General features: G+C 71.0%; 195 protein-coding genes, 3 tRNA genes and 4 pseudogenes. 102 read left to right on the top strand and 100 right to left on the bottom strand.

The window, feature by feature from the left end:
• The 12 genes from CTZ28_RS23795 to bldG all read right to left on the bottom strand — a co-directional run.
• Nucleotides 1–1,920 (bottom strand): SdrD B-like domain-containing protein (locus tag CTZ28_RS23795; RefSeq protein ID WP_220795388.1); only part of this gene is annotated, 1,920 nt, incomplete at its 3' end.
• Nucleotides 1,921–2,305: 385 nt separating this feature from the next.
• Nucleotides 2,306–2,382: transfer RNA gene (locus CTZ28_RS23790), tRNA-Thr, on the bottom strand.
• Between the two features lie 107 nt (nucleotides 2,383–2,489).
• On the bottom strand, nucleotides 2,490–4,079 hold the full coding sequence (locus CTZ28_RS23785; RefSeq protein ID WP_121891702.1) for an alpha/beta hydrolase: 1,590 nt from the start codon (nucleotides 4,077–4,079) through the stop codon (nucleotides 2,490–2,492).
• Between the two features lie 134 nt (nucleotides 4,080–4,213).
• Nucleotides 4,214–5,419 (bottom strand): DNA polymerase III subunit delta', encoded by a 1,206-nt coding sequence (locus CTZ28_RS23780; RefSeq protein ID WP_121891701.1) that lies wholly within the window; start codon nucleotides 5,417–5,419, stop codon nucleotides 4,214–4,216.
• 154 nt (nucleotides 5,420–5,573) lie between these two features.
• Nucleotides 5,574–8,741 carry a dTMP kinase gene (tmk, locus tag CTZ28_RS23775; RefSeq protein WP_121891700.1) on the bottom strand — a complete coding sequence of 1,056 codons (3,168 nt, stop codon included), beginning with the start codon at nucleotides 8,739–8,741 and terminating at the stop codon, nucleotides 5,574–5,576.
• Nucleotides 8,742–8,923: 182 nt separating this feature from the next.
• A complete protein-coding gene (gene topA, locus CTZ28_RS23770) occupies nucleotides 8,924–11,743 on the bottom strand; it encodes a type I DNA topoisomerase (RefSeq protein ID WP_121891699.1) in 2,820 nt (939 codons plus the stop codon).
• Between the two features lie 245 nt (nucleotides 11,744–11,988).
• A complete protein-coding gene (locus tag CTZ28_RS47165; RefSeq protein ID WP_183154545.1) occupies nucleotides 11,989–12,186 on the bottom strand; it encodes a hypothetical protein in 198 nt (65 codons plus the stop codon).
• Nucleotides 12,187–12,941: 755 nt separating this feature from the next.
• Entirely contained in the window at nucleotides 12,942–14,462 is a 1,521-nt protein-coding gene (locus CTZ28_RS23760; protein ID WP_121891718.1) for a DUF7059 domain-containing protein, read from the bottom strand.
• 78 nt (nucleotides 14,463–14,540) lie between these two features.
• Nucleotides 14,541–15,137 (bottom strand): small secreted protein, encoded by a 597-nt coding sequence (locus CTZ28_RS23755; RefSeq protein WP_121891698.1) that lies wholly within the window; start codon nucleotides 15,135–15,137, stop codon nucleotides 14,541–14,543.
• 185 nt (nucleotides 15,138–15,322) lie between these two features.
• Nucleotides 15,323–17,731, bottom strand: a complete 2,409-nt coding sequence (locus tag CTZ28_RS23750) for a sodium-translocating pyrophosphatase (protein WP_121891697.1) — start codon at nucleotides 17,729–17,731, stop codon at nucleotides 15,323–15,325.
• Nucleotides 17,732–18,051: 320 nt separating this feature from the next.
• Nucleotides 18,052–18,489, bottom strand: a complete 438-nt coding sequence (locus CTZ28_RS23745; RefSeq protein ID WP_121891696.1) for an ATP-binding protein — start codon at nucleotides 18,487–18,489, stop codon at nucleotides 18,052–18,054.
• Between the two features lie 195 nt (nucleotides 18,490–18,684).
• Nucleotides 18,685–19,026: an anti-sigma factor antagonist BldG gene (gene bldG / locus CTZ28_RS23740; RefSeq protein WP_010986038.1), complete on the bottom strand. Its 342-nt coding sequence runs from the start codon at nucleotides 19,024–19,026 to the stop codon at nucleotides 18,685–18,687.
• An 81-nt stretch (nucleotides 19,027–19,107) separates the two neighbouring features.
• Between bldG and CTZ28_RS23735 the strand changes: the two genes are divergently transcribed.
• On the top strand, nucleotides 19,108–21,771 hold the full coding sequence (locus tag CTZ28_RS23735) for a DEAD/DEAH box helicase (RefSeq protein ID WP_259471764.1): 2,664 nt from the start codon (nucleotides 19,108–19,110) through the stop codon (nucleotides 21,769–21,771).
• Here the strand turns inward: CTZ28_RS23735 and CTZ28_RS48555 are convergent.
• From CTZ28_RS48555 to ssd, 7 genes and pseudogenes are all read right to left on the bottom strand, one after another.
• Nucleotides 21,716–22,045: pseudogene (locus CTZ28_RS48555) on the bottom strand (Rv3654c family TadE-like protein); the annotation flags it as partial. The gene CTZ28_RS23735 and the pseudogene CTZ28_RS48555 overlap by 56 nt on opposite strands.
• A gap of 248 nt (nucleotides 22,046–22,293) precedes the next feature.
• Nucleotides 22,294–22,641 (bottom strand): TadE family type IV pilus minor pilin, encoded by a 348-nt coding sequence (locus CTZ28_RS23725; RefSeq protein WP_121891694.1) that lies wholly within the window; start codon nucleotides 22,639–22,641, stop codon nucleotides 22,294–22,296.
• Nucleotides 22,642–22,669: 28 nt separating this feature from the next.
• On the bottom strand, nucleotides 22,670–22,870 hold the full coding sequence (locus CTZ28_RS23720; protein WP_121891693.1) for a DUF4244 domain-containing protein: 201 nt from the start codon (nucleotides 22,868–22,870) through the stop codon (nucleotides 22,670–22,672).
• Nucleotides 22,871–23,050: 180 nt separating this feature from the next.
• Complete coding sequence (locus CTZ28_RS23715) at nucleotides 23,051–23,866, bottom strand: type II secretion system F family protein (protein WP_121891692.1); 816 nt, start codon at nucleotides 23,864–23,866, stop codon at nucleotides 23,051–23,053.
• Nucleotides 23,863–24,723 carry a type II secretion system F family protein gene (locus tag CTZ28_RS23710; RefSeq protein WP_398656582.1) on the bottom strand — a complete coding sequence of 287 codons (861 nt, stop codon included), beginning with the start codon at nucleotides 24,721–24,723 and terminating at the stop codon, nucleotides 23,863–23,865. Before CTZ28_RS23710 ends, CTZ28_RS23715 begins: the two co-directional genes overlap by 4 nt.
• Nucleotides 24,716–25,930: a TadA family conjugal transfer-associated ATPase gene (locus CTZ28_RS23705; protein WP_121891691.1), complete on the bottom strand. Its 1,215-nt coding sequence runs from the start codon at nucleotides 25,928–25,930 to the stop codon at nucleotides 24,716–24,718. Before CTZ28_RS23705 ends, CTZ28_RS23710 begins: the two co-directional genes overlap by 8 nt.
• Nucleotides 25,927–27,030 (bottom strand): septum site-determining protein Ssd, encoded by a 1,104-nt coding sequence (ssd, locus tag CTZ28_RS23700; RefSeq protein WP_121891690.1) that lies wholly within the window; start codon nucleotides 27,028–27,030, stop codon nucleotides 25,927–25,929. The genes CTZ28_RS23705 and ssd overlap by 4 nt, the downstream gene beginning before the upstream one ends.
• A 582-nt stretch (nucleotides 27,031–27,612) precedes the next feature.
• Here ssd and CTZ28_RS23695 point away from each other — a divergent pair.
• Nucleotides 27,613–28,446, top strand: coding sequence for an HAD family hydrolase (locus CTZ28_RS23695; protein WP_121891689.1), 834 nt, complete (start codon nucleotides 27,613–27,615; stop codon nucleotides 28,444–28,446).
• 332 nt (nucleotides 28,447–28,778) lie between these two features.
• On the opposite strand, the gene CTZ28_RS23690 is transcribed toward CTZ28_RS23695, so the two are convergent.
• On the bottom strand, nucleotides 28,779–29,603 hold the full coding sequence (locus CTZ28_RS23690; RefSeq protein ID WP_121891688.1) for a Fic family protein: 825 nt from the start codon (nucleotides 29,601–29,603) through the stop codon (nucleotides 28,779–28,781).
• 100 nt (nucleotides 29,604–29,703) lie between these two features.
• Between CTZ28_RS23690 and CTZ28_RS23685 the strand changes: the two genes are divergently transcribed.
• The gene (locus tag CTZ28_RS23685; protein ID WP_121891687.1) at nucleotides 29,704–30,684 is read left to right on the top strand and encodes an ATP-binding protein; all 981 of its coding nucleotides are present in this window, start codon (nucleotides 29,704–29,706) and stop codon (nucleotides 30,682–30,684) included.
• A gap of 3 nt (nucleotides 30,685–30,687) precedes the next feature.
• Here the strand turns inward: CTZ28_RS23685 and CTZ28_RS23680 are convergent, their stop codons facing one another.
• Nucleotides 30,688–31,953, bottom strand: coding sequence for a polysaccharide deacetylase family protein (locus CTZ28_RS23680; RefSeq protein ID WP_121891686.1), 1,266 nt, complete (start codon nucleotides 31,951–31,953; stop codon nucleotides 30,688–30,690).
• Between the two features lie 332 nt (nucleotides 31,954–32,285).
• On the opposite strand from CTZ28_RS23680, the gene CTZ28_RS23675 reads away from it, so the two are divergent.
• Nucleotides 32,286–34,916, top strand: coding sequence for a SulP family inorganic anion transporter (locus tag CTZ28_RS23675; RefSeq protein WP_121891685.1), 2,631 nt, complete (start codon nucleotides 32,286–32,288; stop codon nucleotides 34,914–34,916).
• Nucleotides 34,917–35,729: 813 nt separating this feature from the next.
• On the opposite strand, the gene CTZ28_RS23670 is transcribed toward CTZ28_RS23675, so the two are convergent.
• The 3 genes from CTZ28_RS23670 to CTZ28_RS23660 are packed head-to-tail and all read right to left on the bottom strand — an operon-like array spanning nucleotide 35,730 to nucleotide 38,166.
• On the bottom strand, nucleotides 35,730–37,343 hold the full coding sequence (locus CTZ28_RS23670; protein ID WP_121891684.1) for a recombinase family protein: 1,614 nt from the start codon (nucleotides 37,341–37,343) through the stop codon (nucleotides 35,730–35,732).
• 50 nt (nucleotides 37,344–37,393) lie between these two features.
• A complete protein-coding gene (locus CTZ28_RS23665; protein WP_121891683.1) occupies nucleotides 37,394–37,726 on the bottom strand; it encodes a hypothetical protein in 333 nt (110 codons plus the stop codon).
• Nucleotides 37,727–37,740: 14 nt separating this feature from the next.
• Nucleotides 37,741–38,166, bottom strand: a complete 426-nt coding sequence (locus CTZ28_RS23660; protein ID WP_121891682.1) for a helix-turn-helix domain-containing protein — start codon at nucleotides 38,164–38,166, stop codon at nucleotides 37,741–37,743.
• Between the two features lie 286 nt (nucleotides 38,167–38,452).
• Between CTZ28_RS23660 and CTZ28_RS23655 the strand changes: the two genes are divergently transcribed.
• The 27 genes from CTZ28_RS23655 to CTZ28_RS23525 all read left to right on the top strand — a co-directional run bounded on the left by CTZ28_RS23655 (nucleotide 38,453) and on the right by CTZ28_RS23525 (nucleotide 54,652).
• Nucleotides 38,453–38,659 carry a helix-turn-helix domain-containing protein gene (locus tag CTZ28_RS23655; RefSeq protein ID WP_183154543.1) on the top strand — a complete coding sequence of 69 codons (207 nt, stop codon included), beginning with the start codon at nucleotides 38,453–38,455 and terminating at the stop codon, nucleotides 38,657–38,659.
• The gene (locus tag CTZ28_RS23650; RefSeq protein ID WP_121891680.1) at nucleotides 38,656–38,874 is read left to right on the top strand and encodes a hypothetical protein; all 219 of its coding nucleotides are present in this window, start codon (nucleotides 38,656–38,658) and stop codon (nucleotides 38,872–38,874) included. Before CTZ28_RS23655 ends, CTZ28_RS23650 begins: the two co-directional genes overlap by 4 nt.
• A gap of 68 nt (nucleotides 38,875–38,942) precedes the next feature.
• Nucleotides 38,943–39,335 (top strand): hypothetical protein, encoded by a 393-nt coding sequence (locus tag CTZ28_RS23645; protein WP_259471763.1) that lies wholly within the window; start codon nucleotides 38,943–38,945, stop codon nucleotides 39,333–39,335.
• Nucleotides 39,332–39,706 carry a hypothetical protein gene (locus tag CTZ28_RS23640; protein WP_121891679.1) on the top strand — a complete coding sequence of 125 codons (375 nt, stop codon included), beginning with the start codon at nucleotides 39,332–39,334 and terminating at the stop codon, nucleotides 39,704–39,706. The genes CTZ28_RS23645 and CTZ28_RS23640 overlap by 4 nt, the downstream gene beginning before the upstream one ends.
• Nucleotides 39,703–40,722, top strand: coding sequence for an ERF family protein (locus tag CTZ28_RS23635; protein ID WP_121891678.1), 1,020 nt, complete (start codon nucleotides 39,703–39,705; stop codon nucleotides 40,720–40,722). Before CTZ28_RS23640 ends, CTZ28_RS23635 begins: the two co-directional genes overlap by 4 nt.
• Nucleotides 40,719–41,336: a hypothetical protein gene (locus CTZ28_RS23630; RefSeq protein WP_121891677.1), complete on the top strand. Its 618-nt coding sequence runs from the start codon at nucleotides 40,719–40,721 to the stop codon at nucleotides 41,334–41,336. The genes CTZ28_RS23635 and CTZ28_RS23630 overlap by 4 nt, the downstream gene beginning before the upstream one ends.
• Before the next feature lie 58 nt (nucleotides 41,337–41,394).
• Nucleotides 41,395–41,775, top strand: coding sequence for a hypothetical protein (locus tag CTZ28_RS23625; protein WP_121891676.1), 381 nt, complete (start codon nucleotides 41,395–41,397; stop codon nucleotides 41,773–41,775).
• A 755-nt stretch (nucleotides 41,776–42,530) separates the two neighbouring features.
• Nucleotides 42,531–42,950, top strand: coding sequence for a hypothetical protein (locus CTZ28_RS48550; RefSeq protein WP_259471762.1), 420 nt, complete (start codon nucleotides 42,531–42,533; stop codon nucleotides 42,948–42,950).
• Complete coding sequence (locus CTZ28_RS23610; protein WP_121891674.1) at nucleotides 42,947–43,669, top strand: zinc finger domain-containing protein; 723 nt, start codon at nucleotides 42,947–42,949, stop codon at nucleotides 43,667–43,669. The genes CTZ28_RS48550 and CTZ28_RS23610 overlap by 4 nt, the downstream gene beginning before the upstream one ends.
• A complete protein-coding gene (locus CTZ28_RS23605) occupies nucleotides 43,666–44,226 on the top strand; it encodes a hypothetical protein (protein WP_121891673.1) in 561 nt (186 codons plus the stop codon). The genes CTZ28_RS23610 and CTZ28_RS23605 overlap by 4 nt, the downstream gene beginning before the upstream one ends.
• The gene (locus tag CTZ28_RS47155) at nucleotides 44,223–44,363 is read left to right on the top strand and encodes a hypothetical protein (RefSeq protein ID WP_183154542.1); all 141 of its coding nucleotides are present in this window, start codon (nucleotides 44,223–44,225) and stop codon (nucleotides 44,361–44,363) included. Before CTZ28_RS23605 ends, CTZ28_RS47155 begins: the two co-directional genes overlap by 4 nt.
• Nucleotides 44,364–44,498: 135 nt before the next feature.
• Nucleotides 44,499–44,984, top strand: a complete 486-nt coding sequence (locus tag CTZ28_RS23600; protein ID WP_121891672.1) for an HNH endonuclease — start codon at nucleotides 44,499–44,501, stop codon at nucleotides 44,982–44,984.
• Nucleotides 44,984–45,508 (top strand): single-stranded DNA-binding protein, encoded by a 525-nt coding sequence (locus tag CTZ28_RS23595; protein WP_121891671.1) that lies wholly within the window; start codon nucleotides 44,984–44,986, stop codon nucleotides 45,506–45,508. Before CTZ28_RS23600 ends, CTZ28_RS23595 begins: the two co-directional genes overlap by 1 nt.
• An 89-nt stretch (nucleotides 45,509–45,597) precedes the next feature.
• A complete protein-coding gene (locus CTZ28_RS23590; RefSeq protein WP_121891670.1) occupies nucleotides 45,598–46,329 on the top strand; it encodes a hypothetical protein in 732 nt (243 codons plus the stop codon).
• Between the two features lie 79 nt (nucleotides 46,330–46,408).
• Nucleotides 46,409–46,642, top strand: coding sequence for a hypothetical protein (locus tag CTZ28_RS23585; protein ID WP_121891669.1), 234 nt, complete (start codon nucleotides 46,409–46,411; stop codon nucleotides 46,640–46,642).
• Nucleotides 46,639–46,851: a hypothetical protein gene (locus CTZ28_RS23580; RefSeq protein WP_121891668.1), complete on the top strand. Its 213-nt coding sequence runs from the start codon at nucleotides 46,639–46,641 to the stop codon at nucleotides 46,849–46,851. Before CTZ28_RS23585 ends, CTZ28_RS23580 begins: the two co-directional genes overlap by 4 nt.
• On the top strand, nucleotides 46,848–47,972 hold the full coding sequence (locus tag CTZ28_RS23575; RefSeq protein ID WP_121891667.1) for a coiled-coil domain-containing protein: 1,125 nt from the start codon (nucleotides 46,848–46,850) through the stop codon (nucleotides 47,970–47,972). Before CTZ28_RS23580 ends, CTZ28_RS23575 begins: the two co-directional genes overlap by 4 nt.
• Nucleotides 47,969–48,763 (top strand): hypothetical protein, encoded by a 795-nt coding sequence (locus CTZ28_RS23570; RefSeq protein WP_121891666.1) that lies wholly within the window; start codon nucleotides 47,969–47,971, stop codon nucleotides 48,761–48,763. The genes CTZ28_RS23575 and CTZ28_RS23570 overlap by 4 nt, the downstream gene beginning before the upstream one ends.
• Before the next feature lie 196 nt (nucleotides 48,764–48,959).
• Nucleotides 48,960–49,406: a hypothetical protein gene (locus CTZ28_RS23565; RefSeq protein WP_121891665.1), complete on the top strand. Its 447-nt coding sequence runs from the start codon at nucleotides 48,960–48,962 to the stop codon at nucleotides 49,404–49,406.
• Between the two features lie 53 nt (nucleotides 49,407–49,459).
• Nucleotides 49,460–49,780, top strand: coding sequence for a hypothetical protein (locus tag CTZ28_RS23560; protein ID WP_121891664.1), 321 nt, complete (start codon nucleotides 49,460–49,462; stop codon nucleotides 49,778–49,780).
• Nucleotides 49,781–49,854: 74 nt separating this feature from the next.
• Nucleotides 49,855–50,241, top strand: coding sequence for a helix-turn-helix domain-containing protein (locus CTZ28_RS23555; RefSeq protein WP_183154541.1), 387 nt, complete (start codon nucleotides 49,855–49,857; stop codon nucleotides 50,239–50,241).
• Nucleotides 50,242–50,474: 233 nt separating this feature from the next.
• Nucleotides 50,475–50,870, top strand: coding sequence for a hypothetical protein (locus CTZ28_RS23550; RefSeq protein ID WP_183154540.1), 396 nt, complete (start codon nucleotides 50,475–50,477; stop codon nucleotides 50,868–50,870).
• Nucleotides 50,871–50,941: 71 nt separating this feature from the next.
• Nucleotides 50,942–51,133 (top strand): hypothetical protein, encoded by a 192-nt coding sequence (locus CTZ28_RS23545; RefSeq protein WP_121891661.1) that lies wholly within the window; start codon nucleotides 50,942–50,944, stop codon nucleotides 51,131–51,133.
• A gap of 19 nt (nucleotides 51,134–51,152) precedes the next feature.
• Nucleotides 51,153–51,713, top strand: a complete 561-nt coding sequence (locus CTZ28_RS23540) for a helix-turn-helix domain-containing protein (RefSeq protein ID WP_121891660.1) — start codon at nucleotides 51,153–51,155, stop codon at nucleotides 51,711–51,713.
• Nucleotides 51,706–52,971, top strand: coding sequence for a PBSX family phage terminase large subunit (locus tag CTZ28_RS23535; protein WP_121891659.1), 1,266 nt, complete (start codon nucleotides 51,706–51,708; stop codon nucleotides 52,969–52,971). Before CTZ28_RS23540 ends, CTZ28_RS23535 begins: the two co-directional genes overlap by 8 nt.
• A gap of 15 nt (nucleotides 52,972–52,986) precedes the next feature.
• Nucleotides 52,987–53,190, top strand: coding sequence for a hypothetical protein (locus tag CTZ28_RS23530; RefSeq protein ID WP_121891658.1), 204 nt, complete (start codon nucleotides 52,987–52,989; stop codon nucleotides 53,188–53,190).
• A gap of 43 nt (nucleotides 53,191–53,233) precedes the next feature.
• Nucleotides 53,234–54,652, top strand: coding sequence for a phage portal protein (locus CTZ28_RS23525; RefSeq protein ID WP_472926670.1), 1,419 nt, complete (start codon nucleotides 53,234–53,236; stop codon nucleotides 54,650–54,652).
• A 7-nt stretch (nucleotides 54,653–54,659) separates the two neighbouring features.
• Here the strand turns inward: CTZ28_RS23525 and CTZ28_RS48545 are convergent, their stop codons facing one another.
• A complete protein-coding gene (locus tag CTZ28_RS48545) occupies nucleotides 54,660–54,788 on the bottom strand; it encodes a hypothetical protein (protein ID WP_259471761.1) in 129 nt (42 codons plus the stop codon).
• Nucleotides 54,789–54,977: 189 nt separating this feature from the next.
• Here CTZ28_RS48545 and CTZ28_RS23520 point away from each other — a divergent pair, with 189 nt between their 5' ends.
• The 21 genes from CTZ28_RS23520 (at nucleotide 54,978) to CTZ28_RS23410 (ending at nucleotide 71,404) form a co-directional block, all read left to right on the top strand.
• Nucleotides 54,978–57,206 (top strand): phage minor capsid protein, encoded by a 2,229-nt coding sequence (locus CTZ28_RS23520; protein WP_121891715.1) that lies wholly within the window; start codon nucleotides 54,978–54,980, stop codon nucleotides 57,204–57,206.
• 3 nt (nucleotides 57,207–57,209) lie between these two features.
• On the top strand, nucleotides 57,210–57,389 hold the full coding sequence (locus tag CTZ28_RS23515) for an Rmf/CrpP fold protein (RefSeq protein WP_121891656.1): 180 nt from the start codon (nucleotides 57,210–57,212) through the stop codon (nucleotides 57,387–57,389).
• A gap of 82 nt (nucleotides 57,390–57,471) precedes the next feature.
• A complete protein-coding gene (locus CTZ28_RS47150; RefSeq protein ID WP_183154539.1) occupies nucleotides 57,472–58,143 on the top strand; it encodes a hypothetical protein in 672 nt (223 codons plus the stop codon).
• 40 nt (nucleotides 58,144–58,183) lie between these two features.
• Nucleotides 58,184–59,191 carry a major capsid protein gene (locus CTZ28_RS23495; protein WP_121891652.1) on the top strand — a complete coding sequence of 336 codons (1,008 nt, stop codon included), beginning with the start codon at nucleotides 58,184–58,186 and terminating at the stop codon, nucleotides 59,189–59,191.
• Nucleotides 59,191–59,379 carry a hypothetical protein gene (locus CTZ28_RS23490; RefSeq protein WP_121891651.1) on the top strand — a complete coding sequence of 63 codons (189 nt, stop codon included), beginning with the start codon at nucleotides 59,191–59,193 and terminating at the stop codon, nucleotides 59,377–59,379. Before CTZ28_RS23495 ends, CTZ28_RS23490 begins: the two co-directional genes overlap by 1 nt.
• A gap of 12 nt (nucleotides 59,380–59,391) precedes the next feature.
• Nucleotides 59,392–59,814, top strand: coding sequence for a head-tail connector protein (locus CTZ28_RS23485; protein WP_121891650.1), 423 nt, complete (start codon nucleotides 59,392–59,394; stop codon nucleotides 59,812–59,814).
• Nucleotides 59,787–60,104, top strand: a complete 318-nt coding sequence (locus tag CTZ28_RS23480) for a hypothetical protein (RefSeq protein ID WP_121891649.1) — start codon at nucleotides 59,787–59,789, stop codon at nucleotides 60,102–60,104. Before CTZ28_RS23485 ends, CTZ28_RS23480 begins: the two co-directional genes overlap by 28 nt.
• Nucleotides 60,101–60,454, top strand: coding sequence for a hypothetical protein (locus CTZ28_RS23475; RefSeq protein WP_121891648.1), 354 nt, complete (start codon nucleotides 60,101–60,103; stop codon nucleotides 60,452–60,454). The genes CTZ28_RS23480 and CTZ28_RS23475 overlap by 4 nt, the downstream gene beginning before the upstream one ends.
• On the top strand, nucleotides 60,447–60,863 hold the full coding sequence (locus CTZ28_RS23470) for a minor capsid protein (protein WP_121891647.1): 417 nt from the start codon (nucleotides 60,447–60,449) through the stop codon (nucleotides 60,861–60,863). The genes CTZ28_RS23475 and CTZ28_RS23470 overlap by 8 nt, the downstream gene beginning before the upstream one ends.
• A 13-nt stretch (nucleotides 60,864–60,876) precedes the next feature.
• Nucleotides 60,877–61,347, top strand: coding sequence for a phage tail tube protein (locus CTZ28_RS23465; RefSeq protein ID WP_121891646.1), 471 nt, complete (start codon nucleotides 60,877–60,879; stop codon nucleotides 61,345–61,347).
• On the top strand, nucleotides 61,347–61,838 hold the full coding sequence (locus tag CTZ28_RS23460; protein ID WP_147481188.1) for a hypothetical protein: 492 nt from the start codon (nucleotides 61,347–61,349) through the stop codon (nucleotides 61,836–61,838). The genes CTZ28_RS23465 and CTZ28_RS23460 overlap by 1 nt, the downstream gene beginning before the upstream one ends.
• Before the next feature lie 71 nt (nucleotides 61,839–61,909).
• Nucleotides 61,910–62,047, top strand: coding sequence for a hypothetical protein (locus CTZ28_RS47145; RefSeq protein WP_183154538.1), 138 nt, complete (start codon nucleotides 61,910–61,912; stop codon nucleotides 62,045–62,047).
• 51 nt (nucleotides 62,048–62,098) lie between these two features.
• Entirely contained in the window at nucleotides 62,099–64,327 is a 2,229-nt protein-coding gene (locus tag CTZ28_RS23450) for a phage tail tape measure protein (RefSeq protein WP_121891643.1), read from the top strand.
• Between the two features lie 3 nt (nucleotides 64,328–64,330).
• A complete protein-coding gene (locus tag CTZ28_RS23445; protein WP_121891642.1) occupies nucleotides 64,331–65,248 on the top strand; it encodes a phage distal tail protein in 918 nt (305 codons plus the stop codon).
• Nucleotides 65,249–65,260: 12 nt separating this feature from the next.
• The gene (locus tag CTZ28_RS23440) at nucleotides 65,261–66,256 is read left to right on the top strand and encodes a hypothetical protein (protein WP_121891641.1); all 996 of its coding nucleotides are present in this window, start codon (nucleotides 65,261–65,263) and stop codon (nucleotides 66,254–66,256) included.
• 8 nt (nucleotides 66,257–66,264) lie between these two features.
• The gene (locus CTZ28_RS23435; RefSeq protein ID WP_121891640.1) at nucleotides 66,265–67,365 is read left to right on the top strand and encodes a hypothetical protein; all 1,101 of its coding nucleotides are present in this window, start codon (nucleotides 66,265–66,267) and stop codon (nucleotides 67,363–67,365) included.
• Nucleotides 67,365–68,189 carry a hypothetical protein gene (locus tag CTZ28_RS23430; protein WP_121891639.1) on the top strand — a complete coding sequence of 275 codons (825 nt, stop codon included), beginning with the start codon at nucleotides 67,365–67,367 and terminating at the stop codon, nucleotides 68,187–68,189. Before CTZ28_RS23435 ends, CTZ28_RS23430 begins: the two co-directional genes overlap by 1 nt.
• Nucleotides 68,190–68,192: 3 nt before the next feature.
• Nucleotides 68,193–69,749 carry a collagen-like protein gene (locus tag CTZ28_RS23425; RefSeq protein WP_121891638.1) on the top strand — a complete coding sequence of 519 codons (1,557 nt, stop codon included), beginning with the start codon at nucleotides 68,193–68,195 and terminating at the stop codon, nucleotides 69,747–69,749.
• A 71-nt stretch (nucleotides 69,750–69,820) separates the two neighbouring features.
• Nucleotides 69,821–70,762: an N-acetylmuramoyl-L-alanine amidase gene (locus tag CTZ28_RS23420; protein ID WP_121891637.1), complete on the top strand. Its 942-nt coding sequence runs from the start codon at nucleotides 69,821–69,823 to the stop codon at nucleotides 70,760–70,762.
• Nucleotides 70,763–70,886: 124 nt separating this feature from the next.
• Complete coding sequence (locus CTZ28_RS23415; RefSeq protein WP_121891636.1) at nucleotides 70,887–71,144, top strand: hypothetical protein; 258 nt, start codon at nucleotides 70,887–70,889, stop codon at nucleotides 71,142–71,144.
• Nucleotides 71,141–71,404, top strand: a complete 264-nt coding sequence (locus tag CTZ28_RS23410; protein WP_121891635.1) for a hypothetical protein — start codon at nucleotides 71,141–71,143, stop codon at nucleotides 71,402–71,404. The genes CTZ28_RS23415 and CTZ28_RS23410 overlap by 4 nt, the downstream gene beginning before the upstream one ends.
• 63 nt (nucleotides 71,405–71,467) lie before the next feature.
• Here CTZ28_RS23410 and CTZ28_RS23405 read toward each other — a convergent pair whose 3' ends face one another.
• Complete coding sequence (locus CTZ28_RS23405) at nucleotides 71,468–72,820, bottom strand: NsdA family TPR-like regulatory protein (protein ID WP_121891714.1); 1,353 nt, start codon at nucleotides 72,818–72,820, stop codon at nucleotides 71,468–71,470.
• A 152-nt stretch (nucleotides 72,821–72,972) separates the two neighbouring features.
• On the opposite strand from CTZ28_RS23405, the gene CTZ28_RS23400 reads away from it, so the two are divergent.
• The 9 genes from CTZ28_RS23400 (at nucleotide 72,973) to CTZ28_RS48540 (ending at nucleotide 81,140) form a co-directional block, all read left to right on the top strand.
• Nucleotides 72,973–73,413, top strand: coding sequence for an ATP-binding protein (locus CTZ28_RS23400; protein WP_121891634.1), 441 nt, complete (start codon nucleotides 72,973–72,975; stop codon nucleotides 73,411–73,413).
• Nucleotides 73,410–73,889: a hypothetical protein gene (locus CTZ28_RS23395; RefSeq protein WP_121891633.1), complete on the top strand. Its 480-nt coding sequence runs from the start codon at nucleotides 73,410–73,412 to the stop codon at nucleotides 73,887–73,889. Before CTZ28_RS23400 ends, CTZ28_RS23395 begins: the two co-directional genes overlap by 4 nt.
• A 162-nt stretch (nucleotides 73,890–74,051) precedes the next feature.
• Entirely contained in the window at nucleotides 74,052–74,513 is a 462-nt protein-coding gene (locus tag CTZ28_RS23390) for a glycine-rich domain-containing protein (RefSeq protein WP_121891632.1), read from the top strand.
• A 190-nt stretch (nucleotides 74,514–74,703) separates the two neighbouring features.
• Nucleotides 74,704–75,432, top strand: coding sequence for a phosphotransferase family protein (locus CTZ28_RS49610; protein ID WP_398656585.1), 729 nt, complete (start codon nucleotides 74,704–74,706; stop codon nucleotides 75,430–75,432).
• A 305-nt stretch (nucleotides 75,433–75,737) separates the two neighbouring features.
• Nucleotides 75,738–77,702, top strand: coding sequence for an acetate--CoA ligase (gene acs, locus CTZ28_RS23380; RefSeq protein ID WP_121891630.1), 1,965 nt, complete (start codon nucleotides 75,738–75,740; stop codon nucleotides 77,700–77,702).
• A gap of 194 nt (nucleotides 77,703–77,896) precedes the next feature.
• Nucleotides 77,897–79,333, top strand: a complete 1,437-nt coding sequence (gene nhaA / locus CTZ28_RS23375; protein WP_121891629.1) for a Na+/H+ antiporter NhaA — start codon at nucleotides 77,897–77,899, stop codon at nucleotides 79,331–79,333.
• A gap of 91 nt (nucleotides 79,334–79,424) precedes the next feature.
• A complete protein-coding gene (locus tag CTZ28_RS23370) occupies nucleotides 79,425–79,913 on the top strand; it encodes a phage holin family protein (RefSeq protein WP_121891628.1) in 489 nt (162 codons plus the stop codon).
• Nucleotides 79,910–80,833 carry an alpha/beta fold hydrolase gene (locus CTZ28_RS23365; protein WP_121891627.1) on the top strand — a complete coding sequence of 308 codons (924 nt, stop codon included), beginning with the start codon at nucleotides 79,910–79,912 and terminating at the stop codon, nucleotides 80,831–80,833. Before CTZ28_RS23370 ends, CTZ28_RS23365 begins: the two co-directional genes overlap by 4 nt.
• A 127-nt stretch (nucleotides 80,834–80,960) precedes the next feature.
• Nucleotides 80,961–81,140, top strand: a complete 180-nt coding sequence (locus CTZ28_RS48540; RefSeq protein ID WP_121891626.1) for a hypothetical protein — start codon at nucleotides 80,961–80,963, stop codon at nucleotides 81,138–81,140.
• 18 nt (nucleotides 81,141–81,158) lie between these two features.
• Here CTZ28_RS48540 and CTZ28_RS23355 read toward each other — a convergent pair whose 3' ends face one another.
• From CTZ28_RS23355 to nth, 3 genes are all read right to left on the bottom strand, one after another.
• Entirely contained in the window at nucleotides 81,159–82,358 is a 1,200-nt protein-coding gene (locus tag CTZ28_RS23355; RefSeq protein WP_121891625.1) for a MarP family serine protease, read from the bottom strand.
• A 96-nt stretch (nucleotides 82,359–82,454) separates the two neighbouring features.
• The gene (locus CTZ28_RS23350) at nucleotides 82,455–83,117 is read right to left on the bottom strand and encodes an NUDIX hydrolase (RefSeq protein ID WP_121891624.1); all 663 of its coding nucleotides are present in this window, start codon (nucleotides 83,115–83,117) and stop codon (nucleotides 82,455–82,457) included.
• 225 nt (nucleotides 83,118–83,342) lie between these two features.
• Nucleotides 83,343–84,389 carry an endonuclease III gene (gene nth, locus CTZ28_RS23345; protein ID WP_121891623.1) on the bottom strand — a complete coding sequence of 349 codons (1,047 nt, stop codon included), beginning with the start codon at nucleotides 84,387–84,389 and terminating at the stop codon, nucleotides 83,343–83,345.
• A gap of 334 nt (nucleotides 84,390–84,723) precedes the next feature.
• Between nth and CTZ28_RS23340 the strand changes: the two genes are divergently transcribed.
• Entirely contained in the window at nucleotides 84,724–85,398 is a 675-nt protein-coding gene (locus tag CTZ28_RS23340; RefSeq protein ID WP_121891622.1) for a Crp/Fnr family transcriptional regulator, read from the top strand.
• A 422-nt stretch (nucleotides 85,399–85,820) separates the two neighbouring features.
• Here CTZ28_RS23340 and CTZ28_RS23335 read toward each other — a convergent pair whose 3' ends face one another.
• From CTZ28_RS23335 to CTZ28_RS23320, 4 genes are read right to left on the bottom strand one after another with little or no spacing between them, the layout of a single operon-like run.
• The gene (locus CTZ28_RS23335; protein ID WP_121891621.1) at nucleotides 85,821–86,651 is read right to left on the bottom strand and encodes an MBL fold metallo-hydrolase; all 831 of its coding nucleotides are present in this window, start codon (nucleotides 86,649–86,651) and stop codon (nucleotides 85,821–85,823) included.
• Nucleotides 86,648–87,535 (bottom strand): NUDIX hydrolase, encoded by an 888-nt coding sequence (locus CTZ28_RS23330; RefSeq protein WP_121891620.1) that lies wholly within the window; start codon nucleotides 87,533–87,535, stop codon nucleotides 86,648–86,650. The genes CTZ28_RS23335 and CTZ28_RS23330 overlap by 4 nt, the downstream gene beginning before the upstream one ends.
• A gap of 55 nt (nucleotides 87,536–87,590) precedes the next feature.
• On the bottom strand, nucleotides 87,591–88,055 hold the full coding sequence (locus CTZ28_RS23325) for a RidA family protein (protein ID WP_121891619.1): 465 nt from the start codon (nucleotides 88,053–88,055) through the stop codon (nucleotides 87,591–87,593).
• Nucleotides 88,052–88,213 carry a Sp36 family protein gene (locus tag CTZ28_RS23320; protein WP_121891618.1) on the bottom strand — a complete coding sequence of 54 codons (162 nt, stop codon included), beginning with the start codon at nucleotides 88,211–88,213 and terminating at the stop codon, nucleotides 88,052–88,054. The genes CTZ28_RS23325 and CTZ28_RS23320 overlap by 4 nt, the downstream gene beginning before the upstream one ends.
• 71 nt (nucleotides 88,214–88,284) lie before the next feature.
• On the opposite strand from CTZ28_RS23320, the gene bagA reads away from it, so the two are divergent.
• Together bagA and bagB are read left to right on the top strand one after the other, a co-directional pair.
• Nucleotides 88,285–89,262, top strand: coding sequence for an ATPase BagA (gene bagA, locus CTZ28_RS23315; protein ID WP_121891617.1), 978 nt, complete (start codon nucleotides 88,285–88,287; stop codon nucleotides 89,260–89,262).
• On the top strand, nucleotides 89,259–90,584 hold the full coding sequence (gene bagB, locus CTZ28_RS23310; RefSeq protein WP_121891616.1) for an ATPase BagB: 1,326 nt from the start codon (nucleotides 89,259–89,261) through the stop codon (nucleotides 90,582–90,584). Before bagA ends, bagB begins: the two co-directional genes overlap by 4 nt.
• A gap of 14 nt (nucleotides 90,585–90,598) precedes the next feature.
• Here the strand turns inward: bagB and wblA are convergent, their stop codons facing one another.
• Nucleotides 90,599–90,937 carry a transcriptional regulator WblA gene (gene wblA / locus CTZ28_RS23305; RefSeq protein ID WP_183154548.1) on the bottom strand — a complete coding sequence of 113 codons (339 nt, stop codon included), beginning with the start codon at nucleotides 90,935–90,937 and terminating at the stop codon, nucleotides 90,599–90,601.
• Nucleotides 90,938–91,376: 439 nt separating this feature from the next.
• On the opposite strand from wblA, the gene CTZ28_RS23295 reads away from it, so the two are divergent.
• Nucleotides 91,377–93,632, top strand: coding sequence for a transglycosylase domain-containing protein (locus tag CTZ28_RS23295; RefSeq protein ID WP_121891614.1), 2,256 nt, complete (start codon nucleotides 91,377–91,379; stop codon nucleotides 93,630–93,632).
• Nucleotides 93,633–94,302: 670 nt separating this feature from the next.
• Here the strand turns inward: CTZ28_RS23295 and CTZ28_RS23290 are convergent.
• Nucleotides 94,303–94,770, bottom strand: a complete 468-nt coding sequence (locus tag CTZ28_RS23290; RefSeq protein ID WP_121891613.1) for a GatB/YqeY domain-containing protein — start codon at nucleotides 94,768–94,770, stop codon at nucleotides 94,303–94,305.
• 95 nt (nucleotides 94,771–94,865) lie between these two features.
• Here CTZ28_RS23290 and CTZ28_RS23285 point away from each other — a divergent pair, with 95 nt between their 5' ends.
• The 5 genes from CTZ28_RS23285 to CTZ28_RS23265 all read left to right on the top strand — a co-directional run bounded on the left by CTZ28_RS23285 (nucleotide 94,866) and on the right by CTZ28_RS23265 (nucleotide 98,784).
• The gene (locus CTZ28_RS23285; RefSeq protein ID WP_121891612.1) at nucleotides 94,866–95,801 is read left to right on the top strand and encodes a metallophosphoesterase; all 936 of its coding nucleotides are present in this window, start codon (nucleotides 94,866–94,868) and stop codon (nucleotides 95,799–95,801) included.
• Nucleotides 95,802–95,954: 153 nt separating this feature from the next.
• Nucleotides 95,955–96,746, top strand: coding sequence for a Pr6Pr family membrane protein (locus tag CTZ28_RS23280; RefSeq protein WP_121891611.1), 792 nt, complete (start codon nucleotides 95,955–95,957; stop codon nucleotides 96,744–96,746).
• A 33-nt stretch (nucleotides 96,747–96,779) separates the two neighbouring features.
• Nucleotides 96,780–96,853, top strand: a tRNA-Pro gene (locus tag CTZ28_RS23275).
• Between the two features lie 289 nt (nucleotides 96,854–97,142).
• Nucleotides 97,143–97,646 carry a DUF4365 domain-containing protein gene (locus tag CTZ28_RS23270; RefSeq protein WP_121891712.1) on the top strand — a complete coding sequence of 168 codons (504 nt, stop codon included), beginning with the start codon at nucleotides 97,143–97,145 and terminating at the stop codon, nucleotides 97,644–97,646.
• A 1-nt stretch (nucleotide 97,647) separates the two neighbouring features.
• A complete protein-coding gene (locus CTZ28_RS23265; RefSeq protein WP_121891610.1) occupies nucleotides 97,648–98,784 on the top strand; it encodes a hypothetical protein in 1,137 nt (378 codons plus the stop codon).
• A 67-nt stretch (nucleotides 98,785–98,851) separates the two neighbouring features.
• On the opposite strand, the pseudogene CTZ28_RS48535 reads toward CTZ28_RS23265, so the two are convergent.
• A pseudogene (locus CTZ28_RS48535) lies at nucleotides 98,852–99,153 on the bottom strand (LacI family transcriptional regulator); the annotation flags it as partial.
• 228 nt (nucleotides 99,154–99,381) lie between these two features.
• Between CTZ28_RS48535 and CTZ28_RS49605 the strand changes: the two are divergent.
• Nucleotides 99,382–102,237 (top strand): zinc-ribbon domain-containing protein, encoded by a 2,856-nt coding sequence (locus CTZ28_RS49605; RefSeq protein ID WP_121891609.1) that lies wholly within the window; start codon nucleotides 99,382–99,384, stop codon nucleotides 102,235–102,237.
• Between the two features lie 952 nt (nucleotides 102,238–103,189).
• Here the strand turns inward: CTZ28_RS49605 and CTZ28_RS23245 are convergent.
• Both CTZ28_RS23245 and CTZ28_RS48525 read right to left on the bottom strand, forming a co-directional pair.
• Entirely contained in the window at nucleotides 103,190–103,492 is a 303-nt protein-coding gene (locus tag CTZ28_RS23245; protein ID WP_147481187.1) for a hypothetical protein, read from the bottom strand.
• Between the two features lie 244 nt (nucleotides 103,493–103,736).
• Nucleotides 103,737–105,134 carry a DUF11 domain-containing protein gene (locus CTZ28_RS48525; protein ID WP_121891607.1) on the bottom strand — a complete coding sequence of 466 codons (1,398 nt, stop codon included), beginning with the start codon at nucleotides 105,132–105,134 and terminating at the stop codon, nucleotides 103,737–103,739.
• Nucleotides 105,135–106,034: 900 nt separating this feature from the next.
• Between CTZ28_RS48525 and CTZ28_RS23235 the strand changes: the two genes are divergently transcribed.
• On the top strand, nucleotides 106,035–106,907 hold the full coding sequence (locus tag CTZ28_RS23235) for a LysR family transcriptional regulator (RefSeq protein WP_121891606.1): 873 nt from the start codon (nucleotides 106,035–106,037) through the stop codon (nucleotides 106,905–106,907).
• A 109-nt stretch (nucleotides 106,908–107,016) separates the two neighbouring features.
• Here the strand turns inward: CTZ28_RS23235 and CTZ28_RS23230 are convergent, their stop codons facing one another.
• Together CTZ28_RS23230 and CTZ28_RS23225 are read right to left on the bottom strand one after the other, a co-directional pair.
• A complete protein-coding gene (locus tag CTZ28_RS23230; RefSeq protein ID WP_121891605.1) occupies nucleotides 107,017–108,300 on the bottom strand; it encodes a hypothetical protein in 1,284 nt (427 codons plus the stop codon).
• 138 nt (nucleotides 108,301–108,438) lie between these two features.
• Nucleotides 108,439–109,905 carry an aminotransferase-like domain-containing protein gene (locus CTZ28_RS23225; protein ID WP_259471760.1) on the bottom strand — a complete coding sequence of 489 codons (1,467 nt, stop codon included), beginning with the start codon at nucleotides 109,903–109,905 and terminating at the stop codon, nucleotides 108,439–108,441.
• A gap of 157 nt (nucleotides 109,906–110,062) precedes the next feature.
• Here CTZ28_RS23225 and CTZ28_RS23220 point away from each other — a divergent pair, with 157 nt between their 5' ends.
• Both CTZ28_RS23220 and CTZ28_RS23215 read left to right on the top strand, forming a co-directional pair.
• Nucleotides 110,063–110,716, top strand: a complete 654-nt coding sequence (locus CTZ28_RS23220; protein WP_121891604.1) for a LysE family translocator — start codon at nucleotides 110,063–110,065, stop codon at nucleotides 110,714–110,716.
• A gap of 144 nt (nucleotides 110,717–110,860) precedes the next feature.
• Nucleotides 110,861–112,726 carry an NAD-binding protein gene (locus CTZ28_RS23215; RefSeq protein WP_121891603.1) on the top strand — a complete coding sequence of 622 codons (1,866 nt, stop codon included), beginning with the start codon at nucleotides 110,861–110,863 and terminating at the stop codon, nucleotides 112,724–112,726.
• 211 nt (nucleotides 112,727–112,937) lie between these two features.
• Here the strand turns inward: CTZ28_RS23215 and CTZ28_RS23210 are convergent, their stop codons facing one another.
• Nucleotides 112,938–114,737 (bottom strand): S9 family peptidase, encoded by a 1,800-nt coding sequence (locus tag CTZ28_RS23210; protein ID WP_121891602.1) that lies wholly within the window; start codon nucleotides 114,735–114,737, stop codon nucleotides 112,938–112,940.
• 122 nt (nucleotides 114,738–114,859) lie between these two features.
• Between CTZ28_RS23210 and CTZ28_RS23205 the strand changes: the two genes are divergently transcribed.
• Nucleotides 114,860–115,651: an SURF1 family protein gene (locus CTZ28_RS23205; protein WP_121891601.1), complete on the top strand. Its 792-nt coding sequence runs from the start codon at nucleotides 114,860–114,862 to the stop codon at nucleotides 115,649–115,651.
• A gap of 31 nt (nucleotides 115,652–115,682) precedes the next feature.
• Here the strand turns inward: CTZ28_RS23205 and CTZ28_RS23200 are convergent, their stop codons facing one another.
• From CTZ28_RS23200 to CTZ28_RS23170, 7 genes are all read right to left on the bottom strand, one after another.
• Nucleotides 115,683–116,858 carry a hypothetical protein gene (locus CTZ28_RS23200; RefSeq protein ID WP_259471759.1) on the bottom strand — a complete coding sequence of 392 codons (1,176 nt, stop codon included), beginning with the start codon at nucleotides 116,856–116,858 and terminating at the stop codon, nucleotides 115,683–115,685.
• Nucleotides 116,855–117,529 (bottom strand): SigE family RNA polymerase sigma factor, encoded by a 675-nt coding sequence (locus tag CTZ28_RS23195; protein ID WP_183154536.1) that lies wholly within the window; start codon nucleotides 117,527–117,529, stop codon nucleotides 116,855–116,857. Before CTZ28_RS23195 ends, CTZ28_RS23200 begins: the two co-directional genes overlap by 4 nt.
• A 421-nt stretch (nucleotides 117,530–117,950) precedes the next feature.
• On the bottom strand, nucleotides 117,951–119,003 hold the full coding sequence (locus CTZ28_RS23190) for an aspartate-semialdehyde dehydrogenase (RefSeq protein ID WP_121891599.1): 1,053 nt from the start codon (nucleotides 119,001–119,003) through the stop codon (nucleotides 117,951–117,953).
• Nucleotides 119,000–120,277: an aspartate kinase gene (locus tag CTZ28_RS23185; RefSeq protein ID WP_121891598.1), complete on the bottom strand. Its 1,278-nt coding sequence runs from the start codon at nucleotides 120,275–120,277 to the stop codon at nucleotides 119,000–119,002. The genes CTZ28_RS23190 and CTZ28_RS23185 overlap by 4 nt, the downstream gene beginning before the upstream one ends.
• Nucleotides 120,278–120,567: 290 nt before the next feature.
• On the bottom strand, nucleotides 120,568–121,227 hold the full coding sequence (locus CTZ28_RS23180; protein WP_121891597.1) for a DUF5063 domain-containing protein: 660 nt from the start codon (nucleotides 121,225–121,227) through the stop codon (nucleotides 120,568–120,570).
• The gene (recR, locus tag CTZ28_RS23175) at nucleotides 121,220–121,819 is read right to left on the bottom strand and encodes a recombination mediator RecR (RefSeq protein ID WP_121891596.1); all 600 of its coding nucleotides are present in this window, start codon (nucleotides 121,817–121,819) and stop codon (nucleotides 121,220–121,222) included. The genes CTZ28_RS23180 and recR overlap by 8 nt, the downstream gene beginning before the upstream one ends.
• A gap of 95 nt (nucleotides 121,820–121,914) precedes the next feature.
• A complete protein-coding gene (locus CTZ28_RS23170; RefSeq protein WP_121891595.1) occupies nucleotides 121,915–122,259 on the bottom strand; it encodes a YbaB/EbfC family nucleoid-associated protein in 345 nt (114 codons plus the stop codon).
• A 265-nt stretch (nucleotides 122,260–122,524) separates the two neighbouring features.
• Here CTZ28_RS23170 and CTZ28_RS23165 point away from each other — a divergent pair, with 265 nt between their 5' ends.
• A complete protein-coding gene (locus CTZ28_RS23165; RefSeq protein ID WP_121891594.1) occupies nucleotides 122,525–123,274 on the top strand; it encodes an SLATT domain-containing protein in 750 nt (249 codons plus the stop codon).
• A gap of 28 nt (nucleotides 123,275–123,302) precedes the next feature.
• On the opposite strand, the gene CTZ28_RS23160 is transcribed toward CTZ28_RS23165, so the two are convergent.
• On the bottom strand, nucleotides 123,303–124,832 hold the full coding sequence (locus tag CTZ28_RS23160; RefSeq protein ID WP_121891593.1) for a substrate-binding domain-containing protein: 1,530 nt from the start codon (nucleotides 124,830–124,832) through the stop codon (nucleotides 123,303–123,305).
• A 171-nt stretch (nucleotides 124,833–125,003) separates the two neighbouring features.
• Entirely contained in the window at nucleotides 125,004–127,052 is a 2,049-nt protein-coding gene (locus CTZ28_RS23155; RefSeq protein WP_121891592.1) for a serine/threonine-protein kinase, read from the bottom strand.
• Nucleotides 127,053–127,314: 262 nt separating this feature from the next.
• Here CTZ28_RS23155 and CTZ28_RS23150 point away from each other — a divergent pair, with 262 nt between their 5' ends.
• The 4 genes from CTZ28_RS23150 (at nucleotide 127,315) to CTZ28_RS23135 (ending at nucleotide 132,627) form a co-directional block, all read left to right on the top strand.
• Nucleotides 127,315–128,670, top strand: coding sequence for an aspartate aminotransferase family protein (locus tag CTZ28_RS23150; RefSeq protein WP_121891591.1), 1,356 nt, complete (start codon nucleotides 127,315–127,317; stop codon nucleotides 128,668–128,670).
• 110 nt (nucleotides 128,671–128,780) lie between these two features.
• On the top strand, nucleotides 128,781–129,473 hold the full coding sequence (locus CTZ28_RS23145) for a GntR family transcriptional regulator (protein WP_121891590.1): 693 nt from the start codon (nucleotides 128,781–128,783) through the stop codon (nucleotides 129,471–129,473).
• Nucleotides 129,470–131,896 (top strand): dolichyl-phosphate beta-glucosyltransferase, encoded by a 2,427-nt coding sequence (locus tag CTZ28_RS23140; protein ID WP_121891589.1) that lies wholly within the window; start codon nucleotides 129,470–129,472, stop codon nucleotides 131,894–131,896. The genes CTZ28_RS23145 and CTZ28_RS23140 overlap by 4 nt, the downstream gene beginning before the upstream one ends.
• Nucleotides 131,897–131,976: 80 nt before the next feature.
• A complete protein-coding gene (locus tag CTZ28_RS23135) occupies nucleotides 131,977–132,627 on the top strand; it encodes a hypothetical protein (RefSeq protein WP_121891588.1) in 651 nt (216 codons plus the stop codon).
• 273 nt (nucleotides 132,628–132,900) lie between these two features.
• Here the strand turns inward: CTZ28_RS23135 and CTZ28_RS23130 are convergent, their stop codons facing one another.
• Nucleotides 132,901–133,272 (bottom strand): effector-associated constant component EACC1, encoded by a 372-nt coding sequence (locus CTZ28_RS23130; RefSeq protein ID WP_121891587.1) that lies wholly within the window; start codon nucleotides 133,270–133,272, stop codon nucleotides 132,901–132,903.
• A 119-nt stretch (nucleotides 133,273–133,391) separates the two neighbouring features.
• On the bottom strand, nucleotides 133,392–134,675 hold the full coding sequence (locus tag CTZ28_RS23125; protein ID WP_121891586.1) for an adenylosuccinate synthase: 1,284 nt from the start codon (nucleotides 134,673–134,675) through the stop codon (nucleotides 133,392–133,394).
• Nucleotides 134,676–134,872: 197 nt separating this feature from the next.
• Between CTZ28_RS23125 and CTZ28_RS23120 the strand changes: the two genes are divergently transcribed.
• On the top strand, nucleotides 134,873–135,736 hold the full coding sequence (locus tag CTZ28_RS23120; protein WP_121891585.1) for a diacylglycerol kinase family protein: 864 nt from the start codon (nucleotides 134,873–134,875) through the stop codon (nucleotides 135,734–135,736).
• 60 nt (nucleotides 135,737–135,796) lie between these two features.
• Here the strand turns inward: CTZ28_RS23120 and CTZ28_RS23115 are convergent, their stop codons facing one another.
• Nucleotides 135,797–136,330: a GbsR/MarR family transcriptional regulator gene (locus CTZ28_RS23115; protein ID WP_121891584.1), complete on the bottom strand. Its 534-nt coding sequence runs from the start codon at nucleotides 136,328–136,330 to the stop codon at nucleotides 135,797–135,799.
• A 74-nt stretch (nucleotides 136,331–136,404) separates the two neighbouring features.
• On the opposite strand from CTZ28_RS23115, the gene CTZ28_RS23110 reads away from it, so the two are divergent.
• Both CTZ28_RS23110 and CTZ28_RS23105 read left to right on the top strand, forming a co-directional pair.
• Nucleotides 136,405–137,334: an ABC transporter ATP-binding protein gene (locus tag CTZ28_RS23110; protein WP_121891583.1), complete on the top strand. Its 930-nt coding sequence runs from the start codon at nucleotides 136,405–136,407 to the stop codon at nucleotides 137,332–137,334.
• Nucleotides 137,331–138,950, top strand: coding sequence for an ABC transporter permease (locus CTZ28_RS23105; protein ID WP_121891582.1), 1,620 nt, complete (start codon nucleotides 137,331–137,333; stop codon nucleotides 138,948–138,950). Before CTZ28_RS23110 ends, CTZ28_RS23105 begins: the two co-directional genes overlap by 4 nt.
• Nucleotides 138,951–139,019: 69 nt before the next feature.
• On the opposite strand, the gene CTZ28_RS23100 is transcribed toward CTZ28_RS23105, so the two are convergent.
• The 10 genes from CTZ28_RS23100 to CTZ28_RS23055 all read right to left on the bottom strand — a co-directional run bounded on the left by CTZ28_RS23100 (nucleotide 139,020) and on the right by CTZ28_RS23055 (nucleotide 150,512).
• Nucleotides 139,020–140,237: a cytochrome P450 gene (locus CTZ28_RS23100; RefSeq protein WP_121891581.1), complete on the bottom strand. Its 1,218-nt coding sequence runs from the start codon at nucleotides 140,235–140,237 to the stop codon at nucleotides 139,020–139,022.
• 44 nt (nucleotides 140,238–140,281) lie between these two features.
• Nucleotides 140,282–140,947 (bottom strand): response regulator, encoded by a 666-nt coding sequence (locus tag CTZ28_RS23095; protein ID WP_121891580.1) that lies wholly within the window; start codon nucleotides 140,945–140,947, stop codon nucleotides 140,282–140,284.
• The gene (locus CTZ28_RS23090; protein ID WP_121891579.1) at nucleotides 140,944–142,290 is read right to left on the bottom strand and encodes a sensor histidine kinase; all 1,347 of its coding nucleotides are present in this window, start codon (nucleotides 142,288–142,290) and stop codon (nucleotides 140,944–140,946) included. The genes CTZ28_RS23095 and CTZ28_RS23090 overlap by 4 nt, the downstream gene beginning before the upstream one ends.
• Before the next feature lie 126 nt (nucleotides 142,291–142,416).
• On the bottom strand, nucleotides 142,417–143,097 hold the full coding sequence (locus CTZ28_RS23085; protein ID WP_121891578.1) for a response regulator: 681 nt from the start codon (nucleotides 143,095–143,097) through the stop codon (nucleotides 142,417–142,419).
• Nucleotides 143,094–144,446 (bottom strand): sensor histidine kinase, encoded by a 1,353-nt coding sequence (locus CTZ28_RS23080; protein ID WP_259471768.1) that lies wholly within the window; start codon nucleotides 144,444–144,446, stop codon nucleotides 143,094–143,096. Before CTZ28_RS23080 ends, CTZ28_RS23085 begins: the two co-directional genes overlap by 4 nt.
• Before the next feature lie 190 nt (nucleotides 144,447–144,636).
• Entirely contained in the window at nucleotides 144,637–145,851 is a 1,215-nt protein-coding gene (locus CTZ28_RS23075; protein ID WP_121891577.1) for an acyltransferase family protein, read from the bottom strand.
• On the bottom strand, nucleotides 145,844–146,851 hold the full coding sequence (locus tag CTZ28_RS23070; RefSeq protein ID WP_259471767.1) for an alpha/beta hydrolase: 1,008 nt from the start codon (nucleotides 146,849–146,851) through the stop codon (nucleotides 145,844–145,846). Before CTZ28_RS23070 ends, CTZ28_RS23075 begins: the two co-directional genes overlap by 8 nt.
• Nucleotides 146,852–147,212: 361 nt before the next feature.
• Entirely contained in the window at nucleotides 147,213–148,103 is an 891-nt protein-coding gene (locus tag CTZ28_RS23065; RefSeq protein ID WP_121891575.1) for an alpha/beta hydrolase, read from the bottom strand.
• A gap of 371 nt (nucleotides 148,104–148,474) precedes the next feature.
• A complete protein-coding gene (gene kynU, locus CTZ28_RS23060) occupies nucleotides 148,475–149,671 on the bottom strand; it encodes a kynureninase (RefSeq protein WP_121891574.1) in 1,197 nt (398 codons plus the stop codon).
• Nucleotides 149,664–150,512 (bottom strand): tryptophan 2,3-dioxygenase family protein, encoded by an 849-nt coding sequence (locus CTZ28_RS23055; RefSeq protein ID WP_121891573.1) that lies wholly within the window; start codon nucleotides 150,510–150,512, stop codon nucleotides 149,664–149,666. Before CTZ28_RS23055 ends, kynU begins: the two co-directional genes overlap by 8 nt.
• Nucleotides 150,513–150,669: 157 nt before the next feature.
• Here CTZ28_RS23055 and CTZ28_RS23050 point away from each other — a divergent pair, with 157 nt between their 5' ends.
• Nucleotides 150,670–151,089 carry a DUF3151 domain-containing protein gene (locus CTZ28_RS23050; protein WP_121891572.1) on the top strand — a complete coding sequence of 140 codons (420 nt, stop codon included), beginning with the start codon at nucleotides 150,670–150,672 and terminating at the stop codon, nucleotides 151,087–151,089.
• Nucleotides 151,090–151,509: 420 nt separating this feature from the next.
• Here CTZ28_RS23050 and CTZ28_RS23045 read toward each other — a convergent pair whose 3' ends face one another.
• From CTZ28_RS23045 to CTZ28_RS23025, 5 genes are all read right to left on the bottom strand, one after another.
• Nucleotides 151,510–153,060: an MFS transporter gene (locus CTZ28_RS23045; RefSeq protein WP_121891571.1), complete on the bottom strand. Its 1,551-nt coding sequence runs from the start codon at nucleotides 153,058–153,060 to the stop codon at nucleotides 151,510–151,512.
• A gap of 101 nt (nucleotides 153,061–153,161) precedes the next feature.
• Entirely contained in the window at nucleotides 153,162–154,193 is a 1,032-nt protein-coding gene (fbaA, locus tag CTZ28_RS23040; RefSeq protein WP_121891570.1) for a class II fructose-bisphosphate aldolase, read from the bottom strand.
• A 157-nt stretch (nucleotides 154,194–154,350) separates the two neighbouring features.
• Nucleotides 154,351–154,899, bottom strand: coding sequence for an orotate phosphoribosyltransferase (gene pyrE / locus CTZ28_RS23035; protein ID WP_121891569.1), 549 nt, complete (start codon nucleotides 154,897–154,899; stop codon nucleotides 154,351–154,353).
• A 10-nt stretch (nucleotides 154,900–154,909) separates the two neighbouring features.
• Nucleotides 154,910–155,698 (bottom strand): aldose epimerase family protein, encoded by a 789-nt coding sequence (locus CTZ28_RS23030; RefSeq protein ID WP_121891568.1) that lies wholly within the window; start codon nucleotides 155,696–155,698, stop codon nucleotides 154,910–154,912.
• Nucleotides 155,699–155,780: 82 nt separating this feature from the next.
• Entirely contained in the window at nucleotides 155,781–155,999 is a 219-nt protein-coding gene (locus CTZ28_RS23025) for a hypothetical protein (protein WP_121891567.1), read from the bottom strand.
• A 3-nt stretch (nucleotides 156,000–156,002) separates the two neighbouring features.
• Between CTZ28_RS23025 and CTZ28_RS48520 the strand changes: the two genes are divergently transcribed.
• Nucleotides 156,003–156,128 (top strand): hypothetical protein, encoded by a 126-nt coding sequence (locus CTZ28_RS48520; protein ID WP_259471758.1) that lies wholly within the window; start codon nucleotides 156,003–156,005, stop codon nucleotides 156,126–156,128.
• 6 nt (nucleotides 156,129–156,134) lie between these two features.
• On the opposite strand, the gene CTZ28_RS23020 is transcribed toward CTZ28_RS48520, so the two are convergent.
• From CTZ28_RS23020 to CTZ28_RS23005, 4 genes are all read right to left on the bottom strand, one after another.
• Nucleotides 156,135–156,893, bottom strand: a complete 759-nt coding sequence (locus CTZ28_RS23020; protein ID WP_121891566.1) for an SRPBCC domain-containing protein — start codon at nucleotides 156,891–156,893, stop codon at nucleotides 156,135–156,137.
• Between the two features lie 117 nt (nucleotides 156,894–157,010).
• On the bottom strand, nucleotides 157,011–158,651 hold the full coding sequence (locus tag CTZ28_RS23015; RefSeq protein ID WP_121891565.1) for a polyamine aminopropyltransferase: 1,641 nt from the start codon (nucleotides 158,649–158,651) through the stop codon (nucleotides 157,011–157,013).
• A 79-nt stretch (nucleotides 158,652–158,730) separates the two neighbouring features.
• On the bottom strand, nucleotides 158,731–159,288 hold the full coding sequence (locus CTZ28_RS23010; RefSeq protein ID WP_121891564.1) for a DUF2617 family protein: 558 nt from the start codon (nucleotides 159,286–159,288) through the stop codon (nucleotides 158,731–158,733).
• A 375-nt stretch (nucleotides 159,289–159,663) separates the two neighbouring features.
• Nucleotides 159,664–160,002 (bottom strand): hypothetical protein, encoded by a 339-nt coding sequence (locus CTZ28_RS23005; protein WP_121891563.1) that lies wholly within the window; start codon nucleotides 160,000–160,002, stop codon nucleotides 159,664–159,666.
• A 139-nt stretch (nucleotides 160,003–160,141) separates the two neighbouring features.
• On the opposite strand from CTZ28_RS23005, the gene CTZ28_RS23000 reads away from it, so the two are divergent.
• From CTZ28_RS23000 to CTZ28_RS22980, 5 genes are all read left to right on the top strand, one after another.
• Nucleotides 160,142–161,335, top strand: a complete 1,194-nt coding sequence (locus tag CTZ28_RS23000; RefSeq protein ID WP_121891562.1) for a pyridoxal phosphate-dependent aminotransferase — start codon at nucleotides 160,142–160,144, stop codon at nucleotides 161,333–161,335.
• A gap of 97 nt (nucleotides 161,336–161,432) precedes the next feature.
• Nucleotides 161,433–161,690 carry a type II toxin-antitoxin system Phd/YefM family antitoxin gene (locus CTZ28_RS22995; protein WP_121891561.1) on the top strand — a complete coding sequence of 86 codons (258 nt, stop codon included), beginning with the start codon at nucleotides 161,433–161,435 and terminating at the stop codon, nucleotides 161,688–161,690.
• A 9-nt stretch (nucleotides 161,691–161,699) separates the two neighbouring features.
• Nucleotides 161,700–161,960, top strand: a complete 261-nt coding sequence (locus tag CTZ28_RS22990) for a Txe/YoeB family addiction module toxin (RefSeq protein ID WP_121891560.1) — start codon at nucleotides 161,700–161,702, stop codon at nucleotides 161,958–161,960.
• Nucleotides 161,961–162,323: 363 nt separating this feature from the next.
• Complete coding sequence (locus CTZ28_RS22985; RefSeq protein WP_121891559.1) at nucleotides 162,324–162,809, top strand: prevent-host-death family protein; 486 nt, start codon at nucleotides 162,324–162,326, stop codon at nucleotides 162,807–162,809.
• Between the two features lie 50 nt (nucleotides 162,810–162,859).
• Nucleotides 162,860–163,156 (top strand): hypothetical protein, encoded by a 297-nt coding sequence (locus tag CTZ28_RS22980; protein ID WP_183154535.1) that lies wholly within the window; start codon nucleotides 162,860–162,862, stop codon nucleotides 163,154–163,156.
• Between the two features lie 163 nt (nucleotides 163,157–163,319).
• Here the strand turns inward: CTZ28_RS22980 and CTZ28_RS22970 are convergent, their stop codons facing one another.
• Both CTZ28_RS22970 and CTZ28_RS22965 read right to left on the bottom strand, forming a co-directional pair.
• Nucleotides 163,320–164,672 (bottom strand): SWIM zinc finger family protein, encoded by a 1,353-nt coding sequence (locus CTZ28_RS22970; protein ID WP_121891557.1) that lies wholly within the window; start codon nucleotides 164,670–164,672, stop codon nucleotides 163,320–163,322.
• Nucleotides 164,669–167,512 (bottom strand): DEAD/DEAH box helicase, encoded by a 2,844-nt coding sequence (locus CTZ28_RS22965; RefSeq protein ID WP_121891708.1) that lies wholly within the window; start codon nucleotides 167,510–167,512, stop codon nucleotides 164,669–164,671. The genes CTZ28_RS22970 and CTZ28_RS22965 overlap by 4 nt, the downstream gene beginning before the upstream one ends.
• A 398-nt stretch (nucleotides 167,513–167,910) precedes the next feature.
• On the opposite strand from CTZ28_RS22965, the gene CTZ28_RS22960 reads away from it, so the two are divergent.
• Nucleotides 167,911–169,125 carry a hypothetical protein gene (locus CTZ28_RS22960; RefSeq protein ID WP_398656531.1) on the top strand — a complete coding sequence of 405 codons (1,215 nt, stop codon included), beginning with the start codon at nucleotides 167,911–167,913 and terminating at the stop codon, nucleotides 169,123–169,125.
• Between the two features lie 31 nt (nucleotides 169,126–169,156).
• On the opposite strand, the gene CTZ28_RS22955 is transcribed toward CTZ28_RS22960, so the two are convergent.
• Entirely contained in the window at nucleotides 169,157–169,684 is a 528-nt protein-coding gene (locus CTZ28_RS22955) for a type III secretion system chaperone family protein (protein WP_121891556.1), read from the bottom strand.
• A 383-nt stretch (nucleotides 169,685–170,067) separates the two neighbouring features.
• Here CTZ28_RS22955 and CTZ28_RS48510 point away from each other — a divergent pair.
• A pseudogene (locus tag CTZ28_RS48510) lies at nucleotides 170,068–170,213 on the top strand (copper homeostasis protein CutC); the annotation flags it as partial.
• A 92-nt stretch (nucleotides 170,214–170,305) separates the two neighbouring features.
• Here CTZ28_RS48510 and clpB read toward each other — a convergent pair.
• Complete coding sequence (gene clpB / locus CTZ28_RS22945; protein WP_121891555.1) at nucleotides 170,306–172,912, bottom strand: ATP-dependent chaperone ClpB; 2,607 nt, start codon at nucleotides 172,910–172,912, stop codon at nucleotides 170,306–170,308.
• A 132-nt stretch (nucleotides 172,913–173,044) separates the two neighbouring features.
• On the opposite strand from clpB, the gene CTZ28_RS22940 reads away from it, so the two are divergent.
• On the top strand, nucleotides 173,045–173,470 hold the full coding sequence (locus CTZ28_RS22940) for a pyridoxamine 5'-phosphate oxidase family protein (protein ID WP_183154534.1): 426 nt from the start codon (nucleotides 173,045–173,047) through the stop codon (nucleotides 173,468–173,470).
• A 731-nt stretch (nucleotides 173,471–174,201) separates the two neighbouring features.
• On the opposite strand, the gene CTZ28_RS22935 is transcribed toward CTZ28_RS22940, so the two are convergent.
• On the bottom strand, nucleotides 174,202–174,537 hold the full coding sequence (locus tag CTZ28_RS22935) for a Rieske (2Fe-2S) protein (protein ID WP_121891554.1): 336 nt from the start codon (nucleotides 174,535–174,537) through the stop codon (nucleotides 174,202–174,204).
• 291 nt (nucleotides 174,538–174,828) lie between these two features.
• On the opposite strand from CTZ28_RS22935, the gene CTZ28_RS22930 reads away from it, so the two are divergent.
• Nucleotides 174,829–175,839 (top strand): helix-turn-helix domain-containing protein, encoded by a 1,011-nt coding sequence (locus CTZ28_RS22930; protein WP_121891553.1) that lies wholly within the window; start codon nucleotides 174,829–174,831, stop codon nucleotides 175,837–175,839.
• On the opposite strand, the gene CTZ28_RS22925 is transcribed toward CTZ28_RS22930, so the two are convergent.
• The 7 genes from CTZ28_RS22925 to CTZ28_RS22895 all read right to left on the bottom strand — a co-directional run bounded on the left by CTZ28_RS22925 (nucleotide 175,802) and on the right by CTZ28_RS22895 (nucleotide 183,784).
• Nucleotides 175,802–176,848, bottom strand: coding sequence for a helix-turn-helix transcriptional regulator (locus CTZ28_RS22925; RefSeq protein WP_121891552.1), 1,047 nt, complete (start codon nucleotides 176,846–176,848; stop codon nucleotides 175,802–175,804). The two genes, CTZ28_RS22930 and CTZ28_RS22925, sit on opposite strands and share 38 nt — an antisense overlap.
• A gap of 304 nt (nucleotides 176,849–177,152) precedes the next feature.
• A complete protein-coding gene (locus tag CTZ28_RS22920; RefSeq protein WP_121891551.1) occupies nucleotides 177,153–178,259 on the bottom strand; it encodes a sugar ABC transporter substrate-binding protein in 1,107 nt (368 codons plus the stop codon).
• A gap of 210 nt (nucleotides 178,260–178,469) precedes the next feature.
• A complete protein-coding gene (locus CTZ28_RS22915; RefSeq protein WP_121891550.1) occupies nucleotides 178,470–178,919 on the bottom strand; it encodes a heat shock protein transcriptional repressor HspR in 450 nt (149 codons plus the stop codon).
• 5 nt (nucleotides 178,920–178,924) lie between these two features.
• Entirely contained in the window at nucleotides 178,925–180,100 is a 1,176-nt protein-coding gene (dnaJ, locus tag CTZ28_RS22910) for a molecular chaperone DnaJ (RefSeq protein ID WP_121891549.1), read from the bottom strand.
• 33 nt (nucleotides 180,101–180,133) lie between these two features.
• Nucleotides 180,134–180,832, bottom strand: coding sequence for a nucleotide exchange factor GrpE (gene grpE / locus CTZ28_RS22905; RefSeq protein ID WP_121891548.1), 699 nt, complete (start codon nucleotides 180,830–180,832; stop codon nucleotides 180,134–180,136).
• A complete protein-coding gene (gene dnaK, locus CTZ28_RS22900) occupies nucleotides 180,829–182,670 on the bottom strand; it encodes a molecular chaperone DnaK (protein WP_121891547.1) in 1,842 nt (613 codons plus the stop codon). The genes grpE and dnaK overlap by 4 nt, the downstream gene beginning before the upstream one ends.
• Nucleotides 182,671–182,764: 94 nt before the next feature.
• Complete coding sequence (locus CTZ28_RS22895) at nucleotides 182,765–183,784, bottom strand: MraY family glycosyltransferase (RefSeq protein WP_121891546.1); 1,020 nt, start codon at nucleotides 183,782–183,784, stop codon at nucleotides 182,765–182,767.
• Nucleotides 183,785–184,856: 1,072 nt separating this feature from the next.
• Between CTZ28_RS22895 and CTZ28_RS22890 the strand changes: the two genes are divergently transcribed.
• The 3 genes from CTZ28_RS22890 to CTZ28_RS22880 all read left to right on the top strand — a co-directional run bounded on the left by CTZ28_RS22890 (nucleotide 184,857) and on the right by CTZ28_RS22880 (nucleotide 189,667).
• Complete coding sequence (locus tag CTZ28_RS22890) at nucleotides 184,857–187,154, top strand: (Fe-S)-binding protein (protein WP_121891545.1); 2,298 nt, start codon at nucleotides 184,857–184,859, stop codon at nucleotides 187,152–187,154.
• 124 nt (nucleotides 187,155–187,278) lie between these two features.
• The gene (locus CTZ28_RS22885; RefSeq protein WP_398656524.1) at nucleotides 187,279–188,583 is read left to right on the top strand and encodes an FG-GAP repeat domain-containing protein; all 1,305 of its coding nucleotides are present in this window, start codon (nucleotides 187,279–187,281) and stop codon (nucleotides 188,581–188,583) included.
• A gap of 31 nt (nucleotides 188,584–188,614) precedes the next feature.
• The gene (locus CTZ28_RS22880; RefSeq protein ID WP_121891543.1) at nucleotides 188,615–189,667 is read left to right on the top strand and encodes a Yip1 family protein; all 1,053 of its coding nucleotides are present in this window, start codon (nucleotides 188,615–188,617) and stop codon (nucleotides 189,665–189,667) included.
• A gap of 80 nt (nucleotides 189,668–189,747) precedes the next feature.
• Here the strand turns inward: CTZ28_RS22880 and CTZ28_RS22875 are convergent, their stop codons facing one another.
• Together CTZ28_RS22875 and dcd are read right to left on the bottom strand one after the other, a co-directional pair.
• Complete coding sequence (locus CTZ28_RS22875; protein WP_121891705.1) at nucleotides 189,748–190,245, bottom strand: phosphoribosyltransferase; 498 nt, start codon at nucleotides 190,243–190,245, stop codon at nucleotides 189,748–189,750.
• A 5-nt stretch (nucleotides 190,246–190,250) separates the two neighbouring features.
• On the bottom strand, nucleotides 190,251–190,826 hold the full coding sequence (gene dcd / locus CTZ28_RS22870) for a dCTP deaminase (RefSeq protein WP_121891542.1): 576 nt from the start codon (nucleotides 190,824–190,826) through the stop codon (nucleotides 190,251–190,253).
• 618 nt (nucleotides 190,827–191,444) lie between these two features.
• Between dcd and CTZ28_RS22865 the strand changes: the two genes are divergently transcribed.
• Nucleotides 191,445–191,518: transfer RNA gene (locus tag CTZ28_RS22865), tRNA-Gly, on the top strand.
• A 49-nt stretch (nucleotides 191,519–191,567) separates the two neighbouring features.
• On the opposite strand, the gene CTZ28_RS22860 is transcribed toward CTZ28_RS22865, so the two are convergent.
• The 11 genes from CTZ28_RS22860 to CTZ28_RS22810 all read right to left on the bottom strand — a co-directional run bounded on the left by CTZ28_RS22860 (nucleotide 191,568) and on the right by CTZ28_RS22810 (nucleotide 198,678).
• Nucleotides 191,568–192,737, bottom strand: a complete 1,170-nt coding sequence (locus CTZ28_RS22860; RefSeq protein ID WP_121891541.1) for a tyrosine-type recombinase/integrase — start codon at nucleotides 192,735–192,737, stop codon at nucleotides 191,568–191,570.
• The gene (locus CTZ28_RS22855) at nucleotides 192,737–192,949 is read right to left on the bottom strand and encodes an excisionase family DNA-binding protein (protein WP_121891540.1); all 213 of its coding nucleotides are present in this window, start codon (nucleotides 192,947–192,949) and stop codon (nucleotides 192,737–192,739) included. The genes CTZ28_RS22860 and CTZ28_RS22855 overlap by 1 nt, the downstream gene beginning before the upstream one ends.
• Complete coding sequence (locus CTZ28_RS22850) at nucleotides 192,946–194,244, bottom strand: replication initiator (protein ID WP_121891539.1); 1,299 nt, start codon at nucleotides 194,242–194,244, stop codon at nucleotides 192,946–192,948. Before CTZ28_RS22850 ends, CTZ28_RS22855 begins: the two co-directional genes overlap by 4 nt.
• Before the next feature lie 140 nt (nucleotides 194,245–194,384).
• The gene (locus tag CTZ28_RS22845) at nucleotides 194,385–194,633 is read right to left on the bottom strand and encodes a SpdD protein (RefSeq protein ID WP_121891538.1); all 249 of its coding nucleotides are present in this window, start codon (nucleotides 194,631–194,633) and stop codon (nucleotides 194,385–194,387) included.
• 25 nt (nucleotides 194,634–194,658) lie between these two features.
• Nucleotides 194,659–194,853: a hypothetical protein gene (locus CTZ28_RS22840; RefSeq protein ID WP_121891537.1), complete on the bottom strand. Its 195-nt coding sequence runs from the start codon at nucleotides 194,851–194,853 to the stop codon at nucleotides 194,659–194,661.
• A gap of 16 nt (nucleotides 194,854–194,869) precedes the next feature.
• Entirely contained in the window at nucleotides 194,870–195,061 is a 192-nt protein-coding gene (locus CTZ28_RS22835) for a mobile element transfer protein (protein WP_121891536.1), read from the bottom strand.
• 2 nt (nucleotides 195,062–195,063) lie between these two features.
• Complete coding sequence (locus tag CTZ28_RS22830; protein WP_121891535.1) at nucleotides 195,064–195,246, bottom strand: hypothetical protein; 183 nt, start codon at nucleotides 195,244–195,246, stop codon at nucleotides 195,064–195,066.
• 12 nt (nucleotides 195,247–195,258) lie between these two features.
• Complete coding sequence (locus CTZ28_RS22825) at nucleotides 195,259–195,891, bottom strand: DUF2637 domain-containing protein (RefSeq protein ID WP_121891534.1); 633 nt, start codon at nucleotides 195,889–195,891, stop codon at nucleotides 195,259–195,261.
• Nucleotides 195,892–195,979: 88 nt separating this feature from the next.
• Nucleotides 195,980–197,359 (bottom strand): FtsK/SpoIIIE domain-containing protein, encoded by a 1,380-nt coding sequence (locus CTZ28_RS22820; protein ID WP_121891533.1) that lies wholly within the window; start codon nucleotides 197,357–197,359, stop codon nucleotides 195,980–195,982.
• On the bottom strand, nucleotides 197,359–197,715 hold the full coding sequence (locus tag CTZ28_RS22815; protein ID WP_121891532.1) for an SCO3933 family regulatory protein: 357 nt from the start codon (nucleotides 197,713–197,715) through the stop codon (nucleotides 197,359–197,361). The genes CTZ28_RS22820 and CTZ28_RS22815 overlap by 1 nt, the downstream gene beginning before the upstream one ends.
• 171 nt (nucleotides 197,716–197,886) lie before the next feature.
• Entirely contained in the window at nucleotides 197,887–198,678 is a 792-nt protein-coding gene (locus CTZ28_RS22810; RefSeq protein WP_121891531.1) for a GntR family transcriptional regulator, read from the bottom strand.
• A gap of 107 nt (nucleotides 198,679–198,785) precedes the next feature.
• On the opposite strand from CTZ28_RS22810, the gene CTZ28_RS22805 reads away from it, so the two are divergent.
• The 3 genes from CTZ28_RS22805 to CTZ28_RS48505 are packed head-to-tail and all read left to right on the top strand — an operon-like array spanning nucleotide 198,786 to nucleotide 200,069.
• On the top strand, nucleotides 198,786–199,193 hold the full coding sequence (locus tag CTZ28_RS22805; RefSeq protein WP_121891530.1) for an NUDIX hydrolase: 408 nt from the start codon (nucleotides 198,786–198,788) through the stop codon (nucleotides 199,191–199,193).
• Nucleotides 199,194–199,239: 46 nt separating this feature from the next.
• The gene (locus CTZ28_RS22800) at nucleotides 199,240–199,668 is read left to right on the top strand and encodes an ATP-binding protein (RefSeq protein ID WP_121891529.1); all 429 of its coding nucleotides are present in this window, start codon (nucleotides 199,240–199,242) and stop codon (nucleotides 199,666–199,668) included.
• The gene (locus CTZ28_RS48505) at nucleotides 199,668–200,069 is read left to right on the top strand and encodes a hypothetical protein (protein WP_259471765.1); all 402 of its coding nucleotides are present in this window, start codon (nucleotides 199,668–199,670) and stop codon (nucleotides 200,067–200,069) included. Before CTZ28_RS22800 ends, CTZ28_RS48505 begins: the two co-directional genes overlap by 1 nt.
• A 333-nt stretch (nucleotides 200,070–200,402) precedes the next feature.
• Here CTZ28_RS48505 and CTZ28_RS22790 read toward each other — a convergent pair whose 3' ends face one another.
• On the bottom strand, nucleotides 200,403–203,111 hold the full coding sequence (locus tag CTZ28_RS22790; protein ID WP_147481185.1) for an nSTAND1 domain-containing NTPase: 2,709 nt from the start codon (nucleotides 203,109–203,111) through the stop codon (nucleotides 200,403–200,405).
• A gap of 415 nt (nucleotides 203,112–203,526) precedes the next feature.
• Here CTZ28_RS22790 and CTZ28_RS22785 point away from each other — a divergent pair, with 415 nt between their 5' ends.
• Nucleotides 203,527–204,066 carry a hypothetical protein gene (locus CTZ28_RS22785; protein WP_259471756.1) on the top strand — a complete coding sequence of 180 codons (540 nt, stop codon included), beginning with the start codon at nucleotides 203,527–203,529 and terminating at the stop codon, nucleotides 204,064–204,066.
• Between the two features lie 293 nt (nucleotides 204,067–204,359).
• Here CTZ28_RS22785 and CTZ28_RS49600 read toward each other — a convergent pair whose 3' ends face one another.
• Together CTZ28_RS49600 and CTZ28_RS22775 are read right to left on the bottom strand one after the other, a co-directional pair.
• On the bottom strand, nucleotides 204,360–204,530 hold the full coding sequence (locus CTZ28_RS49600) for a DUF6221 family protein (protein WP_398656584.1): 171 nt from the start codon (nucleotides 204,528–204,530) through the stop codon (nucleotides 204,360–204,362).
• Nucleotides 204,531–204,645: 115 nt separating this feature from the next.
• Nucleotides 204,646–205,493 (bottom strand): annotated as a pseudogene (locus tag CTZ28_RS22775) (tyrosine-type recombinase/integrase); the annotation flags it as partial.
• Nucleotides 205,494–205,682: the final 189 nt, after the last annotated feature.

Here is a 205,682-nt window from a genome sequence, read left to right as displayed (position 1 = left end):
GTCGAAGTAGTACTCGCCCCGCTCGTTGGTGACCGCCGTACCGATCTTGTTGCCATCGGCGTCGTACAGGTTCACCGTGGCACCCACCACCGGCTCCTCACCGGGGTCCTGGATACCGTCCTCGTCCAGGTCCTTCCAGACCCGGTTACCGATCTGCAACGGCGCCTCGTCACACATCACTTCGAGGTCCGCGATACCGCGGGACTTGCCGAACGTGTCGTTCAGGTAGTTACCGTCGGTCGCCGGGTTCGCGTTGCCCGTGGTGCGGTCGACCCACCGCACACCACTGCCCGTCTTGGGGATGGGGTCCATCGCGGTGAAGGGGATGGTCGTCTCCACCTTGGACAGGGCCAGACCACCCTCACTGATCTCCTGGTGCATGCCCATGGTGTCACCAGGGTAGAACTCCTTGATTTCCGGAGTTCCGTTGTTGGTGCAGCCGCCGTTGCCGTCCAGGACGAACATGTGGTTGCCGCCACGGCAGGCCCGGTTGATGTCACCGCCCTCGAACGTGGTGGTCGGGCGGGCGTCGTCGCTGCCGGGCAGCTGCCAGCCGGTGCGGTCGGAGAACCGGTCACCGAAGCCGACGACCATGTCACCGTTGGTCTCGAAGAGCAGGTCCGACAGGATCGGCTCGGGGTTCTGCATGTTGGCTTCGGTGCACTGGTGGCCGTCCTGGGTGTTGGGCCGGACGTTGCTCCACGGGTACCAGGTCGAGCCGAAGCACCTGCCGGCCGGCTCGTAACTCGGATCCATGCGCTTGTAGTTCAACGGCTGGTCCATGACCGTGCCGGTGAACTGGCCCGTGACCGGGTCGAAGACCTGCACGACCGCCCGCAGATCGGCCTTGCTGCCGGTCGACTGCGCCGAGCAGACACCACCGACGTAGACCTTGCCGTCCTGGATACCGATACCGGACGGACGCCAGTCACCCGGCGCGGCACAGCCCGGGTCCTTGATCGGGTACGACGCCTTGTACGTGGCGGCCGTCGGCTGCGTGGCGTCGTAGCGGTAGAGCCTGCGGTCGTGCAGGTTGACGACGTACAGGTCCTTGCCGTCGGGGCTGACGTCCACATCGCCCAGCGACTGCTTGCCCACCACCAGGCCGAACGCCTCGTCCATGTTGGCGTTCGGGTTGTGACCGGTGGAGCCGGCGTTGGGCACCCGGGTGAACACCGTGGTCTGCTTGGTGGCCGGGTCGGTCCGGTAGATCGCACCCGCACCACCGGGACCGTACTTGGTGCCCCGCTTGGCATAGGCGCCGGAGAAGATCTGCTTGGTCACCTTGTTGTAGCCGATGCCCCACACCGTTCCGGTGTCGGCGGTGGTGGCCAGGTCGGTCAGCTGGTCGTACTCGCCCCGCGCGTTGTACGGGAACGACGTCAGCGTGCGCTTGCTGTCCGGCGCCGGATCAGCCGGCGGAATGGTGGGGTTCATGCAGGCCGTCACCAGCATGGCATTCTTCTGGCAGTAGTCTTCCGGGCTCCAGAACGAGGTCGTGATCTCCACGTTCTTGCCGCCCGACAGGTCCACGAACTCCACGTTGGACGACAGCACCGTCGGATCGATCAGATCGCTCCGGGGCGAAGCGAATCCGGGAAAGAGCACACCCTTGTCAGGGTTCTTCACTTCCACCCGGTATTTGCCGCCGCCCAGGCTGTTGCCCGGGGTCAGCTTCACCGTGCCGTCCGCCTGCGTGGTACCGGTGATCGACCGACCCTTGTCGTCGGTCAGCACCACCGAGACACCGGACATACCCGGCTCCAGCGCCTGGTCCCACTTGCCGTTCGCGTTCACCTCGCGCACGACACGGATGGTCGCGTTGCCGTCGCCGGAGTCGGCCGCCGCAGGGAGCACCGAGGAGGCGACCCCGGTGACCGCGAGCGACGCCGATAACGCCGAAGCCAACGCCAAAGACATTCCGCCGGACCATCGCCGACGCTGCCGCAGATCCACTGCCAATTCCTTTCTCCACCAATGGACGTGCGCCGGTCAGCGAGCATGCTCGCTGACCGTGACGCGCTTATAAGAATCTTCATGGTTCTCTCATATGACGAGCAGATGGGCCGAACGAGCGAGGCCCTCACCCAGTGAGGCCGGGGCGGAATCCGGGCCGCTCACGGTCGCACCCGCACGAGTGCCGCAGCCCACTACGGCGAGCGCGCCGAGGCGGGGCCACGCAACCTCGCCCTCCTCGAAGGCGAGCACCCGCGCCAGAGGCACCACGGCGACCCGGACCGACCGCACCAGCGGCTCACGGCATAAGAAAACCCCAGGTCAGCTATGTTCCGACCTGGGGTCCCAATGGAGCCGCTTTCGGGATTCGAACCCGAGACCTACGCATTACGAGTGCGTTGCTCTGGCCATCTGAGCTAAAGCGGCACGCCGTCCGCACTATGGTGCGATCAGCAACGCCGGTAAGTCTACACAGTTTCCGAGGGTGCTTCGTACAGGCCCCGGAGCGGGGCTCCCCGGGGCCCGCGGCGCGGCTATGAGCAGCGCTTTCCGTCGTCCGGCGGGGTTCCGTCGAGCAGGAAGGCGTTGATCGCGGAGTCGATGCAGGCGCTGCCGCGGCCGTAGGCCGTATGACCGTCGCCGACGTAGGTGAGCAGGCGGGCCGAGGAGAGCTGGCGGGCGAGGGACTCGGCCCAGGGGTACGGCGTCGCCGGGTCACGGGTGGTGCCCACCACCACGATGGGGTCCGCGCCCTCGGCCTCGATGCGGTGCGGTTTCCCCGTGGCCCGCACCGGCCAGTACGCGCAGTTCAGGGACGCCCAGGCAAGGCCCTTGCCGAAGACGGGCGACGCCTCCGCGAAGGCCGGGAGTGCCTCCTCGACCTGCTCGGGGCTGTCGAAGGCGGGCGGGAGGTCGAGGCAGTTCACGGCGGCGTTGGCGAACATCAGATTCGCGTAGTGGCCGTTGCCGTCACGCTCGTAGTAGGCGTCCGAGAGTGCCAGCAGGCCGGCGCCGTCGTTCCGCTTCATCGCCGAGGTGAGCGCCTCGCGCAGCCGCGGCCAGGCCGCCTCGTCGTACATCGCGGCGATCACCCCGGTGGTGGCGAGGGCCTCGCCGAGCGTGCGGCCGCCCGCGTCGCCGGCCGGGATCGGCTGCGCGTCCAGCTTGCGGAAGAAGGCCGCGAGGTGGTCGCCGACCTGGTCCGGGGTCGTGCCCTTGCCGCCGAGCGGGCAGTCGGCCTGCCGGACGCAATCCTTCGCGAACGCCTGGAACGCGGTCTCGAAGCCCTTCGTCTGCTCCAGGTTCAACTCCCGCGCGGACAGCGACGGGTCCAACGCGCCGTCCAGGACGAGCCGGCCCGCCCGCCCCGGGAACAGCCCGGCGTACGTCGCCCCGAGGAAGGTCCCGTACGACGCGCCCACATAGTTCAGCTTCCGGTCCCCGAGCGCCGCCCGCAGGATGTCCATGTCCCGGGCGGCCTCCACCGTGGACAGATGCCGCAGCAGCCCCGGCGAGCGGGCCCCGCAGCCCTCCGCGAACTTCTTGTACTGCTCGACCAGCGCGTCCGTCTCCCCGCGGTCGTCAGGGGTGATGTCCGTCTGCGTGTACGCGTCCATCTGCTGCCCGGCCAGGCACTCGACGGACTCGCTGCCGGCGACGCCCCGCGGGTCCATCGCCACCATGTCGTAGCGGGCGCGGACTTCGGCCGGGTAGCCGAAGCCGGCGAACTGCTGGACGTAACCGACCGCCGAGCCGCCCGGGCCGCCCGGGTTGACGAGGAGCGAGCCGAGCGGTCTGCCCTTGCCGGTGGCCTTCTTGCGGGCGACGGCGAGCCGTACGTCGCCGTCGCCCGGCTTGGCGTAGTCGAGCGGCGCCTTCAGCGTCGCGCACTGGAAGCCCTCGACGCCGCAGTCGCGCCAGGCGAGCTTCTGCCCGTAGTACGGCGCGAGCGCGGGCGGTGTCGAACTCGGCAGCGGGGCCAGCGCCACCTGCTCCGCTTCACTGGTCGCCGTCATCGAGCCGCCGGCGGAACACGCGGTGATGAGCAGCGCCGCTGCCGTGAGGACGGTGGCCAGGGCACGGGCCGTGGCCTTGGTCTGGCGGGAGGTTCGCCTGATGTGCATCAAGCGAGCGTAACGCTGAGCGATGACCTGAACGCGATGCGTGGCTCTCATGGCTCTTCCGGGTGATGGCGTCAACTACGCGATGACCTGAGCCCCGGACGGGTGAGCGGCATGCCCCGTACCGGCGGCCGGGGTCAGCCCGCTCTCAGCGCCATCGTCATCGCCTCCACCGCGAGCAGCGGCGCCACATTGCGGTCCAGGGCCTCCCGGCACGCGGCGACCGCCTCGATGCGGCGCAGCGTCGACTCCGGGGAACTGGCCTGCGCCACCCGCTCCACCGCCTCCTCGGCGTCCGTGTTGGCCATCGCCACCCGGGAGCCGAACTGGAGGGCGAGGACATCACGGTAGAAGCCGGTGAGGTCGCCGAGTGCGACATCGAGGCTGTCGCGCTGCGTCCGGGTTCTGCGCCGCTTCTGCATGTCCTCCAGGTCCTTCATCACACCCGCCGTGCCGCGCGGCAGCCGGCCGCCCTGGGCCGCGCCCAGCGCCGCCTTCAGTTCCTCCGTCTCCTTGCCGTCCATCTCCTCGGCGAGCTGTTTGGCGTCCTCGGCCGCCGCGTCGACCAGTTGCTGGGCCGCCTTGAGGCAGTGGCCGACCTCGTCGAGGCGGAGCGGCAGCTTCAGCACCGAGGCGCGGCGCTCCCGGGCGGCCGGGTCGGTGGCCAGCCGGCGGGCCCGGTCGACATGGCCCTGGGTGGCGCGGGCCACCGCGGCGGCCACATCCGGCTCGATGCCCTCGCGGCGGACGAGCATGTCGGCGACGGCGTCCACCGGGGGCGTGCGCAGGGTGAGGTGCCGGCAGCGGGAGCGGATGGTGGGCAGCACATCCTCGATGGAGGGTGCGCACAGCAGCCAGACCGTGCGGGGGGCGGGCTCCTCCACGGCCTTGAGGACGGCGTTGGCGGACTTCTCGTTCAGCCGCTCGGCGTCCTCGACGAGAATCACCTGCCAGCGGCCGTTCGCCGGTGCCGTGAAGGACTTGCGGACGGTGTCCCGCATGTCCCTGACGAGGATCTCGGCGCCGACCGCGGCGACCGTGGACACATCGGCGTGGGTACCCACCAGCGCCGTGTGACAGCCGTCGCAGAAGCCACAGCCGGGGGTGCCGCCGAGGGCGCGGTCGGGGCTCACGCACTGCAGGGCGGCGGCGAAGGCACGCGCCGCCTGATTGCGGCCCGCTCCGGGCGGGCCGGTGAACAGCCACGCGTGCGTCATCTTGGACGCCTCCGGCGGCGGCGCGTCCGCCGCGGCGGCGGTGACGAGAGCGTCGGCGTCCCGGGCTGCCGCATCGAGCAGCTCGCTCACCTTCTCCTGCCCGACGAGGTCGTCCCACACGGTCATGGGTCACTCCGCCCTTCCGTCACGTTCCGCGTTCCGGAATCCATTGTGCGGGTGCCCACTGACAACGGGTCGCCGACCGCCGTCGGTACCCGGCATCCCGCGGCCCGGCCAGTAGCGGCTGGGCCCCGCCCACACGGCCGGCGCCCCGAGGCGGTCAGCCGCGCCGCCCCCGGCCCCGCGGGTCCCGGTCGTCGTACTCCCCGTCGTCGTACGAGCCGAGCAGTTCGTCCGCCAGCGACGGCAGGTCGTCCAGCGGTGTCTCCTCGGCCCAGTCGGGCCGCGGCCGGCGCCGCGCCGCACCGTCGGCGTCGACCTGCGGCATCTCGCGCGTACGGTCCTCGCCGCCGCTCGCCGCCGACGACCGCTCGTCCCGGAAGAAGTCCCGCGGAACCCGGCCCACCGGGTCATCGGCCGGTACGGGCGGCAGCACGGCGGTCTCGTCCGCCGCGCCCGGAGTCACCGGTGGCAGCACCGCCGTCTCGTCGGCGGCCCCCGGCGCGACCGGCGGCTGCGGCAGCTTGGCCGTCACCTCGGACGCGGACTCCTTCTCCCGCGCGGGCCCGGCGCCGCCGTCCCGCTCCTCGCGCACCGGACGCAGCACCGCCGTCTCGTCCGCACCCGGCTGCACCACCGGGGTCTCCACGGTGGTGGCCTCCGGAGTCACCCCGGGAGCCGCCGGCCGCGGTGCCGCGGGCTGCTGGGCCACCGCATCGGCCGCGGCCGCCGCCTCCGCGGCCTGACGCCTGGCCTCCTCGGCCCGCAGCAGCGCCTCCTCGGCCCTGCGCTGCTTCTCCTGACGCCGCGCCTCCTCCTCGGCGCGCCGCCTGGCCTCCTCCTCTGCCTGCTTGCGCCGCCGCTCCTCCTCGGCCTTGCGGCGGGCCTCCTCCTCGGCCCGGATCTTCTCCTCGGCGAGGAGCCGCTGCCGCTCCTCCTCCGCCCGGCGCCTGGCCTCCTCGGCCCGCTGCCGGGCCTCCTCCGCCTGCCGTTCGGCCTCGCGCCGCTGCGCCTCCTCCAGCTCGCGCTGCTTGCGCTCCTCCTCCTCGGCTCGCAGCCGGGCCAGCTGCTCCTGGCGCTCGCGCTCCAGGCGCTCCTCCTCGGCCTTGCGGGCCGCCTCCTCCTCCGCCTTGCGGCGGGCCTCCTCCTCGGCGGCCTTGCGGGCCTCTTCCTGGGCCTTGATCTCGGCCTCGGACAGCGGCAGCACGATGTCGAGGCGGTGCCGGATGACGGTGGTGACGGCCTCGGGCTCCTGGCCCGCGTCGACGACCAGGTAGCGGCCCGGGTCGGCGGCGGCCAGCGTCAGGAAACCGGCCCGCACGCGCGCGTGGAACTCGGCGGGCTCCGACTCCAGCCGGTCCGGGGCCTCCGTGAACCGCTCGCGGGCGATCTCCGGGGAGACGTCCAGCAGAACGGTCAGGTGCGGGACCAGGCCGTTGGTGGCCCAGCGGTTGATCCGCGCGATCTCGGTCGGGGACAGGTCGCGGCCCGCCCCCTGGTAGGCCACCGAGGAGTCGATGTACCGGTCGGAGATGACGACCGCGCCCCGTTCCAGCGCGGGCCTGACGACCGTGTCGACGTGCTCCGCGCGGTCGGCGGCGTACAGCAGCGCCTCCGCGCGGTGGGACAGCCCGGCCGACGACACGTCCAGCAGTATGGACCGCAGCCGCTTGCCCACGGGCGTGGCCCCGGGCTCGCGGGTGAGGACGACCTCGTGTCCCTTGGCCCGGATCCACTCCGCGAGCGCCTCGGCCTGGGTGGACTTCCCGGAGCCGTCGCCGCCCTCCAGGGCGATGAAGAAGCCGTTCACGGCGGGCGCCTGCGCCGGGTCGTCGCCGCCGAGCAGCGCGTCGCGCAGGTCGTGCCGCAGCGGCACACCGGCCCGGTCGTCGACCTTGGCCAACACCAGCGCGGCCACCGGCAGCAGCAGGGCGCCGACCAGCATCAGCGTGAACGCGGCGCCGCCGTGCGCGAACACGAACCGGCCGTTCTCCAGGCGGTGCGGACCGATGAGCGCGGCCACCAGGGGCGCGATCAGCGCGCCGAGCGCCACGCTGATCCGGACGACGGCGTGCAGGTGCTCGGTGGTGCGCGGCCGGCGGTAGTCCTCGGTCTCCTGGTCGAGCAGCGCGTGCCCGGTGTTGGCGGCCACGCCGGCGCCGATACCGGCCAGCGTGACGATCAGCACCACGCTGGTGACGTCCGGGACGAGCCCGGCGGCGAGCAGGGCCACACCGGTGAAGGCGATGGCGAGCGACAGCATCCGGCGGCGCGAGAGCGACGGCAGAACGGCGGGCGCGGTACGGATGCCGACGACGACTCCGCCGGTAAGACCGAGCACCAGCAGGCCGTAGAGCACCGGGCCGCCGCCCAGTTCCGTGGCGTGCAGCACCGAGACGGCGACGGCCGCGGAGATCGCTCCGGCGACGGCCGCGCAGGCCGGCACCAGCAGCGGGATCGCACCGGTGCGGCCCTTGTCCACGCCGGTCCCGGTCCTGGGGCGGCGCAGTCCTTCGAGCGGGGACCGCGCGCGCGGGGTGCGGGTGCCGGGCAGTTCCAGGAAGGTCACGACCGACAGGGACGCGGCGAACAGCCCGGCCGCCACGTACGAGCCGAGCGCCGCCTGGTGCTGGCCGAACCAGCCGATGCCGGTGCCGAGCAGGTTGTTCAGGAGCGCCCCGACGACCAGGGCGGCGGCGGCCAGGGGCACCGCGGCGAAGCTCGTACGCAGCATCAGGCGGCGCAGGGCGTCCAAGTGGTCCGGCAGCGGCCGCACCGTCGCGCCCTCCGGCGGCGGGGCGGGCAGCAGCGCGGGCGCCGCGCCCTCCCGGCACACGGTCCAGAAGCGCTCGGCGACCCCGGTGACGAAGACGGTCACCAGGAGGACAGCGAGCGCGTTGTCCGGTGTCCAGTCGATCCACAGCGGGGCGACGATCAGCAGCGCGGCCCGCAGGCCGTCGGCGCCGACCATGGTCCAGCGGCGGTCGAGCGGGCCTTCCTGGGACGTGAGGGAGGTCAGCGGGCCGAGGAGGACGGCGCCGAAGAGCAGCGTCGCGAGGATGCGCGCCGCGAAGACGGTCGCCACCGCGAACGCCACGCCCCGGTAGCCGCCGCCGAACGAGCCCTGGGCGATGGCCGTCTGGAGGGCGAGCACGACCAGCACCAGGAGCGCGAGGATGTCCCCCACGCCACTGACCAGCTGTGCGCTCCACAGGCGCTTCAGCTCGGGCTGGCGCAGCAGGGCACGGACGGCGCGCTCGCGGGAGTCCGTCACGAGTGCGTCGTCGGGGGGCGTGCTGTGGGCCGTTGGCTGCTCGGCTCGCGTCATGCGTTCAGCCTATCGGCAGCCACCGACAGCCTGCGGCGGCCGTCCGGACGTGCGCACGCCCCGACACCAAAGTGATGCCTGAGCGTGCCCTTCGCGCACCGGACGTACGCGTTGTGAAGAACCGGCAGGACACCGGACCGCTGGACCGGCCGGACGCCGCCCGGCCCGGCCGTCCGGGACGCTCAGTCCTCCACGGCCGCCTTCGAGGCCGTCGCCTTCTTCGCGGTGGTCTTCTTGGCCGTGGTCTTCTTCGCGGCGGTGGTCGCCTTCTTGGCCGCCGTCTTCTTCGCCGCGGTCTTCGCCGGGGCGGCCTTCTTGGCGGGCGCCTTCTTCGCCGTCTTCTTGGCGGGCCCCTTCGCCCGCTTCTCGGCGAGCAGCTCGAAGCCGCGCTCCGGGGTGATCGTCTCGACGCTGTCGCCGGAGCGCAGGGTCGCGTTGGTCTCCCCGTCGGTGACGTACGGCCCGAAGCGGCCGTCCTTGACGACCACCGGCTGGCCGCTGACCGGGTCCGCGCCGAGTTCCTTCAGCGGGGGCTTGGCGGCGGCGCGGCCACGCTGCTTGGGCTGGGCGTAGATCGCCTCCGCCTCCGCCGGCGTGATCGTGAAGAGCTGGTCCTCCGACTGCAGCGAGCGCGAGTCCGTGCCCTTCTTCAGGTACGGCCCGTAGCGCCCGTTCTGCGCGGTGATCTCCACGCCGTCCGCGTCCGTGCCGACGACCCGCGGCAGCGACATGAGACGCAGCGCGTCCGCCAGCGTCACCGTGTCCAGCGACATCGACTTGAAGAGCGAGGCGGTGCGCGGCTTGACGGCGTTCTTGCCCGTCTTCGGGGTGCCCTCGGGGAGGATCTCCGTGACGTACGGGCCGTAGCGGCCGTCCTTGGCGACGATCGGGCGGCCGGTGTCCGGGTCGGTGCCCAGGGGGCGCTCGCCGCTCGGCTTGGCGAGGAGTTCCTCGGCCAGTTCGACGCTCAGCTCGTCGGGCGCCAGGTCCTCCGGGATGTCGGCACGCTGGTGCTCCTCGGTGTCCTTCTCGCCCCGCTCGATGTAGGGGCCGTAGCGGCCGACCCGCAGCACGATGTCGTTGCCCACGGGGAACGACGACACCTCGCGCGCGTCGATCGCGCCCAGGTCGGTCACCAGCTCCTTGAGGCCGCCGAGGTGGTCCCCGTCGCCGTTGCCGGCGTCGGCCGCGCCGCCCGTGGCCGTGCCCTCGCCGAAGTAGAAGCGTTTGAGCCACGGCACCGCCTGGGCCTCGCCGGCCGCGATGCGGTCGAGGTCGTCCTCCATCCTGGCGGTGAAGTCGTAGTCGACGAGCCGCCCGAAGTGCTTCTCCAGGAGGTTGACCACGGCGAAGGACAGGAAGGACGGCACCAGGGCCGTGCCCTTCTTGAACACATAGCCGCGGTCGAGGATCGTGCCGATGATCGACGCGTACGTCGACGGGCGGCCGATCTCGCGCTCTTCCAGCTCCTTGACCAGGCTGGCCTCGGTGTAGCGGGCCGGGGGCTTCGTGGCGTGCCCGTCGACCGTGATCTCCTCGGCGCTCAGCGGGTCGCCCTGGGCGACCTGCGGCAGCCGGCGCTCACGGTCGTCCAGCTCGGCGTTCGGGTCGTCGGCGCCCTCGACGTACGCCTTGAGGAAGCCGTGGAAGGTGATCGTCTTGCCGGACGCGCTGAACTCGACGTCCCGTCCGTCGGCGGCCGTACCGCCGATCTTCACGGTGACGCTGTTGCCGGTCGCGTCCTTCATCTGCGAGGCGACGGTCCGCTTCCAGATCAGCTCGTAGAGCTTGAACTGGTCGCCGGTCAGACCGGTCTCGGCGGGCGTACGGAAGCGGTCGCCCGAGGGGCGGATCGCCTCGTGCGCCTCCTGCGCGTTCTTGACCTTCCCGGCGTACGTACGCGGCTGGGACGGCAGGTAGTCGGCGCCGTACAGCTGCGTGACCTGGGCTCGGGCGGCGCTGATCGCGGTGTCGCTCAGCGTCGTGGAGTCCGTACGCATGTAGGTGATGTAGCCGTTCTCGTACAGCTTCTGCGCGACCTGCATCGTCGCCTTCGCGCCGAAGCCGAGCTTGCGGCTGGCCTCCTGCTGGAGCGTCGTCGTACGGAACGGGGCGTACGGCGAGCGGCGGTACGGCTTGGACTCGACCGACCGGACCGAGAAGCGGGTGTTCTCCAGGGCGGCGGCGAGGGCGCGGGCGTTCGCCTCGTCGAGGTGGAGGGTGTTCGCGCTCTTGAGTTGTCCCAGGGAGTCGAAGTCGCGGCCCTGCGCGACCCGCCTGCCGTCGACGCTCTGCAGGCGGGCGACGAGCGACGACGGGTCCGACGGATCGCCCGCGCGGCCGGTCGCGAAGGTGCCCGTCAGGTCCCAGTACTCAGCAGAACGAAACGCGATGCGCTCGCGTTCCCGCTCGACCACGAGCCGGGTGGCGACGGACTGGACCCGCCCGGCCGACAGGCGCGGCATGACCTTCTTCCACAGGACCGGCGAGACCTCGTAGCCGTAGAGGCGGTCGAGGATGCGGCGGGTCTCCTGGGCGTCGACGAGCTTCTGGTTGAGCTGGCGCGGATTGGCGACGGCCGCGCGGATCGCGTCCTTGGTGATCTCGTGGAAGACCATCCGCTTGACGGGGATCTTCGGCTTGAGGACCTCCTGGAGATGCCAGGCGATCGCCTCGCCCTCCCGGTCCTCATCGGTGGCGAGGAAGAGTTCGTCGGAATCCTTCAGCAGGTCCTTGAGCTTCTTGACCTGCGCCCTCTTGTCGGCGTTGATCACGTAGATGGGCTGGAAGTCATGCTCGACGTCCACGCCGAGGCGGCGCACCTCGCCGGTGTACTTGTCCGGCACCTCCGCGGCGCCGTTGGGAAGGTCACGGATGTGCCCGACGCTCGCTTCGACTACGTAGCCGGGGCCGAGGTAGCCCTTGATCGTCTTCGCCTTGGCAGGCGACTCGACGATGACAAGTCGGCGGCCGCCCTGTGCGGTCTCGCTGGTCGGGGACAACTTCGCTCTTCTCTCCGGTCGACGTTGGGGCCGCCCGGGGCCTTCGTCCCGGGGTCGGGTGGTGGTGACGCTGCGGAGTGTGACGGTACATCCCGCCCCCGTGTCAAACGGGAAAAGCCCGCAACGGCCACTCGAACGGTAACCCGACTACCGCCATTCCTGCCGCCCGGACCACTCGGCGACTCGTGCGGCCCTGCCCGGAGGGTGACGCTCCCTTTACGCCTGGAACAGCAGGCGCAGCGCCCTCAGATGCGGGTGAAGCAGTACGCCCCGAGGCCCAGCGCGATCACCGAAGCGAGGCCGGCGAGGGTCGCCGATGCGACCCGACTCACACCGTGGGCGACGGGCTCACGGCGGTGCAGCCGCCTCCCGGTCCATGCCAGCAGAGCGCCCCCGAACAGGACGAACACCACTCCCGCGAAGATCGCCGGTCCGCTCTCCATGGTTCCTCGCGCCCCTTTCCCCCCGTCCGTGCGTATCCAGCGCCGGGAGACTGGCACGCGCGGGCGGCGGGCGGACGAATCCGAGGTGAACGCGCGGTCGACGCCCCCGCGCCCAAACCGGCCGCCCACCCCATTCCGGCCGTTTCCCGCCACGAACGAAGGTCGGCCATAGATGGCGGCCGGGTAATAAAGCGCACATGGGCGACGGGGGTATGGGCCACGGGGGCGCGCGGGTTGGTGAGAGCACGCGCGGGGTCGCGGAGGGCGGCCGGACACGGACAACCGCCAGGGCACGGAGGGCGCCCGAGTCACAGATGATGCCCGGGCCGCGAGGGAGAGGGCACGCTCGGGGGGCGCCAGCCCCACAGCAGACGCCCCCTGGTCGCACGCCACCAGGGGAGGCGCCCCAGACCACCTCCCGCTGCAGGTCGGCCCCGGCTCGCGTCACACCACGGCCGAATCCGAACGCGCCGACGCCCGCGCCCCCACCAGAGGCGCGCCCCCGGATCCCGTCCACTCGCGGTCATGCCCGCCGGTCGCCCGCCGCCGTGCCCATGGCCGAGCCGGTTCCGCGGCGAGCGCACCCCAGGGGCCGCACCCCACGCGACGCGCCCCGGACCACCGGTTCGCCACCATGCGCACCCCGCACCCCGAGCCCACCGCACAGCGCACCCCGCTCCGCCGGCCGTGGGCCCACCAGAGGCCGGCCCGGCCGCATGGCCCCGTGAGGGGCCTCCGGCCAGGGCCGGGCCCCGTCAGCTCGCCGGTTCCAGGAAGCCCTGTTCCACGAGGAGACGGATCTGTGCCGGCGTGCGGTCGCGCAGGACGACCGGGTCATCGCCCATCAACTGAGCGATGGCGTCCAGGATGCGACCCGCGCTCAACGTGCCGTCGCACACGCCCGCGAAGCCGGCGCCGACGGTGTCCACCCTGGTGGCACGCCGCATCCCACGGTTCTGGCGCAGCACGACATGCTCCGGGTCCTCGGCGCCGGGCAGGCCGACCTGCTCCTGGACGACCTCGGCGACGAGCCGGAAGTGGCTGTCGAGCAGCGCCGCGTCGTCATGCTCCCGGAGGTAGTCGAGCCGGGCGAAGTGCGCGCGGACCGCCTCGCCGAGCGGCTGCTCGATCGGATGCGGCCACTCCTCCACGATGACGGAGGGCGCCGTGGCCTCCGTCCTGCGCAGCGTGATCCACCCGAACCCCACCGCCTTGACCTTGCGCGCCTCGAACTCGTCGAGCCAGGCGTCGTACCGCGCCTGGTACTCGGCGGCGTCCCCGCGGTGGTCGCCGGCGTCCCTCAGCCACAGCTCGGCGTACTGCGTGATGTCCTGCACCTCGCGCTGCACGACCCAGGCATCGCACCCGCGTGGCACCCACGACCTGATTCTGTCCTGCCAGTCCTCCCCTTCCACGTGCTGCCAGTTGGCGAGGAACTGCGCGAACCCGCCCACGTTCAGCCGTTCCCCCGACTGCTGAACGAGCGAGCGGCACAGATCGTCCCCGCCCATTCCGCCGTCGCGGTAGGTCAGCCGAGCGCGGGGCGAGATCACGAAGGGCGGGTTCGAGACGATCAGGTCGTAGGTCTCCCCCTCCTTGACCGGCTCGAACAGCGACCCCTCGCGCAGGTCGGCGGCCGGGGCGCCGGACAGGGCGAGGGTCAGCGCGGTGATGTGCAGGGCGCGCGGGTTGACGTCGGTCGCCGTCACGCGCGTGGCGTGCCGGGAGGCGTGCAGGGCCTGGATCCCGGAGCCGGTGCCCAGGTCGAGCGCGGCGGCGACGGGCGTGCGCACGGTGATGCCGGCGAGCGTGGTGGAGGCGCCGCCGACGCCGAGCACGACCCCCTCGTCCCGGTTCCCGATGCCGCCCGCGCCGCCGACCGCGCACCCGAGGTCGGACACGATGAACCAATCCTCGCCGCCCGGACCGCCGTACGGCCGTACGTCCACGGTCGCGGCGACCTCGTCCCCGCCCGTGCGCAGCAGCCAGCCGCTCTCCAGGCACTCCGGAGCGGGCAGCACGTCCGCCACGCGCGCGTACGGCACGGGCTGCTGAAGCAGGAACAGCCGCACGAGTGTCTCCAGCGGCGTGTCCCCGCGGGTCGCCCGGAGCGCGGGCACGGTCTCGCTGCGGGCCAGTGCCGCATAGGCCGGGGCGCCGAGCAGTTCCAGCAGCCCGTCGGCGGTGAAGGAGGCCCCGAGCAGGGCCTCGCGCAGCCGGGCGGCGACGTCGAGGCGGTCGGAGGACGGCAGAGAGGGCAGGGTGGCGTTACTCACGTGTTCCATTGTGTCCGCTCGTGCGGGCGGCGCACGCGCCCGTGCGCCGCCCGGAGTCGGCCCCGCCGCGGCGCCGGATCAGCTCGCGGTCTGCGAGGGCGATGCCGACACGGATGCCGACTTGCAGGTCTCCTGCTTGGCCATCGCCTTGCCGACGTCGCCCTCCTCCAGGTTCTTGAGCGCGTCGCTGCCGGTCTTGCTCAGCTTGGACAGCTCCGTCGCGATGTCCTTGAGGCCGTCGGCGAACTTCGCCTGGTTCTTGGTGTCCAGCTCGTCGACCTGCTTCTTCAGGGACGCGTACTGCGCCGAGATGGCGTTCAGCTCCTTGACGGCGTCCTGCTGCTTCTTCTCACCGTTGTCCACGGTGGGCGCCCCGGCCGAGCTGACGGCGGCGCCGATCGCCTTGTAGGCGTCCGACATGTCCTGGAAGGCCTGCGCGTCCGTCTTCTGCACGTCCGCCGGCGCGCTGTTGTCCGAGGTCTGCTTCTGGATCGCGGTGTTGGCGGCCGCGATCTTCTTGGCCTGCGGCTGCACCGCGTCGCAGACCTGCTTGGCCCAGGCGTCCAGCTTTTCGTTGGTGTTGTCGCCGCTGCATCCCGTCAGCGCCAGCGCCAGTACCGCACCGCCGGACAGTGCGGCCGCGAGCTTCTTGTTCACCGGATCGGTCCCTTCCATGGCTCTCGGCCCCCGGACCTTACACGCCGGACCGTCCGCGTTCGCACCTCGTACGTCCGATAAGAATGCCTTCAGGGGCATTCGCCCTATGGGAGAGAAGGCTCACGGCGCACGGACGCGGAGCGGGCGGGCGGCACGTCGATGCGCGCCTCCCGCCCGCCGTTGAGCGACCTCCTCAGGACCGCCTACGGAACCACCGCGGGATCGGCCGACTCCGACACCCGCTCGGCCTTCTCCTCGTCGTCCCCCACGGCGATGCCACGCCGCTTCGAGACATAGACCGCACCGGCGATGACCAGGAGCGCGATGACCGCGATCAGGATCCGCACGCCGAGGCTCTTGTCACTGCCGTAGGAGAACTTGATGATGGCCGGCGCGATCAGCAGCGACACCAGGTTCATCACCTTCAGCAGCGGGTTGATCGCGGGTCCCGCGGTGTCCTTGAAGGGGTCGCCGACCGTGTCGCCGATCACTGTGGCCGCATGGGCCTCGCTGCCCTTGCCGCCGTGGTTGCCGTCCTCCACCAGCTTCTTGGCGTTGTCCCAGGCGCCGCCGGAGTTGGCGAGGAACACAGCCATCAGCGTGCCCGCGCCGATGGCGCCGGCCAGATAGGAGCCGAGCGCGCCGACGCCGAGCGTGAAGCCGACGAAGATGGGCGCCATCACGGCGAGCAGACCCGGCGTGGCCAGCTCCCGCAACGCGTCCTTGGTGCAGATGTCGACGACCCTGCCGTACTCGGGCTTCTCGCTGAAGTCCATGATCCCGGGCTTCTCGCGGAACTGCCGGCGCACCTCGAACACCACGGAGCCCGCCGACCGCGACACGGCGTTGATGGCGAGCCCGGAGAAGAGGAAGACGACCGCCGCGCCCGCGATGAGGCCGACGAGGTTGTTGGGCTGCGAGATGTCCATCATCAGGGTCATCGGCGCGCCCGCCCCGGAGAGCGTCTCGCCGACGTCGTGCGCCCCGGTCGTGATCGCGTCGCGGTACGACCCGAACAGCGCCGAGGCCGCCAGCACGGCGGTGGCGATCGCGATGCCCTTGGTGATGGCCTTGGTGGTGTTGCCGACCGCGTCCAGGTTGGTGAGCACCTGCGCGCCCGCGCCCTCGACGTCACCGGACATCTCGGCGATGCCCTGCGCGTTGTCGGAGACCGGGCCGAAGGTGTCCATGGCGACGATCACACCGACGGTGGTGAGCAGACCGGTACCGGCCAGCGCGACCGCGAACAGGGCCAGCATGATCGACGTACCGCCGAGCAGGAACGCCCCGTAGACGCCGAGACCGATCAGCAGCGCGGTGTAGACGGCCGATTCGAGGCCGATGGAGATGCCGGCGAGCACGACGGTGGCCGGACCGGTGAGCGAGGTCTTGCCGATGTCGCGCACGGGACGGCGCGAGGTCTCGGTGAAATAGCCGGTGAGCTGCTGGATCACCGCGGCCAGCAGGATGCCGATCGCCACCGCGACCAGGGCGAGGATCCGCGGATCGCCGTCCTTGCCGCTGATCGCCGCGTCCGTGACGCCCCTGAGCTCCGAGTACCTCCCGGGCAGATAGACGAAGACCGCCACCGCCACGAGGACGAGCGAGATCACCGCCGAGATGAAGAAGCCACGGTTGATCGCGGACATACCGCTGCGGTCGGCCCGGCGCGGGGCGACCGCGAAGATGCCGATCATGGCGGTGATCACACCGATGGCCGGCACCAGCAGCGGGAACGCGAGCCCGGAGTCGCCGAACGCCGCCTTGCCGAGGATCAGCGCGGCGACCAGGGTCACCGCGTACGACTCGAACAGGTCGGCCGCCATGCCCGCACAGTCGCCGACGTTGTCGCCCACGTTGTCCGCGATGGTCGCGGCATTGCGCGGATCGTCCTCCGGAATGCCCTTCTCGACCTTGCCGACCAGGTCGGCGCCGACGTCGGCGGCCTTGGTGAAAATACCGCCCCCGACCCGCATGAACATCGCGATCAGAGCGGCCCCGAGGCCGAAGCCCTCGAGCACCTTCGGCGCGTCGGCCGCGTACACCAGCACGACACAGGAGGCGCCCAGCAGGCCGAGCCCCACCGTGAACATGCCGACGACGCCGCCCGTGCGGAAAGCGATCTTCATGGCCTTGTGCGAGACGGTGGTGAGATCCTTTTCTGGTTCTCCCTCCGCCGGTGTCGCTTCCCGGGCCGCCGCGGCGACGCGCACATTGCTGCGCACGGCGAGCCACATGCCGATATAGCCGGTGGCCGCCGAGAATGCCGCGCCGATCAGGAAGAACACCGACCGTCCGGCACGCTGGTTCCAGTCGTCCGCGGGCAGCAGCATGAGCAGGAAGAACACGATGACGGCGAATACGCCGAGCGTGCGCAACTGCCGGGCCAGATAGGCGTTGGCGCCTTCCTGGACCGCCGCCGCGATCTTCTTCATGCTGTCGGTGCCCTCGCCGGCCGCGAGCACCTGGCGCACCAGGATCCCGGCCACCACGAGCGCGGCCAGCGCGACGACCACGAAGATCGCCACCAGGACACGGTTGCTGTCGGTCAGGACTGCGGCTGCGAGGGTTGTGGGGTGACCCAACTGATGAGGGGTAGAAAGCCCCGCCATTCGTCCTCCTTGACGCTTGGGCTGAGCTCAAGATGTGGACGGATTGTAGGTACCTGGACCTGATCAAAACAGAGCGCGGTAAACGGAATTAGCCTTCACCTGCTCTTCAGCAAATGATCGACGCCACGCCATGGAACCCGAAAGTGGTAATGCCCCAAAAGCATTGACACCCGCATTGACGCTTGATCAAATTATCGGGCGTTGATCGTGAATACCTTCACGAATTCCGGCGGCCCGGCGGACGACAACACGAAGGGCCCTGCTCAGCAGGGCCCTTGAGGGTGACGCCGGTGGCCCCGGCGCCGGTGGTACGGAACGCCTCAGGCGAGCGCGACGGCCGGCGGCGTGGTCGGCCAGGTCATGCGGATCAGCCCACCGTGCTCCCCGGCGGTCACCTCGACGTCGTCGACGAGGCCGCTGATGACCGCGAGGCCCATCTCGTCCTCCTCGGCCTCCGCGTCCGCCTCATGTGCGGACCCGCCGGGCGCCCGGTCACCCGGGGCCGAACGGGGCGCCTCGTCGCCGACCTCGATGGAGAACTGCTTCTCCTCCTCGATCAGCACCACCTTCACCGGCGCGGAGGTGCCGGAACTCTGGTGCAGTCCGACGGCGCGAGAGCAGGCCTCGCCCACGGCGAGCCTGACCTCGTCGAGTACGGCCTCGTCCACCCCGGCCCTGCGCGCCACCGCTGCCGCCACCAGTCGGGCGGTCCGGACGTGCTCGGGCAGCGCGCTGAAGCGGAGTTCAACGGTGGCCATGCATCCCCCTCGGGACTTCGGGCGTGCGGTCGGGGGGCCGGGCCGCCGAAAGCCCCGACCCCCCTGATGAACTTGTTCGTCCCGGGCCGCTCGGCCCGAGACGCCGGTCCTACGACGGTTCGGGCCGGCCCCGAGACGCCGGTCCTACGACGGTTCGGGCCGGCAGACAGCCCGAATCCGGTCGGCGGACCGGGGTCAGTCGGTGGCCGCCACCGCTTCCTCGACCGAGGTGTGGATCGGGAACACCTTGGTGAGGCCGGTGATGCGGAAGATCTTGAGAATGCGCTCCTGGTTGCAGACCAGGCGCAGGGAGCCCTCATGGGCACGCACTCGCTTCAGGCCGCCGACCAGCACGCCGAGCCCGGTGGAGTCGAGGAAGTCCACGCCCTCCATGTCGACGACGAGGTGGAAATTCCCGTCGTTCACCAGCTCGACCAGCTGCTCGCGCAGCTTGGGCGCGGTATATACGTCGATTTCACCACCGACCTCGACGACCGTACGATCGCCGACGGTACGGGTCGACAGGGACAGGTCCACGGATCCTCCAGCACCTTGCTATCGAGCGGTCGCCCCTCGGGACACCTCGGCTTGCGGCCCCCGGGACGTACGCCAGCCGCGATGGCATTCAATCACTTACCGGCAGGCGTGCACGACGCCTTGGCCCCATTGTCCGTCACGCCGGTGACACACTCGGTGCCGATGGCCAAGAATCACCGATCCGATCGATCCCCGGCGGATGCCGCCTCCCGCCCGTCCCCAGGCACCGTTCTGCACCGGCTCGCCTCGGGGCCGAGCCGGTCTGCGCGCATCACCCATACGGAGCACTTGCCCCCGCGCACGGGACGCCATGCCGTCTGGCCCGACCGGATCCGTGCGGAGATCGTCGCGGCCGTCCAGGCCGCGGGCATCGATCACCCCTGGGCGCACCAGGCCCTGGCCGCCGAGCACGCCCTGGACGGCGACTCGGTGATCGTCGCCACGGGCACCGCCTCCGGCAAGTCACTGGCGTACCTGGTGCCGGTCCTGTCGGCCCTCCTGGACGGCTCCGAGGCCCCCAACGGCCGCGGCAGCACCACGCTGTACCTGGCGCCCACGAAGGCCCTCGCGGCGGACCAGTGCAGATCGGTGAAGGAACTTTCACAACCGCTCGGCAACGCCGTCCGTCCTGCCGTGTACGACGGCGACACACCGTTCGAGGAACGCGAGTGGATCCGCCAGTACGCGAACTACGTCCTCACCAATCCGGACATGCTGCACCGCGGCATATTGCCCTCGCACCCCCGCTGGTCCTCCTTCCTGAAGTCCCTCAAGTACGTCGTCATCGACGAGTGCCACACCTACCGGGGGGTCTTCGGCTCGCACGTCGCCCAGGTGCTGCGCCGGCTGCGCCGCCTCTGCGCCCGCTACGGCGCCTCCCCCGTGTTCCTGCTGGCCTCCGCGACCGCCGCGGAGCCGTCCGTGGCGGCCCGCCGGCTGACGGGCCTGCCGGTCATCGAGGTCGCCGACGACGCCTCCCCCCGCGGCGAACTCGTGTTCGCCCTGTGGGAACCCCCGCTCACCGAGCTGCACGGCGAGAGGGGCGCGCCCGTCCGCCGCACCGCCACCGCCGAGACCGCCGACCTGCTGACCGACCTCACCGTGCAGGGCGTGCGCTCGGTCGCCTTCGTCCGCTCCCGGCGCGGCGCCGAACTGATCTCGGTGATCGCCCAGGAGCGCCTGGCCGAAATCGATCGGTCCCTGCCCCGGCGCGTGGCGGCCTACCGGGGCGGCTACCTGCCCGAGGAACGCCGCGCCCTGGAACGCGCCCTGCACTCCGGCGAGTTGCTGGGCCTGGCCGCGACGACCGCCCTGGAACTCGGCGTCGACGTCTCCGGGCTGGACGCCGTGCTGATCGCCGGCTACCCGGGCACGCGCGCGTCCCTGTGGCAGCAGGCGGGCCGCGCCGGACGCTCGGGCCAGGGCGCCCTGGCCGTGCTGGTCGCCCGCGACGACCCGCTGGACACCTTCCTCGTGCACCACCCCGAGGCGCTGTTCGACCAGCCGGTGGAGTCCACGGTCCTCGACCCCGACAACCCCTACGTCCTCGCCCCGCACCTGTGCGCGGCCGCCGCGGAGATCCCGCTCACCGACGCGGACCTGGAGCTGTTCGGCCCCGCCTGCGCCGAGCTGCTGCCGCAGCTGGAGGCCGCGAAGCTGCTGCGCCGGCGGACCAGGGCCTGGCACTGGACGCGCCGGGAGCGGGCCGCCGACCTGACCGACATCCGCGGCGCGGGCGGTACGCCGGTGCAGGTCGTGGAGGCCGGGACGGGACGCCTGCTGGGCACGGTGGATGCGGGCGCCGCGCACTCGACCGTGCACGAGGGCGCGGTCCATCTGCACCAGGGCCGCACCTACCTGGTGCGCTCGCTCGACCTGAAGGACTCGGTGGCCCTGGTCGAGCAGGCGGACCCGCCGTACTCGACGGTCGCCCGCGACACCACATCGATCTCCGTCCTGGACACGGACATCGAGGTCCCCTGGGGCGCGGGACGGCTCTGCTACGGCTCTGTCGAGGTCACCAACCAGGTCGTCTCCTTCCTGCGTCGACGTGTCATCACCGGTGAAGTGCTGGGCGAGTCGAAGCTCGACCTCCCTCCTCGTACGCTGCGGACGCGCGCGGTGTGGTGGACGGTCACCGAGGACCAACTGGACGAGGCCCGGATCAACCCGGAGATCCTCGGCGGCTCCCTGCACGCCGCCGAGCACGCCTCGATCGGCATGCTGCCGCTCTTCGCCACCTGCGACCGCTGGGACATCGGAGGCGTCTCGGTCCCGCTGCACCCCGACACGCTCCTGCCGACGGTCTTCGTGTACGACGGCCACCCGGGCGGCGCGGGCTTCGCGGAACGCGCCTTCCACACCGCCCGCGACTGGCTCGCCGCCACCCGCGAGGCGATCGCCGCCTGCGAGTGCGACGCCGGCTGCCCGTCGTGCGTCCAGTCCCCCAAGTGCGGCAACGGGAACGAGCCGTTGCACAAGAGGGGGGCGGTACGGCTCCTCACGACCCTCCTGCGGGGTGCTCCGCGTGAGCCGGGAGCCGGGCAGGTGCCGGGGGCTGACGGGGCTCCAGAGCCGGAGCAGACGCCGGGAGCGGAGGAGCCACCGGAGGGTGGGCAGGCGCCGGTTCCTGAGCGGAGGCCGGCTCCTGGTGGGAAGCCGCGGCCAGAGTCGGCTCCAGGGTCGGTGGGGGTGCGGGCAGCGGGTCCTGCGGAAGCGGTCCCGCAGGACCCGCCCGCGCCCTGACCTCCGCCGCGAACGGCCCGCCACCGGCCGCCGCGGTGACGTCCGAGGTCTCCCCCACGACCGCGCACCGCACCAGCCGCGTGCCCTGCGCTCCCGCCACCCGCTCGGCCCGGGCGCAGGCCGCCACCGTGCCCTCGGCCCAGTGGTCCGCCGCCGCGAGCGCCGCGAGATCCGCGCCGCCCGCCGCTCGATGCCGGACCACGACGGCCTGCCCCAGGGCGAGCACGACGCCGAACACCACACACAGGACGGCGATCGCCCCGACACTCCACACGGTGGCGGATCCTTTGTCTGAAAATCGCGCAGAGCCCCACCCGGCGAAGCGAGCCGGGAACCGCCTCCGAAGCCCTCCGGGGAGACGGCCCGTGAACCGACCCCGGCGCCACCCGGCAGGACGGCGGCCTGAGAGCGGGCCCCGAAGCCACTCGGGGAGGCAGTCGAGACGATCCGAGCGCCGGCCCTGGCGCCATCCGGGCAACCGGCCCCGGACGGCGCACAGGAAGCGCTCCGACGAGCGGCACCTCATGGGCTCGCCTCCCCCCTCGGCGGTGCCCCCACGGTCTCCTCCGTGGCCGCCACGGCCTCCTCGCGTACCTCCAGGGGCAGCGCGCCGAGCAGCGGCGGCCTCGCCACGACCGTGACGCGCACCTGGTCCCCCTCGCGGGCGACCGTGACCTTCGCGCCGCCCGGTGCCGCCGCACGGGTGATCTCCACGACCGCCTCGGCGGGATCCTGCCGAGCCGCCGCCCGCGCACCTGTCCTGGCCGCGTCCACGCACTGGATCTGCGCGGCCACCACGAACAGCCCCCAGACCAGCGCCATCGTGAACGCCACCAGTACGGGCAGCACCACGGCCGCCTCCGCCGTCACGAACCCCGCATCGTGCCTCTCCTTCCGCTCACATCCGGACACTGAGGGCTCGCTTCACGATGGCCTGCAGTTCCGAACGGACCTGGCCGCTCGTCACGACCTCGTAGAGCAGCAGCGCGAACCCCACCGCCGCGACGATCCCCATCGCGTACTCGGACGTCACCATCCCCGAGTCCCGGCGCCGCAGCACTCGCAACCGCGCCCACACCTTCTTGACCTTCACGTTCATCTCAACTCCCTTGTTCTTCAGCCCTGTCGGTCCTGTCAGCGCCATCAGTCCAGTCAGTCCTGCCGGCCCTGACAGTCGTCCCGGTCGTCCCGGTCGTGCACGTCCTGCCGGTTCGGCCGGTTCGGCCGGTCATGTCCGCGGCCTCGGCCACCGTCGTCGCCGCCCCGCCGTCTCACCCCGTCATCCACCACCTCCTCGCACCACTCCCCCCGCCAGCCCGATCACCACGGGCAGGACGCCGACAGTGATGAAGGCGGGCAGGAAACACACCCCCACCGGCGCGGTGACCATGACGGCCGCCCGGCGGGCCCGCGCCGTCGCGGAACGCGCCCACTGCGCGCGGGCGTCCGCGGCAAGCCGGGCGACGGGTGCCGCGGCGGGCAGCCCGGACTCGTCGGCCCGCTCCAGCAGCCGGGCCAGCGGCCGGGCACCCGGCAGAGCCGCCAACCGCCGCCAGGCCTCGGCCGGTTCGCCGCCCAGCCGCACCTCCGCCGCACCCCGCGCGAGCCCTTCCCCGACGGGCCCCGCAAGGGCCTCGCCGACGGCCTGGGCAGCGATCACCGGACCGGCACCGGCGGCGATGCAGGCGGCCAGGAGGTCCGCCGCGAGCGGCAGTTGGCGAGCCGCCTCGGCGGCATCGGCCTGCTCCGCCCGGCCCCCGGCGCTCTGCCGGCGCCGCCATCGCCACAGCACCGCGCCCACGCCCAGCCCCACCGCGGCCCCCACGACCCCGCCGACGAGCACCCAACCGGCGCACACCGCGCCGGCCCATGGCAGCCAGCGCCGTACGGCAGCGCGCACCCCGAAGGCGGCCCGCACGCCTGATCTACGCGAGACAAGCGCCCGCGGGGCCGGTGCCCGGTGCGTCAGCAGCTCGGCCAGCCGTCCGCGCACCCGGCGCTCATGCCGCCTCACCGTCAGCTGCCGTAGCAGCCAGCCGAGAACCAGCGCCGCTCCGGCGGCCACCCCCAGCCTGTGGACAACGTCCCCGCTCATGCCGCCTCCGCTCCCCGTACGATCCGTGCCGCCCACCACAGCCCGGCGGCCTCGAACAGTCCGCCGATCACCAGGCAGCCCAGCCCCGCACCGGTGTGCAGCAGCACGCGCAGGGGGTCGGCGCCCATGGCCGTACCCAGCAGGAGCCCGAGGACGGGCAGGGCCGCGAGCATCACGGCCGTCGCCCGGGCACCCGCCAACTGGGCGCGTAGATCGGCACGTTGGTCCCGCTCGGCGCGCAGGGCCGCGTCGAGCCGGTCGAGACCGGCCGCTAGCCCGGCGCCCTGGTCCACGGCCACCCGCCAGCACGCCCCGAGCCCCAGCAGCCCCTCGGCACCCGGCTGCCGTGCCGCCGCGGCGAACGCGCCCGGTACGTCGCCGCCGAACCGGGCCGCCGCGAGCACCGCGGCCTGCGCGTCCCCGAGCCCGCCGGAGTCACGCGCGGCGCGCAGCAGCGCCTCCCCCGGCTGCCGTCCGGCGCGCACCTCCCCGGCCAGCGCCCCGCACAGGGCGATCACCGTGTCCGCTCGTCGCTCCCGGGCCCGCCGGGCCGCTCTGGCCAGCCGCATCCGGCGCAGCACGGGCACCCCGGCCGCCCCCGCGACGGCCGGAATCACCGAGGTGCCCAGCAGCGCGAGCACCAGCCCGATGCCGAGTGCGCACCATTCGCCCCGCAACCGGCCGCGCAGGCGCCGCAGTTCGGCCGTCGCCAGGCCCCACCGGGGTGGCACCGTCCCCACGACTCCGCCGCCCGCGAGCAGCAGCCGCGCCCGCCGCGCGCCGCGGTGCCGCTCGCCGAGCAGCCATACGGCCGCCGCGACGCACACCCCCGCAGCCCCGGTCGACAACTCACCCATCACCCTCATCACCCCCATGGCTCGCTTCACTTCCGTCACCGCGGAGCAGCCCGCGCAGCCGCTCCCATCCGCGCTCCCGCGCGAAGGCCCGTGGGTTCCAGCGCAGCGCCGGAACCGTCCGCACCAACCCCGCGGGATCCCGCTCCAGGACGTGCACCTCGGCGATCCGCCGGCGCCCGGTCCGGTCCCGGACCAGGTGCAGCACCACCGACAGCGCGGCCGCCAACTGGCTGTGCAGGGCGGCCCGGTCGAGCCCGGCGGCGGTGCCCAGGGCCTCCAGGCGGGCCGGGACGTCCGCGGCGGCGTTGGCGTGAACAGTCCCGCAGCCGCCTTCGTGCCCGGTGTTGAGGGCGGCCAGCAGATGCACGACCTCGGGGCCGCGCACCTCGCCCACGACCAGCCGGTCCGGGCGCATCCGCAGCGCCTGGCGCACCAGGTCCTCGAGGGTGACCAGGCCCGCGCCCTCCTGGTTGGCGGGTCTGGTCTCCAGCCGTACGACGTGCGGGTGGTTCGGCCGCAGCTCCGCCGAGTCCTCGGCGAGCACGATCCGCTCGCCGGGCCCGACCAGCCCGAGCAGGGCACTGAGCAGGGTTGTTTTCCCGCTTCCCGTCCCGCCGCTGATCAGGAAGGACAGCCGCGCCCGGAGCAGCGCCCGCAGGATCCGGTCCCCGCCGGGCGGCACCGTGCCCGCCGCCACCAGTTCGTCGAGGGTGAACGCCCGGGGCCGTACGACCCGCAGCGACAGGCAGGTGCAGCCGACGGCGACCGGGGGCAGCACCGCGTGCAGCCGGGTTCCGTCGGGCAGCCGGGCGTCGGCCCAGGGCCGCGCGTCGTCGAGCCGTCGTCCGGCCACGGCGGCCAGCCGCTGCGCGAGGCGTCGCACCGCTGCCGCGTCCGGAAAGGTCACCGGGGTCAGCTCCAGGCCGCCGCCCCGGTCCACCCACACCCGGTCCGGGGCCGACACCAGGACGTCGGTGACCGAAGGGTCGGCCAGCAACGGTTCCAGGGGGCCGCTGCCGACCAGCTCGGAGCGCAACAGGGCGGCCGCGCCGAGGACTTCGGCGTCACCGAGCACGCGTCCCTGTTCGCGCAGCGCCTGCGCCACGCGCGCGGGTGTCGGCTCGGCGCCGCTCTCGGCCAGTCGGCGCCGCACGCCGTCGAGCAGCCGCGCGCCGTCCGCCGGTTCGAGGCCGGGGATCGTCCTCATGTGCCACCCGCCTCGACCAGCGTGCGCTCCCAGAAGTCCTTGCAGAACCGGGCCAGCGGTCCCCGGCCGGCCGCACCGGGCGGTTTCCCGCTGTGGTGCGGGCGCAGCAGACCCGACTCGACGGGCACTTCGCCGGCCAGGGGAAGGCCGAGCAGGCGGGCCACCTCGCGGTCGTCCAATCCGGGCGAGTACGGCCCGCGCACCGCGACCCTCAGGTCGCGCAGGACCATGCCGACGGCGGAGGCCACCCGTCCGGCCGCCGCGACGGCGCGCAGTTCGGCGGGGACGACGAGGAGCGCGAGGTCGAGCTGGGCGAGGACCTCGGCGACCCCGTCGTCCAGCCGCCTGGGCAGATCGACGACGACCGTGCCGCCGCGCCGCCGGGCGGCGGCGAGCACCGCCCGCACGGCCTGCGGCGGCACGGCGACGCAGTCGCCGCGGTCCCAGCTGAGCACCCGCAGGGAGTGCAGCCGTGGCAGGGACTCCTCCAGGGCGCCGCCGCCGACCCGGCCGCGCGAGGCGGCGAAGGCCGGCCAGCGCAGCCCTTCGGCCGTCTCACCACCGAGGAGTACGTCGAGTCCGCCGCCCAGCGGATCCGCGTCCACGAGCAGGGTGCGCAGTCCCTCACGCGCGGAGGTGACGGCGAGTGCGCACGCGAGCGTGGAGGCTCCGGCACCTCCGCGGCCTCCGATGACGCCGACGGTGACCGCGGGCCGTCCGACGCCCTCGGCGACGTCGGCGATGCGGTCGACCAGCCACTGCTCGCCGTCGGGGAGCATCAGGACGTGGTCGGCGCCGATCTGGACGGCCCGCTTCCAGACCCCCGAGTCGTCCTGGTCCCGGCCGACCAGTACCACTCCGCGCCGGCGCGCGGCCCCGCGCACGCGCCGCGCGGCGTCATCACCGACGAGGACCAGCGGCGCGGCCTCCCAGCTCCCTCTGCGCTCGGGCACCCCGTGGTGGACCTCGGGTGTCGCGCCAGCCGCCGCGCACAGGCGCAGCAGGTCGTCGAGGAGTTCGGCGTCCTCGGTGACGATCAGCGGCCGCCCCGGGCTGCCTCCGACGGCGGGCGGTGGGTCTTGGGTGACGGTTCCGGCCATGTGTGCTCCCCCTTCGCTGCATCTCCGCGCGGCATGACGCGGCCATGCGATTCCCGAACGTGTGAAGAACCGGCGTCCGGCCTTCATATGAACGGCCGATACGAACCGGCCAAACGCGCGCCGACAAACGGAACCGGCCGTGAACTCGCGGCGAGCGGAGCGCGTGGGAATCACGGTGCAGCGATCCCGGAAATCATGTGGATCTTGGTCGAAAACTGTGGACAACTCGGCAGTTGTGAATATCGCCGTCACCCATACCGGTGAGCCGCGTACGAGTGGCCGTACGACTGCCGCAGCGCACTCTCGCGACTACCCTCAGTAACAGATCGCAGGCATACAAAAAGGGCGGCTCACGCCGCCCCGCCATGGCCCCGAGACCGCCCGGAGAAGCGGAAAACCCATCCGGACATGCGACGACCCCCGCCGGGGGGGAGAGCGGGGGTCGTCCCCACGGCCGACTCGGGGGGGGAGGAGCCGGACCGGGTTAGCACGGTCGCGAACGATCCGTGACTTCCATGGTGTACCCGAGAGCCCTCTCAGGCAAACCCACACGCCCCACCTTACGCCGAATGGTGGGCGCCTATGCTCAGGGGCGTGGAAAACCACTCCTTGCCCCGCACAGCGGCCTTCTTTGACCTGGACAAGACGGTCATTGCGAAGTCGAGCACGCTCACCTTCAGCAAGTCGTTCTACCAAGGCGGACTGATCAACCGCAGGGCCGCGCTGCGTACCGCGTACGCGCAGTTCGTCTTCCTGGTCGGTGGCATGGACCACGACCAGATGGAGCGCATGCGCGAGTACCTGTCCACCCTGTGCCGCGGCTGGAACGTCCAGCAGGTCAAAGAGATCGTCGCCGAGACCCTGCACGACCTGATCGACCCGATCATCTACGACGAAGCCGCCTCCCTCATCGAGGAGCATCACACGGCCGGGCGTGACGTCGTGATCGTGTCCACGTCGGGCGCTGAGGTGGTCGAGCCGATCGGCGAACTGCTCGGCGCCGACCGGGTGGTGGCCACCCGCATGGTCGTGGGCGACGACGGCTGCTTCACCGGTGAGGTGGAGTACTACGCGTACGGCCCCACCAAGGCCGAAGCGGTCAAGGAACTGGCCGAGTCCGAGGGGTACGACCTCGACCGCTGCTACGCCTACAGCGACTCGGCGACCGACCTGCCGATGCTCCGGGCCGTCGGGCATCCGCACGCCGTGAACCCGGACCGGGCGCTGCGCCGCGAGGCACTCGCGCGCGGGTGGCCGATTCTGGACTTCCACCGACCGGTCCGGCTCAAGCAGCGGCTGCCCTCGCTGTCGGCACCGCCGCGTCCGGTCCTGGTGGCGGCCGCCGCGATAGGCGCGGCGGCCGCCACCGCAGGCCTGGTCTGGTACGCGTCCCGGCGGCGCAGCTCCGTCGCCTGATCCGCGCACCACCGCCCGGTTGATAGGCATTTGAACCTAAAAGTAAAGAACTTTACCCGAGGGTTCCGCTTGCTCCGGGCTTGCAGTACAAAGGATTCAAGGCCCGCGAGACCAAAGGACATCCGAGAGGATCACCTTTTCAGACGCATTCGGCCCCACGGACCGAGCATGGACACCGAGCACCCACGCGACGTCGACCCGTCGAATACGGGCCAGCCACACCAGGTGACGGGCGAAGTTCCCGGCCTGATGGGCAATACATCGAGGACGCCTGGTAACCCGGTGAGCATGCCAGCGGCGGTACGAGCCCTCGTACCGCCGCAGCCCTGCTCTCAGGCCGCGCCACGCTGCAGCGCCTCACACACCGCCGTCGACTCGCGCACCCCCAGCTCGATCGCCCTGCCGCAGTGGGCGATCCAGGCGGCCATGCCCTCCGGGGTGCCCGAGACATAGCCGCCGAGGGCCGCCAGATAGGCCGCGCGTCCCAATTCCGCATGCCCCACCTCGGCGGGGCAGACCGACTTGGGGTCCAGGCCGCTGCCGACCAGGACGATCCGCCCGGCCGCGCGCGCGACGAGGCCGTTGTGGGAGGCGAAGGGGCGCAGCGCGAGCAGCTCGCCGTGCACGACGGCCGCCGTCACCAGGGCGGGCGCGGCGCTCCCCGCGAGGATCAGCTCCGCGAGCCCTTCCAGCCGGCCGGACACCTCGTCCGCGCCGGGCAGCGGCAGCTCGATCAGCGGCTCCTCGACCGGCTCGCCGCTCTGGCGCGGCCGGCCCACCGCGTCCGTGCCGCTCGCGGCGGCCACCAGGTGCAGCCGGGCCAGCACCCGCAGGGGCGACTGCCGCCAGACGGACAGCAGTTGGCCTGCCTCCGCGGTCAGCCTGAGGGCGGCGCCGAGCACGCGCGCGTCGTCATCGGCACCGAAGTCGGTGCGCCGCCGCACCTCCTCCAGGGCCCAGTCCGCACCGGACAGCGCCGCGGAGCCCCGCGCGCCGCGCAGTGCCGCCTCCGAGGTGATCTCGTTGCTGCGGCGCCGCATGATCCGGTGCCCGTAGACCCGGTCCACGGCCTTGCGCACGGACTCCACGGACTCGGCCACACCGGGCAGCGAACCCAGGGCCGCGAGCGGATCGGTGGTCGCGCCTGTCGTACTCATGAGTACGACACTACGCACCCCGCGCGCCCGCCCCACGAAGGAGTGGTCTTCTTCTCACAGATCGCCACGGACAGCTATCGCCCGACTACGCTTCGTGAACATGAAAATTGCTTTCGTCGGGAAGGGCGGCAGCGGCAAGACCACGCTCTCCTCCCTCTTCGTCCGCCATCTCGTGGCCACGGGCGCGCCGGTCCTCGCCATCGACGCCGACATCAACCAGCACCTCGGCGCGGCCCTCGGCCTCGGCGAGGCGGAAGCGGCCGCGCTGCCCGCGATGGGCGAGCAGCTGCCACTGATCAAGAACCACCTGCGCGGCGCGAACCCGCGCATCGCCTCCGCCGAGACGATGATCAAGACGACCCCGCCCGGCGAGGGCTCGCGGCTGGTCCGGGTGCGGGAGCCGAATCCGGTGTACGACGCCTGCGCTCGACCGGTGGAACTCGACGGCGGCGCCGTCCGTTTGATGGTCACCGGGCCCTTCACGGACGCCGACCTGGGGGTCGCCTGCTACCACTCCAAGACCGGAGCGGTGGAGCTGCTCCTCAACCACCTCGTCGACGGCCGCGACGAGTACGTCGTGGTCGACATGACGGCGGGCTCGGACTCCTTCGCCTCCGGCATGTTCACCCGCTTCGACATCACGTTCCTCGTCGCCGAGCCGACCCGGAAGGGGGTCTCCGTCTACCGCCAGTACAAGGAGTACGCCCGGGACTTCGGCATCGTCCTGCAGGTCGTGGGCAACAAGGTGCAGGGCCAGGAGGACCTCGACTTCCTGCGCGCGGAGGTCGGGGACGACCTGCTCGTGACCGTCGGGCACTCGGACTGGGTGCGCGCGATGGAGAAGGGCAGGCCGCCGCGGTTCGAACTCCTGGAGGACGTCAACCGCCGGGCCCTGCGCAAGCTCCGGGTCGCCGCCGACGCGACGTACGAGATGCGGGACTGGGAGCGCTACACACGACAGATGGTGCACTTCCATCTGAAGAACGCCGAGGCATGGGGCAACGAGCGCACCGGGGCCGACCTGGCGGCGCAGGTCGACCCCGGGTACGTGCTGGGCGAGAGTGTCGCCGCTCCCGCCTGACGGCTACTGCTTGACCGCCGGCCCCCCGGGCACCCCCTTCGGGGCCGGGGCCGGGCGGGCCGAGAGGAAGGAGGCCCAGCCCTGCTTGGGCGCCTCGCCCACCTCCAGGGTGCGCAGCTTCGCCAGAGTCTGCGGGTCCTGGGCGTCCAGCCAGTCGGCGAGCTGCCGGAAGGACACACAGCGCACGTCGGGCTTGTTGCACACCCGCTCGACGACCTCGTCGACGGCCCGCATATAGGTACCGCCGTTCCAGGACTCGAAGTGGTTGCCGATGACCAGGGGGGCACGGTTGCCGTCGTAGGCCCGGGAGAAGCCCTTCAGCAGCCCGTCCCGCATCTGGTCGCCCCAGTAGCCGTGCTTGTCGGGGTCACCCTGGGTCGAGGTGCCTGACTGGCTGACCATGAAGTTGTAGTCCATGGTCAGTTGCTCGTTGGTGTGTCCGGGGAACGGCACGAGCTGCATCGACAGGTCCCACAGCCCTTCCTTCTTCTTGGGCCAGACCTGGTTGTTGACGCCGCTGGTGTCATAACGGAAGCCCATTTCGCGGGCCGCCTTCATGAAGTTCTTCTGACCCTCCAGGCAGGGAGTGCGGGCGCCGATCAGCTCCTTGTCGTAGTCGAAGGGCAGCGGCGGGGAGTTCGTCAGGCCGCTGTTCGTCTTCCAGTTCTTCACGAACTTCTTGGCCTGGGCGATCTCGTTCTTCCAGTCCCCCACCGACCACTCGCCGGCCCCGCCGTCGGGGCCGCAGAAGTGCCCGTTGAAGTGAGTGCCGATCTCGTTGCCCTCCAGCCAGGCCAGACGCAGTTGCTGGACGGTGTCGGCGATCCCCTTCTCGTCGTTGAAGCCGATGTCGGAACGGCCCGGCGAGTGCTGCGGGGGATGGTAGAGGTCACGCTTGCCCTCCGGCAGCATGTACACGCCGCTGAGGAAGTAGGTCATGGTGGCGTTGTTGGCCTTGGCGACCTTGCGGAAGTGGGAGAACAGCTTCTGGCTGTCCTCGCCCGCGCCGTCCCAGGAGAACACCACGAACTGCGGTGGCTTCTCGCCGGACTTGAGCCGCTCGGGCTTGGGCAGGTGGGGCTGCGCCCCGGTATAAGCGGTGGATCCGTCGCCGATCAGACGGAGCACACTGTTCGGCGCCGGCGCTCCCTTCACCGGGCCGGGCGCCCCCTCCTTGGAACCACTGGAGCCGGTCGCGCAACCGGCGAGCGACGCGGCACACGCCGCGGCGACCATGGCGCCCACGGCGATCCTCTGGTTGGCGGCCATGTTCCGCCCACCTTCTTCCTTCTCTCAGGCAAACGCTGATCAGGCGTTTTGCGGCGACGTGCCGGGGTGTGCCGACAGCGACGTCAAGGTCGCATGGGACCGAGAAGGAATTAATAAGACAAGCTGATAAATCATTGAATTCACCTTAATAGGTGAATTCATGCACCATTTGCGTAGAAAATGTATGCATGACCTTTACTTGGAATTACGATTCATTTACTGAGTGTTGATTCATCCCGCCACTGCACGCCGTGACCCACGGCCGCGCCCGCCCCGTTCGTCTACGGGAACCCCCATTCCGCGACCGCGCTGCCCCGGAGGAGACGGGAAGCATGTCAGCCTGCGTCCACACCCGACCCCATCACCTGCCCCAGCCACACAGCCCGCCTCCCGCCCCGCACCGCCGGTTCCGCATCGCGGGCGCCGATCTGTCCGCGTCGATCGCGGTCTTCCTGATCGCCCTCCCCCTCTCTCTCGGCATCGCCCTCGCCACCGGTGCGCCGCTCCAGGCCGGCCTGGTCGCCGCCGCTGTCGGCGGACTCGTGGCCGGACGGCTGGGCGGCAGCCCGCTCCAGGTCAGCGGCCCCGCCGCCGGGCTCACGGTCGTCACCGCCGATCTGATCCACCGCTACGGATGGCGTACCACCTGCGCCATCACCGTCCTCGCCGGCCTCGCCCAACTGGGCCTGGGCTGCCTGCGGGTGGCCCGCACCGCCCTCGCCGTCAGCCCTGCCGTGGTGCACGGCATGCTCGCCGGCATCGGCGTCACCATCGCCATCTCCCAGCTGCACGTCGTGCTGGGCGGCACCCCGCAGAGCGAGGTCATCGACAACATCCTCGCGCTGCCCGCCCAGTTGATCGGCCTGCACCCCGCCGCGGTGTCGATGAGCGCGCTGACCCTGATCGTGCTCCTGGCCTGGCCGCGGCTGCCCGGCCGGCCCGGCCGGCTGCTGCGCAGGATCCCGGCCGCCCTCGTGGCCGTCACCGGGGCCACCGTCACCGCATCGCTCGCCGGGCTCATCCTGCCCAAGGTCGACCTGCCGTCCTGGGGCAGCCATGCCCTCGCCGGGCTGCCCGACGGACCGGTGCTCGGCCTGGCCGCCGCCGTCTTCACCACCACGCTGGTGTGCAGCGTGCAGTCATTGCTGGGCGCGGTCGCCGTGGACAAGATGGTCGCCGCCCGGCCCGCGCCCGAGCCCCGCGTCGGCCGCTCCGACCTGGACCGGGAGCTGCTCGGACAGGGTGCGGCCAACATCGCCTCCGGGGCCCTCGGCGGGCTGCCGGTCGCGGGCGTGGCGGTGCGGAGTTCGGCGAATGTGCAATCCGGTGCCGTGAGCCGGAACTCCACGATGCTGCACGGCGTTTTCGTAGTAGTCGCCGCGCTGCTGATGGTTCCGGTCCTGGACCTCATCCCGCTCGCCTCGCTCGCCGCCCTGGTGATGGCCGTCGGCATCCAGATGGTGTCGCTGCACCACATCCGCACGGTGACCCGCCACAGAGAAGTGCTGGTGTACGCCGTCACCACACTCGGCGTGGTGTTCCTGGGTGTCCTGGAGGGAGTGGCGCTCGGGGTCGCCGTGGCCGTCGCCGTCGCCATGCACCGCCTCACCCGCACCCGTATCACGCACGAAGAGAAAGGGGGAGTCCATTACGTACATGTACGCGGACAGTTGACGTTCCTGGCGGTCCCCCGGCTCAGCCGGGCCCTGCATCTCGCACCCCAAGGCGCCCACGCCGTCGTGGAGTTGGACGGTTCGTTCATGGACCACGCGGCGTACGAGTCACTGCAGGACTGGCGGACCTCGCACACCGCGCAGGGCGGCACCACCGAGCTGACCGGCTGCCGTACCGGGCTCCGGACCAGCGAGCGGACGGCCTCCGCCGAATGCCACTGCCGGCCCTGGACACCGTGGCGCAACCACCAGTGCGTCATGCCGTCCGGCGGCCAGGGCCTTCGGGGCGGCGCGTCGGGCGACGGTGCATCCGGACACCGGACGCCTGACGGGACCGGGCTGCCGAACGGCGAGACCGGCGCACAAGGCGGCGTCGGTGGCGGAGGCGGCGCCGGCGTCGACACCGGCTCGGACTCCGGTCCCAGCACCGGCCCGGTCCACGCCGCCTCCGGCCCCGGCACGAGCCCAGCCCTCGGCCCCGGCACGGGCTCGGCGTCGGGCTCGGACCAAGGCACCCACTCCGGCCCCGGCACCAGGACCGGGGCTGGGGCCGGGGCCGGGGCCAACCCCGACGCTCGCTCCAGCACCGGCACGAACGCTACCGACAGCTTGGGTGGGCATGAACTGGCCCGAGGGATCAGCGCGTTCCAGCGCAACACCGCGCCCCTGGTGCGGGATGAGCTGGCGCGGCTGGCGCGGGAGGGGCAGCGGCCGTCCCAGCTCTTCCTCACCTGCGCCGACTCCCGACTCGTCACGTCGATGATCACTTCCAGTGGTCCCGGTGACCTCTTCGTCGTCCGTAATGTCGGCAACCTGGTGCCGCTTCCGGGCGAGGAGAAGGGCGACGACTCGGTGGCGGCCGCGATCGAGTACGCGGTGGACGTGCTGAAGGTGCGGTCCATCACGGTGTGCGGGCACTCCGGGTGCGGGGCCATGCAAGCCCTCCTCAACTCCGCCCCCGGGGACGGGCAGACGCCGCTCGGCCGCTGGCTGCGGCACGGGCAGCCGAGTCTGGAGCGGATGGCCGACGACAGCCGCCCCTGGGCACGGCTGGCCGGGCGGCCGGCCGCGGACGCGGCGGAGCAGCTCTGCCTGACCAATGTGGTCCAGCAGTTGGAGCACCTGCACGCCCATGACTCGGTGGCGCGGGCACGGGCGAACGGTTCGCTGGAGCTGCACGGGATGTACTTCCACGTGGGCGAGGCACAGGCGTATCTGCTCGGCGGAGCGGGCGGGAACGACGTGTTCCAGCACGTGCCGGGGACGGAGGAGCTGCCGAGCCTCGCGTGAGCGGGGCGGACCGAAGCGCGGCGGGGAGACCCCGGTGTGCGACCGCGGGCGGCGGCCGCACACCGGGGCCCGAGGGCCATGGGGCTCAGGGCTTCGGGGCCCAGGTGTCCCCGGGCCCGGAGGCTTTCGAGACTCGGGGCTCACGGGCGCCTGGACCGTGGAGCTCAGAGGCTCAGAACTTCAGGGCCCAGGGGCCTCGGAGCCCGGCGCGCCACGAAGCTCAGGCACGCAGGGCTTATGAAGCCTGGGCCTGTGGGGCTCGGAGCCGCGCGGCCCGGGACCGCCGCTCCGGGGACGCTCCTTCGGGACCGCGGCTTCGGGGTCCCGAAGCTCAACGACTCGGGCTTTGAAGCCTGGCATCAGGGCGTCGAAGCCTGGCATCACGGAGCCAGCGTCCAAGGTTAAAGGGCCCGCGCCACGGAGATCAGGGCTTCGAGGGGCCCAGGGCCTCTGGTGCGGCGACGCGACGGGCCGGGGAGGGGGGCAGTGCCGGGTTCGCGTGGTGTCCGCGGGGCCCTTCGCCGCGGGGCCCCGTGCCGTCGTGGCCGAATCGTCCGCATCCCTCGGTGCCCTGGCACTCGGTGCCTTGGGGGTGAACTCGGGGCGGTCGGCGTCCGTGGGTAGAAGTAGCCGCGCCCTGCACAGAGGTCTAAACCAATTTCAGGTCGCCCCTTGTCATCGGCCCCCTGGGTCTGATGAGCTGTGGCCTGGGACACAACGGACACCCTTCGAAAGGGAGATGTCGTGAGCAACGAAAGCCTGGCCAACCTCTTCAACTAGGAGAGGGAAGGACGCTCGTTCACTGACCTGCCGTTATGCGTTGGCGCGGGGCCCGATCGGCCGTGGCTCGTCCTCCCAGATGGCCACCGGAACGGCGTACGCCGGCACCTCGGTGCCGTCCGGCGCGGTCGACTTCGGGTACGCCCACACCCCACGCAGAACCGACCTGAGTAGTTCCCGGCGCGTCTCCACCGGCGTGATCTCCCACCGGTCGATAAGGCCGCGGATGATCGGCTGGTAGTCGGCTGGCTTGGCCTCTTGCTCCTCGGTGCGCTTGTCCAGCTCGGCGAGTTCGGCTGTGGTCCCCGTCTGCTCCTGCGTCAGCCGGTCGCGCTCGCGCGTGTAGGAGTCTTCGGGGATTACACCGCGGGTGAGTAGATCGGTCTGGCGGTCGAGCTGCTGCTGTATCTCTGCGAGTCGGGCGCGCAGTCGCTCGCGGGCAGCGTTGATGCGCTGGCGCGGTGTGGAGCTGTCCGGGTTGGATTGCTGGGGGATGGAGGCGGCCTCGGCCTCGATCGCTTCTGACCAGTCGACGAGTCGCTGCAACACGGCGTCCTCGGCGATGCTGCGGAGGATGTACACCCCGTCGCATGTCCGGTTGTCTTTCATCTTGCTGCACCGGAACATGTAGCCCGGTTTGGGGATGAGTACCTTTCCGGCACCGTAGGTGGCGCCGCCGGCCGCGGATGCAGTGCCGCCGCAGCGTGCGCAGCGCATGAGGCCGGAAAGGGCGTAGGCGGGTTTCCTGTTGCCGCTCGGGGTGTTGCGTGCTTTCGCGCGCTTCTCCTTGTACGCCTCCCATACGTCCTCGGGCACGATCGGTTCGTGGGCGCCGGGAATCCAGATGCGGTTGGGGCACAGCGCGCCGCGGCTGGCGGTTGAGTCTGGGTCCTTGGGCGGGCAGTCACAGTCGTCCGGGTGGTAGCGGATCCATCCGGCGGCGAATCCGCTGTCCATGTAGCGGCTGAGGCCGGATTGCAACCATGGTTTGCCGCGGGTGCCGATGTGACCGTTCTTGCCGAGCCACTGGGTGACGGATCCCATGGATTCGCCTTCGGCGATGCGCTCGTACAGGTTGGTGACGATCAGACCGGTGTCGTTGGGCTCGTACCACTCACGGTGAATGACGCTCTCGGCGTCGTCGAGGTGGCGTTGGTGCCAGATGTAGCCCCAGCGCTTTCCGCCCGTGGCGGGCAGGCCGGCGGTTCGGCGGTGCTCACGCGTTTCGCCCCATTGCTCGCCGATACGGTCGCTCTCGTACTCGGCGAACTTGAACGCCATGCCCATCTGTAGGCGGCCGAACGCTGTTCTCGTGTCGGCGGCCTCGGTGGCGGAGGCAAGTCGGCCGCCGAGCGCTTCGAGCCGGGCGAGGTTGATGGCGTTGCCGTGGCGGGAGCGGCCGAAGCGGCTGTACCGCCATACGGCGATGCCGCGCGCGGTGCGTCCCTCGATCATCTTGAGCGCGTTAGAGATCTTGCGGCGCGTCTTGCGTCCGGACACGTCGAGGTCGTTGATCCACTCAACGATGTTGGCGTTATTGCGGTCGGCCCATGCCTTGATCGCGCTTCGCTGGATTTCGGGGCTGATCTTCTCTTCGTAGTAGGTGGAGACTCGGATGTACGCCACGAAGGGCTCACGCTTGGTCATGCTGCGTGAGCCCTTCGGCTGGTGTAGCGCTGTTGTCACGTGGCGGACTCCTAGGTCAGGCGCCGGGTGTGGGATCCGCCGAGGTGTAGGACTTTGGCGTCCGGCGGTTCTTGCTTGGTCACGGCGGCATCATGGGTGACGATCGCGTTGGCCAGGGCGGCAACGGCGGCTCGGTCGGTTTTGTAGGTGATGTAGTGCCGTGCGGCGCGGTATCCGGTGACCAGGGTTGCCAGGGCTCCGGCGGTGGTGAGGGTAGTGCCGGTGGCGATGACGGGGCCTACCTCGCTTGTCGTGAGCACTCCAGTTATCAGCGTGGTCAGGCCGATAACGAGGATGAGCACGGCGAAAGCGGCGGTGAGGTAGACGTCGGTCCTGGGGGTCACTGGTGCGGCCTTTCCTAGTTGGCGCCCTCCCGACGGTCTTTGGCCTTGAGGGCGTTGATCATGGACAGCACTGCGGCTTGGTCGGCAGGGTCGGTGATGCCGAGAGCCGCAAGGGCTTGCTGTTGGGTTGCGGGAGCGGGCCGCTCGGTCGGTGAGGGCTCTTTGTCGAGCACTTGGGCCGGGAGGTGGCCTGCCCGGACGAGTAGCGGTAGCACGGGGACGCCGAACGTCACGCCGAGGGCGTAACACGTACTGACGTCTGGCTGGCTGGCGTTGCGTAGGAGTCGCGAGACGGTTGCGACAGGGAGGCCGGACGCGTCAGCGAAGCGTCGTTGCACGCCTCGTTCTTCGGGGTCGTATCCGTGCCGGATGAGAGCCCATCTGAGCCAGTCGGCGAAGGGTGCGTCGAGTGGTGGTTCCGGTTGCGAGCCGTTGGTCATACGCGCAATGTATCGCGCGTGCGAGATTCTTGGTGTAGTGCGCACAACTTTTAAGCGCGTTCATACGTCACTCCCCGTTCGTCGCTTGGGGCATCTACGCCGCAGACTATCGAACGTCTGAGCGATTCTCTACTACTCAATCACAAGCGGTAGCTCTCACCTCACTGTTTCGGCCAAGGGATTCGAACACTGCATTCGTTCATACGTTTCATGCACGAGTGAAACATGCTAAGTTTCACTCGTGAGCGATACTCACTCACGAGTGACTGAACGAGGTGTATTTTCCGTGTCCTTCACCCCCGTGCCCTTGCGGACGGCCGCCGCAGCCAAGGGCGACAACAGCGTCGCGGCCATCTCCCGCCGCCTCCACACCCCCTACGCGACGGTCATCCGCTGGACGAGCGGTCGCAGCATCCCCGCCGGCCCCGCCCTCGCCGCCATCGAGCGCGCCTACGGAGTCACCCCGGCGGCCCTCTTCCCGGCTGACGCATGACCGCCAGGTCCCTCGCCGCCGCCCGCGACCGCGCCGCCGCCATCACGGCCGCCGCCCGCACGTGGCGCCACGGCCTTGACGCCATGGACCAGCTCACCTCCGCAGACGCTGCCCGCGCCTGCTACCAGCCCGGCGGCCCGTCGCTCGCCGAGTTGGAGCGGCGCATCCGCGCCGACCGCGCCACCCGCGCCCGAGGCCACCGCGCCGCCGCCTGAACACACGAAAGGGCCGCCCGGATGCACCCCGGACGGCCCCTGTCGACCAGTACCGAAAGGCACCAGCCATGAACAGCTATCAGCCTACCCGGATCCCCCGCACGGCCCAGGCCATCAAGGGCCGTCGCGCCGCCGAGCAGGCCGTCAACGCCCGGACCGAGTTCGTGCGGGTCGTCGCCGCCCAGCTCGACCAGATCGCTCCCGGCACCGTCCGCGTGCGCACCGTCCCTGTCACCCGCGACGGCCGCCCCCGTACGTGGGTCGTCCTCGACTCGGCGACCGGCCCCATCGGTGCCGACCGCGAACAGCACGCCGCGGCCTACGGCCTGTTGCAGCGCGCGTTCCCCCAGGCCGACTGGAGCAGGCCGCGTCTGTACGACGCCCGCACCGGCCGCCTCACCGTCGACGAGCCGACCATGCCCGCCGAGCTGGGCCTGGCCGCCGAGGGGGCCGACCGGTGATCCGCCCTCAGGTCACCGTCGACGGCCGCGCCGTCCGCATCCCCCTCGCGTTCCACACCGACCCCCTGCTCGACGACCTCGCCGTCGCCTATGCCGAGGACCCCGACACCGTCGGCCGTCTGCTCGCCCGGCATGCCGCCTCGGTCCTCGCTCACGACCACGCCGTGTGCAGCGAGGACGCCAGCGACCTTGACCGCGCCATGCGGGCCGCCGAGGCCGACGGCTCCCGCGAGGCCCTGCTCGAAGAACTGCCCGAGCAGCCCGATCCGCAGTACAGCCCTGACGACGCGATCACCCTTGCCGGCCGCATCACCCGCGCCGCCTCCCATGTACGCCACCGCACCAGCCCGGAAGGAACGCACCACCCGTGACCGTCACCTCCCTGCACCCGGCCCCCGCCCCGGCACCCGTCGCGCCCGTCATCGATGACGCCCCGCTCATCAAGACGGCATACGAGCCCGCGCCCGCGGGCGCACCGACCGACCTCCCGCGCGTCTTCCAGGTGATTCACGGCGTCATGCGCGACGTGATGCCCGTCGCGAAGGGGCAGCGCAACACTCAGCAGAACTACCAGTTCCGCGGAGTCGACGACGCTATGTCCGCCATGGCGGGCCCCATGCGCAACCACGGCTGTTTCATCGCGCCCGAGCTGGTCGAGCACAAGCAGCGCCCCCGCGGCGACAAGGGCACGCACACCGTGCTCAAGATGCTGTACCGCATCTACGGGCCCGCCGGTGACTGCCTGCTCGTGACCGTGCCGGGTGAGGCCATGGACACCGCCGACAAGAGCACCAACAAGGCCATGAGCGCCGCCCTCAAGTACATGTTGTTTCAGGTGTTCATGATTCCGGTGGACGCCCGGTCGATTGACGACAGCGACCGCGACGCCCCGGAGCCGCCGGCCGAGCACCGCGCCGAGTACCGGCGTAACCGGCAGCGCCGCCAGCAGCAGCCGCGCCGCAGCAACCGGGCCGAGCCCGGACCGTGGGAGCAGCCGCCGCAGCAGGGGCAGCAGCAGGCCGGCCAGCAGCGCGACTACCTCACCGAGGCGCACCGTGCCCGCGGTCCCGAGGAGTTCGCCAAGGTGCGCGCCGCCGCCGAGCAGGCCGGCGCCCCCGCCGACTACCTCGCCCGCCTCGACCAGGTCGCCGCGCAGAAGCGCGCCGCCGCCGAGCAGGCGCCCAGGCAGTCGCAGCAGGTCCAGCAAGTCAAGAGCCAGGAGGCTGCCGACGCCGAAAACGCCCTCCGCCTCGCCGCGTCCCGCGCGAACCTCGCCACTCTCGACGCCGATTTCGAGCGCGTCTACGGCCTGCCCATCGAGCAGGCCACCGCGCAGCAGCTCGACCAGTTCCGTTCGAAGATCGAAAACGCCGGGGGTGCCCGGTGAGCGACGTCGAGAAGAAGCCCGAGCCCGTCGACCCCGGGTACCTCGCCGCCGTCCTGCGCCGCCGACAGGCGATGCAGGCCCGCCTCGACGCCGCCAACGAGCTGTTCGAGGACGTCAATCGCGAGGCCGCTCGCCTGCTTGACCAGCAGTACAAGGCCGTGAAGTCCACGAAGTCCGACGTCGCCCTCGACGACGACACCCAGTTCGCCACCGTGACCCGCGTCGGCGGCACGGCCGAAGCCAAGGTGACCGACCGTGAGGCGTTCGAGGCGTGGGTGCGTGACAACTTCGCCGAGCACTTCGACTTCCGGATCATTCCGGCCCGGACCGAAGTCGTCATCGACTCGGTGTTCCGCGACCTGGTGCTCGCCGCCGTCGACGCGGCCGGCGCTCCGCAGTACGCCGACCCCATGTCCGGAGTGATCCACGACGTACCCGGCGTGCGGATCCAGCCCGTCAGGTCCCGCTACTACCGGTGGACCTTCAGCCGCGCCAGCAAACGGCAGCCGCTCAACGGCCGCGAGCTGGTCGCCGAAGCCCTCGCCGAGCAGCGCCTCGACCTCGACACGCCCCTCGCGATTGAGGCCCCGGCCGCGGACGCCCCCGCCGCCTGACCCCCGTTCTACGGCCCGCCCCTCCCACGGGGCGGGCCCGCACACCGGAGACATCCCCATGGACCAGATCCACCCGCGCGACCGGTACGACCTCGACGACTACACCCGAGGCATCACCCCGGCGACGTTCGCCGACGTCACCAACGCCGCCGCCCTCGCCCGCAAGACGCTCCGCAGCAACGACATCCCGCCGCGCGCTACTGCGCTGAGCCTGGCCCGCGCCCTGCTCGCCGTCTCCCGCCGCCTGCTCGCCGCCGAGGACGCCCACACCGACACCCGGCTCGCCGTCGCCTGCCACGTTGCCGCCGCCGACGCCGGAGACGACCCGACCCCGGCCGACCTGCTCGCCACGCTCACCAAGGCCGGGCAGCCGCTCGGCGACGACATGCTCGCCCACGGCCGCGCCGAGCACACCGCCGCGACGGCCGCCCCCTGGTGAGCGACGACAAGCCGCCGCCGTCCTGCGAGCACGGCAACCCCCGGTGCCACGCCCGGCCCGCCCGGTTCTACCCGTGCGGCTGGAAGTGCGACGACCACCAGCCCGCCCGCACCCACCGCCGCCACGTGTAACAGAAATCGGCCGACGACGTACTACAAGCAACCGGCCACCCGGGGCGAGGCCCCGCTCTCGCCCCGGGCCCCAGCACGACAGGAGCGACCCCCGTGACCCTCGACGCTATGGATTGGGTGTGGACCCGCGCGAAATCGCGCGGGAACGCCCGCCTGGTCCTGCTCGCCGTCGCCGATGCAGCGACCGGCCCGGACGCCACCGCGCGCATGGGTACGGCCGAGTTCATGCGCCGCCTGAACGTCGGCCGCTCGACCGCGCGGGCCGCCGTCGACGCTGCCCTCGCCAGTGGCGAACTGGTCGAGGAGGAGCCCGCCAAAGGCAGCCGCGCAACGAAGTACGTCATCCCCGGAGCCGTCGGGTACGCCCGCACTGCCGACGCTACCGGGCCGGAATCCGGCCCCTCTACCGGGCCGAATCTCGGCCCCCTAAGCCCTACCGGGCCGAAATCCGGCCCCCTAGAGCAGGCCCCGGAAACCCAGGGGCCGGATTTCGGCCCCCTAGCCGCTAAGGGGCCGAATCTCGGCCCCTCTACCGGGCCGGAATCCGGTCCCCTAGCGCTGTGGCACGAGCACCCCGAAGAGCGTGTTACGCGCGCGCGGGCTTCCTTTAAAGCATTTGAACGAATGAATGAAGGAGAGAGTAGGCGCGCCCGTGACGACGTCGCCGTGATCCCCGACTTCGCCCGCCCCCTCGTCGACCAGATCAGTGCCGCCCGGATATACCCCGCGTGGACTCTCACCCCCGCTGAGTGGTTCACCGTCGACGCGCTGATCAAGAAATGCGGCGCCGACATGCTCGCCACCGCCGCCGTACAGGCCGCCCAGCGGGCCCGGAACGGCGTCGCCCACGCCCGGTACTTCCTGCGGGCGTGGCAGGCCCTACCGCCCGCCCCACCGCCCGGCACCGTCCCGGCCGCCGCCCCGGCCGCTCCCGCCCGCGGCTCGAACGTCGTCCCGTTCCCCGGCACCACCGGATCCGGCCGCGTCGCCCAGTCCGCCGACTACCTCGCCCAGGCCCTCGCCGCCATGGAGGCCCAGCAGTGACCCCCCGCGAAGTCGCCGCCCTGCTCGCCTACGTCGTCAAGCTCGACCCCCGGCTCGCCCTCGACGACCAGGCCGCCGCCGCCGACCGCCTCGCCCAGTGGTGCGACCTGCTCAGCGACGTACCGGCGACCGCCCACGGGTGGGACGCCGCCCGCACCGCCCGCGACCACATCGCCCGCAGCCCGTACCGCATCCAGCCGTCGGACGTGTCCCGCCCGTGGCACGCCCACAAGGCCAACACCATGTCCCGGCACGTGGGCACGTTCGAGCCGACCGCACACCCGGAAATCGACCCCGACGACGACACGGGGAACGCCTACGTCGCTGCCCTGCGCCGCGAACGACTCGCCGTCGCGTCCGGCCAGCGGGCCCCGACCACGCACCGCGCTCTCACCGCGGGCCCGGCCGCCGCCGAGGTCGAGCGCCGCCTCGCCGCACTCGGCGAGTACATGCCGCCCACCGTCGCCCAGGCCCTCGCCCGGTACCGGCCGCAGCGCGCCGAGCGGGAGCGCCTGGCCCGCGAGGACGCCCCCGACCCGCTCACCGTCGCTTGCACGTGGTGCAACGCCCCGGAGGGCGAGCCGTGCCGTCGCCGCGCCATCAACCCCCGCAACCAGCAAACCCGTTACCGCGCAAGCAGCAAGCCGCACCCGTGCCGCGTCGAGGACGCCACCGCGGCGTACCTCGCCCGCCGCAACCGCCAGGAGGCACACGCATGAGCCCGACCCCGAAGCAGGCCCGCACCCACCGCCGTAAGGCCGTGCCCACCGATCGGACGAAGAACGTCACGTCGTGGCGTGTCGAGGCCAGTTGGGACCACCGGCCCGACGCCCCGGTCGTGATCCGGACGTCGGACAAGAAGCGCGCCCGCCGGAAGGTGGTCGAGCTTGCCGACAAGGGCGCATACGTGATCTTCCAGGAGCACGAAGGTTGGGACCGGTGGCGCACGGTGCGCGAGGTCGACGGCGCCGCCCTGCTCGCCGAGCGCGCCGCCGAGCAGCAGCTCGCCGCCGCCGGCCACCCGCCGACCCCGGCCGGATACCGGCCGGACACCGAGGACCGTCACCGGACGTGGCTCGCATGGATGGACGCCCGCGCCGAGGGCGAGCGCCGCGCCGCGGAGCAGGCCGCCCGCGAGCAGGCCGAGGCCGACGCCCGCCGACGCCGCCTCGCCGCAGAAGCCCGCCAGCACGCCCGCGCCTTGATGAGCCCGCCGACGATTGTCCGGCCCGAACACCGGCAGCGCGCCCGGCACATCACCGGGGCCCAGCGATGACCCCGGCCGCCATCGCCGTTGTACGGGCCGCCATCGAGGACGCCCAGCGCGACCAGGTCGAGCAGGCCGAGGAAGTCGTCGCCCGCATCGAGGCCGAACTACTCGCCGAAGGATGGACCCTCAGCCCCACCGCGTAGCGCCACGGAGGGGCACACCGTCAAAAACCCAGGGTGCCCCCCCTGTGCTACGTTTCACGCACGAGTGGATTGCAACCGCTTGCGCGTGAATCTTCCGCAAGCTGCGTCCTACATCCCGCCCGGAGGCACATCCCGATGGAACGGCCCAGCCCAGCCGAGCGCTTCGCCGCCAAGACGACCACCGGGCCCATCCCCGCCGGCCTTTCGACGCCCTGCCTGCTCTGGCCCGAGACCAGCCTCGACCGCGACGGCTACGGCCGCTTCTGGGTTGACGGCCGCCACGTCTCCGCCCACCGCTACGGCTACGAGCACAAGCGCGGCCCGATAGACGTCGGCCTTGAACTCGACCACCTGTGCAGCGTCCGCCGGTGCGTCGCCGACGACCACCTCGAACCCGTCGACCACCGGACCAACGTCCTGCGCTCGACCGGCCCGTCGGCCGTCAACGCCCGCCGCACTACGTGCGTGAACGGCCACGACCTCACCGACCCCGCGGTCGTCCACATCAGCTACCCCGCATCGCACCCCAACGGCATGCGCAAGTGCCGTGTCTGCGCCCGCACCCGTGGCCGACGGACCACCCCGACCACCACCACCCACACCGAGAGGACCGCCGCGTAATGGCAGGCGAAACCGTCATCACCTTTTCCGGCAACGTCGTTGCCGACCCCGAGCTGAAGTTCACCCCGTCCGGCGCCGCCGTCGCGAACTTCCGCATGGCCAACACCCCCCGCACCCTCGACCGCCAGACCAACGAATGGAAGGACGGCGACCCGCTGTTCCTCAGCGTGGCCGTGTGGCGCCAGCAGGCCGAGCACGTCGCCGAATCCATCCGCCGCGGCGACCGCGTAATCGTTGTCGGCCGACTCCAGCAGCGCCAGTACGAAGACCGCGAGGGCAACAAGCGGTCGTCGTACGAGATCCAGGCCGACGAAGTCGCCGTGTCCCTGCTGCGCGCCACCGCCGCCGTCACCAAGCAGAACGGCGCCCAGAACCGCCAGCAGGGCTACGGCCAGGCACAGAGCCAGGGATACGGCCAGCAGGGCGCACAGCAGCCGTACGGAACCCCGCAGGGCGACCCGTGGGCCAACGGCCAGACCGCCGCAGGCCAATGGGGCAGCGCAGTGAACGAACCCCCCTTCTGATGCCCTCGCCGCGACCGGACGCGGGCCCGCTCATGCGCGCGCCCGCACGCGAATACACCCCACCACTGACACCCCGGAGGGCCCACGCCATGACCCGCATTCCCGACGCCGTCGCCGTCGCCTCCCTCGACACGCACCGCCTGATCGTCGCCGTCCCGAACGACGGCCTGGCCAAGATCACGACGAACCTCCCCCGCCCCGTCGCCGCCGACGTGCTGCGCCAGATCGCCGCCGACCTCGACAGCCCGGCCGGCCGTTGCGAGACCGCCCTCGCCACCGGCCGCCCGTGCCCCGTGCACGACGGCCCCGCCGCCGCCCTGCTCGCTGCCGCCGCCGAGGCTGGCCCCGCGTTTACCCGCGGCATGAGGAAGGCGCCGCGCCCCGCCGGCCTCGACGCCCTGCTCGACCACGTCGCCGCCGCCATAAGCGCCACCGACGACGAGCACCAGGACCAGGCCGCCGAGGAGCCCGACACGCTCACCGTCGACGACGTGCGCGAAGCCCTCGCGTTCAACGCCGGCGAGGCCGACCAGGTGCTCGCCACGCTGCGCGACATCCTGCTCGCCGCCGCCGACGACTGCACCCCCGAGCAGGCCCTCGCCACTGCCCGAATACTGCTCACCGCACACGCCCGACAGATCGCCGCCATGGTCGAGGCCCACTACAGCGCCACCCGGACCCGATGGGGACTCACCCGGTCGACCCGCGGCCTGCTCACCGGCTACGAGGGCGCCCGGAAGATCGTCACCGCGTACGCCGACGGCCTCGCCGACGAGCAGGCCCTCGCCGAGGGCGCAGCAGCCGACCAGGCCAAGCCGTGACCCACACCGCCGCCAGCGTCCGCCTGATCACGTGGGCCCTGTCCAGCGAGCCCGGCCGGTACCCGGAGGACGACCAGGCATGATCCGCGACCACTGGTTCCGTGCCGACCACACGGGCGCCCCGTGCCTCTACTCGGGGTGCGGGCGCCCGCAGGCCGAGCACGTCGAGTCCGTCGGCGAGTGGATGGCCCCCCGCCACTGGTTCCGGCCCGTGCTGCGCCGTCCCTCACGCTGCGCCCAGTGCGGCCGGCCGTTCGGCCACTCGACGCACCACGGCAGCCGCAAGAACCGCCGACTGTGGCACACCCGATGACCTCTGCCAGGGCGTGCCGGGCGTGCCGCCGCCCGCTCACCGCGCCCTCGCCCGACGGGTACGGCCCGAAGTGCCGGCGGAAACACCGGCAGCCGCCCGACGTCCAGGCCCACGGCGGAGACCTGTTCACCCTCGCGCAGCAGCCGCGTCCCGCCCCCATCGCTCACCCCACCCTCGACGACGCCGACCAGGAGCAGCAGCCCACATGAGCTCCCGCACCACCACCCGCGCCCCCAAGGGCCGCAACCTCGACCGCCTCGACCGCCGCGCCATCGTCGCGAACCTGCTCGCCCGCGCTCACCGCGCCAGGCTGACGCCTGCCGAGGCCGCTCTACTCGGCGACTACGTATACCAAGAGCGGCGCCTCGCCGACGAGAACCGCCGCGCCATGGCCGGCACAACCCAGGCCCTCGAACGCCACCGCGAGGCAGCCGACGCCGCCATACGCGAACTGGAACAGCGCGCCGTCGATGCCGAGCGCCGCCACGTCGAGGCCGTCGCCGAGCAGCAGCACACGGAGCAGGGCGACGCCGCCGCCATCCACCTTGCCAACAGTGCCGCCACCGCGTGGAAGCAGCGCGCCGAGCAGGCCGAGGAGATAGCGCGCACCGCGCACCAGTGCAGCAACGAGGCCGAACGCCAACGGGCCGCCGCCGAGCAGCAGCTCGCCGCCGCACGCGACCGCATCGAGGGCGAGCAGCGCCGCGGCGACGTGCTCGACCAGACCCTCGCCGAGGTACGCCGTCGGCACCGCGGGGCGTGCGACCGCGTCGACCAGGTGCTCGCCGTCCTCGCCCGCGTCCGCAACGCCCAGACACTCGGCGACGCCCTCGCCGCGGTCGCCGAACACGACGGCCTGTCCCCGGCCGCCGCACGGCTGCACGCCCGCATCCTCGACCGCGCCGACACTGTCGAGGCCCGCCTCGCCGAGCAGCAGCGCGAGCACGAGGTCGCCCTCGCCGCCGCCGAGGAGGCCGCCACCACATCAGAGCGCGCCGCCGAGCAGCACCGCCGCGCCCTCGCCGCCGCCCTCGCCCGGCCGGCCGGTACGCCGTTCGGCGACCTCACCAAGTACGCAGCGAAGACGCTCACGCGTTCCGGCGAGCGCATCCTCGACGCCGAGCACCGCGCCACCCGGTACCGGACCGCTTGGCTCGCCGCCCGCCGCGACCGCAAGGCCGACCGCGCCGCCATGGCCGCCGAGTTGCCGCTCGTACAGGCCGGCCGCCAGGCCCTCACCGTCGCCGAGGCCGCCGACTACATGCGCCAGTGGGCCGCCGCCGACGTGCCGGCCGCCCAGTTCGTCACCACCCCGGAGCAGCCCCGATGAACACCCCGACCGACCGGGGCCAGCAGGCCGCCGACGACCTCGCCGCCGTCCGCGAGCAGTGGGGCGACCTGCTCGCCGCGATATCCGAACCGCCGCGCCCGGCCGAGTGGATGCCGTACGAGCGCCGCGGATTCCTCGACCAGCTCGCCGCGGACGACCGCGCCGGCGACGAGCCGACCGTCGGCCGTCTGCCCCTGGTCGTGCGCGAGCACCCCGCGCCGGCGAATCTGCGCGCGCTCGACGCCGCCCTCGCCGTCGAGTCCGACCTGTTCGCCATGTGCGACGCCGTCGCCGAGCAGGTACAGCGCACCGTCGACCGCGACGACCCGCGACTGTGGAGCCTGCCCACCGTGCGGGCCGCGGAGTGGAGGCACGACGCCGACCGGATCGGCGACCGCATCGGTTCCCGCGCGCACGGGCTGCATTGGGCGTGCGTCTACCTCGCCGGCCGCGCCCTGTCCGAGCTTGACGGCGAGCTGTTCCGGATCACGCCGGCGCCCCTGCTCGACCAGATAGCCGCCGTGGCCGGCGCCGCGCGCCGCCGCGTCGAGGGTGCGCTCGGCCGCGAGGGGCGGACGCTCACGCTCGACGACCGGTGCCCGTTCTGCAAGGGCGGGATGATCACCGTGCACAACGGCGGAGGGGACCCGCGGGCCGCCGTGGCGACCTGTTCAACCGGGTCCGTGTGCCCCGCGCCCGTCGACGTCGAGCGGGGGCGTAGGGCGTGGCGGGGGGCCGACCTGGTCGCGTTGTGGGTCGCGATCAACGCCCGGCGCACCGTGCCCGCGTAGGGCCCGCAGACGGCCGCACAGGGCCCCCAACTCTCACCGCACGTCGGGAGGTTGGGGGCCCGGCTCTTTCCCCGCCCTGTTGTGTACTAGGTACAGGACCAAGTACAGTCACCGTCACGCAGGACCCCGGACGTCACCCGGGCCCGCCGTTCACCGGCCGGACGTCACCCGGCCCGACCCAAGGGAGCAACCCCCAGTGCGCGTCACCATTCCCGGAGCCCTCGCCGACCACCTCGCCGCCGCCGACCTCGCAACCGGCCCCGCGTCCGTCGACCCGGCCGCGCCCGCCGCGCGCGCCACCCTCGACGCCGGACGCCGCGGACGTGGCCGCACGCTGGTGATCACCCCCAGGTCGACCGCCGTACTCCAGTTCATCAGCGCGTTTGCCGAGGCCGTCCTGATCAACCGCACGTTGCACACCACGGCCGAGGTGCGCGCCGCCCATACATGGCTCGACCGCGTCGGCCGCGCCACGACCACGCTCGCCGCCGACCTCGCCGCCGCCCAGGCGCAGCAGGCTGCCGCCCTGGTCACTGAGGCCGAGGCCACCGCGGACACATGGCGCGGCAAGTGGATCGGCGAACGCACCACCGCGCCCGCCCTGTTCTCCCTCGACCGCGAACAAGGCGCCCTGTTCGCGTAGCCCCCAGCCCGCCTCGACCGGGGCAGGCCCCGACCGAAGACCGGAGTGATTACATGAGCGCCAAGCCGTTCGACTTCGAACTCGCAGAGAAGAAGCTCACCGACGGGTTCATTGATGAATTGCTAAAGCACGCCGAGCAATTCAGGGCCGTGCGCGACGTCATACGCGAGGGCTCCGACAGTCTCGACCGCCGCTTGGCACGTGCCGGACTGGTGCGTCGGGAGTGGAGGGAGACCGAGGAATCCCTACCCTCCCTGATCACCGAAGCGCGCGACAACGGACACAGCGTCGACGGCATCGCTTACACGCTCGGCGTGACCGAGTCGTACGTCTACCGGATCTTGCGTAAGTCCCGCTCCGCCAAAGACCAGTAACCCGCACACAGGTGCGGCCCGCACACGGTGACGTCACCACCGGGCGGGCCGACTAACCAATGGGAGCAACCCCCATGGCCACCACAGAGACTACCGGCGCCCTCACCCTCGACCAGCGGCGCGCCACCGTGCGCCGCCTCGCCGCCGAACAGGTATCCAACCGCGAGATAGCGCGCCGCCTCGGTATCCACCATCGCACCGTGGCGCGCGACCTCGAAGCGCCGACCGCGCCGGCCGAAGCGCCACAGACCGCGCCACCCGCCCCGACCAGCGGTGTACCCCGCGCGCCACGCCTGTTGTACGACCTCGAACCGGCGCTCATCCAAGATCTCAACGTGCTCACCGACCCGCACACCGGCGCACTGATCGCCCCCGTCCGCGCCTATCTCCGCGCCGCCGCCAACGGCCGCCGCACCGCACTGCGCGAGGTGGCGCGGAGCATCGGAGCCGCGGACGAGTAGCCGTGCGACCGGTCGCGCGTCGGCCCGCGCACAGGAGTTGCGTCGTTATCGATTCGTGACCTACAGTTGGCCGCGTCTCCGCCGTGCCCGCATCCGGGCCGGACGCACACAGACCGAACGCCCCCGCATCAAGCACTGCGGGGGCGTCACGCGTTCCCGTGCACTGCGCAACCGTCACAGTCCCCTCACGCGTCCCACACATGACGTACTCGTACGACCGTGGGGGGAACCACGTGAACCGCACCACCCTGACCGCGCTTGCCGCGCTCACCCTCGCTGCCGCGCTCACCGCGTGCAGCAGCAGCGACAGCACGAGCAGCAAGCCCGCCGCCGACGCCCCGCCCTACAAGATCACCCGGCAGGACAAGAGCGGCAACCAGCGGCAAGTCACGGTCGAGGTCACCTCAACCAAGGATCTTCGCGCCGTGTTCGACGACGTCACGGCCAAGCTCACCGACGACGCCGGATGGTTCGTCGAGATCAACTGCTCGACCGGCGGAACCGCCGGCGCTGACAACCGGTTGGCCAACGGGAAGAAGGCCGTAGGGAACATCGGCGCCGCCTCGACCGGCCTCGACGACGGGAAGACCGAATACGAGGCCAACGAGGGCCGTTCCTGCCCCGCGTAACGCCTCGACCTCAACGCCCCACCGCATACCCGCGGTGGGGCGTTCCTCATGCCCGGAAGGAACCCCGCCCCGTGATCTTCAAGGTTCGCCCCGACACCACCCGCCTTGCCCAGGACGCCTACGAGGCGTACGTGACCGCCGTCAACGGCACCTCCGTGAACGGCGACACCCTGCCCGAGTGGGACGCCCTGTCCCGCCCCGTACAGAACGCGTGGAAGCTCTCCGCCGAGGCCGTACGGCACCGCGTCGAGCTGAACGCCTGAACCGTCGCGGGGGTGAGCCATGGCCGCCCGCCCCATCACCGACAAGGACCGCGCCGCCGTCAAGCGGCTGCACAAGCAGGGCAAGAGCCGTAACGACATCGCCCGCGCCATCAAGCGCAGCCCGTCGACCGTCTCGAAGATCGCCGCCGCGTTCGACCCCCCGCTGACGTTCGACCGTGCCCCACAGGTCGAGGCCGCGACCGCCGTACGGAAAGCCGACCTCGCCGCGCGCCGCGCCCAGTTCGCCGAACGGCTCCAGGACATCGCCGAGCGCGAGGCCGACAAGATGAACGCGCCTACCCTGTACTGGGAATGGGGCGGCAAAGACCACACGTACGCGCAGAAGCTCGCCGACGAGCCGACCCCGGCCGACCGGCGCGCGATCATGTCGACCATCGCGACCGCAGTCGACCGCTCCCTGAAGCTGGTTCCGCCGAAGGACGACGGAGGCTCCGAGTCCCGTAGCGTGATCGGCGACCTCATGGCCGGCCTCGCCCGCGACTACGCCGAACGCAACGGCGGACCACCACCCGAGTTCGTGCCCGAGGACCAGGCCGCCGAGGACGACGCCGATGCGTAGCCGCCTCGCGCTCTCCCCCAAGCAGATAGACAGCATCATGGAGGCCCGCGCGTTTCAGAACGTGTGGGAAGGGTCGGTCCGTTCGGGGAAGACGATCGCGAGCCTGTTGCGGTGGCTGGACTTTGTGGCCAACCGGCCCGAGGGCGGCGAGCTGGTCATGGTCGGCCGCACCCGCGACAGCCTCGCCCGGAACGTGTTCGGGCCGCTCATCGATCCGACGATCTTCGGCAAGGTCGCCCGGGACATCCACTACACCAGCGGCGCGCCCACCGCGAACGTGCTGGGGCGCACCGTGCATGCGCTCGGCGCCAACGACGCCCAGGCCGAACCGAAGGTCCGCGGCCTCACGTGCGCCGGCGCCTACTGCGACGAGATCACCACGCTTCCCCGCACGTTCTACGACCAACTCAACGCCCGATGCTCGGTCGAGGGATCGAAGATTTTCGGGACGACCAACCCGGATAATCCGAACCACTGGGCCCGCAAGGAGTACCTGCTTCGCCCCCGCGAGACCCGGTTGCGTTCCTGGCACTTCGTCATGGACGACAACCCCGGCTTGTCCGAGGGGTACAAGGCTCGTACGAAAGCCAGCTATCAGGGCCTGTTCTACAAGCGGAACGTTCAGGGTCTGTGGGTGATGGCCGAGGGAGCCATCTACGAGGCGTACGACGAGGCACAGCATGTCGTCGACACGCTTCCGGAGATGCGCCGGTACTGGCTCGGCATGGACTACGGCACCGTCAACGCCACGTCCGTGATCCTGCTCGGCGAGGGAGTCGACGGCCGCCTGTACGCGTGCGCCGAGTGGCGGCACGACTCCCGCAAGGCACAACGCCAGATGACCGACGCCCAGTACTCCGCAGCGATCCGGGCGTGGCTGGCCAACTACCGGCCGCCGAATGCACCCGCGACCGCGCCGAAGGGCGTCATCCCGGAGTGGTCGTTCGTCGACCCGTCCGCCGCGAGCTTCATCCGGCAGGCGTACGAGGACGACTTCCCGAACCTCGCCAAGGCCAGCAACGACGTGGGCGACGGTATCCGCGATGTGGCGTCCCTGCTCGCCGCCGGCCTGCTCCGCATCCACCGCTCATGCACCGGTCTGCTCGACGAGCTGCCCGGCTACGTGTGGGACGAGAAAGCCGCCGAGCGCGGCGAGGACAAGCCCGTCAAGATCAACGACCACTCGGTGGACGCATTGCGGTACGTCATCCACTCGACCGCCCACGAGTGGCGGCACCTGCTCGCCCTCGCCGCGTAAGGAGGACCGCCGCCCATGGCCGCGACCCCGCCGTTCCCCATCGTCAATCTGCCCGTGGCGCTCATCGTGGGTGACTACACCGCCGAGGTAGGTCAGCTCACCCTCGGTCCGAACGAGACCATCCGGGGCGCTCTCGCCGAACTGTTCCGCGCTGCCGCCGACGCCCTCGACCACGACGAAGCCGAGGAGGTGAGCCCCGATGCCGCTTCCCGCGGATAACACCCCGTGGCCGCCGCCCCAATGGGCCCGGCATTACCGTGAGATGGCCGTAGACGACGCCTGGTACTCCGGTGACCGTCACCGCCTGTCCAGCCTGTACCGGGCGCAGGCCACCCGCGAGCGCAAGTGGCGCTTGTGGGGCCGACGGAAGCAGGGCGACACGCGGCCGGATCACCGCTTGCATGTCCCCCTCGCCGGCGACATCGCCGCGACGTCCGCCGACCTGCTGTTCGCCGACATGCCGAAGATCACCGTGGAGGACGCGGCGACTCAGGCCCGCCTCGACGACCTCGCCGACCGCGGCCGGCTGCAATCGCTGTGTCTCGGCGCCGCCGAGCAGGCCGCCGCCCTGTCCGGCGTCTACCTGCGGACGACATGGGACCGCGACGTCGCCGACTATCCCCTGATCACCAGCGTGCAGCCCGACCAGGCCATTCCCGAGTTCCGGTTCGGCATGCTCCGGTCGGTGCTGTTCTGGCGGGAACTGCCCAGCCAGCACACCGACCGTGAGGTGTGGCGGCACATCGAGGCACACGAACCCGGCTACGTCCGACACGCCCTGTACCTGGGGACGCGGAACAATCTCGGCCGCCTCATGTCCCTTGTGGACCACACTGAGACGCACGGCCTGGTCGACAGCCTCGACGCGGCCGGCGACGGGCAGACAATCAGCACGGGGATACAGCAGCTCACCGCGAGCTACGTCCCGAACATGCTGCCCAACCGGCTGCACCGAACCGCGCCGATCGGACGCTCGGACTACGCCGCCCCAATTCACGACCTTTTCGACAGCCTCGACGAGACATGGACGAGTTGGATGCGCGACATCCGCCTCGCCCGCGCGCGGCTGATCGTCCCCGATGCCTACCTACGCGACAACGGCCCCGGGCAGGGCGCCACGTTCGACGGCGAGGCCGAAGTGTGGGCCGGCCTGAAGATCCCGCCCAACGAGGGCGGCACCGGCATCACGCTCGCTCAGTTCAAGATCAGGGTCGCCGAACACAAGGCAACCGCCGAAAGCCTGGTGACGCAGGCAGCACAGTCCGCCGGCTACTCGCCCAGTTCGCTCGGCCTTGACTCCGACGGACAACCGGTGACCGCGACCGAGGTGGACGATCGGTTTCGGCGCAGCAGGACCACGCGCACGAAGAAGGCCGGCCACTGGCGACATGCCCTCGCCGAGCAACTGCACGTACAGCTCTTGCTCGACCGCGCCCTGTTCGGCAGCAGGGTCACGCCACAGCGCCCCACCGTCGAGTTCGGATCGGGCGTGGCCGAGTCCATGCAATCGGTCGGGACGACCCTCGACCTGCTCGCCCGCGCCGGCGCCGTCAGCACTGCGACCAAGGTCAAGGTGTTGCACCCGGAATGGGACGACACCGCCGTGAAGGCCGAGGTGGCGCTCATTCTTGCCGAGACCGGCGCAAGCGCGCCGGACCCGGTCGGGGCGTTCCCGCTGTGACCTCGCGTCAACGTGCACCAAACACGATGCGCAGCAACCGCTCGGCGGTGGCGCGTAGTTGCGGGTCAGGATGCGCGAGAGCTACGAGGAACAGAGCGGTAAAGACAGCGCTCAGGGCGCCGAGAGATTCAGTCATGGCGCGACGTTAATCAGTACCAGGCGGGGGACGAACGTATTCGGTAACTCGCGAGACTTTTTGTAATTACTGTGCGTGATACGCACTGCTCGGATAGCTCATCCGACGAGACGGGCCCCGAAATGTCCAATTCGGGATTTGGCTTGTATTGACCCGTCATTCGCCTGGTTGCGAGGTGAGGGGGTGCTGATGCCGATCCATCCCGGCATGGTGGAAGACCTCGCCGCGGGCACCCGCGACTTGTACGCCCAGACCGAGGAACGGCTACTCGGCATCATCGCCCGACAGCTCGCCGCCGGCCTCGACGCTCCGGGGTGGGCCGAGCGCAAGCTCGCCGCCGTGCAGGCCCTGCGCGCCGCTTCACAGGCTGTTGTGGACGAGGCGGGGAAGGCCGTCACCCTTGACGTGTTCGAGGCCGTCGCCGAGGCGTACAACACCGGTCACCGCGCCGCGGTCGCCGAGTTGGGCGCCCTGTCCGACGACGGCCGCCGCCTGGTCGACGACGTCACCCCGAACGCGCAGGCTGTCGACCGCCTTGCCGAGCAGACCGCGACCCTGCTCACCGACCGGCACCGCTCGATTCTGCGGACCGTCGAGGACGGATACCGCGATGTCGTCGCCCAGGTGACCGCAACGCCCCTGCTCGGCACCGGCACCCGCCGGCACGCCACACAGGACGCCATGCGCGCATGGGCCGACCGCGGGATCACGTCGTTCACGGACCGCGCCGGCCGCCGATGGCAGCTCACCTCTTACGCCGAGATGGCCGTACGGACGTCCGTCGGACGGGCCGCGACCGAGGCGCACGCCCGCACCCTCACCGACGCCGGAATCGATCTCGTGATCGTCTCCGACGCCCCGCGAGAGTGCCCGCTCTGCCGGCCCTGGGAAGGCAAGGTGTTGTCCCTCGCCGGCCCGGACGGACGTCACACGGTCGACGTCGAGCACGCCATCGAGGACGGCCGCATGGTCCGGGTGGACGTCGCCGGCAGCCTCGACGAGGCCCGGCGGGCAGGGTTTCAGCACCCCAACTGCCGTCACTCGACATCCGCTTACACCCCCGGCATCACCCGCCTTGAGACGCCCGACAGCGACCCCAGCGGGTACGAGGCAGGGCAACGACAACGGGAGATCGAGCGGCACATCAGGCGGTACAAGAACCGTGCCGCCGCCGCGGTCGACCCGGAGGCCAAGCGGCAGGCGAACGCGAAGGTGAGGCAGTGGCAGGGCGCCATGCGCGACCACCTCGACGCCCACCCCGGCCTACGCCGCTTGCGCCACCGTGAGCAGCCCGGAGCCTCGAACCTCCCCGAGCCGCGCCGGCCGGCGACGCCCGAGCAGGTCGACGCCGCCCGCGTGTGGTCCGGGGACGATCGCAGCGTGCGCGCCATGACCGACGACCAGCTTGCCGCCGCGGAGCGCTCCGGCCTGCTCGACCAGCGGGCCCGCGACCGTATTGCCGCGGAGGCCGACCGTCGCGACCTCGACGACCTGCTCGACCGCGCCGTCCCGGGCGGACGCCTCGCCGACGACCTCACCGGTTTCTCTGACGACGAGTTGGGCCGTCTGCTCGCCCATGCCGACACGTCCGACGCGCTGCGCATCGCCGGCGAACTTGACCGCCGCGACCTCGCCGCGCGTCTGCCGGACGTCCGCACCGACCTTGTGCACCTGTCCGACGACCAGCTCGCCGCGCGCGTGCGCGAGGCCATCGAGCACGGCACCGACGATGTGTCCGTGCTCGCCGCCGAGGCGCACCGCCGCGACCTGCTCGCCGCCTACTTCCCGAACGGGACGTTGGCCGCAGACCTGTCGCAGGTGGGCGACGACGCCCTCGCCTGGTGCATGCAGTACGCCAACGACGAGGAGCTACTACGGATCGCCACGGAGATGGACCGGCGCGACGCCGTGCCCCTGCCCCCGCCGGCCGCGACCGGCGACGCCGTGGCCGACCTGCTCGCCGACCGCGACGCGCTCGCCGACGCCATGGGCAACGCCCCCGACCCCGAAGGGTGGGGCGCCCTCGCCGATGACGCCGCGTGGGCACAGGAGTTGGCCGCCGCCATCGCCGCCGACGCCGCCCGTGGCGTGACCGCGGAGACGGCCCGGCAGGTGACCCGCGCCGAGGCCCGCGCCATGTACGACGAGTACGTGTACCGGCAGATGCTCGCCGCCGAGCACGACCTGAACGGCTACCTTCTGAACAAGAAGGCGCAGGTCGCCGGGCACAACCCCATCAGCTTGTTCTCTGGCCCGGCACGTATCGCCTACGCGCGCGCGTCGGACGAGCTGAAAGAGTGGTGGGCGACGCACGGCCGCCTCACTCAGGCCGAGTTCATCGAGAAAGCCACCGGCCAGACACAGCGTTGGGCCGCCGGCGCCCGCAAGGCCGAGTCCGACCACCAGAACAAGAGGTGAGCCGTGGGGACCCGCGAGGAGATTGTGCAGGCAGTGCTGGCCGGCGCCGAGGCCGCCCGCGACGGCGACGAGCCGACCACGTGCCCGTACCCTCCAACGTCCCTGCTCCGTACGGCATGGATCAAGGGCTATGCCCGCTCCCGCCCAATCGCCGACCAGAGCGAGGACGACGCCGACACGTAGCGCTCACCAACCGCACCACCGAAGGGCCCGCCACCGCGGGCCCTTTTTTTCATGCCCTCGACCTCAGGAAGGGACCCGCCCGATGTCCGAGTCGACCCCCTCGACCACCCCCGCCGCGCCCGCCGTGCCCGCCGCGCCCGCACCGGCCGCGCCCGCCACGCCGCAGACTCCGCCGGCGCCGCAGACCCCCGCGACCGCCCCGGCGCCGCAGACCCCGACCACCCCGCAGGCCCCGGCCGCACCGTCCGAGCAGGACATCAGCAGCCTGCCCGACTGGGCCCAGCAGCTCATCAAGGGCGCTCAGCAGCCGGCCCCGGCCACGCCCGCCGTCCCGGCCGCACCCGTTGTTCCAGCCGCACCGCAGGCCCCGGCGGCGCCCGCGCCCACCGCCCCGGCCGCCGAAGGCGACGTGTCCCGGCTGCCGAAGTGGGCACAGCAGGCCGTGACCGCCGGGGGCGACGCAGCCCGGCAACTCGCCACGCAGTCCGCCGTGCTCACCGCCGCCCCGGCCGCCGGCGCAGACGTCGCCCGCCTGCTCGACTCCCGGTCGTTCATGGACGCCATGGCGCAGGTGAACACCGCCGACCCGACCGCCGTCACCGCCGCCATCACGGCCGCCGTGCAGGCAAACCCGCACCTCGCGGTCGTCACCGGCCCGGCCCGCGGCGGTGCCGCGTTCGACGCCAACCCTGCTGGCGACACCCGACCGACCACGCTCGACCAGGCCATCGCGGCACGCCTCGCCGCCAACTGACCCCCTCCCCAGCCCCCGGGCCCCGTAGACAGGAGCACCCATGCCCGCCGTTTCTCTGGCCGAGGCCAAGAACAACGCACAGGACGACCTCGACGTTCAGGTCATCGACGAGTTCCGCAAGTCGTCCGCGGTCCTCGACTCGCTTCAGTTCGATCAGGCTGTCAACCCGGCCGGCGGGGGCGCCACCCTCACGTACGGGTACCGGCGCCTGATCACCCAGCCCACCGCCGGTTTCCGTGCGCTCAACAGCGAGTACACGACCAGCAACGTCACCACGCAGAAGTACAGCGTGGATCTCGCCGTTCTCGGTGGCGCATTCGAGGTCGACCGCGTCATCGCGAAGATCGGCCCGGCCGCGTCCGGCTCCGTCGCGCTGAACATGGCGCAGAAGATCAAGGCCACGTCCACCCAGTTCCAAGACGCCGTGATCAACGGCGACACCGAGACCGACGAGAACGGGTTCGACGGCCTCGACAAGGCCCTCACCGGTTCGGACACCGAGTTCCGCCTCGACCGAGTCACGGACTGGTCGGACTTCGACACCGACCCCGCAAGCGTGCACAAGGCCCTCGACGCGATCGACGAGTTCCTGTCTCTGCTCGATGGGACGCCGACCGTCATCCTGGGCAATCAGCTCGCCCTCGCCCGTGTGCGGGCCGCCGCGCGGCGGGCCGGCATGTACACCCGCAACCCGGTCGACGGCCTGCTCGGTGCCAACGGCCGCCCCGTCGAGCGGGAGCAGTACGGCAACATCGTGTTCGCCGACCCCGGCGCCAAGGCCGGCTCCAACGACCCGATCATCCCTGTAGAGAACAGGACCGTCGGCGGCACCGCCGCGACCGGCCTCACCGACCTCTACGCCTACCGCGCCGGCCTCGATGGTTTCCACGGCGTGGCCACCGCCGGCGGGCAGATCGTGTCCAGCTACCTCCCCGACTTCACCACCGCCGGGGCCGTGAAGAAGGGCGAGGTCGAAATGGGCCCGGTGGCCGTTGCGCTCAAGGCGACCAAGTCCGCCGCCGTCTACCGGAACATCAAGGTTCGCTGATGGCCCGGATCGAGACGCCCCGTGAGGGGTTCACCGGCCGTGGCGTGGCCGGCCTCCAGTTCGAGGACGGCCGCGCCGAGACCGACGACCCCGCAGTGATCGCCTACGCCAGACGTCACGGCTACACCGTCACCGACGACGCCCCGCCCGCGAAGAAGCCGGCGGGGCGTCCGCCGTCCAAGAAGTAGAGGGGGTGAGCCGTGGCCCGTCGCCTCTACGCGACCGCGGATGAGTACCTGCTGTACACCGGCGAGCAGACCGCGCCGGCGGACATTCAGCGGCTCGTCACCCGTGCGTCCGAGGACATCGATGCGGCCCTACTCACCGCTGTCTACTGCACCGACGACGCTGGCATGCCGACGCACGCCGAGGTGAAAGAGGCCCTGTCGGACGCCGTCTGTGCGCAGATCGAGTATTGGCAGGAGACCGGCGACACCGGCACCGGGGCCGCCGGCCGCTGGAGTTCGGTAAGCCTCGGTCCCCTGTCCCTGTCCGGCCCTCGCGGCGGGCCCAGTCACCCGGGCGCCGTCGACCTCGCCGACCGCGCCGAGCGCGCCCTTACCCGGGCTGGCCTGCTCCCGGGGGTGATCGGCGAGTGCCCGCACTGCCACGGTGGCTACTGAGACACCGGATCACCGTCGAGGCGTACCGGGGCGACTCCGCGTACGGCCCGCAGTACGCGGACCCGGTGGAAGCGCGCGCCCTGGTCACCGGGACCATCAAGCGCGTACGGTCCGCGACCGGAGCCGAGGTAGTCAGTACGGCGCAGGTCTACGCCGCTCCCGGCTTGATCGCTCCGCCCGGATCCCGGATCACCCTCCCGGACGGCCGCACCACCACCGTCATCAGCTTCACCGCGCACACCGCGCCCGGACTCGGCGCCCCGGAGTCCACGGAGGTGATGTGCGAGTGACCCAGCGCGTACGGATCACATGGAACGCCGCGCCCGCCCTGCGCCGCACCCGTACCGGCGCGCTGCGGGGCGTGCGCCTGGCCGTGGAGCACGTCCTACAGGTGTCCCGCCGCCGCGTCCCGATCGAGGAGGGCACCCTCGAACGGTCCGGGGTCGCCTCCGTCGACGACGCGTCCCTGATGGGCGCCGTCAGCTTCGACACGCCGTACGCGGTCCGCCAGCACGAGGACATGACCCTTCGGCACGACGACGGGCGCACCGCGAAGTACCTCGAAGACCCGGTGAACGAAGAGGCCGGCGCGGTCCGCGACATCATCGCCGCCCAGGTACGGAGGGAACTCCGTGGCTGATCCCCTCGACGGCCTGGCCCGCTACCTCGCCGGCCTCGACCTGCTCACCTACGACCCGGACGGCATCACGGGCGACACGTTCATCGAGACGATGCCGCCCGCCCCCGACCAGGCCGTCGCGCTCACCCTGTACGACGGCACCCCGCCGCAGGCCCGCGACGAGGCCGACACCCCCCGCCTTCAGGTGCGCGTGCGCGGCACCGCCGACCCCCGCGTCTCCCGTGCCCGCTGCACGGCCCTGTACCGCGCGCTGCACGGCATCGCCGGCGTCGAGCTGCCCGACGGCACTCACTTGACCCTCGCCGTGGCACGCGGCACCCCGGCCCCTATGGGGCTCGACAGCACCGGCCGGCACGAGCACGTCGTGAATTTCGACCTCGACGTGTCCGGCCCCACCGACACCCCGTAAGGAGGCCCGCCCCATGGCAGGCAACAGCAGGCCGATTGACGCTCGCGGCTGGATCTTCCAGGTCGAGGACGTCGACGCCCCAGAGGAAACGTGGCTTCCGATCGCCGGTCTGACCACGTTCACGCACAACCCGGGCGAGAACGAGGAGACCGCCGAGACTGTCGCGTTCGACTCGGAAGGCGCGTTCGAACAGGACGTGATGCAGCGCGGCGCGACCCTCGGACTGGAGGGACAGTTCCGCGTCGACAAGACCACCAAGGCGCAGGACCCCGGACAGGCGTACATCGACACCAAATGGGCCAACCGACTCGGTATCGAGTCGCGCAACATGGTCCGGTGGCGGCACGAGTCACAGACGCAGTGGGTCATGTGGGAGGCCACCGTTACGCCCGGCGAGCAGGGCGGCGGCACCAACGAGAAGACCAGTTGGTCGGCGACGATCACCCGGTGCGGTTGGGCGACGGCCGCGGCGGTGACCGGCTGATGACGACCGACACCACGGCGTACGACGACGACCTCAACGACCAGGTGCCCGCCGTCGGCGACCCCGCAGACTTTGACGCGTTCTTCGCCGAGCAGGACACCACCCGTCCACGGCAGCCGTTCACCCTGTACGGCACCCGCTACGTGCTGCCCGACTCCCTGCCGCTCATGTTCACGCTCCAGATGGAGCGCGTCCAGAACAGCAGCGACCCGGCCGACGTGCGGCGCATGCTGGCCACCCTGTTCGGGGGCGACACCCTCGACGTGTGGGCCGAGAACGGCATGACCGACCGGCAGTTCGGCATCGTGCTCATCTACTCCGCGGCCAACATGCGCACTCCGGGCAGCGTGACCATGCAGCGCGCCGCCGAGCTGCACGACGAGCAGGAACGGGCCCGCTCCGGGGGAAAAGCCCCGGCGGCACCGAACCGGGCCGCACGCCGGGCGAAGCCGAAGAAGAACGGGAAGCGGCGGAGTTCTGGCAAGCAGTGATCCGCCACTGGTCAGCAGTCGAGGGTGACCTCTCCCGTGAACACCAGGTGCGCCCGGCGGAGTTGGCCGCCATGTCGACCCGCCGGTTCCTGGTCCTGGTCGGCGCCCTGACACCCGACTCCCGGTTTGCGAAGGCGTGGCGCAGCACGCCCCGCCGCGCCGACTCCCCCGAGGACATCGCCCGCATCACGGGCCTGCCCGCCCAGTAGCACCCGCGCAGCACCGGCACCACGGCCGGACCCACCCGAGGAGGTGAGGCCGTGGCGCTGACCGTGGGCGAACTCCTCGCCACCATCGCCGTAGACGAATCCGGTGTCGGGGCCGGCCTCTCCCGCGCCGAGCAGGCCGTACGGTCGACCGGTTCGACCATGGCAGGCGACGCCGACCGCGCAGGCCGCCAGGCCGGGGCCGCCCTCGGTGATGGACTGACCACCGCGGCGGATGGCCGGATCCGTGATGCAGGCGGCCGGTTCGCCTCGGCCGGTGCCGACGTAGGCGAAGCGACCGCCGGAAGTCTCCGTGAGCGCTTGTCGTCGAGCCTGAAGGTCGGCCTCGCTGGCATAGGCGTGGCCGCCGGGGTCCTGCTCATGTCCGGGTTCGGGCAGGCCCTCGAACAGGGGCAGATCACCGGGCGCCTCGGCGCCCAGCTTGGCGCCACCCCGGCCGAGGCGAAGAAGTACGGCGAGATCGCCGGCGCGATGTATGCCGACGCCGTCACCGACGATTTCCAGGGCGCAGCCGACGCGATATCGGCGACCATGCGTGCGGGAATCGCCCCGCCGGACGCGACGAATGCGCAAATCCAGAGCATCGCAACGAAGGTTTCCGACCTTGCAGGAACTTTCGAACTGGATCTAGGGCAGACCGCAAATGCAGTCGGTCAGATACTCAAGACCGGACTTGCGAAGAACGGCACGGAAGCCCTTGACGTACTGACCAAGGGTCTGCAAAACATGGGCCCGCGGGCCGACGATATAGCGGATACGTTCAATGAGTACTCGACGATTTTCCGTAACCTCGGCCTCGATGCGACAACGGCAACCGGCCTTATGTCGCAGGGGCTAAAAGCAGGCGCCCGGGATACCGACGTCGTCGCGGACAGCTTGAAAGAATTCCTGCTCACCGTACAGGGTGGCGGGCCCGATGTTGACGCCGCTTTCAAGTCCATCGGACTGAACGGCAAAGAAATGCAGGCCGCCTTTACAGAGGGCGGGCCGAAGGCGTCGGCGGCACTCGACAAGGTGTTTACCGCCATGCGGAAGATCAAGGATCCCGCGGAGCGGAACGCCCTCGCTGTATCGCTTTTCAAGACGAAGTCCGAGGACATGCAGGCAGCGCTTTTCGCGCTGGACCCGTCCAAGGCCGTCGACACGCTCGGCAAGGTGGGCGGCGCAGCGTCGCAGATGGGCGACTCGCTGCGCGACAACGCCGGGGCCAAGATCGAGCAATTCAAGCGCGGCGCGATGCAGACCCTGACGGAATTTATCGGGAATACCGTCATCCCCGTTCTTTCGTCTCTGTTCTCGTTCGTCAGCGAGCACCAGGGGGTGTTCACCGCTTTCGCTGCGGTGATCGCTGCTGTGGTGATCCCGGCGATTACCGTACTGGGCGTCCAGTCGCTCATTGCGGGCGCCAAGATGGCTGCGGCATGGATTACCGCCATGGGCCCGATCGGCTGGATTGGCCTTGCCATCGGCGCATTGGTCGTTCTGATCATCGCCTATTGGGACGACATCAAGAAGTGGACGCTGGCCGCTTGGGATTGGTTCGTCGACAAACTCGTGTGGGCCAAGGATATGGCTATTAAGGCATTCCTGAACTTCACACTCGTGGGATTGCTGGTCAAACACTGGTCGACAATCAAGTCGAATGCGGTGACGTACTGGAATGCACTTGTCGACTGGGTGAAGGGGATTCCCGGGAAGCTGTATCAGGCATTCCTCAACTGGACTCTTCTCGGGCTGATCATCAAGCACTGGTCGTCGATCAAAACGGCCACCGTGAACAAGGCCATGGAAATGGTCAACTGGGTGCGCGGTCTGCCCGGCCGGATCTCCAGCGGGATCGGTTCCCTCGGAAGCCTGCTCTACAGCAAGGGCACGGACGTTGTCCGCGGTCTGTGGAACGGCATCAAGTCCATGGGCAGTTGGCTGCGGTCCACCCTGATGAGCTGGGCGAAGGACCTGATCCCCGGCCCCATCGCGAAGGCATTGGGCATCCACTCGCCGAGTCTCGTCATGGCCAAGCAGGTGGGCCGCTGGATCCCGGCCGGTGTCATCAAGGGCATCCGCGCCGGACAGGGCGCCCTCGACCGCGTCATGTCGGCCCTGGTCACTCCGCCCCCGGCTCCCGTCATGGCCGGGGTCCCCGTCGGCGCCTTCACCGCGCCGTCTGCGGGCGTGCACATCGAGCACTGGCACGCCGCCGAGAACGGCACACCGGACGACAATGCGCGCGCTCTCGCATGGGCCGCAAAGGCGAGGGGGTGACCGGTGACCGCGACCGCCACCCAGCAAGCCCTCGCCGCCGCGGCGGCCGGCGCCCTGGTGACCCGTCCCGGACATGTCCAGTTCGGCGACCTGCTGCTCGGGCCCGGCACTCCCTACCGGTGGAAATCCCTCACCGGCTGGGAGGAACTGCCCGGCCTCGACTCGGGCACGGTCCTGCGCGCGGACGCGCACGGGGCCATCCCGGGCCGCCTGCTCGCCCAGGCCCGCACCATCGGCCTTGACGGTCTGATGGTGCGGGCCCCCCGCGACAGCATCGGCGCCACCATCGCCACCCTGAACCGCGCCACCGTGCCGGCCGACACCGAAGTCCCGTTCGTCGCCTGGCTCGACGAGCGCGGGCCCCTGCTCGCCTACGCCTGCGTTGTCCGCCGCATCGTCCCCGTCGGCATCGGCTACCGGCTGGGCACCATCACGGGCGGCGCGGTCGAGTGGCAGGCCACCGACCCGCGCCGATACGAACTCGCCGAGCGCTCCGTGCCGGCGACCCTGCCCGCGTCCGAGCCGGGCCTCGACTGGCCCCTGACGTGGCCGCTCGCGTTCGGCACACCGGGCAGCACCGGCGCCCTGTCGGTAACGAACGTCGGCGACGCCGAGACACATCCCGTCGTGGAGTTCCGGGGGCCAGTGACCGGTCCGGCAATGACGAACCTCATCACGGGCGACGTGATCGAGTACGACATCCCCCTCGCCGCCGGCGACGTGCTCACCGTCGACACCCGCGCCGGAACGGTCGTTCTCAACGGCACCGCGAGCCGCATCTACACCGCCACCAGCCGCTCAGTGCCCGAGCAGACGTTCACGCTCGCCCCCGGCACCACATCCCTGATCTTCCGCGCCGCACCCGGCAGCACCGATCCGACGGCGACGGCGACCGTGCGCTACCGCTCGGCCTACTGGTAAGGAGACCCGCCCGTGTCCGTACGTTCGGCATGGCTACTGCCCCTCGGGCAGACCCGAGAAGACACCCGCCTGTCGCCCGTGGGGACGTTCGCCCCCGAGTCGGAGATCCAGACCCGCGACGGCGTGATCGCCGGCGGGAACCCGTTCGCCGCCACCGGGGCCGGCGCGATGTCCCTACAGATTGGCATCGGCCGCGCCCTGGTCCAGGGCACCACCATGCAGGGCGCGTACCCGGTCGCCGTGGACGCGCCCGAGACCGTCACCTTCAGCGATGGCGACGCCCAGTTCACCCGCATCGACACCGTGGCGCTGCATGTGTACGACCAGCTGTTCGACGAGTACGGCCAGAACCTTGCCCAGGTCGAGATCGTCACCGGGACGCCCGCAGCCACCCCGGCCGCGCCGAGCATGCCCCCGGCGTGCCTGCGCCTGTGGGACGTGACCATTCCCGCCGGCGCCTCCGCGGGCGTGGGCGGTATCGACTGGTCGTCCGCGTTGGCGGACCGGCGCCGCTACACCGCCGCGTACGGCGGGATCATCCCTCGCGGCCTCACCTCCGATGCGGGCGGCTACGACGGCCAGTACGCCGACATCGGCGGCACCCTCTACCGCTGGTCGGACCCACTCGGCACGTGGCAGGTGTACCGGGTACCTGACCTGCCGGCGGAAACGGCGACCAGTGGCCTCACGGTGGCGTCCGGCTGGTCCACCCCCGTTTTCCGTGCGCGCCGTCGAAGCGGAGTGGTCACGGTGCGCGTGCAGGCGACCCGCACAGGAGCCCAGCTCACGGGCGACTCACAGGGGAACATCGACGACACCCTCGTAGCGACGCTCCCGGCCGGCTGGCTTCCCGCGTTCGACATGGAGACGTCCTACAACCGCAACAACGTCGCGTTCGGGGCCGCTTCGGTGCAGGCGAACGGGTCGATATTCCTGCGCAGCACTGTGCCGGGCGGAAACGTCCTGACCGGTCAGCCGGTGTCCCTGTCCGCAACGTACGTGGCGTAGGGGGCACCATGGCACAGACCCCCTACCGGGTGCTGTTCTGCGATCTACGCAGCGACCAGCTCCTCGACGCGTTGCCGCTCACAGGCGTGAGCCTCGACGACTACATAGGCAAGACCGGGCGGCTCACCGGAACCGTACCCATCCCGAACCGCGCCCTCGCCGAGCGAGCCCGCCGCGCAATCGTCCCCGGCCGCACGGCCGTATGGGTCGAGCGCGGACGCGAAATCTGGTGGGGCGGCATCCTGTGGACCCTCGCCCTCGCCTCAGACTCCCGCGGGTTTCTCTCCGCGCAGATCCAGTGCGGAGGCTGGGAGTCGTACCTGTACCGGCGCCTGCTGTACGACACGCAGACCGCCGAGCAGGTCGACCAGTTCGACATCGTGCGCGGCCTGGTCGACTACGTGCAGTCGACACCCGGCGGGAACATCGGGATCACGTACGACGGCCGGCCCTCAGGGGTCGCCCGCGACCGCACGTTCCTGCGCTACGACCTGCCGTGGATCGGTGAACTCATCGACCAGCTCGCCGCCGTCGAGGACGGCTTCGAGTGGCGGATCGCCTCGCACCGCGACGCCGCGGGCCGCCGCGTCAAGGAACTGGTCCTCGGGCACCCGATCATCCGCGCGGGCAGCGCTGACATCGTTCTCGACCACCCCGGCCCCATCATCACCTACACGTGGCCGTCCGACGCGTCCGGCCTCGCCAACGGCTGGCAGTCGCGGGGCGCCACCGTGAACACCAACCAGGCCGCCGACTCGTACCCGATAATGTCCGAGCGCCTGGTCGCCGACGACGACATGGCCGCCGGGTGGCCCCGCCTCGACGGATCCTCCGACTACTCCACCGTCGAGGAACAGCCCACCCTCGACGGCCACGCACGCGCGGACTGGACCGCCGCACGACGGCCCGCGCAGATCCCCGAAGTCGAGGTTCTGCTCGGCGACAACGTCGCCCCCGCCCTGCTCGGCGCCACCGTCCGCATCCGCATCCGCGACCTGTGGCACCCCACCGGCCTCGACGCCCGGTACCGGGTCGTCGGGATGTCCATCAGCCCGCCCGAGCGGGGCCGCCCCGAGACCGCAAAGCTCTACCTGGAGGTACCCGCCTGATGGCGTACGTCCCGCAAGACATCCTCGACCGCATCGCCGCCCTTGAACGGGAAGTACGTACCCTGCGCGGCCGGTCCCAGATGCGGCCCGCCCTCAACCAGGTCCTGAACGGTGACGTCGTGATCGGCGAGGGAGGCCGGCTGATCGCCAAGGCCCCCAACGGCAACCGGATCTTCCTCACGGGCCAGACCCCCGCAGGTGACTGGGCCGTCGGCATCGCCCGCCCCACCGACGGCACACCCGCTCTCACCGTCGGCGACGAGGACGCCACCGGCTCCGGCCAGATGATCCGCATATGGAACCGAGACCCAGCGCTACGCGATGTGATCGTGATGGATGACGCGTACTCCGAACGGTTCCTCGGCCGCCCGTGGATGCCCATCGGCCTGTACCCGACCGCGCGCCAGTCCAACACGAGCACCAGCTACGACACCGCATGGTGGGGCTCCAGCCCAGCACACAACGCCGTCGCCGTCATCGTGATCTTCACGTACGCCGGGACCGGGGGCGGGCAGGTCAAGGTGTCCATGACGCCGTCCGGCGGCACCGCGCAGACGCTCGCCGAGTACGACGTACCCGCGACCACATGGGTACAGCGCACCATCGAGGCGCCCCTCGATGGCGTCGAGTTCCTGCAATCCGTCGTGTGGGACGTCAGCCACCGCGCCAAGACCAGCGGGCAGAACATCGAAACCCGCCTGTACCGCGCCTACACCCGCAACACGTTCACAGCCGACGAAGCACCCGACACCCCCGCCCGCACCGCCACGGCAGCCACAGCAGCACCGGCCGCCGACATCCCGCCGGCCACGAAGGGAGCGTGAACGATGCTCCCCGAAGGAATCCCCGTCGTGCGGGTGACCGGCCGCTTCCTCACCCCGGCCGGCAAACCCCTCACCGGCCAAGTCGTCTTCCGCTCCCCAATGCTCGTCTTCAGCGACTTCGACGTCATCCTCGGCGGGCCCGTCACGGTCCAGCTCGACGCACAAGGCGCCTTCGCCGTCACCCTGCCGGCCACCGACGCCCCCGGCATGAACCCGTCCGGCTGGGCGTACAGCATCGCCGAACAGCTCGCGGGCGTAACGATGAACCGCGTCTATCAGGTGCTCCTACCGGCCGAGACCCCACACGTCGACATCGCCGACATCGCCCCGACCGACCCCACGACCCCCAACTACGTAGCCGTACGCGGCGACTCCGCATACGAAATCGCCGTGAAGCAGGGGTTCGAGGGCACCGTCGAGCAGTGGCTCGCCTCACTGGTCGGCGCCCAGGGCGTCAAGGGCGACCAGGGCAACACCGGCCCCGCGGGTGACTCCGCGTACGAGGTCGCCCTCGACTCCGGTTTCACCGGCACTGCCGAGCAGTGGCTCGCGTCCCTGGTCGGCCCCAAGGGCGACCGGGGAGACCCCGGCCCCACGGGCGCCGACGGAGCCGACGGGAGCAACGGCGCCGACGGGGCTCCCGGCCTGGTGCAGTCCGTCAACGGCATCAGCGAGGCCGACGTCGTGCTCGACGCCGCCGCCGTGCACGCCGTGCCGGACACCGCGCCAGGCGCGCCCAACGGCGTTGCCCAGCTCGACGCGTCCGGGAAGGTGCCGGCCGCGCAGCTCCCCGAGGGCATGGGCGGGGGCGCCGTCACCACCGTCAACGGCAAGAGCCCGAACAGTTCCGGGAACGTCGCCCTGGTCGCCGCCGACGTCGGCGCCCTTGCCACCACCGCGCGGGGCACAGCGAACGGCGTCGCCGGCCTCGACAGCACCGGCCGTATCCCCGTCGCCCAGGCCCCCGCCACCGCGCCGCGGAACATGTGGACGCCGCAGGCACTCGGTTTCGCCGCCTGGTCGCTCGACCCCGGGGGCGTGGCCAACCCGGTAGCGAAGTACCTCACCCCGCAGCGCCTCTACCTGACAGGCTTCAACATCACGGAGGACACCACCGTGACCAAGGCCGTTCTCTTCGCGCGCGGGTACGGCGGAGTGACGTCCAACCGGTACATGGCCGGGATCTACCGCGAGAACGGGACCCGCGTCGTCGCGTCGAGCGCCGTCGCGCTCACCATGGCCGGCCAAGAAACCGGCTCGCTGCCCGCCATGGTGTCCAACCACATCGGAGCCGTGCCGCTCACGTTCGCCTCGACCACGCTCACCCCCGGCCGGTACTGGGTGGCGTGGCTCATGACGACCGGCGGGGCGAGCGATTTCTCGTTCTTCCACGTGCAGAACGAGGCCCCCGTCGCTACGGCCAACTTCGCCATGGGAACGAGCTTCTTCCCGCGCGCCTGGTACATCAGCGCACAGAGCACGCTCCCCACCACCGTGAACCCGGCCGCGTCGACCGCGCTCGCCGACCACGACATTCCGATCCTGGCTCTCGCCGCCTGATCACCCCCACCACACCCGTACGCCCCGGCACCGCGCCGCGGGCGTTTTTTCATGTCTGGAGATCACCACCCATGGCACGTATGCCCGGCGCCGAGTGGCGCCCGCTCGCCGTCAACTTCACCAACAACGGACAGGCCGAGGTGCGGGGCGTCGTCGTCCACATCATGGCCGGCACGTTCGAGGGGACCGACAGTTGGTTCCGCAACACCAAGGCGCAGGCGTCGAGCCACTTCGGCACCAGCAAGACCGGCAAGCTCCGCCAGTGGGTCGACACCAGCGACCGCGCATGGGCGCAGGCGAGCGGTAACACGTCCTGGCTCAGCGTCGAGAACGAGGGACAGGGGGGCGACGCGCTCACCGACGCCCAGCTCGACCGCGTCGCCGAGGTGCTGGCGTGGGCGCACAAGACGTACGGCGTTCCGCTCCAGGTGACCAACTCGCCGTCCGGCAAGGGTCTCGGTTACCACGCGATGGGCGGTAGCGCGTGGGGTGGGCACACGTCCTGCCCCGGCTCGCGGATCGTCGCCCAGCTCGCCGAGATCGTCGCCCGAGCGAAGAAGCTCACCGGCACCAGCACGGGCGGGGGCACGTCGAGCACGTACACCGTCAAGGCCGGCGACACCCTGTCCAGCATCGGCGCCGAGATGGGCGTCGCGTGGAAGACCCTCGCCACGCTGAACGGCATCAAGGCCCCGTATGTCATCCACGCCGGCGACGTCCTCAAGCTCAAGGCCACCACCGCGCCGAAGTCCTACAGCCCGCCCGCGTTCCCGGCCGGCCTCGCCCCGGGCAAGACCTCGCCGTCGGCGAAGCCGCTTCAGCGCGCGCTCAAGGCCGCGGGATTCATGGCGAAGTCGGTCGCCGTGGCCGACAACTACGGGCCCCAGACTCAGGCCGCCGTCGTCAGGTTCCACAACGCCTATCCGCAGTACCGCGCCGCGGGTAAGACATCCGACCCGGCCATCGGTCCGAAGGGGTGGGCGTACCTGCACCGCCTCGCCTACGACAAGTAGGCCCGCCCCGGTACTCGCAAAACCTCAAGTCTTCTCGTCAATCTGACGCAATTACTCGAGCACGGCCAACCGCCCCGCGGCACCGCGCCACGGGGCGGAACCCGCAACGACAGGAACGCCCCCCATGAACCCGAAGAACAAGCGCGCCATACGTACCGCGCTCCAGACCCTTGCCGCGGTCGTCGCCGTTCTGCCGGCACTCGCCGCCCTGCTCGCCGACTCCGACCTCGCCGCCGCCGCGCCGGCCGTCATCGCCGCCGCCGCGTCCGCCGCCGCCGTCGCCGGCGTGGTCGCCCGCGTCATGGCCTCGCCCGCCGTCGAGGTCCTGCTCGACCGGTTCGGTATCGGCCTGGTCGACGACGACGGGGGCACCCGCGAGTGACCGCTCAGCCGCCCCCGTCCGACCCGGCCGCCGTCGCCCTCGAACTCGAACGCATCCGCCGGAGTATCGAGGTGGGGTTCACCCGCCAAGACGGCGCCCTCGCCCTGTTGGTCCAGCGCACCGACCAGACCGACGCAGAGATCAAGGAGCACGCGAAACGCCTCGACGCCCTCGAACGGTCCCGTTGGCCCCTGCCCTCCCTCGCCGCCCTGGTCAGCGTGGCCGGCCTCGCCCTATCCCTCTGGCAACTCGGCAAGTAGCAGCACAACGCCCCCCGCATGGCCTTACGGCCGTCGCGGGGGGCGTTGTCTGCGTTCTCTGACCTACGCCGCGGCGACCAGCTCGCGCGCCCGGTCCGTGAAGTCGGCGACCAGACGGTTCCCGCCGAAGGGTTCCATGCGGCGGGTGAGGTCCTGCACGGCCTCGACCGCCCTCGAACTCTTCACCTGCCCCGTAAGGCGCAGGGTGCGCATGCCGGCCGCATACGCCGCGTCGAGGTCCTTCCGCTGGAGGTGGGACACGGCAAGCGCCGCTTGCGACATGGCGCCGCGGCGGGCCCGGTTTTGCTTCCGGGCGTGGTCGATGGACCGCCGCGCGTGTTCCTCCGCGGACTTCGCATCGCCCATATCGCGGAAGGTGTTCGCGTGCTCACCATGCAGGTACGCAGGGTCGATGAACGCTGCCCACTCGGCTTCTTCGGCAAGGTCGATCTGCTCGGCCGCATTCTCCGACTGCACGACCGCGTGAGCCGCCGCCGTCTTGTCGCCGAGAACAGCGAGCGCCCGCGCTTCCAGACACCACAGGTCGGCGAGGCACGCCGCCGAGGTTGCCCTCGACAGTCCCTGTCGTCCGGCCTGTGCAAGGCGCCGGCCCTCGCGCGGGTTACCCAAGAGGGTGGCCTGATCAGCCATCCCGGCGAGGACGTGCGCGCCGAGCGCCGGATTACGCGACTCTTCGGCGAGGCGAAGCGACTGGATCAAGTAGCGCTGCGCGATGCTGTGTTCCCCGTTGTCGTAGGCCATCCAGCCGAGTAGGTAGGTCTGTTCGGCCGCGGCCTCGCACAGCGCGTACCGCACCTGCTCGTCATGCGACCGCCGAAGCAGCGGGTAGACGTGCTGGTTCATGTACTCCGCCAGGACCAGGCGCCCGGAACCGCCGCCCTGGAAGATGTCCATCTGCTGGAAGGTCGAGAACATGTTCCGGACGGCCGTCACGTCTTCCAGCCGCACGCGCGGCCCCGGCTCCGGTTCCTGGTCAAGGGTGTTGAGTAGCCAGTCCCGCGAGGGACCGACCCCGGCCACAGCCGCGAACGGCGCGGCCGAAAGGAACTTGCGACGATCCACGTCAGCTCTCCCCAGGTCGGCGACTACTTCCACCGTAACGGCGAACGACGGGTCGTAGGCGAGGCCGGCGTCGACCGAACTGCCCTCACCGAGGCCAAGGTCGTACGTCGTCACTCGGAAACCGAAGTGGTCGGAGAACACCCCCGCCAGAAGATCCGGGATCGGCGCACGGGGCGTTTCGCCTTCCAACCACATGCGCACGCGCGTTGCGTTCGTCGCAATGTTCCGCTGTCCCCACTCCAGCGCCTTCGATTGCACGCGCCGCGCGAGATCCTTCCGGCTGATTCCGGAGCGCTCCAGCCAGTACGCAAACGCCTCGTTCGGTGACTTCATCCCCGCACCCTTCGCGACCGTGAGCAACGAAAGCGACACCCTTCGACACCCCCCTTGACGGTACCCCGACCCGCGTCACGCGTGTTGCCTAGTCGAAGGAACCATCCGGTCCACGCCAAGGGCCGGGACCGTCAACCCGTAAGGGGAGACACATGATCAAACAACGACGGGCCGCCATGTCCGTCTGTTTCGCGCCCGTCGACGGCCCCCCGCCGGTTCTTCTGCTGGTGGGTGAGGCCACGTCAGCCAGCATCGCCCGAAAGTTCGTACGCGAGCACTTCCAGTACGAGTTACCCGACGCATCAGCCGAGTACATCGACGCGGTTGAACTGGTGACGTGCGAGTTGGTGACTAACGCCATCCGGTACGGCACAACGCCCGGTCACCTGCTGAGAGTCGAAATCGGCGTGCAAGACACCCGCACCCGAGTGGAGGTCGAAGACCCTGTGAGACGCCGCCCTCAGCCCGGCCCCGAATCGCACGAAAACGAGGGAGGACGCGGCCTGATCATCCTTGACGCCCTATGTGCGGACTGGGGAGTCACCGACGCACAGTCCGGCAAGAAGGTATGGGCAGAGGTGACTGCACCATGACCGCGCCGTCCCTCGACGTGCCCCCAGGGCCGGGGTTCGTCGCGACCATCGCCGCCGTGACGGCCGTCCAGAAGCCAAGTGACGGCCTCGCCGTCGCCCAGTTACTCATCACCCACCCCGGGCCCCGACGGCAGAACGAGACTGTCGAGACCGTCGAGGACGGAATGCGACGCCTCGCGACCGCGCTGCACCTCGGCCCCGGCGAGCAAGAACCCCCCGTGATCGGCGGGAAGCTCATGATCCGTAGGGGGTTCGCCGCCCTGGACTACGGACACGACCGGTACGTCATGACCATCCCGTCACCGTCCCAAGACTGGCTAGCTCTCGTCGGTGCGGGTGGGGCATGCCGCATCTGCCTGGTCTTCGCTCCCCTCGCCGTCGGTGCCGACCAGGCCGAGACGGACGCACACCTACGCGCCAGCTTCGAACGTGGCCAAGTCAGGTGGGGGACGACGTACGCCCGTAGACGCTTCTGAACGCACGGGCCGCCCCGAGGTGGATTGGACCCCGGGCCGACCCGCTGAAGCCGAGCGTAACGGGCTGAGAGTCCAGCACTGCCCACGAAGTCGGAGAAGTCCGAAAGCGGCGGTGTGCTCAGCAAGTGCCGACAACCAACCACACGTCATGGAGGCAAGCACGTGACCACCGCACAGAAGCGCCCCGAGACCGACGCACGGACGCTGATCAGCACAGAACTGCGCGAAACCCTGGTCGACAACATGCGCTCCAAGTTCCCGCAACTGACGGAGGAGAAGGCCGACCGCGGCGTGGGGCAGATGCTCGCTTTCCTCGCCGCATGCGACTACAGCGGCCGGCCGCTCAGCCCCTCGCCCCTCGTCGACGACTTCTGGCACGCCTTCCTGCTCCACACGAAGGCGTACCGGGAGTTCTGCGAGCAGACGTTCGGTCGGTTCCTCGACCACCAGCCCGGGTACCTCGACCCGGAGGAGCACGGGGGCGGCAAGGCCCTGCGCGCCCGGACCGTCGACGCGATCACCCTCGCCGGGTACGAGATCGACATGGAGTTCTGGCCCGAGCTGGACCTCGCCGACTGCTCGCAGTGCCACGCGAACTGCTCGGACAGCCCGAACCATCCCTGACGGTCCCCGCCGACCCCCGGCCTGTGCCACGCTGTGGCCAAGCCGGGGGCCGGCCCCCGTTTCGCTCGACCGACGCAGGAGACCACGGGTGGACCGCATCGATTGGCACGACCTACCGGCAACTACCCGGGCCGCCGTCGAGCAGCACACAGGCCCGGTCGAGACGGCCGAGACCGCGCCGCATGGGGTCATGTCCCGGCTCGCCTGCACCGTCAGCGCCCGAACAGGTCGGACGTTCGTCAAGGGCACCCGCGAGGACGACCCCCAGGCGTGGATCTACCGCCATGAGGCCAAGGTCACGCAGCACGCACCCCTCGCGCCACACGTGCTGTGGGAGGTCAACGCCGGCGGATGGCAGCTGTACGGATACGAATACGTCGGAGGCCGATACCCCAACCTGAGTCCAGGGTCCGACGATCTCGCCGCCCTCGTACGCACACTCACCTCTGTATCCCAAACGTCCTGGCCCGAGACTCTGAATAAGAGACCGCTTCACAGCCGGTGGGTCGAGTTCCTGCCTGAGGACGTACCGAGCGGGCTGCAAGGCCGAGCACTCGCTCACACGGATATGTCCCCGCACAACATGCTGATGAAAGACGCCGGCGAACTACTCCTACTGGACTGGGCCCTTGCCTGCCCTGCCCCTGCATGGGCAGACGCCGCGCTGACAATCCCTCGACTCATCTCCGCCGGGCACACACCAGAGCAGGCCGAGACGATCGCCCGGCAGGTTCCTGCATACCGGGCCGCCTCCCCTGACATCCTCACTATGTTCGCGCGCACGGTCTACACCGCTTGGGAAGACTGGGAGCGAACGCGTCCCATGCCTCACAGAGCCGCCCTCACCGCCGCCGCCGAAACATGGGCCGCGCACCGCGATAAGGGACGACAGACGGGCACACACGCCCTTTCCCCTTGATCAGCCACGCCGTCCCTTGATCCCCCGCTGGGGCGACGCGGTCACCGCAGGTCAGTCCCGCTCGCATACTTTCCTCGACCTCTTCTGCCACTTTGAAGGTAGGTGCATGATTCACTGAAACGCACCTAGCGCTCGGTTGCGAGCCGTATTCGCTGGGTAGCGCGGCCCCTGGGGGATGAACCCCCGGGGGCTGTGGCTCGTGACCACTTGGCGGGGGAGTGGCAGGATTCGGGTGAGCCTTGACCGGGCCTGTGCACCGCTAGAGAATCAGGCCAATTGGTCTAAACCACTGGGACGGTGTGTCGATGTCAAGCAACGAAAGTCCTTCCCTCTCTAACTTGTTGAAGGAGGAGCGACGCTTCGCGCCGCCGGCTGACCTGGCCGCACACGCCAACGTCACGGCAGAGGCGTACGAACAGGCCAAGGCTGACAGGCTCGGCTTCTGGGCCGCGCAGGCCCGCCGGCTGACCTGGGCCGAGGAGCCGACGGAGACGCTGGACTGGTCGAACCCGCCGTTCGCGAAGTGGTTCAAGGACGGCCGGCTCAACGTCGCGTACAACTGCGTCGACCGGCATGTCGAGGCCGGGCACGGCGACCGGGTCGCCATTCACTTCGAGGGCGAGCCCGGCGACAGCCGTGCGATCACCTACGCCGAGCTGAAGGACGAGGTCTCCAAGACCGCGAACGCTCTGCTGGAGTTGGGGGTCCGCGCCGGCGACCGGGTCGCGATCTATATGCCGATGATCCCGGAGACGGCGATCGCAATGCTGGCCTCGGCCCGTATCGGCGCCGCGCACTCGGTCGTCTTCGGCGGCTTCTCGGCGGACGCGCTCGCCACGCGCATCCGGGACGCCGACGCCAAGGTGGTCGTCACCTCCGACGGCGGATGGCGGCGCGGCAAGCCGTCCGCGCTCAAGCCGGCCGTGGACGACGCGATCGCGCGCGTGGACAACGTGGAGCACGTGCTGGTCGTGCGCCGCACCGGCCAGGAGGTCGCCTGGCACGGCGAGCGCGACGTGTGGTGGCACGAGATCGTCGAGCGGCAGTCCGCCGAGCACACGCCGGAGGCGTTCGAGGCGGAGCACCCGCTGTTCATCCTCTACACGTCCGGCACGACGGGTAAGCCGAAGGGCATCCTGCACACCTCCGGCGGCTTCCTCACCCAGGTGGCGTACACCCACCACGCCGTCTTCGACCTCAAGCCGGAGACGGACGTGTACTGGTGCACGGCCGACGTCGGCTGGGTCACCGGGCACTCATACATCGTCTACGGGCCGCTGGCCAACGGCGCCACCCAGGTCATGTACGAGGGCACGCCGGACACCCCGCACCAGGGCCGCTTCTGGGAGATCGTGCAGAAGTACGGGGTGACGATCCTGTACACGGCGCCCACCGCCATCCGCACGTTCATGAAGTGGGGCGACGACATCCCCGCGAAGTTCGACCTCAGCAGCCTGCGTGTGCTGGGGTCGGTCGGTGAGCCGATCAACCCCGAGGCCTGGGTCTGGTACCGCAAGCACATCGGGGCGGACCGGACCCCGATCGTGGACACCTGGTGGCAGACCGAGACCGGCGCGATGATGATCTCGCCGCTGCCCGGTGTGACCGAGACCAAGCCGGGCTCCGCGCAGCGGCCGCTGCCCGGCATCTCCGCCACGGTCGTCGACGACGAGGCGAACGAGGTGCCCAACGGCGGCGGTGGCTATCTCGTCCTCACCGAGCCGTGGCCGTCGATGCTGCGCACCATCTGGGGCGACGACCAGCGGTTCCTCGACACCTACTGGTCGCGGTTCGAGGGCAAGTACTTCGCCGGTGACGGGGCGAAGAAGGACGAGGACGGGGACATCTGGCTCCTCGGCCGCGTCGACGACGTGATGCTCGTGTCCGGCCACAACATCTCGACGACCGAGGTCGAGTCCGCGCTGGTCTCGCACCCGTCGGTCGCCGAGGCGGCCGTCGTCGGCGCGGCGGACGAGACGACGGGGCAGGCGATCGTCGCGTTCGTGATCCTGCGGGGTACGGCGTCCGAGGACGACGGCCTGGTCAACGAACTGCGCAACCACGTCGGCGCCACGCTCGGCCCCATCGCCAAGCCGAAGCGGATCCTGCCGGTGGCGGAGCTGCCGAAGACCCGCTCCGGCAAGATCATGCGCCGTCTGCTGCGTGATGTCGCGGAGAACCGCCAGCTCGGCGACGTCACGACGCTGACGGACTCGACGGTCATGGACTTCATCCAGGCGAAGCTCCCGGCGGCCCCGAGCGAGGACTGAGCAGGACGACCGGAGGGGGCGCCCCGGCAGCCGGAGCGCCCCCCTTCGCGCACACCATGAGACTCGCCGGAAATACCCCCGCGGCGGGTTGGGTAAAATAAGCAAAGAGTCCAAGAACAACAAGATCCACAAGGTGCGCCGGGAAGTCTGGTCGGCATGTGCTCTGCCATGCCCACCCACTGGAGGCCTCCCCCATGACCGCGCCCCGCACCACCACCGCTCGCAAGGTCCTCGGCCGGCTGTCGCTGCCCGAGCGGAGGTTCGTCGCGGAGGCGCTGCGCACCGAGACCGTCGGCGGCGTACTGCTGCTGCTCGCCGCGATCGCCGCCCTGGTCTGGGCGAACCTGCCCGCGCTGGGGCACAGCTACGAGAACGTCAGCCACTTCCACCTGGGCCCCGCCTCTCTCGGTCTGGATCTCTCCGTCGCGCACTGGGCCGCCGAGGGACTGCTGGCCGTCTTCTTCTTCGTCGCCGGGATCGAGCTGAAGCGCGAACTCGTCGCCGGTGACCTGCGGGACCCGAAGGCCGCCGTCCTGCCCGTCGTGGCGGCCCTGTGCGGGATGGCCGTACCGGCCCTCGTCTACACCCTCACCAATCTCGCCGGCGGCGGCTCCACCCGGGGCTGGGCCGTGCCGACCGCCACCGACATCGCCTTCGCGCTGGCCGTGCTCGCGGTCATCGGCACCTCCCTGCCGAGCGCCCTGCGCGCCTTCCTGCTGACGCTGGCCGTCGTGGACGACCTGTTCGCGATCCTGATCATCGCCGTCTTCTACACGAGCCGGCTCGACTTCGCCGCGCTCGGCGGCGCCGTGGCCGGTCTCGTCGTCTTCTGGGTGCTGCTGCGCAAGGGCGTGCGCGGCTGGTACGTGTACGTGCCGCTCGCGGTCGTCATCTGGGGGCTGATGTACAACAGCGGCGTCCACGCCACGATCGCGGGCGTGGCGATGGGCCTGATGCTCCGTTGCACCACCCACACGGGTGAAGACCGCTCACCCGGCGAGCGAATCGAGCATCTGGTGCGCCCCCTGTCGGCGGGGCTCGCCGTGCCGCTGTTCGCACTGTTCAGCGCCGGCGTGTCCATCTCCGGGCGGGCGCTCGGGGACATGTTCACGCAACCGGAGACCCTCGGTGTCGTGCTCGGCCTGTTCGTCGGCAAGACGGTCGGCATCTTCGGCGGCACCTGGCTGACGGCACGCTTCACCCGGGCCTCGCTCAGCGACGACCTCGCCTGGGCCGACGTGTTCGCGCTCGCCACCCTCGCCGGCATCGGCTTCACCGTGTCACTGCTGATCGGGGAACTCGCCTTCACCGGCGACGCGATGCTGACCGACGAGGTCAAGGCGGCCGTACTGACCGGCTCGATCGCCGCGGCCCTGTGCGCGACGGTCCTGCTGAAGATACGCAACGCCAAGTACCGCCGCCTGTGCGAGGTGGAGGAGCGGGACGAGGACAGCGACGGCATCCCGGACGTCTACGAGGAGGACGACCCGGCCTACCACCTGCGCATGGCGGACATCTACGAACGCAAGGCCGCCGAGCACCGCCGGCTGGCGCAGACGACGGCCGACGCACGCCACGGGCTTGCCGAAGTGCCGGGCGGGGCAGGCGAGGAGAACGACCGTCCGGCATGATCTGACGAGACGGTACAAATACACGGGACCGTACGCAGTCAGGCAGAAGACGGATCCGTACGCGCGGCGTACGCAGGAGAGGGAGACCGCGATGAGCGCACCCGACGGCAGCCCGGTCGGCGCCGAACGCAGCATCGGCCAGCTGTTCGCCTCGGCGACCACCGAGATGTCGGCGCTGGTGCACGACGAGATCGCGCTGGCCAAGGCCCAGCTGAAGCAGGACGTCAAGCGCGGCGCGGTGAGCAGCGGCGCCTTCGCGGTGGCCGCCGTGGTCCTGCTGTTCTCCCTGCCGATGCTCAACTTCGCCCTCGCGTACGGCATTCGGACCTGGAGCAACTGGAACCTCGCCCTCTGCTTCCTGCTGTCCTTCGCGGCGAACGTCCTGATCACCGCCGTCCTCGCGCTGATCGGCCTGTACTTCGCGAAGAAGGCCAAGAAGGGCAAGGGCCCGCAGAAGGTGGCCGCGTCCGTGAAGGAGACGGCGGGCGTCCTGCAGAACGCCAAGCCGCACCCGCGCCCGGAGCTGCCGCAGGATCGGGTGCCCGAAGCCATCGAGGCTGTGGCACGCTCGTCGTCATGACGGACCCCGCCGCCCCCTCGGCCGTACGGATCGAAGGTCCCTGGACGCACCGGGATGTCGCCGCCAACGGTGCCCGCTTCCACATCGCGGAGCTGGGCGACGGCCCGCTGGTGCTGCTGCTGCACGGCTTCCCGCAGTTCTGGTGGACCTGGCGACAGCAGCTGGTCGCGCTCGCCGACGCGGGCTTCCGGGCCGTGGCCATGGATCTGCGGGGCGTGGGCGGCAGCGACCGCACGCCGCGCGGCTACGACCCCGCCAACCTCGCCCTCGACGTCACCGGGGTGATCCGCTCCCTGGGCGAGCCGGACGCCGCGCTGGTCGGCCACGACCTGGGCGGCTATCTGGCGTGGACGGCCGCCGCGATGCGTCCCAAGCTCGTCCGGCGCCTCGCGGTCGTCTCGATGCCGCATCCGCGGCGCTGGCGCTCCGCGATGCTGCGGGACGCCCGGCAGACGGTCGCCGGCTCCTATATCTGGGGCTTCCAGCGGCCGTGGGTGCCCGAGCGGCAGCTCACCGCCGACGACGGCGCGCTCGTGGGCCGGCTCATCCAGGACTGGTCCGGGCCCAAGCCGCCGGACGAGCACACGATGGAGACGTACCGGCGCGCGATGTGCATCCCGTCGACCGCGCACTGCGCGATAGAGCCGTACCGCTGGATGGTGCGGTCGCTGGTGCGCCCGGACGGCATCCAGTTCAACCGCCGCATGAAGCGGCCGGTGCGCGTGCCCACGCTGCATCTGCACGGCTCCCTGGACCCGGTGATCCGCACCCGCAGCGCGGCCGGCTCGGGCGAGTACGTCGAGGCGCCCTACCGCTGGCGGCTGTTCGACGGGCTGGGGCACTTCCCGCACGAGGAGGACCCGGTCGCCTTCTCCACCGAACTCGTCAACTGGCTGAAAGACCCCGAACCCGATCGGTGACCGCGCCGATGCGCCCGGTATCCGGACCGGAACAACTGTCCTACGAACGGCCACATGCCTGGCGCATAGGCCGATTGAGGGGCCCCGGGGCGGTTATCGACCTTGGGGCAGGGGCAGACGTCCGGGTATGGGCTGGACGCACGACTACAGTGACGCACCCCGCAACCGCCGCTCTGCGAGTGGCCCCGGTTCCCATCGGCCGGGTTCGCCACAGACGCCGGACACGGACCTGCGGGTGGGAATTCCGCGCATCCTGCGCCGCCGGGCCCGCTGGGTCTCGGTACGTCTGCGCCACTCCCGCGGCTGACCGCACCGCCGGGGCGCCCTACAGGGCGCAGCTGTCGGTCCCCACCTGCTCGTTCGCCGTGCGGCCCCGGACGATGTCCTGCTGGATCTCGTCCGCCGTGAGCGCGTACCCGGTGTCGGCGTCGTCGAGGGACTTCGCGAACACCACGCCGTACACCTTGCCGTCCGGCGTGAGCAGCGGGCCGCCGGAGTTGCCCTGGCGGACGGTCGCGAACAGGGAGTAGACGTCGCGGCGGACGGTGCCGCGGTGGTAGATGTCCGGGCCGTTGGCCGTGATGCGCCCGCGCACGCGCGCGGAACGGACGTCGTACGCCCCGTTCTCGGGGAAGCCCGCGACGATCGCGCTGTCGCCGCTCGCCGCGTCCTGGGACGTGAACCGCAGGGCCGGCGCCCGGAGGTTCGGTACGTCGAGTACGGCGATGTCACGCCGCCAGTCGTAGAGGACGACCTTCGCGTCGTACCTGCGGCCGACCCCGCCTATCTGCACGGTGGGCTCGTCCACACCGCCGACGACATGCGCGTTGGTCATGATGCGGCGGTCGGCGAAGACGAAGCCGGTGCCCTCCAGCACCTTGCCGCACTTCTGGGCGGTGCCCATGACCTTCACGATGGAGTTCTGGGCGCGGGTGGCCACGGCGCTGCCCGCCAGCGCCGGGTCGGGCGGCTGGACGTCGGTGATCGGCTCGTTCGAGAAGGGGCTGAAGACCTGCGGGAAGCCGTTCTGCGCGAGGACGGAGGAGAAGTCCGCGAACCAGGTGTCGGCCTGTGTGGGCAGCGCCCGGGAGACGCCGAGCAGCACCTTGGAGCTGCGGACCTCCTTGCCCAGGGTCGGCAGCGTCGTTCCGGCGAGCGCGGAACCGATCAGCCAGGCGACCAGCAGCATCGCCACGACGTTGACGAGCGCGCCGCCCGTCGCGTCCAGGGCGCGGGCCGGGGACCACGTGATGTACCGGCGGAGCTTGTTGCCGAGGTGGGTGGTCAGTGCCTGCCCGACGGAGGCGCAGACGATGACGACGACCACCGCGACGACGGCGGCGGTCGTGTTGACCTCCGCGTTGTCGGTGAGGGCGTCCCAGATCACGGGCAGCACATAGACCGCGACCAGACCGCCGCCGAGGAAGCCGATCACCGACAGGATGCCGACGACGAAGCCCTGGCGGTAACCCACGATCGCGAACCACACGGCAGCGATCAGCAGCAGGATGTCCAGCACATTCACTTGTTCAGGCCTCGCCTCGTCACGCTCCGGTCCGACCGGCCTGGCCGGAGTGCCGAGGGCGGTCCCCCGGGAAAACACAGCACGGAGGCCACCCTGTCACGACCGCCAGTCGAGCGGGACCTGCTTGTCTCCGTCCCAGGGGCGCTCCCAGCCCGCGTAGTGCAGCAGGCGGTCGATGATTCCGGCCGTGAAGCCCCACACCAGCGCCGATTCGACCAGGAATGCCGGGCCTCGGTGGCCGCTGGGGTGAATGGCGGTGGCTCTGTTGTCCGGGTCCGTGAGATCCACCACGGGGACCGTGAAGACCCGCGCGGTCTCGTTCGGGTCGACGACTCCGACCGGGCTGGGCTCGCGCCACCAGCCGAGGACCGGCGTCACGACGAAGCTGCTGACCGGGATGTACAGCTTGGGAAGCACACCGAAGAGCTGGACCCCGGCGGGGTCGAGCCCCGTCTCCTCCTCGGCCTCGCGGAGAGCGGCCCGCAGCGGCCCGTCGGCCGTCGGGTCGCCGTCCTCGGGGTCGAGGGCGCCGCCGGGGAAGGCGGGCTGGCCGGCGTGCGAGCGCAGTGAGCTCGCGCGCTCCATGAGGAGCAGTTCGGGACCCTGCTCGCCCTCGCCGAACAGGATCAGCACGGCCGACTGCCGCCCGGTCCCGTTCTCCGGCGGCAGAAAGCTGCTGAGCTGCGGCGGCTGGACCGTCTCCGCGGCATGCACCACGGGGTTCAGCCAGCCGGGCAGTCCCTCCTTGCTGAGCGTCACCGGTCCGGCGTGCGTGCCGCGCGGGTGCGTGCTCTTCAGGTGCGCGGTGTTCGTATGCGTCGTGCCCGTGTATGTACTGCTTGGTTGCGCATCGTTTGGTTGCGCATTGCCTGCTTGCGTACTGGTCGTTCGCGTACCGCTCGCATGTGTGCCGCTGCTGTGCGTCATGACCACCCCCGTTCTGCCGAGTCCAACGCCCTGCTGGGCCGAGATCGTTCCAGCCGGTCAACCCGGGTTGACCGGTCCGTCACCCGGCCCCAGCGGCGGCGCCGGTTTGCCGCCCGCGTCGAGGTAGGCCTGCGGCGGCTTGAGCCGCTGGCCGGGGTAGCCGCCCTTCTCGTACTTCAGCAGCTTCTTCGCCTTCTCCGGGTCGGTCTCGCCCTCGCCGTACGCCGGGCAGAGCGGGGCGATGGGGCAGGCGCCGCAGGCGGGCTTGCGGGCGTGGCAGATGCGGCGGCCGTGCCAGATGACGTGGTGCGAGAGGTCCGTCCAGTCGCTCCTCGGGAACAGCTCGCCGACGGCCGCCTCGATCTTGACGGGGTCGGTCTCCTCGGTCCACTGCCAGCGCCGCACCAGCCGCTGGAAGTGGGTGTCCACGGTGATCCCGGGCCGGCCGAAGGCGTTGCCGAGGACCACGAAGGCGGTCTTGCGGCCGACGCCAGGCAGCGTCACGAGGTCCTCAAGGCGGCCTGGGACCTCGCCGCCGAACTGCTCGGTCAGTGCCTTGGACAGCCCTATGGCCGACTTCGTCTTGGCCCGGAAGAAGCCGCACGGCCTGAGGATCTCCTCGACCTCCTCCGGGTTGGCGGCGGCCAGGTCCTCGGGCGTGGGGTACTTGGCGAAGAGCGTCGGGGTCGTCTGGTTGACCCTGAGGTCGGTGGTCTGGGCGGACAGGACCGTGGCGATCAGCAGCTGGAAGGGGTTCTCGAAGTCCAGCTCGGGGTGGGCGTACGGGTACACCTCGGCGAGTTCGCGGTCGATCCGGCGGGCCCGGCGGACGAGCGCGGCGTGCGACTCGTTCTTCCACGGCTTCGCCGCGGCGGCCTTCTCGGCGACGGCCGCCCCGGCGACCGCCTTCTTCCCGGCTGCTTGCTTGACGGCCGCCTTCTTGACGGCCGTCTTCCGCGCAGGGGCTGCCTTCTTCGCCGGTGCGGTCTTCTGCGCCGGTGCCGTCTTCTGCGCCGGTGCCGTCTTCTGCGCGGGCGCGGCCCCCTTCGCAGGCGCGGCCTTCTTCGCGGCGGTCGGCCGCTCGGCCGGGGCCGTCGCCTTCACCGGCGCCTTTTCTGCCGATTTGACCCTTTTCTTACCACCGCCCGGGTCCTGTTCGCCCACAGCGGAATCGCGACGTACAACCACCCGCCCAGCCCCCTTGGCCTGTGCTCTACCGGCGATTTGGACACCCGGCCAGCCTAAGGCCCGGCACCGACATCCGCCCCGGACCCCCGGGATCAGTCCCCGATTGGCCCCCTGCCGCTCACCACAGGACACCAGTGCGGCATCCTTGTGACAGATCACACTGTTTGGACCGTCCGGCAAAATGGGGAACACGGTCCCCTGGTACACCGGGGAGCAAGATCCCCTGAGCAGGTCGACAAGGAGAGAACTCGTGGACGACGTCCTGCGGCGCAACCCGCTCTTCGCGGCTCTCGACGACGAGCAGGCCGCGGAGCTGCGCGCCTCCATGAGTGAGGTGACTCTGGCGCGCGGCGACTCCCTCTTCCACGAGGGCGACCCGGGCGACCGTCTGTACGTGGTCACCGAGGGCAAGGTCAAGCTGCACCGCACCTCCCCCGACGGCCGCGAGAACATGCTGGCCGTCGTGGGCCCCAGTGAGCTGATCGGCGAGCTGTCGCTGTTCGACCCGGGTCCGCGTACGGCGACCGCGACCGCGCTGACCGAGGTCAAGCTGCTCGGTCTCGGCCACGGCGACCTCATGCCCTGGCTGAACGCGCGTCCGGAGGTGGCCGGCGCCCTGCTGCGCGCCGTCGCCCGCCGTCTGCGCAAGACCAACGACGCCATGTCGGACCTCGTCTTCTCCGACGTCCCCGGCCGTGTGGCGCGCGCCCTGCTGGACCTCTCCCGCCGCTTCGGCGTGCAGTCCGAGGAGGGCATCCACGTCGTCCACGACCTCACGCAGGAGGAGCTGGCCCAACTGGTCGGCGCGTCCCGCGAGACCGTGAACAAGGCGCTCGCCGACTTCGCCCAGCGCGGGTGGCTCCGCCTGGAGGCGCGGGCCGTGATCCTGCTGGACGTGGAACGGCTCGCCAAGCGGTCCCGCTGACCCTCCACGCGCTGCCGCCCCGCTGACGGCCGGTGCCGGGGCGATCCCGGCACGGCCCTCGGCCCCGGAGGGCCGTGGTGCCCCGAGGAGTCCGTGGCGCCTGCACAGCGCGTACGTCCACGGTCCGGCTCCACACCGCACTGCGGCGTACGTCGATGACCTCGGACCGCGGCTCGCGCGGGAGTACGCGCGCGTGCCCGGCGTGAAGCCCCCCTGAGCGCGATGGCCTGGACCCGGCCGGCCCCGCCCGATGGGCCCGCGGTCCGGATACGGCCGGATCAGCCCGGCCGCCGCCGGTGCCGTGGGGCCGCGGTGGCGCCGTCCGACACCCGCCCGCCCGGCTCGGCGCACCGGCCGACCTCGCGTCCGCCCGCCTCGGCGCACCGACCGGCGCCGCCCCCTCCCGCCGGATCAGGCCGTGGTCAGATCAGCCCGTGTTCGCGGAGGTACTCCAGCTGAGCGCGTACCGACAGTTCCGCCGCCGGCCACAGGGAGCGGTCCACGTCGGCGTAGACGTGCGCGACGACCTCGGCCGGGATGCGGTAGCCGTCCTCGACGGCCGTCTCGACCTGGGCGAGCCGGTGGGCTCGGTGGGCGAGGTAGAACTCGACGGCGCCCTGGGCGTCCTCCAGGACCGGGCCGTGGCCCGGCAGCACGGTGTGGACGCCGTCGTCGACCGTGAGGGACCGCAGCCGGCGCAGGGAGTCCAGATAGTCGCCCAGGCGGCCGTCGGGGTGCGCGACGACGGTCGTGCCGCGGCCGAGGATCGTGTCCCCGGTCAGCACCGCCCGGTCGGCCGGGAGATGGAAGCACAGCGAGTCGGCGGTGTGGCCCGGGGTGGCTACGACCCGCAGCTCAAGGCCACCGGTGGTGACCACGTCCCCCGCGGCCAGCCCCTCGTCGCCGAGCCGCAGCGCCGGGTCCAGCGCGCGCACCTTGGTGCGGGTCAGTTCGGCGAAGCGGGCGGCTCCCTCCGCGTGGTCGGGATGGCCGTGGGTGAGCAGGGTCAGCGCGACGCGCCTGCCCGCCTTCTCGGCCGTGTCCACGACGCTGCGGAGGTGGTCGTCGTCCAGCGGGCCCGGGTCGATGACCACGGCCAGGTCGGAGCCGGGCTCCGAGACGATCCAGGTGTTGGTGCCGTCCAGGGTCATGGCGGAGGCGTTGGGCGCCAGCACATTGGCGGCCCGCGCGGTGGCGGGGCCCGAGATGACTCCGCCCCGCGGCTGGCCCGGCAGGGCTCCTGCGTCCGTCATGCGGGGCCTCCACCGGCGGGGGCGGCCGGGCCGACCGGAATGTGCCTGGTGAACTCGTCGTGGCCCGGCCAGGCCAGCACGATCTCGCCGTCGGCCAGCCGCGCGCGGGCCAGGACGGGCGTCATGTCGCGCGCGGGCGCGGCGGCGAGCGCGTCGGCCGCGGTCGGGTACGGCGACAGCTGCCGCAGGGTCGCGATGGTGGGCGGCATCATCATCAGCTCGCCGTCGTCGTACCCGGCCGCGGCCTCCGTGGGCCGGATCCACACCGTGCGGTCGGCCTCCGTGGAGGCGTTGCGGGTGCGCTGGCCCTTCGGGAGCGCGGCCACGAAGAACCAGGTGTCGTAGCGGCGGGACTCGAACTCCGGGGTGATCCAGCGGGTCCAGGCGGCCAGCAGGTCGGAGCGCAGCACCAGTCCGCGGCGGTCCAGGAACTCGGCGAAGGACAGCTCGCGCGCGACCAGGGCCGCGCGGTCCGCCTCCCAGTCCTCGCCGGTGGTGTCGCCGGCCACCGACTCGGCCGTCGGCCCGGCCAGCAGGACGCCGGCCTCCTCGTACGTCTCCCGGACGGCGGCGCAGACGATCGCCTGCGCTCCCGTCCGGTCGACCCCGAGCCGCTCGGCCCACCACGCGCGCGTAGGGCCCGCCCATCGCACCTGGAGGTCGTCGTCGCGGGGGTCGACACCGCCGCCGGGATACGCGTACGCGCCTCCGGCGAAGGCCATGGAGGCGCGTCTGCGCAGCATGTGGACGGCGGGGCCGTCTGGGGTGTCCTTCAGGAGCAGTACCGTGGCCGCGCGCCGGGCGGGCACCGGCGTGAGGGTGCCGTCCGTGAGCGCGCGGATGCGGTCCGGCCACTCCGGCGGGTACCACTGCCCATTCGCCATGGGCGGAGGCTATCCCGATGTGACCGAATGTTCGAGAGGTGCCCGGGGCCGGGGCTCACGGCACCAGCTCGACCTGGACCTCCACCTCCACCGGGGCGTCCAGCGGCAGGACTGCAACGCCGACCGCGCTGCGCGCGTGCACGCCCTTCTCGCCCAGGACCTCGGCGAGCAGCTCGCTGGCCCCGTTGATGACACCGGGCTGGCCGGTGAAGTCGGTGGCCGAGGCCACAAAGCCGACGACCTTCACCACGCGCGCGATGCGGTCCAGATCGCCCGCGACGGACTTGACGGCGGCCAGGGCGTTGAGCGCGCAGACGCGGGCCAGGCCCTTGGCCTCCTCGGCCGTGACCTCGGCGCCCACCTTGCCGGTGACCGGGAGCTTGCCCTCCACCATCGGCAGCTGGCCCGAGGTGTAGACGTACACACCGGTCTGCACGGCCGGCTGGTAGGCGGCCAGCGGGGGCACGACCTCCGGCAGGGTCAGACCGAGTTCGGCGAGCCTCATCTCGACAGCGCTCATGACTGCTTCTCCCGCTTCAGGTAGGCCACCAGCTGCTCGGGGTTGTTCGGCCCGGGAACGACCTGGACGAGCTCCCAGCCGTCCTCGCCCCAGGTGTCCAGAATCTGCTTCGTGGCATGGACGAGCAGCGGCACGGTTGCGTATTCCCACTTGGTCATGCGGCGACTGTATCCGCTGTTATCCACAGCCTCCCGCGTAGGCCGACGGCGGACTGGTTAGGCTCGAAGGCGTGAGCAGGCTCCAGGTCGTCAGCGGCAAGGGCGGGACCGGAAAGACCACGGTCGCCGCGGCTCTCGCGCTGGCCCTCGCCACCGAGGGGAAGCGGACGCTTCTCGTGGAGGTCGAGGGCAGGCAGGGCATCGCACAGCTCTTCGAGACGGAGGCGCTGCCCTATGAGGAGCGGAAGATCGCCGTCGCTCCCGGCGGCGGCGAGGTGTACGCCCTCGCCATCGATCCCGAACTGGCCCTTCTGGACTACCTCCAGATGTTCTACAAGCTGGGCAGTGCGGGCCGCGCCCTGAAGAAGCTCGGCGCCATCGACTTCGCCACCACCATCGCCCCCGGCCTCCGGGACGTCCTGCTGACCGGCAAGGCGTGCGAGGCGGTGCGTCGCAAGGACAGGAGCGGCCGGTTCGTGTACGACTACGTCGTCATGGACGCCCCGCCCACCGGACGCATCACCCGTTTTCTGAACGTCAACGACGAGGTCGCGGGCCTGGCGAAGATCGGCCCGATACACAATCAGGCACAGGCCGTGATGCGGGTCCTGAAGTCCCCCGGGACCGCCGTGCACTTGGTCACACTCCTGGAGGAGATGCCCGTCCAGGAGACCGCGGACGGCATCGCCGAACTGCGGGCGGCACGGCTGCCGGTGGGCCGGGTCATCGTGAACATGGTGCGGCCCGAGGTGCTGGACGCGGCCGATCTGGATCTCGTGGAGACGGTGCCGCGCGCCGCCGTGGCCCGTGCGCTGTCGGCCGCCGGGCTGGGCGGGGCGCGGCGCGGTGGGAGCGCCGAGCGGCTGGTGGACCCGCTCCTGGAGCAGGCCGCGGAGTACGCCGAGCGGTACGCGCTGGAGCAGGAGCAGCGCGCGGTCCTCGGCGAACTGGAACTGCCGCTGCACGAACTGCCGCTGCTCGCGGAGGGCATGGACCTCGCGGGCCTGTACGAACTCGCCACCGAGCTGCGCGAACAGGGGATGCCATGAGTCCGGACCCGGCCCACGTACAGGACGCCGCCCGCCATCGCCTCTCCCCCGCGCGCGTGCTCGACATCGATCCGCTGCTCGACGACCCCAAGACCCGGATCGTGGTGTGCTGCGGTTCGGGCGGGGTCGGCAAGACCACCACCGCGGCGGCCCTGGGGCTGCGGGCCGCCGAGCGCGGCCGGAAGGTGGTGGTGCTCACCATCGACCCGGCGCGGCGGCTGGCTCAGTCGATGGGCATCGACTCGCTGGACAATGTGCCGCGCCGGGTGAAGGGCACCGAGGGCGAAGGCGAGTTGCACGCCATGATGCTCGACATGAAGCGCACCTTCGACGAGGTCGTCGAGGCGCACGCGGACCCGGAGCGGGCCGCCGCGATCCTGGCGAACCCCTTCTACCAGTCGCTCTCGGCGGGCTTCGCGGGCACGCAGGAGTACATGGCGATGGAGAAGCTGGGCCAGCTGCGGGCGAAGGACGAGTGGGACCTCATCGTCGTGGACACCCCGCCGTCCCGCTCCGCGCTGGACTTCCTGGACGCGCCCAAGCGGCTCGGTTCCTTTCTGGACGGGCGGCTGATCCGGCTGCTGACGGCGCCGGCGAAGCTGGGCGGCTGGGCGGGAATGAAGTTCCTCAACGCCGGTATGTCGATGATGACCGGCACACTGGGCAAGCTGCTGGGCGGCCAGCTGCTGAAGGACGTACAGACGTTCGTGGCGGCGATGGACACCACCTTCGGTGGTTTCCGTACGCGCGCGGATGCCACGTACAAGCTGCTCCAGGCGCCCGGCACGGCGTTTCTGGTGGTGGCGGCCCCGGAGCGGGACGCGCTGCGCGAGGCCGCGTACTTCGTGGAGCGGCTGGCCGCGGAGGACATGCCGCTCGTCGGTCTGGTGCTCAACCGTGTCCACGGCAGCGGCGCCGACCGGCTGTCGGCCGAGCGGGCGCTCGCCGCCGCGGAAAATCTTGAGGAACCCCGCATTGTGGATCAGGGGGACGGGAAAGCTGGACTTCGTAACTCTCCCGACACGTACGACAGTTCAGAACCTCCCGCTGCTTCCTCCGCATCCGAGCCCCTCCCCCCGGGCGCGGACCCGGACGTCGACCAGCTGACCGCCAGTCTGCTGAGGCTGCACGCCGACCGCATGCAGCTGCTCTCCCGCGAGCAGCGCACGCGTGACCGCTTCACCGCGCGCCACCCGGAGGTGGCCGTCGTGGAAGTGGCCGCGCTCCCTGGTGACGTGCACGACCTCACGGGGCTGCGGAACATCGGCGACCGGCTCGCGGCCATGCGGCCGGAGCTGCCCGAAACGCGTACCGATACGTGAGAGGGGATGCCCTCTCAGCTGACCGCCGCGTAGTCCTCGTAGACCTCGTCGTCGTCGAGGGACACGATCCCGGCATCCCGTTCGTACTCTGAACGCGCGGTCTCCAGGAGCCTGCGCCACGAGGTCACGGTGGGGCGCCTGCGCAGCAGTGCGCGGCGCTCGCGTTCCGTCATGCCTCCCCACACACCGAATTCAACACGATTGTCCAGCGCATCGGCCAGGCATTCGGTGCGTACCGGACATCCGGTGCACACCGCCTTGGCCCTGTTCTGCGCTGCTCCCTGAACGAACAGTTCATCCGGATCGGTAGTGCGGCAGGCGGCCTGCGCACTCCAGTCGGTTACCCAGCCCATACCGGCGCCGTCCTCTCCCGAATCGAGGCTCCCCCACGGCGGCAGCGGCATATTCACCGCCGCCAGTTGAGGACGTTACGGAAGGCGGGCGCAGCGCAACACCCCCTTCGGGCCCAATCTCGAATGGCCCGAACGGACTATGCGTAAGCGGCAGATCACCCGCGGGAGTGAGCTGGCGACATGCGTGATTATCCCGGCAAAGCGGGACAGTTATGGTGCGTCACAACGGACGCCACGTGACACACGAGGCGGATTCGGACACGCCTCCAACACGTCTCGACCCGACCGGCGGGGGAACCGTCGAAGAAAGTCGAGAGGATCCGGAACGATTCGGGGTCGCCGGACGTATTGATACGTGACCGCGCTGCCGTGACAGTTAAGAGCAGCTTAGGCCAAGGCATATACGCGTGTCCGGCGAATGAGAACGTAGGCTGCCCCCATGCCAAAGAAGCGCTCGGGCGGTGGTCTGTCGCCAACGCAGCAGGCCGCCAAGTTCCTCGGTGTCAGTGTCCTCGCGGGAGCCGTCATGGCCGGCATCGCGCTGCCCGCGGCGGGCGCGCTCGGCCTCGCGGCCAAGGGCTCGGTCCAGGGATTCGACGAGATCCCGGCCAACCTGAAGAGCCCCCAGCTCAGCCAGCGGACCACGATCCTGGACAACCAGGGTCAGCAGATCGCCACGGTCTACTCCCGCGACCGCACGGTGGTGGACCTCAAGGACATCTCGCCGTATCTGCAGAAGGCGATCGTCGCGATCGAGGACTCGCGCTTCTACCTGCACGGCGCGGTCGACCTGCAGGGCGTGCTGCGCGCCGTGAACAAGAACGCGCAGAGCGGCGGGGTCGCCCAGGGCGCCTCCACGCTCACCCAGCAGTTGGTGAAGAACTACTTCGTCGAGGAGGCCGGCGACGACCCGACGAAGGTCGCCCAGGCCACCCAGCAGACGCTGGGCCGCAAGATCCGCGAGCTGAAGTACGCGATCCAGATCGAGGAGAAGCTCGGCAAGAAGAAGATCCTCGAGAACTACCTGAACATCACGTTCTTCGGCCAGCAGGCGTACGGCGTCGAGGCCGCCGCCCAGCGCTACTTCTCCAAGCACGCCAAGGACCTGAACCTCCAGGAATCGGCGCTGCTCGCGGGCATCGTGCAGTCCCCCAGCCGCTACGACCCGGTCAACGACGAGGCCGAGGCCACCAAGCGGCGCAATGTGGTGCTCCAGCGCATGGCCGAGGTCGGCGACCTCTCCCAGCAGGAGGCCGACAAGGCCAAGGAGGCCCCGCTCGGCCTGAACGTCAGCCAGCCGAAGAACGGCTGCATCACCGCGGTCAAGGGCGCCGGATTCTTCTGCAAGTACGTCGAGAACGTCTTCCTCAGCGACCCGGTCTTCGGCAAGACCAAGGAGGCCCGGGCCAAGATCTGGAACCGCGGCGGCCTGACGATCCGCACCACCCTTGACCCGCAGGCTCAGGCGTCGGTCCAGGCCTCGCTCAAGAACCACATCAACAAGTCGGACTCGGTCGCCGCGGCCGCCACCCTGGTCGAGCCCGGCACCGGCAAGATCGTCGGCATGGGCCAGTCGAAGCCGTACGGCTACGCGAAGGACGAGACCGAGTACAACTACTCGGTCGACCGCGACATGGGCGGCTCCAACTTCGGCTTCCCGACCGGTTCGACGTTCAAGCCGTTCGTGGCCGCGGCGGCGATCGAGGGGGGCAAGCCGGCCACGCAGGAGTACTCGTCGCCGTACAAGATGGAGTACCCGAGCCCGGTCCAGCGGTGCGACAGCCAGCCCTACGTCAACCGCGACCGCACGACCGTCGAGAACGAGGACGAGTCGGAGGTCGGCCCGTACCGGTTGAAGGAGGCGATGGCCAAATCGGTCAACACCTACTTCGTCCAGATGATCGCCGACATCGGGCTGTGCCCGGTGATGAAGATGGCCGACGGGCTGCACGTGGTGCAGGGCAACGGCGACAAGCTGCCCGAGGAGCCCGCCATCGCGCTCGGCTCGGTGGGCCTGTCCCCGCTGACCATGGCCAACGCGTACGCCACCTTCGCCGCGCGCGGCATGTACTGCACGCCGATCGCCATCGAGTCGATCAGCCAGCGGGTCGGCAACCAGCGCAAGTCGCTCGAAGTGCCGAAGTCGACGTGCTCGCGCGCGATGAGCGAGCAGACCGCCGACACGGTCAACACCCTGCTGCGCGGTGTGGTCGACTCCGGCACCGGTCAGCAGGCCGGCCTCACCGACCGCGAGAGCGCGGGCAAGACGGGTACGACGGACGAGCGCAGGAACGCCTGGTTCGTCGGCTACACGCCGAACCTGTCCGGCGCGGTCTGGGTCGGCGGCCCCAAGCAGAACGTCAAGATGCGGAACATCACCATCGGCGGCGTCTTCCGTCCGCTCGTCTACGGCGGTGAGGTCCCCGGCCCGATCTGGAAGGACGCGATGACCGGCGCCCTGCAGAGCAAGCCCGTCCAGTCCTTCAACCTCGTCGACATCCCGGACGACAAGGGCGACGGCAACGGGGACGGCCGTGGGCGTGGCAGGGGCCGGGGCGACGGAAACGGCGACAACCGCGGCGGCCAGACGAACGGCGGCGCGAACGGCGCCAACCCGGCACCCTCGTTCCCCTTCCCGGGCAACTTCATCCAGGGCCAGGGCAATGGGGGGCGGAACGGGGGACAGCGGGGGTGAGTCGCCTTCGGCCGCGGCGGGTGGCTCGACCGCGGCGGGTAGTCCAGCCGCGGCAGGTGGTCCGGCCGCGGCGGGTGGTCCGGGCAGTGCGGGTCGGCGGCGCGCTCGAGCGGGAAGGCTGAGCGGCCGAAGGCACGCGCCCGAGGTTGAACGCGGCGGGGCCGCACCCTGAGGTGGGTGCGGCCCCGTTTCGTCGGTCGGGCCCACCGAACGCCTTGCGGCCGGACGGAGGATGGGCCCGGGACGGGTGGGCTGGTCCAGGGCGGGTGGTCCGCCGCTGGCGGCCAGTCCTGGAGAGGTGGCGGCCGGTCCGGGAGGGGACCTGGACGGTCCTGGGGTACGGGGGAGGAGTTGGCTGATCCCCAGGGAGAGCCCGGCCGAACCCGGAGAGAACCCTGGCCGGTCCCGGAGAGGACCTGGCTGAGCTTAGGAAGAGCCAGGTCGATCTCGGAGAGGACCCTGGCCGGTCCCGGAGAGGAGTTGGCTGATCCCCAGGGAGAGCTCGGCCGGTCCCGGAGAGGACCCTCGCCGGTCCCGGAGCGAGCCCTTGGTCAGCCGCGGGCAGCCCTGGGCCAGTCCCGAGTAAGCCCTGGATCAATCGCGGATCGCCCCTGGGTCAGCCGCGAATCAACCCTGGAGCAGCCGCGGTCACCCCTGGGTCAGCCGCGGGTCAGCCCTGGAGGAGCTTCTTGACCGCCGCGGCGACCCGGCCGCCCTCCGCCTGACCGGCCACCTTCGGGTTCACGATCTTCATCACGGCGCCCATGGCCCGCGGCCCCTCCGCACCGGCGGCCTTCGCCTCCTCCACGGCCTGGGCGACGATCGCGTTCAGTTCGTCGTCGGACATCTGCTTGGGCAGGTACGCGGCGAGCACCACGCCCTCCGCCTTCTCCCGCTCGGCCTGCTCGGCCCGGCCACCCTGCGCGAAGGCCTCCGCCGCCTCCCGGCGCTTCTTGGCCTCCTTGGTGATCACCTTCAGGACCTCGTCGTCGGACAGCTCACGCTTCTCCTTGCCCGCGACCTCCTCCTTGGTGATCGCGGCGAGCGTCAGCCGGAGCGTCGAGGAGCGGAGCTCGTCGCGCCCCTTGATCGCGGCGTTGAGGTCGTCGTGCAGCTTCGACTTGAGCGTGGTGGTCATGACTCCGATTGTCGCAGGTACGAGGCTCCGGTTGCCCGCTGATTTCAGGGGCGGCCGGGCACCGCGCGGGTGCCGGGGTCTGACACGATGGTCGTATGCGCGCGCGATACGGAGTACCCCTGGGAATCATGGCGGTCGGCGCCGCCGGCCTGGCCTATGCGGCGGGGTTCGAGGTCCGATCCTTCCGGCTCCGCCGGATCACAGTCCCGGTCCTGCCCCCGGGCATGCGCCCGCTGCGCGTGCTCCAGGTCTCCGACATCCACATGGTGGGCGGCCAGCGCAAGAAGCAGCGCTGGCTGCGCTCGCTGGCGGGCCTGCGCCCCGACTTCGTGATCAACACCGGTGACAACCTGTCCGACCCGGAGGGCGTCCCCGAGGTGCTGGACGCGCTCGGCCCCCTGATGGAGTTCCCCGGCGCGTACGTCTTCGGCTCCAACGACTACTACGGCCCCAAACTCCGCAACCCCGCCCGCTACTTGCTGGAGAAGACCAGCGGCCGTCACGGCCTGAACGGCAACGCGCCGGCGGTGGGCGTGGTCCACAACCCGTGGGAGGACCTGCGGGACGGCTTCGACGCGGCGGGCTGGCTGAATCTCACGAACACCCGGGGCCTGCTGAAGATCGAGGGCGTCTCGGTGGAGATGACGGGCCTGGACGACCCGCACATCAAGCGCGACCGCTACGAGCACGTGGCCGGCGGCCCGTCGAGCGGCGCGGACTTCTCGATGGGCGTGGTGCACGCCCCGTACCTGCGCGTCCTGGACGCGTACACGGCGGACGCCTACCCCTTGGTCCTGGCCGGCCACACGCACGGCGGCCAGCTCTGCATCCCCTTCTACGGCGCCCTGGTCACCAACTGCGACCTGGACACGGACCGGGTGAAGGGCCTGTCCAGGCACACGGCGGAGGGCCGTACGTCCTATCTGCACGTCTCGGCGGGCTGCGGCACCAACCGCTACACACCGGTACGGTTCGCGTGCCCGCCGGAGGCGACGTTGCTGACGTTGGTGGGGCGGGACCAGCGGGCGTAGCGGGGAGCGGCCGCAGCAGGGGGTGCCGCGCGGGGTAACGCAGGGGGTGCCCGGTCGGGGTAACGCAGGAGGTACCTGGCCGAGGCAAACCGGATTAACCCGACCAGAGCACCCCACATCGCCCACCTCACCCATTCTGCTTAGCGTGAGGGCATGACGGCCCAGATACCCAGGGAGATCCCGGACCTGCCCGCGGTCCCGGGTACGCCCGTACTGATGCCCTCGTACGTCCCCGCCACGGCCGTGGTGCCCCCCGTCCCCCGCCCGCTGACGGCGCTGTACCGCGTGCTCATCGCCGTGACGGCCCTCGCGGGGGTCGCGCTGGAGTTGCTGCTCGGCTCACCGACCCGCGTGCTGAGTTACTTCAGCGTCCAGAGCAACGCCTTCCTGGCGCTGGTCATGCTGATCTCGGCGCACCGGGCGTGGGCGGCCCGCCGCCCCTTGCCCTCGGCTGTCACAGGAGCCGCACTGCTCTACGTCCTCACCACGGGCCTCACCTACCACCTGCTCCTCGGACACACCACGCCCCCGTTCTCGATGACGGGCGCGAGCACGCCACCGCTCGCATGGCACGGCCAGTGGACGGCCCTCCAGCTCCTCCACACGGCGATCCCGGCCGCGGCGCTCCTGGACTGGCTCGTGCTCACCCCTCGCGGCCGCCTGCACCTCCGCCAGACCGCCGGCTGGCTCATCTACCCGCTGGCCTACCTGGCCTTCTACCTGGGCCGGGCCGAACTGCTCCTCCCCGGCACGGCCGGCCGCTACCTCTACCCCTTCCTGGACGTGGACCACCGCGGCTACCGCGGCACCCTCGCCAACGCCCTCCTCGTCGGCCTCTGCATCTACGCCCTGGCCGTCCTCCTGGTCGTCCTCGACCACACCCGCCCGAACCCCACCCGCCGCCGCGGCAAAACAGGATTTCGTCTCCGGCCGCCGGTGGGCTAAAGTAAACGTCGTCGCCGCGACAAGCAGCGACATCGGGGTGTAGCGCAGCTTGGCAGCGCGCTTCGTTCGGGACGAAGAGGTCGTGGGTTCAAATCCCGCCACCCCGACAGAGAAACATCAGGTCAAGGGCCTGATCCTCAGTGAGGATCAGGCCCTTCCTGCGTCTCCGCTGATCGTTTGGGAGAATTCTGGGAGAAGATCTTGGTCGGGGTTCTCCCAGGCGGTCCTGCACCCCGAAGCCCGCGACAGCAGCCACCGCGCGGCCGATCCTGCGCACTCGCCAATCGGTATCCACAGAGCCTGGCAGCAGGAGCGCCCAGAGATGGGTCGTGGATGCGGTATTCCCTCGCCTTCCGATCCCACTTATCCTCGCGATCACGCAACCGGGGGGTGGGCATGGCTGCTGAGGCAACGAGCTGGCAGAAGGAACAAGTCAGTCGCGCATACGTGCATGCCTTAGCAACGCAAGGTGGGTACACGATCTGCGACTGGAACGTGGACAAAGACGGGGTCGACGTCACACTCCGCTCGCGCGGCCTCATGGTCGACATCCAGCTCAAGTGCACACAGAACCCTCGCACCATCAGAAGCGGCTACAGCTTCGACCTGGACATCGAGACCTACGACAAGTTACGTGACCCTGAGCGCTCAGCACCTGGTCACCTTGCGCTGCTCATAGTCCCGCCCGACATCGGCCGCTGGGTGACCCACCAGCCGGATTCGATAGTCCTTGCTTGCCACGGCTACTGGTCCTCCCTCTACGGGATGGGACAGGCCCCTGGTGGATCAACTACTGCGATCCACCTGCCTGAGCACCAAGAGCTCACCGTGAAGGCCATGGGGACCATGTTTGATGCTGCTCGACGCATGACCAACAGCGCCGGTCTGGGGTTGAACTGACATGGCGGACAACACCCCAGGCTTCGGGCCCGAAGAGATTCGCAGCTACCTTAAGGTCACCGGCTGGGCCCCGGTATCGGGCGGGGACGTAGCCGAACTCTGGAGGCTCCCAGGGCCGGCGGACGAAGTCGTCCTCGTCCCAATGAAGCCCGGCGCGCCAGACTTCGCCAAGAGGGCACGGATCCTGATCCAGGACCTGGCAAGAGTCGAGACCGAAGACATCCAGTCAGTCCACGACGCCATCGCAACGGTCTACAACGACGTCACTGACCTCCGGGCCTCCCACCCATCAATGAGCGACGGATCGATCCCGCTTGAATCCGGGTATGAGCTCTTCGTCTCCGCGAAGCGTCTCCGTGTGGCCTCTGCTGCGGCGACCATCCGACGCCAAGGGCACTTCCGGAACTTCCCGACGCGGGCACGTGATCAGGCACGGGAAGTCCGCCTGGGCCAGACTCGTCGTGGCTCTTACATTGTGCCCATCATCAGCCAGGCACGCTCCCCTGAGGACGTCTACTCACCCCGGCAGGATCACATCGACGTTCAGATCGAGGAGACTCTCTTTGACCGCCGGGTGACGGCCACGATGTCTCGCGCGCTCGGCGTACTGGAAGACATGGCAGGTGCCGAACACGCGCCCACCGTAAGCGAGATCAACGACTCCATCGGTGAAGGGGTCTCCTATGAGCTGTGCCAGGCTCTCGCCAAGGTCGTGAACACAGAGTCCGTCAGCGCGCTCGACGTGGCTTTCAACTGGTCCCGCGTGGCTGCGCCACCTCCCGGTACACCAGCCCGTGTTGAGTTCAACCGCGATGCGATCGAGATCGTCGACCTGGTATCCGACCAGCTCAAGACCAAGGTCTACACGCGAGAGCACCTGATCTACGGCGTGGTCACAGATCTCAGTCGCCACCCCGATGACGACACCGGCCGAGTCGGAGTCCAGACGCTCATCCAGCGCCGCAGCCGCACGGTATGGATGGACCTTGCCGACAGGGACTATCACGCGGCCGTGCATTGTCACGATGCCGGAATCCCGGTCCGCGTGAGCGGCACGCTGACCAGTCCACCCGGTGGGCTCGCCCGCATGGTTGTCGCTGCCTTCGGTCCTGATCCGTCGCTGGGAGCAGACGACTAGCAGCCCAAGGTTGGAGAGGGGGGACTGTCTCAACGACAGTCCCCCCTCTCGCACGCTGCCCTCCAGTCTATCTCTCTGGCCGCAGCAGGCGATCAAGAACTCGAACCGGTGAAGTCGAGCACAAGGCGCGACGCGCATCGAGCGCGGCCCCCACTGCTCGGCCAGGCCGACCATAAGGCGCCGGCGCATGCCGGGCGTGACGTGGGCGTAGCGCGCGGAGACCGAGCCGTCGATGTGGCCCATGCGTTCGTCCATGAGGACCTTCTCGGTGCCGAGGTCCTCCATCATCGTGCGGTGCGTGTGGCGCAGGCCGTGCGGTGTGAGGCCCTTGGCGATCGGGAGCCAGGAGGCATCCGCCCGCGCGGCGGCTTGCGCGGAACGCGTCCACCACCTCGTCGATGAGTTCCATGGCGCGGGCCTTGGCCGCCAGCTGAGGTGGCCCGACGAGAACGTACGCCGTCGAACCTCTCGACCACCTATAGGACGACCAGAGGACAAAGGGGGTGTGACCGCGAGCGCCCTCGCAGCAAGCCGAAACGGCTGCGTTCGCACGCACTGCTCCCGCATGGCAGCGGAGAGACCCATGGACCATAGGCGATGGCGCAGTACAGGTGCCGGGCCGTCTGCGGCTCTGCGCGGGATACATCCTCACGGCGGCCATCCGCCGATCGAGATCGCTGTCGGTGGCAGGTGATAGACGTGGAAGCGGTGTCATCAACGCCACCAGGCCAACAGGGGGGAAGGGGGAGGCAGTGCATGTCTAACGAAGAGCCCAGAACGCTGGCTTCCTTGGCGCTACTGGGGCCGAGGGCCAGCAAAGTCCCCCAGGAAGATGACATGGGCCCAGCCGATGGCACGCCCGCCGATTCCTGGCCTCCGGCTCGGCTGCGCGTCGAGTTCGTCGCGAGCACGACCAAGCCGGGCCGCGCCCTGGAGGACCTACATCCGGGGTCTTCTGACCGATGCCTGTGGCGCTGTGCCGCATACGGCCATGAGTGGCACGCGATGGTGTCCTACCGTGCGCGCCGCGGCGGCGGATGCCCCATCTGCCGGTGGATGAAGGACTGGTGGTGTCGGATGGGCGTCCCGGCCGGCACGACCGTGGCACAGCTGCGCCCTGACCTGGTGGATGAGCTCGTCGAAAACCTGACCCGCCCCGAACGCTCGCTGGCCGCGATGCCTCCCGGACTCGACGACGAGTGCCGCTGGCGGTGCCCGAACCCCGGATGCCAGCACGAGTGGCCCACCCGGGTTTCGGTACGAGTCAAGGGCAGCAACTGCCCCAAATGCGCCCGCAAGATCACAGGGCAGAAGGTACGCCGACCGCGCCCGGGGGAATCTGTCGCCGAGCTTCACTCTCACCTGGAACGGGAGTTCGTTGCCAACCTCACCCAGCCCGAGCACGGCCTGCCCGACATCCGGCCAGCCTCCGGTGACCAGTGCCAGTGGCGCTGCGCCAAGCCTAACTGCGGCCACGAATGGCAGGCGAGGATGTCAGCCCGCACTAGGAAGAAGGCTTCGGGTTGCCCTGAATGTGGGCAGCGGCTCGCGGCCGAACTGGTCACGCAACGGCGTACCACGCCCGCAGAAGGCGGATCGCTGGCCATCCGGCATCCTGAGATCGCAAAGGAGTTCGTCGCCAATCTCACCCGGCCCGGACGTACCCCAGAGCTGATCCGGCCAGGTTCGAGGGACCGTTGCCGGTGGCGCGATGCCAGCGGAAGGCAATGGGAGGCTGTAGTGTACGAGAGGACTCGGTCCCCCACCCGCGGCCTCCTCCTCAAGGCACACGGGCAGTCCCGGTTCGAGTACGAGATCGCCGCGCTGATCACAGCTGCCTCCGGGTTGCACGTCGAAAAGGACGTCCGCATCGACGTGCCTGGGCAGGCCCGCGCCCTGCGAGTCGACCTTTGGCTTCCCGAGATCCGGCAGCTAGTGGAACTCGACCCGGCCCGCTGGCACCACACGCCTGCTAGCGCCGTACGCGATCAGCGTAAGAGCGAGCTGCTCACCGAAGCTGGCCACCGAGTGATCCGGCTGAGGTCCGACACGATTCCCACTATCGCCGCTGCGAGCCTCCCGGTGCACGGAGCCGCTCCCTGGAACTGGGCACAGGCACTGGCCCCACTGATCTTGGAATCTGGAAAACCCTGGACTGAACTCAGCAGCGGTCAAGTGGCCGAGATCATCGGCGAAGCAGCCCAAGCCTGGACCGAGACGGTCACCGCCGGTCCGGTACCGAATGCGTCGGATGCCGCCCCGCACTTGGCCGACGAGTTCGTCGCCAACCTGACCCACCCCGGATTGGACCTCGTCTGGCTCGCTCCCGGATCCTCAGACCGCTGCCAGTGGATCTGCGGGGTCTGCCGGCACGAGTGGGGCACAAGCATCCTCAACCGGACGCAGGGCACCGGCTGCCCGAGGTGCGCACGGGGACAGCAAGGGGTCCGCGTTCACCAACTGGCACGCCCCCGGCCTGGTCACTCCCTAGCCGACGTCCATCCCCCCATCGCCGAGCAGTTCGTCACGAACCTGACCCACCCGCAGTACGGAACCGAGGACGTCAAACCCGGCTCCGGAGACCTATGCCAGTGGCGCTGCGCCCTTGGGCACGAGTGGACAGCGACCGTGTCCCAGCGCGTTCGTGCCGTCGGCACCGGATGCCGGCGCTGCTATCAAAGAGGGGCCGGAGAACGGAACCAGAAGCCCCGTCCCGGCAAATCGCTTGCCGACTTGTATCCGCAGGCTGCTGCGGAACTGGTCCTCGTCCTTGATGACCCACAGGCCACCGCCTCAGACCTCAGGCCCGGCTCGAAGCGGCAGTGCCGGTGGCGCTGCGCCGCGGGACACGGCGAGTGGGAGACGACTCCGAACAGCCGCACCGGCGTCCACATGAGCGGCTGCCCGCAATGTGGTCGGGAACGGACCCGCCAGTCTCGGCGGACGCCTGCTGCAGGTGGCTCGCTCCTGGATCAGCATCCAGACATAGCAGCCGAGTTTCTCACCAACCTCAGCCGCCCGGGGACCGTCCCGGCCGACATGCGGCCTGGTTCGAACGACCGCTGCCGCTGGCGCTGCCCGAAGGGGCACGAGTGGGAGACGATGGCCTTGACGCGCACGAAGCCGAACGGAACGAGATGTCCCGACTGCGTGCCGCAGTCGAGCAGGAAGGGGCGGCAGCGCCCGCCTGCCGGGGGATCGCTCATTGACCGGTTTCCCGGCGTAGCGGCCGAATTGGTGTCGGTCCTGGACGACTCCGAAGCAACCGCGGCCGATGTCCGGTACGGATCGGCACGCGTCTGCCGGTGGCGCTGCACCGCTGAGGGGCACGAATGGGAGGCACCTCCGATGGTTCGCACCACACGCGGACGAGGCTGCCCCCAATGCCGATCGATGGCACGAGGATCGCGGACATCGTCTCCGGACGAAGGAGCCGGCGCGCTGGATGGCTGAGGCTCGCCGTATGACGAGCGCGAAGCGGTCGTCACAGGGGATGCCGAGGCGAAGTGGCGTACGCAGGTATACCTGTACGGCTCGGGCGTCAAGTAAGTCCTGAGACCGCCTGCTCTGAGATCACTTCGAGTCAAGCCTGTCCCGAGGCCATCCGGTCAAAGACCTCGTGAGACCCTGCTGCGGCGGGAACGGCCTCGACTACCCGAAGGCCACGACACTGGCCTCCACCGCCGCGGGCAATAACTTCGGCCACCCGCCGCTACTTCCCCAACTCCCCAGCTCCGGCAGCCGCACCGGCCGTCGAACCGGAAGGCTCCGCCCGCGTCCGACGCCGACAAGCCCTCGGTCCTGTTCGTCTGCGTCCACAACGCCGGCCAGCACCTCGATAGCAGGCGGCGCTCGGAGAGACGCCAATTGCAGGCTGCGGTCTCGCCGCAAATGTGCGAGGGCAATGGTCGCCCACTCCGGCTACTTCACCGCGGACTCATCGGCTGCCGCGCGGCCTGGGAGAAATCTGGGAGATGATCTTCACCCGGAAGCCCATCGAGGCCGCCCAAGACCCATCCACTCCAAGCCCCTGACCAGTGCAGATATCCATCAGCCCTGCTATCGATCTTCACCGAACCTCATTCGGGACGAAGAGGTCGTGGGTTCAAATCCCGCCACCCCGACAGAGAAGTACCAGGTCAGGCCCAGCGCTGAGGGATTAGCGCTGGGCCTGACCTGTAGTGAGTGACTAACTGCGTGGCTACGGGGTAATAGTTGGTGGTGGCGCCCTCAGGAGGTCATAGCGCCCCTCACGCCTCCCGGGCACACATCTACTCTCAGAGTCGAACCGCGTAGTAGACCGCTTGCAAAGTGCGTGCCACCACGGTGCAGACGTCACGCACCCTCTTGATCTTTCCTGCGCGGCGGACGGCCTTCACCCCCTTCTCAGACCAGATCACGCCGTTCACTCCGCTTGAGCACTCTGGTCGGAGAGCAGGGTTTTGGCAGTGCCGTACCACCGGAACGGCTGCGCACCACCCCGCCAGAGAGCGGCGGCCTGGTCGCCGACGTCATCGGCACCGACGAAGCGGGGAACCTCTCGTGTCGGCCAGCCTGGGTAGACGGCCACGCCGCGTGCGGCTATCCAGTCCATCCTGGCCTGGTCAGGGTCGACGACAAACAAATCGCCGTATCCCGCAGGCAGAGAGAACCTTTCCACGTCCAAAAGAGACAAGCGGTTCCCTCCAGAGGTTTCCTGGAAGGACACCTCGATGGTTTGGGGCCTGTGTGGCTGAAGAGGAAGGCACCCGGCTGCGCTCCGCTCCGCCGGGCGCGCTCACGGCTCCGCTGCGAGCGCCGCTCCTGCCTCCGGCCCGCTCCGCCCACGCTGCTGCTTGGGAAGCTGCGATCACTTATGGCGCACTCGGGCACTGAACTGCGTCAACGGCCGGAGCGCCGCTCCGTCGCGTTCTGCTGCTTTCGGCGCTGTTGTACCAGCCGCGACCGATCACTCACCTGGGGTCGTGTCCGTCGCGGTGACAGTGCTTGTTGCGTTTGACGGTGGTGCGGTCGGTGACGGTGTGGGTGTGGATGTCGCCGCCTCCGCTGACGGATGCGGTGTTCGTGATCTTCCGGTGTGTCTCGCAGTCGCAGGCGACCTTGACCTTCAGGGTGATGGGCGGGTAGCTGTCGCCCGGTGCCAGGACGTCGCTGCGGGTGCAGGTGAGGGTGGCCCGGACGCATTTCCATCCGGTGCCGGTGATGCTGCGGGCGGTGAGTCCGCGCGGGAGCTTGTCGCGCACGGTGACGGTGCTGCCGTCCGTGGGGCCGAGGCCGGTGTTGCGGACGGTGATGGTGTAGGTGCCCTGTTTTCCTTGGGTGAAGTTGCCGGTGTGGGTTTTGGCGATGGCCAGAGTGGGCGGGGGCAGGGTGTAGGAGATGGTCACCTGGCCGTTGTTGTTCGCCGTCCCGATCGTGGACAGCGCGTAGCTTGTGCCGGTACCTGTGGGGGTGGCGAAGCTGCTGCCCCCACCACCTCCGCCTCCACTCCCCGAGGTGCCGCGGTTGTCGACGGTGGCGCTGCCGCCGCCCCCGCCGGCGAAGTACCCGCCCCCGCCGCCCCCACCGGCTCCGGTGATGGTGAGGGCGCAGCCGGCGCCGATGCTGCCTCCGGTGCCGCCGGTACCGACCGTGGTACCGGAGAACCCGCCTCCCACCCCGCCGTTCGTGGCGCCACAATTCGTGCCGGTGCCGGCGGCACCGGGGGTACCCCCGGTACTGGTGCTGGTGCTGCCGCCGCCCCCGCCCTGCCCTGGTGAAGCCCCAGGGCCGGTGGCACTTCCCGTGGTACCGGCGGTGGCATCCGCCGTCGTGCCGTTGCTTCCGTTGCCCCCGTTCCCCCCTGGAGAGCCTGCTCCGGTGCCGCCGGCGGCACCGCCGCCCCCGGCGACCGCCAGCAAGGAGCCGCCCACGCTGACGCTGGACGCGCCACCCCCGCCCGGACCTTCGAACTGAAAACCACTGGCCGGGAAGGCCCCACCTGGGGCGCCGCCGTTGAACCCGCCCGCACCCCCCACCCCGGTGCCGTTGCAGCCCTTGCCGCCGGTACCGCCGACGTCGACGGTGTAGGTCGTGGGCGAGGCGGTCTGCGGGAGCGTAGTCACCACCCGTGCCCCCGTCCCGCCGGTCCCCGTGACGGAACAGGTGGTGCCGGTGTTGTCCGCGCCGCCGGCGCCGTCGGCGGTGATGGTGACGGTCGCGTTCGCCGGCACGGTGAGGCTCTGCGAGCCTCCGGTGAAGTTGAAGGTGAAGGACGGGTCGGTCCCTCGTGTCCGCACCGGGTCGGTGGCCGGCCTGGCCCCCGTCGGTACGGCGGTCGCGGGGGTCAGTGCGGTGCCGGACAGCGCCACGCACAGTCCTGCTACCGCCCCTGCCCGCAGCCACTGCTGACGAGTGCCGACGCCTGTGCGGGCTTGGCCTCGTCTCGTCCCCACTTCAGAGGGGGGTTGTTGTGGGGCGTGATGTTTGATCACCGGTGTCTCCTGACTTCCTGGCTTGGGGTGAGGCCTCTTTCCGCCGTGCGGGAGCCCAGCGGGGCACAGCCCATGGATCACTCATCGCTCACCGTGATCCGATCTGCACGATAAGTGATTAAATGAGGGGTATGTCCGACCTGGCGACGTGTCATACAGGTCTGGTGTTTGAGCTGGGCTCGGGTTCCATCGAATGGCTGGCGCCAGGTCAGGGCGGTTCAGTTCGATAGGCGCCATCCGGCATTCTGCTGACTCAGGCGACCCAGTCGGCCGCAGGGAAATGAGTCCGCCCTGGACCTTCGAGACACAGGTGGGCTCGACAGGGACAGACTCCGCAAGCCCACCAGCGACGGCACCCGCCGGGGCCACGTTGAGCCCATTTCGATCCGGACACGGCTCTGGACACGGTGATGCAACTTCTGGACCTAACCGCCGAACCAACCGGTCTCACGGGCCTCGGGCTCCGGACGTGCTCGTCGGAAGTCCATCGGTTCCATGGGTGCACTCACCTGAGCCGTCGGCGTCTCCGGCATCGGGATCGCCTACCGTGCGCCCTGGGGCTCCCATCCACTGCCGGTAGGGCAAGGTGGCGCATGACGTGGCGTGAACGGGTCGCCCTGGCTTCCGGGTTCCGTTGAGGAGCGTGGGTCCGGGTGGGAGGCGTCGAGTGGGGTCCCTGTGACCGGCCGGGCGGTGCGTCTCGGTGGGTGGGGAGGTGGTTTTCTTCGACACTGTCAGCCAGGCATGTGAGCGAAGCCGGCAGGCAGAGGAGGGGCCGTGGATCTGCGGCAGATGGAGGTCGTCGTCGCGGTCGCCGAGGAGGGCGGGTTCAGCGCGGCGGCCCGGCGGCTGCACGTGGTGCAGTCCGCGGTGTCCGGCACCGTACGCGCGCTGGAGCGCGAACTGGGCGCGCTGCTGTTCCACCGCACCACGCACCGCGTCTCCCTCACCCCCGTCGGCGAGGCGTTCCTGCCCGCCGCCCGGGCCACCCTGCGGGCCGCCGAGGAGGCACGGGCGGCCGTCGACCTCGCCCAGGGCGAACTGCGCGGCGAGATCACCATCGGGGTGATGCAGGGCCTGTACGCCGGCCTCGCCCCCGCCCTGGCCGGCTTCCACCGCGAACACCCAGGGGTGACGGTACGGCTGCGACAGGCGCCGGCGGACCAGATCCCGCAGTCCCTGCGCGACGGCGCCCTCGATCTGGCCGTCGCGGCGCTCGGTCCGTCTCAACTGCGCGGCCTGACCACCCGGTTGCTGGCCCGCGAGGAGATGGTCCTGGTGACCGCGCCGGCCGCCGCCGCGGGGCGGACGGGGCCGGAACGGCCGGTGACGACGCTGGCCGAGGCGGCACGGCTGCCCCTGGTGGACTTCCCGCCCGGCTGGGCGATCCGGCACGCGGTCGACAGGGCCTTCCGGTCGGCCTCCCTCGAACGCACCGCCACCTTCGAGGTGAACGACCTCATGGCGGCCGCCGATCTGATCCGGCACGGGCTGGGCGTGAGCATCATGCCCCCGTCGATGGCGGCATGGTTCCCCGAACTCCCCACGCGCCCCTTCACCGCCCACGCCCCGGTGTGGACACTCAGGCTCGTCCACACCCGCGCGGAACAGCCGCCCGCGATCACCGCTCTGCTGCGCCACATCAGATGACCGGTACCGGGAAGCCGGCCTGCCATGGGGAACGTCGGGGCACCCCTGGGGCGGCTGGGCAGTCTGCAGCTGGGCAGTCTCCGGCTCCGCTGCCTCGTCCACCGCCCCCTCACCCCTCAACCCCCACCCCCTCACCCCCCGCCGCAAAGAAGTCCACCACCGCCAAGGCGAACAGCAGCGTCAGCGTCAGGCCCACCACCACCCAGCCCGTGGGGCGGTTCCACAGCAGGTAGGCGAGGACGGCCGCGGCCACCAGCGCCCAGGTCAGCCACCGGCGGTGGCGGCGCGTGAACGGCCCCACCGGACCCGTACGCAGCCCCAGCCGGCCCGCCGTGGCGCGGACGGCGCCGAGGCCCGCGTGCCACAGCCGCCGTACGGCGCTCGCGTACCGGCCCGGTCCGGTCAGCCATGCGGCGAGGGCGACGACCACGCCCAGCGCCACCACCATCCGCACCGTCGTGCGCAGAAAACGGGTCAGCGTGTCGTACACGGCGCCGGCGGCCGGACGTGAGACGCCGGCCGGCAGGGCGTCGAGGTAGAAGGAGCGGAACACGGTCAGGGCGATGCCGAGCAGGAGCGTGGTCACGGCGATGCCGAGCGCGCCGGCGACCAGTGCGCGGCGGCGCCGGACGGCGAGCAGCACGCCCGCGGCGACCAGCAGGACCGCGATGACGGGCAGCCAGTTCCCGGCCAGTTGCAGCAGCCGGAGGTAGGTTCTGGCCCGGCCGATGTCGTCCGAGTGGGCGACCGTGAAGTCGGTGTGGACGGCGGGGATCCGCTGCGCGACCGTCAGTCCGGAGTCGACGAGGCGCTTCTTGACCTGGTCGATCACCGGGGCGAGGTCGATCGTCACGGTGTTGTCCCGGAGGTGCACCGCGCCGCCGCCGTGACCGGTCAGGGCCTTCTCGACGGTGGCGTGGATCCTGCGGTTGGCGTCGGTCCAGAAGGTCTGGAAGGCCCGCGAGGCCATCACGGCCTCCGCCTCGTCGTGCACGTAGGCACGGACGGCGCCCTCCAGGGCTCCGCCCAGACCGCCGAGGGCCTGCCGCAGCCGCGGCCGGTCGGCCGGAGCGGCGCCCTCCAGCAGGGCGTCGAGGTCGAGGTGGGGCATCAGGGCGTCGGTGACGCGGGTGGCGGCGGCCGACCGTACGGCGGGCTCGGCGGCGAGCGGGGCGACCGTGTCGACGTAGCGGTCGGTGTCCCCGACGGTGCGGGCGCTCCACGCGGCCAGCACTCCGAGCGGGGCCAGCGCACAGCCCAGAACGATCAGCAGTACGGCGAGGAAGGAGCGCGCCCGGTGCCGTCGGCGTACCCCGCGCTCGGCCTCCAACGCGGCCACCCTGGCCCGCAGTCGGGCCAGTTCGTCCGCGTCCGGGACAGGCCGGTCCGGCATGACGGTCTCCCTGGTCCCTGGCTACGGCCGCTCCTCACAGCACAACCGCCGCCGCACCCCCGGTCGACCCCAGCGCCGCCGTCCGGGCGACCCACCCCCGCCCCCGGCCCGGACTCACCGCAGGGCGACGCCCGCCGGTCAGCTCTCGGTCGCCTCCTCCGGGGTGGAGCGGGCCAGGGCGGTCAGGGTGGCGAGGGCTTGGGACAGCGCCTCGGCCGGTGGTGAGGCCAGGGCCAGGCGGACGGCGGGCGGAGCCTGTGGTCCGACGGTGAAGGCGGTGGCCGGCACCACCCCGATGCCGTGCCGCGCGGCGGCGGCGACGAAGGTGTCCGCGCGCCACGGCCGCGGCAGCTGCCACCAGCAGTGGTAGGAGTACGGCTCGCTCCGCACGGCGAGGCCCGCCAGGTGCCGGCCCGCGAGCTCCTGGCGTACGGCCGCCTCCCGCCGCTTGGCCGCCACCAGTGCCCGGACCGTGCCGGCCCGCTGCCAGCGGTCGGCGGCCTCCAGGGCGAACCCCATCGGCGCCCAGCCGCCCGAGCGCAGGGCCGTCGCGATGCCGCCCGCCAGGTCGTCGGGCGCCACCGCGTAGCCGAGGGTCAGCCCGGGGGCGACCCGCTTGGAGAGGCTGTCGACCAGGACGGTCCGGTCGGGCGCGTACGCGGCGAGCGGCGGCAGGTCGTCGCGCAGGAACGCCCAGACGGCGTCCTCGATCGCGGGGACGCCGAGCCGCCCGAGCAGCTCGGCCAGCCGCTCGACGCGGGGTGCGGGCATCGTGCAGGAGAGCGGGTTGTGCAGCCGCGGCTGCACATAGAGTGCGTGCAGCGGGGCGGCGGCGTGGGCGTCCGCGACGGCCTCGGGCACCAGCCCTGCCTCGTCCATGGCCAGCGGCACGAGGGTGATGCCGAGCCGGGCGGCGACGGCCTTGACGACGGGGTAGGTCAGCTCCTCGACGCCGAGCCGGCCACCCGCCGGCACCAGTGCGGTGACGGCGGCGGAGAGCGCCTGCCGGCCGTTGCCGGCGAACAGGATCCGCGCCGGGTCCGGGCGCCAGCCGCCGCGGGCGAGCAGGTCGGCCGCGGACTCCCGGAGGGCCGGGGTGCCCGAGGCACCGGCCGGGCGCAGCGCCTGCCCGAGGGCGTCGGGCCGCAGCAGTCCGCCGAGCCCTTCGGCGAGCAGCGCGCTCTGGCCGGGCACCTCGGGGTAGTTGAGTTCCAGGTCGACCCGGCCGGCCGCGGGTTCGGTGAGCGCGGGGGCGGCGGCGGGCGCGGTGGCCCGGACGAAGGTGCCGCGCCCGACCTCGCCCACCGTCAGGCCCCGCCGGGCCAGTTCGCGGTACACGCGCGCGGCGGTGGAGTCGGCGATGCCGTGCCGCCGGGCGAACTCACGCTGCGGGGGCAGCCGGTCGCCGGGACGCAGCAGCCCGGCCCCGATCTCCTCGGCCACCGCGTCGGCGACGCTCCGGTAGTCGGTCCGGTCACCGTCCCGGACGCCATCCCGGACGCCGGCCCTGTCGTCGGCCCGATGGCCGATTCGGTGGCCGGCCGGGCGGTCGGCCAGGTCATCGGCCAGATGGTCGTTCCGGTGATCGCTGCGACGGTCCTTCACGGCGCTCCCCCACTCCCCTTCGTGAACTCCCCTTCGTACGAACGGACTCCACCCCACCACAGAATTGCACCGAGAGCAATCTTTCTTATTGCACCGAGAAAGTGCAGGGCAATACCCTCATGGCTGACCGGTATTGATCCGAGAAGGGAGGCGTCCCATGGTGGAACCCGGCGGGCTGCTCGGCGTGGCGGTCGTGGCCCTCGGCATGGTGCTCACCCCGGGACCGAACATGGTCTACCTGGTCTCTCGCAGCATCACCCAGGGCAGACGGGCCGGAATGATCTCCCTCGGCGGCGTGGCGCTCGGCTTCCTGGCCTATCTGCTCGCCGCGAACCTGGGGCTTTCGGTGCTCTTCGTCGCCGTACCCGAGCTGTACGCGGCGGTGAAGCTGGCCGGTGCCGCCTATCTCGCCCATCTCGCCTGGAACGCGCTCAGGCCCGGCGGCCTCTCCGTCTTCACGCCGCGGGACGTGCCCCACGACTCGCCGCGCAGGCTGTTCACGATGGGCCTGATGACGAACCTGCTCAACCCCAAGATCGCCATCATGTACCTGTCGCTGATCCCGCAGTTCGTCGACCTCGACCGGGGGCACGTGCTCCTCCAGGGCCTCGTCCTCGGCGCGGTGCAGATCGTGGTCAGCGTCGCGGTCAACCTCGGGATCGTCCTCGCGGCCGGCACGATCGCCGTCTTCCTCGCCCGCCGCCCGTCCTGGCTCAAGGCGCAGCGCTACCTGATGGGCACGGTCCTCGGCGGCCTCGCCGTCTCGCTCGCCCTCGACTCCCCCAACGCCGCGCACGCGGCGCCGAGGTGACACACAGTCACCGTCCCGTACGGGTGCGGGCGTCCAGCGGTGGACCGATCGTCCGATGCTGGAACCACCCGTCTTCTTGGGGCAGTCTTCTCCTTCGTGGGGAGCGTTCCGATTCAGGGTGGACCCGGTGGCGCGCCCGCACCCATGGTGGTGTGCGGCGACGACGGGCTGGCGCACCGGCTGGCCGCCGAGCTGCGCGGGGTGTACGGCGCGCAGGTCACGCTCGTCGTGCCGGCGGGCGCCCGTTCGGCGCGGCCACCGGCCGTCGGGCGGGCCCGGGCCGCGTCTGCGGCGCTGCTGGACCGGGTGAACGCGGCCGTCGGCCGGGCCGCGGGCAACGGCACCGCGCTCGGCGCCCTCGGCACCACCGGCTCAGGCGGTGAACCCGGGCGCGCCGACCGGGTGTTGGAGGCGGCCGAACCGACCGACACGGTGCTCGCCGAGGCGGGCGTGGAGCGCGCCACCGCGCTGGCCCTCGTGTACGACGACGACGAGACCAACATCCGTGCCGCGCTCACCGCCCGCCGGCTCAACCCGCGGCTGCGGCTCGTCCTGCGGCTCTACAACCGGCGGCTCGGCCAGCACATCGAGGACCTGCTCGACCAGGCGGCCGCGTTGGCGTCAGGGGACGACTCCGGCTCCTCGGCCGACGCGTCGACGACCGTGCTGTCCGACGCCGACACCGCCGCTCCGGCGCTGGTCGCCACCGCGGTCGCCGGCACCCGCAAGGTCGTCCAGACGGACGGGCTGCTGCTGCGCGCGGTGGAACGGCCGCCGCCCGCGCCGGGGGTGGTCGCCGACCCCGGGCTGTGCACGCTGGCACTGCTCTCGGCGACCAGCAGCGACCCGGCCGGCGCGGACGGCTCCGAGGGCAGCGGGGAGCGCGGGCCGCACCTGCTGCCCGACGAGGCGGACGTGGCGGCCGCCACGGGCCGCGGGGCCGTCGTCCTTGAGCAGGTGTCGTACGCCGCCGGGCCGCCGCTGCCGGCCGGCCGCACCGGGGTCGTACCGCCGTTCGCCTCGCTGTTCTCGCGGCGGCTGCGGTGGTCGCTGGCCGGGCTCGTGGGGTGCGTGCTCGCGCTGGCCGTGGCGCTGTGGCTGGTGACCGGGATCCATCCGCTGGGCGCGTTCTATCTGACGCTGCTCGACCTGTTCGCGATCGACGAACCGGCCCTGGGCGAACCGCTGGGCCGGCAGATCCTGCAACTGCTGTCCGGGCTGGTCGGCTTGCTGCTGCTGCCGGTACTGCTGGCTGCGGTGCTGGAGGCGCTCGGCACCTTCCGGACCGCGTCCACGCTGCGCAAGCCGCCGCGCGGGCTCGGCGGGCACGTGGTGCTGCTCGGGCTGGGGAAGATCGGCACCCGGGTGCTGACCCGGCTGCGGGAGCTGCACATCCCGGTGGTGTGCGTGGAGGCCGACGCGGACGCGCGCGGCCTCGCCACGGCACGCCGGCTGCGGGTGCCGGTGGTGCTCGGGGACGTGACGCAGGAGGGCGTGCTGGAGGCCGCCAAGATCCACCGGGCGCATGCGCTGCTCGCGGTGACCAGCGCGGACACCACGAACCTGGAGGCCGTGCTGTACGCCCGGTCCGTCCGCCCCGATCTGCGGGTGCTGCTGCGGCTGTACGACGACGACTTCGCGACCGCCGTGTACCGGACCCTGCGGGCCGCGCATCCGGGGGCGCTCACCCGCAGCCGCAGCGTCACCCACCTGGCCGCGCCCGCCTTCGCCGGGGCGATGTTCGGCCGGCAGATCCTGGGCGCGATCCCCGTGGAGCGGCGGGTGCTGCTGGTCGCCGCCGTGGAGGTCGACGGGCACCCGCAGCTGGAGGGGCGCAGCGTGGCCGAGGCCTTCCGGGCCGGGGCCTGGCGGGTGCTGGCGCTGGAGGGGCAGCAGCAGCCCTCCCCCGACCATGTGCTGCGCGCCGGCGACCGGGTGGTACTCGCGGCGACGCGCCGGGGCCTGGCAGAACTGCTGGGCCGCCACCGCAGCCCATCCGACCCCACCTGACCGAGCAACCCGGCACCACCGGCCGCCCCAGGCCGACCGGCCGAGCAACCCGGCACCACCAGCCACCCACCCCGACCGGCCGAACAACCCCGCACCACCAGCCGACCCGCCCCGACCGACCGAGCAACCCGGCCCGCAGCAACCGGACAACCCACCCCGCACCGACCGGGCCGCGCCCGTCCCAACCGCCCGGCAGGAACCGGCCGTTCGCCTACTCCGGCAGGTGACGCTTCGCGAAGTCCAGTTCCAGGCGGACCTGCTTGATCCGTTCGCCGACCACCAGGGAGCCGTGGCCCGCGTCGTACCGGTACACCTCGTGGGCCGCGCCCCTGGATTCGAGCCGCTTGACGTAGTTGTCGATCTGGCGGATCGGGCAGCGCGGGTCGTTGACCCCCGCGGAGATGTAGACGGGAGCCTTGACCTCGTCGACGTAGGTGAGCGGGGACGAGGCCCGGAAGCGGTCGGGGACCTCCTCGGGGGTGCCGCCCAGCAGCGTGCGGTCCATGGCCTTCAGCGCCTCCATCTCGTCGTGGTACGCCGTCACATAGTCGGCGACGGGGACCACGGCGATGCCCACCGTCCAGGCGTCCGGCTGGGTGCCGAGGCCGAGGAGGGTGAGATAGCCGCCCCAGGAGCCGCCGGTGAGGACGAGCCGGCGGGGGTCGGCCAGGCCCGAGGACACCGCCCAGTCGCGGACCGCGGCCACGTCCTCCAGCTCGATCAGGCCCACCCGGTGCTTCAGCGCGTCCGTCCAGGCCCGGCCGTAGCCCGTCGAGCCGCGGTAGTTGATCTGCACCACCGCGTAGCCGTGGTCCACCCAGGCGGCCGGGCCCGCGGCGAAGGAGTCGCTGTCGTGCCAGGTCGGGCCGCCGTGCAGGTCGAAGACCGTGGGGAGGGGGCCGCTCGCCCCGGCCGGCTTCTGGATCAGCGCGTGGATGCGGCCGCCGGGTCCGGTCACCCATACGTCCTCCACCGCGACCGAGGGCGGGCACGTCATCCCGGGCGGGTCGAGGACCACCCGGCCCGTCGTCGAACGCACCGCGGGCGGCTCGGCGGCCGAGGACCACAGGAACTCCACGCTGCCGTCGGGCCGGGCCGTGGCGCCGGAGACCGAGCCCGGCGGGGTCGGGATGCTCGTCAGCTCGCGGCTCGCCAGGTCGTAGCGGAACAGCTCGCTGCGCGCCTCGAAGCTGTGCGCGACGAGCAGGGCGGCGCCGTCCGGATACCAGTCCGCGCTCACGTCACCGGGGAGGTCCAGGGCCAGCTCGGTCTCCTCGCCCGACACCACGTCCCAGACCAGGGGCTCCCAGCGGCCCCTTCTCTGATGGCCGATGAGCAGCCGGGTGTCGCCGTCGACCGGCGCGAAGCCCAGCACTTCAAGACCCAGCTCCTGCGTGCCGCCCTTGCTGTCGTCGAGTTCGGTGACGGTCGTGCCGTCCGGGCGCAGGACACGCAGCGCGGAGTGCATCGCGTCACCGTGCTCCGTGTGCTCGATCGCGATCAGCGAACCGTCGTGGGAGAGGTCGCCGACGCCCGCCGACTCGCGGTGGCGGTAGAGCTCGAACGGCTCCTCGCCCTCGCGGGCCACATGGATCGTCGTACCGTCCTCGTCCGTCGAGCGGCCGACGATCGCCGTACGGCCGTCACGGGCGAGAGCGAGGCCGGCCGGGTAGGAGGGCGCGAGGCCCGGTGTGGCCTCCTCGTCCGCGCCGCCCGTGAACGGCTGCCGCCGCCACACGCCGAACTCGTCCCCGTCCTTGTCGTCGAACCACCAGATCCACGCGCCGTCCGGGGAGAGCAGCCCGTCCGTCGTGCCGTTCGGCCGGGCCGTCGCCTGGCGCTGCGCTCCCGTGGCGCGGTCCCACGCGTACAGCTCGTACGTCCCCGTCGCGTTCGACACGAACAGGGAGCGGTCGGGCGCGTCCTCCGCCCAGTCCGGCAGCGACACCCGCGGCGCGCGGAAGCGCTTTTCCCAGTCCGGCATGCTGCTCTCACTCTTGGCCCCAGTCATGGCCCCATAGTGCCTGGTCCCACCGGTCGTCCGCTGCCGAGTACCCGCAGGCTGTGGATAACTTCCGCGGCTGTGGGCGCCCCGGCGGCCGAAGCCGCGGCGGCAGCCCGTACCGTGGGGGCGTGTACCGGTTTCTGCTGACACCCCGCTGGTGGGGCATCAACGTCTTCGTGCTGCTGGCCATCCCGTTCTGCATCTTCATGGGATCGTGGCAGCTGAGCCGGTTCGAGGACCGGGTGCAGGACCACCGTGACGCGACCGAGCAGGCCGCGGCGGGCAGAACGGAGGCGGCACGTCCGCTGGCCGAGCTGCTGCCCGTCGACAAGGCCACGTCCGGCAAGCGGGCCACCGTGACCGGCCGCTACGGCGAGCAGCTCCTCGTGCCCGACCGGGAGCTGGACGGCAGGACCGGTTCCTATGTGCTGACGCTGCTGCGCACCGGCTCCGGCAAGGCGCTGCCCGTGGTGCGCGGCTGGCTGCCCGGCGCCGCCGACCCGGCGAAGGCACCCGCCCCGCCGGCCGGCGAGGTCACGGTCACCGGTGCGCTGCAGGCGTCCGAGACGCCGGGCGACAACGGGGTCAGCGCCGCGAGCGGGCTGCCGTCGGGGCAGACGGCGGCGATCAGCACGGCGTCCCTGGTGAACCTGGTGCCGTACCGGATGTACGACGCGTGGATCACGCTCGACAACGGCGACTCGGGGATGAAGACGGTGCCCGCGTCGGCGCCCAGCGGCTCGGGCCTGGACCTGAAGGCGTTCCAGAACCTCGGCTACACCGGTGAGTGGTTCGTCTTCGCGGGTTTCGTGGTCTTCATGTGGTTCCGGCTGCTGCGCCGCGAGGCGGAGTTCGTCCAGGACGCGGAGCTCGGCCTGGTGCCGGACGAGGAGAAGGTCCCGAGCCCGTCCGGGGTCTGATCCGCCGGGCCCCGGCCGCCCGCCCCGAGGGTCACGCCCCGGCCAGCACTCCGGTCCAGTAGACCGTTCCCGCGCAGGCGTTGGGCACCGTCGTGGCGACGGCCGGTCCGCCCGCCTGAGGGGTGTGCAGCACCTGGATGCTGCCGTCGGTCGTGACGTCCCCGGTGAGCAGCTGCGCGGTGGTGTTGGACGTGCCGCCGGTGGAGGTGCCGCCGGTGCTGCCCGGGTCCTGGCTGGGGCTCGGGTCGGCGCTCGGCCCGCCGGTCTCCGAGCCGCCGGTGCCGCCGCCCGTGGGACAGGTCTCCGAGGGCACGAAGGCGAACTTCTCCACGTAGGCGCTGCCGGGCGACAGGACCAGGCCGGTGGTCTCCTGGGACGGGGCCGGCAGGCCGGCCGCGGCGTCACCGGCGACATGCCGGACCGCACTGATCTTGGCCTGGTCGGCCGCGCCCTGGGCGAGGGCGCTCACAGTGCCCGCGCCGCCGACGCTGCAACTGGTGCCGGAGACGTTGGTGACCCGGAAGGAGCCGTAGACGACGCCCGTGGAGTCGGGCGCGTCGGCGGTGCCGGCGCCCTGGGCCAGCTGGGTCGCCGTGCACACCGGGACGCCGGTGCGCTCGGTGGTTGAGGGATCGGTGGCGCCGGTCGAACCGCTGACGGGGGCGTTTCCCGTGCGCGGGTCCTCCTCCTTCGTGCCGCCCTTGTCCGGGCGGGGGGTCTTGTCGCTCTCGCCGCGGGCGCTGCCTTCCCCGCCGTCCGGGTTCTTGCCCTGGCCGGCACCGCCCTGGGCCTGCGAGGCCTGGCCGGCGATGGAGGTGTTGGGGTCGGTGCCGCCGGAGTTGGAGACGTGCACGAAGGCCGGGACGGCGGTGCCGAGGAACAGGGCCGCGGCCGCCATGCCGACCGCCGCGTGCCGCTTGCGCGCCCGCCGGACGGGCACCGCACGCCGCAGGTGGTCCAGGGTGCCGTCGCGGGGTTCGAGGTCCTCGACCGCCGCGTGCAATATCCGGCGCAGGCCCAGTTCGTCGTGGTCGAGGCCGTCGAGCCCGTCGAGCCGCTCGGGGCCCTTGTCGTCGGGGCCGTGGTTCACAGTTCCGTTCCCAGCGTGCGATTGCGTGTGCTCTTGCTCGTGCCGCCGTGGCGGCTCGTGCCCGGCGTGGGACTCCTGCCGCTCGTGGCCGTCGTCCGGCTCGGGGCGCCCGCTCATGCGGTCGCCTCCATGGCCAGCCGCAGCGCCGCGATGCCGCGGGAGCCGTACGCCTTCACCGAGCCCAGCGAGATGCCGAGGGTCTCGGCGACCTGGGCCTCGGTCATGTCCGCGAAGTAGCGCAGGACCAGGACCTCGCGCTGGCGGCGCTGCAGCCCCTTCATCGCCTTGATCAGGGAGTCCCGCTCCAGCTGGTCGTACGCGCCCTCCTCCGCGCTCGCCATGTCGGGCATCGGCTTGGAGAGCAGCTTCAGGCCGAGGATGCGGCGGCGCAGCGCGGAGCGGGACAGATTGACGACCGTCTGGCGCAGATAGGCGAGGGTCTTGTCCGGGTCCCGGACGCGTTTGCGGGCCGAGTGGACGCGGATGAAGGCCTCCTGGACGACGTCCTCGCAGGAGGCGGTGTCGTCGAGGAGGAGCGCGGCGAGGCCGAGCAGCGAGCGGTAGTGCGCCCGGTACGTCTCGGTGAGGTGGTCGACGGTCGTACCGGCCGCCGCCGTCTCCTCGGCGCCGTCGCGCTGGCTGGGGATGCGGGCGGGCCGCGCTGCGGGCATGGGCGCGATCACCGGCATGCCGCCGGGCGCGCCGGATATACGGGGGCGCAGCGCCGCGGGGCGGGGCCGCAGGGGCGTGCCGCGCACCGCGCTGCTGAAATCGAGTACCTCTGCCACGTCAGTTGGACACGCTTCCCCCCGAAGGGGTTGTACGTGCCGGACGTCACGTTCGCGCCGGGCGGCATGACCGACGATGTCGTCGCGTCGGGCCGCACGCCCGACGCCGCCTCACATGTCGCCATGCGCCCTGTTCTTCCCCTGTATCCCATATGAACGGGCGTCCCCACGCCCTGATCACGGCGTCCCCACGCCTGGATCATCGCGTCTCCACGCCCCGGTGGGGCGAGCACAACGCCCCGAAGGGCGACCGCAAAGACGCTCCCCGCCCTGCGCGCGGTTGCGGAAGGCGGGGAGGAAAATCCTCGGATGCCGGGGCATCCGGTTCAAGTGGCCCGGATCATGCTCCCGGCCACACTCCTCCACAGATCCTACAAATGGATCCGCTCCGAGCCAGGGCTTTTCCGGTACCGCTCGGTTCTCACGAGAACTCCGCCGCCACCAGCTCCGCGACCTGCGCGGTGTTCAGCGCCGCCCCCTTGCGCAGATTGTCGCCGCAGACGAAGAGTTCGAGCGCCGTCGGGTCGTCCAGCGCCCGCCGTACCCGGCCCACCCAGGTCGGGTCGGTGCCCACCACATCGGCAGGGGTGGGGAACTCACCGGCGGCGGGATTGTCGAACAGCACGACGCCCGGCGCCGTGGCGATGATCTCCCGGGCGCCGTCCACGGTGACCTCGCCCTGGAACCGGGCGTGCACGGTCAGCGAGTGCGTGGTGACCACCGGCACCCGCACACAGGTCACGGCGACCGGCAGTTTGGGCAGTCCGAGGATCTTGCGGGACTCGTCCCGCACCTTCATCTCCTCCGAGGACCAGCCGTCCTCCCGCAGCGACCCGGCCCAGGGCACCACGTTCAGCGCGACCGGTTCCGGGAACGGCCCGGTGCTGTCCCCCACGGCCCGCCGCACGTCACCGGGGCTGGTCCCCAGCGCCGTGCCGGCGACCAGGGACAGCTGGGCCCGCAGGGTCTCCACGCCGGCCCGGCCCGCCCCGCTCACCGCCTGGTACGACGACACCACCAGCTCGCGCAGCCCGAACTCGGCGTGCAACGCGCCGAGGGCGACGATCATCGACAGGGTGGTGCAGTTGGGGTTGGCGACGATGCCGCGCGGCCGGACCCGGGCCGTGTGCGGATTGACCTCGGGCACCACCAGGGGCACGTCCGGGTCCATCCGGAAGGCGCCGGAGTTGTCGACCACCACCACACCCTTGGCGGCGGCGATCGGCGCCCACTGCGCGGAGACCTCGTCGGGTACGTCGAACATGGCGACGTCGACCCCGTCGAAGGCCTCCTCGGACAGGGCCACCACCTCGACCTCCTCGCCGCGCACGGCCAGCTTGCGGCCGGCCGAGCGCGCCGAGGCGATCAGACGGATCTCGCCCCAGACGTCCGCGCGCTGGGACAGGATCTGGAGCATGACCGTGCCGACGGCTCCGGTCGCTCCCACGACCGCGAGCGTCGGGCGTACGGTCATCGGCCGGTGCCCCCGTAGATGACGGCCTCGTCGCTGTCGGAGTCGAGCCCGAAGGCGCTGTGCACCGCGCGGACCGCCTCGGGCACGTCGTCGGCGCGGGTGACCACCGAGATACGGATCTCGGATGTCGAGATCAGCTCGATGTTCACGCCCGCGTCGGACAGCGCCTCGAAGAACGCGGCAGTGACCCCGGGGTTGGTCTTCATTCCGGCGCCGACCAGGGAGATCTTGCCGATCTGGTCGTCGTAGCGCAGGGAGTCGAAGCCGATGCCCGGGCGGTTCTTCTCCAGGGCGTCGATGGCCTTGCGGCCCTCGGTCTTCGGCAGCGTGAAGGAGATGTCCGTGAGGCCCGTGGCGGCGGCGGACACGTTCTGCACGACCATGTCGATGTTGATCGCGGCGTCGGCGATCGTGCGGAAGATGGCGGCCGCCTCACCGGGCTTGTCGGGCACGCCGACGACCGTGATCTTGGCCTCGGAGGTGTCGTGCGCGACACCCGAGATGATGGCCTGCTCCACCTTCGTGTCCCCTTGCTCGATCGGCTCGCTGCTGACCCACGTGCCCTTGAGCCCGCTGAAGGAGGAGCGGACGTGGATCGGGATGTTGTACCGGCGGGCGTACTCCACGCAGCGGTGGAGCAGCACCTTCGACCCGGACGAGGCCAGCTCCAGCATGTCCTCGAAGGAGATCCAGTCGATCTTCCGGGCCTTCTTCACCACGCGCGGGTCGGCGGTGAACACGCCGTCCACGTCGGTGTAGATCTCGCAGACCTCGGCGTCGAGCGCGGCGGCGAGCGCCACGGCCGTGGTGTCGGACCCACCGCGGCCGAGGGTGGTGATGTCCTTCTTGTCGGCGCTGACGCCCTGGAACCCGGCGACGATGGCGATGTTGCCCTCGTCGAGCGCCGTGCGGATCCGGCCCGGGGTGACGTCGATGATCCGGGCTTTGTTGTGGACCGAGTCGGTGATGACGCCTGCCTGGCTGCCGGTGAAGGACTGGGCCTCGTGGCCCAGGTTTTTGATCGCCATGGCCAGCAGGGCCATGGAGATACGTTCTCCGGCGGTCAGCAGCATGTCGAACTCACGCCCGGCAGGCATCGGGGATACCTGCTCGGCGAGATCGATCAGCTCGTCCGTCGTGTCGCCCATCGCGGAAACGACCACAACCACCTGGTTGCCGTTCTTCTTCGCTTCCACGATCCGCTTGGCGACGCGCTTGATGCCCTCGGCATCGGCTACGGAGGAGCCTCCGTACTTCTGCACGACAAGGCCCACGTGCGCTCCTCGCTCATTCCGGTCGATTGCCCGCTCAGTCTAGCCAGCGTCCGAAATTCCCCTCCCGAGTACCGCATGGTGAGATGTCCGGTCGCCGCGCCGAGCGCTGTCCGGTGAGTCCCTGCCCAAAGTCACGCAAGTGATGGCTGTGCGTTAACTTTCAACTTCTTTCCTCGCGCGGGACGCTCCGCGGAAAGGACCGCCGTGACACGCCGTCGGTCGGCTGCGGCGGCATCGTGGCCGGTCGCGCGGTTCCCCGCGCCCCTTCGGGGCGCTGCCGAACCACAGGGCTACCTGCCCGAGCGCAGCCCCAGCGGCGTGGCGATCTCCTGCTGCATCACCCGGCCCGCCTCGAACTCCAGGTTCTCGTCGCCCATGCCCTGGTCGGTGTCGAGGCCGTCCAGCTCCTCCAGGGGCTGGTTGAGACGGACGTGCGCGAGGACCGAGTGCAGGGCGCGCAGGGTCGCGGAGGCGGTGGAGCCCCAGTTGGAGAAGTACGAGAACTGCCACCACCACAGCGCCTCCGTGGTGCGGCCCGCGCGGTAGTGCGCCATGCCGTGCCGCAGATCGGTGACGACGTCCGCGAGGTCGTCGGAGACCCGGGCGGGCACCGGCGCGGTGCGCGGCTCGTAGGGGTCGAAGACCTCCGAGTAGACGTCGACCGGCTCCAGCAGCCGGGCGAGGTTCTCGCGCAGTTCGTCCACGTCCGGGTCCGGGCCGGTGTCGGTCTCGTAGCGCTCGTCCGGGACGATGTCCTCGTGCGCGCCGAGGCGCCCGCCGGCCAGCAGGAGCTGGGAGACCTCCAGGAGCAGGAAGGGCACCGCCGAGTCCGGCTCGTCGCCCTTCGCCACCTCCGTGACGGCCACCAGGAAGCTCTCCACCTGGTCCGCGATCTGGACCGCGAAGTCGTCCGGGTTCTGCGTCGTGGCGTGCAGCGTGGCGTCAGACATCTAGGAGTCGTCTCCCCTCGAAGGCACGGCCGAGCGTGACCTCGTCCGCGTATTCCAGGTCGCCACCCACCGGGAGGCCGCTGGCCAGGCGGGTGACCTTCAGGCCCATGGGTTTGATCATGCGGGCGAGGTACGTGGCCGTCGCCTCGCCTTCGAGATTGGGGTCCGTGGCCAGGATCAGCTCGGTGACGGCGCCGTCGGCCAGGCGGGCCAGGAGCTCCCGGATGCGCAGGTCGTCAGGGCCCACGCCCTCGATCGGGCTGATCGCGCCGCCGAGCACGTGGTACCGGCCGCGGAACTCCCGCGTCCGCTCGATCGCCACCACGTCCTTCGGCTCCTCGACCACGCAGATGACCGAGAGGTCGCGGCGGGCGTCCCGGCACACCGCGCACAGCTCTTCCTGCGCCACGTTGCCGCAGACCGCGCAGAAGCGGACCTTCGCCTTCACCTCCAGGAGCGCCTGGGCCAGCCGCCGTACGTCCGTCGGCTCCGCCTGCAGGATGTGGAAGGCGATCCGCTGCGCGCTCTTGGGACCGACGCCGGGCAGCCGCCCCAGTTCGTCGATGAGGTCCTGGACCACGCCTTCGTACAACGGACTGCCCTTCCTGGAGTCTTTCCCGGTACGTACGGTAGATGGCTGCCGCCCGTCCTAGGAAGGCGGTGCGGGTGTCGTGCCCGTGGCGAACGTCAGAACGGCAGGCCCGGGATGCCGCTGCCGCCGCCCAGGCCCTGCGCGAGCGGGCCGAGTTTCTGCTGCTGGAGCGTCTGGGCGTTCTCGTTGGCCGCGTGGACGGCGGCGACGACCAGGTCGGCGAGGGTCTCGGTGTCCTCCGGGTCCACCGCCTTGGGGTCGATCTTCAGCGACCGGAGTTCACCGGCACCGGTGACGGTGGCCGTCACCAGGCCGCCACCCGCCTGCCCGGCGATCTCCGTGTTCGCCAGCTCCTCCTGGGCCTTCGCCAGTTCCTGCTGCATCTTCTGGGCCTGCTGGAGCAACTGCTGCATGTTGGGCTGGCCACCACCGGGAATCACGATCAGCTCCTGGTTCGGTCTCGTCTTCCTCCGTTGAGCACGAGCCTACGTGGTCCACGCGGCCCTCGCTCCGCCACTCTTTCGGGTGAGAAGGCCCTGACTCCTATACCTGATCAAGACCCACTTCCGGGCAGAAAAGTGACGAAAGCTCCGCCTTCGCCACCCATTGGGCGGTAGGAAGGACGCCGCACATCAGCATCCGATGTCACACGACAGCATCCGATGTCACACGACGTGACCGATCGTGATCAGTAGGGAGTGCCGGGTGGGTCAGCCGGAGATGCAGCCCGAGGGTCCGCCTCAGGACGGGCGGGGCGAGGGCGCGGCCGGGCTGCGGCCGGGCGACCTGACCGGCCGGGCCTTTCCGCTCGGGGACTGGGGGGAGCCGGCCGAGCGGCTCGACGAGCTGTACGGGTGGGTGGAGCGCAGGGCGCTGGAGACGGCGGCGTGGTATCTCGCGGACCGGGTGTGGAAGCGGCGGGCCGCGTGGGGGCTGCGGACGGGGGCGGCGGCGGGCGCTGTGTGCGGGGCCGCGCTGCCCCTGGTGGATCTGACCGGGGCGGTCACCGGGACGGCGCCCTGGGGGTATCTGGCCCTGATGCTCGCGGTGTCCTGCCTGGGGGTCGACCGGTTCTTCGGGGTGACGTCCGGGTGGATGCGGGACGTGGCGACCGCGCAGGCCGTGCAGCGGCGGCTGCAGGCACTGCAGTTCGACTGGGCGTCGGAGAATGTGCGCGAGGTGCTGGGACCGGCGGAGGGGACGGCGGGGGAGGCCGCCGACCGGTGCCTCGGGGTGCTGCGGCGCTTCTCGGAGGACGTGACCGAGCTGGTACGGGCGGAGACGGCGGACTGGATGGTGGAGTTCCGCACCGGAACGGCACCCCTCGGCGTGCAGACGGCCCTGGCCACGGGCCCGCGCCCCGACGCCCCCGGCACCCCGGGCCGCCTCCCCGCCCCGCCGGGCACCCCCGCCCGCCCCAACATGCCCCGCCAACGCCCACCGGAACCCCGCTGAGCACCCACAGCCCTTGTGGCCGAAGGCGTCACGCGCAGAGTTTCATGCTCCCTGGGGTCCCGCACGGGATATTGCCGTGGGTGCGGACGACCTCCTGGCCGCTTCCGCGGGAGAGGTAGTTCAGGAAGCTGGACACCAGGGAGTCGGCGGGCGGCTGGCCGTAGGTGTACGCGTACTCGATCTCGCGGTACGGGTACGGACTTCCACCGTGTTCGATGTCGTCCACCGACGGGGCGTCGTCGTCGAGGCTCAGGACGTGGAGTCCCTTCGCGGAGTCCGCGCGGTTCAGCTCGCTGTAGCCGATGGCGCCCGGCAGCTTCGCCACCTGCTTCAGCACCTGGTCCGTGGAGTCGAACTCACAGCGCGGCACCGTCGCCGTCGGGTCGTCCATGGTGACGCAGTCGACGGAGGTGTTGGCCATCTCGCCCCGCTCGAGCACCCGCCGCTGGAAGACCTGCCGCGTACCGGAGTTGGCGTCCCGGCTGACGAGGCGGACCTTGAGGTCCGGACCGTCCAACTGCTTCCAGTTGGTGATCTCGCCGCGGTACAGCCGCCGCACCTGGGCCGTGGTGAGGTTCTTCAGGCCCACCTTGTCGTTCACCACCAGGGCGAAGACCAACACCGCGATCCGGTTCTCGCGCAGTTCGGCCATGTCGTTCGGCTTGGGGCCGTCGGAGAGCGCGATGATCGGGGGCGAGCCCTTCTTCTGCCACTCGGCCCCGGCGTCGTCCAGTTGACGGATGCCCGCGGTGGATCCGTTCGGGTCCACCTCGATCGTCGAGTCCGCGCAGTCCGTCTCGTACTTCTCCGCCACATCCCGCAGCACGGGCTCGAACGCCGTGGAGCCGACGACGGTCAGCGTGCCCTTGGCGCAGCCCATCGGCGGGGGCGTGTCGTCCCGGGCCACGATGAGGGTGGCGAGGGTGACGACGCAGACGGTGAGCACGATGGTGATGAGCCGGGAGGCCCGGCTGAACAGCGGCGGCTTGTCGTCCGGTGTGGCGGAGCGGTTGGGGTGGACCTCGCCCTCCCGGATGCCGCCCGTGATCCGTATCGGCCGCCCGACGTCGCCGCCGGCCAGCAGCACCAGCAGCTTGAAGTGGTCCCCCCTGTTGAGCGGGACGCGCGGGATGCGCAGGCTGTTGCCGGAGTAGGAGAAGCCCCGGTTCGAGGTGAAGTGGTCCATCAGGTGGTCGGTGTCGGTCGGCTGGGTGACCGACACGCCCCGCACCGTGCGGTCGGTGAACACCGCGGTCAGACCGTGCTGTTCGGGCCCCGTGTAGTCGTCCCGGTCGATGCCCTGCGAGCCGTCGTTCTCCACGCGCAGCAGCACGAGCGTCGCGTCCGCCATGCCCGGCGCCTCGTCGAACAGGCCCAGCCGCCGGTTGAGGCGGCCCGAACGCGCGTCGTCCCCGATGGCGTTGTCCATCTGGACGCGGTAGCCGATCCGCTTGCGGCGCGGCACCCGGCGCTCGTACCAGACCATGCCCGCCGACGCGATGATGCCCAGCAGTGCCGTACCGACGGCTACGACGTTCTCCGTACTCAACCACTCCATGTGGGTGCCCCCGCCACTCCCCGGAGTCAAAGTGGGGTCACCGTACGCGCCCAGGAGGGGCCATTCCGGTCGCGTACGCAGAAGTTCTCCGGACGTTCAACCACTCGGCAGACAACGGGAGTTCGGCACACGGGCCCCCGGGCACCCACCGCCCCGCAGGCCCGCGGCGCCTCACCGCCGGGCGTACGTCAGGCTCTCCCCGCCGCCCTGCTGCGTGCGCCGCAGCCGTCCGTCCGGCAACAGCGTGACCTCGGTGGCCGCACCGGGGCTGCACGACGAGGGCGGCTCGCCGGAGGTCACGGTGGACGGGCCGATCCGCAACGGGCCGTCGCCGCCCGGCTGTTCGGCCAGCTTCGCCTCGAACACGCAGTGGTAGGTGCCGCCGCCCTCGGTCGGCCCGTCGGCGACCAGCGTCAGGACGGTGTCGCCCACCTTCCCCTGTTCGACGGTGAGTTCGCGGGTGTTGCGGCCGACGGCGTTCTCGATGGACGTCTGCCACGTCCCCAGGTACGCGGCCGGGACCACCCCGTCCGCGGGCGCCGACGAGGTCGGCGCCGAGGCCGTCGGGGATGACGTCTCGCCGGTGGGCGCGCCGCCGGTCGGCGGGGCGGAGGTGGCGGGCCCGGGGCCGCCCTTGCCGTCGGTGGTGCCGTCCCCGTTCATCAGCGCGTACACCGAGCCGCCCGCGGCGAGCGCGACGACCAGCGCGATCACGACGAGCAGCGCCGTGGACCGGCCGCTGCGGCGCTCGGGCTCCTGCGCGGCACCGGGCCCGTAGGGGTCCGGGCCGGCCGGCGGCCCGTACGGCGCGGTGGAGCCGAGGCCGCCGCCGTACGACTGGTGCGGGTAGCCGTAGCCGACCGGCTGGGGGTGCTGCTGCGGGTGGCCGTACGGGCCGGGAGCGCCCGGCACGCCGTACCCGGGGGCGCCGTACCCGCCGGGCGGGCCGTACGCGGGGTGGGCCGGGGGCGCGCCGGGCGGGGGCGTGTGGCCTGCGACCGCCGTCGGGAGGTGGCCGGCCGGCGGGCCACCGGCCGGGCTCCCCGGCGCGGGCGGCGCGGCGTCGTCCGTGGCGGGGGCGTGCTCCGGGGAGGCGCCGGGAGCGGGCACACCCAAAACGCCCGGAACGGGAGCGGCCGGTTCCGGAGCGGGCGGTACCCGGTCCTGCACCGCCGTACCGCCGTCCCGGACGGACGCACCGCCGCTTCCCGCCGGATGTCCGCCGGGCACCCCCGAGGGATCCGCGCCCGGCGCCCCCGCCGCACTCGCCTGATCCGCGCCCGCCGGGCCGGTCGCGGCCTCCGGGTCCTCCACGTCGAGCAACCGCACCGCGTGCCGGCCGAGTTGCGCCACCAGGGCGGCGGGCAGCCACGGGTCCCGCGACCGGCCGTCCGACACCGTGTCCTCCGCGCCGGTGCGCTCCAGGATCCGGTCCAGCGTGGGCCGCGCGGCCGGGTCCTTGCGCAGGCAGTCACGGACGAGGTCGGCGAGGCCCTCGGGGACGCCCGCGAGGTCGGGTTCCTCCTGGGCGATGCGGAACATCAGGGCGTGCACCCCGCTGTTGGCGCCGCCGAAGGGAAGCGCGCCGGTCGCCGCGTAGGCGAGCACGGAACCGAGGCAGAACACGTCGCAGGCGGGCGTGATCCGGTTGCCGCGCACCTGCTCGGGCGCCATGAAGCCGGGCGAACCGACCAGCGAGCCGGTGCGGGTGAGCCCGTCCCCGGCCGGCGTCTCCAGCGCCCGCGCGATCCCGAAGTCGATGACCCGCGGCCCGTCGATGGTCACGAGCACGTTGGACGGCTTGAGGTCGCGGTGGACGATCCCGGCGGCATGGATGTCCTGGAGGGCGTGCGCGAGTCCGGCGGCGAGGATCCGCACCGAGCGCTCGGGCAGCGCCCCGTGGTCGCGCCCGACGACCTGCTGCAGGCTGGGCCCGGCGACGTACCCGGTGGCCACCCACGGCACCGCGGCCTCGGTGTCCGCGTCCAGGACCGGCGCCGTCCAGTGCCCGCCGACCCGGTGGGCGGCCCGCACCTCCTGCCGGAACCGGGCCCGGAACTCCTCCTGCGCGGCGAGTTCCTCGCGCACCAGTTTCACCGCGACGGTACGGCCGCGGTCCGACCGGGCCAGGTACACCTGCCCCATCCCGCCCGCGCCCAGCCGCGCCAGCAGCCGGTACGCCCCGATCCCGCGCGGATCCCCAGGTCCCAGCTTCTCCACGGAACCGCCGCCTTCCCCCGTACGTCAGCCTCGGACCGAGAATAGTGCGGCCCTGAAGGGAGTCGCCCGGGGCGGTGCGCGCGGTTCCGGGCTGCCCTGTTCGGGCGACACCGGGCCCGGCACCGGGCATGATCCCGGGCGCCACCGGGCCGCCACCGGCCGCCACCGGCCGCCACCGTCGACAACCTGTCGCAAAAACCCTCCGACCACGGCACAGGACGCCGATGTCCGGTCCGCGTCCCGGACATCTACGCTCGCGAGCATGACCCCTCAGCCCAACCCCGACGCCGGCGCCGCCGTGAAGGCCGCGGACCGCGCGCATGTGTTCCACTCCTGGTCCGCTCAGGAACTCATCGACCCGCTCGCCGTGGCCGGCGCGGAAGGGTCGTACTTCTGGGACTACGACGGCACGCGGTACCTGGACTTCACCAGCGGGCTCGTCTTCACCAACATCGGCTACCAGCACCCGAAGGTGGTCGCCGCGATCCAGGAGCAGGCCGGGACCCTGACCACGTTCGCGCCCGCGTTCGCGATCGAGGCCCGCTCCGAGGCGGCCCGGCTGATCGCCGAGCGGACGCCCGGCGACCTCGACAAGATCTTCTTCACCAACGGCGGCGCGGACGCGATCGAGCACGCCGTCCGCATGGCCCGGCTGCACACGGGCCGCCCGAAGGTGCTGTCGGCGTACCGCTCCTACCACGGCGGCACCCAGCAGGCGATCAACGTCACCGGCGACCCGCGCCGCTGGCCCTCCGACAGCGGCACCGCCGGGGTCGTCCACTTCTGGACGCCGTTCCTCTACCGCTCCCGCTTCTACGCCGAGACCGAGGAGCAGGAGTGCGCCCGGGCGCTGGAGCACCTGGAGACCACGATCGCCTTCGAGGGGCCGGGCACGATCGCCGCGATCGTGCTGGAGACGATCCCGGGCACGGCGGGCATCATGGTGCCGCCGCCGGGCTACCTCGCGGGCGTGCGGGAACTGTGCGACAAGTACGGGATCGTCTTCGTCCTGGACGAGGTCATGGCCGGGTTCGGACGGACCGGCGAATGGTTCGCGGCCGACCTGTTCGGCGTCGTGCCGGACCTGATGACCTTCGCGAAGGGCGTGAACTCCGGATATGTGCCGCTCGGCGGCGTGGCCGTCTCCGGGAGGATCGCCGAGACCTTCGGCAAGCGCCCCTACCCGGGCGGACTGACGTACTCCGGCCATCCGCTGGCCTGCGCCGCCGCCGTCGCCACCATCAACGTGATGGAGGAGGAGGGCATCGTCGCCAACGCGAAGCGGCTCGGCGCGGCCGTGGTGGAGCCGGGGCTGCGCGAGCTGGCCGCCCGGCACCCCAGCGTCGGCGAGGTGCGCGGCGTCGGCATGTTCTGGGCCCTTGACCTGGTGAAGGACCGGGAGACCCGGGAGCCGCTGGTGCCGTACAACGCGGCGGGCGAGGCGAACGCGCCGATGGCCGCGTTCGGCGCCGCCGCCAGGCAGCACGGCCTGTGGCCGTTCATCAACATGAACCGCAGCCATGTCGTACCGCCCTGCAATGTCTCCGAGGCCGAGCTGAAGGAGGGTCTCGCGGCCCTGGACGCGGCCCTGAGCGTGGCCGACACCTACACGGAGTGAGCGACCGGGCAGCACCGATTCTCACCGGGTGCAAGCCGAACGCGTAAGGTGGCGTGCTCGTAGACATAAGCGAGTACGTCACCCGCACGTGTGAGGAGAAGCCGCCGACCATGCCCGGGAACGGCGCCGTGACGCGCAGCACCCTGCGCCAGCAGATCGCGGACGCGCTCCGCGACGAGGTGCTCGCCGGCCGGCTCCAGCCGGGGCGGGAGTTCACGGTGAAGGAGATCGCCGAGCAGTACGGCGTGTCGGCGACCCCGGTCCGGGAGGCGCTGGTCGACCTGTCCGCGCAGGGCATCCTGGAGGCCGACCAGCACCGCGGCTTCCGCGTCCCCGAGTACTCGCTGACCGACTACCGGGGCATGGTCGAGGCCCGCAGCCTGGTCACCGACGGCATGTTCCAGGCCCTCGCCGAGGGCCACGGCGCCTTCCAGGACCCGGCCGACCCGCGGACCGCGGCGGCCCTCACCACGGTCCGGCGGCGCGGCGAGGAGGCCCAGCGCGCGGCGGGCGCCGGCGAACTGACCATACTCATCGGCTACGACCTGCGCTTCTGGCGCGAGCTGAGCGCCCTGTTCGGCAACCCCTATCTCGCCGACTTCCTGCACCGGCTGCGCCTGTTGTCCTGGGTGTGCGCGGTGCAGCATCTGCGCCGGCTGCCGGATCTGCGCGGCCTGCTGTGGTCCGGCCACACCGAACTGGTCGACGCGCTGGCCCGCCGGGACGCCACTGCGGCCCGCGCGGTCGTCACCGCGTACGACACGCACTCCCTCGCCCTGATCGAGCGGCTGGCGGCCCGGTGAGCGGCCTCACCGAGGCGGTCGACCTCACCGTGGTCGTGCCCGCCTACAACGAGGAGGCGCGCCTCGGCCCCACACTCACGGCCGTCACCGGCTACCTGGGCGAGAACGCGGGCCGCTGGGGCGAGTGGGAGGTCGTCGTCGCCGACGACGGGTCGACCGACGGCACCCGGGACGTCGTCACCCGGCTCGGGCATCCGCGGGTCCGGCTGGTCACCGCCCCGCGCAACCGCGGCAAGGGCCACGCCCTGCGGCTCGGGGTCGCCGACTCGCGCGGGCGGCGGGTGCTCGTCACCGACGCCGATCTGGCCGCCCCCATCGAGGAGCTGGAGCGGCTGGACAAGGCGCTCAGCGAGGGGAACGCGGTGGCGATCGGTTCGCGGTCCGTGCCGGGCGCGGACATCGCCCACCGGCAGCACCGGGTCCGCGAATGGCTCGGCCGCGCCGGGAACCTGCTGATACGCGCGACCGCGGTGCCCGGCATCCGGGACACCCAGTGCGGTTTCAAACTGTTCGACGGCGACCGGGCGCGCACCGCGTTCGCGGCGTCCCGGCTCGACGGCTGGGGCATCGACGTGGAGGTGCTCCAGCGCTTCCACCGCTCGGGCTGGCCGATCGCCGAGGTCCCGGTGCGCTGGAGCCACCAGCCCGGCTCGAAGATCGGCCCGCTCGACTACGCGCGCGTGCTGGCCGATCTGGCCCGGCTGCGGACCCGCGCGCTGCGCCCCGCCGACCTGCTGGCGACGGTCCTGTTCCTGCTGATGGCGGTCCTGCTCTACTCGGGCCGCCTCGTCGACCCGGCCCACCGCTACCTCCCTGACTCGTTGCAGGACCAGAACCAGTGGGAGTGGTTCTTCGCGGTGACGGCCGACAACGTCGCCCATCTGCGCAACCCGCTCTTCACCGACCTGCAGGGCTTCCCCGACGGCGTCAATCTGATGGCCAACACGGTCATGCTGGGCCTGTCCGTACCGTTCGCGCCGCTCACCCTGCTGGCCGGGCCGGCGGTCTCGCTGAGCGTGTGCATGGCGCTGGGGCTGGCCGCCACCGCGGCCGCCTGGTACTGGCTGATCCTGAAACGGGTGGTGCGGCAGCGGGCCGCCGCGTTACTCGGCGCCTCCCTGGCCGCGTTCGCCCCGCCGATGGTCAGCCACGCCAACGCGCACCCCAACTTCGTGGTCCTGTTCATGATCCCGCTGATCGTCGACCGCGCCCTGCGGCTGTGCGCGGGCACCCGGGTGGTGCGGGACGGGATCGTGCTGGGCCTGATGGCGACGTACCAGATCTTCCTCGGCGAGGAGCCGCTGCTGCTCGCCGCGATCGGCATGCTGCTGTTCGCCGCCGGCTACGGGGTGGTCCGCCGGGACGTGGCGCGGCAGGTCTGGCGGCCCCTGGCCAGGGGCCTGCTGATCGGCGCGGCGGTCTGTCTGCCGCTGGTCGCCTTCCCGCTGTACTGGCAGTTCGCGGGCCCGCAGAGCTACAAGAGCGTCCTGCACGGCGACAACGCGGGCAACAGTCCCCTCTCGCTGATCACGTTCGCCGAGCGCTCGCTGCTCGCCGGCGACGCGCAGATCGCGGGTGCCCTCTCGCTCAACCCCACGGAGCAGAACGCGTTCTACGGCTGGCCGCTGGTCACCGTCGCCTTCGCGATCGTCGTACGGCTGTGGGAGCGGGCCCTGGTCAAGGCGCTGGCGTTCACGGCGGTGGCCGCCGCGCTGCTGTCGCTCGGACCGAAGATCCGCGTCCCGCTCACCGACACCGTCTTCCCCGGCCCGTGGGCGGCGCTCGCCCATCTGCCGCTGTTCGAGTCGGTCATCGAGGGCCGGGTGGCGATGATCTGCGCGCCCGCGCTCGGCATGCTGCTCGCGATCGCCGTGGACCGGCTGGCCGCGACGCGCGACGCGGCGACCCAGTACGTCGGGCTGCTCGGCGTCGCCCTGGCGCTGCTCCCGCTGGTTCCGGCGCCGCTGAAGTCCGTGGAGCGGGCCCCGGTGCCGGCGTTCATCGCGGACGGCGGCTGGAAGCCGTACGTCCACCGGGGTGAGTCGCTCGTCCCCGTGCCGCTGCCCGACCCCGGCGCCGCGGAGGCGCTGCACTGGCAGACCGCGGCCGGCCTCGGCTTCAGGCTGCCCGGCGGCTACTTCAACGGCCCCTACGGCGAGGACCGCATCGGCATCTACGGCGCCTCCCCCCGCTACACCTCCAACATGCTGCGCGAGGTGCGCTACACCGGTGTGGTCCCGGAGATCGGCGAGAACTGGCGGGCGCAGGCCCGGCGGGACTTCGCGTACTGGAAGGCGGGCGCCCTGGTGGTCGCCCCGCAGGCCAACGACGGTCCGCTGCGCGAGGCCGTGACGAAGCTGACCGACAGGCCGGGCACGTGGACCGGCGGGGTGTGGGTATGGGACCTGCACAAGGGGAGCTGACCCCGCGCCGCACCGACTACCCTTCCCTGACCACCTGCTGTGCGCGCGAGCGCGCCGCGTGCCGATGCGAGGAGCCCTCTTTGGCCTGTGACCTGTGGCTGGTACCGCTTGTCGACGTGTTGTGCCACACCCCCGACAACCCGTTCGCCGAGGAACTCGCGCAATACAACAAGCTGCTCGCCGAGTCCGGGCTGCCGCCGGTGCCGGTGTACCAGTACATGCCGGGCCTGTCCGGAGAGGTCGCCCCGGTGGCCGGTTTCGACTACGACGCGCTGCATTTCCTGCGCCGGGCCTATCTGCTCCAGGTGTGCGGGCTGCCGGTGACGCCGGTGGACGAACTGGGCGGGGACTACGAGCAGTTGCTGGAGATGTTCGAGTCGACGGCCCAGCAGTCGCATCTGGTCTGGCACTACGACCACGCCGGCGCCTATGTCCCGGTCGACTTCCCGCAGCCCCTGTCCAGCGACGAACTGCTGGCGGGCGGCGGTCCGTTGGGCTCCTCGCAGGCGCTGCTGCGGGAGCTGGAGCAGGTGGCCCCGGCGATCGGCATCGACCCGGCCAACCCGCCGGCCGCCCCCGAACCGCCGAGCGGGCCCACGGAGTTGGAGGAGCCGGCCGTACCGGCGCCGTACGACCCGAGCCCGTTCGCCCGCGAACGGCACGTCTGGCTCGGCCTGCACGCCGCGGCCACCCGGAGCCTGGCCCAGGGCTCAATGATCGTCTTCAGCTGAGCCCGCGCCTCCGGCAACAGCCTGACAAGGCATCAGCCGCGGGCGAGCCGATCACCGGGGTGGCTCCCGGCGCCAGGCCCGGCCTCCACCACAGCGGCACGGACAGTCACCCGGCTCCATCACTGCTGAAGGGCCTCGGCGACCCGTTGGGCCAGTTCGGCGGCACCCTGCGCCGTCACAGCGGAGACGACGACCTGGGCACCAGTCGCCAGGGCGGCTTCCAGCACCGACCACCACCGCCCAGCAGCCGGCACGGACAGTCACCCGGCTCCATCACTGCTGAAGGGCCTCGGCGACCCGTTGGGCCAGTTCGGTGGCGCCCTGTGCCGTCAGTGCGCGGACCTGCTCGGCGGAGACGACGACCTGGGTGCCGGTCGGCTGGTGGATGGTGACGGTCTGATTGCCCCGGCGGTTCTGCAGCCAGACCACGACCGCCGCTCCGACGGCCGCCGTCGGCCCGTCCGGGGCCAGGACCAGCGTCAGCACCTCGCTCGACGCCCCCATGGCCCCCGCCGGGGCGTCGAGGGGGGACTCCCGCCGGACCAGACCGCGCAGCTCGGGGTCCTGACGCAGCCAGCCGTACAGATCGTCCGAGGCGCCCGCGCGGTCGCCGGTCTCCATGTGAACGGCCAGTGTGATGCGCACCTTGCTCCTTCTGGAGGACACCCGTACCCATGCGCAACTGTCGCTATGAAACTAACATCCCCAACTACCCTTGCGAACCGGGCAGTTGGGGATGTCGGCGGCATCAGGCGCCGCACCTGTCAGAGGAACGAGTTGATCTCGATCGTCTCGTCCCGGCCCGGACCGACCCCGATCGCGGAGATCGGGGCGCCGGACATCTCCTCCAGCGCCTTGACGTAGTTCTGCGCGTTCTTCGGCAGATCCGAGAAGGACTTGGCCTTGGTGATGTCCTCGGACCAGCCCGGCAGCGTCTCGTAGACCGGCTTGGCGTGGTGGAAGTCCGTCTGGGAGTACGGGAGTTCCTCGACCCGGCGGCCGTCGATCTCGTAGGCGACGCAGACCGGGATCTGCTCCCAGCCGGTGAGCACGTCCAGCTTGGTGAGGAAGAAGTCGGTCAGGCCGTTGACCCGGGTCGCGTACCGCGCGATCACCGCGTCGAACCAGCCGCAGCGCCGGTCCCGGCCGGTGGTGACGCCCCGCTCGCCGCCGATCCGGCGCAGCGCCTCGCCGTCCTCGTCGAACAGCTCGGTCGGGAAGGGCCCGGCCCCGACGCGGGTCGTGTACGCCTTCAGGATGCCGATGACCCGGCTGATCTTCGTCGGCCCGACGCCGGAGCCCGTGCAGGCTCCGCCCGCGGTGGGGTTGCTGGAGGTGACGAACGGATACGTGCCGTGGTCGATGTCCAGCAGCGTGCCCTGCCCGCCCTCGAAGAGGACGACCTTGTCCTGCTCCAGCGCCTCGTTGAGGACCAGCACCGTGTCCGCGACGTACGGCGCGAGCTGCCCCGCGTAGCCCAGCAGCTCCTCGACCACCTGGTCGGCGGCGATGGCGCGCCGGTTGTAGAGCTTGGTCAGCATCTGGTTCTTGACGTCGAGCGCCGCCTCGACCTTCTGCTGCAGGATCGACTCGTCGTACAGGTCCTGGACCCGGATGCCGACGCGGTTGATCTTGTCGGCGTAGGTGGGGCCGATACCGCGTCCCGTCGTGCCGATCTTCCGCTTCCCGAGGAAGCGTTCCGTCACCTTGTCGACCGTGACGTTGTACGGCGTGATGATGTGCGCGTTACCGCTGATCAGGAGCTTGGAGGTGTCGACACCGCGCTCGTTCAGACCGCTCAGCTCGGCAAGCAGGACCGACGGATCGACGACGACGCCGTTGCCGATGACCGGCGTACAACCGGGCGAGAGGATTCCGGAGGGGAGCAGATGGAGGGCATACTTCTGGTCACCGACGACCACCGTGTGGCCGGCGTTGTTGCCGCCCTGGTACCGGACGACGTAATCCACCGAGCCACCGAGCAGGTCGGTGGCCTTCCCCTTGCCCTCGTCACCCCACTGAGCACCGAGCAGCACAAGTGCGGGCACGCGCGTACACCCCTTCCGGGCGGGGCATGTCCAAGGTCAGGGGCGTACGCGTAGGGTTCACCGCCACGTACCACCGCGACCGCCGTTGGCCGCACAACCGTCGGACCGGATGCCCCGGAATAGACGAAGCCCCTGGCGCAATAGCGCAAGGGGCTCTTGCACAAAGATGCTACCCGAGGAAGCGAGGCAGGACCGAGGTGGCGACTTTCGCGACGCCCGATCAGCTGCTGGTGATCATCGATCCGGTCGCCCGGCGGACCGACGGCGAGTCCGTTCGCATCGTGAAAGACGTGCTCAGCGCGGGCGCGACCACCAAGGTGTGCCTGCCGGACGGTCCCGAGGAGTTCGCCCGGGCGCTGGCGCGCCGAGGGTCGCGGCGGCCGGTGGTGGTCGGCGACGACCGCGTGCTGATACGGACCGTGTCCCTGCTGCACCGGCAGCGCGAGCTGGCCGGATGCGTGCTGTCCATGGTGCCGGTCGGGGGTGCGCTGGCCCTGGCGGAGACGCTCGGGGTGCCGACGGGAGCGGTGGCGGCCGCCCGGGCCGTGCTCGACGGGACCGGGCGCCGCCTGGACCTGCTGGTGGACGACAGCGACGGGGTGGTGCTGGGCGCGCTGCGGATCCCGCCGCTCGTGCCGCGCGAGGACCGGCCGGCCGAGCCGGTGGGCGCCACCGCCGTCTCCGGGCGGCCGTGGCTGCGCTCGACCTACCGGTCGCTGGTACGGACCCTGGCGCCCCGGCCGGCCCGGCTCGCCCCGGCCCCGCCCGGCCCCGCGCGGCTGCGGGTGGAGGTCGACGGGGCGACGCTCATCGACCTGGACCAGCCGGTGGAGGCGGTGTCGGTGACGCCGGGCACCGCCGGGCGGGCCGAGGTCGAGGTGCGGCCGGTGTCGGTGGGCGCGGAGGCGTCCCCGCTGCGGGTGTCGGGGCACACGGTGACCGTGACCGGAACGGACTTCCGCTACCGCACGGACGCGGGGGTCACGGGCCCGGTCCGCCGCCGCACCTGGACCCTCCAGCAGCAGGCCTGGACGCTGACCCTCCCACCCGTACTGCCGTAGCCCCCGGATCGCCGCGGATCGAGCGAGGTCCGCTGTGGTCCGGCAGCGCCCGCGGAGCGCTCAGCCGGCGGACCCGGCCGGGTCGCGGTTCTCGGAGCCGTTCTTCGGGAAGAACTGCTCGCGGTGCAGTCGCCAGCGTTCCATGATGTTCGCCACGTCCGCCTCGATGAACTCGAAGAAGGCGAGGGTCTCCGCGAGGCGGCGGCCCGCCGGGGTGTCGGCGCCGAGGCTCGCCACGCCCTCCCGCATGGCGTCCTCCCAGCGCTTGATGATCGCCTCGCGGCTGGTCAGCGCCTCGTACCACTGGTCGCTGTGCACCCGGTACCGCTCCCGCCGCGAGCCGGGCTCCCGCTCGCGGGAGACCAGGTGCACCTGGGCCAGATAGCGCACCGCACCGGAGACGGCCGCGGGGCTGATCCTGAGCCGCTCCCCCAGTTCGGCGGAGGTCAGCGTGCCGGCGTCGGAGGCGAGCAGCGCGGCGAACACCCGCGACGGCATGCGCGGCACGCCTGCCTCGACGAGCTGTGCCGCGAAGGACTCGACGAACCGCGAGACCGCCTCGGGATCCCGCCCCGCCGCCGCTGACTCGGTCATGTCGTCACCCTTATCCAAGATTTATACGCTTCCTTAACTTCACAAATTTCTGAAGTAAGCGTACGTTCCGAACCATGACCAAGGCAATCACGGTCTCGGGACTCCACAAGTCCTTCGGCCGCACCCACGCGCTGGACGGCCTCGACCTGGAGATCGAGGCCGGCGAGGTGCACGGCTTCCTCGGCCCCAACGGCGCCGGCAAGTCCACCACCATCAGGGTCCTGCTCGGCCTGCTGCGGGCCGACTCGGGCGCCGCACAGGTACTCGGCCGCGACCCGTGGGCGGACGCGGTCGCGGTGCACCGGCGCATCGCCTACGTCCCCGGAGACGTGACGCTGTGGCGCAACCTCTCCGGCGGCGAGGTCATCGACCTCTACGGCCGGCTGCGCGGAGGGCTCGACCCGCGGCGCCGCTCGGAGCTGATCGAGCGCTTCGAACTCGACCCCACCCACAAGGGCCGCACCTACTCCAAGGGGAACCGGCAGAAGGTCGCCCTGGTCGCCGCCTTCGCCTCGGACGTCGACCTGCTGATCCTGGACGAGCCGACGTCCGGCCTCGACCCGCTGATGGAGGAGGTCTTCCAGCGCTGTGTCGAGGAGGAACGCGACCGGGGCCGCACGATCCTGCTGTCCTCGCACATCCTCAGCGAGGTGGAGGAGCTGTGCGACCGGGTGAGCATCATCCGCAAGGGCCGCACGGTCGAGACCGGCTCCCTGGCCGAGCTGCGCCATCTGACCCGGACCAGCGTCAGCGCCGAGCTCGCGGGCCCGCCGAACGGGCTCGCCCGCCTGCCCGGCGTCCACGACCTCGACGTCCAGGGCCGGCGCGTCCGCCTCCAGGTCGACACGGACAAGCTGAACGACGTCCTGCGCTCGCTGAGCGAGACCGGCGTGCGGTCGCTCACCTCGACCCCGCCGACGCTGGAGGAACTGTTCCTGCGGCACTACCAGAACGAGACCGCCGAGACCGCCCAGACCGACGAGACCGACGAGGTGGCACGGTGACCGCCGCCGCCCTCGCCCCCGAGGCCCGGGACGCCCGGACCGGCGGCTCCCGCCAGCTGGCCGGCACCGGCATCCTGCTGCGCTTCGCACTGCGCCGCGACCGCGTGATGATCCCGGTGTGGGTCGCGGTGAACGCGCTGATGGTCCTCTCCATGCCGAAGTCACTCACCAGCCTGTACGGCACCGCCGCCGCACGCGCCGACCTGCTCCGTCAGCTGGACACCAACGCCTCCCTGCGCGCGCTGATCGGCCCGGTCTTCGACGACTCGCTGGGCGCCCTGACGGCCTGGCGCATCGGCAGCTACGCGGGCGCGCTCGCCGCGGTGACGAGCCTGCTCGTCGTGGTCCGGCACACCCGGGACGAGGAGGAGAGCGGGCGGCAGGAACTCGTCTCGTCCGGCATGGTCGGCCGCCGGGCCCCGCTGACCGCGGGCCTGCTCGCCGCGCTCGTGGCCGACGCCGCACTGGCCCTGCTGGTCGTCGCCGGGCTGGCCGGGCAGGGCGTCCTGGGCGCGCTCGCCTTCGGCCTGGGCATCGCCTGTGTCGGCATGGTCTTCGCGACGGCGGCGGCGATCGTGGTCCAGCTGACGGAGAGCGCACGGCTGGCCCGCGGTCTGACCGCGGCCGTGCTCGGCGCCGCCTTCGTGCTGCGCGCGGCCGGCGACTCGGCGTCGAACCACGGCTCGTCGGTCCTGACCTGGCTGTCCCCGCTCGGCTGGCTGGAGAACCTGCGGGCCTTCGCCGGCGAGCGCTGGTGGGTCCTGCTGCTGTTCGCCGCGGCCGTGGCCGCGCAGGCGGCCGTCGCCTATGCGCTGGCCGGCCGCCGCGACACCGGTATGAGCTTTCTGCCGACCCGGCCGGGGCCGGCCCGGGGGCGGCTCGGCTCGGCCGCCGCACTGGCCTGGCGGCTGCAGCGGGGCAGCGTCCTCGGCTGGTCGACCGGCTTCTTCCTGGCCGGAGTGGTCTACGGCGGGATGACCGACGGTGCGGCCGACCTGGTCCGCGACAACAAGCAGGCCCGGGACCTCTTCGCGCGCATGGGCGGCCAGTCCGGGATCACCGACGCGTTCCTCGCCTCGATGGTGGGGATCATGGGCCTCGTCGCCGCCCTGTACGTCGTCTCGTCCGTCCTGCGGCTCTACGGCGAGGAGACCTCCGGCCGGGCCGAGCCCGTCCTGGCCGGGGCGGTGGGCCGGCTGCGCTGGGCGGCGGGCCATCTGACGATCGCCTTCGGCGGGGCGGCGCTGCTCATGCTCCTGACCGGCCTGGGCTTCGCCGTCGGCTACCGCAAGGAGGTCGGTCCGATCCTGGGGGCGTGCCTGGTGCAGGTGCCCGCCGTCTGGGTCGTCGGCGGCCTGGCGGTCCTCCTGTACGGCCTGCTGCCGCGCGGCGCGACGGCGGCGTGGGGGGTCGCCGGCGCGGTGCTGCTGATCGGCTGGGTCGGTCCCGCGCTGGACGTCCCGCAGACGGTGCTCGACCTGTCCCCCTTCGGCCATCTGCCCAAGCTGCCGGGCGGCCCGATGGAGTGGGGCCCGGTGCTCGTCCTCCTGGTGCTGGCCGTGGCGCTGGCCGGCGCCGGCCTCACGGCCCTGCGCCGACGGGACCTGACGACCTGACCGCCGCCCGGCGCCCGCGGCGGCCGTGGTCCGTGGATATCCACCGTCCGCCGTCCGCCGTCCGCCGGGTCAGACCGTGACGTTCAGCCCCGCCAGGCCCCGGATCACGAAGTTCGGCTTGCGCTCGGGCTCGGCCGCCAGGGCGAGCGCCGGGGCCCGCTCCAGCAGTGCGGTCATCGAGGCCGCCAGCTCGATCCGGGCCAGCGGGGCTCCGATGCAGTAGTGGATACCGGCGCTGAAGGAGATGTGCGGGTTGTCCTTGCGGGTGAGGTCCAGGCGGTCGGGTGCCGCGAAGACGGCCGGGTCGTGGTTGGCGGAACCGAAGAGCATGGCGATCTCCGCGCCCCTGGGGATCGTCGTGCCGTCGATCTCGATCTCGTCCAGCACCCAGCGCTCGAAGAGCTGGAGCGGGGTGTCGTAGCGCATCAGCTCCTCCACCGCGGACGGCACGAGGGAGCGGTCGGCACGGAGCGCGGCCAGCTGGTCCGGGTTGCGGAACAGCGCCCACCAGCCGTTCACGGTGGCGTTGACCGTCGCCTCGTGGCCGGCGTTCAGCAGCAGGACCGCCGTCGAGATCATCTCCTGCTCGGTCAGCCGGTCCCCCTCGTCGTGGGCCGCGATCAGCCCCGAGATCAGATCCTCGCCCGGCTCCTTGCGGCGGGCCGCGATCAGCTCCCGCAGATACTCCGAGAACTCGGCCGACGCCCGCACCGCCCTGACCGCCGCCGCCCCGGACGGGTTCAGCTCGTACATCCCGCAGATGTCCGCCGACCAGGGCCTCAGCTGCGCACGGTCCGACTCCGGGATGCCCAGCATCTCGGCGATCACCGCGACCGGCAGCGGCTCCGCGACGTCCGCGAGCAGATCGCCGCCGCCCGCCGCCACCAGCCCCGCGACCAGCTCGTCCGCCAGCGCGTGGACGTACGGCTTCAGCCGCTCCACCGTCCGCGGCGTGAACGCCTTCGACACCAGCCGCCGGATCCGGGTGTGGTCCGGCGGCTCCAGGTCCAGCATCCCGTGGTCGTTGAGCGTGTGGAACGGCTCGTGCTCCGGCGGCGGGTCCGTGCGCCCGAAGTCCTCGTGCGTGAACCGGTGCTGATACGTCCGGCCGAGGCGACGGTCACGCAGCAGCGCGGAGACGTCCGCGTGGTGCGGGACCAGCCACTGGTCGGTCGGTTCGTAGTGCAGCACCCGCCCCCGGGCCCGCAGCTCGGCGTAGGCCGGGTAGGGGTCGGCGACGAACGCCTGGTCCCAGGGGTCGAAAGCGAGGTCCGAGACAGCAGCCATGAACGGACGCTAGCCCGCCCACCACCACCCTGACCAGGGGTGGGTCAGCCCGGGGTGACCAGGCGGGCCTCGTAGGCGAACACCGCCGCCTGGGTACGGTCGCGCAGGCCGAGTTTCACCAGGATCCGGCTCACATGCGTCTTGATCGTCGACTCGGCCACCACCAGGCGCCCGGCTATCTCCGCGTTGGACAGGCCCTGGGCGATGAGGACCAGCACCTCCGTCTCCCGTTCGGTCAGATCGCCGTACGCGGCCTGCGCGGTCGGGCTCAGCCGCGGGCCGTCGGACAGCTGGGAGAACTCCGTGATCAGCCGCTTGGTGACGGAGGGCGCGAGCAGCGCCTCGCCGGCCGCCACCACCCGCACGCCGTCCGCCAGTTGCCGGGCCGAGGCGTCCTTGAGCAGGAAGCCCGAGGCTCCCGCGCGCAACGCCTCGTAGACATACTCGTCCAGGTCGAACGTGGTCAGCACCAGTACCTTCGCCGTGCCGTCCGCGGCGACGATCTCCCGGGTCGCCTCAATGCCGTTCATCTCGGGCATCCGGATGTCCATCAGCACCACGTCGGGGGCGAGTTCCCGCACCTTCTCGACCGCCTCGCGGCCGTTGACGGCCTCGCCTGCGACCTCGATGTCCGGCATCGCGTTGAGCAGGACCGAGAAGCCCTCGCGCACCATCATCTGATCGTCCGCAATCAGTACGCGGATCGTCATGCCTCACCTTCGCTCACCACGGCGGCCGGCAGGAACACCGTGACCTCGTAGCCCCCGTCGACCGGGCCCGCCGTCATCTCACCGTCCAGCATCGAGACACGCTCCCGCATGCCGGTGATGCCGTGCCCGGCGCCGGGCGAGGGCTTCACCAGAGCGGTCGCGGGCGGCGGGCCGTTGACTATGCGCAGGCCCAACCCGCCGAGGACATAGCCGATCTCGACCCGCGCGCTCGCCCCCGGCGCGTGCCGCAGGGTGTTGCTCAGCGCCTCCTGGACGATCCGGTACGCCGACAGCTCCACGCCCTGCGGGAGTTCACGCACCGCGCCGGTCACCGCCTTCCCGACGTCGAGCCCCGCCTCCCGCACGTTCGCGAGCAGCGCGTCCAGGTCGGCGAGCGTGGGCTGCGGGGTCTCGGGTGCCTCGTAGTTCTCCGCACGGACCACCCCGAGGACCCGGCGCAGCTCGGTCAGCGCCGCCACCGCGTTCTCCCGGATCGTGGCGAAGGCCTTCTCCAGCTCCGGCGGCGGGTTCTCCACCCGGTAGGGGGCGGCCTCCGCCTGGATGGCGACCACCGACATGTGGTGGGCGACCACGTCGTGCAGCTCGCGGGCGATCGTGGTGCGCTCCTCCAGCAGGGTGCGGCGGGAGCGCTCTTGCGCGGTCACCGTCTGCTGCGCGGTCACCTCCTGCTTGGCGTCGCGGCGTATGTGCCACACGGTGACGGCGAGCAGGAGCAGCGCGGAGAGGACCAGCATGGGGCCGACGTTCGGGCTGTAGCCGCCGCTGAGGACGGTGCCGGTCACGAAGCCGTAGACCACCGTCGTCAGCCACATCCAGGCCGCGGTGCGGGGGCGGGTGCGGATCGCCACCACCGTGAGCACCGTCAGATGGGCGAGGAAGCTGCCCGGCAGCCACGGCCAGTCGCCCCAGTTCGGGCTGAGGAAGGCGACCGCCAAGGACGCCGGGAACGACAGCCAGAACGCTCCGACCGGCCGGACCAGCGTCAGCAGGAACGGGCCCAGGGTGAACAGACTGCACAGCAGGCCCGGTATGCCGGGACCGCAATATCCGAAGGACATGAGCGTCGCCAGCCCGCCCACCGCGACCACCACCGCGTGCGGCGTCCAGGACACGTACTCCCGCATGCGGCCGGAGAGCCGCCGGGTCAGCGGGCCGTCGACGCTCATGCGGGCCAGCGGGCGGTAGGCGAAGGCGTCGTCCAACAGGTCGTGCCGCAGCCCGCGCAGGGCGTCCATCGCCGCCCGGACCTCCGGGCTGCGCGGCTTGTACCCGTCGTGGCGGCCGTCCGCCGGCGTGGTCTGCGTGTGCGTCGTCTCGGTCACATGGAAAACCGTAGGCCGGGCCGGTACCCGGGGGCGTCACCTGTGAGAGGGGTCATTCGGGATCCGTCTCAAGTACTACGGCCTCCCCCGCGGCCGGCCGGCGCGACGGAAGGCCCGGGGCGCGGTTCAGTGGGCTCCCGGGCGGACCAGGCCCGACTCGTAGGCGAACACCGCCGCCTGGGTGCGGTCACGCAGACCGAGCTTCACCAGGATGCGGCTCACATGGGTCTTCACCGTCTGCTCCGCCACCACCAGCTGCTCGGCGATCTCCGCGTTCGACAGGCCCTGCGCGATCAGGGCCAGCACCTCCGTCTCGCGCTCCGTCAGATCACCCACGCGCTGCTTCAGCGGGGCGCGGCGGGTGCCGCGCAGCCGGGAGAACTCGGCGATCAGACGGCGGGTGATCCCGGGCGCCAGCAGCGCGTCCCCGGCGGCCACCACCCGGACCGCCTCGGCGAGCTTGTCCGCGGAGGCGTCCTTCAGCAGAAAGCCGGAGGCGCCGGCCCGCAGCGCCTCGTACACGTACTCGTCCAGGTCGAACGTCGTGAGCACGAGCACCTTTATGTCTGGATTGTCCACGGTGATGCGGCGGGTGGCCTCGATGCCGCTCAGTTCGGGCATACGGATGTCCATCAGCACCACGTCGGGAGCGATGTCCCCGACCTTGGCGACCGCGTCCAGGCCGTCCACGGCCTGCGCGACCACCTCGATGTCGGGCTGGGTGTTGAGCAGCACGGTGAAGCCCTGCCGGACCATCTCCTGGTCGTCGGCGATCAGTACGCGGATGGGGCCGGCGCCGGAGGTCATGGTCCGTTTCCTCTTTCGGGTGCGGGTGCGGGTGCGATTTCGGGGGCCGGGGCGGGGGCAGGGCCGGGCACCCGTGGTGCGGTGGAGTCGTCCCGGGGGAGGAACGCCGTCACGATGAAGCCGCCGTGCAGCGTGGGCGTCGCGGTGACGCTGCCGCCCAGCATGACGGCGCGCTCCCGCATGCCCAGAAGACCGTGGCCGCCGCCCGGCGAGGGCGCGACGGGACGGCGGGGAGCGGAGTTGATGATCCCCAGGTGGAGGCCGCCCGAGAAGTGGCTGACCTCGACACGGACCGTGGAACCCGGAGCGTGCCGCAGGGCGTTGCTCAGCGCCTCCTGGACGATCCGGTAGGCGGACAGCTCCACGCCGGGCGGGTAGCCGTGGAACTCGCCCTTGATGTCGGTGACCACGTCCAGACCCGCCGCCCGCGTGTTCTCGATCAGGACGTCGAGACGGTCCAGGGTGGGCTGGGGGGCGTCGGGGGCATGGCCGGTTCCGGGGTTGCCGAGGCCGTACGGATCGTCGCGGTCCTCGGGGTTCTCGGAGCGCAACACGCCGAGGACACGGCGCAGCTCGGTGAGCGCCTCCAGCGCGTTCTGCCGGATGCCGGCCAGGTTCTCCTTCAACTCCTCGGAGGGGTCGTCGACCAGGTGCGGGGCGACCTGGGCCTGGATGGAGATCACCGACATGTGGTGCGCGACCACGTCGTGCAGCTCGCGCGCGATCCGGCTGCGCTCTTCGAGGAGCGTACGGCGGGCGCGTTCCTCCGCGGTGATCGTCGTCTGCTCGACGAGCTGGGTGCGGGCCTCGCTCCGGCCGCGCAGGGCGGTGCCGACCAGGACCGGCACGGCGAACAGGGCCACGGCCACGAAGCCCGTGGAGGTGTACCGCTGGGCACCCAGAGCGCCCTGCACGAGGTAGGTCGTCAGGGCGGTCCCGGCCAGTGCCACGAGCGCGCCGCTCACCCGCACGCGCAGCGCGAGCAGCAGCAGGACCGTGATGTGCGCCAGCAGAGTCGGCGTCCCCCAGGGCCAGTCGGGGCCCGGGAGCGGGCCCGTCACGAGAGCGGGGCGGGCCGCCATCGCCGTCGCCACGGTGCCGGCCAGGGCGAGACCCCAGGCGGGTACGGGACGCCGCAGGGCCAGGACGACGGCGGCGCCCTGGACGGCCCCGGCGAGCAGTCCCTCCTGCGTGGAGAAGCGGTAGTCGCGGGCGATCTCCTCGCCGCCCGCCAGCGTGACGCCGAGGGCGACATAACCGGTGATCAGATAGGTCAGCAGCCGGCGCCAGCGGTACCGGGAGAAGGGGGGCGACTGGGGCGACGGGGCGTCGCCCAGCCAGGCGCCCAGGTCACGCAGCCGCTTCCGGAGCCGGGGCAGCGGGGTGTCGCGCGGGAGCGCGGGCGCGGCGGGCGGCACACGCCCCGGGTCCGGGTACGGGGTGCCGCCCGCGGGCCCGGTGCCTGCCGTGTCGTCGGGTGCGGGTGGCCCCTGCGGGGCGATGTGGCCGTCGGCGTCCGCGGGATTCACGCGGCCAACCCTAGGCACCCCGCGCCGCCTTGGACGCGGAGCGGCGGGGACGGTGGCGGCGGATCACCCGGGAGGGGCGGGGCGCGGCACGCCGGATCCCCTGTTCGTGGGAGCGGAAGGCCGTCCAGCACACGGCCAGGGCCAGGGCGAAGACCGGGAGCCAGCCGAGGCGGGCCACGACCCAGGCCAGGTCGTCGGGGACGGTGTGCAGGCCGGGCAGGCGGCCCGCCGGGAGCCCCACGGCCGTCGTCGCCATGAGGGCCGTCTGGTGCCAGAGGAAGATCGTCATCGCGGAGAGGTTGACCACGGCCACGGCCGCCCAGGCGAGGGGGCGGCGCAGCGCACGCCGCAGCCGGTCGCGCAGCAGCAGGGCGAGCCCGCACTGGGCGAGGCCGAAGGTGACCGCCGCCAGGGTCGGCGGGTTCAGGTTGGAGACCGGCTCGCCGGGGACGCCCACCATCGACGCCGGATATCCGGCCCACGCGACCAGCGCGGCCGTTGCGGCGGCACCGCCGGCGAACAGCATCAGCCCGGCGCGACGGCCGTCCAGTTCGCCCCGCGTCCAGGCCGCCCCCAGGGTGTAGGGCACCAGCCAGCCCGCCGCCAGGTTCACCCAGCCGAGCCAGGACGGGGCGCCGCCCAGCCCGAACCGGAGCAGATCCACATGGAGGACGACGGCCAGCGGCCACAGCGGATTGAGCCGGGCCACGAGCGGCGTCGCCGCCGTCAGGACGGCGAAGACCAGCAGGAACCACAGCGGGGACAGGGCCAGCTTGACCAGGGTGCGGACCGTGTCCAACGGCGCGTCCAGAAGGAGCAGGGCCGTCGCCGCCACCGTCCACAGGACCACCACCGCGATCACCGGCCGGAACAACCGGGACAGCCGACCGCGCAGCCACCGGCCGTACGACGTGCCACGGGCCCGGGCGGACGCATGGCTCCGGGTCGCCACCTGGCCGCCCACCAGGAAGAAGACGGCAAGGGTCTGGAAGACCCAGGAGATGGGGGCCAGCCAGGGCATGTGCTGCAACGGGCTCGCCGCGTGCAGCGCGCCGCCGTCCGCCACCAGGGCCGTCACCAGCCAGTGGCCCAGGACGACACCGAGGATCGCGAAGGCCCGCAGGGCGTCGACCGCGCGGTCCCGGGAGGCGGGCGTGGCCGCGTCCACGCGGAGGGCACCTTCGCGCAGGCCCTTCAGCGCCGCCGGCAGGAGGCCGTCACGCATGAGTCACCTCCGGCGTCCCGCCGAGGGCGATCCGGGCCAGGTTGACGAGCGCGGTCGAGCCGGGCGTGAAGTAGCCGCTGTGGTCGGCGGCGGCGGCGTCGAAGAGGCGGGCACCGAAGGCCGGGGAGACCGGATCGGTGCCGAAGCCGACGGTGGTGCCGAGCACCTCCGCTCTGACGTGCGGCACGTCCGCCACCCAGTCGCCGGAGCCGCGCGCCGCCCACACCCGGGCGGGGGTGTGCAGCGCCGCGGCCGAGTCGGCACCCGTGCCGGGGCTGCCGACGAGGGCGAGCGCGTCGACGTCCAGGCCCGTGGCGGCCCGGCCGCAGACCACCGAGCCGTACGAGTGGCACACCAGGGTGATGTGCGCCCGCCCGCCGGTGATCCGGCGCACGTCCCCGACCAGCGCGCGCAACCGGGGTGCGGCCTGTTCGGCGCGGCCGGTGGTCAGGACCGCGGTGCTGACCGTGCCCGGGGTGTCGTAGCCGAGCCAGGCGAGGACGGCCGGACGGCTGCCCGGGGGTGCCCCGCGGACCAGTTCGCCGTACAGGGCTGCCGCGGCCCGGCGGAAGCGGTCGTAGGTGTCTATGGAGGTGTCGGAGCCGGGGACCAGGACCGCCACCCGGTCGGCGTGGGCGAGGTCGCCGAAGACCTCCGTGGCCCGGCCGGAGCCGCGGCCGTCGAAGACGAGGAACTGGCGCGCGGGTGCGGCCATCGAGCGGTCCGCGGCGGCGCGGCGGTCGGCGCCGTGCGCGGCGGCCATGCGGGCGGCCTCCGCGGCGTTGGCCCGGTTCGCCGCGTAGCCCTCGGACAGCGTCCGTGCGGTCGGCGGGGCGAGCGAGGCCGGGGCCGGCGCCGGGACCTCCGGGCGGGCGGCGGCGGAGAGCGGGGCCACCACGGCGGCGGTGATCAGCCCGGCGAGCAGGGCCCGTACCCACCTGCCCCCGCGCCGCCGCGCTCTCCGCGACCCGACGCCGCCCGGTACACCGCCGCCCGCCACACCGCCGCCCGAACCGGCGGAGCCCGGCTCGACGGAACCCGGAGCGACAGCACCCGGCTCGACGGAACCCGACGCCGCGACGTCCGTCACAACGACGTCCGGATCGCTCGGCTCCCGCTCGCCCACGGCCCGGCCCGCTGCCTGGCCCGCTGCTTGGCCCACGGCCGGTCCCGGCCCACGCCCCGCCATCGTCTTCCTTCCCGCCCGCCCGTCCATCGGGCGTTCTGACAAGGAAGTTAGAAATCGGGGCCCGTCGTCCGCGTCCCGCTGGAGAGCTCTTCTCCGCCGTAGCTCTCAGGTATTACGGGTAGGAGCGGGACCCTCCATGAGGGGTAGCAGCGGGCCCCTTCCGGGGCCCGTGTCACCACGCCAGCTGCGCGATCTCCTCCGCCACCACCGCGCACGCGTCCGCCGCCGGGTCGATCAGCGGGAAGTGCCCCACGTCCTCCAGGAGCGTCAGGCCCACCACCTCGCCCGCCTTGGCCGCCGCCTCCGCGTACGACTCGGCGACCGCCTGCGGCACGACCACGTCCGTACGGCCCTGCACAAGTGTCGTCGCGATGCCCGTCGGCAGCAGCAGGGCCGGGTCGGCGTACGGTCTGCGCACGCCGAACTCGTCCTGCCCGCCGAGCAGTTGCAGTGCCGCATGGCCGCAGACGTCCAGCTTCTCCGCCATCGCGAAGTCCGCGATCGGGGCGAGGGCGACCACTCCGCGCAGGGGAGCGGGCCGGTCCGTGCGCCAGGGGGAGTCCGCGGGCAGCACATGGCGGGCCGCCGCCCACAGGGCCAGCTGACCGCCCGCCGAGTGTCCGGTGAGCACCGTGCGGCGCAGATCGCCCTGCGGAAGTGCCTCGCCGGCCAGCGCGGGCAGCGCGTCCAGCGCGGCGGCGACATCGTCGAAGGTGTCCGGCCAGCGGCCCGCGACCGGGCCCGCGTCGCCCCCGGCCGGGGCAGAACTGCCGCGCCGGTACTCCACGTTGGCGACGGCGAAGCCGCGGCGGGCCAGGAAGTCCGCGAACGGCGTGAGGTGGCGCCGGTCGTACGGCGCACGCCAGGCCCCTCCGTGCAGGACGACGACCAGCGGAGCGCCGGAGGCCGGTGACGAGGGCTCCGGACCGCGCGGGGCATAGAAGTCGATCACCTGGTCGGGGTGGTCACCGTACGCGGCCGTGGCGTCGGGATCGACGGGCGGGTGCGAGAAGGCCGACTCCTCTTCGGCAGCGGCCCGGGCGGCTGCGGCGTCGTCCGGCATGCTCCAACCTCTCAGCTACGTAACGGATTTGGCGGACCAGGGGAGTTGGCAGCCGTTGGCGGGGACGGTATCAGGCCAATGACGTGCGGGGACACGCGGATGTCACGCTCGGTGAGGGGCAAAACGGTGCTGTCTCACCCGAGCCGGGCAGCCCGTGCGAACCGGCGCCGCCGCCCGTCCTGCCCCACAGGCCCCGCGAGCGCCTCACGAGCACCCCGCACGCCCGCGAGCCCACGGAACAGCAGCCCCCGCAGGCCCGCGGACTCGCCGGCCCACGCGAACGGCAGCCCCGCAAGCCCACGAACTCCGCAGGCCCGCACACCCCGGAAACCCCACACCCACACCCCGCGGCCCACAAACCGCGCCAGGCGCTACCCCGCCAGGACCTCCCCCAGCACCCGTGCCGCCCGCTCCACGTCCGCGAATCCCACATACAACGGGGTGAAGCCGAAGCGGAGGACATCGGGATGCCGGAAGTCCCCCACCACCCCGCGCGCGATCAGCCGCTCCATCACGTCCCCGGCGGCGGGGCAGCGCAGGGCCACCTGGCTGCCCCGCTCCTCGTGCGCCGCCGGTGTCAGGGACTCGACCAGCCCCTGGGGGACGTACGCCGTCACGCACTCCAGGAAGAAGTCGGTCAGGGCCAGGGACTTGGCCCGCACCGCCGCCACCGACACTCCCTCCCAGACGTCAAGCGCGGCCTCCAGGGCCAGCATGGACAGGATGTCCGGGGTGCCCACCCGCCCGCGCAGGGCGCCCGGCGCGGCTTCGTAGTCCGGGCGCATGCCGAACGGCTCGGCGTGGGAGTTCCAGCCGGGCAGCGGGGAGTCGAAGCGGTCCTGGAGGGAGCGGCGCACGTACAGATAAGCCGGTGCGCCCGGGCCGCCGTTCAGGTACTTGTAGGTGCAGCCGACCGCCAGGTCGACGCCGTGCTCGTCCAGGCCCACCGGCAGCGCGCCCGCGCTGTGGCACAGGTCCCAGACCGCCACCGCGCCCGCCGCGTGCGCCGCCGCCGTGAGCGCGGGCAGGTCGTGCAGCCGGCCGGTGCGGTAGTCGACGTGGTTGAGCAGCACCGCGGCCGTACGGGCGCTCAGCGCCGCCGGCACCTCGGCCGGGCTCACCGGGCGCAGGGTGCGGCCGGTCAGCCGGGCCGCCGACCGGGCGATGTACCCGTCCGTGGGGAACGTCGTCGCGTCGACCAGAAGCTCGTCCCGGTCGTCCCCCGCCATCCGGACGGCACCCACAAGTGCCTTGAAAACGTTGACACTTGTCGAGTCACCCACCACGATCTGCCCGGCCGCCGCGCCGACCAGCGGAGCGATCCGGTCGCCGATCCGCTCGGGCGCCGTCCACCAGCCGCTCTCGTCCCAGGAGCGGATGCGCAGGTCGCCCCACTGTCTGCGCACCACGTCCGCGACCCGGTCGGGGACGTGCGCGGGCAGCGCGCCCAGCGAGTTGCCGTCCAGGTAGACGACGTCGTCGAGGACGAACCGGGAACGCAGCGGGGCCAGTTCGTCCGCCGCGTCCAACCGCTTGGCGGCGGCGGCCGGTTCGGTGGTGTCAGACATGGGACCTCGCCGTCCACAGCTCGGGGAACACGTTCTTCTGCGCGCGCTTCTCCAGCCAGGCGACCCCGGCGGAGCCGCCCGTGCCGGGCTTGGCGCCCATCGCACGGCGGGTGGCCACCAGATGGTCGTTGCGCCAGCGCCAGACCAGCTCGGCCACGTCCGTCAACGCCTCGCCCAGGCGCGCGAGTTCGGCGTCCTGGTCGCCGGAGTAGACCGCCGTCCAGGCCGCCTCGACGGCCTCCGAGGGCTGGTGGCGCAGGGACACGTCCCGCTGCAGCACCTCCCGCGGAACGGGGTGGCCGTGACGCGCGAGGAGCCGTACCACCTCGTCGTACAGGCTCGGCTCGTGCAGGGCCTTCTCCAGCTCGGCGTGGACGCGCGGCGCGCCCCGGTGCGGGACGAGCATCGACGCGGACTTCTCGCCGAGCAGGAACTCCATGCGCCGGTACATCGCCGACTGGAAGCCGGAGCCCTCGCCGAGGGCGGAGCGGTACGAGTTGAACTGGGCCGGGGTCAGCGCGGCGAGCGGTTTCCAGGAGGCGTTCAGCGCCTCCAGTTCGCGTACGGACCGCTTCAGCGCGTCGATCGCGACCGGCACGCGGTCCTCGCGCAGCGCCCGGGCGGCGGTCTCCCACTCGTGCACGACGACCGTGAACCACAGCTCCATCACCTGGGTGGTGACCAGGAAGACCATCTCTCCGGGATCGTCGGAGAGGGTGTGCTGAAGATGGGTGAGCACATCCGCCTTGACGTAGTCCTCGTAAGGCGTCGTGCCGGCGAAGTCGAGATGCGGGGTCTCGGGCTCAGTGGCCTCGGAAGGGGGGTGAGCCGGCTGGGACATCGCTGTCTCCTGTTGTACTCCGGGTAGCGGTCCGCCCCTGCCGATGCCGGCACGGGGGCCCCGGTCCCCACCGGCATCCTCCGCAATCACCCCCACCTCGGCAAGCCCGGGCCGCCCACGAGGCCGGCCGCCGGGACGCCGGTGGCACACTGCATCCATGACGACCCACACGAACCTGCTCGGCGGCCCCGACCCGACCTACCTCCCCGAGAACGAGGAGGCCTTCCGGCTGCTGGACGCGGAGTCCCTGCCGCCGGCCGAGGTCGCCGCGAAGCACCCGACGTTCTCGCCGGCGTGGGCGGCGCTCGCCGAGGAGGCGTTCTCGGCGGGCCGGGTGATCGAGTCGTACGCGTACGCCCGTACCGGTTACCACCGCGGACTCGACGCCCTGCGCCGCAGCGGCTGGAAGGGCCACGGCCCGATCCCCTGGAGCCACCGCCCCAACCAGGGCTTCCTGCGCTGCCTCGCCGTGCTCGCCCGGGCGGCCGAGGCGATCGACGAGAAGGACGAGGCCGAACGCTGCCGCCAGTTCCTCCGCGACAGCGACCCCGAGGCCTACACGGAACTCCTCGGCTGACCGGACCCTTCGCACCGGTCCGGGTCCCCACCCCACCCGGACCGGCACCGGACGCCCCCGGCAAACCCGCCCCCGCCCCACCCGGGAACCGACAGCAGCAACGTCGAGGCCCCGGGACAGGCGGCCCCATGCACCCCGGACCAAAGCAGACCAACGCCGCAACACGCACCCGAGGAAATCCACACCGCCGACGGCGTTCGAACAGGTCCGCACGAGCGGCAGCCGAGCCGGCCCGAACCAGAACCGGCACCGGGCATCCCCCGCAGCAAGCCCGCCCCCGCCTCACGCGGCCAGAACCTCCGAGGAAACCCACACCGCGATCGGACCCACCGCCCGCCCCTCCGGGCCCACACCGCCGACGGCGTCCGCGCCGGCGCCGGACGCCGTGAAGCCCCGCCGCCGGCGCCCCGTGTCATCCCCTCACCGGGGCGCCCCGCCCCCCGGCGTCGCGCCTCCTCCGATCCGGCCCGGATCCAGTGGCGGGGTCGTGATGTTGCCGTGGGTGCGGCATTCCGGGCGGTTGCAGTCCGGGGGCGGGCGGCGGACCGCGGCGAGGGCCAGGGCCGCGCCCACCACCAGGACCGCGGCGCACAGCGGCATCGCCCGGCGGAACGACGCGTCGAAGGCGTCCGGCGAGCGGTACGCCTCCGGGCCCATCCCGGCCAGCAGCGGCAGCGCGGCCACCGCGATCAGCCCGGCGGCGCGGGCCGCGGCGTTGTTGATGCCGCTGGCCAGCCCCGCCCGCGCGGTGTCCACGGAGGCGAGCACCGTCGAGGTGAGCGGGGCGACCAGAGTGACCATGCCCGCGCCCATGACCAGCAGCGCGGGCAGCACGTCGGTGAGATAGTCGGCGCCCCTGCCCACCCGCAGCATCATCAGCATCGCGACCGCGCAGAGCAGCGGCCCGACGGTGAGCGGGATGCGCGGCCCGATGCGGTCGGCCAGCGCACCCGAGCGGGAGGAGAACAGCAGCATCAGGACGGTGGTCGGCAGCAGCGCCGTACCGGCCTGGAGGGGCGAGTAGCCCACCACGACCTGGAGTTGCAGCGCGGTCAGGAAGAAGAAGCCGCCGAAGGCCGCGTACACGCACAGCGTGACCAGGTTGACCACCGTGAACTGGCGGGACGCGAAGATGTCGAGGGGCATCATCGGGTCGGGGCGGTGCTTCTCGACGTACACGAAGGCGACGCCGGCCGCGATCCCCGCCACCGCCGTGACGGCGACGACGAGCGAGCCCCGGCCGGCCTCGATCAGGGCGTACGTCACCAGGGCCAGGGCGAGCGCGCCGAGGGCCGCGCCCAGCACATCGAACCGGCCGGGGGCGCCACCGCCCTCGGCCCCCTCCGCACCGCCCGCCCCGGCGGCCTCGGCCCCGCGCGGCCGGAACGCGCGCCCGCCGGACTCGGGGACGTGCCGCACGGCGATGGGGGCGCACAGCAGCGCCAGCGGAACGTTGAGCAGGAACACCCAGCGCCAGCCGGGGCCGTCCACCAGCCAGCCGCCCAGGAAGGGCCCGACGGCCGCGCCGATGCCCCCGAACCCCGACCACAGGCCGACCGCCTTGGCCCGGTCGTCGGGATGGAAGGACGCCTGGATGAGCGCGAGGGAGCCGGGGGTCAGGAGCGCGCCGCCGATGCCCTGGAGGGCTCGGGCGCCGACGAGGACCCCGGCGCTCGGGGCGAGGCCGCACAGCAGGGAGGCCGACGCGAACCAGACGACCCCGATCACGAAGATCTTGCGCCGGCCGTAGCGGTCACCTAGCGAGCCGCCGAGCAGGATCAGCCCGGCCAGCGTCACCATGTACGCGTTGACCGTCCATTGGAGGGCCGCCAGGTCCACGTTCAGGTCGCGGCCGATGCGCGGCAGCGCCACATTGACGACGGTCGAGTCCAGCATGGCCATGCTGGATCCGAGCACCGTGGTGAGCAGGATCCACCTGCCCTGGGGCGAGGACAGCCGCACGTCGGGCATGCCACAGGTATACAGCGAGCCCGGCCCCACCGGGACCGGGCTCGCGGGAAACGGTCGCACCGGAGGCCGTCGCGCCGACGGCCGCCGGGTAGCCGCCCTAACTACTTGATCTTCGTGCCGGCCGACCGCAGGTTCTGCGTGGCCTCGACGACGCGCCGGGCCATCGACGCCTCGGCCAGCTTGCCCCAGGTGCGCGGGTCGTACGTCTTCTTGGAGCCGACCTCGCCGTCGACCTTCAGGACGCCGTCGTAGTTCTTGAACATGTGGTCGGCGACCGGACGCGTGAAGGCGTACTGGGTGTCCGTGTCGATGTTCATCTTCACGACGCCGTTCTCCAGCGCCGTCAGGATCTCCTGCTCGGAGGAGCCGGAGCCGCCGTGGAAGACGAAGTCGAACGGACCGGGAGAGGCGGCCTTGCCGAACTTCGCGGCGACGCCGTCGCTCAGCTCCTTCAGCAGTTCGGGGCGGAGCACCACGTTGCCCGGCTTGTACACGCCGTGCACGTTGCCGAAGGACGCGGCCAGCAGGTAGCGGCCCTTGTCGCCGAGGCCGAGCGCCTCCGCCGTGCGGATCGCGTCGTCGACCGTCGTGTAGAGGGAGTCGTTGATCTCGTGCGAGACGCCGTCCTCCTCGCCGCCGGTCGGGGTGATCTCCACCTCAAGGATGATCTTGGCGGTCCGGGCCAGCTCGAGGAGCTCCTGCGCGATGGCCAGGTTGTCGGCCAGGGTCTCGGCGGAGCCGTCCCACATGTGGGACTGGAACAGCGGGTTCTGCCCGGCCTTCACGCGCTCCTGGGAGATCGCGAGCAGCGGACGCACATACCCGTCGAGCTTGTCCTTCGGGCAGTGGTCCGTGTGCAGCGCGACCGTCACCGGGTACTTCTCGGCGATGATGTGCGCGTACTCGGCCAGGGCCACCGCGCCGGTCACCATGTCCTTGCTGTACTGACCGCCCAGGAACTCGGCGCCACCCGTGGAGATCTGGATGATGCCGTCGCTCTCCGCCTCGGCGAAGCCGCGCAGAGCCGCGTTCAGGGTCTGGCTGGAGGTGACGTTGATGGCCGGGTAGGCGAACTTGCCTGCCTTCGCCCGGTCGAGCATCTCGTTGTAGACCTCGGGGGTTGCGATGGGCATCTGTCCGCTCCTTGAGTGTGCGGGTCGGCGATCTGCGTACTTACGGCCCTGACCTAGACCTTGAGGGTGACGTCATCGTCGTCCCCATCTTTCCAGACATGGGCCCGTGCTCGGCGCCCCGGCGGCGCGGCCACCGGGCCGTGGTCGACGCCGTGCGTCAGTCAAGCCCCAACTCGTCCTTCGAATAGGCGAACAGGTAGGGCACACCCGCGCCCTCCCTGATCTTCTCGGCGGCGCCCGTCGCCCGGTCCACGATGGTCGCGACGGCGACGACCTCGGCGCCCGCCTCACGCACCGCCTCCACGGCGGCGAGCGGCGAGCCGCCCGTGGTGGAGGTGTCCTCGACGACCAGCACCCGGCGGCCCTTGATCTCGGGACCCTCGACCCGCCGCTGCAGCCCGTGCGCCTTGGCCGCCTTCCGTACGACGAACGCGTCCAGCCGGCGGCCCCGCGCGGCGGCGGCGTGCAGCAGCGCGCCGGCGACCGGGTCGGCACCCATGGTCAGCCCGCCCACGGCGTCGAAGTCGAGGTCCGCGGTGAGATCCAGCAGCACCTGCCCGACCAACGGCGCGGCCTCCCCGTCGAGGGTGACACGGCGCAGGTCGACGTAGTAGTCGGCTTCCAGACCCGACGACAGGGTCACCTTGCCGTGCACCACGGCCTTGTCCTTGATCTGCTGCAGCAGCGCGCCGCGTACGTCCGTCATGCCGACCAGCTTAGAGGCGGCGCCAGCGCCAGGTGGTCGTGGCCTCCAGCGGCTCCAGGGGCGTGACCAGGCGCGGCAGGGTGTTGAGGCCGTTGGGCGGGCCGGTCTGCGGCTCGACGCAGACGGCGGCCTCCTGTTCGTCGTAGACGACGACCCACTGCTCGGGGCTGGTCACCGTCAGCTCCAGCTGTCCGGGCCAGGTGACCGTGACGTCGACGCCGTCGGGCATGCCGAAGCAGTCGTCCCAGGGGCCGGGGCGGGGCTCGACGCGACGGCCGGTGGGCAGGTGGTCGGCGCCGCGTTCCTCCTGCCAGGCGGGGCTGAAGTCGAGCCGCGCGTCCTCGCCGCCCAGGTTCCGGTTGAACCACGGATGCCAGCCGATCTGCGCCGGGAAGGACGAGTCGTACGTCTCGACGGCCATGGTGAGCGTCAGGGCGTCCTCGGCCAGGGCGACGATCTGGGTGACACGGCCGGGGTAGGGCCAGGGCTCGACCAGGTCGTAGGTGATGACCGCCTCGTCGGCGCCGACGCGGGCGGTGCGCCAGGCGCCGTCGCGGGCGGTGCCGTGGATGGCGTGCGGCGGGGAGTTGAGCGGCATCCGGTGCGCGATGGCGCCGTTCAGGAAACGGCCGTCCCTGATCCGGCCGCACCAGGGGACCATCGGGAAGCAGCCGAAGCGGTCGCCCTGCCGGAGGAGTTCGGTGCCGGCGATCCGGAGCCCTGCCACCCGGCCGCCGTTGCCCGGCTGCAGGCTCACTTCCGCGTCGCCCGCGGTCAGCGTGATGGGTTCGTTACTCACGGGACGACCCTACTGGGACGATCAAGGGGGCGGCCGGCCAAGGGCAAGACCATCGCCGTCTCCGGCGGAGAGGGAGACGCCGTCACGCAGACCGCCCACGCTGTCGGCGCCCAGGTGATCGGCCTAAACCGGCGTCGATCATCTGCTGCATCTGCACGGTCTGCTTCACCGCGTCCGACTCGGCGTCGGCGTACTGGACCTTGGCCTGCTGCTTGGTCAGCGAGGCGACCTTCTCCTCGATGATCGGGTGGTCGAACTTCTCGTACCGTGTGTCGATCGTCTCCGGCGGCAGCAGGCCCACCCCGTGCCGCCGCTGACGCGGGCCACCCCGGCCGTTCTGGCGTGGACGCGCTCCGCCGGCGGCACCCCGGTCGCCTCGGCCGTCGACGGGTTCGCCGGGCTGGGCGACGGCATCAAGGACCGTCGGTGACCGCGGTCAGCGGCGTCGGCGCAGCGCCCGGCCGAGCACGATCGCCGAGGCCAGCGCGAGTGCCGCCGCGGGGGCGACCCAGCGCAGCACCGAGTGCCCGGCGACCGTCTCCGGGGCGGGTACGGGGGCGTAGCGGCCGCGCGGCGGGGCGTGGTCCACCTCTTCCGCGCTGCGGCCGATCATCGTCCGGCGCGCGTGCGCCGCCTCGGCGGGCGGACCGTCGGCGGCGAAGCCCGCGGAGCCCTCCTCGCCGGCCTCGGGAACGAGCGAGGGCGGCGGCACCTCGGTCTCGAACACGGAGGCCGCCTCCTCCTCGGGCTCCACCTCGGTTTCGGTGTCGTCGTCCGGTGTCGTCGCCAGGGACTCCACGAAGCGGTTCAGCAGCCGGATCGCCGCCGAACTCACCGTGCCCGCGGGCAGTTCGGTGATGCGTCCGTCCGCGGAGACCGTGCCGTCCACGGTGACCGCGGTGCCCCCGTCGGCGTCCCGGAGGCGGAGGGTGAGGGTGAGCTTGACCGTGCCGGTGCCGCGGGCCTCGGCCGCCTCACCCTCGACGGCGTACGACCCGTCGTCGCGCGCCGAGACGCGCAGCGATCCGCGGTAGGTGATGGAGTGGCCGCCGACGCGCACCTTCAGCCGCCCGGCGACCGGCTCGGCACCGGCGTCCTGCTGGAGCCCGGGAACCGCTCGGGCGATGCGCGCGGGCTCACCGAGCGCCCGCCTCAGCCGCTCGACCGGAACCGGAACCAACACCTCATGCTCCATGTCGCCTGAGCCTACCCACGAGCGGCCGGTACGTACCCTTCTGTACGCGGCCGGGTCGTCAACGGCGGGACGCACCGGCGTCGGTCGTCAACACCGCGGACGCACCACCGTCGGTCGTCAATAGCGCGGGTGCACCAGCGTCGAGGGCGGCACCCCGCTGATCCGCGTGCCGGCCACCGCCCGGCCGTCCGCCGCGAGGCTCTGCGGTGTCAGCGTGCGCAGCCGCGGTCCGGACGGGTCCAGGCGGAGCGGCACCGCGGCGGGCCCCCGGGCGGCCAGCACGAAACCCCAGTCGCGCGGGGTGCGGGAGGCGCTCGCGGAGCGGTCGGGCCCCGCCGTGGAACCGGTGTCCTCGCCGAGCGCGCGGTACGGGGTGGTGCCGAGGCCGGCCGCGCGCATCGTCGTCTCCACCGTCCAGAAGACCCGGGGCCTGGCCGCCACCGGTCCGCCGTGCACCACCAGCCGGCCGTCCTCGGCCAGCACCCGCCGGGTCAGCCCGTAGAACTCCTCCGAGTACAGCTTCGTGCTCGCCGTGCTGCCGGGGTCGGGCAGATCCGCGATCACGACGTCGTACGCCTCCGTGGGCGCTCCGCGCAGCCAACGGAACGTGTCCTGTGTCGTGACGTGGACGCGCTGGTCGAGGTAGGCGTGGCCGTTGAGCGCGGACAGCCCCGGGTCGCGGCGCGCCAGCCGGACGAGGCCCGCGTCGGGTTCGACCACATCGACCCGCCGCACGTCCGGGTACCGCAGCACTTCCCGCGCGGCCAGCCCGTCCCCGCCGCCGAGGACGAGCACGCGCGCGTGCGGGCCGGCCATCGCGGGGTGGACCAGTGCCTCCTCGTAGCGGCCCGCGTCCCGGCCGCCGACCCGCAGCCGGCCGTCCAGATACAGATCGAGCGGCCGGCCGCCGGTGCCACCGGTGAGCACCACCTCCTGGACGTCGGTCTGGACGGCCACGCGTACGTCCCCGCCGTACACCGCCTGCCGGGCGAGGCGTTCGAAGTCGTCGACGAGGACGGCGGCGGAGGCGAGGACGGCGAGCACGGAGACGTTGGCGAGCAGCAGCAGCCAGCGGGCGCGGCGGGTCAGATCGCGCCCGAACAGGCCGAGGATCAGGGCGCCGCCCGCGACGGCGTTGACCGCTCCGGTGAGCAGCGCACCGGTCAACTGGCCCAGGAACGGCAGCAGGAGGAACGGGAAGGCGAGGCCGCCGACGAGCGCGCCGACGTAGTCCGCCGCGAACAGGTCGGCGACCGCGCCGCCCGCGTCCTGCCGCCGGATGCGCTGGATCAGCTCCATCAGCAACGGCACCTCGGCGCCGATCAGCAGGCCGATGGCGAGGGAGAAGGCGACCAGCAGGCAGCGGGGGCCGTTGACCCACAGGCCGCCCCAGTCGCCGGTCCAGGCGAACACCGCGTACAGCGCCATCGCGCTGCAGCCGCCGACCAGGGCGAGGCCCGCCTCGACGGCGCCGAAGGCGGCGGCCGCGTGCCCGCGCAGCCGCTTCGCCGCGAGCGAGCCGAGGCCCATCGCGAAGACCATGACGGACAGCACGACGGACGCCTGGGTGACCGAGTCGCCTATCAAGTACGAGGCGAGGGCGACCAGTTCGAGTTCGTACACAAGTCCGCAGGCCGCACAGACGAAGACGCCCGCGAGGACCAGGAACCGTCCGGTCGCCGGCCGGACGGACAGCCGCGCGGGTCCGCACCGGAACGGCGGGGCACCCGGAGGGGCGGGGGCGTGCGATTCGATCACGCTGCGACGTTACGTCACACGACGGGTACGCTTCGTCACCCACACGTGTGGAACTGCCCGCGAATGACGCACAGGGTGTTTATCCCGCCACGATCACTGCGGCGCTGGGACCGGGCTCCGCCGCGGGCTCCGGCACCCGCACGCCCACCCGGGTCCGGGTGGCCACCAACTGGCCGTCCTGCGGATACGCGTGCCAGGTGCGCCAGTGCACCTGGCCCTCGCGGCGCTGGGCGAGCATCGCCGTGAAGGCGTACGGGCTGCCGGGGAAGACGCCGGCGAGACCGTGGGGGTGGTCGGAGACCAGGGCCAGCAGTTCCTGGGCGCGGCCCGCGAAGGAGGCGGGCGCGAGGAACTCCACGCGCGCCGCGAACTCGTATTCCCAGTCGCCGACGCGCTTGGCAACGCCCAGCGGCAGCGGCGTGCTGGACCCCGGAATGCACGCCACCGTCTCCGAGCAGCCGCCCCGCTCCTCCTCCAGGAGTACCTGGTGGGACGCGCCGAGCAGTCTCATCTGGAGCTTCGCGCCGGTCAGTTCGAGGTCGAGCGTGGCGAGGGCGGGGAGCGGCTCGCGCCCCAGCGCCCAGGCGAGGTCGGCCGCGCACGTGTCGGTGTAGGAGGTGGTGAGGGTCGTGAGCATGGGTCGGCTCCGCTAGCACACAAAGAAGAAGGGAGGGTGGTCCGGCACACCTCGGTCGACACCGGGAGATCGGCCATATCAGCCCGGTCGGCCCAGCCAGCCCAGCCAAGGAGCGGGTTGTCTGCCGGACGTCCGAGGGGCTGCGTTGGTGATTTAGAGGGAATCATGAACTGTGGTGCCGCCACAGCGTTTTTACCCAAGTTCGTAGGCTTTCCATCCCTCAGAGGGCTCCACAGCTCAACTGTTCAACTACGGCGTACGCCGGGCGCGTTCTCCATAGAGCTGAGCGCCCGTCGGATGCCTTCGCCCGACGGGCGCCCGGTGTGCGGCCGGGACCGCGGTTCCTGGTGCGCGGTGAAGCTCAACTGCCCCGTGTCAGTTGCCTCCGCCGCATCCGCCCCCGCCGCCGCACGACGATCCGCCGCCACAGGAGTGGCCGCCGCCGCACGAGTGCCCGCCGTGTCCGCCGTGCCCGCCCGAGGACGAGCCGCCCGACGAGTCGCCCGTGTCACCGGCCCACCAGCTGCCCCCGTCGCCGCCGGCAGACGCCGAAGACGAAGACGACGACGAAGATGAAGACGACGAACGGGACACCCGGCCGCCGCGGCTCTTCACATACGCGCTCTTCCTGTCCTTCTTGCGCTTGCGCGATCCACCCGCCGCGGACCCGATGACCAGGATCACGATCACCGCCAGGATGATGCCGAAGACCATGGCGCCACCCTCCTTCCGTTCCCCCGAAGCGACCCCCCGTGGGCGCCTCGCATGGTGCGTGACTGCTGTGTGCACGGGGGATGCCCGCCCACCCGCAGGACCAAAGCAGAGTTGAGGAACTCCAGAGCTTCGGCGCAGGATGGCCGGCATGACCTCCAGCGCACGCCCACCGCTCAACCGCCGGTTCGCCGAGTTCGGGACGACGATCTTCGCCGAGATGTCCGCCCTGGCGGCGCGGACCGGGTCGATCAACCTGGGCCAGGGCTTCCCCGACACGGACGGCCCCGACGAGGTGCGGGAGGCGGCCGTGCGCGCCCTGCGCGAGGGCCGCGGCAACCAGTACCCGCCGGGACCGGGCGTCCCCGAGCTGCGGACGGCGATCGCCGCGCACCAGGAGCGCCGCTACGGCCTGGTCCACGACCCCGACACCGAGGTGCTGGTGACGGCGGGCGCGACGGAGGCGATCGCGGCGGCGCTGCTCGCGCTGCTGGAGCCCGGGGACGAGGTCATCGCGTTCGAGCCGTACTACGACTCGTACGCGGCGAGCATCGCGATGGCGGGCGGCACCCGGGTGCCGGTGACGCTCCGCCCGCACGAGGGCGGCTTCCGCCTCGACCTCGACGAACTGCGCGCCGCGGTGACGGACCGCACCCGGCTGCTGCTGGTCAACACCCCGCACAACCCGACGGGGGCGGTGCTCACCCGCGAGGAGCTGTCCGCGATCGCCGCGCTCGCGGTCGAGCGGGACCTGCTGGTGGTGACGGACGAGGTGTACGAGCACCTGGTGTTCGACGACGCGGAGCATCTGCCGCTGGCCACGTTCCCCGGCATGCGCGAACGCACGGTCACCATCGGCTCCGCCGGAAAGACCTTCTCGTTCACCGGCTGGAAGGTCGGCTGGGTGACGGCGACGCCCGAACTGGTCGGGGCCGTGCGCGCGGTGAAGCAGTTTCTGACGTATGTGGCGTCGGGGCCCTTCCAGTACGCGGTGGCCGAGGCGCTGGCCCTGCCGGACTCCTACTTCGCGGCCCTGCGCGCGGACCTGCTGGCCAAGCGGGATCTGCTGGCGGCGGGGCTGACGGAGGCCGGCTTCGAGGTCTTCCGGCCCGCCGGCACGTACTTCATCACCACCGACATCCGCCCGCTGGGCGAGAAGGACGGCTTCGCGTTCTGCCGCGCCCTGCCGGAACGCGCGGGCGTCGTCGCCATCCCCAACGCCGTCTTCTACGACGACCGCGAGACCGGCGCCCCGTTCGTCCGCTTCGCCTTCTGCAAGCGCACCGAGGTACTGACGGACGCGGCGGAACGGCTCCGCGCGGCATTCGCGCACTGACCGCCGCCCTACGGAGCCAGTCACCACATTCCTCACCGCTTGCCGCACCACAGGGGGTCGACGTACAATTTTCTGTACGTGTGAAGGAGGATGGATCGTGAAGACCATGACGTATTCCGAGTCGCGTGCGCGGTACGCCGAGGTGCTCAACTCCGTCACCGACGACCGCGAAGAGGTCGTCATCACCCGGGCCGGACATGAGCCGGTCGTCATCGTCTCCCTTGAGGACTACGAATCCCTGAAGGAGACGGCGTACCTGCTGCGGAGCCCGGCGAACGCCCGGCGCCTGCTCGCGTCCATCGACGAGCTGGAAAGCGGCGGCGGCACCGTACGCGAGCTGGCGACCGACGGATAACGGCCGCGAATGAAGATCGTCTTCTCCTCCCGCGCCTGGGAGGACTACCTGTGGTGGCAGCTTCAGGACCGGAAGATCCTGAAGCGCATCAACACGCTCATCGCGGACATCGCCCGGAACGGCAACGAGGGGATCGGCAAACCGGAACCTCTCAAGCACGGGTTCCAGGGCTACTGGTCGCGCCGCATCAACGACGAGCACAGACTGATCTACAAGGCCGCCGAGGACAGCGTCCTGATCGCACAGTGCCGCTACCACTACGAGAGCTGACCGAACCCGACGGAACCGAGCACAGCCCCTGTCGGCTCCAGCGTCCACGCAGGCCGACGCCTCGTCCCGAGCCCTCAGAAGGCGCCCTGCCGATTCCAGGACCACCCCGGTGGCGGGGTTGGTCGTAGCGCCACAGATCGTCGGCGGCCTGGTACTTGGCGAGCCGCCAGGGTCGTCCAGGCAGCAGGGCCAGGGCCATGGATCCCACTCCCACCGGTACGACCACGAGGCCGGGGCCCGCGAGCCGACGGACGGTCCGCGGCCTCTCGGAGGACCTCCTCCTGCTTGCAGAGGGCGGAGGTGTGCGCATCAAAGCCTCATAGGCCGCTGGAAATCAGACTGTGATCTGAGTACAGTCGGAGTATGAGCGTTGCGTATCGGGGAGCTGAGCCGGAGTCCGTTTCCTTCACTGATCTGTCCCGGAACCCGAAGGCTGTGGCCGCCCGGGCTGCCGCCCTCGGCTGCCTTCGCGTCACCCATCGGGACGCACCTGACATGGTGCTGACCACGGCGATACATGCTGAGCGCACGGAGGAGAATCTGACGACCGCGTCGCGGCTCTTCCTTGCGCTGATGAAGCACGACGACGGAGCCCGGTCGCTGCTGCTTGCGCTGCCGGAGGTCTTCCCCTGGGTGCGGCATCTGGACGAGGAGGAGATGCGCGCGTTCACGATGGAGTTGCTCGAAGCGCTTTCCGACGCCGCCGAACTCGGGGCCAGGGAGGCTGTGCACCGCACGCTTGTGTCCTGGAGAGCGACAGCTCGCATCAATGCCGATCCGGCGCAGCTCAAGGAAGCGCTGCGCCCCCTTGACGGGGACGACCTGGGCCCTGTCGAGGTGCACGGGTAAGCCCGAAGAGGGGCGATCGGGTCAGCGTTCCGCCCCTGAGCGGATGGAACGTGGTCTTCGGGACGACCGAGGCTGTGACGGGCTGGGAAGAGCTGTGCCGAATCGCGTTGCCGAACGCACACCGCTGCCTGGAGGCACTGCGCACCGACCCACTGTCGCGTGACGACTGGAATCGTCAACACCAGCTTCGGGGAAGGCATGCGACCAAGGAGTGGAAGGGTTCCGCCCTGGAACAGTGGGAGTACGAGATCACCAGTGGTGGCAGAGTGCGATACCTGGTCAGCCCGGAGACCTCGACTGTCATCCTCGTCCATGCCTCGACCAGGCATCCCAAGGACACCGAGTAATTCGCCGCTCGGTGAACAACGCCCGCTTGGCCGGCAGGTCGGCGTGCAGGGCCGCGGAGTAGGAGTTGGGCAGGGCCGGCGCCTCGGCCGCCGCTTGCTGGAAGGGCCCCGACGCCACATACATCAGAAACTGCTTCACCGCGCGGCATCGCCGTCACCCGGCTCACTTTCTGTTCGCACACCTCTGTGCAGGGGGCGCGGGGCAGGTTGTGAGGAGGGCGGTCAGGACGACGGCGGGGTCGGTGTCAGGTGGTCCGGCCGGCCACCAGGTGCCTCGGTCCTTGGCGTACGGGTACCACAGTTCGTCGCGGCCCAGGCGCAGCTGCGCCGCGTGGCCCTCGACGGTCCAGCGGTTGCGCCAGGAGCGGAGCCGGGGTGGTCCGCCGTCGGCCCAGTAGTCCGCGCGCAGCGCTTCATGGGCGCGCGCCAGGAGGGAGGCGGGCGGGTTCCAGGGGTTTTCCAGCACGTCCAGGGACGCTGCGCCGCCGTGCTGCCACGCCCGGGTGGCGGCTGCGAGCTCACCGGGGGTGCGGCCGCAGTTCGACGCGATCCTGGCGAAGACGTCCGGCGTGGGGTGAGCGGCGGCGAAACGGGCGGCGTCCTGCCATTCGGTGAGCGGGACGGGCGGGGCCGTGTCGGCATGCCGCGTGCCGAGGGCTCCGGCGAGCAGATGGCGGGCACGCATCGCGGCGTCGGCGGCGAGCAGTTCGAGCGCGGCCGGGTCCACGCCGGGCTCCGGGACGGCCGAGTCCACCAGCGCGGGGCCGCGGCCGGCCCGGTCGGGCAGTGGCGGCGGGGCGGGCAGGGACGGAAGGCCGGTGCGTGAGGCGAAGGCGGGCCCTGCGGGATCGCCGGTCCGCGCCGGGGACCCGGCCGGACCTGCTGCCGTTGTCGCGGACACCGCGCCCTCGGCGGCGGCGCGGGCGGTGTCACGGCGGCCGAGCTCGCCCATCAGCTCCTGCTCACCACGCCCCCGTAGAAGCAGCAGCACGAAGGGGTCGCGGTCCAGGAGCCGGGCGACCTGGTAGCAGAGGGCCGCGGCATGCTTGCAGGGGTAGCCCCAGTCGGGGCAGCTGCACTCGGGGTCGAGGTCCCGTGGGCCGGGCAGCAGCGGGACACCGGCGGCTGCCGCGTCGTCGGCGAGCCCGGCGGGCATCTCGCCGTCCAGCAGTGCGGCGATGTTGGCGGCCCGCTCGGCGATCATGTCGAGCAGTCGGTCCCACTGCCGGTCCGTCAGCAGCTCCACCCGGACCGTGGAGCGGTACGGGGTGCGGCGACTGCCCTGCACCCGCGCGGCGGCCGAGCCGGGGGTGACGGTGACCGGTCCGACCGCGCCGCCGCGTGCGTAGGTCCGGCCGCGCGAGAGGCGGCCGGAGTCCAGCGAGGACTCCTCGATGGAGCGCAGCCATGCGCGGCCCCACCAGGACACGGCGAAGGGCGCGCGGCTGCCCTTGGCCGGAGGGAGTGCCTCGAAGGTACGGGAGGCCGACCTGCCCGGCCGGCTACGCCCGGTCATCGTCCCTTTCTTCGCAGTGCGACCAGTTCGGCCAGTTCGCTGTCGCTCAGTTCGCTGAAGGCCGACTCGCCCGAGCCGAGCACCGCGTCGGCCAGTTCCCGCTTCTGGCGGAGCATCTCGGCGACCCGGTCCTCCACGGTGCCCTCGGCGACCAGCTTGTGCACCTGGACCGGCTGGGTCTGTCCGATCCGGTAGGCGCGGTCGGTGGCCTGGTCCTCCACGGCCGGATTCCACCAGCGGTCGTAGTGGATGACGTGTCCGGCCCGGGTCAGATTCAGACCGGTCCCGGCGGCCTTGAGAGACAGCAGGAACACCTTCTTCTCGCCGGTCTGGAAGGCGTCGACCATCGCCTCGCGGCGTTTGACCGTGGTACCTCCGTGCAGGAACAGGGTGTCCACGCCGCGGTCGGCCAGGTGGCGCTCGATCAGCGCGCCCATGGCCACGTACTGGGTGAAGACCAGGGCCGACCCGCCCTCGGCCAGGACGGTGTCCAGGAGTTCGTCCAGGAGTTCCAGTTTCCCCGAACGGCCCGGGAGCCTGGCATCGGCGGGTTCCTTCAGGAACTGCGCGGGATGGTTGCAGACCTGCTTCAGGCCGGTGAGGAGCTTCATCACCAGGCCGCGCCGCGCCATGCCCTGCGTCTCCTCGATCTCTGCCATGAGCTCGCGTACCAGCGCCTCGTACAGCGAGACCTGCTCCTTCGTCAGGGACACCGGCTGGTCGGTCTCGGTCTTGGGCGGCAGTTCGGGCGCGATGCCGGGGTCGGACTTGCGCCGGCGCAGCAGGAAGGGGCGGATCAGCACGGCCAGCCGCTTGGCGGCCTGTTCGTCGCGGTCGCCCTCGACGGCCGTGGCGTAGCGATCACGGAAGGAGGTGAGCGTGCCGAGCAGGCCGGGGGTGGTCCAGTCGAGCAGTGACCACAGTTCGGACAGGTTGTTCTCGACCGGAGTTCCGGTCAGCGCGACCCGTCCCCGTGCGGGGATCCGGCGCAGGGCCTGGGCGGTGAGCGCGTACGGATTCTTGACGTGCTGGGCCTCGTCGGCGACGAGCAGGCCCCAGGGCTGCTCGGCGAGGCGTTCGGTGTCGCGGCGCATCGTTCCGTAGGTGGTCAGGACGAAGCCGCCGTCCGTTCCGCCGTCGAGTCCGGCCAGGTCGCGGCCGGGGCCGTGGAAGCGGCGCACCGGGGTGGCCGGTGCGAAGCGCTGGATCTCGCGCTCCCAGTTGCCGAGCAGCGAGGCGGGGCAGACCACCAAGGTGGGGCCGACGGTGGTCTTTCGTTCCTGGCGACGCAGGTGGAGAGCGATCAGAGTGACGGTCTTGCCCAGGCCCATGTCGTCGGCGAGGCAGCCGCCCAGGCCGAGCGAGGTCATCCGGTGCAGCCAGTTCAGGCCGCGCAGCTGGTAGTCGCGCAGGGTCGCGGCCAGGGCTTTCGGCTGTCCCTGGGGCTCGCGCGCGGCGCGGGCCTCGGGGTCGGCGATCCGGGAGCGCAGTTCCTCCAGTACGCCTTCGGCGGTGACCGCCACCTGTTCGCCGTCCACCTCGATGCTGCCGGTCAGCGCGGCGCTCAGGGCGTCGATCGGGGCGAGCGAAGTCGTCCTGGACTGCGTGGCCCGTCGCAGTCTGCGGACCAGCTCCGGGTCCACGACCACCCACTGGTCGCGCAGCCGCACGATCGGCCGGTGTGCCCGGACCAGCCGCTCCAGCTCGTCCTCGGTGAGTTCCCGGTCTCCGAGGGCGACCCGCCAGCGGAAGTCCAGCAGGCCGCCGGAGGACAGGAACGACTCGGCCGCAGACTGGGTTCCCCGGCGGCATACGGGTTCCAGGAGGCCGGAGGCCGTCAGCTCGCGAACCAGCTCCTTGGGCCAGTGCACGGCGACCCCGGCGGCGGCAAGGCTCTCCGCAGCGTCGCCCAGCAGCGACTGGACCTCCTCGTCGGACAGCTCCAGGCCTGTCGGGGCGGCGGAGTCCAGCAGCCGTCCGGCCGGGGACCAGGCGCGGGCGGCCCGGCGCAGCGTCAGCAGCGTGTCCACCTTGGCCCGTGGACCGAACAGTTCGGGGGCGGTGGCCCTGCCGGACCACAGGTCCGCGGCGTCGGTGAGCACCGTGGGATCGGCCAGGCTGCGCAGTTGGACCACGGCCCGGAAGGAGTCCGCGCGGCCGAGCTCCAGCCGCAGTGACACCGCCAGACCCGCGTCGCGGCCGGCGGCGACCTCCGCCGCCCAGCCTCGCTGCTCGGGCACGGCCTGCGGGGCTCGGACCGCGAACGCCGGTCCGCCGGTCACCTGGCGGGCGGCGGGAGGGCGGGCGAGGGAATCGGCCATGGCGTCCATGAAGGCCCGCAGCAGCGGCTCGGCCGCCGGGAGCGTGAGGCGGGAGAGTCCGGGAATCGCGACCGCGCGGGCCTCCGGGGGCATGGCGGCGGCCAGGGCGGCCAGCCGCTCGTGGGCCTCGGTGTCCAGCGGGCCGACCCGCCACGCGTCACATCCTTCCGGCGACACCCCGGGCAGTATCCGGCCCTGGGCGAGCAGACGCAGTCCCAGCAGGGCCGCTGTGCCCCAGAACGCGGTACCGGCCGAGGCCCGCCCGCTGTCGTCCGCACCGAGTGCCCGGCAGCGGGTCAGCAGCGGCAGCGCCTGTTCCACCGGCAGCAGCACTGCGACCACCCGCGCCCGGCGCACGGACGAGTCGTGCGGCCGGACCGCGGTGAGTTCCTCGGGTTCCACCCCGAGGTCCGGTGGCTCACCTCCAGGTGTCCAGAACGCCATCCGTCCCGTGCGGGGCGGGTCCGCGGGAAGGAACACCGCCTCGCCCGAGGCGACCTCCGGTAACCGAGCGAACATCCGTTCCCGGTCCGCAGCCGCCGGCTCGGGCTCCGTCGACGGGTAAACCTTCGCCACCACGCCCACTCCTGACCAGGCTCCTGCAACTGTTCGGGAGGGCGCAGGCAACCGCGAGCCCTCGGCAGGCCAAGGCTATCCGTGCAGACGGACGGAGAACGCCGGAAGCGTTCCGCCCGCTCGACGGAACCTGCGCGGCTCCGGCGCACGTCGTCACCCAATGCCGCAGCCACCCGCGGCGCGCCCCTCACTCGAACGGGCCACCATCGCCGGCCCGGGGGTCGGGTGGGTGCGGGCCGGGGCCTGCCCTGTCATGTCGCCACACCGACGGTCGCCGCGGCGAACCCGCTCGGGCGCACACTGCTCGCGCCCCCGGGCTCACCGCTGCAAGCTGCGGAAATGTGAGCCACGCCAGTTCCACCCTCGCCCCTGCCGCCGCCGCGGCGTCCCAGGAGCCCGGTCCACGGGAGCGCGCCCGGGCCCGGCTGTCCCTCCTGACGGCGAGCGGGGTCGCGCTCGGGGTGTTCGCCCTCGCCCGGTCCGCCGGGATCGCCGTGCTCGCCCTGGCCGCCTGGGCCAGGGAGGAGCAGCCGCTGGCACTGCTCGGCCGCTCCTGGGACTCCGTCTGGTACCAGGGCATCGCCGCGCACGGCTACGGCCGCACCCTGTACTTCGAGCCGGCCGTCATCCACAGCGACCTGGCGTTCTTCCCGCTGTATCCGGCTCTGGTGCGGATCGTGACCGCCGTGACGCCGCTCGGCGGGGGCGCCGCGGGACTGCTGGTGTCCTGGGCCGCGGCCGGGATCGCCGCCTGTGGCATCCATGCGGTGGGGACCCGCCTGTACGGTCCCGGCGTGGGCACCACGCTGGTGGTGCTGTGGGGGCTGCTGCCGCACTCCGTCGTGCTGTCGATGGCGTACACGGAGCCCGTGCTCACCGCGTTCGCGGCCTGGTCCCTGTACGCCGTGCTCACCGGGAACTGGCTGTGGGCGGGCGGCCTGGCGGCGCTCGCCGGGCTGTCCCGGCCCAATGGCATCGCGGTCGCCGCGGCCGTGCTCGCCGCGGCGGTCTGCGAGGCGTACCGGATCCACCGGCGCCACGGCCGGTGCTCACCCGGGCTGTGGGCGGGCGCCGCGCTCGCCCCGCTGGGCTGGACGGCGTATGTGCTGTGGGTGGGCCGGCGCACGGGCGACCTGCTCGGCGGGTACTTCGAGGTGCAGCGGTTGTGGGGGTCGAGGTTCGACCTGGGGCGCGGCTCGCTGCACTTCGCCCGGGGGCTGCTGGTGCAGAGCACCCGGCTGGTCTTCCCCATGGCCCTGTTGATCATGGCGGCGGCGGTGCTGCTGTACGCGCTGCTCGTCGTGGACCGCGCCCCGCTCCCGCTTCTCGTGTACAGCGGTGTCCTGCTGCTGATCGCGCTCGGCGGCTCCGGCTTCTTCGAGTCCAAGCCGCGCTTCCTGCTGCCCGCGTTCCCGCTGCTGGTCCCGCCGGCCCGGGCGCTGGTGCGGACGGCGAGAGCCCGGCCCTGGCACGCGACCGTGGTGGTCTGCGGCCTGGCCGGGCTCTCCTTCGGCTACGGCGCCTACCTCGTCGTGATCGCTCACACGCCGCTGTAGGCCACCGCGCGTCACCGTGCGGAACGGGCTGTCACTCCTCGTCGTCGGGCTTGTCCGCCTCGTTGACCTCCTGTTCGAGGCCGAGCTGTTCCACCAGCCACCGGTCGAACTCGATCGCGGCCCGCACCCAGCTGACCGTCGAGGAGACGAAGTGGTTGAGGTCGACGCCGGTGCCGATCAGCATCTGCGCCTCACCGATGAGACGGACGGTGCCGTCGTCGTGGGTGTGCGTGTACACCTTGGGCCACAGCGTCCTGCGGTTCCAGTCGTCGACGGACTCCAGGAGCTGCGGCTTCTCGTCGATCTTGTGGGGGCGGTCGTAGAAGGTCCGCACGGAGAAGACCGCCTGTTCGGCCTCCCCACGGAACATGAAGTACGTACGGAACTGCTCCCACGGCGCCGCGAGGTCACCCTCGTCGTCGACGACGTACTTGAGCTCCATCTGGTCGAGGAGCTGCTTCACGAGGTCCTGATCCGGGACGACGGGGCCCGCCGGTCCTTGGGGCTGCGGCTCGGGCTGGCCCCCGAAGTTCGGAATCGAGGACGGGTCGATGCTCACCGTGATTTTCCCTTCGTGCGGATTCCGCCATCCTCCCCCATGCAGGGAGGGTGGTGGCAAGCCCAGACGTGGCCTGTCAGCGCTCGGCTGACAGGATCCGCCCGGTCGGTGACGTTCAGGTGAGCGGACGGGGTCACAAGGACGGACGCGGTCCTTCGCGGCCGGCACCCGCGGCGCGGCGCCGCCGGCGTCCACGGCACCCGGGCATGCCCGGCGCCGCCGCCGACGTCCGCGGACGCGCCATACGCCTCCAGGCCGCCCACCCCATGTGACCGCCGCCCGCCAGGCCGGCGTCCGGCGCCGCGAACTGGCCCGACGGTCCTGGCGCCGCCGATCAGGGGCGGACCAGGTGGCGCGTGCAGTCCCGGAGGTGATCGCCCTCGATCGCCCTCGGCATCGAGGACGCGGTCGCCGCCCAGGCCGGAGGCGCGGACCGCCTCGAACTCGTCACCGACAGGGCGGCCGACGGGGGCTGACCCCGCCGGTGACGGCCTTCACCGGCATCCGTGCCGCCGTCGACATCGACCTGCACCGCGCGGGTGCGGCTCCTCGCGTGTGCCGTCCGACGGGCGACGGCCCGCCCCGAAAGCGCGGGGCGGGCCGTCGTGCCGGTGGAGCCGGTCAGAGCGTCTTGCCGGTGGCCGGGCCGACCAGGAGACCGTCGCCGAAGGCGTCCACCCGGACCGTGTCGCCGTCCTTGACCTCCCCGGAGAGGATCTCCTTGGCGAGCCGGTCGCCGATGGCGGTCTGCACCAGGCGGCGCAGCGGCCGGGCACCGTAGGCCGGATCGTTGCCCTCGTCCGCGAGCCAGGCCAGCGCCTCGGGGGTGATCTCCAGGGTGAGCCGGCGTTCGGCCAGCCGCCCCGCCAGCCGGTCGATCTGGAGCCGGGCGATCCGGGCCAGCTCGTCCTTGCTCAGGGCCGAGAAGACGACCAGGTCGTCCAGCCGGTTGAGGAACTCTGGCTTGAAGGAGGCGCGGACCACCTCCAGCACCTGCTCCTTCTTCACCTGCTCGCTGGTGGTCGGCTCGACCAGGAACTGGCTGCCCAGGTTCGAGGTCAGCACGAGGATCGTGTTGCGGAAATCGACCGTACGGCCCTGTCCGTCGGTCAGCCGGCCGTCGTCCAGCACCTGGAGGAGGATGTCGAAGACCTCGGGGTGCGCCTTCTCCACCTCGTCGAGCAGCACCACGCTGTACGGGCGGCGGCGCACCGCCTCGGTCAGCTGACCGCCCTCCTCGTAGCCGACGTACCCGGGCGGCGCGCCGACCAGCCGGGCCACACTGTGCTTCTCGCTGTACTCCGACATGTCGATACGGACCATGGCCCGTTCGTCGTCGAAGAGGAAGTCGGCGAGCGCCTTGGCCAGTTCGGTCTTGCCGACGCCGGTCGGGCCGAGGAACAGGAAGGATCCGGTGGGCCGGTCGGGGTCGGCGATGCCGGCCCGGCTGCGCCGCACCGCGTCGGAGACGGCGCGCACGGCCTCGGTCTGGCCGATCAGCCGCCGGCCCAGCTCGTCCTCCATGCGCAGCAGCTTCTGCGTCTCACCCTCCAGCAGGCGCCCGGCCGGGATGCCGGTCCAGGCAGCGACGACGTCGGCGATGTCGTCGGCGCCGACCTCGTCCTTGACCATGGTGTCCTTGGCGGCCTCCTCCTCGGCCTCGGAGGCGGCCTCCAGTTCCTTCTCCAGCTGCGGGATCTCGCCGTACAGCAGCTTGGAGGCGGTGTCGAAGTCGCCGTCGCGCTGGGCGCGTTCGGCCTGGCCGCGCAGGTCGTCGAGGCGTTCCTTCAGTTCGCCGACCCGGTTGAGGGACTGCTTCTCCTTCTCCCAGCGGGCGTTGAGGCCGCGCAGCTCCTCCTCCTTGTCGGCGAGGTCGCGGCGCAGCTTCTCCAGACGTTCCCGGGATGCCGGGTCGGTCTCCTTGCTCAGCGCCAGCTCCTCCATCTTCAACCGGTCGACGGCGCGCTGGAGTTCGTCGATCTCTACGGGCGAGGAGTCGATCTCCATGCGCAGCCGGGAGGCGGCCTCGTCGACCAGGTCGATGGCCTTGTCGGGCAGGAAGCGAGAGGTGATGTAACGGTCGGAGAGGGTGGCGGCGGCCACCAGCGCGCTGTCCGCGATCTGCACCTTGTGGTGGGCCTCGTAACGGCCCTTGAGTCCGCGCAGGATGGCGATGCTGTCCTCGACGGTCGGCTCGGCGACCAGCACCTGCTGGAAGCGCCGCTCCAGCGCCGGGTCCTTCTCGATCCGCTCGCGGTACTCGTCGAGGGTGGTGGCGCCGACCATGCGCAGCTCACCGCGGGCGAGCATCGGCTTGAGCATGTTGCCGGCGTCCATGGCGGAGTCGCCGCCGGCCCCGGCGCCGACGACGGTGTGCAACTCGTCGATGAAGGTGATGATCTGCCCGTCGGAGTCCTTGATCTCGGCGAGGACCGTCTTCAGCCGCTCCTCGAACTCGCCCCGGTACTTGGCGCCCGCGACCATCGCGCCGAGGTCGAGCGCCACCAGCCGCTTGTCCTTCAGCGACTCGGGCACGTCGCCCTTCACGATCCGCTGGGCGAGGCCCTCGACGACCGCGGTCTTGCCGACGCCGGGCTCGCCGATGAGCACGGGGTTGTTCTTGGTGCGGCGGGACAGCACCTGGACGACCCGCCGGATCTCGTGGTCCCGCCCGATGACGGGGTCGAGCTTGCCGTCGCGGGCCGCCGCGGTGAAGTCGCTGCCGAACTTCTCCAGGGCCTTGTACTGGCCCTCGGGGTCGGCGGTGGTCACGCGTCGTCCTCCCCGCGTCTTCTGGAAGGCGGCCTGCAGCTTCTTGGCGTCGGCGCCCTGCCGTGCCAGCACCTCGCCGGCCGCGCCGCCCTTCGCGGCGATGCCGATGAGCAGGTGCTCGGTGGAGAGGTAGTCGTCGCCGAGTTCCTTCGCGCGCTCGGCGGCGTCGGCGAGGACGGCGAGCAGTTCGCGGTTGGGCTGCGGGGGCGCGACGGTGGACCCGGTCACGCTGGGCAGTCCGGCGAGCACCTGCTCGACGCCGGAGCGTACGGCGGCCTGGTCGGCGTCCACGGCGGCGAGCAGGTCGGTGATGTTCTCGTTCGCCTGATTGCCTCGCCCCTGGAGCAGAGCCAGGAGCAGATGAGCAGGCGTGAGGTCCGGGTGGCCCTCGGTGACGGCCTTGTTGCTGGCCGTGTTGATCGCGTCCCGGCTCCTGTTGGTCAGCTCGGCGTCCACGTTCGCGTTCTCCTCCTCGGCGTCGGCTTGTCGGCCACGTCTCCCAGTGCTGACTTAACCAACGTACACAAAGTTGAGTCTATTCCACTCAAGGCGGTGTTCGGGAGTCTCCTGGGGATACCTTCCGGGTCCATGAGCCGACCTGCCGTGGAATACGCCGTGGACCTGGACGCCCCGCACGCGTCCTACCTCGCCTTCTGGCGGGAGCGCCACCTGTGCACCCTGACGACCCTGCGCCCCGACGGCAGCCCGCACGTCGTGCCCGTCTCCGTGACCTTCGACCCCGCGGCCCGGCTGGCACGGGTGATCACGAACGGGGCGAGCGCCAAGGTGGCGCATGTCGTCGCGGCCGGCCCGGCCGGCGCCCGGGTCGCCGTCTGCCAGGTGGACGGCCGCCGCTGGGCCACCCTGGAGGGCCGCGCCGTCGTCCACACCGACCGGGAACGAGTCGCCGAGGCGGAACGCCGTCACGCCGAACGATACGAACGGACTCCGTCCCCGAACCCGTCCCGTGTGGTGATCGAGATCGAGGTGGACCGAGCACTGGGCCGCGCATGACACGGGACCCGGACCTTTGCCGGACCCGGCCAAGAACATGCGGCAGAGACGGAGCGGCGATGCCGACGCGGGCGCCGGCCACCCGCACCGAGGCCCCCTGCCGCCCTCCATCTGCTTCTTGATCACACCGCCGAGCAGCCCGCCGTGCAGCGGCGACCACGGGACCCCGTCCCACATGGCCGTCGGAGCGGACACCAGGGCGCACATGACACCGAAACCGGGCCCCACCCGACCCGAGCCCAAGCGGCCGGAAACATGCCGCGGAAGCACAACTCCGACGGAGCGTGCGGCTTGGTCATCGGAGGGCGGGCCGCCGGCCGGGCGAGGACGGTCACAGGAGGCTGCTGCCAGCCAATCCACACCCCCGGACCCACATCGCGTCCGTCATCCACCGCTCCGGATGCCGCCGACACGACCGGCGACACCACCGCGCCCGCCGAAGGAGTCCCTGCTCTTGTTGGCGGCCCTGTCGACGCTCCGCTTCCACCTCGTACGTGAGGACCCGCCCCCCGGACCCGCAAACGGCACCGGGACCAGGGCGACGGCAGCGCCCTTCTGGTCTCGTTCCTGGGCGGGTCCGCCGGGGGCACAAGCGGTTTTCGGCCAGCGTGAGAACGCGATGATGTCGCGAAATTTCCCCGGAAACTGCAGCGGCGTCACCGTGTTCAGGTCACGGTGACGCCGCTGCGGGGGGAAGCACCTGAGCGATCTTTTACGACGGGGGAATCGCGTCAGGCACTGCGGGGGGTGGCCGAGATGGTCCTCAGATCCGGGACGTCCGGCTCCGCAAGCCGGTGGTCCCGTCGGTCCAGGTTCACAAAGATCATTCCGTACCGGATGGCACACCGCACGGGCTGCGGCGCCCCGCGGGGCTTGCGCAGACACCGGTACGCCCGCACGTCCTCGTCCTCGTCCCGCGTGACGACGACCGGCTCACCGAACACGGTCACCATCAGCGAATCACCGCTGTGGGGGATGGCGGTGACCAGGTCGATGAAGTGCCAGCCGGAGCGGTAGGCGGTCGCCATCTCGCGGCGGAAGGATCGGTCGTCGGGTGGAGTGGTCACATCAACTCCCGGCTCCATCTGCCGGCGGGAGCGGCCACGAGGTGTCGTCCTCGCCTATCACGACAATCGGCCAGCTGGTGTTCGCCCGAACATCGCTCTTCTCGCCGGAGAAGCCACCCAACGCACCGACGGCCACGAGGGCGGAGAAGGCGGCGACAAGCACCGAGCGAAGCATTTTCTTACGCATAGTCGGCTTCGTCCTCACTTGAAGGTCCCCTTTTCCCCCGTCGAGTACGACGATGGCTCATTCGGGCACGTCATGGCCACACAATCGGTGCATCATGTTCCTGCATGTTCAGGACCCTGGGGGGTGGAGATTTGGAAACGAATCACGCAAAAGCGACACATCCCCATGCTGTGACGGAACTGTGTGAGGACGGTGGCCGCATCTACGCGGCAGCTCTACGCACGGGACACGTGGCGCGCACAGATGTGGAAGCCGCCCCCTGCCTCGTGGAGTTCGGCCTGCTCCACCCGGACCCGGACGATCCGGACCAGCTGCGTCCGGTGCCTCCCGCGGTCGCCCTGGCGCAGCGGCTCAGCCCCATAGAACGCGAGATATCCGAGCGCCGGCGGCAGACCATCGACCTGGCCGACGCCTTCGAGCCGTTCCTGGCCCTGAGCACCCGGGCCACGACGAGCAGCGACTCGATGACCCTGCTGGACGGCAGCGAACGGATCAACGCCGCGCTCAACCTGGCCACCGAGCAGTGCCGCACGGAGGTGCTCACGGTCCAGCCCAGCGACCGCATCTCCGAACGCAGCGTGCTCAAGGGCCTGGAGCGGGACCGGCCGCTGATCGAACGCGGCGTCCGGATCCGCACCCTGTACCAGCACACCGCCCGCCACAACCCGGAGAAGCTGGCCTACGCCGCGCGCCTCGCCTACGGCAAGGCCGAGTACCGCACCATCGACGAACTGGTGGAGCGCCTCATCATCTGCGACGACACCGTCGCGTTCATCCCCATCCGCGACGACCAGCAGGTCGCCCTGGAACTGCGCCAGCCGGGCCTGGTCCGCTATCTGGTCAAGGTCTTCGAGTTCATGTGGAGCCGCGCCGTCCCGCTGGGCACGGACGGGCCCTACGAGGCCGCACCCGACGGCATCACGGACATCCAGCACTCCATCGCCAAGCTGCTCGTCGAGGGCCATGTCGACGAGGCCATCGCCCGCCGCCTCGGCATGAACGTGCGCACCTGCCGCGCCCATATCGCCAAGCTGGCCCAGGCCCTGGGCAGCGGCAGCCGCGCCCAGCTCGGCTATCTCATCGCACGCTCGGGGATCCTTGATCAGGAAGGCTGAGCGGACTCCCGTCCGCGGTGCGCGGCGGACCGTCCAGGCCCACCTGGGCGATGCGCACGCCCAGCTGGGTGCGGCTGGCCGCGCCGAGGGTCTCCGACAGCCGGGCGATATGGGCGCGGCAGGTACGGACGCTGATGCCGAGGCGCTCCGCGATGACCGCGTCCTGGTGGCCCTCCGCGAGCAGTGCGGCGATCGACTGCTCACGGTGCGAGATGCCCTCGATGCCGGTGTCGGGGAGCGGGGCGGTCAGCGGGATCGCCAGCCGCCACAGCCGTTCGAAGACGGTCACCAGGTACTCGACCAGCGCCGGGTGCCGCAGCTCCAGCGCCATCGTGCGGTCGGTGTTGGCCGGGATGAAGGCCACTGTTCGGTCGAACAGGATCAGCCGGTCGATGACCTCGTCCAGCGTGCGGGCCTCCACCGCGTCGCCCATCAGCTCCAGGTAGGTGAGCAGCCCCTGGCCGTGCCGCGCCACATGCGTGTACAGGTCGCGCATGCGCACACCCCGGCCGCGCAGCGCCATCGCCCGGTGCAGGCCCTCCGTCAGCTCGGCCTCCCGCCGGATGCCGCCGGGCTGCACCGTCAGCACCTCGGTGGTGCAGGCGTCGGTCGCCTCGTCCATCGCCGCCTGGATCCGGGACAGCCCGTCCAGGACCCGGATCGCGGTGCCCTCGGCCGGGGCGGACGAGGGGGCCTGGAGCTGACGGCCGATGCCCGCGTACCGCTCGAAGGCCGCGACCGCCGAGCCCACCCGCCGCTGGCTCTCCCTGACCTCGTCGTACACCCCGCGCAGCACCCGGGTCATGACCTCCTGCGGCGAGGTCGGCACCAGCCAGTCCATGTCGTCCGGGTCCGGGTGCAGCAGGGCCAGTTCCAGCAGGCAGGGCACCGGCTCGGCATCCGTGCGCGGCACCCGGCCGCGCCGTACGGCCCGGGAATACACGCGATCCCCGGCCTCGCACAGGCGGTCCGCACCGTGTGGATGCTCCTCCGTTCCGCGCCCGGCCATCGCCCATTCCACCCCCGGTTGCTGCCACTTCCGCAGCGCAACTATGCGCGGCCCCGACCGGCTCCGCAACACGGCTTCCCCAGCCATGCCCTGGGAAAACCACCGGTATCTCCCGCTTCCTCCCGACGTCCCCCGCACTCCGTCGCGCGCACATCGACCACCGTCCGCCCCACGACTGCGGCACGGCCGGGCGGTTCCGGTGGAGCGATGACGGCGTCGGCCGGCGGTTCTCGGTGAGATGCGCTATGCCAGGGGCCGTTCGCCGGCCGAGGGACCCCTCGACCGGGGATGACCAGGGTGTTCGTTACTTCAGACCGATGGCGTCGCAGGCCGTCTTGTACTTGGGGGTGCAGATCTCGGAGATCTCGTAGATCCCGTCCGCGACGACCGTGTCGTCGATGTTGCCCTTGGTCATCGTGCTCACCTGCACCAACTGGGCCGGGATGCCCTTGGTGGTGGGGCTGTCCACCTTGTCGCGGGTGAGCGCGTCGAACTGGATGTCCTTGCCCTGGACCTTGGCGACGGCCATCTCGGCGGCCGATTCGGCCTCGTCCGGGTAGGGCTTGTAGACGCTCATGTACTGCTCGCCGGCGACGACCCGCTGCACGGCCGCCAAGTCGGCGTCCTGCCCGGTGACCGGCGGCAGGTCGACGACCCCGGCGGCCTTGAGCGCCCGGATGATGCCGCCCGCCATGCCGTCGTTGGCGGAGTTGACGGCCGCGATGTTGTCCTTGCCGATGTCGTTGATCGCGCGGACCATGTTGGCCTCGGCGTTCTCCGGCTTCCAGTCCTTCGTGTCGAACGACGCCGCGATCGTCACCTTGCCGTTCAGCTCGGACAGCGCGCCCTGTTTGAACTGCTTCGCGTTCGGGTCGGTGGGCGAGCCGTTCATCATGACGATCTTGTCGGAGGAGTCGACGTCCGAGCCCAGCGCCTCCAGCACCGCCCGCCCCTGCGCCTCGCCGACGAGTTCGTTGTCGAAGGAGATGTACGCGTCGATCGGCCCCTCGGCCAGCCGGTCGTACGCGATGACCGGGATGCCCGCCTCCTTGGCCTTCTTCACCTGGCCCGCGATGGCGTGCGCGTCGACCGCGTCCAGCAGGATGACATCGACCCTGTCGTCGATCATCTGCTGCATCTGCGCGGTCTGCTTCGCCGCGTCCGACTCGGCGTTGGCGTACTGGACCTTGCCCTGCTGCTTGGTCAGCGAGGCGACCTTCTCCTTGATGATCGGGTGGTCGAACTTCTCGTACCGCGTGTTGGTCGTCTCCGGCAGCAGCAGACCCACCGTGATGTCGTTGCCCCGGGTCGGACTGGCGTCGCCCGAATCCCCCGTCGCGTTCAGAACGCCACAGCCGGCGAGCGAAAGGATCATCGAGGACGCGGCCATGGATATGGCGATACGACGCATTCGGCTGCTCACTTCAGGTGCGTTCGGGACGTGGCGGCCGCATTGCGGCCCAGGTGACAGAAAAGCCAACGCCCCGACAACACTTGCGTCAAGCAGAACCGCTTAACGAGTGCGCAACACCACGTCCAGAGGCACCTGTGAAGGTCTGGCGGAACCTACGCCAACTGTCCTTTACCGGCTCTCCACCAAAGGGAGTTCGGGTGCAGACCGTCAGTCGTTCTGCTGCCGCTTCGGCCGCCACACCACGAGCGCGCTGGTCTGCTGGACCTCCTGATACGGCACCAGGTCCCGGCGGTAGGAGGCGTGGACGGCGGCCTCACGCTGCCGCATGGTCGCCGCCGCGCCGTCCAGGGCCGCCTCCAGCTCCGCGACGCGGGACTGGAGGGCGGCGACCTGGTTCTCCAGTTCGATGATGCGCTTGATACCGGCCAGGTTGATGCCCTCGTCCTGCGACAACTGCTGCACCTGACGGAGCAGTTCGATGTCGCGGGCCGAGTAACGGCGGCCCCGTCCCGCGGTGCGGTCCGGGGAGACCAGGCCGAGCCGGTCGTACTGGCGCAGCGTCTGCGGGTGGAGTCCGGAGAGCTGAGCCGCCACCGAGATGACGTAGACCGGGGTCTCCTCGGTCAGTTCATACGGGTTACGTCGACGGCCATCCATCGCTCTCAAGCTCCCTTCGCGGCCTCGAACAGCTCCGCCCGCGGGTCCTCGCCCGCGGTCGCCTCGCGATACGCCTCCAGTGCGTCACGAGCCTTCCCCGCCAGGTCCCTGGGAACACTCACCTCGACGGTGACGAGCAAGTCCCCGCGGGTACCGTCCTTGCGGACCGCGCCCTTGCCCCGGGCCCGCATGGTGCGCCCGTTGGGCGTGCCCGGCGGCAGCTTCAGCGTGACGGCCGGACCGCCGAGGGTCGGCACCCGGACCTCGCCGCCGAGGGCCGCCTCGGCGAACGTCACCGGGACGGTCACCGTGAGGTTGTCGCCCTTACGGCCGAACACCGGGTGCTCGCCGACGTGCACGACCACGTACAGGTCGCCCGCCGGGCCGCCCCGCTCGCCGGGGGCCCCCTTGCCGCGCAGCCGGATCCGCTGCCCCTCCGTCACCCCGGCCGGGATGCGGACCTGCATGGTCCGGGACGACTTGGCGCGGCCGCTGCCCTTGCACTCCAGGCAGGGGTGCTCGGCGATCAGGCCGCGGCCCTTGCAGTCGGGGCAGGGGTCGGTGAGCGAGAAGCCACCACCCGAGCCCCGCGTCACCTGCCCGGTGCCGACGCAGGTCGGGCACACGCGCGGTGTGCCGTTCTTGTCGCCGGTGCCGGAGCAGGCCTTGCACGGAGACTGCGAGGACATCCGGAGCGGCACCGTGGCGCCCTCGATGGCCTCCGTGAAGCTCAGCGTGACCTCGGACTCGATGTCCTGGCCGCGCCGCGGCTGGGTGCGCGTGGTGCCCGTGCCGCCCCGGTTGAACAGGCCCCCGAAGACGTCGCCGAGGCCGCCGCCGAAGCCGCCGCCTCCGCCGCCGCCCTGGGCATTGCCCCCGAAGAGGTCGCCCAGGTCGAAGTTGAAGTTGCCGCCCGCGCCCGGCCCCGGGCGGTACCCGCCGTTGCCGAAGAGGGTGCGTGCCTCGTCGTACTCCTTGCGCTTCTTGGCGTCGCCGAGGACGTCGTTCGCCTCGGAGATCTCCTTGAAGCGCTCCTCGGCCTTGGCGTTTCCCTTGTTGGCGTCCGGGTGGTACTCGCGGGCGAGCTTCCGGTACGCCTTCTTGATCTCCGCCTCGGTGGCGTCCTTGGGGACGCCGAGGACCTTGTAGTAGTCCTTCTCGATGAAGTCCTTGGTGCTCATCCCCGACGTCCCTCCTTCCGCTCGGTGTCTACGTCAGCCCTCCTCCGGGCCACCGTTCTCCTTGTCGTTGGCGGCGTTGGCGGCGTTGGCGGAGTCAGCCGAGCCGCCCGCCGCGTTCTCGTCGCCGCCCTCCGCCTTGGCGGGCTGCGCCCCGGGCTGAGGCTCGGCGACGGCCACCCGCGCGGGGCGGATGGTGCGCTCGCCGATCCGATACCCGGGCTGCAGAATCGCCACGCACGTCGTCTCGCTGACATCCGGCGCGTACGAGTGCATCAGGGCCTCGTGGATCGTCGGGTCGAAGGGCTCGCCCTCCTTGCCGAACTGCTGCAGTCCCATCTTCGCTGCGACGGTCTCCAGCGATTCGGCGACGGACTTGAAACCGCCGACGAGTTCGCCGTGTTCCCGGGCGCGGCCGATGTCGTCGAGCACGGGCAGGAGCTCGGTCAGGAGGTTCGCGATGGCGATCTCCCGGACCGCGACCCGGTCGCGCTCGACGCGGCGGCGGTAGTTCTGGTACTCGGCCTGGAGGCGCTGGAGGTCCGCCGTGCGCTCATGGAGCGCCGTACGCACCTGGTCCAGCTGGGCGACCAGGCCGACGTTCTGGCTTGCGTCCCCTGCCGGGGCCGCCGCCTCCTCCGGGGAGGGCGAGGCGGCCTGCGGCTCGGCGTCTTCAGGGGTGGCGCCTGAGGGGACGTCGGGCTTCTCGTCGAAGCCCGGGGTCTCCTCCGTCACGCGGCACCGTCCTTGCGCTCGTCGTCCACGATCTCGGCGTCGACGACATCGTCGTCGGCCTTGGCCTCGGACGCACCCGGGCCGCCGGCGGCGGCCTGCCCGGTCTGGGCGTCGGCGTACATGGCCTGGCCCAGCTTCTGGGAGACGGCCGCGACCTTCTCCGTCGCGGTGCGGATCTCGGTGGTGTCCTCGCCCTTGAGCTTCTCCTTCAGCTCGGCGACGGCGGCCTCGACCTCGGTCTTGATCTCGCCCGGGACCTTGTCCTCGTTGTCCTTGAGGAACTTCTCCGTCTGGTAGACCAGCTGCTCGCCCTGGTTGCGGGTCTCGGCGGCCTCGCGGCGCTTGTGGTCCTCCTCCGCGTAGCGCTCGGCCTCCTCGCGCATGCGGTCGACCTCGTCCTTCGGCAGCGAGGAGCCGCCGGTGACGGTCATCTTCTGCTCCTTGCCGGTGCCGAGGTCCTTCGCCGTGACGTGCATGATGCCGTTGGCGTCGATGTCGAAGGAGACCTCGATCTGCGGGACGCCGCGCGGCGCCGGGGGCAGACCGGTCAGCTCGAACATGCCGAGCTTCTTGTTGTAGGCCGCGATCTCGCGCTCGCCCTGGTAGACCTGGATCTGCACCGACGGCTGGTTGTCCTCGGCCGTGGTGAAGATCTCCGAACGCTTCGTCGGGATCGTCGTGTTGCGCTCGATCAGCTTGGTCATGATGCCGCCCTTGGTCTCGATACCGAGGGACAGCGGGGTCACGTCGAGGAGCAGGACGTCCTTGACCTCACCCTTGAGGACACCGGCCTGGAGCGAGGCGCCGATGGCGACGACCTCGTCCGGGTTGACGCCCTTGTTGGCCTCCTTGCCGCCGGTCAGCTCCTTGACCAGTTCGGCGACGGCGGGCATACGGGTGGAGCCGCCGACGAGGACGACGTGGTCGATCTCGCCGAGCTGGATGCCGGCGTCCTTGATGACGTTGTGGAACGGGGTCTTGCAGCGCTCCAGCAGGTCCGCGGTCAGCTGCTGGAACTGGGCGCGGGTCAGCTTCTCGTCCAGGTGCAGCGGGCCCTCGGCGGACGCGGTGATGTAGGGCAGGTTGATCGACGTCTCGGTGGACGAGGACAGCTCGATCTTGGCCTTCTCCGCGGCCTCACGCAGGCGCTGGAGGGCCATCTTGTCCTTGCCGAGGTCCACGCCGTGGCCGGCCGCGAACTGCTTGACCAGGTAGTCGACGACGCGCTGGTCCCAGTCGTCACCGCCGAGGTGGTTGTCGCCGTTGGTGGCCTTCACCTCGACGACGCCGTCACCGATCTCCAGGAGGGACACGTCGAAGGTGCCGCCACCGAGGTCGAAGACGAGGATCGTCTGGTCGTCCTTGTCGAGGCCGTAGGCGAGCGCGGCCGCGGTGGGCTCGTTGACGATGCGCAGGACGTTGAGGCCCGCGATCTCACCGGCCTCCTTGGTGGCCTGGCGCTCGGAGTCGTTGAAGTACGCCGGGACGGTGATGACCGCGTCGGTCACCTTCTCGCCCAGGTAGGCCTCGGCGTCCCGCTTCAGCTTCTGCAGGATGAAGGCGGACATCTGCTGCGGGTTGAAGACCTTGCCGTCGAGCTCGATCTTCCAGTCGGTGCCCATGTGGCGCTTCACCGAGCGGATGGTCCGGTCCACGTTCGTGACCGCCTGCCGCTTGGCGACCTCGCCGACGAGCACCTCGCCGTTCTTCGCGAAGGCGACGACGGACGGCGTGGTCCTGGCACCCTCGGCGTTGGTGATGACGGTGGGCTCGCCGCCCTCCAGAACGCTGACGACGGAGTTAGTCGTGCCCAGGTCGATGCCGACCGCACGTGCCATGGTGATTTCCTCCAGCTGACTTGAGTGGAACGGACTCAAGTGTGCACGAGGCGGAGCGCTGGGTCAACAGACCTGAGTCAGTGGGGCTCAACTCTTATCCGCTCCTTACACGCAACTGGGCGCTGACCTGCGAAGACGTAACACGCCGGGACCCGTACGCCGGGATGCGCAGCAGCAGAAGGACGACGACCAGCGCACCGCCCGCCACCCACAGCACGTTCTCCTCGCCCACCCACCCGGTGTGCGCGAGCACCCCGACGAGCACCCCGGAGAACGCCCCGGCCGCCACCAGCACGATGGCCCCCTGCGCGGTGAGCCCGAGCCGCCGCAGCCGGTGCGCCACGTGGTCGGGGCCCTCGCGCAGCAGCGGCCTGCGGGCCATCCGCCGCGACACCACCACGAGCACCGCGTCGACTCCGATGAGGGCGGTCAGCGCGAACAGCACCCCCGCGCTGGATCCGATCCCGTACCCGGCCCGGGTGAACACGCCCGCCGCGGCCAGCAGGAACCCCGTGAACAGCGAGCCGCAGGCGCCGAGTCCGATCCGCGCGGGATGCCAGTTGTGCATGAGGAACCCGGTGAGCGCGGCGGCGAGCACGCTGAGCAGCACGGCCAGCCCGTCCATCACCTCGGCGGCGGCACAGGCCCCCACCCCGAAGGCGGTCACCACCCCCACGGTCCCGGCGAGCCCGTCGGCGTGGTCCAGGGCCCGGAAGGCGAGCGTCACGCACACGATCCACGCCACGGCCAGCAGCCCTGCGGGCACCCCGGTCTCCTCGTACGGCACGACTCCGGCCGCCGCCACCGCCGTACCGGTCGCCAGCACCCGGGCCCGCAGCCGCCACACGTCGGCGACCAGCCCGAGCAGGGCGACCCCGGCGCCCGCGAGGAGCAGCCTGCCGACGCCGTCGCCGAGCGGCGCGACCCGCGTCCACTGGCCGGCGCCGGCGACGAGACAGGTGACGAGGACGACGGCCGCGCCGCCGAGCAGCGGCACGGGGCGCCGGCAGCGCCGGTCGACGATGCCGGCGCGCAGTCCGGGCGCACGGAGCAGTGCCGCGAGCACGGCGGTGAGCAGCAGGGCGGTGGTGGCGGTGAGGATCCCGTAGAGCACGGCTCCAAAGTAGGGGTGAAAGGCGCAATTCCGTATGAATAACACGATCCGATCGCCTGACAGAGCGACCAAACCGCATCAACCGGCGGCGCTCACCGGGAAACCCACGCTCACCGTGGCAGCGAGGCGCGGCGGCTGCCGATGGAGTCGGCGCACATGCCGGTGCGCGGCGCCGACCCGGCCGACGGGCTCGCGGACGCCCCGCGTCCCGCGTGGCGCTCGGCATACCCGGCACCGAATCCACGACCTGCGGGACATCCCGGTTCCACCGAGCCCGTCGGCCGCGTCTGGGCGTGATCGCGCCCGGCCGGCCGGTGGCCGTCGCCGCGCCGCCGCGACCGGCTCGCGCCGCACGAGACCCGGCTCGTCGCGATCCTCGCCGCGCTGGATACCCGGAGGGACACGGTCTCCGTTGTGGCGACGGGGGCCGCTTCGCGCGCCGCGCCCGGCACCTGGGGCACCGACCGCAACTGGCGGCCGCCGTCGCGGTCGCGACACACCGCGTCACGCCCCTCATCGGGCCCCACGACCACCCCGCCCGCCCTCACCTCACACCGAGCCGGCCACGATCCGCTACCACGCCCGCGCCGCCGCCGAGCCCAGCCGCCACCAGGGCCACTCTCCCCGGACCCACCACCTCCCGGCCGAGCCCGCACCGCGCTGACCGCCGGCGGCCGTACGCCCACGCCGCCGCACCGGACACCCGGCGGAGCGCACCCGCACCCGGGACCGCCCCGCCGGGTGGCCTCACCCGCCACCACCGCGCCCGTGGCCACACCCCCACGACCTCGGCCGCACCAGCCACCCCGCCCGCGCCACCGCCGAGCCCACCGCCACGCCCCCCTCGCCGGACCCACCACGGCAGCCCCGCCGGGCCCCGCTCACCCCCGTCCACCCCCTGACCACAACAGTTGCCCCACCCCCGTCGTCGCGTTCGTCGGTTGGTCAGGGGGCGCTCAGCGACTCAGATCACCCCGCGCCCGGCTACAGTGCGAAGGAAGATGGGGGTAGTCTCAAACGGACTACATAAGTTACCGCTTAGTAATTTCGAGGCCGCCTCACAGGAGCCCCAATGCAACTCGCCGCGATCATCGTGTCGCTGGTCCTGATCGTGGTCGGCGTGGCACTGTTCGGCCGCGCCCTCCTCCAGCTCTACGCCTTCATGCGGCTCGGCCAGCCCGTGCCGGCCGGGACCCGGACCGACGACCCCGCACAGCGCACCATCACCGTGGCCAAGGAGTTCCTCGGCCACACCCGGATGAACCGCTGGGGCATCATCGGCGTGGCGCACTGGTTCGTGGCGGTCGGCTTCTTCTCCCTGCTGCTGACGATCGTCAACGCGGTCGGGCAGCTCTTCCAGGCGGACTGGCTCCTGCCGGTCATCGGCGACTGGGCACCGTACAACGTCTTCGTCGAGTTCCTCGGCACGATGACCACGCTGGGCATCCTCACCCTGATCGTCATCCGCCAGCTGAGCAGGCCGGACAGGCCGGGCCGCAAGTCCCGCTTCGCCGGCTCCAACGCCGGCCAGGCGTACTTCGTCGAGGCCGTCATCCTCATCGTCGGCGTCTGCATCTTCATGCTGCACGCCCTGGAGGGCGCCCAGCACCACGTGGACAGCTACGAGGCGTCGTTCTTCGTCTCGTACCCGGTCGTCTCCTGGCTGGGCGGCATGGACATCGCCACGCTGCAGAACCTCACCTACTTCTTCGCCGGCCTGAAGATCGCGACCTCCTTCATCTGGATGATCACGGTCGCCCTGAAGACCGACATGGGCGTCGCCTGGCACCGCTTCCTCGCGTTCCCGAACATCTGGTTCAAGCGCAACGCCGACGGTGCGACCTCCCTCGGCGCCCTGCTGCCCATGACGTCCGGCGGCAAGCCGATCGACTTCACCGACCCCGGCGACGACGACGTCTTCGGCGTCTCGCAGGTCGAGCAGTTCTCCTGGAAGGGCCTGCTGGACTTCTCCACCTGCACCGAGTGCGGCCGCTGCCAGTCCCAGTGCCCGGCCTGGAACACCGGCAAGCCGCTCTCCCCGAAGCTGCTGATCATGTCCCTGCGGGACAACGCGCACGCCAAGGCGCCCTACCTGCTGGCGGGCGGCGGCAAGACCATGGAGGGCGCGGAGACGGCGTCCGCCGACCAGCTCGAGGACGTCCCCGCCGCGGCCCTCGCGGAGGCCGAGCGCCCGCTGATCGGCACCGCCGAGGAGAACGGCGTCATCGACCCGGACGTCCTGTGGTCCTGCACCACCTGCGGCGCCTGCGTCGAACAGTGCCCGGTCGACATCGAGCACATCGACCACATCGTCGACATGCGCCGCTACCAGGTGATGATCGAGTCCGCGTTCCCGTCCGAGGCGGGCACGATGCTCAAGAACCTGGAGAAGAAGGGCAACCCCTGGGGCCTGGCCAAGAAGCAGCGCCTGGAGTGGACGCAAGAGCTGCTGCGGGAAGGTGCTGACTTCGAGGTCCCGGTCGTCGGCCAGGACATCGAGGACCTCAGCGAGGTCGAGTACCTGTACTGGGTCGGCTGCGCCGGCGCCCTGGAGGACCGCGCCAAGAAGACCACCAAGGCCTTCGCGGAACTCCTGCACATCGCGGGCGTCAAGTTCGCGATCATGGGCGGCGACGAGAAGTGCACCGGCGACTCCGCCCGCCGCCTCGGCAACGAGCCCCTGTTCCAGGAGCTCGGCATGGAGAACGTCATGGCCCTGAACATGGCGTTCGGCGAGGAACTGGACGACGACGGCAAGGCCACCCCGGAGTCGCGGAAGCCGAGGTCGGCGAAGAAGATCGTCGCCACCTGCCCGCACTGCCTCAACACCATCGGCAACGAGTACCCGCAGCTCGGCGGCGACTACGAGGTCATCCACCACACCCAGCTGCTCCAGCACCTCGTCGACGAGGGCAAGCTGATCCCGGTCACCCCGGTCGAGGGCATCATCACCTACCACGACCCCTGCTACCTGGGCCGCCACAACAAGATCTACACGCCCCCGCGCGAGATCATCGCCAGCGTCCCGGGCCTGCGCAACGAGGAGATGCACCGCCACAAGGAGCGCGGCTTCTGCTGCGGCGCCGGCGGCGCCCGGATGTGGATGGAGGAGCGGATCGGCAAGCGCATCAACAACGAGCGCGTCGACGAGGCCCTCTCCCTCGACCCGGACATCGTCTCCACCGCCTGCCCGTTCTGCCTCGTCATGCTGACCGACTCGGTCAACGGCAGGAAGAACGAGGGCAAGGCCAAGGAGACGATCCAGGTCGTGGACGTCGCCCAGCTGCTCCTCGACTCCGTCAGGACGCCGATCGACCCGACGGGCGAGCAGGAGCGGGAGAACGCGCCGGAGCCCGAACCGGTGAAGTGACCCGGCGGCACCGGATCCCGGACGCACCGACACCCTCGCGCCCCCACGGGCCCGGGGGTGTCGCCGTCTCCCGGCCGCGTGCATCATGGCCGAGGCGTGGTCGACGGGACTGACGAGACGGGCGGTGCGCGTGCGGACGAGCGGGAGACGGACCACGGCGGTGGCGGCGGCGCTCGGCTGCGGCAGCCTGCTGCTGGCCGCCTGCGGACCCGGCACCCCCGACGCCGGCCCCGCCGACCGCGGCCCGGTCGCCCCCGCCGACGCCCCCGCCCTGCTCCCCGTACCGCGCGGCACCGGCAGCGAGGTCCCCGACGACTTCAACGGCGACGGCCACCGCGACCTCGTCCTCGGCGACCTGGTGAAGGCGGCGAGCCACGAGGACGACGCGGGCATCGGCATCGTGTACGGCAGCGCACACGGACTCAGGCCCGGCGCACGGCAGTTGCTCAGCCCCCGGCGGCAGGCCGCGCCCACGAAGGGCCGGCTCCCCGCCGTCTTCGACCCGGAAGCGAGCTGCGACCTGGACGGCGACGGCTTCACCGACCTCGTCGTGTCGACCGACCCGCCCTACGACGGCCAGGGCGCGCCCCCGGTGCCGCTGCAGATCCTGTTCGGCTCCCCCGCGGGCCTGACCGGCCGGGCCGTCCCGCTCACCGTCCCGGCCCGCGCCCGCTTCGGCAACGACTGGCCCGACCAGCCGGTGTGCGGCGACTTCGACGGGGACGGCGCGGCCGACCTCGTACTGCACGCCTCCGGCGGCCGACTGTCGTACCTGCGCGGCCCGTTCGGCCGCACCGGCGCCCCGCACACGGCAGGCCCGCCGATCGCCGCCCCGGGCGAGGTGCCCACCGGGCCCGCCGTCGACATCGACCGCGACGGCTACGACGACCTGGTCGTCCGCGCCGCCACCGGCACGGCCGGCTCGACGGTGGTCCACGGCGGCCCCGACGGCCCGACGCGCACCGGCGTCGCACTGCCCGCCGGCATCGACGTGGCGATCGGCCGCTTCGGCCGCGGCAGGGCCCTGGACGCGGCGATCGGCGGCACGGCGGAGACGGCCCTGCGCTACGACCTGCCGAACCCCCGGCGCGCCGCCCTGGCCGCCCCCGGCTCCGTGCTCGACACCGCCGACCTCGACGGCGACGGCCACGACGACCTCGTCTCCAGTGGCTCCCGGCTGCGGATCGTGCCCGGCGGCACCGCGGGCCTCACGGCCCGGGACACGGTCACCGTCACCCCGCCCGCCCGCGGCACCACCGATGTCCTGGCCGTCGCGGACTTCGACGGCGACGGACGGGCCGACCTGGCGCTGCGGACGTACCGCGGCGAGACGAAGGACACGATCACCGTGTACCGGGGCGCGGGCAAGGGCCTGGTCGAGCCGAAGCCGGCGGTCACCTTCTCCAGCTCGGAGTTCCTCACGCGGTAGCCCCGGGGGATGCTCAGGGGTCCCCTAGGGGATGTCACAGCTCGGCCGCAAAGCCGGGTCCGAACGCCCGGGCCCCGCACGCCATTCCGCGGGAACAGGTACGTTCGATGACGTGGCTGGATTCAGGATCGGACGCGGCGGCCGGGACAACCGGACCCCGCAAGCGCGCCCGCAGAACCCCCCGTACGGACAGCAGGCCCCGCAGGGACCGGCGTACGGCCGGCAGGGGCAGTCGTACGACCGGCAGGGACCGGCGTACGGCCGTCCCTCCGCGCCGCAGCCGCAGCCGCACCCGCGGCAGCGGCCGCAGTACGGCGACGGCGGCCAGTGGCGGCAGGCGGGCGGCGGGCACCCGGGTCAGGGCGGCGACGGACCGGAGTACTTCGGCGACGGCTACGGCCACCAGGGCGGCTACCCGCAGGGCGACCCCGACCCGTACGCGGCCGACCAGCCGGGCCACACCCAGGCGTTCTCCATGGGCGAGGACCCGTACCAGCAGGGCGGGACCTACCGGGCGGGCTCGGCCCCGGCCGGTCCGATCGGCCCGCGCCTGCACTGGAAGGAACTGCTGCGCGGCATCGTCCTCGCACCCAACCAGACGTTCCTGCAGATGCGGGACTACACGATGTGGGGCCCGGCCCTCATCGTGACCTTCCTCTACGGCCTCCTCGCCGTGTTCGGCTTCGACGGGGCCCGCGAGGAAGCGATCAACGCGACGCTCTCCAACGCCGTCCCGATCGTCCTGATCACCGCCGTCGCGATGGTGCTCAGCGCCTTCGTCCTCGGCGTGGTCACCCACACCCTGGCCCGCCAGCTCGGCGGCGACGGCGCCTGGCAGCCCACGGTGGGCCTGTCCATGCTGATCATGTCCCTCACGGACGCGCCCCGCCTGGTCGTCGCCCTGTTCTTCGGCGGCGACGCCGGCTTCGTCCAGCTCCTGGGCTGGGCGACCTGGATCGCGGGCGGCGTCCTGCTCACCCTGATGGTCGGCCGCTCGCACGACCTGCCGTGGCCGAGGGCCCTGGGCGCGTCGGCGATCCAGCTGATCGCCCTGCTGTCGATAGTGAAACTGGGCACGCTCTAGCACTCCTGAAGGGCCCTGGGCACACCGGGGCCCTTCCGTGTGTCTGCAGCTGGTACGTGCCTCTGTGCGCCGGCCCCGCCTCAGGCGTCGAGCACCTGCCCCGCCCGCCGGACCACCGGCTGTTCGACGCTCCACGGGAAGTTGATCCAGTCGTCGGTGCGCTTCCACACGTACTCGCACTTCACGAGGCTCTGCGACTTCTCGTAGATCACGGCGGACCGCACCTCGGCGACCGTGTCCAGACAGAAGTCACGCACCAGCTTGAGCGTCTTGCCGGTGTCGGCGACGTCGTCGGTGATCAGAACCTTCTTCTCGGAGAAGTCGATCAGGTTCGGGACGGGCGCGAGCATCACCGGCATCTCCAGGGTCGTGCCCACGCCGGTGTAGAACTCGACGTTCACCAGATGGAGGTTCTTGCAGTCGAGGGCGTAGGCGAGCCCGCCCGCGACGAACACCCCGCCCCGCGCGATGCTGAGCACGATGTCCGGCTCGTACCCGTCGTCGGCGATGGTCTGCGCCAGCTCGCGCACGGCGACCCCGAACCGCTCGTAGGTCAGGTTCTCGCGTCTGTCGGTCACGTCGCTCACACCTGCGTCCGGTGGAAGTTGAGGTAGGAGCGGGAGGCGGTGGGCCCGCGCTGCCCCTGGTACCGGGACCCGTAGCGCTCGCTGCCGTACGGCGACTCGGCCGGCGAGGTGAGCCGGAACATGCACAGCTGCCCGATCTTCATGCCCGGCCAGAGCTTGATCGGCAGGGTGGCGAGGTTGGACAGCTCCAGCGTCACGTGCCCGGAGAACCCGGGGTCGATGAAGCCCGCGGTGGAGTGTGTGACGAGCCCGAGCCGCCCGAGGGAACTCTTGCCCTCGAGCCGTGAGGCGAGATCGTCGGGCAGCGTGATCACCTCGTATGTGCTGGCGAGCACGAACTCCCCGGGATGCAGGATGAACGGCTCGTCGCCGTCCGGCTCCACGAGCCGGGTCAGATCGGCCTGCTCGATGGAGGGGTCGATATGCGGGTACCGGTGGTTCTCGAACACCCGGAAGAAGCGATCCAGCCGCACGTCGATGCTCGACGGCTGCACCATGGATTCGTCGTAGGGATCGATCCGTACCCGCCCGGCATCGATCTCGGCCCGGATGTCCTTGTCTGAGAGAAGCACGTCCCGAGGATACGCAAGGCGCGCGGAGCCGTGACAATCGTGACGACTCCGCGCGCGGACGGGGCGACCGGCGAGGCGAGCCGCACCGCCGCCGGAGGCAGCCCGCTACGACGGGCTACCGCATCTCACTTTCACAAGAGCCCCAAGTTCCCACTCATCCCTGCTGCTGCCGCTACTGCTTCTGCTGCCGCTACTGCTTCTCGAGCGCGACCGGCACCACGCTGCGGAGCCGGGCACACCGCGGACACCGGACGAGCCGGCCGGGTCCGAGCCGCTCGGCCTGCTGCATCGGGAACGAAGCGGTGCTGAACACGTGCCCATCGGCACAGCGGACGACGGTGCGTTCCATCAAGTCCAAGAGTCCCTTCCCCAAGAGCCGCGTCTGGCCAACTACCCTGACGACAAAAGCCACATTACGGGATCAACGAGGCGACTCTCCAGGCGGCACTCCGGCCCGCCCGGCCCCTCTTTCACACCCCACCGTACGCCCCAACTCCGGCCTCCCGCACCCGGATCCCACCCCCTGAAACGCCCTCAGGCCCACGGCGTCAGCGCCGGGGGCCTGCGATGAGGTAGAGTGAGCGAGCATTCGGACACCGACTCCGGTCGGCGTCTTACGCGGGTGTAGTTTAATGGTAGAACATCAGCTTCCCAAGCTGAGAGCGCGAGTTCGATTCTCGTCACCCGCTCCATGAAGAAGGCCCAGGTCAGAGACCCGGGCCTTTTTGCTGTCCCTCGTGATCAGTTGTCGCGTGCCAGATTCGTGCCAGAAGGCTTGTCGGGCGTTCTCCGTGCGGCAGCGGCCCGAGCCTTACGAACGGTGGCGTCCAGCCCGGCGGCGACCTCCTCCTGCCGCTCGTCGTCGGAGTGCTGGTAGATCAGCGCCGCCTTCTCGGAGGACTGTCCGGCCCGGACCATGGTGTCCTTGAGCGTGGCGCCGGAGCGCGTGGACAGCGTGTGCCCCGTGTGCCGGAGATCGTAGAACCGGAAGCCCTCAGGCATGCCGACGATCTCCCGCGCCTTCCGCCGCCTCCGCCCGAAGGTGCTACGCCGGAACGGAGCGCCTTTCTCCCCGACGAAGAGCAACCCATCCGGCCCCTGCTCGGCGTAGCTCTGCAGATGCCAGCGGAGCTCCCGGTGGAGGAACGCGGGAAGAATCACAGTCCGGGTTCCGGCCTCGGACTTGGTGTCGCCTTGCACGCGTCGCCCGTTCATCCGCTCCGGCTCGGCGAGGCGAACGCGGACGCGCAGGTTGTCGAGGTCGACGTCCCGGCGGCGGAGGCCGGCCAGCTCTTCCGGCCGCATCGGACCGTACGCACCGAGGTAGACCATGAGCCGCCAGCGCATCCCCACGGCGTTGGCGAGTGCGTCGACTTGGGCGACAGTGGCGATGCGCCGCTCAGCCGCCTTCTCCTTACCGGCGCCCTTGATTCGGCACGGATTGCGAGTGATCAACTCGTCGTCCACGGCCGTCTCCATGATGGCCTTGAGGAGCCGGTACGCCTTGGCCGTCATCGTCTTGGCGTTGGCGGTCCGCAGCCGATCGGCCCGCCACTCACGCACGCGCGGAGCTGTGATCTCGTCCAAGTCCGACTCGGCGAAGGCGAACAGGTGCTTGTCGAGGAGATAGCGGTACAGGTCGCGGGTGAGGGGCGCGAGCTCCCGTTCGTCGACCCACTTGTCGGCGTAGGCCCGGAAGCTCACCGCGCCTGCCTCGGGATCGCGCCACTCGCCCCGGCGGATCTCCGTCTGCTTCTCGGCGAGCCAGTCGTCCGCGTCCGCTGTCGTCTCGAAGGTGATCGGAGCCGGGCGCATCACGCCATCAGGACCCGGATAGCGGGCCTGGTACCGGCCGGAAGGAAGGCGTCTGATCGCGCCGAATCGGCGGCGCCTGCCCTTGTTGTTGGCCATCAGGCAGCCCTCCTGAAGCCGGTGCGGGGACGCCTCAGCGGCTCCACCGTGCGGGACTGGACGAACTCTTCGACGGCGCTCTCGGGGATGCGTACGTGCCGACCGACCTTCACGTACCGGATGCGCCGCTCTTCGATCAGCCGCCGGGGGAAGCGGGCGGTCGTACCGAGCAGCTCGGCAACCTGGTCGACGGACAGGTATCGGTCGGTCATGCGGTGGGCTCTCCTTCCGTTCCGGGGGCGGGTTCGAGGGATGCGGCAAGCCATGTCTCGGCGGCGCTGAGGCCGGTGCCGGCGAAGACCCAGTGCGCGAGGACGTACGTGGTGTCCGGACGAGGGCTGTTGGCTGCTGCCGCTTGCGCTCGGCGCCATTCGGCGCGGGCGTCGCGGAGGGCGCCGAGGGTGGTGGAGTAGCGGCGGGACTTGGTGGAGAAGTGGCCGCGGAAGCCGAGCATGTGGGCCCAGGCGCGCAGGCGGAGGTGTTCCAGGTCCTTGCGGGCGCCGAGAGTCCAGGCGGTTCGGATGAGGCGGCGGGCGTGGTCGCTGATGTCGAGCTGGGCGAGTTCGGCGGCGAACTTCAGCGGCCGGTCGAGAGCTCCCGTGGCGGTCTCTGCGCCCTTGGTGGCGTACTTGGCGATGTAGGCGGCAACGGCGCGTTCGGTGAGTTCCTGGCCGTCGTTGAAGTCGGCGGATCGGATGGTGCGGACGTCGAGTTGGCGGCCGAAGGTGAAGATGTGGGTGCGGCTGTCGAGGGTCGGGCCGTCGACGCGGACCTTGGCGGCAGCAGCGCGGATGGCGTCGGTGAGGAGTTCGGCAGTGGCCCAGGGCGGGGGTGGGGTGTCGCCGCCTTCCGGGCCGTCGAGGCGGATGACGGCATGGAAGTGGACGGCGCCGCGCTTCTGGTACTCGGCGACCTTGGCGAAGGAGACGCGGGCATGGTCACGTAGGCGGCGCTGCGACAGGCCCGCTCGCTTGGCGACCTCCCGGCGGAGGTAGATCGAGAAGCGTCGCCAAAGGGCACCGGCGTGGGCGTTCCAGAGGACGGCGGCTTCGTAGTCGTAGGTGTCGGGGTCGAGTGGGGTGCCGAGGGTGTCGTCGTCCTGGTCGTGGTGGGTGCCGCAGCGGCAGGTACGGCCGTCGGTGCGGCGGTTGTGGACGGGGCCGAAGCCGGGGGCGGTGAAGGTGGCGAAGACGCGGGGGTGAGCGGCGACGTGTTCCGGGGTGCCCTTGCCGCCCCGGAGCCCGGCGGTGATGAGGTGGAAGGTGTCGCGGCGGTAGACCTCCGCGCAGGCCGCGCAACGGGTCGTGCGCCGGTTGTTGCAGCGGACGAGGAGTTGGCCGGCGGGCAGGTCGGTCGAGTCGAGGTGCTGGAGCACACGGCCGATCTCGCCCGTCGTGGTGTCGATGTCGTACTCGGTGCGGTGGCCGTCGAGCCGGATCGGGTTGGTGCAGCCGCCGAGGCCGGAGAGCTGTTGGAGGATGCCCGGCAGGGTGCCGTGCTGGGCCAGCCTGGCAAGTTCCGGGAGCGGGGGCGGGGTGGTGCGGGTGAAGATGGCTGTCTCCTTCTGACTAGAACGGTCAGGAGCGATGGGCCCCGGGGCGGCCGGATGCTTGGCGGTGTCGTGGTCGCCCCAGGGGTCGGCGCGAATCAGCGCCGGTTGTGCTCGCGCAGCAGGGAACGCAGGACCACGGCGGCGATGGCCACGGAAATGGCCGACACGGCGACGGCGGCCAGGAGCGCAGTGAGGACCAAGCCACCCGTGAGCACGGCGACGACGGCGCCGGTACTGACGGAGACGGCCGGGAGCGCGGAGCGCCGGACAGGGGCCGGGCCGGTCGGCGAGTGGGTGTGCGTGGGCGGCGGGGTGGGGCTGTCGGGATACTTGGGCAGGAACACGGCCGGGATCTCCTTATCTACTCGTCTAGTCATGTGGGCGGTTTATGACGTCCACGCCGGAGCGCGTACCGGTCTCGATGGCGGGGGCCAGGAAGGTGTGGGAAAGCCAGAAGCCGAAGAGGGCGACCAGGACGACGACCCAGGCGCGGACGCCCAGGAACCTGACGGCGCCCCAGGCGAAGAAGCCGAGTACGACGACCAGCGGCAGACTGACGGTCACGGTGTTCGGGGTCCCTTCAGCGGACGGGGCAGCAGTGGGTGCGGGCGGCGAGTTCGGCGGCGGCCCGGCTGTCGTAGTCGGCGGAGAAGCCGCAGCGGGGTGCGGTGCAGGCGGCGGTGTGCTTCTCGCGGCCCCGGTCGTCGTAGGCGGTGCCGACCTGGACGGGGCCGATGCGGGTGACGTTGCGGAAGCGGCGGTTGGCGGTCATGGTCAGTCCTCCTGTCGCAGGCTGGAGCCGGGGAATTCGTTCAGGATCCGGGCCGCTTCGGCAGCGTCCGACATGCGATCGGCGGCCTCTTCGGCGAGGAGCCGGGCCAACGTCGGGCGCCCTGCGTCGGCCATCTGGCTGGCCGCTTCGAGGTAGTCGGCGGCTGTGTTGAAGCAGAGCGACATGGTTCCTCCTGTTCAGGTGAGTTGAGCGGCGATGGCTTCGGCCATGGGTGCCGGGACGCCGAGACGGGCGCGGAGAGTCGGGGTGTCGATCGGGGTGCCGGTGCGGGTGCGGTGTTCGGCGGCGACCTTTCGGGCGTGGTCGACCAGGGCGGCCGGGACCGGGACGGGCGGGCGTTCCGGCAGCGCCTCGATGGTGGGTTGGACAGGCGGGTCGGGGGTGGCTTCGGGCTCGTGCTCCTGGTCCTTGATGACGTCAGCGCCGATCTCGTCGGTATCCGCCTTCGGTGCCGAGTGAGCGAGAAGTGTGCCGCCGAGGAACGCGACGGCGGGCCAACCGGCCACGAGGATCCGCAGCCAGGCCGGGACGTCGTCCAGGTCGAGGAGGCCGGCGGTGGCGACGTTCGCTCCGAGGGACGCGACGAGGGCGATGACGAACCAGCACCAGGCCGCAGCCTTGGCCGTACCGGAGCGGAGTCGACGCCATGCGGCGACGAGCAGCAGGTCAACGCTGATCGGGTACGCCCAGGCTTTCCACCCGTCCTGTCCGGCCGCCATGGCTACGTCGTGGAGGTGGGCGAAGGACAACGCGGCAGCGATGAGCGCCTGAACCAACACCGCGTCGACACGGCCGAGGTGGGCGCGCACGGTCGGGCTCCTTTCGGTTTCGGGCATGGGAGGGGTAGGGAGTTGGCGCGAGGCGGTCACGCCGACCGATGCGCGGAAGGGACGACGGTCAGTTGGTCACCGGACGCGGCCGGATGACCGGGGGCGGCGGCTCGACCGGGTGCACAGGCACGTGAGGCCGGAAGGGCTTGAGGGCGGGGACGTCGGGGACCAGATCGGCCGAGTCCTGGCAGATGGCGGCAGCGTCGGCGAGGGAGAGGTAGGGGGTGCGGATGCGGGACCAACCGCCGGAGGTGTCGCCCGCGACGGCGAGGCCGGGCATCTCGGGAGCGATGGAGCAGGCGGCGTAGACGGCCTCGGGGGCGATGTCGCCGAGGGCCATCTTGGCGGAGGCTTCGTCGTTGACGCGGTGGCAGACGCGGCCGGTGAGCTGGGCGCGGAGCATGGTGGCGCCCTTGCCGAGTTCGGCGCCGAAGCGCTGGCCGCAGACTTCGAGGTAGATGCCGGCCGCGCGACCGAGCTGGGCGAGGCGGATGAGCTGCGTGACCATCTCGTCCCGACGTTCCTCGTCCTTGCGGGTCGCGGTGAGGAAGAGTTCGGCTACCTCGTCGACGAACAGGACGATGGGCACAGGGCGTTCGCTCTTGGGCAGGCCCCAGATGTCGGAGGTGATCTCCTCGTCCGGGGTGCTGGGCGCGATGCCCTGCCGTTCCTTGATCAGGTCGTATCGGTCCTCCATTTCCTTGACCAGGACGGGCAGCAGCTCGGCGGCTTCGTCGGGGTCGGTGGCGAGGGCGGAGAGGCGGGCGGCGAAGGGCGCCAGTTCGACGCCCCGCTTGCAGTCGATCCCCACAAGTGCGACACCGTCCTGACGGGCGAGCCCGGAGATGAGGTGGCGCAGGTACATGGACTTGCCGGACAGGGTCGCGCCGAGGGTGAGTTGGTGGGGAACGGTGCGGTAGTCGCGGACGAAGGGCATGGCGTCCTCGCGCAGTGCCACCGGCACCTTGAGGAAGCCGCCACCGGTCTTGCGGGGCATCCGGACGCGGCGCAGGACGTCGTACCCGACAAGCCGCAGCTCGACGACACCCGGCTTGATCGTGGTGACGTAGACGGCGTGGACGCCCCAGGCGTGCCGCAGGCGTTCGGCCGAGGCGGCGACGTCAGCAGGCTCCTGCCCAGGAGCAAGCCGGAGCCGCAAGCGCAGCCCGGTCGAGGTGGGACGGAGGATGCCCCGGCGGGGCGGGACCGCCCGGACCTCCCGCCGGGTGGTGGCCTTGACGGCGAGGACCCGCAGCCGGGAGGGCGCGACGGTCAGGCCGCAGGCTTCCATGACGGAGCCGTACGAGCTGAGCAGGCGGACCGTGGATATCGGGCCGCCGACGGCGGACCAGTAGACCGCCGGGTGCTTGGCCCGGGTGTAGGCAGCCCCGCCGCCGAGCGCGGCGACAGGACCACCCACCTCCAGGAGCGTTGTCAGGTCGGTCATCAGGCGGTGGCCCCCATGGCAGCCTGGAACGCGGCCGGGGTGACGGCGGCGGCCCGGTAGGCGATGCCGTGACGCTGCTGCCCGTTGAACACGGACTCCCACGGCCGGGCGACGAGGCCGGGGAGCGAGACCGGCGCACCGAGGTTCAGCCCCTCGGAAACGCCGCCCTCCGGCACGGTGACCTTGATCAGCGAGGACTCCCCGTCCTCGATGTAGACGACGCCGATGGTCATCAGCGCCTCACCGCTCACGGCGTCCTTGGCGATCTCGCCGGTCTGACGGTCGCGGACCTTGGGCTCAGGAGCCTCGGTGAGGAGGATCGTGGCGGCGGTGGTCTCAACACGGATGGTGCGCAAGGCACACACTCCTATCTACTCGTCTATACATGTAGCGTTCTGCGAACCCGATCTCCCGGGCTCACGACGATCACCTTGCCACACAACTTGCCCACTCGTCTATACGAGTATGCGTGTTGGGGTGTACGAGTTCGGGGAAGCGTGCCCGCGCACCACCGCAAACCATGACGATCAGGTCGCCGGGAGCTGGTACGACAGCACGTAGGCATCCGCCGCCATGACCGTGTCGCACACCTCCACAGCCCGCCCCTCGGCGTCGAAGGCGGTCCGGATCAGGTGAATGACCGGCACACCGGAGGCCAGCCGGAGCGTCTTCACCTCGTCGGGCGAGGGCATCCGGGCGCGGATCTCCTCCTCGAAGTGATCGAGGTGGTGGCCCAGCTCTTCGAGGCGGGCGTAGATGCCACCGGGGCCGGGGTTGGGTTCGGCGATCTGGGTGCCGCGGGCGATGTCGAGGGGGAGGTAGGAGGTGGCGAACTCCACGGGCCGCCCGTCCAGCAGATACCGCCGACGCCGGGCCAGCACGCGGCGTACGGAGCCGAGCCGGGTGGACACGTCCTGACTGGCTTTCTCTTCCTTGACCTCAAGACTGTCGACCTGCGGGTGACTGCCGGCTGCATCCGCCTCGACGATGAACGCGGACTTCCCCTGCTCCCGATGCCGCCGGGCGAACCGGTCGGAGGCGAGGCGCCGCACGGGCGGCCGGGGCCGGACGAACACACCCTTGCCGTGCTCGGCATGGACGAGCCCTTCCCCCTGAAGGATGGAGAAGGAGTTCCGGACCGTCATCCGGGACACCCCGTAGTGCTCGACAAGCTCAGCCTCTGAGGGCAGCTTCTCGCCCTCGCGGAATCGCCCACGGTCGATGGCTTCGCGCAGCTGGTCGGCGATCTGCCGGAAGACCGCACGATCGCTCGTGGGGTCGAGATCTCCGAGCAGGCCCGAAGGAAGAGCAGGGCTCACTTGTACTCCTTTAGGTATCTAGACGAGTGGGCGAGTGTTGTTGCTACGGTGGAGAGCCTAGCCAGCCGAGAGGGTCGAGGAACGTGAGCGCAGAACGCCCGCACTCCGTGAGCGTCGCCGGGGTCGTCATAGACGCCCGCGGCCGGGCCCTCCTGATCCAACGCCGGGACAACGGTAAGTGGGAGCCGCCGGGCGGTGTCCTCGAACGCGAGGAGACCATCCCCGAGGCCCTGCAACGCGAAGTCCTCGAAGAGACCGGCATCAAGATCGCCCTTCCGGCGACCCTGACCGGCGTCTACAAGAACATGACGGGCCTGATCGTCTCCCTGGCCTTCCGCTGCGAGGCCGCCGACGGCACGCCCACGACCGGCGACGAGACCCGCGCCCTGCGCTGGGCCACCCGTGAAGAAGTCTCCGAGCTTGCCGACGAGGCATACGCCATCCGCGTCCTGGACGCGATGGACGCAGTGTCTCCACCGGCGATCCGCGCCCACGACGGCGTGAAACTCGTCTAGCCCGAACCCGCTGCACATGGCGGCCTACCAGCACGAAGGAACTTGTATGCACGAGTATACGAGTACAGCCCGGGTCTGGGGGCTCAGTTGCCCAGGTTTCCCGGAAGAGGTCAGCCGGGCCCGCCGCTGGACCCGCGACATCCTGCGCGGCTCCCCTTTAGCCGAAGACGCCGAACTGATCGTGAGCGAGCTGAGCGCGAACGCGATCCTCCACACGGCCAGCGGCCAGGAGTCGGGCAGCTTCCATCTGGCTCTCGCGGTGTCAGCGCAGGTGGTTGCCTTGTCGGTCACGGACGACGGAGGCGCCGGCACGGCCCCGAAGGCTGAGCGCCAGGACCAGGAGGCCGAGCACGGCCGAGGCTTGGGCATGGTCAGCGCGATCGCTCATCGCGTCGTCGTCCACCAGAGCGACAGCGGCCACACGGTCACCGCCGAACTGTTCGCAGGCCCCCGCACCGGAGGCCACCCGTGCTGATGGACAAACCGCAGCGGGGCTACTGGTGCGAGTGCTGGACCGAGGACATCACCGACGAGGCGGGGTGGCCGGTCCTCTGGGCATCCTTCGACGCGTACTCAGCCCCACAAGCTGACAGATGGGTAGCGATCGCGCTCCGCACCATCTCAGCGGCACTCGACCCCGACGCGTCCCAGGAAGCGTGGGAATGGCTGTACGACGGCCGCATCACGACGAGGAAAGCTCTCCTACGCGCCGAGCCCTGCACGGTGACAGTCACCCAGGCCAGCACCCGCATCACATGGACGATCCGACCCGTAGTCTTCCTGCCACTTGCACACCGCCAAGGCGCCGAACTCCCGCCATGCACACAGGACTTCAAACCGCACACAGAGCCCCAGGCGCCCCACACACCCGACTGAGTTACAACCTTCTTTACAGGTTCAAGTGCGGCTCGCTCCGCTCCCCGCGCGCGGCCCGGCCCCCGGCCGGGCCTGCGCTCCTGCCTTCGTCCCGCTCCAGCCCGGCCGACGCCCGTGCCGCGCGCACCGCATGCAGCCGCCTGATGCCAGAGAAGGGGGTACATCGTGGCTGGGGCGGTCGGCTCCACGGCTTTACGGAGCCACTTTGGCGCGAGCCTCGAAGATCATGGCCCCAACGTCGTGCTTTACCGGGCAGGTCCACAAACTGCCCGACGCGCCGGAAGCTTACGGGGCCATGATCACTCGCGCCAAAGCAGCGCCACCCCAAAGCCGCTACGCCGACCTCAGTTTTGTTGAAATACCGCAGACACGGGCCCAGGCTCTAATGAACTTGCCTACAGAAAGGCAGGTGCTATCCGCCCAGTCAGCACCCATGTAATCGCGGTGCGACTCTCCTAGAGCTTGCGGAGCGGTAGCGGGATCAGCCTCCAACCGGGCAAATGACTCTCGCATGCCGCGCTGCCTTTCAACTACTATCCGCAACCGGTTCGCGTCGACCGAACCAGAGGAAATCAAACTCGAATCAGATAGAACGATTCGCTCACCAGCATCCATTTCAATGACACCCAAAAGTGTCAAGTCTCGGACTGCGCCAGCAAACCCATTCTTTGAGGGGCGCGCATATTTAGCGGCATCGGATAGATGTTTCAAGAGCTGGATAGACGGCCCCGGGTTACTTCCAGGAAAGGCACTCCTGACCCTAACTGGCACAGTACCACTCAATAGCCTCGGAAGGGGAGAATCGTCATCTTCAGTAGCGCGAACCATGCCGTCTCTGCGAAGATTAACGAGCCCCGCGTAGTCCATCCACTGACCGAAAGAGCGGGCGTAGGTAAACCAGCTATCTTCCTTCGCCTCAACTGTGGGAAACTCGGAGGGAAGCATTTCCGCGAACCTACTAAGCGGCACATTGCCTTCTTGGTTGAGCATTTCAATGGCCAGCTTGTACATTTTGTGGCGCCGCAGCGCTTGGGCTACGCGAGCCCTTACCGCCTCTTCCCGGTCTTCCGAATTCATCAAGTCAGGCTCAAGAATCACTCGGTTCGCTTCCGAAGTGAGGACTCCGAATGCACGAAGCTCGCGAGCATAATTACCAATTACGGTGGACGTCGTGTCCATCTGTGCTGTTGCATCGGCAACACTGATACTCCCGCCAGCAGCCACAATTACGCGCAGAAGCCGGCCTGCGCCGAGGGGAGCGTAACGCACGACGTAAGAGTCTTCGAGCGCTACTCGACCGGTGTTAAGGAAGTCTCGGAAAGTATCCCAGTAGGTATCCAGTCGGTCTCCCACCTGAACCACAAGGCGTTGGTGGAGAAGGCTTTCAAGCAGGGCATTTGAAACGGCGCTATCTTCTAGATCAGAAATCGCGACCGGCGCGGCCTGAGCAATTGAACGCAATGCTGACTCTTCAGCCGGACTCAATCGGGCAAGGTCATTCTCGAACAGACCTTGTACGTTCAGTGCTTGACGCGCAAGGTCATCTTGGGAAAGTCCTCGTCCAACTTCCGTAAGGACGTGGCCAGCGAGTTTCTTGAACAGCCATGGGAGACCTTGCGAGTACTCACGCAGCCGTTGCCGCAGATCTCGATTTAGCTTATCACCTAGCGATCTTTCAAGACGTCGAAGTAGAGTCTCGACCTCGCGTGGCCCAAATGGTTCCAGCATGACAACAAGCGACGCATCGCGGATCTCGTCTCTGAAACGGTACGGGTACCCTTCCGTCCATCCGACAAGGTCAGTCTTCCATGAAAAGCTGATTGTCAAAGGTGCGCTTACTTCTCGCACCAGCAGTGCTAGATCTCGAAATTCCCGGGTTAGATCGGGATCACGGAAAACGTTCTCGAACTGATCAAATCCAACGAAGACGGGAGCTTTCGGGTTTCTCCACTTAGCCGCCTTAAGCGTCTCAATGATGCTCTGAAGGGTGCTAAATGCGGCGTCCTCCGATAGTTCAATAACTCCATCTTCCACAGCCCTCCGGACAACTCGTTCCATTGCCGCGGAAACGAACTCTGGTCGCTCGGCTGTCCTGGTGTCAACTACTAGGGCAACGCCACCGGCCTTTTGTACTTCACCCTGAATCTGGAGCGCAAGGGAACTTTTACCCCACCCAGACTTGGCATTAATAACAACCGATCCGCCAGCCGTCCTGTTCACCATCTTGTCGAGAAGCGACTTTGAGACGGTTTTGCGCCCGACAAAGAAGGCGGGCGCAGCGGGGAGCTGATACTCGAAGTCGGAGGAGCTTCCTTGCACTTCAATGACAGTGGGCACCGAAGGTACTTTTACTGGTACAACTGCACCTCTGTCTCCGAGCGCAGCTACAGGCAATCCTTTAGCCAGCTCTCGCTCGACTAGGCGGATGACGGGAGCAGGGACACTCCCATTCTTAGACCAGATGACCCACCGCTGGGCCCGCCGGCTGTCGGAGTCCAGTTCGCATGCTGCCGCAATAATCCCATGCTCTGTAATGACGACTGTGGGGTCGGACCTGATAGAAGGGCCGTCACTCCAACGGGGGAGAATATCGGCAGCTTCAAGTAGCTCACAAATCTCGAACGAACCCAGATACCTGAATCCCGGTAGCTTCTTTTGGGCTGCGTCGGATTTTTCTTTTGCCTCGGGAGTCAAACGCGGGATGCCAACGAATAGGCCATGCATCCGGTCATCGTCGGCACGCGCCAAAGCAAATTTGCCAAGGAAGGACGTAACGAGCGGCGCCCGAATGTTAGAACTATAGGCTTTACACTCACAGATTAGCTGCTCGCCGGTGACGGTGTGTCGAGCTTCTACGTCTAGCTCGATCCCCTCACTTGTGACGTTCAGATTTTCTGGACGCGGTTCTCCGTAGCCCTGAGTCGCAAGCAGTTTGGCAATAAAGGCTTCAAAGAGGTGTCCACGCTTATTCGACACATCACTAGTCGACGAGCCATCAGCAAGCACAACTACGGCTGCGGTGTCCACGGAGATTTGGTCCACGTGGTGATGCTACCTCGCATACGATCCCAACAACCCCCAAATCACGTAGGACAGTTGACGATGGGTCCTTCTCAACTGATGTTCTCACCGGCGAGCCAGCGGAAGCTTCAGCGCGCATCGCGACCTGCGTGGCGAGCGTGCCTGGGCTGACGGCGCCCAGGCAGTGCCCGACACCCAACGCTGAAGTCCGCCGCACCACATGCGCATACGGCACAAGCCAATAGCTTGGCTAAGGTCGGTGAGGGTGCAGCGATGCTTACGCGGGCGTGATCGGCTGACGCGCCCACCACCGTGGCTGACTGTCGCCAGCTGAGTTCCGTGCCACTGCTGCGCCGGATGCAGGTCAGTCACAGTCAACGAGGTCGTCCCACAATCAAGTTTCCGGCAGCCAGACCCACGGGAGTACGGTCCGCCCATGAACTGGCGAGACGCGCGGCCTTGGACCGCATCGTGGGAGTGGGGGGACGTGCCCGCCTGGGCTGCGTTCGCGCTGGCAGCGATTGCACTATGGATCAGCATCAGGGCACAGCGAGACGGGCGGCGCTCAGCCAATGCAGCCGAAGCCTCTGTTGAGGAGGCGCGGCTGTCGCGCATGGCATCGGAGCGGTCGGCGACGGTTGCCGAAGAGACCTTGGCCGATCAACGGCAGGAAGTAGCTACACGGCGGGCGGAGGAGGAGGAAGCTAGCCGCCCTCGGCCAGATTTCCGTATCGAGCGCTCTGGACGCCAGGCGTTCAGGCTGCGCAATACAGGCACCGGGCCCGCAACGGGCATCACGGTGAGCGATCGAGGGCGTCCATACATGATGGACAACATCGTCAATCTCACGTTGCAAGCGGGCGACGCCAAGCCGTTCACGATGCTGGGTGCAGCGGGACACCCCATCCCGAGTACGTTGTGGCTGACCTGGGATGGCCAGAGCGAGGAAGTACCTGTGGCCGTCCCAGGGCTCTGAACTCAAGTCACGGCCGCGTCTCCTTGGGCAGCTTGGGAGGGGCGTGCCAGACCCGTGCCAGATGGTGCGGGGAACCACGGGGAGCACCGGGGAACTGATTCGTGCAGCGATCACCACCGAGACCGCTCCATCGCAGGTCAGCGGGCCAATCATCCTCAGCGCACCTGAGCTTCCCAAGCTGAGAGCGCGAGTTCGATTCTCGTCACCCGCTCCATGTGAAACCCCCAGGTCATGGACCCGGGGGTTCTTTGTTGTCTAGACCGGTCAGAAGGTTGCGCACCACGAGCGCACCACTAGGGTTCCGTCTGCTTGCTGACCTCGGGCCGCCACTCCTCGCGATAGCCGGGATGCTCGGCGTAGGACTGGACGAGGACGCGCAACGTGTATGCGAGCCCAGGTATGCGCAAGTCCGTAGCATCCATCGTCTTGAAGTCCCGTGCCAGCCTGTCGATCAGGTCGAGCATCGGCAGATGGCTGTCGAGAAGGGCCTCGCTGCCAAAGGTGTGAGCCACGTAGGCATAGGCGTGGTTGTCCTCCTCGTTCCGTGCACGGAGGAACCTCAGCAGGTCGTCCATGAGCTCATCCTCCCGTGCCATCTGCGTCGTCACTGACCTGGCCGGCTCCCCCCGCACTGTGGTGTTTCGCACGCTCGGTGCGGACCAGGTCGTCGAGGCCGGCGGCGACCGTTGCCGGTCGTGGTCGGCGTGCTGGTAGATCATGGCGGCTTTCTCAGAGGACTGGCCCGCGCGGACCATCGTGTCCTTGAGCGTGGCGCCCGACCGAGTCGAGAGTGTGTCCGGTGTGACGAAGGTCGTAGAAGCGGAAGCCGTCCGGGAGCCCGACGGCCTCGCGGGCTCGTCGCCATTCCGGCCGAAGGACGTACGCCGGAAAGCCGCTCCCTTCTCGCCGACGAAGAGAAGACCGTCGGGCCCTTTCTCGGCGTACCAGTCGAGGTGCCGCCTCAGATCCTTGTGGAGGAAAGCCGGGAGGACGACCGTACGGACACCCGCATCGCTCTCGGTCTCGCCGGGAGCCCGCTTGCCGTTGGTCCGCTCGGGCTCGGCGACGCGGACGCGGATCAGCAGGTTGTCGAGGTCGACGTCTCGGCGGCGAAGGCCGGCGAGTTCCTCGGGCCGCATCGGACCGTACGCGCCGAGGTAGACCATGAGGCACCAGCGAATCCCGCTCGCGTCGGCGAGGGCGTCGACCTGGACGACGGTGGCGATACGACGTTCGGCGGCTGGCTCCTTGCCCGCGCCCTTGATCCGGCACGGGTTACGGCTGATCAGTTCGTCGTCGACGGCGGTTTCCATGATGGCTTCGACGAGCCGGTACGCCTTGGCGACGGTCGTCTTGGCACCGGTCGCCCGCAGCCGCTCAGTGCGCCACTCGCGGACGCGAGGGGCGATGATCTCGTCCAGGTCGAGGTCGGCGGCTACACGGTCACCGCAGAACTCTTCGTGAACGCACAACGAGAAGGCCGTCCGTACTACTGACGTTGAAAGCGTGATGTCGTCAGGGTGGGGCGAGCACGAGTCCGGTTCCGGTGAGACAGCCGTCGAGGACGTCGTGGCGGTACTGGAGTTGGCGTAATCCCCGCCGGACGGCGTTGATCA

Source organism: Streptomyces shenzhenensis (assembly GCF_003688995.1).
GTDB classification, from domain to species: Bacteria; Actinomycetota; Actinomycetes; order Streptomycetales; family Streptomycetaceae; genus Streptomyces; species Streptomyces shenzhenensis_A.
This window is presented reverse-complemented; position numbering and strand designations above follow the sequence as displayed.

Coding starts and splice junctions, on each gene's coding strand:
- CTZ28_RS23785 (WP_121891702.1), bottom strand. CDS start 4,079: ATGCACATCAGGCGAACCTCCCGCCAGACCAAGGCCACGGCCCGTGCC.
- CTZ28_RS23780 (WP_121891701.1), bottom strand. CDS start 5,419: ATGACCGTGTGGGACGACCTCGTCGGGCAGGAGAAGGTGAGCGAGCTG.
- tmk (WP_121891700.1), bottom strand. CDS start 8,741: ATGACGCGAGCCGAGCAGCCAACGGCCCACAGCACGCCCCCCGACGAC.
- CTZ28_RS47165 (WP_183154545.1), bottom strand. CDS start 12,186: ATGGAGAGCGGACCGGCGATCTTCGCGGGAGTGGTGTTCGTCCTGTTC.
- CTZ28_RS23755 (WP_121891698.1), bottom strand. CDS start 15,137: ATGGAAGGGACCGATCCGGTGAACAAGAAGCTCGCGGCCGCACTGTCC.
- CTZ28_RS23750 (WP_121891697.1), bottom strand. CDS start 17,731: ATGGCGGGGCTTTCTACCCCTCATCAGTTGGGTCACCCCACAACCCTC.
- CTZ28_RS23745 (WP_121891696.1), bottom strand. CDS start 18,489: ATGGCCACCGTTGAACTCCGCTTCAGCGCGCTGCCCGAGCACGTCCGG.
- CTZ28_RS23735 (WP_259471764.1), top strand. CDS start 19,108: ATGGCATTCAATCACTTACCGGCAGGCGTGCACGACGCCTTGGCCCCA.
- CTZ28_RS23720 (WP_121891693.1), bottom strand. CDS start 22,870: ATGAACGTGAAGGTCAAGAAGGTGTGGGCGCGGTTGCGAGTGCTGCGG.
- CTZ28_RS23715 (WP_121891692.1), bottom strand. CDS start 23,866: ATGAGCGGGGACGTTGTCCACAGGCTGGGGGTGGCCGCCGGAGCGGCG.
- CTZ28_RS23710 (WP_398656582.1), bottom strand. CDS start 24,723: ATGGGTGAGTTGTCGACCGGGGCTGCGGGGGTGTGCGTCGCGGCGGCC.
- CTZ28_RS23705 (WP_121891691.1), bottom strand. CDS start 25,930: ATGAGGACGATCCCCGGCCTCGAACCGGCGGACGGCGCGCGGCTGCTC.
- ssd (WP_121891690.1), bottom strand. CDS start 27,030: ATGGCCGGAACCGTCACCCAAGACCCACCGCCCGCCGTCGGAGGCAGC.
- CTZ28_RS23695 (WP_121891689.1), top strand. CDS start 27,613: ATGCTCAGGGGCGTGGAAAACCACTCCTTGCCCCGCACAGCGGCCTTC.
- CTZ28_RS23690 (WP_121891688.1), bottom strand. CDS start 29,603: ATGAGTACGACAGGCGCGACCACCGATCCGCTCGCGGCCCTGGGTTCG.
- CTZ28_RS23685 (WP_121891687.1), top strand. CDS start 29,704: ATGAAAATTGCTTTCGTCGGGAAGGGCGGCAGCGGCAAGACCACGCTC.
- CTZ28_RS23680 (WP_121891686.1), bottom strand. CDS start 31,953: ATGGCCGCCAACCAGAGGATCGCCGTGGGCGCCATGGTCGCCGCGGCG.
- CTZ28_RS23675 (WP_121891685.1), top strand. CDS start 32,286: ATGTCAGCCTGCGTCCACACCCGACCCCATCACCTGCCCCAGCCACAC.
- CTZ28_RS23670 (WP_121891684.1), bottom strand. CDS start 37,343: ATGACCAAGCGTGAGCCCTTCGTGGCGTACATCCGAGTCTCCACCTAC.
- CTZ28_RS23660 (WP_121891682.1), bottom strand. CDS start 38,166: ATGACCAACGGCTCGCAACCGGAACCACCACTCGACGCACCCTTCGCC.
- CTZ28_RS23650 (WP_121891680.1), top strand. CDS start 38,656: ATGACCGCCAGGTCCCTCGCCGCCGCCCGCGACCGCGCCGCCGCCATC.
- CTZ28_RS23645 (WP_259471763.1), top strand. CDS start 38,943: ATGAACAGCTATCAGCCTACCCGGATCCCCCGCACGGCCCAGGCCATC.
- CTZ28_RS23625 (WP_121891676.1), top strand. CDS start 41,395: ATGGACCAGATCCACCCGCGCGACCGGTACGACCTCGACGACTACACC.
- CTZ28_RS48550 (WP_259471762.1), top strand. CDS start 42,531: ATGAATGAAGGAGAGAGTAGGCGCGCCCGTGACGACGTCGCCGTGATC.
- CTZ28_RS23605 (WP_121891673.1), top strand. CDS start 43,666: ATGAGCCCGACCCCGAAGCAGGCCCGCACCCACCGCCGTAAGGCCGTG.
- CTZ28_RS47155 (WP_183154542.1), top strand. CDS start 44,223: ATGACCCCGGCCGCCATCGCCGTTGTACGGGCCGCCATCGAGGACGCC.
- CTZ28_RS23600 (WP_121891672.1), top strand. CDS start 44,499: ATGGAACGGCCCAGCCCAGCCGAGCGCTTCGCCGCCAAGACGACCACC.
- CTZ28_RS23595 (WP_121891671.1), top strand. CDS start 44,984: ATGGCAGGCGAAACCGTCATCACCTTTTCCGGCAACGTCGTTGCCGAC.
- CTZ28_RS23590 (WP_121891670.1), top strand. CDS start 45,598: ATGACCCGCATTCCCGACGCCGTCGCCGTCGCCTCCCTCGACACGCAC.
- CTZ28_RS23585 (WP_121891669.1), top strand. CDS start 46,409: ATGATCCGCGACCACTGGTTCCGTGCCGACCACACGGGCGCCCCGTGC.
- CTZ28_RS23580 (WP_121891668.1), top strand. CDS start 46,639: ATGACCTCTGCCAGGGCGTGCCGGGCGTGCCGCCGCCCGCTCACCGCG.
- CTZ28_RS23575 (WP_121891667.1), top strand. CDS start 46,848: ATGAGCTCCCGCACCACCACCCGCGCCCCCAAGGGCCGCAACCTCGAC.
- CTZ28_RS23570 (WP_121891666.1), top strand. CDS start 47,969: ATGAACACCCCGACCGACCGGGGCCAGCAGGCCGCCGACGACCTCGCC.
- CTZ28_RS23560 (WP_121891664.1), top strand. CDS start 49,460: ATGAGCGCCAAGCCGTTCGACTTCGAACTCGCAGAGAAGAAGCTCACC.
- CTZ28_RS23555 (WP_183154541.1), top strand. CDS start 49,855: ATGGCCACCACAGAGACTACCGGCGCCCTCACCCTCGACCAGCGGCGC.
- CTZ28_RS23540 (WP_121891660.1), top strand. CDS start 51,153: ATGGCCGCCCGCCCCATCACCGACAAGGACCGCGCCGCCGTCAAGCGG.
- CTZ28_RS23535 (WP_121891659.1), top strand. CDS start 51,706: ATGCGTAGCCGCCTCGCGCTCTCCCCCAAGCAGATAGACAGCATCATG.
- CTZ28_RS23530 (WP_121891658.1), top strand. CDS start 52,987: ATGGCCGCGACCCCGCCGTTCCCCATCGTCAATCTGCCCGTGGCGCTC.
- CTZ28_RS23525 (WP_472926670.1), top strand. CDS start 53,234: ATGGCCGTAGACGACGCCTGGTACTCCGGTGACCGTCACCGCCTGTCC.
- CTZ28_RS48545 (WP_259471761.1), bottom strand. CDS start 54,788: ATGACTGAATCTCTCGGCGCCCTGAGCGCTGTCTTTACCGCTCTGTTC.
- CTZ28_RS23520 (WP_121891715.1), top strand. CDS start 54,978: ATGCCGATCCATCCCGGCATGGTGGAAGACCTCGCCGCGGGCACCCGC.
- CTZ28_RS47150 (WP_183154539.1), top strand. CDS start 57,472: ATGTCCGAGTCGACCCCCTCGACCACCCCCGCCGCGCCCGCCGTGCCC.
- CTZ28_RS23495 (WP_121891652.1), top strand. CDS start 58,184: ATGCCCGCCGTTTCTCTGGCCGAGGCCAAGAACAACGCACAGGACGAC.
- CTZ28_RS23490 (WP_121891651.1), top strand. CDS start 59,191: ATGGCCCGGATCGAGACGCCCCGTGAGGGGTTCACCGGCCGTGGCGTG.
- CTZ28_RS23465 (WP_121891646.1), top strand. CDS start 60,877: ATGGCAGGCAACAGCAGGCCGATTGACGCTCGCGGCTGGATCTTCCAG.
- CTZ28_RS23460 (WP_147481188.1), top strand. CDS start 61,347: ATGACGACCGACACCACGGCGTACGACGACGACCTCAACGACCAGGTG.
- CTZ28_RS47145 (WP_183154538.1), top strand. CDS start 61,910: ATGTCGACCCGCCGGTTCCTGGTCCTGGTCGGCGCCCTGACACCCGAC.
- CTZ28_RS23435 (WP_121891640.1), top strand. CDS start 66,265: ATGGCACAGACCCCCTACCGGGTGCTGTTCTGCGATCTACGCAGCGAC.
- CTZ28_RS23430 (WP_121891639.1), top strand. CDS start 67,365: ATGGCGTACGTCCCGCAAGACATCCTCGACCGCATCGCCGCCCTTGAA.
- CTZ28_RS23425 (WP_121891638.1), top strand. CDS start 68,193: ATGCTCCCCGAAGGAATCCCCGTCGTGCGGGTGACCGGCCGCTTCCTC.
- CTZ28_RS23420 (WP_121891637.1), top strand. CDS start 69,821: ATGGCACGTATGCCCGGCGCCGAGTGGCGCCCGCTCGCCGTCAACTTC.
- CTZ28_RS23415 (WP_121891636.1), top strand. CDS start 70,887: ATGAACCCGAAGAACAAGCGCGCCATACGTACCGCGCTCCAGACCCTT.
- CTZ28_RS23405 (WP_121891714.1), bottom strand. CDS start 72,820: ATGAAGTCACCGAACGAGGCGTTTGCGTACTGGCTGGAGCGCTCCGGA.
- CTZ28_RS23400 (WP_121891634.1), top strand. CDS start 72,973: ATGATCAAACAACGACGGGCCGCCATGTCCGTCTGTTTCGCGCCCGTC.
- CTZ28_RS23395 (WP_121891633.1), top strand. CDS start 73,410: ATGACCGCGCCGTCCCTCGACGTGCCCCCAGGGCCGGGGTTCGTCGCG.
- CTZ28_RS49610 (WP_398656585.1), top strand. CDS start 74,704: ATGTCCCGGCTCGCCTGCACCGTCAGCGCCCGAACAGGTCGGACGTTC.
- acs (WP_121891630.1), top strand. CDS start 75,738: ATGTCAAGCAACGAAAGTCCTTCCCTCTCTAACTTGTTGAAGGAGGAG.
- nhaA (WP_121891629.1), top strand. CDS start 77,897: ATGACCGCGCCCCGCACCACCACCGCTCGCAAGGTCCTCGGCCGGCTG.
- CTZ28_RS23370 (WP_121891628.1), top strand. CDS start 79,425: ATGAGCGCACCCGACGGCAGCCCGGTCGGCGCCGAACGCAGCATCGGC.
- CTZ28_RS23365 (WP_121891627.1), top strand. CDS start 79,910: ATGACGGACCCCGCCGCCCCCTCGGCCGTACGGATCGAAGGTCCCTGG.
- CTZ28_RS48540 (WP_121891626.1), top strand. CDS start 80,961: ATGGGCTGGACGCACGACTACAGTGACGCACCCCGCAACCGCCGCTCT.
- CTZ28_RS23335 (WP_121891621.1), bottom strand. CDS start 86,651: ATGACGGACGCAGGAGCCCTGCCGGGCCAGCCGCGGGGCGGAGTCATC.
- CTZ28_RS23330 (WP_121891620.1), bottom strand. CDS start 87,535: ATGGCGAATGGGCAGTGGTACCCGCCGGAGTGGCCGGACCGCATCCGC.
- CTZ28_RS23325 (WP_121891619.1), bottom strand. CDS start 88,055: ATGAGCGCTGTCGAGATGAGGCTCGCCGAACTCGGTCTGACCCTGCCG.
- CTZ28_RS23320 (WP_121891618.1), bottom strand. CDS start 88,213: ATGACCAAGTGGGAATACGCAACCGTGCCGCTGCTCGTCCATGCCACG.
- bagB (WP_121891616.1), top strand. CDS start 89,259: ATGAGTCCGGACCCGGCCCACGTACAGGACGCCGCCCGCCATCGCCTC.
- wblA (WP_183154548.1), bottom strand. CDS start 90,937: ATGGGCTGGGTAACCGACTGGAGTGCGCAGGCCGCCTGCCGCACTACC.
- CTZ28_RS23295 (WP_121891614.1), top strand. CDS start 91,377: ATGCCAAAGAAGCGCTCGGGCGGTGGTCTGTCGCCAACGCAGCAGGCC.
- CTZ28_RS23290 (WP_121891613.1), bottom strand. CDS start 94,770: ATGACCACCACGCTCAAGTCGAAGCTGCACGACGACCTCAACGCCGCG.
- CTZ28_RS23285 (WP_121891612.1), top strand. CDS start 94,866: ATGCGCGCGCGATACGGAGTACCCCTGGGAATCATGGCGGTCGGCGCC.
- CTZ28_RS23280 (WP_121891611.1), top strand. CDS start 95,955: ATGACGGCCCAGATACCCAGGGAGATCCCGGACCTGCCCGCGGTCCCG.
- CTZ28_RS23270 (WP_121891712.1), top strand. CDS start 97,143: ATGGCTGCTGAGGCAACGAGCTGGCAGAAGGAACAAGTCAGTCGCGCA.
- CTZ28_RS23265 (WP_121891610.1), top strand. CDS start 97,648: ATGGCGGACAACACCCCAGGCTTCGGGCCCGAAGAGATTCGCAGCTAC.
- CTZ28_RS49605 (WP_121891609.1), top strand. CDS start 99,382: ATGGCGCAGTACAGGTGCCGGGCCGTCTGCGGCTCTGCGCGGGATACA.
- CTZ28_RS23230 (WP_121891605.1), bottom strand. CDS start 108,300: ATGCCGGACCGGCCTGTCCCGGACGCGGACGAACTGGCCCGACTGCGG.
- CTZ28_RS23220 (WP_121891604.1), top strand. CDS start 110,063: ATGGTGGAACCCGGCGGGCTGCTCGGCGTGGCGGTCGTGGCCCTCGGC.
- CTZ28_RS23215 (WP_121891603.1), top strand. CDS start 110,861: ATGGTGGTGTGCGGCGACGACGGGCTGGCGCACCGGCTGGCCGCCGAG.
- CTZ28_RS23210 (WP_121891602.1), bottom strand. CDS start 114,737: ATGACTGGGGCCAAGAGTGAGAGCAGCATGCCGGACTGGGAAAAGCGC.
- CTZ28_RS23200 (WP_259471759.1), bottom strand. CDS start 116,858: ATGAGCGGGCGCCCCGAGCCGGACGACGGCCACGAGCGGCAGGAGTCC.
- CTZ28_RS23190 (WP_121891599.1), bottom strand. CDS start 119,003: ATGACCGTACGCCCGACGCTCGCGGTCGTGGGAGCGACCGGAGCCGTC.
- CTZ28_RS23180 (WP_121891597.1), bottom strand. CDS start 121,227: ATGTCTGACGCCACGCTGCACGCCACGACGCAGAACCCGGACGACTTC.
- CTZ28_RS23160 (WP_121891593.1), bottom strand. CDS start 124,832: ATGGAGTGGTTGAGTACGGAGAACGTCGTAGCCGTCGGTACGGCACTG.
- CTZ28_RS23150 (WP_121891591.1), top strand. CDS start 127,315: ATGACCCCTCAGCCCAACCCCGACGCCGGCGCCGCCGTGAAGGCCGCG.
- CTZ28_RS23145 (WP_121891590.1), top strand. CDS start 128,781: ATGCCCGGGAACGGCGCCGTGACGCGCAGCACCCTGCGCCAGCAGATC.
- CTZ28_RS23115 (WP_121891584.1), bottom strand. CDS start 136,330: ATGACCGAGTCAGCGGCGGCGGGGCGGGATCCCGAGGCGGTCTCGCGG.
- CTZ28_RS23110 (WP_121891583.1), top strand. CDS start 136,405: ATGACCAAGGCAATCACGGTCTCGGGACTCCACAAGTCCTTCGGCCGC.
- CTZ28_RS23100 (WP_121891581.1), bottom strand. CDS start 140,237: ATGGCTGCTGTCTCGGACCTCGCTTTCGACCCCTGGGACCAGGCGTTC.
- CTZ28_RS23095 (WP_121891580.1), bottom strand. CDS start 140,947: ATGACGATCCGCGTACTGATTGCGGACGATCAGATGATGGTGCGCGAG.
- CTZ28_RS23085 (WP_121891578.1), bottom strand. CDS start 143,097: ATGACCTCCGGCGCCGGCCCCATCCGCGTACTGATCGCCGACGACCAG.
- CTZ28_RS23075 (WP_121891577.1), bottom strand. CDS start 145,851: ATGCGTGACGGCCTCCTGCCGGCGGCGCTGAAGGGCCTGCGCGAAGGT.
- CTZ28_RS23065 (WP_121891575.1), bottom strand. CDS start 148,103: ATGCCGGACGACGCCGCAGCCGCCCGGGCCGCTGCCGAAGAGGAGTCG.
- kynU (WP_121891574.1), bottom strand. CDS start 149,671: ATGTCTGACACCACCGAACCGGCCGCCGCCGCCAAGCGGTTGGACGCG.
- CTZ28_RS23055 (WP_121891573.1), bottom strand. CDS start 150,512: ATGTCCCAGCCGGCTCACCCCCCTTCCGAGGCCACTGAGCCCGAGACC.
- CTZ28_RS23050 (WP_121891572.1), top strand. CDS start 150,670: ATGACGACCCACACGAACCTGCTCGGCGGCCCCGACCCGACCTACCTC.
- CTZ28_RS23045 (WP_121891571.1), bottom strand. CDS start 153,060: ATGCCCGACGTGCGGCTGTCCTCGCCCCAGGGCAGGTGGATCCTGCTC.
- fbaA (WP_121891570.1), bottom strand. CDS start 154,193: ATGCCCATCGCAACCCCCGAGGTCTACAACGAGATGCTCGACCGGGCG.
- pyrE (WP_121891569.1), bottom strand. CDS start 154,899: ATGACGGACGTACGCGGCGCGCTGCTGCAGCAGATCAAGGACAAGGCC.
- CTZ28_RS23020 (WP_121891566.1), bottom strand. CDS start 156,893: ATGGAGCATGAGGTGTTGGTTCCGGTTCCGGTCGAGCGGCTGAGGCGG.
- CTZ28_RS23010 (WP_121891564.1), bottom strand. CDS start 159,288: ATGCTCACGACCCTCACCACCTCCTACACCGACACGTGCGCGGCCGAC.
- CTZ28_RS23005 (WP_121891563.1), bottom strand. CDS start 160,002: ATGGTCTTCGGCATCATCCTGGCGGTGATCGTGATCCTGGTCATCGGG.
- CTZ28_RS23000 (WP_121891562.1), top strand. CDS start 160,142: ATGGCCGGCATGACCTCCAGCGCACGCCCACCGCTCAACCGCCGGTTC.
- CTZ28_RS22990 (WP_121891560.1), top strand. CDS start 161,700: ATGAAGATCGTCTTCTCCTCCCGCGCCTGGGAGGACTACCTGTGGTGG.
- CTZ28_RS22985 (WP_121891559.1), top strand. CDS start 162,324: ATGAGCGTTGCGTATCGGGGAGCTGAGCCGGAGTCCGTTTCCTTCACT.
- CTZ28_RS22970 (WP_121891557.1), bottom strand. CDS start 164,672: ATGACCGGGCGTAGCCGGCCGGGCAGGTCGGCCTCCCGTACCTTCGAG.
- CTZ28_RS22965 (WP_121891708.1), bottom strand. CDS start 167,512: ATGTTCGCTCGGTTACCGGAGGTCGCCTCGGGCGAGGCGGTGTTCCTT.
- CTZ28_RS22940 (WP_183154534.1), top strand. CDS start 173,045: ATGAGCCGACCTGCCGTGGAATACGCCGTGGACCTGGACGCCCCGCAC.
- CTZ28_RS22930 (WP_121891553.1), top strand. CDS start 174,829: ATGTTCAGGACCCTGGGGGGTGGAGATTTGGAAACGAATCACGCAAAA.
- CTZ28_RS22925 (WP_121891552.1), bottom strand. CDS start 176,848: ATGGCCGGGCGCGGAACGGAGGAGCATCCACACGGTGCGGACCGCCTG.
- CTZ28_RS22920 (WP_121891551.1), bottom strand. CDS start 178,259: ATGCGTCGTATCGCCATATCCATGGCCGCGTCCTCGATGATCCTTTCG.
- CTZ28_RS22915 (WP_121891550.1), bottom strand. CDS start 178,919: ATGGATGGCCGTCGACGTAACCCGTATGAACTGACCGAGGAGACCCCG.
- dnaJ (WP_121891549.1), bottom strand. CDS start 180,100: ATGAGCACCAAGGACTTCATCGAGAAGGACTACTACAAGGTCCTCGGC.
- dnaK (WP_121891547.1), bottom strand. CDS start 182,670: ATGGCACGTGCGGTCGGCATCGACCTGGGCACGACTAACTCCGTCGTC.
- CTZ28_RS22890 (WP_121891545.1), top strand. CDS start 184,857: ATGCAACTCGCCGCGATCATCGTGTCGCTGGTCCTGATCGTGGTCGGC.
- CTZ28_RS22880 (WP_121891543.1), top strand. CDS start 188,615: ATGTCACAGCTCGGCCGCAAAGCCGGGTCCGAACGCCCGGGCCCCGCA.
- CTZ28_RS22860 (WP_121891541.1), bottom strand. CDS start 192,737: ATGGCCAACAACAAGGGCAGGCGCCGCCGATTCGGCGCGATCAGACGC.
- CTZ28_RS22855 (WP_121891540.1), bottom strand. CDS start 192,949: ATGACCGACCGATACCTGTCCGTCGACCAGGTTGCCGAGCTGCTCGGT.
- CTZ28_RS22835 (WP_121891536.1), bottom strand. CDS start 195,061: ATGACCGCCAACCGCCGCTTCCGCAACGTCACCCGCATCGGCCCCGTC.
- CTZ28_RS22830 (WP_121891535.1), bottom strand. CDS start 195,246: ATGTCGCTCTGCTTCAACACAGCCGCCGACTACCTCGAAGCGGCCAGC.
- CTZ28_RS22820 (WP_121891533.1), bottom strand. CDS start 197,359: ATGACCGACCTGACAACGCTCCTGGAGGTGGGTGGTCCTGTCGCCGCG.
- CTZ28_RS22800 (WP_121891529.1), top strand. CDS start 199,240: ATGCACGAGTATACGAGTACAGCCCGGGTCTGGGGGCTCAGTTGCCCA.
- CTZ28_RS48505 (WP_259471765.1), top strand. CDS start 199,668: ATGGACAAACCGCAGCGGGGCTACTGGTGCGAGTGCTGGACCGAGGAC.
- CTZ28_RS22785 (WP_259471756.1), top strand. CDS start 203,527: ATGAACTGGCGAGACGCGCGGCCTTGGACCGCATCGTGGGAGTGGGGG.
- CTZ28_RS49600 (WP_398656584.1), bottom strand. CDS start 204,530: ATGCTCGACCTGATCGACAGGCTGGCACGGGACTTCAAGACGATGGAT.